Annotated in this window: 221 protein-coding genes, 1 tRNA gene and 2 pseudogenes (1 of these 224 running past the window's edge); 86 read left to right on the top strand and 138 right to left on the bottom strand. The window is 63.1% G+C overall.

Annotation, left to right across the window (positions count from 1 at the left end):
• The 6 genes in view from asnS to can are tightly spaced (at most 56 nt apart) and all read left to right on the top strand, a layout consistent with a single transcriptional unit that may run on beyond the window.
• A protein-coding gene (gene asnS / locus HDE78_RS12010) for an asparagine--tRNA ligase (protein ID WP_179479659.1) crosses the window boundary here: on the top strand, positions 1–1,310 show its 3' portion. It extends 106 nt beyond the left edge of the window; the window shows 1,310 of its 1,416 coding nt (coding positions 107–1,416); its start codon lies off the left edge, out of view; its stop codon occupies positions 1,308–1,310.
• A 14-nt stretch (positions 1,311–1,324) separates the two neighbouring features.
• Positions 1,325–2,197 carry a MalM family protein gene (locus tag HDE78_RS12005; protein ID WP_179479657.1) on the top strand — a complete coding sequence of 291 codons (873 nt, stop codon included), beginning with the start codon at positions 1,325–1,327 and terminating at the stop codon, positions 2,195–2,197.
• Positions 2,194–2,505 (top strand): hypothetical protein, encoded by a 312-nt coding sequence (locus HDE78_RS12000; RefSeq protein WP_179479655.1) that lies wholly within the window; start codon positions 2,194–2,196, stop codon positions 2,503–2,505. The genes HDE78_RS12005 and HDE78_RS12000 overlap by 4 nt, the downstream gene beginning before the upstream one ends.
• A gap of 19 nt (positions 2,506–2,524) precedes the next feature.
• Entirely contained in the window at positions 2,525–3,316 is a 792-nt protein-coding gene (locus HDE78_RS11995) for an SDR family oxidoreductase (RefSeq protein ID WP_179479654.1), read from the top strand.
• Between the two features lie 6 nt (positions 3,317–3,322).
• Positions 3,323–4,114 (top strand): endonuclease VIII, encoded by a 792-nt coding sequence (nei, locus tag HDE78_RS11990; RefSeq protein ID WP_179479652.1) that lies wholly within the window; start codon positions 3,323–3,325, stop codon positions 4,112–4,114.
• A 56-nt stretch (positions 4,115–4,170) separates the two neighbouring features.
• Positions 4,171–4,842, top strand: coding sequence for a carbonate dehydratase (can, locus tag HDE78_RS11985; RefSeq protein ID WP_255457770.1), 672 nt, complete (start codon positions 4,171–4,173; stop codon positions 4,840–4,842).
• A 152-nt stretch (positions 4,843–4,994) separates the two neighbouring features.
• Here can and HDE78_RS11980 read toward each other — a convergent pair whose 3' ends face one another.
• The 4 genes from HDE78_RS11980 to HDE78_RS11965 form a co-directional block, all read right to left on the bottom strand.
• A complete protein-coding gene (locus tag HDE78_RS11980) occupies positions 4,995–5,192 on the bottom strand; it encodes a hypothetical protein (protein ID WP_218862292.1) in 198 nt (65 codons plus the stop codon).
• Between the two features lie 185 nt (positions 5,193–5,377).
• Positions 5,378–6,157: an N-formylglutamate deformylase gene (gene hutG, locus HDE78_RS11975; protein WP_179479648.1), complete on the bottom strand. Its 780-nt coding sequence runs from the start codon at positions 6,155–6,157 to the stop codon at positions 5,378–5,380.
• A 53-nt stretch (positions 6,158–6,210) separates the two neighbouring features.
• The gene (gorA, locus tag HDE78_RS11970) at positions 6,211–7,560 is read right to left on the bottom strand and encodes a glutathione-disulfide reductase (protein ID WP_179479646.1); all 1,350 of its coding nucleotides are present in this window, start codon (positions 7,558–7,560) and stop codon (positions 6,211–6,213) included.
• Between the two features lie 94 nt (positions 7,561–7,654).
• Positions 7,655–8,914 (bottom strand): FAD-dependent oxidoreductase, encoded by a 1,260-nt coding sequence (locus HDE78_RS11965; protein ID WP_179479644.1) that lies wholly within the window; start codon positions 8,912–8,914, stop codon positions 7,655–7,657.
• 39 nt (positions 8,915–8,953) lie between these two features.
• Between HDE78_RS11965 and HDE78_RS11960 the strand changes: the two genes are divergently transcribed.
• The 4 genes from HDE78_RS11960 to HDE78_RS11945 all read left to right on the top strand — a co-directional run bounded on the left by HDE78_RS11960 (position 8,954) and on the right by HDE78_RS11945 (position 12,751).
• A complete protein-coding gene (locus HDE78_RS11960; protein ID WP_255457769.1) occupies positions 8,954–10,339 on the top strand; it encodes a hypothetical protein in 1,386 nt (461 codons plus the stop codon).
• Positions 10,340–10,468: 129 nt separating this feature from the next.
• Positions 10,469–10,861, top strand: a complete 393-nt coding sequence (locus tag HDE78_RS11955; RefSeq protein WP_179479640.1) for a BlaI/MecI/CopY family transcriptional regulator — start codon at positions 10,469–10,471, stop codon at positions 10,859–10,861.
• Positions 10,858–12,114: a M56 family metallopeptidase gene (locus HDE78_RS11950; RefSeq protein WP_179479638.1), complete on the top strand. Its 1,257-nt coding sequence runs from the start codon at positions 10,858–10,860 to the stop codon at positions 12,112–12,114. Before HDE78_RS11955 ends, HDE78_RS11950 begins: the two co-directional genes overlap by 4 nt.
• Before the next feature lie 61 nt (positions 12,115–12,175).
• A complete protein-coding gene (locus tag HDE78_RS11945) occupies positions 12,176–12,751 on the top strand; it encodes a C40 family peptidase (RefSeq protein ID WP_179479636.1) in 576 nt (191 codons plus the stop codon).
• A gap of 70 nt (positions 12,752–12,821) precedes the next feature.
• Here the strand turns inward: HDE78_RS11945 and HDE78_RS11940 are convergent, their stop codons facing one another.
• Together HDE78_RS11940 and HDE78_RS11935 are read right to left on the bottom strand one after the other, a co-directional pair.
• Positions 12,822–13,307, bottom strand: a complete 486-nt coding sequence (locus tag HDE78_RS11940) for a peptidylprolyl isomerase (RefSeq protein ID WP_179479634.1) — start codon at positions 13,305–13,307, stop codon at positions 12,822–12,824.
• Between the two features lie 36 nt (positions 13,308–13,343).
• A complete protein-coding gene (locus tag HDE78_RS11935; RefSeq protein WP_179479786.1) occupies positions 13,344–14,576 on the bottom strand; it encodes an MFS transporter in 1,233 nt (410 codons plus the stop codon).
• Positions 14,577–14,876: 300 nt separating this feature from the next.
• Between HDE78_RS11935 and HDE78_RS11930 the strand changes: the two genes are divergently transcribed.
• On the top strand, positions 14,877–16,205 hold the full coding sequence (locus tag HDE78_RS11930) for a DEAD/DEAH box helicase (protein ID WP_179479632.1): 1,329 nt from the start codon (positions 14,877–14,879) through the stop codon (positions 16,203–16,205).
• 76 nt (positions 16,206–16,281) lie between these two features.
• Here HDE78_RS11930 and HDE78_RS11925 read toward each other — a convergent pair whose 3' ends face one another.
• The 3 genes from HDE78_RS11925 to HDE78_RS11915 are packed head-to-tail and all read right to left on the bottom strand — an operon-like array spanning position 16,282 to position 17,944.
• Entirely contained in the window at positions 16,282–16,836 is a 555-nt protein-coding gene (locus HDE78_RS11925) for a GNAT family N-acetyltransferase (protein WP_179479630.1), read from the bottom strand.
• A complete protein-coding gene (gene fghA / locus HDE78_RS11920; protein WP_179479628.1) occupies positions 16,833–17,681 on the bottom strand; it encodes an S-formylglutathione hydrolase in 849 nt (282 codons plus the stop codon). The genes HDE78_RS11925 and fghA overlap by 4 nt, the downstream gene beginning before the upstream one ends.
• A 5-nt stretch (positions 17,682–17,686) precedes the next feature.
• Positions 17,687–17,944 (bottom strand): hypothetical protein, encoded by a 258-nt coding sequence (locus HDE78_RS11915; protein WP_255457768.1) that lies wholly within the window; start codon positions 17,942–17,944, stop codon positions 17,687–17,689.
• 153 nt (positions 17,945–18,097) lie between these two features.
• On the opposite strand from HDE78_RS11915, the gene HDE78_RS11910 reads away from it, so the two are divergent.
• On the top strand, positions 18,098–20,077 hold the full coding sequence (locus HDE78_RS11910) for a DEAD/DEAH box helicase (RefSeq protein WP_179479626.1): 1,980 nt from the start codon (positions 18,098–18,100) through the stop codon (positions 20,075–20,077).
• 178 nt (positions 20,078–20,255) lie between these two features.
• The gene (locus HDE78_RS11905; protein ID WP_179479624.1) at positions 20,256–21,038 is read left to right on the top strand and encodes a class III extradiol ring-cleavage dioxygenase; all 783 of its coding nucleotides are present in this window, start codon (positions 20,256–20,258) and stop codon (positions 21,036–21,038) included.
• 27 nt (positions 21,039–21,065) lie between these two features.
• On the opposite strand, the gene HDE78_RS11900 is transcribed toward HDE78_RS11905, so the two are convergent.
• Both HDE78_RS11900 and HDE78_RS11895 read right to left on the bottom strand, forming a co-directional pair.
• Positions 21,066–21,440 carry a YkgJ family cysteine cluster protein gene (locus tag HDE78_RS11900; RefSeq protein ID WP_179479622.1) on the bottom strand — a complete coding sequence of 125 codons (375 nt, stop codon included), beginning with the start codon at positions 21,438–21,440 and terminating at the stop codon, positions 21,066–21,068.
• Between the two features lie 70 nt (positions 21,441–21,510).
• Positions 21,511–22,368 (bottom strand): neutral zinc metallopeptidase, encoded by an 858-nt coding sequence (locus HDE78_RS11895; RefSeq protein ID WP_179479620.1) that lies wholly within the window; start codon positions 22,366–22,368, stop codon positions 21,511–21,513.
• A gap of 122 nt (positions 22,369–22,490) precedes the next feature.
• On the opposite strand from HDE78_RS11895, the gene HDE78_RS11890 reads away from it, so the two are divergent.
• Positions 22,491–22,886, top strand: coding sequence for an MAPEG family protein (locus tag HDE78_RS11890; protein WP_179479618.1), 396 nt, complete (start codon positions 22,491–22,493; stop codon positions 22,884–22,886).
• A 31-nt stretch (positions 22,887–22,917) separates the two neighbouring features.
• A complete protein-coding gene (locus HDE78_RS11885; RefSeq protein WP_179479616.1) occupies positions 22,918–23,739 on the top strand; it encodes a CPBP family intramembrane glutamic endopeptidase in 822 nt (273 codons plus the stop codon).
• 23 nt (positions 23,740–23,762) lie between these two features.
• Here HDE78_RS11885 and HDE78_RS11880 read toward each other — a convergent pair whose 3' ends face one another.
• The 7 genes from HDE78_RS11880 to HDE78_RS11850 form a co-directional block, all read right to left on the bottom strand.
• Positions 23,763–24,332 carry a Maf family protein gene (locus HDE78_RS11880; protein ID WP_179479784.1) on the bottom strand — a complete coding sequence of 190 codons (570 nt, stop codon included), beginning with the start codon at positions 24,330–24,332 and terminating at the stop codon, positions 23,763–23,765.
• 133 nt (positions 24,333–24,465) lie between these two features.
• Positions 24,466–24,936 (bottom strand): 23S rRNA (pseudouridine(1915)-N(3))-methyltransferase RlmH, encoded by a 471-nt coding sequence (rlmH, locus tag HDE78_RS11875; protein WP_179479614.1) that lies wholly within the window; start codon positions 24,934–24,936, stop codon positions 24,466–24,468.
• Positions 24,937–24,948: 12 nt separating this feature from the next.
• A complete protein-coding gene (rsfS, locus tag HDE78_RS11870; protein WP_179479612.1) occupies positions 24,949–25,335 on the bottom strand; it encodes a ribosome silencing factor in 387 nt (128 codons plus the stop codon).
• 74 nt (positions 25,336–25,409) lie between these two features.
• Positions 25,410–26,504 carry a nitronate monooxygenase gene (locus HDE78_RS11865; RefSeq protein ID WP_345776057.1) on the bottom strand — a complete coding sequence of 365 codons (1,095 nt, stop codon included), beginning with the start codon at positions 26,502–26,504 and terminating at the stop codon, positions 25,410–25,412.
• 113 nt (positions 26,505–26,617) lie between these two features.
• Positions 26,618–26,962, bottom strand: a complete 345-nt coding sequence (locus HDE78_RS11860) for a pentapeptide MXKDX repeat protein (protein ID WP_255457766.1) — start codon at positions 26,960–26,962, stop codon at positions 26,618–26,620.
• Between the two features lie 88 nt (positions 26,963–27,050).
• Positions 27,051–27,653, bottom strand: a complete 603-nt coding sequence (locus HDE78_RS11855; protein WP_255457765.1) for a DUF1345 domain-containing protein — start codon at positions 27,651–27,653, stop codon at positions 27,051–27,053.
• Between the two features lie 313 nt (positions 27,654–27,966).
• Positions 27,967–28,254 (bottom strand): GNAT family N-acetyltransferase, encoded by a 288-nt coding sequence (locus HDE78_RS11850; protein WP_179479592.1) that lies wholly within the window; start codon positions 28,252–28,254, stop codon positions 27,967–27,969.
• A gap of 150 nt (positions 28,255–28,404) precedes the next feature.
• Between HDE78_RS11850 and HDE78_RS11845 the strand changes: the two genes are divergently transcribed.
• Positions 28,405–28,827, top strand: a complete 423-nt coding sequence (locus HDE78_RS11845) for an OsmC family protein (RefSeq protein ID WP_179479590.1) — start codon at positions 28,405–28,407, stop codon at positions 28,825–28,827.
• Between the two features lie 97 nt (positions 28,828–28,924).
• Here HDE78_RS11845 and HDE78_RS11840 read toward each other — a convergent pair whose 3' ends face one another.
• Positions 28,925–30,013 (bottom strand): 3-deoxy-7-phosphoheptulonate synthase, encoded by a 1,089-nt coding sequence (locus HDE78_RS11840; protein ID WP_179479588.1) that lies wholly within the window; start codon positions 30,011–30,013, stop codon positions 28,925–28,927.
• Between the two features lie 276 nt (positions 30,014–30,289).
• Here HDE78_RS11840 and HDE78_RS11835 point away from each other — a divergent pair, with 276 nt between their 5' ends.
• The gene (locus HDE78_RS11835; RefSeq protein WP_179479586.1) at positions 30,290–31,264 is read left to right on the top strand and encodes an oxygenase MpaB family protein; all 975 of its coding nucleotides are present in this window, start codon (positions 30,290–30,292) and stop codon (positions 31,262–31,264) included.
• On the opposite strand, the gene HDE78_RS21250 is transcribed toward HDE78_RS11835, so the two are convergent.
• Positions 31,248–32,489 carry a GGDEF domain-containing protein gene (locus HDE78_RS21250; protein ID WP_179479584.1) on the bottom strand — a complete coding sequence of 414 codons (1,242 nt, stop codon included), beginning with the start codon at positions 32,487–32,489 and terminating at the stop codon, positions 31,248–31,250. The genes HDE78_RS11835 and HDE78_RS21250 overlap by 17 nt on opposite strands.
• A gap of 150 nt (positions 32,490–32,639) precedes the next feature.
• On the opposite strand from HDE78_RS21250, the gene HDE78_RS11825 reads away from it, so the two are divergent.
• The 3 genes from HDE78_RS11825 (at position 32,640) to msrB (ending at position 35,440) form a co-directional block, all read left to right on the top strand.
• Positions 32,640–34,508, top strand: coding sequence for a 3'-5' exonuclease (locus tag HDE78_RS11825; protein ID WP_179479582.1), 1,869 nt, complete (start codon positions 32,640–32,642; stop codon positions 34,506–34,508).
• Positions 34,509–34,610: 102 nt separating this feature from the next.
• The gene (locus HDE78_RS11820) at positions 34,611–34,883 is read left to right on the top strand and encodes a hypothetical protein (protein WP_179479580.1); all 273 of its coding nucleotides are present in this window, start codon (positions 34,611–34,613) and stop codon (positions 34,881–34,883) included.
• Between the two features lie 80 nt (positions 34,884–34,963).
• Complete coding sequence (gene msrB / locus HDE78_RS11815) at positions 34,964–35,440, top strand: peptide-methionine (R)-S-oxide reductase MsrB (RefSeq protein ID WP_179479578.1); 477 nt, start codon at positions 34,964–34,966, stop codon at positions 35,438–35,440.
• Between the two features lie 105 nt (positions 35,441–35,545).
• Here the strand turns inward: msrB and nadD are convergent, their stop codons facing one another.
• From nadD to HDE78_RS11775, 8 genes are all read right to left on the bottom strand, one after another.
• The gene (nadD, locus tag HDE78_RS11810) at positions 35,546–36,178 is read right to left on the bottom strand and encodes a nicotinate-nucleotide adenylyltransferase (protein WP_179479780.1); all 633 of its coding nucleotides are present in this window, start codon (positions 36,176–36,178) and stop codon (positions 35,546–35,548) included.
• Between the two features lie 5 nt (positions 36,179–36,183).
• Complete coding sequence (gene holA / locus HDE78_RS11805) at positions 36,184–37,206, bottom strand: DNA polymerase III subunit delta (RefSeq protein WP_179479576.1); 1,023 nt, start codon at positions 37,204–37,206, stop codon at positions 36,184–36,186.
• Positions 37,206–37,784 (bottom strand): LPS assembly lipoprotein LptE, encoded by a 579-nt coding sequence (lptE, locus tag HDE78_RS11800; protein WP_179479574.1) that lies wholly within the window; start codon positions 37,782–37,784, stop codon positions 37,206–37,208. Before lptE ends, holA begins: the two co-directional genes overlap by 1 nt.
• 5 nt (positions 37,785–37,789) lie before the next feature.
• A complete protein-coding gene (gene leuS / locus HDE78_RS11795; protein ID WP_179479572.1) occupies positions 37,790–40,597 on the bottom strand; it encodes a leucine--tRNA ligase in 2,808 nt (935 codons plus the stop codon).
• 118 nt (positions 40,598–40,715) lie between these two features.
• Entirely contained in the window at positions 40,716–41,366 is a 651-nt protein-coding gene (locus tag HDE78_RS11790) for a PqiC family protein (RefSeq protein ID WP_179479570.1), read from the bottom strand.
• Positions 41,363–43,063, bottom strand: a complete 1,701-nt coding sequence (locus HDE78_RS11785; RefSeq protein WP_179479568.1) for an MlaD family protein — start codon at positions 43,061–43,063, stop codon at positions 41,363–41,365. Before HDE78_RS11785 ends, HDE78_RS11790 begins: the two co-directional genes overlap by 4 nt.
• A complete protein-coding gene (locus HDE78_RS11780) occupies positions 43,056–43,685 on the bottom strand; it encodes a paraquat-inducible protein A (RefSeq protein WP_179479567.1) in 630 nt (209 codons plus the stop codon). Before HDE78_RS11780 ends, HDE78_RS11785 begins: the two co-directional genes overlap by 8 nt.
• A complete protein-coding gene (locus tag HDE78_RS11775) occupies positions 43,682–44,299 on the bottom strand; it encodes a paraquat-inducible protein A (RefSeq protein WP_179479566.1) in 618 nt (205 codons plus the stop codon). The genes HDE78_RS11780 and HDE78_RS11775 overlap by 4 nt, the downstream gene beginning before the upstream one ends.
• A 160-nt stretch (positions 44,300–44,459) precedes the next feature.
• Between HDE78_RS11775 and trxA the strand changes: the two genes are divergently transcribed.
• Together trxA and HDE78_RS11765 are read left to right on the top strand one after the other, a co-directional pair.
• Positions 44,460–45,326, top strand: coding sequence for a thioredoxin (trxA, locus tag HDE78_RS11770; protein ID WP_179479565.1), 867 nt, complete (start codon positions 44,460–44,462; stop codon positions 45,324–45,326).
• 34 nt (positions 45,327–45,360) lie between these two features.
• Complete coding sequence (locus HDE78_RS11765) at positions 45,361–45,813, top strand: DUF4442 domain-containing protein (RefSeq protein ID WP_179479564.1); 453 nt, start codon at positions 45,361–45,363, stop codon at positions 45,811–45,813.
• Positions 45,814–45,880: 67 nt separating this feature from the next.
• Here HDE78_RS11765 and HDE78_RS11760 read toward each other — a convergent pair whose 3' ends face one another.
• From HDE78_RS11760 to HDE78_RS11750, 3 genes are all read right to left on the bottom strand, one after another.
• The gene (locus tag HDE78_RS11760) at positions 45,881–47,794 is read right to left on the bottom strand and encodes a methyl-accepting chemotaxis protein (protein WP_179479563.1); all 1,914 of its coding nucleotides are present in this window, start codon (positions 47,792–47,794) and stop codon (positions 45,881–45,883) included.
• A 348-nt stretch (positions 47,795–48,142) separates the two neighbouring features.
• Complete coding sequence (locus tag HDE78_RS11755) at positions 48,143–48,793, bottom strand: hypothetical protein (RefSeq protein ID WP_179479562.1); 651 nt, start codon at positions 48,791–48,793, stop codon at positions 48,143–48,145.
• Positions 48,794–48,795: 2 nt separating this feature from the next.
• Complete coding sequence (locus HDE78_RS11750; protein ID WP_179479561.1) at positions 48,796–49,323, bottom strand: sigma-70 family RNA polymerase sigma factor; 528 nt, start codon at positions 49,321–49,323, stop codon at positions 48,796–48,798.
• Between the two features lie 195 nt (positions 49,324–49,518).
• On the opposite strand from HDE78_RS11750, the gene HDE78_RS11745 reads away from it, so the two are divergent.
• The 6 genes from HDE78_RS11745 (at position 49,519) to rapA (ending at position 60,867) form a co-directional block, all read left to right on the top strand.
• Positions 49,519–50,196, top strand: coding sequence for a DUF502 domain-containing protein (locus tag HDE78_RS11745; protein WP_179479560.1), 678 nt, complete (start codon positions 49,519–49,521; stop codon positions 50,194–50,196).
• On the top strand, positions 50,193–52,010 hold the full coding sequence (locus HDE78_RS11740) for a M14 family metallopeptidase (protein ID WP_179479559.1): 1,818 nt from the start codon (positions 50,193–50,195) through the stop codon (positions 52,008–52,010). The genes HDE78_RS11745 and HDE78_RS11740 overlap by 4 nt, the downstream gene beginning before the upstream one ends.
• A 279-nt stretch (positions 52,011–52,289) precedes the next feature.
• Positions 52,290–54,431: a M13-type metalloendopeptidase gene (locus HDE78_RS11735; RefSeq protein ID WP_179479558.1), complete on the top strand. Its 2,142-nt coding sequence runs from the start codon at positions 52,290–52,292 to the stop codon at positions 54,429–54,431.
• 322 nt (positions 54,432–54,753) lie between these two features.
• Entirely contained in the window at positions 54,754–57,099 is a 2,346-nt protein-coding gene (locus tag HDE78_RS11730) for a catecholate siderophore receptor Fiu (RefSeq protein WP_179479557.1), read from the top strand.
• Between the two features lie 112 nt (positions 57,100–57,211).
• On the top strand, positions 57,212–57,889 hold the full coding sequence (locus tag HDE78_RS11725; protein WP_179479548.1) for a Fe2+-dependent dioxygenase: 678 nt from the start codon (positions 57,212–57,214) through the stop codon (positions 57,887–57,889).
• 122 nt (positions 57,890–58,011) lie between these two features.
• The gene (gene rapA, locus HDE78_RS11720; protein WP_179479546.1) at positions 58,012–60,867 is read left to right on the top strand and encodes an RNA polymerase-associated protein RapA; all 2,856 of its coding nucleotides are present in this window, start codon (positions 58,012–58,014) and stop codon (positions 60,865–60,867) included.
• 2 nt (positions 60,868–60,869) lie between these two features.
• Here rapA and HDE78_RS11715 read toward each other — a convergent pair whose 3' ends face one another.
• The 4 genes from HDE78_RS11715 to HDE78_RS11700 all read right to left on the bottom strand — a co-directional run bounded on the left by HDE78_RS11715 (position 60,870) and on the right by HDE78_RS11700 (position 64,853).
• The gene (locus tag HDE78_RS11715) at positions 60,870–61,535 is read right to left on the bottom strand and encodes a rhomboid family intramembrane serine protease (protein ID WP_179479544.1); all 666 of its coding nucleotides are present in this window, start codon (positions 61,533–61,535) and stop codon (positions 60,870–60,872) included.
• Positions 61,536–61,739: 204 nt separating this feature from the next.
• A complete protein-coding gene (locus tag HDE78_RS11710) occupies positions 61,740–62,459 on the bottom strand; it encodes a C40 family peptidase (RefSeq protein WP_179479542.1) in 720 nt (239 codons plus the stop codon).
• 242 nt (positions 62,460–62,701) lie between these two features.
• Positions 62,702–63,412 (bottom strand): YggS family pyridoxal phosphate-dependent enzyme, encoded by a 711-nt coding sequence (locus HDE78_RS11705; protein WP_179479539.1) that lies wholly within the window; start codon positions 63,410–63,412, stop codon positions 62,702–62,704.
• 16 nt (positions 63,413–63,428) lie between these two features.
• The gene (locus HDE78_RS11700) at positions 63,429–64,853 is read right to left on the bottom strand and encodes a M20 family metallopeptidase (RefSeq protein WP_179479778.1); all 1,425 of its coding nucleotides are present in this window, start codon (positions 64,851–64,853) and stop codon (positions 63,429–63,431) included.
• Between the two features lie 235 nt (positions 64,854–65,088).
• Here HDE78_RS11700 and HDE78_RS11695 point away from each other — a divergent pair, with 235 nt between their 5' ends.
• The 3 genes from HDE78_RS11695 to HDE78_RS11685 all read left to right on the top strand — a co-directional run bounded on the left by HDE78_RS11695 (position 65,089) and on the right by HDE78_RS11685 (position 66,609).
• Entirely contained in the window at positions 65,089–65,460 is a 372-nt protein-coding gene (locus HDE78_RS11695) for a helix-hairpin-helix domain-containing protein (protein ID WP_179479538.1), read from the top strand.
• 131 nt (positions 65,461–65,591) lie between these two features.
• On the top strand, positions 65,592–66,077 hold the full coding sequence (locus tag HDE78_RS11690; RefSeq protein ID WP_179479536.1) for an SET domain-containing protein: 486 nt from the start codon (positions 65,592–65,594) through the stop codon (positions 66,075–66,077).
• Positions 66,070–66,609 (top strand): GNAT family N-acetyltransferase, encoded by a 540-nt coding sequence (locus tag HDE78_RS11685; RefSeq protein ID WP_179479526.1) that lies wholly within the window; start codon positions 66,070–66,072, stop codon positions 66,607–66,609. The genes HDE78_RS11690 and HDE78_RS11685 overlap by 8 nt, the downstream gene beginning before the upstream one ends.
• A 111-nt stretch (positions 66,610–66,720) precedes the next feature.
• Here the strand turns inward: HDE78_RS11685 and HDE78_RS11680 are convergent, their stop codons facing one another.
• Complete coding sequence (locus HDE78_RS11680; RefSeq protein ID WP_255457764.1) at positions 66,721–67,617, bottom strand: hypothetical protein; 897 nt, start codon at positions 67,615–67,617, stop codon at positions 66,721–66,723.
• Positions 67,617–69,881 (bottom strand): M1 family metallopeptidase, encoded by a 2,265-nt coding sequence (locus HDE78_RS11675; protein WP_255457763.1) that lies wholly within the window; start codon positions 69,879–69,881, stop codon positions 67,617–67,619. Before HDE78_RS11675 ends, HDE78_RS11680 begins: the two co-directional genes overlap by 1 nt.
• 279 nt (positions 69,882–70,160) lie before the next feature.
• On the opposite strand from HDE78_RS11675, the gene HDE78_RS11670 reads away from it, so the two are divergent.
• The 10 genes from HDE78_RS11670 (at position 70,161) to HDE78_RS11625 (ending at position 79,794) form a co-directional block, all read left to right on the top strand.
• The gene (locus HDE78_RS11670; RefSeq protein WP_179479524.1) at positions 70,161–70,859 is read left to right on the top strand and encodes a response regulator transcription factor; all 699 of its coding nucleotides are present in this window, start codon (positions 70,161–70,163) and stop codon (positions 70,857–70,859) included.
• A complete protein-coding gene (locus tag HDE78_RS11665) occupies positions 70,856–72,265 on the top strand; it encodes a sensor histidine kinase (RefSeq protein ID WP_179479522.1) in 1,410 nt (469 codons plus the stop codon). The genes HDE78_RS11670 and HDE78_RS11665 overlap by 4 nt, the downstream gene beginning before the upstream one ends.
• 210 nt (positions 72,266–72,475) lie before the next feature.
• Entirely contained in the window at positions 72,476–73,930 is a 1,455-nt protein-coding gene (locus tag HDE78_RS11660; RefSeq protein WP_255457762.1) for an efflux transporter outer membrane subunit, read from the top strand.
• Entirely contained in the window at positions 73,930–75,060 is a 1,131-nt protein-coding gene (locus tag HDE78_RS11655; RefSeq protein WP_179479520.1) for an ABC transporter permease, read from the top strand. Before HDE78_RS11660 ends, HDE78_RS11655 begins: the two co-directional genes overlap by 1 nt.
• 4 nt (positions 75,061–75,064) lie before the next feature.
• On the top strand, positions 75,065–75,829 hold the full coding sequence (locus tag HDE78_RS11650) for an ABC transporter ATP-binding protein (protein ID WP_179479518.1): 765 nt from the start codon (positions 75,065–75,067) through the stop codon (positions 75,827–75,829).
• Complete coding sequence (locus tag HDE78_RS11645; protein ID WP_179479516.1) at positions 75,829–76,839, top strand: HlyD family efflux transporter periplasmic adaptor subunit; 1,011 nt, start codon at positions 75,829–75,831, stop codon at positions 76,837–76,839. Before HDE78_RS11650 ends, HDE78_RS11645 begins: the two co-directional genes overlap by 1 nt.
• Positions 76,840–76,919: 80 nt before the next feature.
• The gene (locus tag HDE78_RS11640; RefSeq protein WP_179479514.1) at positions 76,920–77,756 is read left to right on the top strand and encodes an alpha/beta fold hydrolase; all 837 of its coding nucleotides are present in this window, start codon (positions 76,920–76,922) and stop codon (positions 77,754–77,756) included.
• A gap of 13 nt (positions 77,757–77,769) precedes the next feature.
• On the top strand, positions 77,770–78,144 hold the full coding sequence (locus HDE78_RS11635; RefSeq protein WP_179479512.1) for an EamA family transporter: 375 nt from the start codon (positions 77,770–77,772) through the stop codon (positions 78,142–78,144).
• A complete protein-coding gene (locus tag HDE78_RS11630; RefSeq protein WP_179479510.1) occupies positions 78,141–78,560 on the top strand; it encodes a DMT family transporter in 420 nt (139 codons plus the stop codon). The genes HDE78_RS11635 and HDE78_RS11630 overlap by 4 nt, the downstream gene beginning before the upstream one ends.
• A gap of 22 nt (positions 78,561–78,582) precedes the next feature.
• Entirely contained in the window at positions 78,583–79,794 is a 1,212-nt protein-coding gene (locus HDE78_RS11625) for a DegT/DnrJ/EryC1/StrS family aminotransferase (protein ID WP_179479770.1), read from the top strand.
• 9 nt (positions 79,795–79,803) lie between these two features.
• On the opposite strand, the gene HDE78_RS11620 is transcribed toward HDE78_RS11625, so the two are convergent.
• Together HDE78_RS11620 and HDE78_RS11615 are read right to left on the bottom strand one after the other, a co-directional pair.
• Entirely contained in the window at positions 79,804–80,685 is an 882-nt protein-coding gene (locus HDE78_RS11620; protein WP_179479508.1) for an arginase family protein, read from the bottom strand.
• Positions 80,672–81,748 carry a GNAT family N-acetyltransferase gene (locus HDE78_RS11615; protein ID WP_179479768.1) on the bottom strand — a complete coding sequence of 359 codons (1,077 nt, stop codon included), beginning with the start codon at positions 81,746–81,748 and terminating at the stop codon, positions 80,672–80,674. Before HDE78_RS11615 ends, HDE78_RS11620 begins: the two co-directional genes overlap by 14 nt.
• A gap of 82 nt (positions 81,749–81,830) precedes the next feature.
• Between HDE78_RS11615 and HDE78_RS11610 the strand changes: the two genes are divergently transcribed.
• Positions 81,831–82,100 carry a phosphopantetheine-binding protein gene (locus tag HDE78_RS11610; RefSeq protein ID WP_179479506.1) on the top strand — a complete coding sequence of 90 codons (270 nt, stop codon included), beginning with the start codon at positions 81,831–81,833 and terminating at the stop codon, positions 82,098–82,100.
• Entirely contained in the window at positions 82,100–83,332 is a 1,233-nt protein-coding gene (locus tag HDE78_RS11605; protein ID WP_179479504.1) for a beta-ketoacyl-[acyl-carrier-protein] synthase family protein, read from the top strand. The genes HDE78_RS11610 and HDE78_RS11605 overlap by 1 nt, the downstream gene beginning before the upstream one ends.
• 83 nt (positions 83,333–83,415) lie before the next feature.
• Here the strand turns inward: HDE78_RS11605 and HDE78_RS11600 are convergent, their stop codons facing one another.
• Positions 83,416–84,819 carry an aspartate aminotransferase family protein gene (locus HDE78_RS11600; protein WP_179479502.1) on the bottom strand — a complete coding sequence of 468 codons (1,404 nt, stop codon included), beginning with the start codon at positions 84,817–84,819 and terminating at the stop codon, positions 83,416–83,418.
• Positions 84,820–84,903: 84 nt separating this feature from the next.
• A complete protein-coding gene (locus HDE78_RS11595) occupies positions 84,904–85,614 on the bottom strand; it encodes an MtnX-like HAD-IB family phosphatase (RefSeq protein WP_179479766.1) in 711 nt (236 codons plus the stop codon).
• Between the two features lie 167 nt (positions 85,615–85,781).
• On the opposite strand from HDE78_RS11595, the gene HDE78_RS11590 reads away from it, so the two are divergent.
• Positions 85,782–86,633 carry a MipA/OmpV family protein gene (locus HDE78_RS11590; protein ID WP_345776056.1) on the top strand — a complete coding sequence of 284 codons (852 nt, stop codon included), beginning with the start codon at positions 85,782–85,784 and terminating at the stop codon, positions 86,631–86,633.
• Positions 86,634–86,690: 57 nt separating this feature from the next.
• On the opposite strand, the gene HDE78_RS11585 is transcribed toward HDE78_RS11590, so the two are convergent.
• From HDE78_RS11585 to HDE78_RS11570, 4 genes are all read right to left on the bottom strand, one after another.
• Complete coding sequence (locus HDE78_RS11585; RefSeq protein ID WP_218862289.1) at positions 86,691–86,951, bottom strand: hypothetical protein; 261 nt, start codon at positions 86,949–86,951, stop codon at positions 86,691–86,693.
• Positions 86,952–87,032: 81 nt separating this feature from the next.
• Positions 87,033–88,832, bottom strand: a complete 1,800-nt coding sequence (locus HDE78_RS11580) for an amidase (protein ID WP_179479496.1) — start codon at positions 88,830–88,832, stop codon at positions 87,033–87,035.
• A gap of 1,061 nt (positions 88,833–89,893) precedes the next feature.
• Positions 89,894–90,208 carry a non-heme iron oxygenase ferredoxin subunit gene (locus tag HDE78_RS11575; RefSeq protein ID WP_179479494.1) on the bottom strand — a complete coding sequence of 105 codons (315 nt, stop codon included), beginning with the start codon at positions 90,206–90,208 and terminating at the stop codon, positions 89,894–89,896.
• Positions 90,205–90,753, bottom strand: a complete 549-nt coding sequence (locus HDE78_RS11570; RefSeq protein ID WP_179479492.1) for a GNAT family N-acetyltransferase — start codon at positions 90,751–90,753, stop codon at positions 90,205–90,207. Before HDE78_RS11570 ends, HDE78_RS11575 begins: the two co-directional genes overlap by 4 nt.
• A gap of 195 nt (positions 90,754–90,948) precedes the next feature.
• Between HDE78_RS11570 and HDE78_RS11565 the strand changes: the two genes are divergently transcribed.
• The 3 genes from HDE78_RS11565 (at position 90,949) to HDE78_RS11555 (ending at position 94,829) form a co-directional block, all read left to right on the top strand.
• A complete protein-coding gene (locus HDE78_RS11565) occupies positions 90,949–92,982 on the top strand; it encodes a M13-type metalloendopeptidase (protein WP_179479490.1) in 2,034 nt (677 codons plus the stop codon).
• Between the two features lie 105 nt (positions 92,983–93,087).
• The gene (locus tag HDE78_RS11560) at positions 93,088–94,071 is read left to right on the top strand and encodes an ABC transporter ATP-binding protein (RefSeq protein ID WP_179479488.1); all 984 of its coding nucleotides are present in this window, start codon (positions 93,088–93,090) and stop codon (positions 94,069–94,071) included.
• A complete protein-coding gene (locus HDE78_RS11555; protein ID WP_179479486.1) occupies positions 94,068–94,829 on the top strand; it encodes an ABC transporter permease in 762 nt (253 codons plus the stop codon). The genes HDE78_RS11560 and HDE78_RS11555 overlap by 4 nt, the downstream gene beginning before the upstream one ends.
• Positions 94,830–94,975: 146 nt before the next feature.
• Here the strand turns inward: HDE78_RS11555 and HDE78_RS11550 are convergent, their stop codons facing one another.
• The 3 genes from HDE78_RS11550 to HDE78_RS11540 all read right to left on the bottom strand — a co-directional run bounded on the left by HDE78_RS11550 (position 94,976) and on the right by HDE78_RS11540 (position 97,204).
• The gene (locus tag HDE78_RS11550) at positions 94,976–95,230 is read right to left on the bottom strand and encodes a CsbD family protein (protein WP_179479484.1); all 255 of its coding nucleotides are present in this window, start codon (positions 95,228–95,230) and stop codon (positions 94,976–94,978) included.
• Positions 95,231–95,332: 102 nt separating this feature from the next.
• Complete coding sequence (locus HDE78_RS11545) at positions 95,333–95,515, bottom strand: CsbD family protein (RefSeq protein ID WP_179479482.1); 183 nt, start codon at positions 95,513–95,515, stop codon at positions 95,333–95,335.
• 168 nt (positions 95,516–95,683) lie between these two features.
• Positions 95,684–97,204 (bottom strand): helix-turn-helix transcriptional regulator, encoded by a 1,521-nt coding sequence (locus tag HDE78_RS11540; protein WP_179479480.1) that lies wholly within the window; start codon positions 97,202–97,204, stop codon positions 95,684–95,686.
• A 356-nt stretch (positions 97,205–97,560) separates the two neighbouring features.
• On the opposite strand from HDE78_RS11540, the gene HDE78_RS11535 reads away from it, so the two are divergent.
• Entirely contained in the window at positions 97,561–98,553 is a 993-nt protein-coding gene (locus HDE78_RS11535; protein ID WP_179479478.1) for a hypothetical protein, read from the top strand.
• Positions 98,554–98,688: 135 nt separating this feature from the next.
• Here HDE78_RS11535 and HDE78_RS11530 read toward each other — a convergent pair whose 3' ends face one another.
• The 9 genes from HDE78_RS11530 to HDE78_RS11490 all read right to left on the bottom strand — a co-directional run bounded on the left by HDE78_RS11530 (position 98,689) and on the right by HDE78_RS11490 (position 106,607).
• Positions 98,689–99,579, bottom strand: coding sequence for an acyltransferase (locus tag HDE78_RS11530; protein ID WP_179479476.1), 891 nt, complete (start codon positions 99,577–99,579; stop codon positions 98,689–98,691).
• Positions 99,580–99,662: 83 nt separating this feature from the next.
• Positions 99,663–100,910: a cysteine desulfurase gene (locus HDE78_RS11525; protein WP_179479474.1), complete on the bottom strand. Its 1,248-nt coding sequence runs from the start codon at positions 100,908–100,910 to the stop codon at positions 99,663–99,665.
• A gap of 19 nt (positions 100,911–100,929) precedes the next feature.
• Positions 100,930–102,252 (bottom strand): Fe-S cluster assembly protein SufD, encoded by a 1,323-nt coding sequence (sufD, locus tag HDE78_RS11520; protein WP_179479472.1) that lies wholly within the window; start codon positions 102,250–102,252, stop codon positions 100,930–100,932.
• Entirely contained in the window at positions 102,249–103,013 is a 765-nt protein-coding gene (gene sufC, locus HDE78_RS11515) for a Fe-S cluster assembly ATPase SufC (RefSeq protein WP_179479764.1), read from the bottom strand. The genes sufD and sufC overlap by 4 nt, the downstream gene beginning before the upstream one ends.
• Positions 103,014–103,018: 5 nt before the next feature.
• Positions 103,019–103,453, bottom strand: a complete 435-nt coding sequence (locus HDE78_RS11510; RefSeq protein WP_218862287.1) for a hypothetical protein — start codon at positions 103,451–103,453, stop codon at positions 103,019–103,021.
• A 65-nt stretch (positions 103,454–103,518) separates the two neighbouring features.
• Positions 103,519–104,037, bottom strand: coding sequence for a DUF6795 domain-containing protein (locus tag HDE78_RS11505; RefSeq protein ID WP_179479468.1), 519 nt, complete (start codon positions 104,035–104,037; stop codon positions 103,519–103,521).
• Between the two features lie 43 nt (positions 104,038–104,080).
• The gene (locus tag HDE78_RS11500) at positions 104,081–104,602 is read right to left on the bottom strand and encodes a GNAT family N-acetyltransferase (protein ID WP_345776055.1); all 522 of its coding nucleotides are present in this window, start codon (positions 104,600–104,602) and stop codon (positions 104,081–104,083) included.
• Between the two features lie 8 nt (positions 104,603–104,610).
• On the bottom strand, positions 104,611–106,074 hold the full coding sequence (gene sufB, locus HDE78_RS11495) for a Fe-S cluster assembly protein SufB (protein ID WP_179479465.1): 1,464 nt from the start codon (positions 106,072–106,074) through the stop codon (positions 104,611–104,613).
• 8 nt (positions 106,075–106,082) lie between these two features.
• On the bottom strand, positions 106,083–106,607 hold the full coding sequence (locus HDE78_RS11490) for an SUF system Fe-S cluster assembly regulator (RefSeq protein ID WP_179479463.1): 525 nt from the start codon (positions 106,605–106,607) through the stop codon (positions 106,083–106,085).
• Between the two features lie 252 nt (positions 106,608–106,859).
• Here HDE78_RS11490 and HDE78_RS11485 point away from each other — a divergent pair, with 252 nt between their 5' ends.
• Positions 106,860–107,198, top strand: a complete 339-nt coding sequence (locus HDE78_RS11485) for a P-II family nitrogen regulator (RefSeq protein WP_179479461.1) — start codon at positions 106,860–106,862, stop codon at positions 107,196–107,198.
• 40 nt (positions 107,199–107,238) lie between these two features.
• Here the strand turns inward: HDE78_RS11485 and HDE78_RS11480 are convergent, their stop codons facing one another.
• From HDE78_RS11480 to HDE78_RS11470, 3 genes are read right to left on the bottom strand one after another with little or no spacing between them, the layout of a single operon-like run.
• Positions 107,239–107,739 (bottom strand): RidA family protein, encoded by a 501-nt coding sequence (locus tag HDE78_RS11480; protein WP_179479459.1) that lies wholly within the window; start codon positions 107,737–107,739, stop codon positions 107,239–107,241.
• Between the two features lie 43 nt (positions 107,740–107,782).
• Positions 107,783–108,235 carry a cytochrome c gene (locus HDE78_RS11475; protein ID WP_179479457.1) on the bottom strand — a complete coding sequence of 151 codons (453 nt, stop codon included), beginning with the start codon at positions 108,233–108,235 and terminating at the stop codon, positions 107,783–107,785.
• Positions 108,232–109,812 carry a flavin monoamine oxidase family protein gene (locus HDE78_RS11470; protein ID WP_179479762.1) on the bottom strand — a complete coding sequence of 527 codons (1,581 nt, stop codon included), beginning with the start codon at positions 109,810–109,812 and terminating at the stop codon, positions 108,232–108,234. Before HDE78_RS11470 ends, HDE78_RS11475 begins: the two co-directional genes overlap by 4 nt.
• 248 nt (positions 109,813–110,060) lie before the next feature.
• On the opposite strand from HDE78_RS11470, the gene HDE78_RS11465 reads away from it, so the two are divergent.
• Both HDE78_RS11465 and murU read left to right on the top strand, forming a co-directional pair.
• Positions 110,061–111,131, top strand: a complete 1,071-nt coding sequence (locus HDE78_RS11465; protein WP_255457761.1) for a phosphotransferase — start codon at positions 110,061–110,063, stop codon at positions 111,129–111,131.
• Positions 111,131–111,799 (top strand): N-acetylmuramate alpha-1-phosphate uridylyltransferase MurU, encoded by a 669-nt coding sequence (gene murU / locus HDE78_RS11460; RefSeq protein WP_179479453.1) that lies wholly within the window; start codon positions 111,131–111,133, stop codon positions 111,797–111,799. Before HDE78_RS11465 ends, murU begins: the two co-directional genes overlap by 1 nt.
• A 70-nt stretch (positions 111,800–111,869) precedes the next feature.
• Here the strand turns inward: murU and motB are convergent, their stop codons facing one another.
• The 7 genes from motB to HDE78_RS11425 form a co-directional block, all read right to left on the bottom strand.
• Positions 111,870–112,982, bottom strand: a complete 1,113-nt coding sequence (gene motB / locus HDE78_RS11455; protein WP_179479451.1) for a flagellar motor protein MotB — start codon at positions 112,980–112,982, stop codon at positions 111,870–111,872.
• Positions 112,979–113,848, bottom strand: a complete 870-nt coding sequence (gene motA / locus HDE78_RS11450; protein WP_179479449.1) for a flagellar motor stator protein MotA — start codon at positions 113,846–113,848, stop codon at positions 112,979–112,981. Before motA ends, motB begins: the two co-directional genes overlap by 4 nt.
• 185 nt (positions 113,849–114,033) lie before the next feature.
• Positions 114,034–114,996: a protein translocase subunit SecF gene (secF, locus tag HDE78_RS11445; RefSeq protein ID WP_179479447.1), complete on the bottom strand. Its 963-nt coding sequence runs from the start codon at positions 114,994–114,996 to the stop codon at positions 114,034–114,036.
• A gap of 9 nt (positions 114,997–115,005) precedes the next feature.
• Positions 115,006–116,889, bottom strand: coding sequence for a protein translocase subunit SecD (gene secD / locus HDE78_RS11440; RefSeq protein WP_179479445.1), 1,884 nt, complete (start codon positions 116,887–116,889; stop codon positions 115,006–115,008).
• Between the two features lie 127 nt (positions 116,890–117,016).
• Positions 117,017–117,355, bottom strand: coding sequence for a preprotein translocase subunit YajC (gene yajC, locus HDE78_RS11435; RefSeq protein ID WP_179479443.1), 339 nt, complete (start codon positions 117,353–117,355; stop codon positions 117,017–117,019).
• A gap of 233 nt (positions 117,356–117,588) precedes the next feature.
• Entirely contained in the window at positions 117,589–118,728 is a 1,140-nt protein-coding gene (gene tgt / locus HDE78_RS11430) for a tRNA guanosine(34) transglycosylase Tgt (RefSeq protein ID WP_179479441.1), read from the bottom strand.
• A gap of 52 nt (positions 118,729–118,780) precedes the next feature.
• Positions 118,781–119,389 carry a flavin reductase family protein gene (locus HDE78_RS11425; RefSeq protein WP_179479440.1) on the bottom strand — a complete coding sequence of 203 codons (609 nt, stop codon included), beginning with the start codon at positions 119,387–119,389 and terminating at the stop codon, positions 118,781–118,783.
• Positions 119,390–119,525: 136 nt separating this feature from the next.
• Here HDE78_RS11425 and HDE78_RS11420 point away from each other — a divergent pair, with 136 nt between their 5' ends.
• A complete protein-coding gene (locus HDE78_RS11420; RefSeq protein WP_179479438.1) occupies positions 119,526–119,807 on the top strand; it encodes a PepSY domain-containing protein in 282 nt (93 codons plus the stop codon).
• Between the two features lie 9 nt (positions 119,808–119,816).
• On the opposite strand, the gene queA is transcribed toward HDE78_RS11420, so the two are convergent.
• The 4 genes and pseudogenes from queA to HDE78_RS11400 form a co-directional block, all read right to left on the bottom strand.
• A complete protein-coding gene (queA, locus tag HDE78_RS11415) occupies positions 119,817–120,848 on the bottom strand; it encodes a tRNA preQ1(34) S-adenosylmethionine ribosyltransferase-isomerase QueA (protein ID WP_179479436.1) in 1,032 nt (343 codons plus the stop codon).
• A 118-nt stretch (positions 120,849–120,966) separates the two neighbouring features.
• Positions 120,967–123,393 (bottom strand): hypothetical protein, encoded by a 2,427-nt coding sequence (locus tag HDE78_RS11410; protein WP_179479434.1) that lies wholly within the window; start codon positions 123,391–123,393, stop codon positions 120,967–120,969.
• Positions 123,380–124,594 (bottom strand): DUF3142 domain-containing protein, encoded by a 1,215-nt coding sequence (locus HDE78_RS11405; protein ID WP_255457760.1) that lies wholly within the window; start codon positions 124,592–124,594, stop codon positions 123,380–123,382. The genes HDE78_RS11410 and HDE78_RS11405 overlap by 14 nt, the downstream gene beginning before the upstream one ends.
• Positions 124,595–124,762: 168 nt before the next feature.
• A pseudogene (locus HDE78_RS11400) lies at positions 124,763–124,855 on the bottom strand (RtcB family protein); the annotation flags it as partial.
• A 599-nt stretch (positions 124,856–125,454) separates the two neighbouring features.
• On the opposite strand from HDE78_RS11400, the pseudogene HDE78_RS11395 reads away from it, so the two are divergent.
• A pseudogene (locus tag HDE78_RS11395) lies at positions 125,455–126,494 on the top strand (IS3 family transposase).
• Between the two features lie 340 nt (positions 126,495–126,834).
• Positions 126,835–128,472, top strand: coding sequence for a hypothetical protein (locus HDE78_RS11390; protein WP_179479432.1), 1,638 nt, complete (start codon positions 126,835–126,837; stop codon positions 128,470–128,472).
• Between the two features lie 227 nt (positions 128,473–128,699).
• On the opposite strand, the gene HDE78_RS11385 is transcribed toward HDE78_RS11390, so the two are convergent.
• The 4 genes from HDE78_RS11385 to HDE78_RS11370 are packed head-to-tail and all read right to left on the bottom strand — an operon-like array spanning position 128,700 to position 132,331.
• A complete protein-coding gene (locus HDE78_RS11385; protein WP_179479430.1) occupies positions 128,700–129,302 on the bottom strand; it encodes a response regulator transcription factor in 603 nt (200 codons plus the stop codon).
• 46 nt (positions 129,303–129,348) lie between these two features.
• Positions 129,349–130,560, bottom strand: a complete 1,212-nt coding sequence (locus HDE78_RS11380) for a sensor histidine kinase (protein WP_179479428.1) — start codon at positions 130,558–130,560, stop codon at positions 129,349–129,351.
• 42 nt (positions 130,561–130,602) lie between these two features.
• Positions 130,603–131,385: an ABC transporter permease gene (locus HDE78_RS11375; RefSeq protein ID WP_179479426.1), complete on the bottom strand. Its 783-nt coding sequence runs from the start codon at positions 131,383–131,385 to the stop codon at positions 130,603–130,605.
• A 1-nt stretch (position 131,386) separates the two neighbouring features.
• Entirely contained in the window at positions 131,387–132,331 is a 945-nt protein-coding gene (locus tag HDE78_RS11370) for an ABC transporter ATP-binding protein (protein ID WP_179479425.1), read from the bottom strand.
• Positions 132,332–132,647: 316 nt separating this feature from the next.
• On the opposite strand from HDE78_RS11370, the gene HDE78_RS11365 reads away from it, so the two are divergent.
• The 4 genes from HDE78_RS11365 to HDE78_RS11350 all read left to right on the top strand — a co-directional run bounded on the left by HDE78_RS11365 (position 132,648) and on the right by HDE78_RS11350 (position 135,856).
• Positions 132,648–134,147, top strand: coding sequence for an aminotransferase class III-fold pyridoxal phosphate-dependent enzyme (locus HDE78_RS11365; RefSeq protein WP_179479423.1), 1,500 nt, complete (start codon positions 132,648–132,650; stop codon positions 134,145–134,147).
• A 265-nt stretch (positions 134,148–134,412) separates the two neighbouring features.
• The gene (locus tag HDE78_RS11360; RefSeq protein ID WP_255457759.1) at positions 134,413–134,685 is read left to right on the top strand and encodes a PsiF family protein; all 273 of its coding nucleotides are present in this window, start codon (positions 134,413–134,415) and stop codon (positions 134,683–134,685) included.
• 136 nt (positions 134,686–134,821) lie between these two features.
• A complete protein-coding gene (upp, locus tag HDE78_RS11355) occupies positions 134,822–135,469 on the top strand; it encodes a uracil phosphoribosyltransferase (RefSeq protein WP_179479758.1) in 648 nt (215 codons plus the stop codon).
• 204 nt (positions 135,470–135,673) lie between these two features.
• On the top strand, positions 135,674–135,856 hold the full coding sequence (locus HDE78_RS11350; protein WP_179479419.1) for a hypothetical protein: 183 nt from the start codon (positions 135,674–135,676) through the stop codon (positions 135,854–135,856).
• 105 nt (positions 135,857–135,961) lie between these two features.
• Here HDE78_RS11350 and pip read toward each other — a convergent pair whose 3' ends face one another.
• Positions 135,962–136,906, bottom strand: coding sequence for a prolyl aminopeptidase (gene pip, locus HDE78_RS11345; protein WP_218862306.1), 945 nt, complete (start codon positions 136,904–136,906; stop codon positions 135,962–135,964).
• Between the two features lie 77 nt (positions 136,907–136,983).
• Positions 136,984–138,375 carry an FAD-binding oxidoreductase gene (locus HDE78_RS11340; protein ID WP_179479415.1) on the bottom strand — a complete coding sequence of 464 codons (1,392 nt, stop codon included), beginning with the start codon at positions 138,373–138,375 and terminating at the stop codon, positions 136,984–136,986.
• Positions 138,376–138,496: 121 nt separating this feature from the next.
• Between HDE78_RS11340 and serA the strand changes: the two genes are divergently transcribed.
• The gene (gene serA, locus HDE78_RS11335; protein WP_179479413.1) at positions 138,497–139,729 is read left to right on the top strand and encodes a phosphoglycerate dehydrogenase; all 1,233 of its coding nucleotides are present in this window, start codon (positions 138,497–138,499) and stop codon (positions 139,727–139,729) included.
• Positions 139,730–139,980: 251 nt separating this feature from the next.
• On the opposite strand, the gene HDE78_RS11330 is transcribed toward serA, so the two are convergent.
• The 13 genes from HDE78_RS11330 to map all read right to left on the bottom strand — a co-directional run bounded on the left by HDE78_RS11330 (position 139,981) and on the right by map (position 152,773).
• Positions 139,981–140,394, bottom strand: coding sequence for a host attachment family protein (locus tag HDE78_RS11330; protein WP_179479756.1), 414 nt, complete (start codon positions 140,392–140,394; stop codon positions 139,981–139,983).
• A 217-nt stretch (positions 140,395–140,611) separates the two neighbouring features.
• Positions 140,612–140,688: transfer RNA gene (locus tag HDE78_RS11325), tRNA-Pro, on the bottom strand.
• A gap of 71 nt (positions 140,689–140,759) precedes the next feature.
• Positions 140,760–141,116: a MerR family transcriptional regulator gene (locus HDE78_RS11320; RefSeq protein ID WP_056386704.1), complete on the bottom strand. Its 357-nt coding sequence runs from the start codon at positions 141,114–141,116 to the stop codon at positions 140,760–140,762.
• Positions 141,097–141,396, bottom strand: a complete 300-nt coding sequence (ihfA, locus tag HDE78_RS11315; protein WP_179479411.1) for an integration host factor subunit alpha — start codon at positions 141,394–141,396, stop codon at positions 141,097–141,099. The genes HDE78_RS11320 and ihfA overlap by 20 nt, the downstream gene beginning before the upstream one ends.
• Position 141,397: 1 nt before the next feature.
• Positions 141,398–143,776, bottom strand: a complete 2,379-nt coding sequence (gene pheT, locus HDE78_RS11310) for a phenylalanine--tRNA ligase subunit beta (protein WP_179479409.1) — start codon at positions 143,774–143,776, stop codon at positions 141,398–141,400.
• 123 nt (positions 143,777–143,899) lie between these two features.
• Positions 143,900–144,895: a phenylalanine--tRNA ligase subunit alpha gene (gene pheS / locus HDE78_RS11305; protein WP_179479407.1), complete on the bottom strand. Its 996-nt coding sequence runs from the start codon at positions 144,893–144,895 to the stop codon at positions 143,900–143,902.
• Positions 144,896–145,095: 200 nt separating this feature from the next.
• Entirely contained in the window at positions 145,096–145,479 is a 384-nt protein-coding gene (gene rplT / locus HDE78_RS11300) for a 50S ribosomal protein L20 (RefSeq protein WP_179479405.1), read from the bottom strand.
• Positions 145,480–145,495: 16 nt separating this feature from the next.
• Positions 145,496–145,693, bottom strand: a complete 198-nt coding sequence (rpmI, locus tag HDE78_RS11295; RefSeq protein WP_077445148.1) for a 50S ribosomal protein L35 — start codon at positions 145,691–145,693, stop codon at positions 145,496–145,498.
• Between the two features lie 235 nt (positions 145,694–145,928).
• A complete protein-coding gene (infC, locus tag HDE78_RS11290; RefSeq protein WP_343205698.1) occupies positions 145,929–146,456 on the bottom strand; it encodes a translation initiation factor IF-3 in 528 nt (175 codons plus the stop codon).
• Between the two features lie 44 nt (positions 146,457–146,500).
• Positions 146,501–148,402, bottom strand: a complete 1,902-nt coding sequence (thrS, locus tag HDE78_RS11285; protein ID WP_179479403.1) for a threonine--tRNA ligase — start codon at positions 148,400–148,402, stop codon at positions 146,501–146,503.
• Positions 148,403–148,666: 264 nt separating this feature from the next.
• Positions 148,667–149,116, bottom strand: coding sequence for a CopD family protein (locus HDE78_RS11280; protein WP_179479752.1), 450 nt, complete (start codon positions 149,114–149,116; stop codon positions 148,667–148,669).
• Between the two features lie 111 nt (positions 149,117–149,227).
• On the bottom strand, positions 149,228–151,876 hold the full coding sequence (gene glnD / locus HDE78_RS11275) for a [protein-PII] uridylyltransferase (RefSeq protein ID WP_179479401.1): 2,649 nt from the start codon (positions 151,874–151,876) through the stop codon (positions 149,228–149,230).
• A 132-nt stretch (positions 151,877–152,008) separates the two neighbouring features.
• Entirely contained in the window at positions 152,009–152,773 is a 765-nt protein-coding gene (map, locus tag HDE78_RS11270; RefSeq protein WP_179479399.1) for a type I methionyl aminopeptidase, read from the bottom strand.
• Between the two features lie 324 nt (positions 152,774–153,097).
• On the opposite strand from map, the gene rpsB reads away from it, so the two are divergent.
• The 17 genes from rpsB (at position 153,098) to dnaE (ending at position 173,392) form a co-directional block, all read left to right on the top strand.
• Entirely contained in the window at positions 153,098–153,973 is an 876-nt protein-coding gene (gene rpsB / locus HDE78_RS11265) for a 30S ribosomal protein S2 (RefSeq protein ID WP_179479397.1), read from the top strand.
• A gap of 104 nt (positions 153,974–154,077) precedes the next feature.
• Entirely contained in the window at positions 154,078–154,959 is an 882-nt protein-coding gene (gene tsf / locus HDE78_RS11260) for a translation elongation factor Ts (RefSeq protein ID WP_179479395.1), read from the top strand.
• Positions 154,960–155,127: 168 nt separating this feature from the next.
• Positions 155,128–155,850: a UMP kinase gene (gene pyrH / locus HDE78_RS11255; protein ID WP_179479393.1), complete on the top strand. Its 723-nt coding sequence runs from the start codon at positions 155,128–155,130 to the stop codon at positions 155,848–155,850.
• A 90-nt stretch (positions 155,851–155,940) separates the two neighbouring features.
• Positions 155,941–156,498, top strand: coding sequence for a ribosome recycling factor (gene frr, locus HDE78_RS11250; RefSeq protein WP_179479391.1), 558 nt, complete (start codon positions 155,941–155,943; stop codon positions 156,496–156,498).
• Between the two features lie 17 nt (positions 156,499–156,515).
• Positions 156,516–157,256, top strand: coding sequence for a polyprenyl diphosphate synthase (gene uppS, locus HDE78_RS11245; RefSeq protein ID WP_179479389.1), 741 nt, complete (start codon positions 156,516–156,518; stop codon positions 157,254–157,256).
• 8 nt (positions 157,257–157,264) lie between these two features.
• On the top strand, positions 157,265–158,101 hold the full coding sequence (locus HDE78_RS11240) for a phosphatidate cytidylyltransferase (protein ID WP_179479387.1): 837 nt from the start codon (positions 157,265–157,267) through the stop codon (positions 158,099–158,101).
• A 1-nt stretch (position 158,102) separates the two neighbouring features.
• Complete coding sequence (locus HDE78_RS11235; RefSeq protein ID WP_179479385.1) at positions 158,103–159,290, top strand: 1-deoxy-D-xylulose-5-phosphate reductoisomerase; 1,188 nt, start codon at positions 158,103–158,105, stop codon at positions 159,288–159,290.
• Positions 159,291–159,340: 50 nt separating this feature from the next.
• Positions 159,341–160,687: an RIP metalloprotease RseP gene (gene rseP / locus HDE78_RS11230; protein WP_179479383.1), complete on the top strand. Its 1,347-nt coding sequence runs from the start codon at positions 159,341–159,343 to the stop codon at positions 160,685–160,687.
• Positions 160,688–160,882: 195 nt separating this feature from the next.
• Positions 160,883–163,288, top strand: coding sequence for an outer membrane protein assembly factor BamA (gene bamA, locus HDE78_RS11225; protein ID WP_179479381.1), 2,406 nt, complete (start codon positions 160,883–160,885; stop codon positions 163,286–163,288).
• Positions 163,289–163,427: 139 nt separating this feature from the next.
• Positions 163,428–164,471: a UDP-3-O-(3-hydroxymyristoyl)glucosamine N-acyltransferase gene (gene lpxD, locus HDE78_RS11220; RefSeq protein ID WP_179479379.1), complete on the top strand. Its 1,044-nt coding sequence runs from the start codon at positions 163,428–163,430 to the stop codon at positions 164,469–164,471.
• Positions 164,464–164,937 (top strand): 3-hydroxyacyl-ACP dehydratase FabZ, encoded by a 474-nt coding sequence (fabZ, locus tag HDE78_RS11215; RefSeq protein ID WP_179479377.1) that lies wholly within the window; start codon positions 164,464–164,466, stop codon positions 164,935–164,937. Before lpxD ends, fabZ begins: the two co-directional genes overlap by 8 nt.
• On the top strand, positions 164,934–165,707 hold the full coding sequence (gene lpxA, locus HDE78_RS11210) for an acyl-ACP--UDP-N-acetylglucosamine O-acyltransferase (protein ID WP_179479375.1): 774 nt from the start codon (positions 164,934–164,936) through the stop codon (positions 165,705–165,707). The genes fabZ and lpxA overlap by 4 nt, the downstream gene beginning before the upstream one ends.
• Positions 165,708–165,776: 69 nt before the next feature.
• On the top strand, positions 165,777–166,994 hold the full coding sequence (lpxB, locus tag HDE78_RS11205; RefSeq protein ID WP_179479373.1) for a lipid-A-disaccharide synthase: 1,218 nt from the start codon (positions 165,777–165,779) through the stop codon (positions 166,992–166,994).
• The gene (gene rnhB / locus HDE78_RS11200; RefSeq protein WP_179479371.1) at positions 166,984–167,661 is read left to right on the top strand and encodes a ribonuclease HII; all 678 of its coding nucleotides are present in this window, start codon (positions 166,984–166,986) and stop codon (positions 167,659–167,661) included. The genes lpxB and rnhB overlap by 11 nt, the downstream gene beginning before the upstream one ends.
• A 122-nt stretch (positions 167,662–167,783) precedes the next feature.
• Positions 167,784–169,073 carry an Nramp family divalent metal transporter gene (locus HDE78_RS11195; protein WP_179479369.1) on the top strand — a complete coding sequence of 430 codons (1,290 nt, stop codon included), beginning with the start codon at positions 167,784–167,786 and terminating at the stop codon, positions 169,071–169,073.
• Between the two features lie 70 nt (positions 169,074–169,143).
• On the top strand, positions 169,144–169,713 hold the full coding sequence (locus HDE78_RS11190; RefSeq protein ID WP_179479367.1) for a TlpA disulfide reductase family protein: 570 nt from the start codon (positions 169,144–169,146) through the stop codon (positions 169,711–169,713).
• A 106-nt stretch (positions 169,714–169,819) separates the two neighbouring features.
• Entirely contained in the window at positions 169,820–173,392 is a 3,573-nt protein-coding gene (dnaE, locus tag HDE78_RS11185) for a DNA polymerase III subunit alpha (RefSeq protein ID WP_179479750.1), read from the top strand.
• Positions 173,393–173,453: 61 nt separating this feature from the next.
• Here the strand turns inward: dnaE and HDE78_RS11180 are convergent, their stop codons facing one another.
• A complete protein-coding gene (locus HDE78_RS11180) occupies positions 173,454–173,834 on the bottom strand; it encodes a YajD family HNH nuclease (RefSeq protein ID WP_179479365.1) in 381 nt (126 codons plus the stop codon).
• 164 nt (positions 173,835–173,998) lie between these two features.
• Here HDE78_RS11180 and HDE78_RS11175 point away from each other — a divergent pair, with 164 nt between their 5' ends.
• The 5 genes from HDE78_RS11175 (at position 173,999) to HDE78_RS11155 (ending at position 177,993) form a co-directional block, all read left to right on the top strand.
• The gene (locus tag HDE78_RS11175; RefSeq protein WP_179479363.1) at positions 173,999–174,955 is read left to right on the top strand and encodes an acetyl-CoA carboxylase carboxyltransferase subunit alpha; all 957 of its coding nucleotides are present in this window, start codon (positions 173,999–174,001) and stop codon (positions 174,953–174,955) included.
• A 4-nt stretch (positions 174,956–174,959) separates the two neighbouring features.
• Complete coding sequence (locus HDE78_RS11170; RefSeq protein WP_179479361.1) at positions 174,960–175,346, top strand: diguanylate cyclase; 387 nt, start codon at positions 174,960–174,962, stop codon at positions 175,344–175,346.
• A 46-nt stretch (positions 175,347–175,392) separates the two neighbouring features.
• On the top strand, positions 175,393–176,787 hold the full coding sequence (gene tilS / locus HDE78_RS11165; protein WP_345776054.1) for a tRNA lysidine(34) synthetase TilS: 1,395 nt from the start codon (positions 175,393–175,395) through the stop codon (positions 176,785–176,787).
• 74 nt (positions 176,788–176,861) lie between these two features.
• Positions 176,862–177,119, top strand: coding sequence for an exodeoxyribonuclease VII small subunit (locus tag HDE78_RS11160; RefSeq protein WP_179479359.1), 258 nt, complete (start codon positions 176,862–176,864; stop codon positions 177,117–177,119).
• Positions 177,103–177,993, top strand: coding sequence for a farnesyl diphosphate synthase (locus HDE78_RS11155; RefSeq protein WP_179479357.1), 891 nt, complete (start codon positions 177,103–177,105; stop codon positions 177,991–177,993). Before HDE78_RS11160 ends, HDE78_RS11155 begins: the two co-directional genes overlap by 17 nt.
• A gap of 79 nt (positions 177,994–178,072) precedes the next feature.
• On the opposite strand, the gene HDE78_RS11150 is transcribed toward HDE78_RS11155, so the two are convergent.
• Both HDE78_RS11150 and pmbA read right to left on the bottom strand, forming a co-directional pair.
• On the bottom strand, positions 178,073–178,456 hold the full coding sequence (locus tag HDE78_RS11150) for a DUF4870 domain-containing protein (RefSeq protein ID WP_179479355.1): 384 nt from the start codon (positions 178,454–178,456) through the stop codon (positions 178,073–178,075).
• Positions 178,457–178,545: 89 nt separating this feature from the next.
• Positions 178,546–179,943 (bottom strand): metalloprotease PmbA, encoded by a 1,398-nt coding sequence (gene pmbA / locus HDE78_RS11145; RefSeq protein ID WP_179479353.1) that lies wholly within the window; start codon positions 179,941–179,943, stop codon positions 178,546–178,548.
• A 137-nt stretch (positions 179,944–180,080) separates the two neighbouring features.
• Here pmbA and HDE78_RS11140 point away from each other — a divergent pair, with 137 nt between their 5' ends.
• Both HDE78_RS11140 and yjgA read left to right on the top strand, forming a co-directional pair.
• Positions 180,081–180,332 (top strand): DUF1653 domain-containing protein, encoded by a 252-nt coding sequence (locus HDE78_RS11140; protein ID WP_179479351.1) that lies wholly within the window; start codon positions 180,081–180,083, stop codon positions 180,330–180,332.
• A 30-nt stretch (positions 180,333–180,362) separates the two neighbouring features.
• Positions 180,363–180,959: a ribosome biogenesis factor YjgA gene (gene yjgA, locus HDE78_RS11135; protein ID WP_179479349.1), complete on the top strand. Its 597-nt coding sequence runs from the start codon at positions 180,363–180,365 to the stop codon at positions 180,957–180,959.
• A 15-nt stretch (positions 180,960–180,974) separates the two neighbouring features.
• Here yjgA and HDE78_RS11130 read toward each other — a convergent pair whose 3' ends face one another.
• From HDE78_RS11130 to tldD, 3 genes are all read right to left on the bottom strand, one after another.
• A complete protein-coding gene (locus tag HDE78_RS11130) occupies positions 180,975–181,244 on the bottom strand; it encodes a hypothetical protein (RefSeq protein WP_179479347.1) in 270 nt (89 codons plus the stop codon).
• Positions 181,244–182,665 (bottom strand): putative sulfate exporter family transporter, encoded by a 1,422-nt coding sequence (locus tag HDE78_RS11125; protein ID WP_179479345.1) that lies wholly within the window; start codon positions 182,663–182,665, stop codon positions 181,244–181,246. The genes HDE78_RS11130 and HDE78_RS11125 overlap by 1 nt, the downstream gene beginning before the upstream one ends.
• Before the next feature lie 496 nt (positions 182,666–183,161).
• The gene (gene tldD / locus HDE78_RS11120) at positions 183,162–184,601 is read right to left on the bottom strand and encodes a metalloprotease TldD (RefSeq protein ID WP_179479343.1); all 1,440 of its coding nucleotides are present in this window, start codon (positions 184,599–184,601) and stop codon (positions 183,162–183,164) included.
• A 194-nt stretch (positions 184,602–184,795) separates the two neighbouring features.
• Here tldD and HDE78_RS11115 point away from each other — a divergent pair, with 194 nt between their 5' ends.
• Positions 184,796–186,022: a sterol desaturase family protein gene (locus HDE78_RS11115; protein WP_179479341.1), complete on the top strand. Its 1,227-nt coding sequence runs from the start codon at positions 184,796–184,798 to the stop codon at positions 186,020–186,022.
• A 15-nt stretch (positions 186,023–186,037) separates the two neighbouring features.
• Here the strand turns inward: HDE78_RS11115 and HDE78_RS11110 are convergent, their stop codons facing one another.
• The 3 genes from HDE78_RS11110 to HDE78_RS11100 form a co-directional block, all read right to left on the bottom strand.
• Positions 186,038–189,967 carry a YhdP family protein gene (locus tag HDE78_RS11110; protein ID WP_179479333.1) on the bottom strand — a complete coding sequence of 1,310 codons (3,930 nt, stop codon included), beginning with the start codon at positions 189,965–189,967 and terminating at the stop codon, positions 186,038–186,040.
• 45 nt (positions 189,968–190,012) lie between these two features.
• Positions 190,013–191,500 carry a ribonuclease G gene (rng, locus tag HDE78_RS11105; RefSeq protein ID WP_179479331.1) on the bottom strand — a complete coding sequence of 496 codons (1,488 nt, stop codon included), beginning with the start codon at positions 191,498–191,500 and terminating at the stop codon, positions 190,013–190,015.
• Between the two features lie 120 nt (positions 191,501–191,620).
• Positions 191,621–192,724 carry a mechanosensitive ion channel domain-containing protein gene (locus HDE78_RS11100; protein ID WP_179479329.1) on the bottom strand — a complete coding sequence of 368 codons (1,104 nt, stop codon included), beginning with the start codon at positions 192,722–192,724 and terminating at the stop codon, positions 191,621–191,623.
• Positions 192,725–192,817: 93 nt separating this feature from the next.
• On the opposite strand from HDE78_RS11100, the gene HDE78_RS11095 reads away from it, so the two are divergent.
• Complete coding sequence (locus HDE78_RS11095; protein WP_179479327.1) at positions 192,818–193,528, top strand: adenine nucleotide alpha hydrolase; 711 nt, start codon at positions 192,818–192,820, stop codon at positions 193,526–193,528.
• A 14-nt stretch (positions 193,529–193,542) separates the two neighbouring features.
• Complete coding sequence (locus HDE78_RS11090) at positions 193,543–194,067, top strand: mismatch-specific DNA-glycosylase (protein ID WP_179479325.1); 525 nt, start codon at positions 193,543–193,545, stop codon at positions 194,065–194,067.
• 5 nt (positions 194,068–194,072) lie between these two features.
• Here the strand turns inward: HDE78_RS11090 and HDE78_RS11085 are convergent, their stop codons facing one another.
• From HDE78_RS11085 to rplJ, 39 genes are all read right to left on the bottom strand, one after another.
• Complete coding sequence (locus HDE78_RS11085; protein WP_179479739.1) at positions 194,073–195,365, bottom strand: cytochrome c; 1,293 nt, start codon at positions 195,363–195,365, stop codon at positions 194,073–194,075.
• The gene (locus HDE78_RS11080; protein WP_179479323.1) at positions 195,365–196,129 is read right to left on the bottom strand and encodes a c-type cytochrome; all 765 of its coding nucleotides are present in this window, start codon (positions 196,127–196,129) and stop codon (positions 195,365–195,367) included. The genes HDE78_RS11085 and HDE78_RS11080 overlap by 1 nt, the downstream gene beginning before the upstream one ends.
• A 448-nt stretch (positions 196,130–196,577) precedes the next feature.
• On the bottom strand, positions 196,578–197,975 hold the full coding sequence (locus HDE78_RS11075) for a 3-deoxy-7-phosphoheptulonate synthase class II (RefSeq protein ID WP_179479322.1): 1,398 nt from the start codon (positions 197,973–197,975) through the stop codon (positions 196,578–196,580).
• Entirely contained in the window at positions 197,972–198,475 is a 504-nt protein-coding gene (locus HDE78_RS11070) for a disulfide bond formation protein B (protein WP_179479320.1), read from the bottom strand. Before HDE78_RS11070 ends, HDE78_RS11075 begins: the two co-directional genes overlap by 4 nt.
• A 183-nt stretch (positions 198,476–198,658) precedes the next feature.
• Positions 198,659–199,042: a 50S ribosomal protein L17 gene (gene rplQ / locus HDE78_RS11065; RefSeq protein WP_179479318.1), complete on the bottom strand. Its 384-nt coding sequence runs from the start codon at positions 199,040–199,042 to the stop codon at positions 198,659–198,661.
• Between the two features lie 310 nt (positions 199,043–199,352).
• Positions 199,353–200,351: a DNA-directed RNA polymerase subunit alpha gene (gene rpoA, locus HDE78_RS11060; RefSeq protein ID WP_179479316.1), complete on the bottom strand. Its 999-nt coding sequence runs from the start codon at positions 200,349–200,351 to the stop codon at positions 199,353–199,355.
• A 17-nt stretch (positions 200,352–200,368) separates the two neighbouring features.
• The gene (gene rpsD / locus HDE78_RS11055; protein WP_179479314.1) at positions 200,369–200,995 is read right to left on the bottom strand and encodes a 30S ribosomal protein S4; all 627 of its coding nucleotides are present in this window, start codon (positions 200,993–200,995) and stop codon (positions 200,369–200,371) included.
• 11 nt (positions 200,996–201,006) lie between these two features.
• Positions 201,007–201,393, bottom strand: a complete 387-nt coding sequence (gene rpsK / locus HDE78_RS11050; protein ID WP_007513384.1) for a 30S ribosomal protein S11 — start codon at positions 201,391–201,393, stop codon at positions 201,007–201,009.
• 12 nt (positions 201,394–201,405) lie between these two features.
• Positions 201,406–201,762, bottom strand: a complete 357-nt coding sequence (gene rpsM / locus HDE78_RS11045) for a 30S ribosomal protein S13 (RefSeq protein WP_179479306.1) — start codon at positions 201,760–201,762, stop codon at positions 201,406–201,408.
• A 126-nt stretch (positions 201,763–201,888) separates the two neighbouring features.
• A complete protein-coding gene (secY, locus tag HDE78_RS11040; RefSeq protein ID WP_179479304.1) occupies positions 201,889–203,211 on the bottom strand; it encodes a preprotein translocase subunit SecY in 1,323 nt (440 codons plus the stop codon).
• Positions 203,212–203,217: 6 nt separating this feature from the next.
• Positions 203,218–203,649, bottom strand: coding sequence for a 50S ribosomal protein L15 (gene rplO / locus HDE78_RS11035; protein ID WP_179479302.1), 432 nt, complete (start codon positions 203,647–203,649; stop codon positions 203,218–203,220).
• A gap of 3 nt (positions 203,650–203,652) precedes the next feature.
• Positions 203,653–203,853, bottom strand: a complete 201-nt coding sequence (gene rpmD / locus HDE78_RS11030; protein WP_179479300.1) for a 50S ribosomal protein L30 — start codon at positions 203,851–203,853, stop codon at positions 203,653–203,655.
• Positions 203,846–204,355: a 30S ribosomal protein S5 gene (gene rpsE, locus HDE78_RS11025; protein WP_077515254.1), complete on the bottom strand. Its 510-nt coding sequence runs from the start codon at positions 204,353–204,355 to the stop codon at positions 203,846–203,848. The genes rpmD and rpsE overlap by 8 nt, the downstream gene beginning before the upstream one ends.
• Before the next feature lie 112 nt (positions 204,356–204,467).
• Complete coding sequence (gene rplR / locus HDE78_RS11020) at positions 204,468–204,827, bottom strand: 50S ribosomal protein L18 (protein ID WP_179479737.1); 360 nt, start codon at positions 204,825–204,827, stop codon at positions 204,468–204,470.
• A 93-nt stretch (positions 204,828–204,920) separates the two neighbouring features.
• Entirely contained in the window at positions 204,921–205,448 is a 528-nt protein-coding gene (rplF, locus tag HDE78_RS11015; protein WP_179479298.1) for a 50S ribosomal protein L6, read from the bottom strand.
• Positions 205,449–205,459: 11 nt separating this feature from the next.
• A complete protein-coding gene (gene rpsH, locus HDE78_RS11010; RefSeq protein WP_179479296.1) occupies positions 205,460–205,855 on the bottom strand; it encodes a 30S ribosomal protein S8 in 396 nt (131 codons plus the stop codon).
• A gap of 223 nt (positions 205,856–206,078) precedes the next feature.
• A complete protein-coding gene (gene rpsN, locus HDE78_RS11005) occupies positions 206,079–206,384 on the bottom strand; it encodes a 30S ribosomal protein S14 (RefSeq protein ID WP_179479294.1) in 306 nt (101 codons plus the stop codon).
• A gap of 15 nt (positions 206,385–206,399) precedes the next feature.
• The gene (rplE, locus tag HDE78_RS11000; protein WP_179479735.1) at positions 206,400–206,942 is read right to left on the bottom strand and encodes a 50S ribosomal protein L5; all 543 of its coding nucleotides are present in this window, start codon (positions 206,940–206,942) and stop codon (positions 206,400–206,402) included.
• Positions 206,943–206,950: 8 nt separating this feature from the next.
• Positions 206,951–207,265, bottom strand: a complete 315-nt coding sequence (gene rplX, locus HDE78_RS10995) for a 50S ribosomal protein L24 (RefSeq protein WP_179479286.1) — start codon at positions 207,263–207,265, stop codon at positions 206,951–206,953.
• A 14-nt stretch (positions 207,266–207,279) separates the two neighbouring features.
• A complete protein-coding gene (gene rplN / locus HDE78_RS10990) occupies positions 207,280–207,648 on the bottom strand; it encodes a 50S ribosomal protein L14 (protein ID WP_007513359.1) in 369 nt (122 codons plus the stop codon).
• 14 nt (positions 207,649–207,662) lie between these two features.
• A complete protein-coding gene (gene rpsQ / locus HDE78_RS10985; RefSeq protein ID WP_179479285.1) occupies positions 207,663–207,941 on the bottom strand; it encodes a 30S ribosomal protein S17 in 279 nt (92 codons plus the stop codon).
• Positions 207,942–207,952: 11 nt separating this feature from the next.
• Complete coding sequence (gene rpmC, locus HDE78_RS10980) at positions 207,953–208,138, bottom strand: 50S ribosomal protein L29 (protein ID WP_179479283.1); 186 nt, start codon at positions 208,136–208,138, stop codon at positions 207,953–207,955.
• The gene (rplP, locus tag HDE78_RS10975) at positions 208,138–208,551 is read right to left on the bottom strand and encodes a 50S ribosomal protein L16 (protein WP_179479281.1); all 414 of its coding nucleotides are present in this window, start codon (positions 208,549–208,551) and stop codon (positions 208,138–208,140) included. The genes rpmC and rplP overlap by 1 nt, the downstream gene beginning before the upstream one ends.
• Before the next feature lie 11 nt (positions 208,552–208,562).
• The gene (rpsC, locus tag HDE78_RS10970; protein WP_179479279.1) at positions 208,563–209,321 is read right to left on the bottom strand and encodes a 30S ribosomal protein S3; all 759 of its coding nucleotides are present in this window, start codon (positions 209,319–209,321) and stop codon (positions 208,563–208,565) included.
• A gap of 15 nt (positions 209,322–209,336) precedes the next feature.
• The gene (rplV, locus tag HDE78_RS10965) at positions 209,337–209,672 is read right to left on the bottom strand and encodes a 50S ribosomal protein L22 (protein ID WP_179479277.1); all 336 of its coding nucleotides are present in this window, start codon (positions 209,670–209,672) and stop codon (positions 209,337–209,339) included.
• Positions 209,672–209,944, bottom strand: a complete 273-nt coding sequence (gene rpsS, locus HDE78_RS10960) for a 30S ribosomal protein S19 (protein WP_007082178.1) — start codon at positions 209,942–209,944, stop codon at positions 209,672–209,674. Before rpsS ends, rplV begins: the two co-directional genes overlap by 1 nt.
• 12 nt (positions 209,945–209,956) lie before the next feature.
• Positions 209,957–210,778, bottom strand: coding sequence for a 50S ribosomal protein L2 (rplB, locus tag HDE78_RS10955; protein ID WP_179479269.1), 822 nt, complete (start codon positions 210,776–210,778; stop codon positions 209,957–209,959).
• Positions 210,779–210,795: 17 nt separating this feature from the next.
• Positions 210,796–211,089 carry a 50S ribosomal protein L23 gene (gene rplW, locus HDE78_RS10950; RefSeq protein ID WP_179479268.1) on the bottom strand — a complete coding sequence of 98 codons (294 nt, stop codon included), beginning with the start codon at positions 211,087–211,089 and terminating at the stop codon, positions 210,796–210,798.
• Positions 211,086–211,688 (bottom strand): 50S ribosomal protein L4, encoded by a 603-nt coding sequence (gene rplD / locus HDE78_RS10945; protein ID WP_179479266.1) that lies wholly within the window; start codon positions 211,686–211,688, stop codon positions 211,086–211,088. The genes rplW and rplD overlap by 4 nt, the downstream gene beginning before the upstream one ends.
• A gap of 10 nt (positions 211,689–211,698) precedes the next feature.
• Positions 211,699–212,340, bottom strand: a complete 642-nt coding sequence (gene rplC, locus HDE78_RS10940; RefSeq protein ID WP_179479264.1) for a 50S ribosomal protein L3 — start codon at positions 212,338–212,340, stop codon at positions 211,699–211,701.
• 20 nt (positions 212,341–212,360) lie between these two features.
• The gene (gene rpsJ / locus HDE78_RS10935; RefSeq protein ID WP_017461875.1) at positions 212,361–212,672 is read right to left on the bottom strand and encodes a 30S ribosomal protein S10; all 312 of its coding nucleotides are present in this window, start codon (positions 212,670–212,672) and stop codon (positions 212,361–212,363) included.
• 260 nt (positions 212,673–212,932) lie between these two features.
• A complete protein-coding gene (gene tuf, locus HDE78_RS10930) occupies positions 212,933–214,123 on the bottom strand; it encodes an elongation factor Tu (protein WP_179479240.1) in 1,191 nt (396 codons plus the stop codon).
• Between the two features lie 140 nt (positions 214,124–214,263).
• Positions 214,264–216,354 (bottom strand): elongation factor G, encoded by a 2,091-nt coding sequence (gene fusA / locus HDE78_RS10925; protein ID WP_179479262.1) that lies wholly within the window; start codon positions 216,352–216,354, stop codon positions 214,264–214,266.
• A 48-nt stretch (positions 216,355–216,402) separates the two neighbouring features.
• Positions 216,403–216,870: a 30S ribosomal protein S7 gene (rpsG, locus tag HDE78_RS10920; RefSeq protein ID WP_179479260.1), complete on the bottom strand. Its 468-nt coding sequence runs from the start codon at positions 216,868–216,870 to the stop codon at positions 216,403–216,405.
• Between the two features lie 12 nt (positions 216,871–216,882).
• Positions 216,883–217,257 (bottom strand): 30S ribosomal protein S12, encoded by a 375-nt coding sequence (gene rpsL / locus HDE78_RS10915; protein WP_056386848.1) that lies wholly within the window; start codon positions 217,255–217,257, stop codon positions 216,883–216,885.
• A 191-nt stretch (positions 217,258–217,448) separates the two neighbouring features.
• The gene (gene rpoC / locus HDE78_RS10910) at positions 217,449–221,663 is read right to left on the bottom strand and encodes a DNA-directed RNA polymerase subunit beta' (RefSeq protein WP_179479253.1); all 4,215 of its coding nucleotides are present in this window, start codon (positions 221,661–221,663) and stop codon (positions 217,449–217,451) included.
• Between the two features lie 25 nt (positions 221,664–221,688).
• Positions 221,689–225,852 (bottom strand): DNA-directed RNA polymerase subunit beta, encoded by a 4,164-nt coding sequence (gene rpoB / locus HDE78_RS10905; protein ID WP_179479733.1) that lies wholly within the window; start codon positions 225,850–225,852, stop codon positions 221,689–221,691.
• A gap of 344 nt (positions 225,853–226,196) precedes the next feature.
• Complete coding sequence (gene rplL / locus HDE78_RS10900) at positions 226,197–226,568, bottom strand: 50S ribosomal protein L7/L12 (protein ID WP_179479251.1); 372 nt, start codon at positions 226,566–226,568, stop codon at positions 226,197–226,199.
• Between the two features lie 44 nt (positions 226,569–226,612).
• Positions 226,613–227,149 (bottom strand): 50S ribosomal protein L10, encoded by a 537-nt coding sequence (rplJ, locus tag HDE78_RS10895; RefSeq protein WP_179479250.1) that lies wholly within the window; start codon positions 227,147–227,149, stop codon positions 226,613–226,615.
• Between the last annotated feature and the right edge of the window lie 193 nt (positions 227,150–227,342).

The following is a 227,342-nucleotide window of genomic DNA, read 5'->3' as shown; positions in this document are numbered from 1 at the left end:
ATTCCAAGGCGGGCCTGTCCTTCGTCAACGTCACCGACGGCTCCTGTTTCGATCCGATCCAGGCCGTGGTACCGGCCACGCTGGCCAATTACGACACCGAAGTGAAGCATCTCACGGCCGGTGCCGGCGTGATCGTCAGCGGCACTCTGGTGCCCTCGCAGGGCAAGGGCCAGAGCTTCGAGCTGCAGGCCACTTCGGTCGAAGTGACCGGCCTGGTCGATGATCCGGAAACCTATCCGATCCAACCCAAGCAGCACTCGATGGAATTCCTGCGCGAGGTCGCCCACCTGCGCCCGCGCACCAACCTGTTCGGCGCGGTGACCCGCGTGCGCCATACGATGATGATGGCGATTCATCGCCATCTCACCGAGCGCGGCTACTTCTGGATCAACACGCCGATCATCACCACCTCCGACGCCGAGGGCGCCGGCGACATGTTCCGCCTGTCCACGCTGGACCTGGCCAACCTGCCGCGCGACGACAAGGGCAAGATCGACTTCCGCAAGGATTTCTTCGGCCGCGAAGCGTTTCTGACGGTGTCAGGCCAACTCAACGTCGAGTCGTACTGCATGGCGATGAGCAAGGTCTACACGTTTGGACCGACCTTCCGCGCGGAAAACTCCAACACACCACGACATCTGGCCGAGTTCTGGATGGTGGAGCCGGAAATAGCCTTCGCCGACCTCAGCGTCAACGCGGACGAAGCCGAAGCGTTGCTCAAAGCCATCTTCAAAACCATTCTCGACGAGCGTGCCGATGACATGGCATTTTTTGCCGAGCGCGTGCAGAGCGACGCAATCAGCCGTCTAGAAGCTTTTATCGCCAAACCGTTCGAACGCATTGATTACACCGATGCGATTACCATCCTGCAGAAGTCCGGTCAAAAGTTCGACTACCCCGTTGCCTGGGGTATCGACCTGCAGACCGAGCACGAGCGTTATCTGGCCGAGAAACATATCGGCCGGCCTGTGGTCGTAATGAACTACCCCGAAGCGATCAAGGCTTTCTACATGCGCTTGAACGACGACGAAAAAACGGTGGCCGCGATGGACGTGCTGGCGCCCGGCATCGGCGAAATCATCGGCGGTGCACAGCGCGAGGAGCGGCTGGATTATCTGGACCGCCGGATGACCCAGTTCGGTCTCGATACGGCCACTTACGGTTGGTACCGTGATCTGCGCCGCTACGGCACGGTGCCGCATGCTGGTTTCGGTCTGGGCTTCGAACGTCTGCTGGTGTACGTATGCGGGCTGTCGAACATCCGCGATGCCATCCCCTTCCCTCGCGCCGCCGGCACGGCCGAATTCTGAGTAACGCCAAGGCAATGACGTATCGATTACCCGCACTGTCCGTCGCGCTGATATCCATTGTCCTGCTGGGTGGCTGCCATACCGCCAAGAGCCTGATACCGGACACGCTGATTCCACCGAACCTCCGACCACCATCCGAGAAAGACGGCGACGCGTTGAAGCTGGCGCAGAAAAAGCTGCAGGACGCATCGCCATGCTGCAGCAGCTTCGCCGATTTTTCCTACCAGACCATTCTGCCGTGGCAGCCTCAAAAGTTTGTGCTTGGCAGCGATGCCATGGTGGCCAACTTGAACGGCGCGCATAGCTACTTTCTGGCCTTTCGCCTGCCTACCGGCATCAAGCTGCCTTATCGCGTGGCGATAAAGTCGGAATTGAACGGTCGCTGGTTGAGTTCGAGCTATCTCTTTGCGCCCACCGTCGTCACGCTGGATGACGGCTTTCAGCCAATCGGCACCAGCGATATCACCTTGTGTGAGCACGTAGGCTGGAGCAGCGAAACCACCGGGGCCTTCGGTGCGATGTCGATCAAGGACGAAAAGGCGCGCTACCTGTTGGTGTACAGCTCGGCGGCGCAGCAGTCGGGCAAAACCTATTGGGAGCAGTCTCCCGCAGCCGCGACCACGAGCACCAGCGGCTCCACCCCTTCGCTGGCCATGAATGCCAGCGGTACCTTCAGCGTGCCGCACGGCCCCGACGGTACGCTTTGGATCGGCATGATGGACAAGACCTATGCCAAGGCCGTGGACAAGGCGATCTGCAAAAAGCCGCCGCCAGGCAGCGGCGTGCTCAATACGCTGCGCGCCGATCTGCCGATTCCATGGATCAACGGCAGTAAGGACACCACCGACAGCAGCAACAAGTCCGACGACAACAAGAGCACGCAATGATCGCTCTCTATCTGGCGCTGCTGCTCATTGGCGTCATCGCATTCGTGCTCTCGTACGTCGCCCAGTTCAGGCTTGCCGGGCTCATGCGGCAGCGCCATCCACAGCAGTGGAAAATCATCGCCGAGCCGGAGTCGGGCAGGCCCTCGGGTCTGCGTACCTGGGTCCGCATGCAGCACGCGATGCGCTCGCCCGCCATCGCCGTGCTGGAAGACGCGGCCATCAATCGCTGGCTGCGCGTGTGGCGAACCAGCCCATGGTTCGGCTGGACCTGCTGGCTGGCCGCGCTCGCCATGCGTCTGCTGCATTGACCCTGGAACGGAGCGCACCATGCAACTAGATCTGAAAGGACGACATGCGCTGGTCTGCGGCGCGTCGCAAGGCATCGGCCGCGCCAGCGTCGTCGAACTGGCCGAACTCGGTGCCGACGTCACCTTGCTAGCGCGTTCAAGCGATGCGCTGAAATCCGTGGCTGAGAGCCTACCGCGTATTCACGATACGCAGCGGCACCGCTGGCACGCCGTCGACATGCAGGACACCGCCGCGCTGCAAACAACGGCGACCGGAATTGTGGCGCAAGCGCCCGTGCACATCCTCATCAATAACACCGGCGGGCCAGCCGGCGGACCGATCCAGAACGCGCCACTGGCCGAATTCGAACACGCTTTCCGGCAGCAGCTGCTGGCCGGCCAGGTGCTGCTGCAGGCGGTGCTTCCGGGCATGCGCGCAAGCGGTTACGGGCGCCTGGTCAACGTGATCTCCACCTCGGTCAAGGAGCCGATCGCCGGGCTTGGCGTATCCAATACTGTGCGCGCCGCCGTGGCGGCTTGGGCCAAGACGCTGGCCGGGGAGCTGGCGGCCGACGGCATCACCGTCAACAGCGTGCTGCCGGGATACACCCGAACGCAGCGGCTGGACAGCCTGCTGGCGGCGCAGGCGAAATCCAGCGGGCGCAGCGAACACGACATAGCGGAAAGCCTGCTTGCCGGCGTACCGGCGCGCCGCTTCGGCGAAGCCGGCGAAGTCGCCGCCGTTATCGCCTTTCTATGTACGCCGGCCGCGGCCTACGTCAACGGCGTCAGCATCGCCGTCGACGGCGGCCGTACCCGTTCGCTGAGCTGACCGACGATGCCCGAAGGTCCTGAAATTCGCCGAGCGGCCGATGCACTGGCCGCCGCCATGGTCGGACAGCCGCTGCGCATGATCTGGTTCGCCTATGCCGAGCTCAAGTCGTACGAAAAGGCATTGCAGGGTCGTCGCATCGAAGCGATCACGCCCCAGGGCAAAGCCCTGCTCACCCGCTTCGACAACGGCCTGACCCTGTACACCCACAACCAGCTTTACGGCGTATGGCGCGTCGCCAAGGCGGGCCAGCGCCCGACAACCAGTCGCGTGCTGCGCGTCGCACTTGAAACCGCCGAACAAGCGATTCTTCTGTACAGCGCCTCCGATATCTCGATCTGGCCGACCGAGCGTGTGCACGAACATCCGTTTCTGCAGCGAATCGGGCCGGATGTGCTCGACGAGACGCTCGACGAAGTCGGCGTGGCAGCGCGACTGGTCGACCGCCGATTTGCGCGACGCCAGCTGGGCGCGCTGCTGCTCGACCAGACGTTCCTCGCCGGATTGGGAAATTATCTGCGGGTGGAAATTCTCTGGCAGGCGCAGCTGCTGCCGACGCGTCGGCCGGTGGATCTGAGCGATACCGAACGGCATGCGCTGACCCATGCCCTGCTCGATCTGCCGCGACGCTCTTACCAGACCCGCGGCCGCCGCGGCGCCGGCCACCTGCAGGACACGCCGTTCAAATTCCGCGCGTACGAGCGCGAAGGCAGACCGTGCCCGCGTTGCAAAACCGTGCTGCAGAAAAGCACGGTGGCCAGTCGCCCGTTTTACTTCTGCCCCGACTGCCAGCGCTGAGCTCGCGTATGCTGCGCGATGGATTCCTTCCGAACGCCTCACCGGAGACTCTCGCGTTGACCACTCCTCTGCAAAACCTGATCGACGGCAACCGACGCTGGTCCGCCGCGGTGCGCGACACCGACCCGAATTTCTTCAAAAACCTCGCCGAGCAGCAGTCGCCGAAATACCTGTGGATCGGCTGCTCCGACTCGCGCGTGCCGGCCACCCAGATTGTCGATCTACCCCCCGGCGAAATCTTCGTGCAGCGCAACGTCGCCAACGTGGTGGCGCACACCGATCTCAACTGCCTCAGCGCGATCCAGTTCGCCGTCGACGTGCTGAAGGTCGAGCACATCATCGTGGTCGGCCACTACGGCTGCGGCGGTATCCAGGCCGTGCTCGACAAGCGCCGACTGGGTCTGGTGGACAACTGGCTGCGCCATGTCGGCGATGTCGCGCAGAAGCATGACCGACTGCTGTCCGCGCTGGACACGATGAAGCTTCGCAACGTACGCCTGTGCGAACTCAATGCGATCGAGCAGGTGGTCAACGTCTGCCACACCACCACGGTGATGGACGCCTGGGAGCGCGGCCAGAACCTGTCGGTGCACGCGTGGTGCTACAGCCTCGACAACGGTCATATGAACGACCTGGACATGCACGTTGAAGGGCGCGATGCACTATTTCAAAAGTATACGCATGCACTGGGTCGGCTGGGCCTGCAGGTCGAACCGATGTCTCTCTAGACGAACGCGTCGACAGGCGCACTGCGCCGCTCGCAGGGAGCCCTCGCACAACATGAGCTGATCGGGCCTCGTCGATTTCAAAAAAAGCCCGCCGGGATGCCGGCGGGCTTTTCCGTTTTCGCAAGGATGCGAAGGCTAGACGAATCTAGCTATCAGCCGGCCGTGGAAGCGGACGCCGGGGCGGCCGTCTTCTTGGCGGCCTTCTTGTGAGCCTTGTGCTTGGTGGTATGAGCAGCCTTGGTGCTGGAAGCAGCGGCCGGAGCGGAGCTTGCCGCGGCCTGAGCGAACACAGAGCCGGAAAGAGCCACGCCAGCCACGAGCAGGGAAGCGATCGCAAGTTTACGCATCATGATGTTGGGCCTCGAAATTAGTGTCGCGAGCCCGGCCGGAACCCGGCGTCTCGGGTGGCGCGACGAGACGACCTTAGCAGCACCGGGGGGATACCGATGCTGAACAAAACACGGGAAATTCACGGCGTGCCGATCGTGAAATCTTGACTTTACAAAGGCTTAATCTGAAGCGAAACAACTTGCGTTTAAGCGAGCGTCGCTTCGAGCAGCCGGGCAATAAGCTCCTGCACCCGAGCAGCTTTTTCCGTGTCGTAGGCAAAGCTTTGCTCGTCCATGTAGTTGACTTGGGCCAGCTCCAACTGCACCGCTTGCACGCCGGCAGCAGGATTTCCGTAGTGCCGCGTGATGTAGCCACCCTTGAAGCGCCCATTCACGGCAAAACTGAAGCGGGACTGCGCGTCTAGCCGCTGCTGGAGCTCGCTCTGCAGCGACGCGGTGCAGCTGGCACCGGCCGCCGTTCCCAGATTGAAATCGGGCAGCCGACCATCGAACAGCATCGGCACGCGGCTGCGGATCGAATGCCCTTCCCACAGCACCACGCGTCCATGCCGATCGCGCAACCTCGCAACTTCCTGCGACAACGCCTGATGATAAGGCTGCCAGAACTCGTTTACGCGCTGTTGCACTTCGGCACCATCAGGCTCGCAGCCGTCGAGATAAATCGCTTCACCGTCGAAACCGATGGTCGAGACCAGGCCGGTTTCGCGCTGCCCGGGATAAAGCGCGTGGCCGTCCGCCGGCCGATTCAAATCGATCACATAGCGCGAGGCCTTTGGCTTCAGCACGCTGGCGCCAAGCTGTCGCGCCAGCGGCTCGTACAGACGACCGACATGCCAATCGGTATCCGGCGAACGGCGCGCGGCCGGCTGCATGCGTGCAGCCATGTCGTCGGGGATAAAGCTGCCGTCGTGCGGCAGGCTGATCAACAAAGGTACGCTGCCGCGCTGAAGAGTGAAGTTTTCCATCCCGGCATTCTAGTGCCGACTGTCGATGGACGCTGCGACTTATCCCGCAACTGTCAGGCCATCGCCAGTAGCTCTTCGGCGACCGTCGGATGAATCGCCACGGCGGTCTCCAGATCGCGTTTTCGCAAGCCCAGCCTCAAGGCGACGGCAAAGCCCTGCAGTATTTCGTCGGTCCCGGGACCGAGCAGATGGATACCGACCACGCGCGCATCCTCACCGACGCACACCAGCTTCATCAGGCTCGCCTCCTTGCGCTCCACCAGCATGAACTGCATTGGGGTGAAACGGCTGCGGTATGTTTTGACGGCGTCGCCGTACTGTTGGCGCGCCTGCTCTTCGCTCAGCCCGACGCTGCCCAACGGAGGGTCGGAAAACACCACGCTGGGGATGGCGTCGCCATCGATACCGCTATCGGTTCGATCACCGAACAGACGATCGGCCAGCCGCCGTCCGTTGGCTACGGCGACCGGCGTCAGCGCCTTGTTCGTGGTGATATCGCCCACCGCATAAACACCGGTCACGCTGGTGTTCTGCTGCGCATCGACCTGCACGTGACCGAGTTTGTCGGTTTCCACGCCGATCACGTCCAGCCCCAGCCTTTCACTGTTGGGCACGCGGCCCACGGCCCACAGCACGGCGTCATACGGGCCGCGCGATCCGGCCTTGGCGTCTTCCAGAATGATGCCTTCGGCCATGCGTCGGGCACTTTTTATCTCGCTCTTGGTATCGATGGAAATACCTTGCGCTTCCATCTTTTCTCTCAGCGACTCGACCATCTCGGCATCGAAATTTTTCAGCAGCCGCTCGACCGCCAGCATGTCGACATCCGCGCCGAGCGCCCTCAGCAAGCCGGCAAATTCCACCGCGATGTAGCCGCCGCCGACAATCGCCACGCGACGCGGCATGGCCTCCAGCGCGAACATGTCGTCCGATACCAGCCCGAGCTCGAAACCCGGCAGATCGAGCCTTCGGGGACGTGCGCCGGTGGCGATAACGATATGCGCCGCCTGCAACCGGCTGCCGTCCGCCAGTTCGATGGTATCGGTCGCCACGAAGCGGCCCGTCTGATAAGCCACATCGATATGCTTTTCCTTCAATCGCTTGGCGTAACGCTCGTTGATACCAGCGATATAGCGATCGCGCAGGCCACGAAAATGCGCCCAGTCCAGTGACCCCGGGGTCGAGTCAAAACCGAATTCGACCGCCAGCGTTTGCTGGTGCGCCAGCTGCGCGGAAAGCCACAGGCTCTTTTTAGGCACGCAGCCGCGATTGACGCAGGTACCGCCCAACGCCAGCGCAGGGTCGACCAACACAACGCGGGCTCCGTGACGCGCCGCGCGAAAGGCGACGGACAGTCCGCCCGAGCCTGCGCCCAATACGATCACGTCATAAGTTGCATTCATTGGCGCGCTCTCCGTTTGATTTCCGCACGCTAGCGTGCGGTACGCGAAACCGATGTCAGATCGACATCTTCCTGCCCCAGACATCGCCGACTCGCTAGAGTCCAAATCGCGCCGGCGCGTAAGGCGACGCATCGACCGGCGAAACCGAACCGCCAAGCATGGATGCCGCCAGCTCGGCCGTACCCGTCGACATGCTGACGCCGAGCATGCCGTGCCCCGTTGCCAGCAGCAGGTTGGACCAGCGTGCGCTGCGGCCGATGATCGGCAGCTCGTCCACGCTCATCGGTCGCCAGCCCCACCACTCTTCCAGCAATGCCGGACCTTCCGGCTCGCGCAGTCCCTCTGCCGCACCGCGTCGCAGTGCGTCGATGCGCGTGCGGTTGATGCCTTCGGCGTAACCGGAAAATTCCATCGTGCTACCCAGCCGGTAACCGCTGTTCCACGTGGTGACGCAAACCGATGCCTCGCGCAGCACCAGCGCATGACGCGGGGCGAGCACAGGCCTGGAATACGTGAGGGAATAACCTTTGCCCGGCTGCATCGGCAGACACATATCCAACTTTTTCGACAGCAACGGTGACCAGGCACCGAGTGCGAGCAGCACGCTGTCGCCTGTGAATGCTCCCCGGCTCGTCATGACCCGGCGGATGCGGCCTTCTCCGGTCGTGAAGTCGTCGATGCGCGCGCCCGTTTCAATGACGCCGCCTAGCTCGATCACGCGCCGGGCCAACTCCGCCGCGTAACGATCCGGCCGCAGTCGCGCGTCGCCCCGATGAAAAAGGCCGCCAACGATACCCGGTTTCAGTGCCGGCTCGATCGCCTCGACATCGCCGCCGCGCAGACGCTGCACCTCGATGCCGAGACGATCGAGCACCGTCGCATGATGACGCTCATCGGCCACCTGCTTCGCGGCCGTGCGATAAGCGTAGAGCACGCCGGATTCGGCGAATTCGCACTCGAGTTTTTCATCGCGCACCAGCTCGGCCAGCAGTTGGCGCGAGCGCTGCAAGATGGCCAGGCGCGCGGACGCGGCATGATGGAAATCGCGCCAGTTGCAGCGCCTCGCAAAGCCCAGCAGCCAGCGCAATCGCGGTCCATCCAAACGCGGATTGAGATACAGCGGCGCATCGGCTTTCAGCATGGAGCGCAGCGCCACGCCGATCATTCCCGGCATCGCCAGCGGCGGCGCATGGCTCGGCGTAATGGTGCCGCAGTTGCCGTGCGAGCTGCCGCATCCCGGCATGCCCTGCTCCAGCACACGCACGCTCGCGCCCGCTTTCAGCAGATACAGCGCGCACGCCAGCCCGATGACGCCACCGCCGAGAATCAGCACATCGCTGCGATGAGTGTCCACTCGCCTCCCCCTCCGTTACGACGTCCGGCCCTTCCTATCTTGCACACCCAACATTTCGCGCGCACGCTGGCCGCAATCGTCCACTCGGGCTTTAGTATGACGGCTAAAATTCTCCTCACCGGGATTTATCTTGCTGCGTTACTGACGCCGATGATGGCAACCGCTCAGTCATACGACCACGACGAACTGGTGCTTTTCCAAAACATCGCGCGGCAGCCCAGCGACTGGGCGCGCTTCATTTACTTGTCGCACGCAGTACCGCATCTATCCATCTCTGAGCAAATTCTGGGAGAGCAACTGCTCTCCTCATCGGAAAGCGAACTCGGCCTCTACGACCAGGCCATTCTTGGATTCCCCCTCCGAAGTGAGGCCATCCCAAACCTTCCTCTTCCGACAACTGCGGACTGGCAGGCGGCAGATGCCACCGACGCCATCACGGCGCTGAGCAGCCGCCGCCGCATCGTTCTTATCAACGAGGCGCATCACGACGCCAATACTCGCGTACTGACGCTGGCATTGCTGCCTCGCTTGCGGGCGCTCGGGTTCAACTATTTCGCTGCCGAGGCTTTGAGCGACAAGGATCCCGAGCTGATGCGGCGCGGTTATCCCGTGCAACAAAGCGGCACGGAATATCTGCACGAGCCGCTTTACGGCGATATGGTGCGCGAGGCGATCCGACTCGGTTTCATCATCGTACCTTACGACTCCAGTGCGAGCGGCAAGGCACGCGAAGCCGAACAAGAAAACAATCTCTACCAGAGAGTGTTTGCCAAAGATTCCGGTGCTCGGCTATTCGTGCACTGCGGTTATGCCCATATCGATAAAGCCGAGGGACGACTGGGTGATATCAAGCCCATGGCTATGGGTCTGAAAAAATTGACCGGCTTCGATCCGCTGTCGATCGACCAGACTCAATTTCTCGAAGTCTTGGCGGATAGAACCGACGCCTATCATCAGCTGATAGCCAGCTTTCATCCGAAGAGCCCGATAATTTTAGTCAACCGAACAAGTGGCAGCCCATGGAGCGCAGCGCCGACACTGTACGACGTCAACGTCATCCTGCCTCTTTCCGTGAGCCTGAAGTCCTTCGGTGTCGCCAGTGAAGACAAACACGAGGGCGACTCGTCTCGTCTCTCGCACGATTTGATAAATTCGCGCGACATGCATCGGCCGAATTGGCTGACGCTTTCCGGCGATCGCTCCGCCATGCCCATCAGCGCCGATCTTTGTAGGAAACATTTTCCTTGCATCGTCGAGGCGCGCTACGTCGATGAATCGGACGACGCCATAGCCGCTGACAGGTATGTCTTTTTTGAGCCGCTTACCGATAGCAGACTGTATTTGCGCCCAGGCCGTTACCGGTTACGCACGATGGACAGTGACAGCGAAGTTCTATCCGAACAGACCATTCAGGCATCGAAGTAGGAGCTCGCCAGCGCATGGCCAGCAGCTGACCATTTGCGCCAAGGGAACCCTTGCATTCATGAATTACACATGTAATAGTTAAATTGATTACGCTCGTAATCTCACAGAACTACCAACATGAGCCCCAACATGTCGGATAAGACGATTGTCATCAGCGAGGCCGAAAGTCGGGTCATGGAGTTACTGTGGCAGCAATCGCCACAGACCTCTGAAGAAATGGTCGCGGCGTTGCTTGAACCCACCGGTTGGCACGAAAAGACCATCAAGACCCTGATCAATCGTCTGCTGGGCAAGGGCGCCATCAGCGCCGAAAAGGACGGACGGCGTTATTTGTATTCGGCGCTGCTGCGACGCGAGGACTGGCAGCAGCGCGAAAGCCGTAGCCTGCTCGACCGTGTGTTCGGCGGCAAGGTGGCGCCGCTGCTGGCGCATTTCAGCCAGCACGAAAAGCTGACGGCGAAGGACGTCGCCGAGCTGCGCAAGCTGATCGATGCCATCGACAAGAAAGGACGCAGGACATGATCGATACGCTGCTATACGTCAACATGGGTTTGCTGCTTGCGCTGGTCTGCCGCAAGCCCGCCCGACGGTTGTTTGGGGCAGGTCCGGCATTCACCCTATGGCTGTTGCCGCTACTGCTGGCGACGCTGCCGTATTGGCCTGCCGTGCCATCAACCTGGGCGACAACGCCGATGATCCTGGTACTGCCTGCTGCGCGAACTCTAATAGCGCAGGCCGCGCCTTCGTTATCGGCTGCGCGCTGGGCCGCCATGCTTTGGGCAACGGGCGCATCGCTCTGCGTTATCCGCCTGATAGTTCATTACCGGCGACTGATGCGTCAAACGCGGCCGCTGCCGCCGGCCATGGCACAAGCGCTGCAACCCGATCGGGTCGGTATCGACACCCGTCGACTGCGCCTGCATGCAAATGGCCCCGCGGTTCTCTGGGCACCGCATAGCCTGCTGTTGCTGCCGCAGGATTTTCTCGATCGTTTCGACGGCGCCGAACGTCGTCTGGTGCTTCGGCACGAAGCGGCTCATCTGCGCCGCGGCGATACCTGGTGGAACCTGATCGCGGAATTGGCGTTTGCCCTGCTCTGGTTTCATCCGCTGGCATGGCTGGCCATGCCGCGCTTTCGACTGGATCAGGAGCTGGCATGCGACGAACGCGTTCTGCGCCAGTCGCCGCAGGATGAAACCGCTTACGCCAACACGCTGCTGCACAGCATCGGCATGGACTCCACGCCTGTGCTTATTCCCTGGCTCGCCGAGCCCCAACTGAAGGAGCGACTGACCATGATTCAACGACTTCGTCCCGGCGCGCTGCGTCGGCGTGTGGGCTTTATCGGGCTGGCTTTGCTGATGCTGGCCAGTGCCATCGTGGCCCAGGCCGCAGGGAGTACTAGCGTCGACAAGAACGCCGACGCCAACCTCAGCTACAACGCGACTGTTCAACCGTCATATCCTGCTGATTCGGTGAAGAATCACGAGCAGGGAACCGTGCTTGTCAATGTGCTGGTTGGTATTGACGGCAAGGTACATTCCATCAAAGTCGATCCAGCGACACAGGCTTCGCCCGCCTTGGTCAAGGCGACGACGGACGCAGTGAGTAAGTGGCACTTCAATCCGGCCATAAAAAACGGCAAGCCGGTCGAAGCTTACGCCAGGGTTCCGGTCAACTTTGCTATGTCCGAGCCGGCGTTAAAACCCGCCAAACCCGCAACACTGCCACCTCCACCGCCGCCGGCCCCGTCACATGCCTCGTCCAGTATCTGAGAACTTCCTTATAAGCTATTGATTTGATAACCTCGGCGCCGTCGCTCGCCGAGGTTTTTTTATGCGCCAGGATCCTGCAATCCGTTTTGCGCATGCGCTGCCGTCATGGCGGACCGCCCGCCGCCTGGTTCTCGCGGGTGTGATTCTGCTGCTGGCCGCCTGCTCTAGTACGCCGCATCGGCGCGAAGCGACGTTCAAGGACTCGCACTCGTCGCTCGCGGATCTGCCGGCCCGCGCCCCGTCGACGGCCAATGTCGGTACGGCCAACGACGTGCTGTTTCGCGCCATCGCCCTGGTCGGTACGCCGTATCGCTGGGGTGGTAATACGCCGGCCGGCGGCTTCGATTGCAGCGGTCTGGTGGACTACATCTACCGCAACGCCGCCGACCTGCTGCTGCCGCACAGCTCGCGCGAGATGGCCGCGATGAACGGCGAAAAGGTTCGGCAAATGACCGATCTGGCCAGCGGCGACCTGGTGTTTTTCGGCGGGAGCGGCGGCGTCAGCCACGTTGGCGTGTACGTCGGCAAGGGGCGTTTCGTGCACGCGCCGAACAGCGGCGGCACGGTGCGGCTGGATGACATCGACGGCCCGTACTGGCGCGATCACTTCATTTACGGCAAGCGGCTGCTGGATTGAACCCGCATTGGGGCCCATAAAAAACGGCGCTCAACGGCGCCGTTTTTTTATGATGCTCGAATACAAACGATCAGTGTGCGGCGGCGTCCGGCGCATGCGCGTGGCCATGCTGCAGCTCTTCTTCGGTCGCATCGCGCACGTCGGTCACGCTGACGTCGAAATGCAGGTCCTTGCCAGCCATCGGATGGTTGAGATCGACGTCGATCGTGCTCATGCCGACCTTGTGCACGGTTACCGCACGCTGGCCGCCTTCCTTCAGCTGCAGGATCGTGACCATGCCGGGCTTCAGACGGTTGGCCTGCGGAAAATATTTTTTCGACATGCGCTGGATCTGGTCTTCCTGACGCGCACCGTAGCCGTCGGCGGCCGCGACGTTGACTTCCAGCGTGTCGCCGGCCTCGTGGCCTTCCAGCGCGTTTTCCAGGCCCGGAATCAGCTGACCATGGCCCAGCAGCACCCACAGCTGCTGTTCGCGATCGTGCGAACTCTCGACCTTCTCACCGTCGACCGTCAGCGTGTAGTGGAGTGCGATGACCTTGTCCTTGCCAGCCTTCATTGCCTGTCTCTCGAATGATGAAAGACGGCGATTCTATCAGGTGGGCTCTTTCTCGAAATCCAGCCCGCGCGCTTCGGGCCCCAGCCAGACCAGCAGCGCCAGAATCATCGCCACCACGCCGATCCATAGCGACATGGCAAAGGCAAAGTCGTGGCCGTGCCACTCGGCAATCCAGGTCTGCGCCGTTGCCGTGCCCGCCGCCAGCAGGTTGCCCATCTGGTAGGCAAAGCCCGGCAAAGTGGCGCGCATCGGCCCGGGCGACAGTTCGTTGAGATGGGTGGGCACCACGCCCCATGCACCCTGCACCATCACCTGAATCAGGAACGCACCCAGGCCCAGCAAGAGCAGCGAGCCGCCATACGCCCACAGTGGAATCACCGGAATCGCCAGCAGCGCAGCGATGATCATCGCCTTGCGCCGACCGATGCGTTCGGACAGCACGCCGAAGAACAGCCCACCGACCAGGGCGCCGAGATTGAGCAGCGCCACCAGCATGAAGGCTGTGCCCGAACTGGTGTCCAGATGAAGATTGACCTCTTCGAAGGTGTGGTACATGTCCTGCGAGCCATGGCTGAACATGTTGAACGCAGCCATCAGCAGCATCAGATAAATGCCGAGCTTCCAGTGCCCGCGCATGGATTCGCGCAGCGTCTGCTTTTGCCGCGTGGCCTTGCCCTTTTCCCACACCGGCGACTCCGGCACGCTGCGGCGGATATACAGCACGAGCAGCGCCGGCACCGCGCCGACGATGAACAACCCGCGCCAGCCGATGTGATCGACCAGCAACCAGTTCGCCAGCGCCGCGAGAAAAAAGCCGCAGGGATAGCCGCTTTGCAGCAGCCCCGAGATCAGGCCCCGCGACTTGGCCGGAATCGACTCCATCGCCAGCGAGGCGCCGATACCCCATTCGCCACCCATCGCCACGCCGAACAGAAAACGCAGCACCAGCAGCACGGTTAGCGAGGGCGAAAACGCGGTCGCCAGTTCGAACACCGAGAACAGGATGATGTCGAGCATCAGAATCGGCCGGCGGCCGAAACGGTCGGCCAGCCGTCCGAACAGCAGCGCGCCGATCGGGCGCGCCGCCAGAGTCAGGAACAAGCCGTAGGTCACCGCCTTGTTGTCGACACCGAACTCTTTGGCGACGCCAACGATGACAAAGGTCAGCAGAAAATAGTCGAACGCATCGAGCGTCCATCCGAGAAAACTGGCGAGCACGGTATGCCGCTGGGTGTGGTTGAGTTCCCGCAAGGGCGCAAGCAGCGACATCTGGCTTTCCTTGAATTGCATCGACGAATAACCTTTATCGTATGTCGGACGGACGTCTCGTTGGCAACGCCGAAGATGAAGATTTCGCACAAGTCATTGCAAGCCTGCGAGCGCAAGCCGGCGATATGCGCAGACGTTGGCCGGCAACTCTTTTGCTTCGCTGCAACAAAAACAAGCGCAACGATGGTTATCGCGCTATACTTGGCGGCGAAGTCGTTCTGACTTCAGCGGCAGCCGCCGCATCTATCCCCAAGTCTGCAACACGGTATGAACACTCCGGGTTGCTCAGGAGTGTTACTCATGTCTTTCGATTCGCTGGGCCTTGCGCCCGCGTTGTTGCGTGCGCTTGCCGATTACGGCTACACCAAACCCACCCCGATCCAGGCCGCCGCGATCCCCGCCGCGCTGGAAGGCCACGACCTGCTCGCTGCCGCGCAAACCGGTACCGGCAAGACTGCCGCCTTTGTACTTCCCCTGCTGCAGCGTCTGTCGACCAGCGGCCAGACCATGACGCGCCGTCCGCGTGCGCTCATTCTCACCCCGACGCGCGAGCTGGCGGCCCAGGTTCACGAGAACCTGCGCGACTACGGCAAGCACATCCAGGTCAGCGCCACCACGATCTTCGGCGGTGTCAGCATGGGCCCGCAGATCAACGCGCTGCGCCGCGGCGTCGACGTGGTCATCGCCACGCCGGGTCGTTTGATGGATCACATGCAGCAGCGCACGCTGGATCTGTCCGGCGTCGAGACGCTGATCCTGGACGAAGCCGACCGCATGCTCGACATGGGCTTCCTGCCTGCGCTGAAGCGCATTCTCGTGGCGCTGCCGAAAAAGCGTCACACGATGCTGTTCTCGGCCACGTTCGCTCCGGCGATCAAGGCGCTGGCGATGGAGTTCATGCACAACCCGAAAGAGATTTCGGTCTCCGCACCGAACACCGTCACCACCCTGGTCAGCCACCAGGTGCATCCGGTCGACGCCGCGAAAAAGCGTGACCTGCTGCTGCATCTGCTGTCGGTCGACAGCCGTCGCCAGTCGCTGGTGTTCAGCCGCACCAAGCATGGCGCCGACAAGCTGGTCACCTTTCTCAATGCCTCGGGCCTGCGCTCAGCCGCGATCCACGGCAACAAGAGCCAGAACGCTCGCACCCGCGCCCTGAGCGATTTCAAGAGCGGCCGCATCACCGTACTCGTGGCGACCGATATCGCCGCGCGCGGCATCGATATCGACCAGCTGCCGATCGTGATCAACTTCGATCTGCCGTCGGTGGCCGAGGACTATGTGCATCGCATCGGCCGCACCGGTCGCGCCGGCATGGAAGGCCTGGCGATTTCGCTGGTCAGCCACGACGAGAGCGGGTTGCTGCACGACATCCGCAAGCTGCTGAAGCAGGACATCGCGATCAACCCGGTGCCCGGCTACGAGCCTTCCGCACCGCTGCGACTGGATGCGGGCGCACCGCGGCCGAAGCAGGGTGGCGGTGGCGGTCAGCGCCAGTCACGCGCGCCGCGGCAGGGCAAGCCGGCCGGCTCCGCACGACCCACCGGCTACGCGCCGCAGGGCCGTGGCGACCATGCCGCCGGTAACCAGCGCCGTCGCTCGAACCAGCGGCCGGCCGCCAAGGCCTGAGCCGATTTGATTTGAGCAATGCCAAAGATGGCGGCCTTCGGGCCGCCATCCTCGTTTGTGGGATCCCTCGATAGACTCAGTCCTCTGAACGAATCTTCGCGGTGAGCACATGGTCTCGCCAGGACCCGGCGATCTTCAGGTACGCGCGCGCATACCCTTCGCGCTCGAACCCTAGGCGCTCGAGCAACCGCGCGCTGCGCTCGTTGTCGGGTAGATGATTGGCCATAACCCGATGCAGGCCCAGAGCACCGAACGCCCAGGCCAGCGTTGCCTCCAGCGCTTCTTTCATCAAACCAAAACCTTGCCATCGAGCGCCGACACCATAGCCCAGGATGCAAGCCTGAAAAGGCCCGCGCGCCACGTTGGACAAAGTAATGCTGCCGATTATCTCGACTGCGTCGGTGTTGAATAAGAGCAATGAATAACCGCGATCTGCGCGAGCGGCCGCCTCGGCTTCGGCGATAATCCTGCTGCACTCCGACAGCGTGTAGTAGCTGGCTTCGCGCATCGGCTCCCACGGGCTCAAGTGCTCGCGGTTCTCCAAGCGATAAGCAAGCAGCTGCGGTGCATCGGCCGGCACGGCTAAACGGATCAAGCAGCGCGGCGTCCGCAAAATCGGCAGCGCCGTCATGCCAACGCTAGTGCCGCCGCGTGATGACGAAGGTGGTCTTCCATAAACGTAGAGATAAACCAGTAGCTGTGGTCGTAGCCCGCCTGCCGGCGCAGCAACAGCTCCTGCCCGGCCTCGGCACAGGCCTGGTCGAACAGCTCCGGCTTGAGCTGACCCTCCAGAAACTGATCGGCCTCGCCCTGATCGATCAGGATGGTGCCTGGGAAGGTTTGCTTGCGGACCAACTCGCAGGCGTCGTAATCGGCCCAGGTCGGCGTGTCCTCGCCGAGATAGCGCGGCAGTGCCTTGAGCCCCCACGGCACCTGGCTGGGCGCAACGATAGGGGCAAACGCGGACACCGAGCGATATCGATGCGGGTTTTTCAGTGCGATGGTCAAGGCACCATGTCCGCCCATCGAATGGCCGAAGATGCTGCTGCGTGCAGCATCGATCGGAAAGTTTTCCGCGATAAGGGCCGGCAGCTCGTCGACGATGTAGCTGTACATCCGAAAATTCTTCGACCAGGGCGCCTGCGTCGCGTCCAGATAAAAACCGGCGCCTTCACCGAACTCCCAGTCGCCGGTTGCGCCGTCGATATTTGTGCCGCGCGGGCTGGTGTCGGGCATCACCAGGATCAGCCCCAGCTCCGAGGCGAGCCGCTGCGCGCCGGCCTTGATCGTGGCCGTTTCTTCGGTACAGGTGAGCCCCGCCAGGTAATACAGCACCGGGCAACGCCCTTTTTCGGCCTGCGGCGGCTGGTACACCGCGAAACGCATCGGCCCCGCGCATGTTGTCGAGGTATGCCGGTAAATGCCCTGCACGCCATCGAAGCTGCGCTGTTCGGAGATTTTCTCGAGGGTGCTCATGGCGGCTATCGCTCCTGGTCGGTGGGTCGCATCAGTATTTCGTTGATATTGACGTGCGCTGGCTGACTGACGCAGAACACGATGGCATGCGCGACATCTTCCGGCTGCAGCTGGCGCAGGCTGTCGGCACAGGCATTGATCGTCTTTTTCACCTCGGCGTGGCCGATGTGATCGCGCAGTCCGGGCGCAAGGGCGGTGGTTCCCCCGATATCGGAGAAGACACCAGCACTGAGGGCCACACGGTCTTTAAGTCGATGAGACACGCTTTCTCCGGGGTAACGGCCAGATCATGAGCAACTGGATTAGCACAAAGCCGTGTCAGGACGCATGTTGCGGCGGGCCTTGACGCACGGGGCTGTTACAATAGTGCTCTTCTTACACCCTTGCATGCCCTCTGCATGACATCGAAGGCTCCCATGTCCCCCGCGTCCCCCGATTCCACCCCGGCTACCGCTGCCGGTTTCAGCACTCTCGGTCTTCCCCCCGAGGTGATCCGAGTTCTCAGCGACGTCGGCTACGAGTCGCCCTCGCCGATTCAGGCCGCCACCATTCCACCGCTGATGGAAGGCCGCGACGTGCTCGGCCAGGCCCAGACCGGCACCGGCAAGACCGCCGCGTTCGCCCTGCCGATCCTGTCGCGCATCCATGCGCGCGCCGGCAAGCCGCAGGCGCTGGTGCTCGCACCTACACGCGAATTGGCCATCCAGGTGGCTGAAGCATTTCAGCGCTACGCCGCGCATATTCCCGGTTTCCAGGTACTGCCGATTTACGGCGGCCAGAGCTACGGCCCGCAGCTGCATTCGCTCAAGCGCGGCGTGCACGTCGTGGTTGGTACGCCGGGTCGCGTGATCGATCATCTGGACAAGGGCACGCTGGATCTGTCCGAGCTGCGCTTTCTGGTGCTCGACGAAGCCGATGAAATGCTGCGCATGGGCTTTATCGACGACGTCGAGAAAGTGCTGCAGGCCACACCGCCGGAGCGCCAGGTCGCGCTGTTCTCGGCGACCATGCCCTCGGTGATCCGCAAGATCGCGCAGAAGCACCTGAAGGATCCGGTCGAGGTCACGATCAAGTCCTCGACCACCACGGCGCCGAATATTCGCCAGCGTTACTGGTTTGTCAGCGGCATGCACAAGCTCGATGCGTTGACGCGCATCCTCGAGGCCGAGCCGTTCGACGCGATGATCATCTTCGCGCGCACCAAGCAGGCCACCGAAGAGCTTGCCGGCAAGCTGCAGGCGCGTGGCCTGGCGGCCGCCGCGATCAACGGCGACATTGCGCAGGCGCAGCGCGAGCGGGTCGTGCAGCAGCTGAAAGACGGCAAGCTCGACATCCTGGTCGCTACCGACGTCGCCGCGCGCGGACTCGATGTGGACCGCATCAGTCATGTGTTCAATTACGACATCCCTTACGACACCGAAAGCTACGTGCATCGCATCGGCCGCACAGGACGCGCCGGCCGCAGCGGCGAGGCGATCCTGTTCGTCAGCCCGCGCGAGCGCGGCATGCTCGGCGCCATCGAGCGCGCCACGCGCCAGCCGATCGAGCAAATGCAGCTGCCGTCGGTCGACGTGGTCAACGATGTGCGTATCGGCAAATTCAAGCAGCGCATCAGCGACATGCTGGCGCAGGGCGACCTGGGCGAATTCCAGAAACTGATAGAGCAGTACGAGCAGGAGCACAACGTGCCGGCGATCGAAATCGCCGCCGCGCTGGCGCGCATCGCCCAGGGCGATCAGCCACTGCTGCTGGCGCCGCCGCCGAAGCGCGAAAAGTACGAGTCGTCGCCGCGCGAGCATTCGTCGCGCGAGAGGCCCACGCACGATAACGGCAGACATGACCGTGCCTCGTCGGATCGTCCGTCGCGCGACCGGCCGACCGGCGAGCGTCGTCCGCCGGCGGATCGCGACAGTGCCAGCAGTCGTCCCGCGCGCGACTTCAAGCCGCGCGAGTCCGCGTCGCACGACGGCGCGCCGCCGCGCGGCGAGTTGGGCAACCGGCCGGTTCGCGCGCATGCCACCGAAGAGGGCAAGCGCACGTATCGCGTCGAAGTCGGTCACGAGCACGGGGTGAAGCCGGGTAACATCATCGGCGCCATCGCCAACGAAGCCGGGCTGGAAAGCCAGTTCATCGGCCGCCTCAGTATCCGCGACCACTACAGCCTGATCGATCTGCCGGACGGCATGCCGAAGGAAGTGTTCGAGCATCTGAAAAAGGTCTGGGTGGTGCAGCAGCAGCTGCGCATCCACGAGTGGGACGGCAACGACACGGCATCCAGCAGCGCGCCGCCAGCGCGCAAGCCGGGCGGTTCGGGCAAGCCAGGTTTCAAACCCGGTGGACCGAAGCCCGGCAGCTTCAAGCCGGGCGGCGGCAAGCCCCCGCACCGCAAGCCGTAACCTGAAGCTCGACCGAAAGCCGCAGCCCACGCTGCGGCTTTTTTTATTTCGTCAGCGGCACTCGCATCGAGATTGTTCCGATCTTGCGACACATCGTTTCCGCGCAGCGCGCTCCGCTGGTCATGCAAATGACAGGATTGACCCTATCTTTGGTATATCCCACCGAGATACTGTCGTTATGACCTCCTTGCCCAGTCTCTACATCTCCCACGGCTCGCCGATGACTGCTCTACAGCCGGGGCTTACCGGCCAGCGGTTGGTCGAGCTGGCTGCACTGCTGCCGAAGCCGCGCGCCATCGTCATGGCCAGCGCCCACTGGCTGTCGCGCAAGCCGCAGGTCGGCGGCGCGGCAATGCCGGAAACCATCCACGATTTTCGCGGCTTCCCGGCCGAGCTTTATGCGCTGCGGTATCCCGCACCGGGCGCACCCGATTTGGCCGTAAAGGTGGCTGAACTGCTGGCGCGGGCAGATCTATCCGCCACGATTGATCCCTCGCGAGGCCTCGATCACGGTGCCTGGGTGCCCCTGCGCCTGCTTTATCCGGACGCCGATATTCCGGTGGTACCGATCACCATTCAGCCTGAGCTAGGGCCGGCCCATCAATACGCCGTCGGCCGCGCCCTGGCGTCGCTGCGCGACGAGGGCATCCTGGTCATCGGCTCAGGCAGCATCACGCACAACCTGCATGATTTTGGCGCCGCTTATAGCGAGCAGCGGCTGGCGCCTTACGTGCAGCCTTTCATCGAATGGATCGAACAGCGGCTGGCCGTCGGCGATATCGACGCCCTGCTCGACTACCGTCGCCAGGCACCCGGCGCCGAACGCGCCCATCCCACCGACGAGCATCTGCTGCCGTTGTTCGTCGCGCTGGGCGCAGCCGGCCCGAACGCTCACGCGCAGCGCATCGATGCAGGCATCGACCTCGGCTTTCTGGCGATGGATATCTATCGCTTCAACTAATTCAACGCGACGAGTAAACGCAGCAAATCAATCGTTCGACGACGACACGTGCGATGTGGCTGGCCAGTCCGCTGGCGTCAGCAGCGGCAAGCCATGTCCCAGACGCGCCTTGTCGCACTGTGCGCTCACCCTGCCAAATTCCCACGACGGCTCCACTTCGCGGCATACCGACGGGCGCTGCTCGTAGATGCCGCAATGCGCCGCGTGGCCCACCACGCCAAGCAGGGCGACGCAGCGCGGTTTGGCCGCATTGGTGCCGCGCATCGCCAGCCGATGCGGATCGAGTTTCTCGGTCAACTCCAGCGGCACGCTGCCGCCGGTCACGCCCTCCGCTTCGGACCAGTGGAAGGCCACGCGGAAAAATGCGCAGCAGGCGCCGCAGCACAGGCAGGGATGGTCCATCGGGTCAGTCAAACTCGGCAACGCGCAAAGCAGCGACCTGGAATATACGCCTAGGCCGCATAGATCAACCTTAAGGCTCGCCGGCGAAGGTATTGCACTGAGCCATATCGCCGCTGTTGAGGCCAGTCTTGAACCACTTCACCCGCTGCGCCGAGGTGCCGTGCGTGAACGAATCGGGCACCACCCGGCCCTGCGCCTGTTGCTGCAGTGTGTCGTCGCCGATCTGGCTGGCCGCATTGAGTGCCGACTCCACGTCACCCGGATGCAACCATTGCAGGCGGGCCTGGGTGCGATTGGCCCACACGCCGGCATAGCAGTCCGCCTGCAGCTCCTGACGCACCGAGAGTCCATCGGCGCCGTCCATCGGTGCGCCGCGACGACGCGCGGCGTCTACCTGATCGAACACGCCGGTGAGCTTCTGCACGTGATGGCCGACTTCGTGCGCGATGACATAGGCGCGGGCGAAATCGCCGGACGCGTGAAAGCGATTCTGCAGCTCCTGGAAAAACGCGAGATCCAGATACACCTTCTGATCGCCCGGGCAGTAGAACGGGCCCACCGCGGTCGATGCCGCGCCGCAAGCGGTGTCGACGCCGCCGCTGAACAGCTTGAGCTTTGGGTCGACATAGGCGTTGCCCTGCGCGGCAAAAATATCGCCCCAGGTTTTTTCGGTCGAGCCGAGAATACGCCTGACGAAATCCTCTTGCTGCGGATCGACCTGTGCCGGCTGCGAGCTCTGCGTCGGCGCTCCGGTCTGGCCACCGCCCTGATCCAGCAGAGCCAGCGGATTCTTGAAGAAGATCCAGCCCAGGATCGCCAGCACCACGATCCCGCCGATGCCCATGCGGCCGCCGCTGAAACGTGGGCCGCCGCCGTTTCCGCTGTCGACCTCGACGTTGTTGCTGCTCTCGCCCTTCTGCCAATCCATACGCCACCCCGTGACCGATGCGTCGCCGCGCTATCCAGGGCGATGACAATAACTTCTTGCGACGGTTAGCGCCACGCAGGCGCTGCGGTTACAGTCAGCGTTTTAACCCACGAGCCGAAACCATGATCGAGCTGCCCGCCCTGGTAACCCTGCTGACCGTACTGCTGCTGTTCGGCACCATGTTCGTTACCGGCAAGGCGCGCGGCAGATACGACATCAAGGCGCCGGCGATCAGCGGGCACCCCGGTTTCGAGCGCGCCTACCGGGTGCAGATGAACACTATCGAGAACACGGTGATGTTTCTGCCAGTGCTTTGGCTGGCGGCGACGCACGGGTTCGGCGGGCTGTGGGCCGGCGTGGCCGGCTTGGTCTGGCTGGTTGGCCGCAGTTGGTACGCGCTGGCCTATCTCAACGACCCGACCAGCCGCAGCGGCGGCTTCGTCGTGAGCATGCTGGGCTGGGCCGCACTGGTGGTGATGGCGGGCATCGGCGTCGTGCGGGCGATGATGATCGGCTGAGGCAGGCGACCGTGCTCGACGGCGCTCTTCGATGACCGCCCTTCCCCCGGATTCGCTGCGCCCGCGGCCTGAGGCACGGCCTAGTCCGGCCGAGCCTCCCGGCCTGTCCGCAGCAATCGGCCTGATCGCGCTGTATTTTCTGCTGCAGGCCGTTGCCGGCGGCCTCATCGCGCTGCTCATGGCTGTCGCCACCGGGTTTGTGCAAATCGATCCGCGCAGCCAACCGATCGGCGCGGAAATTCGCGCCATGCTCGAACAGCCGGGCATGCCGGCGATTCTGGTGATGCTGACACTGGGCCTGGCGGCCGCGGTGGTTGTGCCGCTGGTTCGCCGGAAGTGGCCTGCGCTGTGGTCGATGGCGCGGCCTCCGGGTTTGGGCATGGTGCTGCCGGTGAATCCGGTGTTCTTCATGATGGCCATCGCTGTCGGCTTGGCCGCACCGCTGCTGGGCGGCCTGCTGACCTCGCTGCTGGCGCACGGCAACACGGTAACGCAGGACATCCAGAGCCTGGGGTCGCACACGCCGACGCAGCTGCGGCTGGCGCTGGTCGTAGTGGTGACAAGTCTCGGTCCGCTGGTCGAGGAAATCCTGTTTCGCGGCGTGCTGTTGTCGGCACTGATGAAACGATGGCGCGTCGGCTGGAGCGTGCTCATCAGCGCGTTGCTGTTTGCCGTGTCTCACCTGCCCAGCATGCAGTGGCAATGGTACGCGCTGCCCGACCTCGCCCTGCTGGCATGCGCCCTGGCATGGCTACGCCTGCGTGCGGGATCGCTGTGGCCGGCGGTGCTCGCCCACGGCGTCAACAACCTGCTGGCGGTCGTGGCCTGGTTCGCGGCGTCGGGCTCCGTCTGAGTCGGACGACCCGAACTCGATGACTAGGGCCACGCGTCAAAGCCGCGCAGCAGTCGCGCGGTTTCAAAGACCGGCAGGCCCATCACGCCGGAATAGCTGCCGTCCAGATGCTCGATCAAGCTCGCGCCGCGGCCCTGGATGGCATACGCGCCGGCCTTGCCGAACGGCTCGCCGGTGGCGACATAGGCCGCGATGGTCGCGTCGTCCAGCGTCGCAAAACGCACCTGCGACACGCTGATCTCCGACCGTTCGCGATTCGCCTCGACCAGCCAGACCGCGGAAATCACCGCGTGGGTTTTGCTCGAAAGACGACGCAGCATGACGACAGCATCCTCAGCATCGCGCGGCTTGCCGAAAACTTCATCGTCGAGCACGACTTCGGTATCCGCGCCGAGCACCCGCGCGTCGGTGGCGCCGCCGAGGGCCTTCAAGCCAGCGCGGGCCTTTTCAAGCGCTACCCGACTGACGTAATCCTGCGGTGATTCGCCGGGCTCTCGCTGTTCGGGCACCTCGACATCGATCACGACGAAATCGGCGCCTAATTGCTCCAGCAACTGGCGACGGCGCGGTGATTGCGAGGCGAGATAGAGCATTGATGGGTCCGGCGAAAGGTAGAGCCGCAAGCATAGCGGCGCCGATGGCGCGAGACAGTGCAGAGATGCCCACTTCCTTGGCCTGATGCCAATAGCTTCCGGCGCGGGCCACACGGAGATATTCAACAGACTCTTAGGCCCGATGGTAGGGATGCCCGGCAAGCAGCGTGGTAGCGCGATACAGCTGCTCGGCCACGACCAGACGCACCAGCATATGCGGCAGGGTCAGCGGCCCGAGCGACCAGCTCTGCTCGGCGCGCGCCAGCACCTCGGGCGCGTGCCCGTCAGGGCCGCCGATAAGAAAAGCCAGGTCGCGCCCGCTCATACGCCAGCGCGCGAGCTGTTCGGCGAGTTCTTCGCTGGACCAGGTCTTGCCGCGGCCGTCGAGAGCGATCACGTGCGTGTCGCGCGGCAGCGCGGCCAGGATGGCAGCGCCTTCGTCCTGCATGGCGCGGGCATCGTCTCGACCCTTGCCGCGCGTGCCGGGCTTGAGTTCGATCAGTTCCAGCGGCAGGTCGTGCGAGAGGCGCTTGCGGTATTCGGCAAAACCCTCCGCCACCCAGCCGGGCATGCGTTCGCCCACGGCGATCAGGCGCGCGCGCATGCCAGCGCTTGCTCAGCCGGCTTGCGCGGCGTCGAAGTCGTGACCGTGATCGCCGACGGTCCACAGGCGCTCGAGGCCGTAGAACTCGCGGATGCGCGGCAGCATCACGTGGACGATGACATCGCCCAGATCCACCAGCACCCACTCGCCTTCGACCTCGCCTTCCACGCCCAGCGGGGCGACGCCCGCCTGCTTGGCGAACTTGGTCACTTCGTTGGCGATGGACTTGACGTGGCGGGCCGAAGTACCGGAAGCGATGACCAGCAGATCGGCGATGGAGGTCTTACCGCGAACGTCGATTTCGCGGACGTCCTTGGCCTTCAATTCTTCCAGCGCGTCGATGACCGACTTGCGCAAAGTGGCCGTGGTGACGGCCTTGTTGGTACGGGCAGTACTCAAGAGGGGGAGCCTCGATACAGATAACCGCGCGGAATGGCGCGGCCGCAGTATAACCGGCCTGCCCCGGCGGCAGGTCAAACCGTCAGGGAGCGCCTGGCAGCCCGGTATTCGTCCATCAGCACGGCAATCAGCTGCGCGGCCGGCATCGGCCGCACCAGCGTTGCCGCCTGCCCGCACCATTCCGACAGCAGATCGCCCCGACCCGCCTCGGCGGCGGCGCGGCGCAGGGGCGCGGTGAGTGCGTTCAGGGCAGGGTATGCCGGCAAATTCGACGCCCCAGGCTCCATCGCCTCTACATAGCGATTGCGCAAACCGCGCGCGGCACGGCCGGAGAAGCTGCGGATGGTGGTGACGCGATGCTCTACGGCCTGCGAAAGATCCTGCTTCCATGCTTCGGCGGCCGAGCTTTCAGGGCAGCCCAGAAACGCCGTTCCCAACTGGCTGGCAGATGCCCCGAGAATTTCCGCAGCCAGCATGCCGCGACCGTCCATAATCCCGCCCGCGGCAACGACGGGGATGTTTATTGCGCGCGCTACCATGGGCAGCAGCGCGAACAGACCGATCATCGCGTCATCGGCATCGTGCAGAAACGTGCCGCGATGGCCGCCGGCCTCGGCACCCTGAAGGCTTACGGCATCGGCGCCGCGCTCCGCCCAGGCGCGCGCTTCGGCCACCGTCGTCGCCGTGCCGATCACGGTGATCTGGCGCTGTTTCAGCTCTCGTACCTGCGCGGCATCGATCAGACCAAACGCGAAAATCGCAGCCGCGGGTCGCGCCTCACACAGCGCGGCGAACTGATCTGAAAATCGCGGCGCCCAGCGCGCCGGCAGACGCGTGCGCACCGCCAAACCTTCTCGCTCCATCAGCGCATCAAGCTGCTCGCGGGCCTTGCTTACCGCCGCCATATCGACAGCGAATTCATCCGGCAGAACGAACAAACCGATGGCATACGGGCGATCGGTAAGGCGCCGAACCTGCGCCGCCTGATCCAACATGGACTGCGGCTCTAGGTAACCCGCCCCAAGCGACCCCAATGCGCCGGCACCCGATACGGCAGCGACCAGATCCGGTGTGGTACAACCGGCCATGGGCGCCTGGATCAGGGAATGTTGAATACCAAGCTTACGGACAAACGAGTCATGCAAAGCGGATGGCCGGTGATTGAACACCGGCCAATTATGCGCAAAACACCCGGTTGTTGAGTGCGTCACTGTGCATACCGTACGTCATCGATAGGGCGCGTCGTGATCGCGCGCGCCTCCTCGACAAATCCGCCGGTCGCTCAGTGGCCCGCGCTGCTGCCGCTGGTGGGAGCCTTCATGGAGTCGGACTTCATCGCGTCATGCGACATGGAGTCATGCTTCATCGAATCGCCCTTTTTCATGGAGTCGTGTTTCATCGAGTCGTGTTTCATCGAGTCGTGCTTCATCGAATCATGTTTCATGGAGTCGCCTTTCATGGCGTCACCCTTCATCGCATCGTGCGACATGGCCGAGCTCGAGCTGTGCGCCATAGCGTCCTGCGCAAACGCAGAAGTGGTCGCGAAACCGCAGGTCATGGCGGCGACAAGGAGGCTTGCAAGACGTACGTTCATGGGAGTGTCCTTAAGTAAGAGGGATGAAGACATTTGTCATGTCTCCATAACCTTATTCGCCGATCGCTCATTGGCGGTTACCTGGCCCGCGAAAGTGTTTCGAGGCCTCTGCCCCACTCCCTTAATTTTGTCCCGCTACGATATTCACCGTGATCGCGATAATGAACACGTTGAAGAAAAACGCGATGACGCTGTGCAACAACACCACGCGGCGCAGGTATCGGCTGGTGATCTGCACGTCCGACACCTGAAAACACATGCCGATCACCAGCGAAAAATAGGCAAAGTCCCAATAGTCCGGCTCCGGCGTCTCAGGAAAATCCAGGCCGGTATGCTTCTCGCCAAAATCGCCGTAAAAGCCGTGCGCATAGTGCATGGCAAACATCGTGTTCAAGAACAGCCAAGTCAGCACCACGCTGACCACACCGATCACCAGCGCCGGCAAGCCGCCGCCTTTCGCTGCGTGCAGCTCGTTGCTCAACGCGACCAGTACCACAGAGGACAGTGCGATGCCGCTCCAGAGAATGCCCCAGCGACCGGTATCCTGAGCACGCGCCTGTCGTCGCATGCGAGTCGGCGGTGACTTGGCGAACATCCGCGCGATGATGCCGAGAAACACAATGGCAGCAAGATCGAAGCCCAGCAGTACGGCGTTTGAAAAGCGTGTACCGGTCGCTATCAGCGTGCCGCTGGTCAGCAGAAAAATGACCAGCGCAACGACCATCCGCGGCCGCGCTCGCAGGAAGTGGATAGGCCGCCAGCGGTGCTTTCCCCGGTGACCGCTATCTTCACCGGTTTTTGGCGATGACGGCGAGGCCCCATTCGCACCCGCGGACTCAGTCTTCGCCGGCGACTGCTTTGCGGTTTTTGACGACGACGCGCTCATGCCGCAGTCTGCGCCGAGAGACTGATCGACCAGCGGCTCGCCGGATGAAAAAACACGTCCTCTGAAGATACAGGCAAGGGAAGCCTCCGCATTTGCAGCCCGATGGCTGGCGTCGGCCAGATGATAGCGGGGTCCTGCGGCAGTGCGCGCGTCAGAGGCGTAAATCGCCGTAACCGGCGTGACGCTTCATCCACGCATCCGCGTACGAGCACGCGGGTATCACCTTCCAGCCATGCTTTCGCGCCGCGTCCAACGCCGCCTGCACCAGCGCCGACGCCACGCCACGGCCGCCAACTTCAGCGGGTACCTCGGTATGCGTAATCGTCATGACGCAATTGGCCACGCCGTCGGCCAGGGTGTAGTCGAGCAGGCAGTGCTCGCCGTCGACCGTTGTTTCGAAGCGTCGCGCGCTCTGGTCATGCTGAATATCGTACGACATGAAAATCTCTGCGCTGCGTGTGGGCATCCGAGCATACGTCCGGCCGGTCGAAACATCGCGTTAAGTTCCACCGCCCACTCTTTCGCGCCATCTGCATGATTGGTCTGACAACCTTGGCTTTCAACGCCGCCAAAACCGAAGGAGAACAGCATGAAGAAATCCGCATCCGCGCACTGGTCCGGGGACATCAAGACCGGCCAGGGCAGCATTTCGACCGAAACCGGCGTGCTGCGCGACGCACCGTACGGTTTCAAGTCGCGTTTCGAAGACGGTCCAGGCACCAATCCGGAAGAGCTGATCGGGGCCGCGCACGCCGGCTGTTATTCGATGGCACTGTCGCTGGAACTGGGCAAGGCCAACCTCACCGCCGACAGCATCGACACCAAGGCCATGGTGACGCTCGACAAGGACGGCGATGGCTTTTCGATTACCGCCGTGCACCTGACCTGCAAGGCCAAGGTCCCAGGCGCCGACGCCGATGCGTTCGCAAAGATCGCGCAGGCCACCAAGGAAGGCTGCCCGGTATCGAAGGTGTTGAAGGCCACGATCACGTTGGACGCTTCGCTGGCATGACGATTTGCGCCATCATCCGATACGGCCGGGCTGATCGCGCAGTGACAAAGGGTGGCGCTCCGCGCAAGCGCCACTTTTGCCTGAAACGGCATTGGCCTCAAGCCGCCTGTCTGGCGCGCTGACGACGGCGCTCGGTCACCGCATCGGCGAGGCGCTGCAGCACGGCGACCGAGCTGTTCCAGTCGATGCAGGCGTCGGTAATGCTCTGGCCGTAGACCAGCGGCTTGCCTGATTCGATATCCTGCCTGCCGGCCACGAGATGGCTCTCGACCATCACGCCGAGTATGCGCGTGTCGCCTGCGCCGACCTGGCCGGCGATATCGTCGATCACGGCCGGCTGATTCTCCGGCTTTTTGCTGCTGTTGGCGTGGCTCGCGTCGATCATCAGCCGCGGCGTCAGGCCCGCCTTGACCAACACGGCGCAGGCCGCGTCGACGCTAGCGGCGTCGTAATTCGGCGCGCTGCCGCCGCGCAGGATCACGTGACAATCCTCGTTGCCGGCGGTGGCCGCGATCGCGGTGCGGCCGTCCTTGGTCACGGCCAGGAAATGATGTGGTTGCGACGCCGCCTGCACCGCGTCCGCCGCAATTCTCACGTTGCCGTCGGTGCCGTTCTTGAAGCCCACCGGGCAGGACAACCCCGACGCCAGCTCGCGATGCACCTGGCTTTCGGTGGTGCGCGCGCCGATCGCGCCCCAGCTCACCATGTCGGCGATGTACTGCGGCGTGATCATGTCGAGAAATTCGCAGCCGGCCGGCACGCCGATCGCGTTGATGCCGATCAGCAGACCACGCGCCAGCCTCAGGCCGCGGTCGATACGGAAGCTGCCGTCGAGCGCTGGATCGTTGATCAAACCTTTCCAGCCCACCGTGGTGCGCGGCTTTTCGAAATACACGCGCATCACGATTTCCAACGTGTCGGCATGCAGCTCGCGCTGCTGGCGCAAAAGCTCGGCGTATTCGAGCGCTGCGCGGGTATCGTGGATCGAACAGGGGCCGATCACCACCGCAAGGCGATCGTCATGACCGTCGAGAATGGCGTGCAGTTTGCGGCGCGTTGCGGCCACGGTGGCGCTGGCCGACTCGCTGCTGCCGCAGTCGCCGATGACCTCGGCGGGCGTGCTGAGGCGCTTGAGCTCGCGGATGCGTAGGTCGTCGTTACGGGCGTCGGTAAGAGCGGCGTTCATGCGGAGAGTCCTTGGTAATCGGATCTGCCGGCAGCCATGAAAAAAGCCGCCGGTGGTGAGCTGGCGGCTTTCGGGATGTGCTGAATCGGAAACTTACGATCGCACCCTTGGCTCCGCCTGCGGCATCGGATAGCCGTAAAACCAGAAATAAAGGCGGGCGGAGAGGAGCTTCATGGATCTATGGATACCACATCGTGCGGCCAAATCAAACCCTGACGCTTGGAAGCCCGTGATGCGAAGGCCGCATCGGCGTGGGTCAGGCACTAACATCGGCGCATGCCTTCCCCTCTTCAACTGTTCAATCGCGCCGCCAGCGGGTCGCTCAGCCCCGTTCGCGCGGCAATTCGGCACTGGGTGCTCAGCGCCTTTCCGCGCAGCGAAAGCGGCGTCGACTACGACCGGCCGCGCGGGGATCCCGGCCTGTTCGGACCGCACAGCGCCACGTGGCGCGTGCATTCGGATTTCCCCGGCATGCTGGCCGGCGGACTGGCGGCGCTGACCCTGCAGACGCTGCATCCGCTGGCGCTCGCCGGCGTGTGGGATCACTCCAACTTTCGCGACGACCTGATCGGCCGGCTTCGCCGCACCACGATGTTCGTTGGCGCCACGACGTATGCCTCGCTGGCGGACAGCGAGGTGCTGATCGCCCGCGTCCGGCATATCCACAGCTTTGTCAAAGGCCATGCGGAAGATGGACGTCCATACGCCGCCGACGATCCCGATCTGCTGACCTGGGTGCATGTGACCGAGGCGTACAGTTTTCTGCAGGGTTACCGCCGTTATAGCCACATCGAATTGCCTGCGGGTGCGGCCGACCGCTATTACGACGAAGTGCGCCGCATTGCCGAAGCGCTGGGTGCGCGTCGCGTGCCGGCGTCCGAGCAGGCCGTCACCGACTACTTCACCGGCATCCAGCCAGAACTGGCTTTCACCGAACGGTCGCGCGAAGTACTGGCGGTGTTGGCCAAAGTGAAGCTGCCCGTACCCATTGCTGGACTATCGCGGAACCTGTTCCTGCTTGCCGGCACGGCGCTGCTGCCCGATTGGGCCACACAGATGCTGGGGCAAACTCACTGGCAGCAGCGCCAGGCCAGCTTGGCATCGCATGCGCTGTGGTCGATTGCGCCGGTATTTCGGGCCGCGTTGAGCGACGGCATCGCCAGCCGATCGTGCCGGCGAGTTGGCGTGCAGGCCAGCGAACTCGACCGCTGGCCTGTCACCCCCGCGTCGACGTTCAGCTCAACGGCTTGACCGCCAAGGGCTCGGTGAGAGCCTGTTCCTTGCTCTTTGCGACGGCCGCTTTCACCCGATTGCGGCCCGCGCGCTTGGCCTCGTAGAGGGCGGCATCGGCGCGCTGCAGCAGCGCCGCGCCGTCGCGGTCGTTGATTGCCGCGACGGCGACGCCAACCGATACCGTCAGCGCCAGCGACTGTCCGTCGATGACCAGCGGCGTCTTTTCCACCGTCGAACGCACTCGCTCGGCCAGCAGCATCGCGCCGGCGAGGTCCGCACCCGGCGACAGCACCACGAACTCCTCGCCGCCGACCCGACCGATCAGATCGCTGTCCCGCAACGTGGCGCGGATACTGAAAACCAGCGAGCGCAGAACCTTGTCGCCGCCGTTGTGGCCGAAGCGATCGTTGACGCTCTTGAAGTGGTCGGCGTCGAGCATCAGTACGCCCAACGGCTGCCGGTATCTGGCCGAATGGGCCAGCATCAGCGTGGTCGCCTCGTTGATCGCCAGCCGGTTGCTCACGCCGGTCAGCGGATCGATGCGCGCCAGCAAGCGCAGCTCCTGCTGCAGTATCTCGTTGTAGAGCAGCAGAAAACCGATACCGGCAAACAGCGGCTGCAGGCCCGAGAACATCACGTAGAAAAAATTGATGTTGCTGGCGATGGTGATGCCTTGCAGCTGAGAATCGCCGATCCACAGCTGCAGATTGCGCCAGATCAGCAGCGCGGCGGCCATGGCGAACACCGCAAGCAGCACCGCGCGTGCGCGCGAACTGCGGCGCACGGTAACGCCGACCAGAGCCTCGATGCTGAGCAGAATATTGATGCCGATCGCCAGCGAACCCCACAGCACGCGGGCCTGGTAATTCGGCTCGACCAGGCCAAACCAGGCCACCCCGAGCCAGCCGAATACATTGACCGCGATCACCAGCCGTCCACGCAGCGCCTCGCCAAGCAGCATACGCAGGGCAACCACACTCATGCCCTGGGCCACCAGATTGAAGGCATTGCCGCCGAGCAGCAGTGCGGCAGGCGACAGATAGGCGTGTGCGGCCAACGAGCCCCAGCCCGCCGCCTCGACCAACAACGCCGCCGAGCGCAGGCGCAAGCTCTGGCGCACCCTGCCTGCATCGCCATACGTACCGGCCCACAGCATCAGCGCCATAAGCGCCGTCTGCAGCGCACTGATCAGTGAGAGGGTCTCGATATGGAACGGCATCACGTATTCCCCTAGCGAAGTCACGGCACGGCGCTCGAGTGCCGCCCCTTGTACCACTGTTGCCGGCCATGCAACTGGGTGAGACTAAAATACGGTATCGGCGATTCACAAATGTGAGCGTTGACACGCCAGCACTTTTCGCTACCTTCGACGCAGTAACCTTCTGGACGCAGGATGGCCACGCTTACCCCGACCCGTAATGGCTGCCTGCCCCGCATGACCGGAGGCGAAAAGCGTCTTTCAGAACGACTGGAAGCCAAGCTCGAAGACGATTATCTGCTTTGGTACGACGTGCCGATCGGCCTGAAGCAGCGACGCCCGGACTTTGTCGTGTTCCATCCCCGCCGCGGCATGCTGGTGCTGGAGGTAAAGGACTGGAAGGCTGAAACCATCCAGCACGCCGACAGCACCCAATTCACCCTGATCACCGATCGCGGCCTGGTGAAGGAGGCCAACCCGCTGCTGCAGGCGCGTGCCTATGCGCTGGAAATCGGCGTGGTACTGGAGCGCGACCCGGCGCTGCGCCATCCGCCGGGCAGCCGCCATGCGGGAAAGCTGGTGATGCCGTGGGCTTACGGCGTGGTGCTGGCCAATATCAGTCGCAAGCAGTTTGTCGATGGCGGACTGGATGCGGTGATTCCGGCCCACCTGACGCTCTGCCGCGAGGAAATCTACGAGACGGTCGACCCCGAAACATTCCAGGAACAGCTGTGGGCGATGTTTCCGCAGGTGTTTCCCACGGCGATGACGCTGCCGCAGATCGATCGCGTGCGCTGGCATCTGTTTCCGGAAATTCGCCTGGCGCCCGGCGAAGGCCAGTTCGGCCTGTTCGACGAGACCGGCCCGATCACCCGACCGCTGGAAATTCCGGACATCGTCAAGGTGATGGACGCGCAGCAAGAGCAGCTGGCGCGCTCGCTCGGCGACGAGCACCGGATCATCCACGGCGTTGCCGGATCGGGCAAAACCATGATTCTGGGCTTTCGCGCAATGCAGCTGGCGCGCGAGCTGGGCAAGCCGATCCTGGTGCTCTGCTACAACAAGACGCTGGCGGCGAGACTGGACCAGCTGATCGGCGAGCGCGGCCTCGGCGAAAAGGTACAGGTCTACAACTTCCACAAGTGGTGCCACAAGATGCTCACGGCCTACCACGTGGACCTGCCCGCGCAAGGCAGCAAGGATTTCTTCGCGCAGATGGTGCAGAAGGTGATCGACGGCGTCGAGAAAGGTCAGATTCCACGTTTCCAGTACGGCGCGGTGCTGATCGACGAAGGCCACGATTTCGAGCCGGACTGGTACAAGCTGATCGTGCAGATGATCGACCCGAACACCAACTCGCTGCTGGTGCTCTACGACGACGCGCAGAACATCAATGGCCGGGCCGACCGGCGCAAGTTCACCTGGAAAAGCCTGGGCGTGCAGGCGCAGGGTCGCACGACTATTCTCAAGCTCAACTACCGCAACACGCTGGAAATTCTCGCGGTGGCGCGCGGTTTCGCCAGCGAGCTGCTCGACGCGCAGGCCGGCGAGGACGACGGCGTGCCGCTGATTGCACCGGAGAGTGCCGGCCGGCGCGGCGCCGTGCCCGAGCTGATACGCGCCAACAGCGCCAGCGAGGAAATCGCCGCGCTGATCAGTCAGATCCGCGACGAACAGGCGCATGGCCGGCGCCTGGACGATATCGCCGTGCTGTTCCGCCACAACAAGCAGGGCGAGCAGTGGCGCGATGCGCTGGACCGCGCCGGCATCAGCTGCCGGCTGGCGGACGACAAGGGCAAGGCATCACTTTTCCTGGTCAAGGACGCCGTGCGCATCATCAGCATGAAGTCGAGCAAGGGCCTGGAGTTTCCGCTGGTGGTCATCCCCGGCCTCGGCCAGATGCCGGCCGTCGGCGAGGACGAGACGCACGAGGCACGGCTGCTTTACGTAGCCATGACCCGCGCCACCGAAAGGCTCGTATTGATTCACCATGAGGACTCGATCTTCAGCGCGCGCATTCGCGCGTCGATCAACGATGTAAGCGGGCAGTTGAGCGCACTCTAGCTGCGCCGCGCGATGGAGGACAGGTAACAGGAGCAACGCATCGCAGAACGTCGAACACTGCGATGGCCGCCTTTAGTCGTTCGACCATGAGGGTCACTTCGTATGGCATCGTTTAAGCCCCATTATCTCAAGAGCTGGTTTCTGTTTTTTCTGGTCGCCAGCATCGGCGGCGGACTTGTCGGCGGCCTCTTCGGTGTCATCACCGGCGGCGTGATGGGCGCCGCGGGGGTTCCGCTGGATCGAATCGCCCTGATATGCAAGATCCTCGGCTTTTTAGTCAGCGTGCCGATCTCTTTCTTCACTTTTCGCTGGTCGGTGAGCACCTACATTGTCGACCAGTTGCCGCAGCGCCTCCCGGAGCCGCCGCTCTGGTGAACACGCGGGTTGGATCGGGGGCCGTGCATCCCAACATCATTAGCCGAAGCATTGCCTCGTCATCCACGTCAGGAACCCGCATGACTATCTTCGACCTCACCCCACCCAGCGACGCGCAGCGCAAGGACATCACCGCAGGGCTCGACCGCGACGAAAAGCGCGTGCTGCTGGAGCACGGCACGGAAGCGGCGTTCTGCGGCGTGTTTCTCGACAACAAGAAAGACGGCGTTTACACCTGCCGCTTTTGCGGGCTGCCGCTGTTCCGCTCCAGCGCCAAGTTCGATTCCGGCACCGGCTGGCCCAGCTTTTTCAAGCCGTACGACGATGCGCATATCAAGCTGATCCGCGACACCAGCTACGGCATGATCCGTACCGAAGAAGTGTGCGCCCGCTGCGGCAGCCATCTAGGCCACGTTTTCCCCGACGGCCCCCAACCCACCGGCGACCGCCACTGCCTCAACTCCGTCTCGCTGAGCTTTACCGAGAACGGTGAAGCGCTGCCGGATGTGCTGGGCCGCGGAGCACCTGAAGGCGAACCGGCAGCCGCCGAAGCTTGATCAAACGCTACGTAGGCTGGCGGTGAGCGCAGCGATGCCCGACATCTGTGGGATGCCACGTTGGGGTTCGCTAACGCTCACCGCCAACGTACGTTCGCAGCGGTCTCAGGCTCGATACGGCGCCAGCAGCTGAGCGTCGTCGAACAGCCCAGCCGGCAACAGATAGCGCGGATCGCGCCCCGCCGCCAGTAGCTCGCGGATATGCGTGGCGGAAATTTCCAGCGGGGTCACGGCCAGTTCGATTACTTTGCCGGCCGGCCAGCCGCGTAGGTCGTGCGCCGAATTCACGCGCCGGCCCTGGACCGCCTGCACCAGCGCAGCGGGCAACGCGGCCTCGATACCCGGGCGGCTCAGCACGCCGATATGCGCCATGTCGAGGATTTCCCGCCAGCGATGCCAGCTCGGCAGGCCGGCGAACGCGTCGGCACCGATCAGCAGTATAAGAGGGCGATCGCCCTGCTCCACGCGCAGCTCGGCAAGCGTGTCGATCGTGTAAGAAGGCCCCGTGCGCTGCAGCTCGCGGCCATCGAGCGTCAGCCGCGACTGCCCCTGCAATGCGGCATGCAGCATGGTCATACGCTGTTCGGCGCTCGCCGTCGGCGGCGGTCGATGCGGCGGCACGGCGGCCGGCATCAGGTGCACGTCGGCATTGAGCAGCTCGGAGGCTTCCCAGGCCACACTGAGGTGGCCGATATGCACGGGATCGAAGGTTCCGCCGAAAATCGCCAGCGGCCGCATCGCCATCAAACCAGACTCTGCGCCAGTGCCGGCGCCGCGCGCGGCTCGGCGATGGCGGCGATCAACCGTTCGGCTTCCTGCCAGGGGTTGCCGGCCTCGCGGCCTTTCGCCATGCGGTCGATACGCGAGGCGCGGGCAAGACACTGCAGCCAGTGATCGCGCGGGGCGCGGCGCAGGGCCTGGCGAAACAGCTGCTCGCGCGCCTGCCACAGCCGCTCGGTCTTGGCCTGAGCGGCAAAATCGGTCGCGTTGGCCAAGCGCAGCGCCAGCTGCAGCTGATTCACCAGCCAGCCCATCAGAGCGATCAGCTCATCGCCCTCGGCGCGCAGGCCGGCGAGGATGCGCAGCGCGCGCGCGCCGTCACCGGCAAAGGCCGCATCGGTGAGCTTGAACGCATCGTAGCGGGCGCTGTCGGCGACCAGATTTTCCATCTCCTTGGCATCGATGCGTCCCTGCCCGTGCAGCACGGCCAGCTTGTCGATTTCCTGCGCGGCGGCCAGCAGGTTGCCTTCGACGCGCTCGGCCAGAAGCGCCACCGCATCGGGCGACGCGGACAGGCCATGCCTGGCCAGCCTGGCGCTGATCCAGGCACCCCACTCGTTCGCACGCGGCGCGTTGAACACCACCATCGTGCCGGTGGCGTCCAACTTCTTGCTCCACGCGCCATCGTGCTTGCTGCTCCACTCCATGGCGGTAATCAGCAGGGTCACGTCGGGCCGCAGATCGGCGCAGAACGCATTGATCGCTTTCGCCCCCTCGATACCCGGCCGCCCGGTAGGCAAACGCAGATCGATAAATAGCCGCGTGGAAAACAACGACATGCCTGCGGCGGCGCGGGCCAGATCGTCCCAGTCGAAATGCTGGCCTACCTCGAGCACTTCGCGTTCGGGATAGCCGAGCTTTTTCGCCTGCGCGCGCAGCGCATCGGCGGCTTCCAGCACCAGCAGCTCCTCGCCCGCGAGCAGATAGACAGGGGCCAGCTGGTCCGCCGTCAGGGCCTTCTGCCACTGTCCAGCGCTGAGCGGCATCAGTGCGTGCTTTGGGCAGGCGCCGGTGTTGCCGCCGAAGCGCTGGGGGCCGCAGAGGGCGCAGCGATCGGATGCTTGCTGGCTGCCTGCAGGCGGAACAGGATGGCCTGCACCATGTCCTGGTTGAGGCTTTGCTGGATCTCGTTCACCTCCGACGCGTTACCGATCGTGTTGGTCGCGTCATAGCTGTATTCGCGCTGCATGCTGATGGTCTGAAGTGGCAAGACCACATTGCCAGCCCCATCGATCACACTGAACTGCACGTTGTAGCGCACGGCGTATTCGGTGATGCGCGCATAGCCGCCGGCGGTCAGTGTGTCGGTACTGAAGTTCGCCACCGGCACACGCAGCTCCGCGATGCCCGGGCCGCCTTCATCCTTCACGTCGACGCCGGCCACCACCAGCGCGCGCGCCAGCATGCGCTGGAAATCGCCGACGCCGGTGACGATGTGGATTTTCTGGATCGACGCCGGCAGTTTCACGTTTTCACGCAGATGAAAGCCGCAGGCGGCCAGCGAGATAGCGGATAACAGCAACAGCGCCAGCTGGAGCATACGACCGACTTTCATGGAACTCATGGATTTCATCCTGCGACGATGTTGACGATCTTGCCCGGTACCACGATGACCTTGCGTACGCTGAGGCCTTCCAGAAAATGCGCCACCTGCGGCTGCGCGCGGGCCAGCGCCTCGGCTTCTTCCTTCGAGGCACCGCTCGGCAGCTCGATGGTAGCGCGCAATTTGCCGTTGATCTGAACCGCCAGGGTGAGCGTATCGCGAACCAGTGCCGCCGGGTCGGCTTTCGGCCACGGCTGATTCTCCAGCACGGTCTGCGGATGACCCAGCACCTGCCACAACGCATGGCTGATGTGCGGCACGACCGGGTTAAGCAGCAGCACCATGCTTTCCAGCGCCTCGTGCCGCACCGCCCGACCCTGCTCGCTCTGATCGGTGAACTTGTTCAACGCATTGAGCAGCTCCATCAATGCAGCGATGGCGGTGTTGAAGGCATGGCGGCGACCGAAATCGTCGCTGACCTTCTGGATGGTTTCGTGCACCTGCCGGCGCATGGCTTTCTGTCCGCCATCCAGCACGCCCGGCTCGACCACCGGATGATCCGGGTTGGCCGCGTGCGCCGTCACCTCGCGCCAGACGCGCTTGAGGAAACGCGACATGCCTTCGACACCGGCCTCGCTCCACTCCAGCGACTGCTCCGGCGGCGCGGCAAACATCGAGAACAGCCGCACGGTGTCGGCGCCGTACTTGCCGACCATCGACTGCGGATCGATGCCGTTGTTCTTCGACTTGGACATTTTTTCGATGCCGCCGATCTGCACCGGCTGACCATCGGATTTCAGACGCGCGCCGATCACGCGCGCCCTTTCATCGCGCTCGATTTCGACGTCGGCCGGATTGATCCAGTCCTTCGAGCCATCGATGTTGTCGCGGTAATACGTCTCGGCAATCACCATGCCCTGGCACAGCAGGTTGGTCGCCGGCTCGTCGCTGTGCACCAGACCCTCGTCGCGCAGCAGCTTGTGATAGAAGCGGAAATACAGCAAATGCAGGATCGCGTGCTCGATGCCGCCGATGTACTGATCGACCGGCAACCAGTAGTTGGCGCGATCGTCGACCTGGGTGCTGGCGCCCGGGCTGGTGTAGCGGGCGTAATACCAGCTCGACTCCATGAAGGTGTCGAAGGTGTCCGTTTCGCGTTCGGCCCCACCGCCGCAAGTTGGGCAGACCGTCTTGCGCCACTCGGGGTCGGCCTTGATCGGCGACTGCACGGTACCGACCTTCGAATACGCGTCGGCCACGTCCTCGGGCAGGATCACCGGCAGCTGATCTTCCGGCACCGGCACGTCGCCGCACTTTTCGCAGCGGATCACCGGAATCGGACAACCCCAGTAGCGCTGGCGGCTGACGCCCCAGTCGCGCAGGCGATAGTTCACGCGGCGCGAGCCTGTGCCGTCGCGCTCGAAGCGCGCCGCCAGCGCATTCAGCGCCTGGCTGAAATCCATGCCGTCGTATTCGCCGGAATTGACCAGGATGCCTTTCGGGCCCCAGGCGGCCTCCTCGTGGATGCGTCGTTCGAATTCTTCCACGATGCGCAGCGGTGCGGAAATATCCTGCGCGTTGGCATCGCGGCCGCTCAGCGCGGCCTGCATCGGATCGACGCCGACGCCCAGCGCGATGTCGTGCTGAATCTCGTTCAGCGCATCGATAACAGACTGATCGACGACGACCATGCGAATCGGCAGACTGTACTTCTGCGCGAATTCCCAGTCGCGCTGATCGTGCGCCGGCACCGCCATTACCGCGCCGGTGCCGTAGCCCATCAGCACGAAGTTAGCCACGTAGACGGGAATTTCTTCGCCGCTGATCGGGTGGATCGCGCGCAGGCCGGTGTCCATACCGCGCTTTTCCTGCGTCTCCAGCTCAGCCTCGGAAACGCCGCCCCGACGCAGCTCGGCAATGAAGGCAGCCAGCTGCGGATTGTTCTGCGCCGCATGCACGGCGAGCGGGTGCTCGGCCGCGATGGAGACGAAGGTCACGCCCATCAAGGTGTCAGGGCGCGTGGTGAACACATCGAGTGGCGCCAGCGTTTGGCCGTCCAGATCGTTGACCGCAAAGCGGATCTCCAGACCTTCGCTGCGGCCGATCCAGTTGCGCTGCATGGTCTTGACCGCATCGGGCCAGCCCGGCAGCGTATCCAGACCTTCCAGCAACTGCTGCGCGTAATCGGTGATCTTGAGAAACCACTGCGGAATCTCGCGCTTTTCCACCAGCGCGCCGGTGCGCCAGCCGCGGCCGTCGATCACCTGCTCGTTGGCCAGAACGGTCTGGTCGACCGGGTCCCAGTTCACCACCGAGTTCTTACGGTAGGCCAGGCCCTTTTTCATCAACCGCACGAACATCCGCTGTTCGTGCACGTAGTAGTCGGGCCGGCAGGTGGCGAACTCGCGCGTCCAGTCGATCGCATACCCCATCGACTGCAGCTGCGCGCGCATATGCTCGATATTGGCGTAAGTCCATTTGGCCGGCGCAGTCTTGTTCTTGATCGCGGCATTCTCGGCCGGCAGGCCGAACGCGTCCCAGCCCATCGGCTGCAGCACGTTCTTGCCCTGCATGCGCTGATAGCGGCTGATCACGTCGCCGATAGTGTAATTGCGCACGTGGCCCATATGCAGCGCGCCAGATGGATACGGCAGCATCGACAGGCAGTAGAACTTGGGCTTGGAGGGATCCTCCTTTACCTCGTACGCGTGCTGCTCGCCCCAAAACTGCTGTGCGGCGCTTTCGACGGCCGTGGCGGCATAGCCCTGCTCCGGCGATTGTCCTGGCTCGGCAGCCCCCTGTGACAGGGAATTGGGGTCTTGAATATCCTGCATGATTGCGACGCCGTGATGCGGTGGGCCCGCGCCAGCGACAGCCGGCGGCGGTTAACGGATCAGACTAGCCCAGCGCGGCCCCGGCGCCAAGCCTTGACGCGCCAGGGGACCTGTACTTTCAAGTACTGGGACAGGCCGGCATCTGGCCGTTGACAAGCGATTGCGCAACCGCCGCGATCTGCGCGGCAAGCCGGCCGATCGCGCGCTGATGGCCCTGCACCAGCGCATCGTAGCCCGCACCCACCGTCTCGCTCACCCGGCTGTTACAGGACAGCGTGCCGCCCTGACCCTCGTTGGCTCCGTGCATCACTCGCACGCTCCAACTGGCATCGATCAGCGCATAGCTGCCGGGTAGCGAGTCGAAGCGGCGCACGTCCAGCTTGATCCGCAGCCGCGGCTTGTCGTTGCCGGGCAAGGCGCTGACGTCCTGACTGTGCAGCTGGCGCGCCAGATCGGTCGACAGCGCACTGCGCAACTCGTCGCCCAGCGGCGCGATCCAGCGCTCGCCGTTGAGCAGCGCCACGCCCTGACTGCCATCGCGCACCACCAGCTGCGGCTGGTCGACCTGCGCCGGCACGGTGACTGGCAGCAGTTCGAACGGCAGCGACGCCATGGCCGGGCTCGACGACGCGGTGTCGGAAGTCGGGTCGGTCGCCGGTGGAACCAGCGTGTAGTAGTGCAGCGGCGCCGAGGCGCAGCCGGCCAGCGTCAGTGCGATGCCCCAGCCAAGCAGGCGCTTGCTGTGATGAAAAAGGCCTGCACGAATCATGGCTTGCTCCCTTGCTGCGGTGAATGGGTTGGCGCGGGCGGTGCCGCCGCACGCTCCGGCTTGGCATCGGCGCCGCGGCCGCGGATAAGCGCTTCGGGGTGATCGCCCAGGTAATCGATCAACACGCGGACCGAGCGCGCCGCGCGCTGCACTTCCTGCAAGGTCGTGCCCAGGTTCTGCTGCAGCGGCGAATCGCCGGACAGCGCGTCGCCCGCCGTGCTGACGGTTTTCTGCACACCCTTCATCGTGTTGTCGAGTTCGGGCAGGGTCTTGCCGTTAACCTGCTTCAGCGTCGCACTGAGGCCGGCCAGAGTCTGGTTGAGGTTGTTGCCGATCGCCTCGAACGGAATCTTGTCGATCTTGTCGACAATCTCCGCCGCCTGCTCCTGCAGCTTGTCGAAGCTGCCGGCCGCGGTCGGAATCACCAGCGGCCGGGCGTTCATGTCGAACGCCACCTTCGGCGCGTTCTTGACGAAGTCCATCGAGATATACAGCTGGCCGGTGAGCAGATTGCCGGTGCGCGCCTGCGCACGCAGGCCGTGGTCGACCAGCCGCCCCATCATCTGCGTCATGTCCGGATTTTCGCCGCGCGCCTTCACCAGCGCCTGCAGCTTGTCGTAGGCCGTGCCGAGCCGCTGCGGATAGACCACCGCACCGACGATCAGCGGGAACGTCTGCGTCTTGTCGTCATAGTCCAGGCGGACCGATACCACGTTGCCGATCTTCACACCGAGAAACTCCACCGGTGCATTGACGTCGAGGCCACGCATCGATTTCTCGAAGCGCATGCGGATGTAATGCGGCGTGCCGTCCGGCGGCGCCATCGCCGTGCCCTGATCGGCAAACAGCTGGAACTGCGCGTCCTGTGTTGCCGGCGTGCTGTCATGCGGCCCGGGTGGATCCTGAAATGCGAGACCGCCGGCGACCACGGTCGCCAGCGATTCGGTATTGAGTTTCAGCCCATCTGCGCCGAGCGAGACATCCACGCCGCTGGCGTTCCAGAATCGCGTCGAGGTAGTCACGAACTTGTCGTTGGGACCATCGATAAAGATCTGCATCGACACGCCCTTGCCGTTTTCGTCCAGCCGGTACGACACCACGCGACCGACCTGGATACGCCGGTAATACACCGGCGAGCCGATATCGAGCGAGCCCAGGTCATCACTGTGCAGCACGAAGCTTCGGCCGGGTGCCGAGTGATTGACGGCTGGCGGTGTCTCCAAACCCTTGAAGTCCTCCTGCGAGGTCTGCGAGTCGCCCACGTCGGCACCGATGAAGGCGCCGGACAGCAACGTGTCGATGCCAGACACGCCGCCGATGCCGATGCGCGGACGCACCACCCAGAACCGCGTGCCCTGCGTCGCGAAGCTCTTGGCACTCTTCTCCAGCGCCACGCTCACCTTGACGTGGGAGCGATCTTCGCTGAGCTCGATCTTGTCGACCTTGCCGATCACCACGTTCTTGTATTTCACCGGCGTCTTGCCGGCGTCCAGACCTTCGGCAGTCTGGAAGGTGATAACAATTTCCGGGCCGGCCTGCAGCACGCTGTTGACGATCAGCGATATGCCGATCACCGCCGCCAGCGCCGGCACCAGCCAGATCAGCGACGCGCTGAAACGTCGGCGGCGCTTGACCACCGGACGCGGCAGCTCGTCGCGCTCGGGCTTGTCCAGTTCGTTGCTGCTTTCGTCAGTCATCGCTATCTCTGCTATCCCAAATAAGCCGTGGGTCGAAACTCATCGACGCCAGCATGGTCAATACCACGGTCAGGCCGAAAAAAATGACGCCGGGCAGCGGCTCTACCCGACTCAGCACGTTGAAGCGCACCAGCGCCGACAGCAGCGCCACCACGAACACGTCCAGCATCGACCAGTAGCCGATGAACTCCACCAGCCGATACAGCCTGGCGCGCTGCACCTGAGCCCAGTCGGTGCGCATGTGACTGCTGATCAGCAAGGTGCCCAAGACCAGAAACTTCAACATCGGCACCAAGATGCTGGCGACAAAAACGATGATCGCCAAATCCGCCGAGCCGTTGATCCACAGCTCCTTGACGCCGCTGAGGATGGTGTTGTCGTCCACGTCGTTGAGGCTGGCCGTACGCATGATCGGCAGAAAGTTGGCCGGCAGATACATCATGAAAGCCGCCAGCAGCAGCGCCCAGGTGCGCGCGTAAGTCGCCGGCTTGCGCCGATGCAGGGCCGAGCCGCAGCGCGGGCACGCCATATCGTCGGCGCCCTCCGGTGGCTGGCGGCAAACCAGCCGGCACACGTGGCAACCGATCAGCCCAAGGTCGGCCGCGCGTGGCAGCGCGCTCATCCCTCGTCCGTCATGCGCATGTTCCACAGCTCGCGCATGTCGACGCGGGCGAAAATGGTGATGAGCACGGTCAACACGGCGTACGCATAAATGCCCGGATCGGCCACCACGTCGAAATACACCTTGGCCTTGACGATCGCCACCAACGCACCGAGCACGAACACCTCGCTCATCGTCCACGGCCCGATGTAGTGCAGCGTCACCATGATCGGCACGAAGCCCGGCGCACAGCGCCGCTGCCGCGCAAACCAGAGCAACCAGCCGATCGACAGCATCTTGACCAGCGGAAAAAAGAACAGCGTGGCGGCGGCCAGTACGGAGATGACCTGCGCATTGGACTGCCACATCGTGATAATGGCGCCCCACAATGTGGTGCTGCTGTGCCGACCGTTGAGGCCCAGCGTGACGATAGGCCAGAGGTTGGCCTGAACGAATACGATAAATGCCGTGAGCACCAGCGCCAGCATCGTATTGGGATTGAGGCTGTGGTAGTGCTCCAGCGTCGCCCCGCAACAGGCGCACTTGCCCACTTCGCCGCGCGTCATCGCGCGACGACGGTGAACCGTATCGCACTCTTCGCAGATCTGCAGCGCTTCCAGTGAGGTGGTGCTCATGCGGTTACGGGCTTGCTCGGACAGGGCCAATGGTTGGATTCTCGCAAATCTGCGGCCCCGGCGCTGAACGTCAGGGAGCTTGTGCAGGCTTGATATGCTGGCACCTGCCCCGATCTGGCAAGCACCGGATCGCACTGTATCTATCCCGATGGAAAATTCCGTGACTGAAAAAGCCGCCTCCCACGTCTTCGATGTAACCCAGCAAGGCTTCGAGGCCGAGGTCCTGCAGGCCTCGATGACCACACCCGTACTGGTGGATTTCTGGGCCGAATGGTGCGAGCCGTGCAAGACGCTGGGACCGATGCTGGAAAAGCTCGCCGCCGAATACAACGGCGCGTTCCGCCTCGGCAAGGTCGACGTGGAAGCGCAGCAGGAGCTGGCCGGCATGTTCGGCATCCGCAGCATTCCCACCGTGATGCTGGTGAAGGACGGCCAGGTGCTCGACGGCTTCGCCGGCGCGCTGCCGGAAAGCCAGCTGCGTGAATTCCTGTCGCGTCACGTGCAGCCGCTCGAAGCGCCGCCGGAAGCGGACGCCATCGACGAAGCTGCGCTGGAAACGCCCGAGCAGGCGATTGCCCGGCTGCAGCAGGCGATCGCCGCCGAGCCGGACAAAGCCGAACTGAAACTCGAGCTGGCGCTGGCGCTGATGCGCGGCGGCCAGGCCGACGCTGCCGAAGCCGAACTCACCGCACTGCCGGCCAACCTCGCCATCGACGTACGCGCGCTGCGCCTGCGCAGCCAGCTCGATCTGGCCCACGCGCTCGAAGGCGCCCCTTCGCTGACCGAACTGCGCCAGCGCGTCGCGGCCAATGCCGGCGACTGGGCGGCCCATGATCTGCTCGGCGTGCGCCTGCTGCTGGAGGATGACCCCGCCGCCGGGCTCGATGAATTTCTGCTCATCCTCAAGGGCGATCGCGAATGGAACGACAATCAGGCCAAGAAGCGCCTGCTCGCCGCATTCGCCACGCTCGACGATGCCGAACTGGTCGGCCGCTACCGCCGCAAGATGGCCTCGCTGCTGTTTTGATGCGGCGCGCACGAAGGCATACGGAAACAGCCTGATGAAATCGTCCACCTTCCGCCGCGCCATGAACCTCTGGCCGCCGTTTCTGTTCAACAGCATCCGAGTGCTGGGCATCAGCGACGATTACACCGAAGCGAAGGTCGTGCTGCGCCTGCGCCCGTGGAACCGCAACTACGTGCGCACTCAGTTCGGCGGCAACCTGTTTGCCATGACCGACCCGTTCTGGATGCTGCTGGTGATGCATCAGCTGGGCAACGATTACATCGTCTGGGACAAGGCTGGCGCCATCGACTTTGTGGCACCCGGTCGCGAGGACGTCTACGCGCACTTCAAGCTCGAGCCGACCATAGTCGACCAGTTGCGCACCCGTGCCGCTGGCGGTGACAAAGTGCTGCACTGGTTCGAAACCCAGATCAAAACCGCTGCCGGCGAAGTCGTTGCCGTCGTACGCAAGCAGATCTATGTTCGGTTAAAACCCAAGGCGCGCTGAATCGCCTCACTGCGCCGCACGACAGCGCAGGTCGTCAGCCCCCTCCTGTTCAGAGGGCTGGCGCCACTCAGGCCAATTTAAAGCCGGAAATCACCTCCCGCAGCTGCGCCGCCTGTTCGTTCATCAGCTTGGCTGCCGCGGCGGCCTCCTCGACCAGGGCGGCATTTTGCTGCGTCGTGTTGTCGATCTGGGTCACTGCGCTGTTGATCTGATCGATTCCCTGGCTCTGCTCGCGACTGGCCTGCATGATCTCGGATATGAGCGTCGCCATGCCGCTGACGCCGCCATGAAGGGCGTCATTGGCGGTACGCGTCTCGTTGACCAGCCGGGTGCCGACGTCCACGTTTTCGACCGACTCGGTGGTCAGCCGCTTGATGTCCTTGGCCGCCAACGCCGAACTTTGCGCCAGTCGCCGAACTTCCTCCGCCACGACGGCGAAGCCCCTGCCCTGCTCGCCAGCCCTTGCCGCCTCGACCGCGGCGTTGAGCGCCAGCAGATTGGTCTGGAAGGCGATGCCGTCGATCACGCCCGTGATATCGGCAACCTTTCGCGACGATTCGTTGATGGCGGTCATGGTCTCCAGCATCCTCGCGCCGCTCTCGGCGCTGCTGACCGACATCTTCGATACCTCGCCGGCCATGATGTTGGCCTGGCTGGCGTTTTCCGCATTGTGCTTGACCGTGGCCGCCAGTTCCTCCATGGAGGCAGCCGTCTCTTCGAGCGAACTGGCCTGCGTCTCGGTCCGCGCCGAAAGCTCCAGATTGCCATCGGCTAGCTGCCGCGTGGTCGCAGCGATCGCCAACGCGCCACTTTGCACTTGCAGCAGCATGGCCTGCAGGCGCGCGATAAAATGATTGAAGCTTTCGACCACGGCGTTGAATTCGCTGCCCTGCCCCAACGGCAGGCGTCGGGTAAGGTCGGCGTCGCCACTGGACAGCTCGTCGATATTTGCCTTGAGCAAGCTAAAGCGGCGTGTCAACAGATTGATTCCGAACACCAGCAGCGCCAGCAGCAGCGCGGCCATCGGCAGTTGTACCAGGCCAAGTTTGTACAGGATCCGGTCGCTGTTGACGGTCAGCAGCCGGTCGTCCATGCCAGTCACCAGCCACCATGGACTGCCCTCGATCGGACGCATCGTCAGCGTATAGTTTTGACCATCGACCTGATAGGCCTGCTCCAGCGGCTGGTTCTGCGCGAGCCGGGGTAGCACGGACTGGATGGCCGCGAACATCGGCGCCTGTCCTGCCACGTCGGCCACATTCTTCAGCACGATGGGATCCTTGACCAGACTGCTGTTGCTGACGATTTTGCCGTCCGCCTCGACGATCAGCACCTGGCCATGGATGCGCTTCTCCATATCGGCAACCAGGGTATTGAAAAAGCCGAGGGTCAGATCGATGGTGGAAACACCGTAGATCTTGTCATCCTTGTAGATGACCATCGCGCAGTTGGTCCGCGGCTGGTCGCTGGCATCGTCCTTGTAGGCCTTGGCCCAGGGGCAGTGACCTCTGGGCGCATGCAGGCCGGCAAGGTACCAGGGCTGCTCGTAGTATTTGAGCGCTGCCGGCGTATTCCAGTGGGTATTGATCGCCAGCGCCTGGTCCGTGCCGCGTGCGTAGAACGTGCTGTCCCGCTCCAGTTTCGGATCGCGCTGGTAGGGCAGCGGCCATATGCCGCCGCCGAACACGTTCGTGTCGCCGTATTGATTGAGCAAACCGGGCAGCAGATGATCGATGCTGCCGCTGTCCATCAGCGGGACGGCCTCGGTGATGGCGCGCGACTGCGCCTCGATCTGGGTCATTTTGCCCTTGATCGTGTTGCTGATGGTTTCGACATGGCCGGCCACTACCTGAGCTTCTTCCTTGCGTAGTTCCGGCGTCACATAAATCTGTATGACCGCTACGGTCATCACCACCATCACAACAAAAAAGGCCGTAACGAAAAGCGAGTAGCGAGCTTTTATCGATTTTGCGAAATGCATGTCTATCGCTCTTCTAAAGAAAGCCAGGTATAGGGCTCGGCAAAAGCGATATCGGCACGAATGGGATTTCCTTAACTCGGACAACCACGAAGCACCATGCTGGACTGCGACGTGGGCATGGCCTGGGGGCTTGGCGACCGCCGCTGTTTACCTGTCGGCAAAAGAAGGTTGATTTCCACGTCGCACTCCGTTTGACGGCAACCTATTCGGCTCGACACCGAGGCGGTCACGGCGTCGGGCGAAGCGATCGCCTGGGTGCGCAGGCAGGTTTATGTGCGGCTGAAGCCCAAGGCGCGTTGAGTCAACCGCCAAACCGTTACGTCATTATCTTGATCTTGCGGGGCGCACTCACTCGCGCTCGAAGCGCGCAATGTCTTCTGCCGCAGCCTGCGCTCTGCGAATGCCGGCGCCGGTGGCGCTGTTGTCCAGGCGCAAACCCAGCGCGGTGCGCTGCGGACGGTGCGCCCAACGGTAAAACCATCCTGTGCCGAGCAATCCGAGCGCGCCGACGGCCAACTGGATCCAGATCACCTGCGGTGCGGTCTGCAGGATCGCGCCGTGCGACGCCACCACCAGCAGAGGCGCCGTCAAAAACCACCACGGAAGGCCAACTACGCAGGCGCCGCCAACCACATAGATTTTTCGCAGCGTCAGCAGCTGCCTCTGAATGGTGATGACGGGCGCGCCGAAGTCGATGCGCGCAATCTGCGCCTGCACCATCGCCCCGACGATGATCATGCCCAGAAAATAGGCGTGCAATAGAAGCCCGGCAATCGCTACGGCCGATTGATCGCGATGCGCGACCCACATGGGAACGAACAACAGCAACCCGACGACGCCGATCGCCATTTGCAAACCCTGACCCCACACCAGCGGTCGCAATCCGCGACGTGCCTTGTCCGCCCGTGAATCACGGAATGTCTGCACATGCAACGCATAGTGCTGCTCGATCCGTCGGTCGAGGTTCTGCCAGGCCTGCTTCATCTCATCGAGTTCCATGGTCATGCTCCAGTGACTGCTACGCCGGTCATCTGCGCGCGCAGCTTTTGTTTGATGCGACTGATCTTGGTCGCCACATTGGTTTCGCTGATGCCGAGTACGTCCGCCATTTCGGTGTAACTGCGATCTTCGAGATACAGCAGAATCAGCGCGCGATTGAGCTCATCGAGCTGGCCGATAAAGGCATACAACGCGGTCAGCCGCTCGTCGGGTTCCGCGATGGTTTCGCCACCGCCGACCGTTTCCAGATGGCGCGCCTCCAGCGGTTCGAAACGCTCGCCGTCGGACCAGCGCGCGCGCCGCGCCTGCGAAATCGCCACGTTGAGCGCGATCCGATACGTCCAGGTGGAAAATTTCGCCCGCGCCTCGTCGTAGCTGCCGAACGAGCGCCACAGCTGCGCGCTGATTTCCTGCATCAGGTCGTCGCGATCGACCACGCTGCGGCTGTAAAGGGCCGCCACCTTGAACACGATGCCACGATGTTGCTGCAGCAGATGTTCGAAGCGTTGCTGATGCTGTCTGGCGGTCATAGACGCAGTGGTTTCCCCAAGGTTCCATCCATGATTCGCACGCGCGCAGAAAAAATCACAGCACACGACAGGCCTATCGACCGGGCACAGGCTTGCCGCACAGTTCGAGCGATTGATCGCACAGCGAACCAACAGCGGTTACCGCGCGCGCAGCTCGCCTACAATGATGGCGTCCCCGCCCAACAGAATCCTTCGATGCCCCCTCTGCGCGTCAAACGCTACCTGATCACCGGTCTGCTGACCTTTATTCCGCTCTGGGTGACCTGGCTGGTATTCAAATTCGTACTGAGTCTGCTGGCCGGCATCGGTGCACCGATGGTTACCGCCCTGCTCGGCGCGCTGGCACTGGTCGCGCCCAATGCCGCCGCGGCGCTGAATGCGGATTGGCTGGTTTTCATCATTGCACTGCTGATCACCCTGGCCGCGCTTTATCTGCTGGGTTTTGTCGCCAACCGGGTGATCGGCCAGCGCTTCATCAACGCCTTCGACGGCCTGCTGGCGCGCATTCCAGTAGTGCAGACCATTTATGGCGGCACTAAAAAATTGATGGCGGTGCTGCAGAACAAGCCCTCCGGCGTGCAGCGCGTGGTACTGGTGGAATTTCCCCGGCGCGGCATGAAGGTCGTGGGGTTCGTCACCCGGGTCATGCACGAGGACGGCGGCCGCCGCGAAATGGCCTCGGTCTTCATCCCGACCACGCCCAACCCGACCGGTGGCTATCTGGTGGTGGTGCCGTTGGACGAGCTGACGCCGACCGACTGGACGATGGATCAGGCGATGGCGTTCATCATTTCCGGCGGCGCGGTGGCGCCCGACACGCTGCCCGCTTCGCCGACAGCGCTCGCCGATCGCCTTGACGGAGATCGCCCATGAGGCGACGCGCACGCCCGCTGATACTCTCCATTCTGCTGGCGGGCATTGGCCTGACCGCACAGGCGAACGCTTCCAGCGCCAACGACTGGATCACGCCCGCCGAAGCCTCCCAGTTCCGCACCACGCCCAGCTACGCGGATACGCTCGCCTACCTGCGGCGGCTGCAGCAGGCAGCGCCTGGCATGATTCATCTACAAACCTTCGGCACCACGCCCGAAGGCCGGCCGATGGTGGCGGTGATCGCCAGCGGCGACGGCAGTTTCGATCCCGCGACGGCGCGCAAGGCCGGCAAGCCGGTGGTGCTGGTGCAGGCGGGCATACATCCCGGCGAGATCGAAGGCAAGGATGCGGGCCTGATACTGCTGCGCGATATCGCCATCACGCATAAATACCCGCATCTGCTCGATCGCCTGGTGCTGGTCTACATTCCGGTGTTCAGCGTCGACGGCCACGAAAACTCGACGCCGTACAACCGTATCAACCAGAACGGCCCAGCCAGCATGGGCTTTCGTGCACAGTCGCAGTACCTCAATCTCAACCGCGATTACATCAAGGCCGACGCGCCGGAAATGCTGGCATGGCTGAAGCTGTGGCAGACCTGGCTGCCGGATTTCCTGATCGACGTACACACCACCGATGGTGCCGATTACCAGTACGACCTGACTTGGTATACCGAAGATCCGCACAAGCTCGATCCGGCCGTCAGCGCCTGGCAGCACGATGCCATTGTCGATCACGCGATACCGGCGTACGAAAAGCGTGGCCATCTCGCGTCGATCTATCTGGAATTCAAAGATGGCCGCGATCCGCGCAAGGGCATCGAGAATTTCGGCTCCGGCCCGCGCTTTTCCACCGGCTACGCGGCACTGCAAAACCGCCCTGCCCTGCTGATCGAAACGCACATGCTGAAGAGTTACCAGACGCGCGTGCAGGCCACCGTCGATCTGGTCGAACTGATGTTGGAACAGGTCAACGGGCACCCGCAGGCGCTGATCGCTGCCACGGCCAACGCCGATGCCAACGTCATCGCGCGTGCGCACGATGCGCAGGCCAGCGTGCCGCTGACCTTCAAGGCCGACCCGCAGTCCACGCCATTCACGCTGAAAGGCTACGCGTTCACCCTCACGCACAGCGATATCTCCAACAGCGACTGGATCCAGTACGACCCGAGCAAGCCGAAAACCTACGCCATCGAGAACTGGAACGGACTGCTGCCCGATCTATCCATCACGCCGCCGGCCGCCTATGCGATACCTGCACAGTGGACCGCGATCATCGACAAGCTCGATGCCCACGGCATTCGCTATCGGCGGCTCGATCATGCGGTGACGATCCACGCCGAGGGCTATCAGCTCGATCAGCCGAAGTGGGCGAATCAACCGTTCGAAGGCCATCTGATGCTGCGCGATTTCACGCTTCACGCCGTCGCACGCGACGTCGGATTGCCGGCCGGCTCGGTGATCGTGCCGATGGATCAGCGCGCCGCCAATGTTGCGATCAATCTACTCGAACCGCAGGCGCCCGATTCGCTGCTGCGGTGGGGTTTTCTCAACGCGATATTCGAGCAGAAGGAATACGGCGAGCCGCGCGTGCTGGAAAAGCTGGCACGCGACATGATGGCCAAGGATCCCGCCCTGAAAACGGCGTTCGATAAGAAGCTGCAGAGCGATCCTGCCTTCGCCGCAGATACCAACGCCCGTCTGGCGTTTTTCTACGAGCGTTCGCCCTGGTACACCGTGCAGCATATCGGTGCGTACCCGGTACTCCGGCTCGATACAGAGCAGGCAGCGGCACTGGAGGCTTCTGCGCATTGATGCGCCGCTCGCTGAGGAAAAACGCCTGTCGACGGTTGAGTTCTCAGAGCCTGTTCATGGTCTCAAGGCACCCTCCGTCGCGCACGCCCGAATCCTGTACGTCTTGCCGTTTCAGGGGTGGGTACAGCCACCCCTGACCTTTGACACTGTCTCACCCATGACGTATGACCTAGCGTCGCCAGGTGCGGCTGCGTTTTGCGGGGCATCCGGCAACCCGCCGCCAAGGCATTACCACGCTATTCGCCCGGACGGGCGACATCCATCTACAGAGGGAAATCCATGACGAAGCAGTATTTGAAGCCCCTGGCACTGGCCGTGAGCCTGGCCCTGTCACTGACCGCCTGCGGCAAGAGCGACGAGCAAGCTGCCGCGCCGGCCCCTGCCCCGGCAGCCACCGCACCGGCGCCGAGCGCCAGCACCGCACCAGCGGCGGCAGCGACGACGGCTGCGACCAGCAGTTTCGACGTCAGCGAAATCGATCCGAGCCTCAAGGCCTGCGCGGACTTCAACGGCTTCGTCAACGCCAAGTGGATCGCCGCCAACCCGATTCCGGCCGATCAGAGCAGCTGGGGCGCGTTCAATATCCTCGCTGAGAAGAGCCTCAAAACCCAGCACGACATCGTCGACGACGCAGCCAAGAACGCCGACAGCGCCAAGGCCGGTTCGATCGAGCAGAAGATCGGCTGGCTCTATCACTCGGGCATGGACGAGGCGACCATCGAAAAGAACGGCTTCGACCCGATCAAGCCCAAGCTCGACGCGATCGCCGGCCTGAAGAACGGCACCGACGTGGCGAATTTCATCACCAAGAGCTACGCCGACGGCGATATGCAGGTGTTCCAGTTCGGCGCCAGCGGCGACTTCAAGCATGCCGATACGCAGATCGGTTTCGCTAACGAGGCCGGCCTGGGTCTGCCGACCAAGGACTACTACACCAAGCCGGAATACAAGGATATCCGCGACGCCTACGTGGCCTATATCGCCAAGTCCCTGGAGCTGACCGGCGTGTCCGAAGACGATGCCAAGAAGCAGGCCGACGAGGTGCTGAAGTTCGAGACCGCGCTGGCCGCCGCCTCGCTGTCGCCGGTCGAAGAGCGCGACATCAAGAACGAGTACCACTTCGTCACAGTGAAGGAAGCCGACAAGGTCACACCGCATTTCAGCTGGGAGAAGTTCTTCGACGCCCAGGGCCTGAAGATCGACAAGGGCTTCTCGCTGTCGCAGCCGAAGTTCTTCGCCCAGTTCGACAAGATGCTGGCCAGCACGCCGGTCGAGCAGTGGCAGGCTTACCTGCGCTTCCACGCGATTGATGATGCGTCGCCATATCTGAGCAAGAATTTCCAGGACAACAAGTTCGCCTTCTATGGCACCACCCTGGCCGGCCAGCCGCAGCAGAAGCCGCAGTGGAAGCGCGTGCTAGGCGCCGTCAACGCCAGCATGGGCGAAGCGCTGGGTCAGCTGTATGTCGCCAAGGAGTTCACTCCCGAAGCCAAGCAGCGCGCCGAAGAGCTGGTGACCAACATCCGCAACGCGCTGAAAGCGCGCATCGAGAACCTCGACTGGATGAGCGCCGACACCAAGGCCAAGGCGATCGACAAGTGGAACAAGTTCCTGCCTAAGATCGGCTACCCCGACAAATGGCGCGACTGGTCCGGCCTCGAAATCAAGCCGGACAACTACTACGCCAATATTCTGGCCGCCGGCAAGTTCAACTACGACTACGACATCGCCAAGATCGGCAAGCCGACCGACCGCAAGGAATGGGGCATGACTCCGCAGACGGTCAACGCGTACTACAACCCGAGCGACAACACGATCAACTTCCCGGCCGCAATCCTGCAGCCGCCCTTCTTCGACGCCAAGGCCGACGACGCGATCAACTACGGCGGCATCGGTGCCGTGATCGGTCACGAATCCAGCCACGGTTTCGACGATCAAGGCAGCCAGTTCGATGGCGACGGCAATCAGAAGGACTGGTGGAGCAAGGACGACAAGGCCAAGTTCGACGCGCGCACCGACAAGCTGGTCAAGCAGTTTGACGAGTACGCACCGCTGAAGGACAAGCCGGACCTGCACGTCAACGGCAAGCTGACCCTGGGCGAAAACATCGCCGACCTGGGCGGCCTCAACGTCGCCTATGACGCGCTGCAGACCGCGCTGAAGGCCAACCCGACCGAAGCGAACCAGAAGATCGACGGCTACACCGAAGATCAGCGCTTCTTCCTCAACTGGGCGCGCGTGTGGCGCGGCAGCATGCGCGAGAAGACCTCAATCCTGCGCATCAATACCGACCCGCATGCCCCGATGGGTCTGCGTGCGATCGGTGCGCCGTCGAACATGCCTGCATTCGCCGCCGCGTTCGAGTGCAAGGCGGGCGACGCGATGGTGCGTCCGGCCGATACGCAGGTGAAAATCTGGTAACACCAGCCCTCGAGTACCGCCGGTTCCAGCGGTACTGACAAACAAAAGCCCCGCATACCCTTGCGGGGCTTTTGTTTGTATGGAGGCGCTCGACCCTCAAATGCTAGCGATTTACCCAGCCCACAAATGCGATAAGTATTGCAAATCATTCTCATTAAAAATATCGTATGCAAATACTTGCGTCAGCGAACACGTCGCGCCAGGCCTTGCCGTGACGATTTCCGTTGGCCGACGCCCTGTATCCGGCTACTGCGCACTCTCTGCATTCGCAAGACGCGTCAGGTTTTTTTCGACACGCAACGCTTCAACAAACGGAATTTCTATGGCCTTCATCAAGAGCCGCAAGCACCCGATCGTCGCGAGCGATGACGCCTCAAACCCGTCCAGACCGTCCTGCGGCATGGTCACCGCTGCCGCTCTGCTGACCGGTTTCGTACTGGCACTGCCGGCCGCCGCCACGGATGTTTCGACCGACGCACAAGCCACCAACGCGAAGAACCTCCAGGGCGTCAAGGTCACCGCCAACGGCGTCAGCGATTATCGTGTCGACAAGGTGGCCTCTCCGAAATTTACCCAGCCGTTGCTCGACACCACCCAGACCGTCAGCATCATCGGCAAGGACCTGATCCAGCAGCAGGGCGCTACCACGCTGACCGAGGCGCTGAAAAACAGCCCGGGCGTCGGCACGTTCTACGCTGGCGAAAACGGCACCACCTCGACCGGCGATGCCATCTACATGCGCGGGTTCGACACCTCCAACAGCATCTTCGTCGACGGCGTGCGCGATCTCGGTTCGATCTCGCGCGACACGTTCAATATCGAGCAAATCGAGGTGTTCAAGGGTCCAGCCGGCACCGACAACGGCCGCACCGCGCCGACCGGCGCGATCGATCTGGTAAGCAAGCAGCCGATGATCGGCAACGCCGTTTCCGCCGGTGTCTCGTACGGCGGTGGCGGCAACCGACGCCGTACGACCGCCGACTGGAATCAGACGCTGAGCGACACCTCGGCCTTCCGCCTCAACGTCATGGGCCAGGACGCGGGCGTTCCCGGTCGCGACAAGGTCGAAAACAATCGCTGGGGCATAGCGCCGACGCTGGCCTTCGGCCTCGGCACGCCGACGCGGGTGTATCTGGATTACCTGCATATCAAGCAGAACAACGTGCCCGACGGCGGCGTACCGACCATCGGCCTGCCCGGCTACAGCAGCCCGGATCCGACCCGCCCGCAGCTGACCCATGCGGCAATGGTCGATTCGAGCAATTTCTACGGCACCGACAACGACTTCGATCACGTCAAGGCCGACATGTTTACCGCGAAAATCGAGCACGATTTTTCGCCCGACGTGACATTGCACAACACGCTGCGCTGGGGCCGCACCAGCGAAGACTATCTGCTCACCTCGTTTCTCGGCAGCGCGGCCAACCTGCTGACGCCGAATATCAACAATCCGTCGACCTGGACGATCGCGCGCAGCAACCCGACGTTCAAACAGCAGGTCAACAAGATCCTCACCGACCAGGCCAACGTCACGGCGAATTTCGAAACCGGCGGCATTGTTCACAACCTCAGCGCCGGCATCGAGCTGACCCAGGAAAAACTCGCCACCGGCGGCCTGGGCGTGCTCAACGGCAGCAAGTGGCCCGCAGCGAATCTGTACGACCCGTATGCGGACGTGCAGGGCCTGATCTACGGCAATACCGGGGCGCACTCCAATGGCAAGACCGATACGGAAGCAGCCTACGTTTTCGACACGCTGAAGTTCGGCGAAGAGTGGCAGGTGAACGCCGGCGTGCGGCTGGACCACTATTCCACCGACTTCAGCAGCGCCGTGGTGTGCGGTGCGAAAAATGGACCTGCCTGCGGAACCTCGCCCGCCGGCACCGTGCTGCCGGGCGTCAACGCCAGCAAATCGGGCAACCTGCCGAACTACAAACTCGGCGTACTGTACAAACCGGCGGCCAACGGCAGCATCTACGCCAACTTTGCCGTTTCCGAGGAACCACCGGGCGGCAGCAGTCTGTCGCTGAGTTCATCCGCCAACAGCGCCGACAATCCGATCTTCGATCCGGAAAAAGCGCGCACCATCGAGTTCGGCACCAAGTGGGATCTGCTCGACCAGAAGCTCTTTGTGACGGCAGCGCTCTATCGCACTACGGTGAGCAACGACGTGGTGCAGGATCCGGTCGATCTGCAGTATTACCAGATCGGCAAAAAGCGTGTGCAGGGCATCGAACTCACCGCGGTGGGCAAGATCACCGAGAACTGGGCGGTCAGCACCGGCTTCACCACGATGAACGCCACGGTCGACAGCGGACCCAATGTATCCGCCGACGGCTCCAGCGATCTGGCCTACACGCCGAAGAAAGCCTTCACGGCGTGGACCACCTACCACCTGCCGTTCGACCTCACCATCGGCGGCGGCGCGCGTTACTCGGGAGAGCTCAAGCGCGGCACGGACAGCGCCATCGGTACGCCGGCTTACACCGACGCCTACTGGGTGTTCGACGCCATGGCGAGCTACCCGGTGAACAAGCATCTCAGCCTGCAGCTCAACGTCTACAACCTGTTCGACAAGAGCTACGTCGCCTCGATCAACAAGAGCGGCTATCGTTACATTCCGGGAACCCCGCGCTCGGCCATGATCACGGCCAACCTGCAGTTCTGATCGGGACGTGCGGCAGCCGGGCCTCTTGATCGACAAGTGTTGAAAAGCCGTCTCGGCCCGCTGGCGCATCGCTTGGCGGGCCGAAAACGATAGGCACGCGCCGGAGTTCTTTATGCTGCTGCACATTCCCGCTGTTCTAAGCCGCGCTCAGGTCACGCAGATGCGCGAGGCGCTGAACGGTGCGGACTGGACCGACGGTCGCGAAACCGTCGGCCACCAAGGCGCGCAAGTGAAGCAGAATCAGCAGCTGCCGAATGCATCGCCGCTGCGCGCCGAGCTGGGCGAGATCGTTCTGTCGGCGCTCGCCCATCAGCCGCTGTATCACGCCGCCACCTTACCGCTGCGCACCCTGCAGCCGCGCTTCAATCGCTACGAGGGCGGCGGCCAGTACGGTTTCCACGTCGATGGCGCGATGATGGAACTGCCCGCCGGCGGCCATCTGCGCAGCGATATCTCCTGTACGCTTTTTCTCAGCGAACCCGACGATTACGACGGCGGCGAGCTGATCGTCAGCGACACTTACGGCGAGCACGACGTCAAACTGCCGGCCGGCGATCTCATCGTCTATCCCTCGAGCAGCCTGCACCGCGTGCAGCCGGTAACCCGCGGCACCCGGCTTGCTGCGTTTTTCTGGGTACAAAGCATGATCCGCGACGACGCACGGCGGCGCATGCTGTTCGAACTGGATACCTCGGTACAAACGCTCACCCGCTCCGGCGCCGATGCCAGCGTGCTGCTCACGCTCACCGGCGTTTATCACAATCTTCTACGGCAATGGGCCGAGACCTGAGCTCAGCGCTCGCCATTACCGGCATCGACAGCACACACAAAGCGGTCCATACGACATCGACGGTTCCCAGCGAGCGCGCGTGGGCGGATAATTCCCGGCCCACGATGCAATACGGCAGTTCAATGTTTGTTCCTGGTCAACGCTGGATCTCTTCCGCCGAACCTGAGTTGGGTCTCGGCACCGTTCTTCGCGTCGAAGGACGCGGCGTGCAGGTGCTGTTTGCCAAAGCCGGCATTCTCCGGCCTTATGCGATCGACTCGGCGCCGCTGCTGCGCGCTGAATTTCGCGCGGGCCAACGCGTCTCCGGCAAGGGCATCGCGTTTCTGGTGGAACGCGTCGAGATTCGCGACGAGTTGCTGATCTACCGCGGCGAAGGTCGCGAGCTGGAAGAAGGCCAGCTCGACGACGAACAGAGCGTGAGCCAGGCCGACGACCGCCTGATCGGCGGACGCACCGATTCGGTCGCACAGTTCGAGCTGCGGCTGGAAGGCCTGCGCCGTCGCGCCGAAGCGCGCCGCTCGCCCGCGTGGGGGCTCGGCGCCGCGCGCATTGGGCTGGTGCCGCATCAGCTGCGCGTGGCGGGCATCGCTTCCGCGCGCCGACCGCCGCGCGTGCTGCTGGCCGACGAGGTGGGCCTGGGCAAAACGATCGAAGCGGGCATGATCATCGCGCGCCAGCTCGCCACCGGCCGCGCCTCGCGCGTGCTGCTGCTGTTGCCCGATACGCTGGTCTACCAGTGGTTCGTCGAGCTGCTGCGCCGCTTCAATCTCAGCTTTGCGATCTACGACGAGGAGCGCTGCGAGGCGCTGCAGTCGTCCGGCGAGGACGACGCCGAAGATGCCGGCAATCCGTTCGAAGACGAACAACTGGTCATCGCCGACTTCGGCTTTCTGGAAAACTCGCCGAAATACGCCGCGCAGCTGCTGGCCGCGCCGTGGGATCTGCTGGTGGTGGACGAGGCGCATCATCTAGCGTGGTCGCCGGAGGCGACCAGCCCGCGCTATGCGATGGTCGAGAAACTCGCCGCTGCGATTCCCGGCGTGATCTTGCTCACCGCGACACCCGAGCAGCTTGGCCGCAGCGGCCACTTTGCCCGACTGCGCCTGCTCGATCCGCAGCGGTATCACGATCTGGACGGCTATCTGGCGGAGGCCGACGACTATCAGGCGCTGTCGGCCATCGCCGATCGACTGCTCGACGGTGTGGCGCTGGACGATGCACAGCGCCGCACGCTGGCAAATGCTTTTGATGGCGACGAGACGCTGACCGCCTATCTGGACGACGCTACCAAGCCCGCCCATGCGCGCGAGCTGCTGGCGGCGCTGATCGACCGCCACGGCACCGGCCGCGCGATGTTCCGCAATCGCCGCGCGGGCATCGGCGGCTTCCCCAATCGCGTGCCCGAGTGGCATGTGCTGGATGCCGACACGGTCGAGGACAGCACGCGCCAGGCGCTGCTGGCCGAGTTCCATGCGGATATCCAGCAGCCGCCGGTGTTGATGGAGGTGAATTACGCCAATGATCCGCGTATCGATGCGTTGATCTCGCTGCTGGAAAAATTTCCGCAGGACAAGTTTCTGCTGATCTGCCGCAGCCAGGCCAAGGTGCTGGCGCTCGAAGAGGCGCTGCGCACGCGCAGCGGCGTCGGCGTGGCCCGTTTCCACGAAGGCCTGGGCATCATCCAGCGCGACCGCAATGCAGCGTATTTCGCCCAGCCCGACGGCGCACGGCTGCTGCTGTGTTCGGAGATCGGCTCGGAAGGCCGCAATTTCCAGTTCGCCCATCATTTGATCCTGTGGGATCTGCCGCTCGACCCCGACCTGCTCGAACAGCGCATCGGCCGACTCGACCGCATCGGCCAGCAGCACGACATCCAGATCCATATTCTGGTTGTTGCCGACAGCGCCCAGCACGTGCTGGCGCGCTGGTACGACGTGGGCGTGGACGCGTTCCGGGTCAGCCCCGCCGACGGTCGCGAGCTGCTGCGCCGCTACGGCGAACCGCTGGCCAAGCTGGCCGACGAGCACGCCCGCGGCGACGACAACCGCGACCAGGAGCTCGACGTGCTCCTGGCCGAAACGCGCAGCAGCCATGAGCAGATGGCCGAATTGATCAGCGCCGGCCGCGACCATCTGCTGGAGCTGGCCGCCAGCCGCGACCTGCACGCCGACGAACTGCAGCAGGCGTTCGCACGCGAGGACCGCGACCCGGGCCGCGACGGCTTTATCCAGCGCCTGCTGGAGGCCTTCGGCATCCACGCCGAGGAGCTGAGCAGCCAGGTACTGCTGCTCGATCCGCAATACCTCTCCACCGACGCCCTGCCCGGCTTCGCCGAAGGCCCGCAGTCGGTCACCTTTTCACGCGAGGTGGCGCTGGCGCGCGAGGACTTGCCGCTGCTGCGCCTCGATCACCCGCTGATCGCCGGCGCGATGGATCTGGCGCTATCCGGCGAACAGGGCAACGCGGCCTTTATGGTCGACGACGAATTGCCGGCGCGCTCCGCCCTGCTGCAGGCCGTCTACGTGCTCGAGTGCGTGGCCGATCGCAAGCTCGACGCGGAGCGCTTTTTGCCGACGCTGCCGATCGTGGTCACCGTGGACACCAAGCTGGCCGAGCGGGTCGATTTCCAGCCCAGCGAAACGGCCCTGCGCCGCGCCGCGCAGCGCACGATCGAAGTGGTCCGCTATCGCAAGTTTCTCAACAAGCTGGTGCCGCCGATGCTGGGGCGCGCGGAAAAGCTGGCCGAGGCCTACGGACAAACCAGCATCGACGATGCGCTGGCGCTGGCGACGAGCACGCTGGACGCGGAGCTATCGCGTCTGGTCGCCCTGCACGCGGTAAACCCCTCGATCAGCGAAACCGAGATCACCGCCGTCGCCGACGAACGCACGGCTCTGCTGGCGGCACTGCCGCAGTCGCGGTTGCGGTTGGATGCGGTGCGCTTCGTGGTCAGCGCCGACTTTCTCGTGCTGCGCTGATCTCAGCGCAGCAAAAGCCGCTTCGGCTTGATCGGCAGCTTGCCCCGCCAGTACTGGATCATCGCGTAGCCGCCGACCATGCCGCCCAGGTGCGCAAAATGGGCCACACCGGCCTGCGTACCGGTCACGCCGAGAAATAGCTCGATCACCGCATAGCCGGTGACGAACAACCACGCCGGCATCGGCACGGGGAAAAACATCAGCATCATTTTTTCGTGCGGATACAGCATGCCGAACGCCAGCAGCAGCCCGAAAATCGCCCCGGAGGCGCCGATCGTGGGATAGAAACCGTGGGTGAACCACTGCACAACAGTAAGCTGCGCCACCGCCGCGACGATCGCACAAACGAAGTAGTAGATAACGAAGTTGCGCGTGCCGAACGTTCGCTCGATCGTGCCGCCGAACATGTACAGCGCAATCATGTTGAACAGGATGTGGGTAAAACTCCCATGCATGAAGGCGTACGTCACCAGCTGCCACGGCTGGAAACCGACCGTCACCACCTGACCGTCGTCCAACGCACCGCTGACGTCCGACCCCCACGGCCAGAGGGCGAAGTGCTGGGTGAGCGCAAACGTGCTCGAGTCGTGCAACAGATACTGCAGCGCAAACACCACTACGTTGGCGATCAGCAGGTTGCGGGTGGCGACGGGTAAATCAGTGGGCATGGATGGTATTCCAAGTGGCGGCACGGGCGGATCGCCGCGCGCTGGCCTCAGTAGTGGTGAGCCCGATCGGCCAATGCAAGGTGCCCACTCAGGCCGATGCCATTACGATGACGCTTCATTCATATGCCGCCTGGATCGACGCAGAATATTCAAGCAAAAGCCGCCTTGCGGCGGCCTTGGGTGCGACCGGATGAGGGCAACGCCTCAACCGTGATGATCCACCATCGCAATCGCTTCCGGACGCTTGGCACCGGCAAAGTGCTTGGCCCAGTAAGCCTCATCCAGGCTGGAAACCTGCACGCTCTGACCGGTAGTCGGCGAGTGGATGAACTGACCGTTGGAGATGTATATACCGACGTGCGAAATGTTGCGCTTGCCGTGCGTGCGGAAAAATACCAGATCGCCCGGCTTCATGTCGGCGCGCGCGACTTTCAGGCCCGACAGGAACTGCGAGGCGGAATTGGTCGGCAGCTGCATGCCGATGGCATGGGCGAACACGTAACGCACGAAACCGCTGCAGTCGAACCCGGTGGACGGGTCACGGCCGCCGCGAACGTAGCGGATGTCACGAAGATTCATCGCCAGACCGATCAGCGCCTTGCGCACGTCGGAAATATTCTGGAGGTTGGCGGTTGCCGAGTTCTGGTCGTCCGAGCCGTCCTGGTCCGCGGCACTGCTGCTTTTGGCGCTGTTCTTTGCGACGGTGGATTTTTCTTTGACGCCGGCAATCTCGGCGTAGGCAGGAGCAGCGGACTGGGCGAGCATGGCGGCGGGGCTGAACGCCGACGCTTGAGTGAGGAGCTGGGGACCGACAGATGCAGTGGCCGGGGCAACGTTGGTGACGCTGGGGCTGGCTAGTACGGGACCGGACGCGAAAAGTACGGAAACGAGCGCAGCAGCAAGGGTCAGTCGTTTTGTCGGCATGCGGGATATCCCCCTTTGTATTGCAGAAATCCGTCGCTTTCGTGGTCGGCGACGTGATCGATAAGTGAAGTTAACAAGAACCGACCCTGAATATGTTCGATTGAAGTTAACTAAACTCTGTCGTTCCAGAAATGGGCAATAACGGCAAAAATATCGCCAAGCCACTGATTTTGATCAGCATTCGGTCGGCAATACGATCCTCGACGAAGGTATCGAGTCAAAGTATTTACGGATTGATTACGTTAAACGGCCGAGTGCGGCGACCGGGCGCCGAAGATGGCCGAGCCGATTCTCACCTCGGTGGCGCCCTCAGCGATGGCCTGCGCGAAATCGCCGCTCATGCCCATCGACAGCCTCGGCAGGTCGTGGCCCCAACTAAAGGCCTGATCGCGCAGCTGACGCAGCGTGCGGAAGCAGCCGCGCACCTCGTCGGTCTGATCGGATTGCACCGCCAGGGTCATCAGACCGCGTACGGTCAAGGTATCGAAATCGTGCAAGGCATCGAGAAACGCCCCCAGCTGATCGGGCGGCAGGCCGTATTTGCTGGGTTCGGGCGACGTCTTGACCTGCACCAGCACATCGATGGCCCTGCCTTCGTGCTGAAGACGCCGATGCAGCGCCTCGGCCAGCTCAAGCCGGTCCAACGACTGTACTTCGCTGGCCAGCCGGGCCACATCCTTGGCCTTGTTGGTCTGCAGGTGACCGATCATCACCCAATCGATGCCGCAGTCGGCCAGCGCGGGAGACTTTTCACGCACCTCCTGCGCCTTGTTCTCGCCGAAGCGGTGCAGACCCAGTGCCACTGCCGCACGTATCGGCTCGGGTCCGAAGGTCTTGCTGACCGGCAGAATGGTGACCTCGGCCGGGTCGCGCCCCGCGTCGAGACAGGCCTGCGCGACGCGGCCACGCACCTGCGCCCAGTTGGCAGCCAGATAATCGGTATCGGTACTCATGCGTGCGCTGAAAAGCTCACGCCTTATCGCCTGCCTGAAAGTGCTGGGCGACGACCTCGGCCACCACCATCGTCACCTTCTTGCCGGTCGGGATGTGCAGAAACTCGTTCGGGCCGTGCGCGTTGGAATGCGGGCCCAGCACGCCGGTGATGAGGAACTGTGCCTTGGGAAATTTCTCGCCGAGCATGCCCATGAACGGGATGCTGCCGCCCTCGCCCATGTACGCCGCCGGCGCACCGAAGTAATGCTGCGAGGCATCGGCTACCGCCTGCTCCAGCCACGGCGACAGCTGCGGCGCGTTCCAGCCGCTGCCGTCCTTCTCCAGCTTGAAGCTGACCTTGGCGCCGTACGGCGGATCGGCCTCCAGCAGTTGCTTGACGAACTCGCCGGCCTTGGCGCCGTTGAGCGTTGGCGGCACGCGCAGGCTGAGCTTGACCGACGTCTGCGGCCGCAGCACGTTGCCGGCGCTGTCCAGCGGCGGCATGCCGCCGACACCGGTGACGGCCAGCTGCGGACGCCAGGTGCGGTTGAGCACCAGTTCGGCCAGATCGGAGGTCACCGGTCGCATGCCTTCGACCCACGGAAATTTGTCGTAGATATCCGCGCCCAGCACGTCGGCGCAGACCTTGGCCTGCTCGATGCGCTGCGGCGGAATGTCGACGTGCAGTTCCTTTGGCTTGATCTGGCCGGTGACCGGATCCTCCAGCCGCGACAGCAGCTCGCGCAGAATGCGGAAGCTGGAGGGTACGACGCCGGACGCATCGCCCGAGTGCACGCCCTCTTCCAGCACCTGCACGGTGAGGTTGCCGCCGGTCATGCCGCGCAGCGAGGTGGTCAGCCACAGCTGGTCGTAGTTGGCGCAGCCCGAATCGAGGCAGACCACCAGCGACGGGCTGCCGATGCGCGGCGCCAGATGATCGACATAGTGCGGCAGGTCGTAGCTGCCGGATTCCTCGCAGGCCTCGATCATGATGACGCAGCGCGCGTGCGGCACGCCCTGTTCGTGCAGCGCCAGCAGCGCCGCCAGCGAGCCGAAGATCGCGTAGCCGTCGTCCGCACCGCCGCGACCGTAGAGCCTGTCGCCCTTGATCACCGGCGTCCATGGACCGAGGTCGTCGGCCCAGCCGGTCATTTCCGGCTGTTTGTCCAGATGGCCGTAGAGCATGACGGTGTCGTCGCTGGCGCCGGGTACTTCGATATAGATCAGTGGCGTGCGGCCTTCGAGCCGGACCACCTCGAGCGTGGCGCCGGGCAGCTGGCTCAGCTTGGAGCGCGCCCAGTCTTCCATCAGTTTGACGGCTGCATCCATATAGCCGTGCTCGGCCCACTGGGCATCGAACATAGGGGATTTGTTGGGAATGCGGATGTAATCGACCAGCTGCGGCACGATCTCGGCGTCCCACAGGCCGCTGATGAAATCGGAAAGGCGGTCGGGATCCATCTTGCGGACAATGTCCATGGTCAACTTCCGGCAAAAAAACGATGGACCATTCTACCGCGCCGACCCGGGACGCCGCTGCAGGCGCCGACAGGCGATCAGGCACTGCCCACACGCGTTGGAGAGCCTTGCCCACGCCGCCACTGCGGCCGAGCCGACTGCGTGGCCGATTGCCGCATGCCAGAGTTTTATGGCGGCGCGCGGACGCCGCTATCCCATCTCACGGAGGAAACCCATCATGCACAAACTCCTTGCACGAATCGCTCTCGCTCTGGCCGTAGCGCTGCCGGCCCTGGCCCTTGCCGGCACGCCGGTCAACATCAACAAGGCAGATGCCGCCACCATCGCCAAGTCGCTCGACGGCATCGGTCAGTCCAAGGCGGACGCCATCGTGGCCTGGCGCGACACCAATGGGCCGTTCAAGAGCGCCGACGACCTGAGCCAGGTCAAGGGCATCGGCAAAGCCACGCTAGAGCGCAATCGCGCGTCGATCCTGCTTGCGGACACGGCCGCCACGGCCGATGCGGCGGCGGTCGCCAAAACCGATGCGCCGGCCAAGAAAGCCAAGCGCACCAGCAAAAAGCCGGCTACCGCCGCGGCTGGGGAGTAACGTCAGGTCGCCCTCCCGCTCCGGCAACGGCTCGGGAGGGCGACAAGCAATGGCGATGAGCCGCTCGACATCGGCGCCTATCCGCCTGAGCTACACTCCAGCGCCTTTCCTGTTCATGCTGCGGCGTCGCCATGATTCTTCCGCGCTACCACATTGCCGATTCCGCCATTCCAGGCGCCGGCAAGGGTCTGTTTCTCGATGAAACCGTGGCAGCCGGCCGTATCATCACGGCACCCGACGGTATCGACCGCACCTACCGGCACGCCGATATCCACGCCTCGGCTGAGCTGATGGCGCAGTTCCACGCCAGCGCCCGCTGGTTCGAGGATCGCTACACGCTGTCGCCGGACTGGCCGGACGAGTGCTATATCAACCACAGTTTCCAGCCCAACGGACTGTGGCATCTGGGCTTCGTCTTTGCGCTGACCGAGCTGCCGCCGGGCACGGAGATCACGGTCGATTACCGGCACCTGCTGCCGCACGGTGAAAGCGAGGATTTTGCAGATTCGGCCACAGGTGAGACAATAACAGGCTTTTCCTGGTCCGAGAGCCTCGCCGGCAGTACGCGGGCGCTCGCCGAATTACTGGATTCTTCCCACGCCGATCGTGATGTCTGATATCCCTACTCTCGAAACGGCGCGACTGCGCCTGACTGCGCTGACGGAACAGCACTTCAATGATTACGCCAAGATGCTCGCCGACGCTGAAAGCACCCGCTGGATCGGCGATGGGCAACCGCTGGACCGCACCAATGCCTGGCGCTCGCTGGCGATGCTGCTCGGCCACTGGCAACTGCGCGACTGCGGCATGTGGGCGCTGGAACTGAAAACCACCGGCGAATTCATCGGCCGCGCCGGCCTGATGTATCCCGATGGCTGGCCCGATCTGGAATTGGGGTGGATGCTCAAGCCCGGACATCGCCATCACGGCTACGCCACCGAAGCGGGCAATGCCGTGCTCGATTTCGCCTGGCATCACCTGCACGCGCCGCGCGTCATCAGCCTGGTACGCATCGGCAACGAGGCTTCCGATCGCGTAGCCGAGCGCCTGGGCGGCGAGCATATCGAAGACATGGATTTCTACGGCAGCCACAACCACGTGTTTGCGTACTACCCGCCGCGCGCCGCGCTGAGCCGCGCCTCGGCCTGAGTTTTACTCGTATGCTGTTTCTCGCTGCAGGCGGTCGGCCACCGCTCGAGCAGCTGTGGCGCCGGGGTTGAACGCACCGAGCGGACTAGTTCAAAACCCGCTGAGTCCCCCTTAGCTCAACCTAACTCGCCGCAACGACCGCGCCAGGCTGGCCAGCGCAAGCAGCCGCGCAATGCGCATCCAACCCAGGGCCACCACTATCAGCTGACTGAGCAGCAGCGCCGTGAGAAATCCCGCGGCGCCCGCCGCCGTGACGTGAATGCGTCCCACGCCGGCGGCTACTGCAATCACAAAGCCGACGGCGCTCACCAGCAGATAAAACAATACGGTGCGAAAAAATCGGCGCAGCAGCTGATTGATGCCGCGGCCGAGGGCTCGAGTCGCGGAGCGCAACGTGGTATCCGCAATGAACGCGGCACGAGCGGACTCCACGATGCATTGGGCCAGCACAAAGGCCGCCAGCAGGGAGCCGTGCGCCATATGCGCCCAGAGATCGGCCTGCGATTGCAGCACGGCCTTATCGGCATGATCGTCGGCCAAATGCGCTCCCAGCGTCGCCACGCCGACCACGGCCAGATACGGCAGCAGCGACCACAGCATCAGGCGGAACATGCGGCCGTACTCGACCAGTCCACACTGCAGCAGTCCGGCAAAACCCAAAGTCCGGCCGGCTCGACCGCTGCCGATGATCATGCCGTCGAGAAAGGGCGACATGGCCAGCGTGATCGCCAGCCCAAGTATCACCGTACCGCCAAGCCAGCCCACGTTCTCACTCAGGGCGAAACCGACATCGCCAAACATCATCGCGTCGACATGCTGCGCCCAGGCGGCGGCGTGAACCGAGTGATCCAGCAGGCCGGCAAGCACGCGCCAGAACGGCAGCGCCACCACCGTGGCAGGGATCAGCATGATCAGCAGCCACAGCAGAAGCAGCCGCCACTGCAGCGCGATGAGCATGGCGGAAATCAGTGCGCCGAATCCCGGCCGGCGAGCCGAGGTGACCGCCATCAGAGCGTCACCAGCGCGGAGTAGAACGCTTCGAGCGCTGCCGCAAAATCAGCCGTCCAGCGGCGCGAAGCGGCGCCGTTGGGCTTGGTCGTCAGGCTGTCGTTGAGTTTATTCGCGTCCAGATACGCCAGCTGCGGCGGATCGAGTTCGGCCGACACGACCTTGGCCGGTTTCACGAAATCGAAGCGCGCCCAGCGGCGACCGTCGTCCCAGCGCACGTCCTGATGCGTACCGTCGGCAAACGTGACGCGAAGTAGCTGCGGCACAGACGCGCCATCGCGAAACACCGTTACCGTGCTGCGCCAGGGAAACGGACCCTCGTCGTCGAATGTCGGCTTGGGATGCGCTTTATCCCACGCCTCACGCCGTGTCTTGATCTGCTTGTCCAGCGCATTCTGATCGCTCTCGACCGGCTTGCCGTTGGTCGTGACGACGCCGGCATTGGGCAGCACCTCGGCCACGTCGATATCGGTGATGCTGTCGTCGATATGCGCCGTGCCATAAACGTACTGATCGAAGATGGCATTGACGTCTTTTGCGTCGCCGGAGCCATCGATCAGCGCCGCGCGCAGATCGGCTGCCGACGGATGGCGAAAGCGCCAGCGCTGGTAATACAGGCGCATGGCGCGCTCCATGACGCTCTTACCCAGGCGCTCTTCCAGATCGTGCATCGCCGTAGCGGTCCGCGAATACACCGTGCCGTAGCTGTTGCTGGAAAGACGATCCCAGCTGTTCTGGGACAAGGGATCGGCCGGCTGCTTCAGGTCGGCAGCCGTGCGGTCGAGCATGAAACCGCTCATCGTCGGCGCTACGCCCAGACGCTTCATCAACGGCGTCGCCAGCACCACGTCTTCATTGCGCTCGCGCATCATGCGGTCGTCCCAGTATTCGTTCATGCCTTCGTCGAGCATCGGCTCTTCGAATTCGTTGGAGGCGAGCAGACCGTAGAAATAACCGTGGCCGAATTCGTGGATGTTGACGAAGTCGCTCATGTATTCGTTGAGCGTGCCGGGCACGATTTCCTGATAGCCGTCCGAGGTGAAAAAAGTCGGATATTCCATGCCGCCCGCTTCGCTGGCGTTGTACGGCGGCACCACGGCGGTGATCGTCTCGTACGGATACGCGCCCAGCGTCGTCGAAAAATAGCCGAGCGAATCGATCGTCGCTTTCAGCGTCGGGGCCGCGGTGGCCGCGTACTGTGCCGGATAGATCACGCGCACCGCCACCTTGGGACTGCCCGGCCCTTGCCACGAGCCGTCCAGCGTCTTGTAACCCTTTGCGGCCAACCAGGCGAAATCGTGCACGTCACCCTGCATGAAGTGATACGTCGTCTTGCCTTGCGCCTGCGTCGGCTGGCCTTGGAGCTTGCCGACGGCGCCGACGGTGTAGTCGCTCGGCGCCGTCAGATGAACGTCGAAGCTGCCGAAGTCGGCGTAGAACTCGCTGTTGAAGTGGAATTCGTGCACGTTCCAGCGCGGTGCCGCCGCGCCGCGCTCGCCGGCCAGCTCGAGCACGCCGATCTTCGGAAACCACTGGCCGACCAGGTTGAAATCGCCCCACCAGCCGGTGCGCTCGACTACGCGAGGCAGCTGGCTGAGAAAATCGATGTCCAGCGTCAGCGTGCCGCCCGCTGGAACCGGCTGGGCCAGGTCAATGCACGCCACGCTCTGATCGGTCGCCGGGCCGCCGTCCGGCTGCACGTAGTGCCAGGCCAGCGCGGCGGAACCCTGCTTCACCTGCTTGAGGTCGATCCAGCCCCACTGGCCTTTTTCCAGCGACGCCGCGCCGCGCGACTGGCCGTGCGCCGTCAACACCTTGCGCTCGGTAAACCAGGTGCTGCCGTTGTTCTTGAAACCGTTGAGATACAGATGAAAGTAGACCCGACTCACCGCGCGATCGCTGCGATTGCGCCAGGTCATGTGCTCGCTGGCGGTCACCGCGTGCTTCGCCGCGTCCAGATCGGCGTTGATCCGATAGCTCACCACACGGTCCGACAGCGTGGTTTCCTTGCCGGTGCGCTCGCCGCCCCAGGCGTTTGCGGCGCTGGGCGTGCTGGGTCCCGCGGCATGGGCCGATGCAAACGGAATATCGGCCGATTCAGATTCAGCCTGCTTGAGTGTGGCCGCGTTGGGCGCAGCCGACGCCGGGTTGGCGACGGACGCCACGGCGGCGATGGATTCAGCATGGGCCTTACTGCCCGGGACGCCTGCGCCGGCAATGACCCACGCGCACACCATCATCGAACCCACTGCGGCTGATCGCATCGCTTTCGTGCTCCCCTTGACCCCTGACGCAGTGTGCACACAACACGATGCTGTCGCATAGACCAGAGGTCATGCTGAAGAAAGGCTCATAACCGTGCCGATCACCGACCGATGCTGCCGCGCGCTGAAACCGCCGCGTATACGTCTTGTCTGATGGGGGATAAAATGGGAATTCGATCTCTCCTATTCATGGAAAGTCGGGACGATAAGGCGACCAGGCGCCGAGTGTCTCACTGCAGCCAGCCGCATCTCCCGTCCGGCCAACCACAAGGGTTCATCATGCGCATTCTGCTTGCCGAGGACGATCCATCCATCGCCGAAGGCATCTGCAGTTCGCTGCGCCAAGGCGGCCATGCGGTGGACCACGTCGCCAGTGGCAGCCTGGCCGACACCGCGCTGCGCGATCACGAGTACGACCTGCTGGTGCTGGATCTCGGCCTGCCCCAGCTCGATGGCACCGAGGTGCTGAAGCGCCTGCGCAGCCGCGGTGCCGGCATGCCGGTGCTGGTAGTCACGGCGCGTGACGGTTTGCCCGAACGCATCCGCGTGCTCGACCTGGGCGCCGACGATTACCTGGTGAAACCGTTCGCGTTGTCCGAGTTCGAGGCACGCGTGCGTGCGCTGCTGCGCCGGGCCAGCAGCCGCGGCGTACCCGAACTGCAGCTCGGACGACTGCGTCTGGACCTGCCCGGCCACCGCGCCTGGATCGACGAAACCGCGCTCGAACTCACCGCGCGCGAGTTCGGCTTGCTCGAAGCGCTGGCGCTGCGACCCGATCGCGTGACCAGCCGTGCGCAGCTGATCGAAGCACTGTGCGACTGGGATCAGGAGCTGACCGACAACGGCCTCGATATCGCCATCCACCGCCTGCGCCGCAAGCTGCACGGCAGTGGCACAGGCGTTCGTACCATCCGCGGGCTGGGTTACCTGCTGGAAGAAGCCGAAGCAGCCGAAGCAGCCGACGGCGACCTCGAATGAGTGCACCGCGCGTCGTGCGCCTGCGCCCGAGCCTCCGGCGCCGGCTACTGATATTTCTGCTGATTCCGATGGCGGCGCTGCTGCTGCTCGATGCCCTGCTGACATACGGCGTGGCGCTGTCCTATGCCAATCGCGTGCACGATCACGACCTCAGCGACGACGCGTTGACGTTGGCGACCATGCTCAGCAACGATGCGCTGGGCGGCGAGCTGACTCCGCAGGCGAAATTTTTGCTCGAATACGATCCGGACAGCCGCGGCTATTTCAACGTGCGCAGCGAAAAGCGCGGCGTACTCGCCGGCAGCGGACGGCTGCAGGCACCGGCGCTGACCCTGGCATTCAATGCCAAACCCGTGCTTTACAACACCCGCCTGGACAATCACGAACTGCGCGCAGCCACCATCCAGCGAGTGTCGCTGAAAGATCCCAGCGACACGCTGACCATCACCGTGGCCGAGACCTTCCGCGACCGCCATCAACAGGCGCGCGAAATTTTGCTGTTGGCCACCGTCATGCAGACGCTGCTGATACTCAGCGTGCTGTCGCTGGTCTGGTTCGGCGTCAACCACGGTCTGCGCGTGCTCAATCCCCTGACCGAGCGACTGGCACGGCGTTCGCACGAACTGACGCCGATCGGCGGCGCCGACGTGCCGCAGGAAATCCTGCCGCTCACCCGCACCATCGATGCACTGTTCGCGCGCTTGCGCAGCATGCTCGCGCTGCACGATCGCTTCATCGCGGATGCCGCGCACCAGCTACGTACGCCGCTGGCCGGACTCAGCCTGCACGTCGACCGCGCGCTAGCCGATTCACGCCCCGAAACGATGGCCGACGCGCTGTCGCACATCCATCGGCTGACCCAGCGCGCCGCGCGCACCTCGTCGCAGCTGCTGGCGCTGACCCGCGCGCAGGCATCGCCGGTGGATACGATGGACAACGCCCTGCTCGACCTGACCCGGCTGATTCCCGAAGCGGTGGCGCTGCGCGTGCACGAAGCGCTCGGCGCCGGCATCGACCTGGGTTACCAGGCGCCCGCACGACAGCAACAGCTTTACATCGATGGCGATGTCGCCAGCCTGCAGGATCTGCTGGACAATCTGATCGACAACGCCATCCGCTACGCCGGGCGCGGCAGTACGGTCACCGTCAGCCTGCGAGGGCAGCCCGACGGCGGCTCCCGCCTCAGCGTAGAGGACGATGGCCCCGGCGTACCGCCGGAGTTGCTGCCGCGCCTGAGCGAGCGCTTCTTCCGCGCACCGGGCAGCAGCGAGGAAGGCAGCGGTCTGGGGCTGGCCATCGTTCAGCGTATTGCGGAACGGCACCACGCCGAAGTGGTCTACCGGCTGGGCGACAAGCGCGGCCTGATCGTCGACGTACGGTTTCCGCCGGCTGCTAAGCGGGATTAAAGCAAACCGTAATAGTTTGAACGACGTTCACGGCGCGCATGCAGCTGCACGCGATCTGACCGCTACGCCCGCTTGAGGTATCGCGCGAGTCGTCCAGCCCTCACAATATGTCGATACCATCGCGGCGACTTCGGCCATGACTATCCCGGATATCTCAATGCACCAACGTCGGGCTCGTGCCGTCAGCTCACGTATCGAAAACCGCCGCGCATGCTGAATCGCGCAACCCTCGTTCGTCTGCTCTGCAGCGCCATGGTCGGCGCGGTGGCGGGCTGCGCCTCGCCCGTGCCCAAGCTGGCCGCGCCGCTGCCCGCGCAGTGGCAACATGCGCTGACGGCCGATCCGGCCAAACCCAGCGATCTGCAGGGCTGGTGGCATGCGTTCAACGATCCGCAGCTCGACGCTCTGGTCGATCGCGCGTTGGCCAACAATCTCGACGTCGCCCAGGCGGTCGAGCGCATGCTCGCCACCCGCGCCATTCATACCCGCGCGAACTACAAATACTTACCCACCCTGAGCGGGCGCACCGACGACGCGATCGACCCAAACGCTCATGCTTCCTACTTCGTCGCCGGGTTCGACGCCAACTGGGAATTCGGGTTATTCGGTCGGCGCGAAGGCACCCGGCGCGAGGTGCAGGGCGCGATGGACGCCAGCGTGGCCGATCTGCGCAGCGCCCAGGTGTCGCTGGTGGCCGAGGTGGTGCGCGACTGGATCGCGCTGCGCACCGCCCAGCAGCAGGAACAGCTGCTTACGCAGATCAGCCAGGCGCACCAGCAGCATTGGGACCTTCTGAAGATACGCGAGCGACTGCAACTGGTCGCGCCGAGCGAAGTGGATCAGGCGCAGGCGCTGGCGGCGCAGGCCGACGCGGCGCTGGCCGCTCCGCGGCAGGCGATCAACGAGAGCGCCCAGCAGCTGGCCGTACTGGTCGGACAGAATCACCCCGATTCCGCGTGGCTGACGCCCGGCAGACAGCCGGATATCGGTTCGTTCGAGCTGAGCGCTGCGCCGGTCGATCTGCTTCGCACGCGTCCGGAGATTGCCCGTGCCGAAGCCGACGTGCTGCGCAGCGCCGGCGAACTCGCGCTGACGCACGCCGACGAGTATCCGCAGGTAAGCCTCGGCGCGTCGCTGGTCTGGGCCGTGAATATCGCCGACGACGACAACCATACGAAAACCCCGGGCGGCATTTTTTCGCTCGGTCCCATTCTGAATATCCCGCTGTTCGACTGGGGCGTTCGCGTTGCTGCAACGCACGCCAAGAACCACCAGCTGCAGGCCAGCGTGCAGGCGTATCGGCAATCGGTGCTGCAAGGCATCGCCGAGGTGGAAACCGCACTCGGCTCGTTGCAACAGCAGCAGCAGCGCGAGGCCCAGAGCGCGATTGCGTGGCAGTCGCTGCAACGCGTCGATCGCGCCGTGCAAAGCCGCGTCCGGCTGAAGCTGACCAGCCCGCTGGACCGCATCCAAAGCCAGATCGCCGTGGATCAGGCCAATGCCGAACTCATCGACGCCCGCGCGCAGCACAGCCTGGCCTACGTCGCCTTGTTCAAGGCGCTGGGCGGCGCCCCGCTGCCAACCGCGGCGCAGCTGGGATCGGCCGCGCCGAAAACCACGAGCTCGGCCGGCGCGGCGACCACTGATAAAGAGACGCTACGCTGATGGTCGCGCTGGCGCGCAAAACGCTGATCTACGAATGGCGCCGCTTTTTGCCCGCCATGCTGGCCGTGGGCTTCGCCGGGCTGCTGCAGCTGCTGCAGCTGGCGCTGGTGCTGGGCATCTTCGGCAGCACCAGCCTGTACATCACCGGCTCATCCGCCGATGTATGGATCGGCTACCCCGGTACGCAAAGCGTGGGCCAGGGCCGCTCCATCGATGGCGACGTGGAGTCGCGCATCCTGATGGACCCGGCCGTCAAGCGCGTCGAGCCCTATATCTGGGTCGACGGCGACTGGCGCGGCACCAAGGAAACCGGCGGCGTGTCGGTGTTCGTCTCCGGCATCGATACCAGCGCCGAAGGCCTGATGTTTTCCAGGGCGCTGCCGCTCGATCTGCGCGAGCGATTGAACGAGCCCGACTCGGTCGTGGTGGACCGCTCCGATCTCGATCAGCTCGGCGTCGATATCGGTGGAACCGCTACCATCAACGGCCGCCAAGTGCGCGTGGTCGGCATCGGCAGCGGGCTGCGCGCGCTCGGCGGCGTCAATGTGCTGTGCTCTCTGGAGACCGCGCGCCATCTCGATAGCGACGCCGAAGACATCGGCCCGACCTATCTCGTCGCCAAACTGTACGACCCGACGCAAGCGAAAGCCGTCGCCATGCGGCTGCGCGGAGACAGTGCGTTCGGCCCCTACACCACGTGGAGCGCCGACCATTTCGCTCATATTTCCGTGCGCTACTGGATGTTCGATACCGGCGCCGGTGCCGGCGTGCTGTTTCTGGCCGGCATCGTGTTTCTGGTCGGCGCGGTGATCACCAGCCAGACGCTGATCGCCGCGGTCAATGGCTCGGTACGTGAATATGCGACGCTGAATGCGCTGGGTGTTGGCGTAGGCGCTCTGCGACGGGTGGTGCTCGAACAGGCCTTTTGGGTCGGTGCGCTGGGTTTGCTTGGAGCGAGTGTGCTGGGCGTCGCGCTGCTGCTGCTCGCGCGCGGCCAGAATGTGCCGGTGGTATTGAACCTGCCGGCGGCGCTGGGCTGCATTGTGCTGGTGATGGGGCTGGCCGCGGTGTCCGGTCTGGCCGCCATGCGCAGCCTGCGCGCGGCCGATCCTGCGACGCTGTTGAGATAAGGCGATGAATCCCGCGATCCAAGCTCCCGCTGCCGCGCCCCATAAACTACCGACGGTTGCACTGCAGGCCGAGAACGTCAGCAAGGCGTTCGTTTCCGGCAAGCAGCGCACGCAGGTGCTCGACGGCCTGTCGCTGCATATCAATGCCGCCGAACTCACGCTGATTTCCGGGCCGTCCGGCTGCGGCAAGAGCACCCTGCTGGCGGTGCTCAGCGGCCTGCAAAAACTCGACGGCGGCCGCGTGCTGGCCCTTGGCAGCGAGCTGGGTCAGCTCGATATGCGCGCGCTGGAGCACTTTCGCCTGCAGCACACCGGCTTCGTGTTTCAGGGCTTCAATCTGTTCCCGGCGCTGAACGCGTTCGAGCAGGTCGAGCTGCCGCTCAATCACATGGGCATGTCGCGCGACGAAGCCCGGCAGCGCGCGCGCGCGTCGCTGGAAGAAGTCGGCCTCTCGCACCGGATGAAGCTACGCCCCTCCGAACTGTCCGGCGGCGAAAAGCAGCGCGTGGCCATCGCGCGTGCGCTGGCGAAAGAGCCCGAGCTGCTGTTCGCCGATGAGCCGACCAGCGCGCTGGATGCCGCCAACGGGCAGATGATCATCGACATACTGCATCGCATCGCCCGCACGCACGGCACCACCGTGCTGTGCGTCAGCCACGATCCCCGTCTCGTCGTCCACGCCGATCGCGTGCTGGCGATGGAAGATGGCCGCATTCTCAGCGATCAGCGCAACCAAGCGCCGGTCAGCGCCAGCAAGGGAACCCCCTGATGAAACCGCTCGCTCTCCACTCGCCGTCGTTCGTACGCGTTGCGACGCCGGCGCGTTCGGCCCGATTCGCACAACTCGCCCGAGCGGGCGGTCTGGCGATATGTGCGTCGGTGCTGCTCGGTGGCTGCTCGAAATCCGCCGACGCGCCAGCGCCGACGGCAGCCGCACCCACCTCGGCGTATGCCGCCGTGGCACGCGGCAAGGTGGATATCGAAGGCGGCCTGCTGAGCTTGTCGATGCCGCGCGAAGGCACGCTGGCCAAGGTCGCCGTGCACGAGGGCGATCAGGTCAGGCAAGGCCAGCTGCTGGCTTCGCTCGATACCGAGCCTTCCCTGCTGGCGATCGACGCGGCCCAAGCCCAGCTCGAACAGGCGCAGGCGCAACTGAAGCTGCTGGCCGTCAAACAGGCGGCGGCCAAACAGCGCGCGCAACGTTTGACCGCTGCCGTTGCGGCGGGCGCCGGGGACGGTCAGAGCGCCGACGACGCGCGCGAAGCGGCAGCGCAGATCGACGCCGAGCAGGAAACCGACCGCGCCTCGGTGAGCATGGCGAACCAGAAGCTGGCCGAAGCGCGCTACGAGCTGAAACAACACAGTCTTGTCGCGCCGTTCGATGCCGACGTCATCGAAGTATCCGCGCAGCCGGGCGCCACCGTCTCTCCGTCCTCCGGCCCACTATTCACGCTGCTGCCGCAAAAGCCGCGCATCGTACGCGCGGAACTCAACGAAAGCTTTGTCGGCGTGATCCAGCCCGGCATGCGTGCCGAGGTTTCCGCCAACAACGATCCGTCCGACAATCACTGGAGCGCGCACGTGCTGCGTATCGGCGGCGTGTATGGACCGGCCACGCTGGAAAACGATCCGCAGGTACGCGCCAATTCGCGCACCGTGGAATGCGTGCTTGCATTCGACCAGCCGGACTCGGAGCAGACCCGGAATCTGCGCATCGGCCAGCGCGTGCTCGTGCGATTTGCGTCAGCCAACCCCAAGCAACCCGCGGCGAAAGACTGAGGAAACTGCCGCTTGCCACACTGTACGATCACGAATCACGGCACTGAACCGCCGCAGTTCATCAGGTACGGGGCCATCGCGTGATCCAGCAAACCGATTTTTTCTTCGAAGGTGGGCGCAGCGGCGTACTGCTGATCCATGGGCTGACCGGCACGCCGATGGAAATGAAGCTGCTGGGCAAGGGCCTCAACCGCGCCGGCTTCACCGTGCACGGCATGCAGCTGGCCGGCCACTGCGGCAACGTCGACGACCTGCTCGCGACAGGCTGGCACGATTGGTACGCCAGCGTGGAGAAAGCCGCCGACGAGCTGCGCAGCAAGGTCGATCACCTCTTCGTCGGTGGCCTCTCGATGGGCGCTCTGCTGGCACTGAAACTGGCCGCCGAACGGCCCGAACAGGTCTGCGGCGTAGGCGTCTATGGCGCTACGTTCCGCTACGACGGCTGGAGCATTCCGGCGGTGGCGCGCCTGTCCTTTCTGCTGCCGCTGTTCAAGAAACTCGGCATCGGCCGCAACCGCAGCTTTATGGAAGCGCCGCCCTACGGTATCCGCGACGAGCGCCTGCGCGCGCAGGTCAGCACCGCCATGCTCGGCGGCGACAGCGCGGCGGCCGGCCTGCCCGGCAACCCCTGGTATTCGCTGGCAGAGATGTACGAACTCGCCGCGAACGTACGCCAGCGCCTCTCGCAGGTCACCGCCCCCTGCCTGGTCGCACATGCCAGCGAAGACGACGTGGCCAGCGTGAAAAACGCCGAGCTGGTGATGCGCGAGGTCAGCGCGCCGGTCGAGCTGCTGCTGCTCAAGGACAGCTACCACATGATTACCATCGACAAAGAGCGCCGCACGCTGATCGAGCGCTCGGCCGCCTTCTTCGAAGCCATCGCTGCCGGCGAAACCGCGCCCTGCGTCGCTGCCTGATCCTTTCGCCCGCATGCCTGCCACGCCCATTACCCCGCTGATCGCCACGCTGTGGCTACTCAACGTCATCATCGACACCGTCGGCCAGCTGGCTTTCAAGGCCGCCGCCGGCGATCAGGCAGCCGGCGACGGGTTGGCGCGCTGGATCTACATGGCCCGGCGGCCGTGGATCTGGATCGGTATCGGCAGCTACGTGATCGAGTTTCTGATCTGGATCGCCTTTCTGTCGCTGCTGCCGCTGTCCGAAGCGATCCTGCTCGGCTCGATCAATATCGTCGCGATCATGGTCGCCGGCTACTTTCTGTTCGGCGAAAAGCTCACGCGCTTGCGCCTGAGCGGCATTTTGCTGGTAACGCTGGGCGTCGCCATCGTCGGAGCGGTGGGATGAGGCGCGGCACGTTTTATCTGCTCGGTTTTCTGCTGCTGATGCTGTTCGACAGCATCGGCGCGATCAGCTTCAAGTACGCGGGCGATCATGCGCTGCCGGTCGAGGCCAGCATCGCCTGGCTGCTGCGCATCTTCACTCACCCGTGGGTGTACGGCGCCGTGATCGGCTACATCGGCGCGTTTTTCACCTGGATGACCCTGCTCAAGCACGCGCCCATCGGCCCGGCATTCGCCGCCTCGCACCTGGAAGTGGTGTCGGTGATGCTGCTGTCGGTGTGGCTGTTCGACGAACACCTCACGCTGGGACGCGTGCTGGGTGCGCTGGCGATCCTTGCCGGCATCGTCTGCCTTGGCTTCGCCGAAAGCAATGAACATGTCCCTGAGCCCGAAGAAGTCGACTCGGCCACGCGACGCTGACGTCCCGCGCTACCCTGCACGCATGCTGCCGACTCGCCCCCAGGAATTGCCGCCCACCGCCGGGCTACCGTTGACGCTGGCCGATCTGCGACCGGGACGCGCAACGCTCGCCGCCGATATAGCCGTCCAGATCGGCGTGCCGGCGCTGCAGCTGGAATGTTCCGGCACGGCCTGCCTGCTGCTGACGCTGATCGCACTGCGCGAGCTGCAGCCGCAGCGGCGTCGGGTGGTGGTGCCGGCGTTCACCTGCCCGCTCGTCGCCATCGCGGTGCATCAGGCCGGGCTGGAACTGCAGCTGTGCGACGTACGCGCCAGCCATTTCGATCTGGATCCGACCGCGCTGCGCGCCGTGTGCGACGAACAGACGCTGGCGATCGTACCCACGCATCTGGGCGGCCGTATCGCCGATGTCGACGATGCCGTCGCCGTCGCGCGCCACGTTGGTGCCTACGTGATCGAGGATGCCGCGCAGACGCTCGGCGGCCGAGTCGATGGCACGAGCATCGGTCTCACCGGCGACGTCGGTTTCTTCAGCCTCGCCGCCGGCAAGGGGCTGTCGATTTACGAAGGCGGCCTGCTGCTGACGCACGATCCATCGCTGCGCGAGCAGCTCAAACAGACGTCCAAACGTGTCGTGCCCCGTCGTCTCGGCTGGGAGCTGCGCCGCACCGTCGAGCTGCTGGGTTATGCCGCGCTGTATCGTCCCAGCGGCCTGCGCATGGCTTACGGCGAGCCGCTGCGCCGCGCGCTGCGACGTGGCGATCCCGTGGGTGCAGTCGGCGATGATTTCCCGCTGACGGTTCCGCTGCACAAGGTCGGCCGCTGGCGCCAAGCCATCGGTGCGCACGCGGCCGGGAGGCTGCCGGCATTTATCGATCAGCTCACGGCACAGGCCAAACGACGCCTGCCGCGGCTGCGCCAGATCGGCGGTATCGACGTGCTCGATGATGCGCCTGGCGAGAGCGGCACCTGGCCGTTCCTGCTGCTGCTGCTGCCGGACCAGACCCGCCGCGACGCAGCGATGTTCCAGCTGTGGCAGGCCGGGCTTGGCGTCAGCCGCCTGTATATCGACGCCCTGCCGGATTACGCCTATCTCGCCGATATTGTGCCGCGCCAGGATGTGCCGAATGCTCGAGACTTTGCCGCACGCAGCTTAAGCATCAGCAACAGCCTGTGGGTGACCGACGACGACTTCGAAACGATCTTCCGCACGCTGGAGAGCATCGTCGGCTGAGCATGATTCTCAGTTCGAACGCGCACCGATCCCGTCGATCAAACGCAGGTTGAGCGCATGCTGCTGCGCCTGCCATTCGGCGAGCATGGCCGGATCGATTTCCGGCTGATCGTCCATCGCGGAAAGGCGGCGTTTCCACCAGGTTTCGTAGCGATAGTGCGATACCTCGCCGTTGATGTCGCTGCCGACCAGGCCGTTGCGCAAGCTATCGATGATGGCCAGCGCGTGATCGACCTGCAGCTTGCCCTGGTCCCAGTTGGTATGCGCCACGTTGGGCGCGAAGGCGTCCTTGTCGATCGACAGATAGCTGGGCAGCGTCTGCGTGCGCTGTGATTCGACGAAGGCGTCGACCATCGCTTCGGGCGTATCGAAGCCGCGGAACGCATCGGCGATACCCAGCCTGCGCGCCCAGCCGGTGTCCACGCCGATGTTCCAATAGGTGAGTTTGCCCTTCTTCAGCGGCGTGAGGTAATTCTCCCACGCGTGCCCGGCGCCGATGTCCGCCGAGGTGATGCCGAGCACATGCACATGGCTCACGGATGGCAGCATCGCCACGCGGCGCACCCACGAACCGCAGTGCACGCCGAACGGAAAGCGCATGTTGTCCGGATGGTTGTCCAGCACCACGACCTGCATGGGCCGCTCCGTCTGCAGTCGTTCGATCAGCGGCCAGCTCAGATGATGGAAATCGCCGCTGCCCATGAACACCGTGCCGTACTGCTGCGGCAGCAGCTCGTCGAGCATGCTGCGGAAACGCCGCATGGTGGCCAGCGAACAGCCGAAGCGAATCGACTCCTGCCAGTGCTCCAGCGGCAGCACCAGCCGCAGCGGCAGCGGTCCGACCGAATGGTCGATATCGAGCACCACGGGACGTTGGTCAAGACTGTGCATCGGCGGCCTCCGCGGTAGCCTGCCATTGACGATCGCTTTCGAAATGGCTGCCGAGCCGGCGCAGCAGCGCGCGCAGCAGCGGATTGCGCGCGTACACTGCGTGGCGCGTGAATGTCATGCGCGCACCGAGAAAGGATTTCACCTGCGGGTCGGTCCAGCCGGCCACGTAATGGGTGAGACCGCGTTGCCGCGCGTAGTCGAGATTGTGCATCCAGCTCACGAAATACAGGTTGTGCTCGCGCGCCTGCGGATAGGCAAAGCCGATGTACTTGTCGATCAGCTTGCCGCCCTCTTCGTAGCAGAGGTTCCAGCCGATCATCCGACCCGCATGGCGATAGACGAACACTACACCGTCGCTGCGTGCATCGCGCAACAGGGCACGAAAAAAATCCTCGCTGAGGCGATCGAAATGGATCTCACTTTGCGCGTAGACATTGTCGAACAGGGTGTAGAACTCGCGCAGCGTGGTCTCGTCGTCGAAGCGCGCATCGCCCGTGCGTACGATCTCGATATCCAGGTCGGCGCGCGAGCGCAGCTTGCGGCGGATGTTTTTGCGGCGCCCGGACGACAAACGCGACAGGTACTCGTCCCCGCTGGCGAAATCGATCGGCACCCAGGCGAGCGCCTGGCCTTCCAGCAGCACGTAGCCCTCCGCTTCGCAGGCGCTGGCGAAGGCGCTGGCCTGGGCGTTGTCCGCCTCGCTGAGCAGCGGCGAATCCTGCGCGATGTCCTTCACGATAAGCAGCTTGCAATCGCGCGCGTAAGCAGCCTTGAGACCCTGCGCCAGCGCGATCGGCGACACCGTACGCGGCAGCGGCGCGTATTCCGACACGGTGGTACCGGCAAAACGGGTGCGCCAGCGCAGTGCCCTGCCCCACCAGCGATAGAGCGGCAAAGCGGCCACGCGCCTGCGCAGTTCCTCGTCCGCCGTGGTCAGCAGATCGAACGGCGCCACGAAGCACGGCATGCCCTGCGGCGAGGTCTCCACGACAAACCCGATCGGCGGGTGGTTCATGAAGTGCTTCAGCAGCGCGTCGGGTTCGAGTTGGGCGATGAAAGACATATGCAAGCGATAATGCCTAAACTAATGAGACCAAAATGTTGAATCAGCATTGTTGCCGTTTGCCACCAGGAAGCCACGCGCCATGAACGAGTCGATCCAGCAGCAGGTGTTCGAGATCATTGCCAAGCAGGCCAAGATCGACGTGGCCGTCATCACGCCCGAATCGACCCTGAAGGATCTGGGTATCGAATCGCTGGATGCCATCGAGCTGATCTTCGATATCGAAGAGCACTTCGACATCACCTTCCCCGACCAGCAGGGCGCCAACTTCGACAAGGACACGGCGCAGAGCCTGGTCGATGCGGTACAGACCGCGCTCGACAGCAAAGCGGCCGACGAAGGAAGCAAGTAATGCCCAATGTGGCCACGCGTCGTGTCGTGATTACCGGCATGGGCGCCATCAGCGCGCTGGGCGTCGGCGCAGAGGCCTTGTGGCAAGGCTTGCGCGCAGGCCGCAGCGGCATCGCCCCGCTGCGCCATCAGGACGCGGCACGCGTACGCGTCAAGGTGGCCGCACAGGTGCCCGAAAGTTTCGATCCGGCGGTCGGTATCGACGAGCGCACCCTGACACAACTCGATCGCACCTCGGAATTCGCGCTGCACGCGGCCGACGAGGCCATCCAGCAATCCGGTCTGGATTTCAGCAACAGGGAAGTCGGGGCGCGTACGGCGGTAATCGTCGGCACCGGCGTCGGCGGCGAAACCACCCAGGACGAACAGAGCCGGCGCCTCTACGCCGAAAACGCCACCCGCGTTCACCCGTTGAGCATCGTGCGCGTGATGACCAACGCGTCGGCCAGCCAGATCAGCATCAAATATGGCCTGCGCGGACCGACCTTTGCCGTGGCCAGCGCCTGCGCGTCGGCCAACCACGCGATCATCCAGGCGGCGCAGATGATTCGCTACGGCATGGCCGATACCGCCATCACCGGCGGCACGGAAGCATGCATCAGCTACGTCGTGCTGCGCGGATGGGAGGCCATGCGCGTACTGGCCGACGACACCTGCCGCCCCTTCAGCATCAACCGACGCGGCCTGGTGATCGGCGAGGGCGCAGGCATCTTCGTGCTCGAATCGCTGGAGCACGCGCAGGCGCGCGGCGCGACGATTCTCGCCGAGCTGGCGGGCGGCGGCATGACGGCCGACGCCACCGACATCGTGATGCCCAGCGCCGACGGCGCTGCCGCCGCGATGGCACAGGCGCTCAACGAAGCCGGCCTGGCACCCGACGATATCGACTACATCAACGCCCACGGCACCGGCACTCAGGCCAACGACGCGACCGAGACCAGAGCCATTCGCCTCACCTTCGGCGCGCACGCCGACCGCCTCGCGGTATCGTCCACCAAGTCGATGCACGGCCATGCGCTCGGTGCCTCGGGCGCGCTGGAACTGGTCGCCGTGGTCAACGCGCTGCGCTATGGCATCGTGCCGCCGACCGCCAATTTCGACCAGGCCGATCCGGCCTGCGACCTGGATATCGTGCCCAACGTGGCCCGTGAGATGCCGGTGTGGGCCGCGCTGAGCAACTCCTTCGCGTTCGGCGGACTCAACGCGGTGCTGGCGATCAAACGCGCGCCCTGAAGCGATTTTCCGATCCGACAAACAAAAGAACCCGGCGAGCGATCGCCGGGTTCTTTTTGCGTGGAAACCACGCGCCTCGGACATCAGCCCTTCTTGGCTTTCGTCAGCAGCTGATCCAGCAAGGAAATCGCCAGATCGATCTCTTCGTGGGTAATGTTGAGCGACGGCGCGAACGTGATCACGTTCTTGTACCAGCCGCCCACGTCCAGCACGAGGCCGATCTTCTTGCCGTTGTGCTCCAGATCGCCGGCCAGGCCGATATCGACCATCTTGTCGAGCAGCGCCTTGTTCGGCGTGAAGCCGTCGTCCGTGCAGATTTCCGCACGCAGGGCGAGACCCAGGCCGTCGACGTCGCCGATTTCCTTGTGACGCTTCTGCAGGTCGCGCAGGCCGTCGAGGAAATGCTTGCCCTTGGCCGGCACGGTGGTTTCGTAGTCCAGCTCGTAGCCCATCTTGATCACTTCCAGACCCAGCGAGGTACCCAGCGGGTTGGAGTTGAAGGTCGAGTGGGTCGAGCCCGGCGGAAACACGGTCGGGTTGATCAGCTCTTCGCGCGCCCACAGACCCGACAGCGGATTGAGGCCGTTGGTCAGCGCCTTGCCGAACACCACGATATCCGGCGTCACGCCGAAGTTCTCGATCGACCACAGCTTGCCGGTACGCCAGAAACCCATCTGGATTTCATCGGACACCATCAGGATGCCGTACTTGTCGAGCACTTTTTTCAAGCCCTGGAAGAAGCCCGGCGGCGGGATCACGTAACCGCCGGTGCCCTGGATCGGCTCGACGTAGAACGCGGCGTATTCGCACTGGTTCGTCTTCGGATCCCACACGCCGTTGTATTCGGTCTCGAACAGGCGCTCGAACTGGCGCACGCAGCTGTCGGAATACTCTTCCGGCGTCATGCCCTTCGGACGACGGAACGGATACGGAAACGGCAGGAACATCGCGCGCTCGCCGAAATGGCCGAAGCGACGGCGGTAGCGGTAGCTCGAGGTGATCGACGAAGCGCCCAGCGTACGGCCGTGGTAGCCGCCTTCGAACGCGAACATCAGGCTCTTGCCGTTGCAGGCGTTGCGCACGATCTTCAGCGAATCCTCGATCGCCTGCGCGCCGCCCACATTGAAATGCACGCGACCGTCCAGGCCGAATTTTTTCTTGGCGTCGATCGCGATGGTCTTGGCCAGCTCGATGCGGGTCTGATGCAGGTACTGGCTGGCCACCTGCGGCAGCAGGTCGATCTGGTTCTTCAGCACATCGTTGAGGCGCTTGTTGGCGTAGCCGAAGTTGACCGCCGAGTACCACATCTGCAGGTCGAGGAACGGCGTGCCCTCGGTATCGAACATGTAGCTGCCTTCGCAGCCGCGGAAGATCTTGGGCGGATCAACATAGTGCACGGTATCGCCGAACGAGCTGTACTTGGCCTCGTCGGCCAGCAGCTGCGCGTCGTCGATCACGACCTGGGCGTTCTTGTCGAAAGCGTTCATGGGCGGGGAGTCCGTGATAATTCAAGGGAAATATTTAGAAGGTGTATCGATGCCGAAGTTCAGCCGAATCCTGCGCTGGCTGGATCAGTAAGGCACGCTGAGCGCGGGCTGCGGCGCGTGATCTTCCAGCAGGCTGCCGTCGAGCAGGCGCGGCAGCAGATCCAGCGCATCCTCGAAACCGGTGATCGGCGCGTACGGGATGCCCGCGGCGCGGCAATGCTCGATCAGGCGATGTTTGGCGAACACGAAATCCACCCGATCCGCCGCGCAGAAATCCGACGCGCCGTCACCGATCAGCAAGGTCTTGGTGCCCGGACCTGACGCGCGGGCCTGGGCCACACAGGCGCACTTGCAGGTGCCGCTGCGGCAGCCGTCCGCCTGAAACGGCGAGGTCAGCTGCCACTGCTTCGGCGGCGGCGCCGGCGCCAGATGATTGGCGGCCAGCGGCAGATCGTCCAGGCCATAGCGGCCGAGAATCTTGTGAATGGCGTAATCCAGGCCGTCGCTGACCACGCGGATCGGCACGTTGAGCGCGCGCGCCTTGGCCACAAAGCCCGGAAACGCATGGTCGATCCACAGGCCGGCCAGGTGCGTGTCCAGCTCGTCGCGGGTCATCTTCAGCAGATCGACCTGGCCGGACATGCACTCGCGCGAACCGATGCGACCGGCGCGCCAGTCCTGCTCAAGCACTTCCCAGCCCGGCTTGCCGAAACGGTCCAGCAGGGAGTCGATGACGTCCTCGACGGAAATCGTGCCGTCGAAGTCGCATAGGATGGTCCAGTTGGACAAGGGCATCGGCTGTTCACTGTTGTAAATCATGTGTGAAGGATAGAAACCCTCCCTTTCGGCCTCCTTTCTCAAAAACTTAACGAACAGTGTCTAGGCTGCCTGGCGGCATGCATCTGCGTTCACGGTCAAATCGCCTATGCTTGGCTATCCCTTGCCCTGTATGCATTCCCGACGTGTCTCTATTCGCTTTGCCCGAACCGCTCCTGCAACATTCATCCTTTCGTCGCATTCAGCTTTCCGCGTGGTTCCTGTCCAGTTGCTTGCTGGCAGGGCTGACCTGGTCGTTCACCAGCGCTGCCGATACGGGCGATGTCACGCCGGACCCGAACGCCGTCACCCTCGCCCTGGGCGCCGGGGTGGAGCGCCTGCCGAGCTTTCCCGGCGCGAAATCGCATCGGAATGAGCCGATTCCCTACGTCGATTTCGAGTGGCCGGACCACGTCAGCCTGTCCACGCTCGACGGCCTGCAGGTCGATTTGATCGGCGGCAGCGTGCTGCACGGCGGTGTATTCGGCGATTATCAGTGGGGTCGCGATACCGATGACCTGAGCCCGCGGCTGCGCGAAAAGCTCAACCCGCTGTCGCCGCGCCTGACCGCCGGCGGCTATCTGGAGTGGCAGCTGACCAAGCAGATCGACGTCGGCACCAACCTCACTCATGACATCAACGGCGCGGGCGCCTATCTCAACGTCTATGCCGAGTGGGATCTGCCGAAGGTGTGGCTGATCGAGCATTCGCTGCAGGTTCGCTGGCAGGCAATGAATGGCCCGGCGATGAGCCGCTTTTTCGGCATCACGCCAACCCAGTCCAGTCTGCTGAACGTGCCGAGCTGGCGTCCCGATACAGGAAGTCAGCTGGCCGATCTGGAGTACGACGTCTTCGTGCCCACCAGCCAGCACACCGGCATAGCGCTGGCTCTGACCTACGGTCGCCTGCTCGGCAACGCCGCCGACAGTCCCCTGGTGACGCGGTTCGGCTCAGCGACGCAGATTTCCGAATCGCTGGCGTTCGTCTATCACTGGTAATCGCCGGCTCGACCTCATCTGAAGCCGAAACGGCGCCGTGCGGAACCCAGGAACCGATCAAGCCATGATCTTCGGCACGAACTTGCGGTAGATCCGTTCCATCAAAAACCAGGTCAGCGCGCCGAACACGGCACCACCGACAGACCACAACAGCGCGGATATCGCGATAAACCGCCCGCTGATATCACCGCGATGCACGATAAACGTCATCACGATAAACATGGTCAGACCATAGGACAGCACGCCCCGGAGCAGCACAAAGCGTGTCATGCCGCCGGCCCGTGTTTTCTCCCAATTGCGAAGACCTCTGGCTTTCACGTGCACTCCGATGGAGGCTCGGACAAAAGTAGTTCGGCACCTTTTCGAATCCGAATCATAGATTGCACGGGCAAATCCGCCTCAAAAGCCTGGCGGTCGCTCGCCCGCGACGCCCATCGCCTGCTCCAGCGCCAGGCCGACCTGAGCGATGGTGCCTTCCTCGAATAGACGTCCGATCAGGGTCACGCCATAGGGCACGCGACGCGGTGACGAAAAAGTGGGGAGCGGATGCTGGGGATCAGGCGCCCAATCGCTGCGCGCCTGAGAAACCTCGACGAAACCGGTGCGCAGGGTCAGCGACGGATGGCCGGTGTTGTTGCTGATCACCAGCATCTCGTCGCGCAGAGACGGCACCAGCAGCAGGTCCACGCTCGCCATCACGCGAGCCATCTCGAGAGCGACCTTGCGACGCAGCCGATCGGCCTGGACGAAATCCACCGCCGACAGAAAGCGCGATTCGCGAAACAGGTTGGGCCATGCGTCCGGCACCTGCATGCTGAGCTCGTCGGCCTTGCCGCTGAGCGTCAGCTCTTCGAAGGCAGCGGCCGACTCGGCAAACAGAATGAGATTGAGCGAATCGTACGGCCAGTCCGGCAAGCTGACCTCGGTGGACACCATGCCGAGCTTGCGCATCGCTTCGAGCGAGGCGCGGTCGACCTCGGTGGCCGGATCCTCCTTCATCCATCCGGGAAAGTAGCCGACCTTGAGGCCTTTGACCGAAGCGCCCGCATCGTAGGCCAGATGGCTGGGCACGCTGGCCACGTCGATGCCGTCCGGCCCGCTGATGGCGTGCAGCACCAGCATGGTGTCCTCGACAGAGCGCGTCATCGCGCCGAGTTTGTCCAGGCTCCAGCACAGCGTCATCGCGCCGGTGCGCGGTACACGGCCGTAGGTCGGGCGCAGTCCGGTGACGCCGCAGCGCATCGACGGGCTGACGATGCTACCGCCGGTTTCGCTGCCGATGGAAAATCCGACCAGTCCGGCCGCCGTGGCGGCGCCGGGACCCGCACTGGAACCGGACGCCCCTTCCTGCAGCAGCCAGGGGTTCATCGTCTGGCCGCCGAACCAGATGTCGTTGAGCGCCAGCGCGCCCATGCTGAGCTTGGCCAGCAATACGGCGCCGGCATCGTAGAGACGCTTGACCACGGTGGCATCGCCGGTCGGCACCCGATCGCGGAACGGTTCGGCGCCATAGGTCGTGGGAATGCCCGCGGTGTCGAGCAGATCTTTCACGCCAAACGGAATGCCGTGCAGCGGCCCGCGGTACTTGCCTGCGGCAATCTCACGATCGGCCTGCGCAGCCTGGGCCAGCGCCTGCGGCTCCAACAGGGTGATGATGCAGCGCAACTGCGGATCGAAGCGCTTGATCCGTGCAAGATAAATCGTCGTGAGCCGGGTCGAACTAAGCTGGCGCGTGCGCACCCAGTACGACAGGTGCGTCACCGGCGCAAAGGCGATGTCCGCGTCGTTCGCCGGCAACGGGCCGGGGCTGCGCTGAGTCGGCGAGAAACGATTTGTCGCGGGGCCAGACGTATGACCGGGCAGCATCGGATTCCACACCGTGGCCGGCGGCAGGGTGTCCTGCAACGCCACTTTGCGCGGCCCCGCGCGCCGTTCGAGCATGCTCGCCATCGACGTGCGCCAGTTCGCCGCCGCCATCGCGCGCTGCGCCGGCGTCAGCGTCACCTGCTCCAGCTTCTCGGCCTCGGCGAATGTCGCCGCCGTAACCTCGGGGCCGACCGCCGGCGCAGTGTTGAACGCACCCGGCGCACCCGGTGGCGGCTTCGCCTCGTCGGCACCCTTCGCCTCGATGCGCGATGCCACGGCCAGACCTAACAAGCCCAGCGGCGCCTGGGCCAGAAAATCGCGACGCGTCTTCATAATGTCCCCTTCAATGAGATTGGTACGCGCGCTCAGGCGCAAAACGACTCCATCTCCCGAGTATTACTTGCCGCGCCACGTGAAGGCGAGGTGCGAGGTTAAAATAATCAGGGACTGCGACCTATGCTCCGGTGCAGCCCGAACATATTTCCCTTATGTCAAAATCCGCTACCACTGACCAGCCAACGCTTTCCTGCGCTCGGCAATAACGCCTGCACCAATAATCGACGCACTCCGCACTTTATTTTGCAAATTTAAGATATTCACTTGAATGGTGAAGGTCTCCCGCCAGCAAAAAGCATCGCACCCACAATGATCGGGGGTCACCAAAACCCTCGCAAAACTCAGCCTAACGAAAGAGGCGATTGCGCGGATTCTTCATTAACAAACTATACTACGGCCGAGGGGCTTTAAAAATTTTGACGACGCATTAGACGCTTCCGAGGGAACCACTTTGAACGCAATTGCAAATACATTTCGCGGTTTCCTGAACATTACAGCATCGGGTGTACTGCTGTTAATAGCGGTGGTTTCGTTCAATTCAATGACTAACGCCGCTCACAGCAACTCAAATTTTGAATCAGACGATATCGCGGGAATGGCTGTTTTTTTTGCACTTGCCTGCTTGAGCGGATATCTGGCAAAAAAATTCTCGATGCATCGTCCGAGGCACTCCTCGTCTACAGCCTGCTCGATCTTGAACGCAATCGCTTGCCTGCTATTCGCAGGATCGCTGGTGTATTTCGTCACTCATCGCTAAGTGACAAGCCGTGCCGGGGCTGGCGTCAGCGAGACTTGAAGCGTTCAGGCAAGTTGACTAATAGAGCTCACTTTATCGTGGCGTATCGAGCCACGAAGACGATATCGCTAGCGGCAACTGTTCTACGAATAATGGTCTGTTAAGCGACTTGATGAGACAAACCAAACAAGAAACTTCAGCCGACCTCTCATCAATGCAGCAATACCGAAATCCATCTTTTCACTATTCTCGCCCAAATCCGTAATGGAAGCGGAATCACGAGACTATCGATTTAACGGACAGCCAGAGGAGTGCCGGCAACTCACCGATCATCCCGCGTCCAAACTGCTCCACCCTCTTCCTGCACCGGAAAACTCGCGATCGGCTCATATGCCGGCGGCTTGGTGACGTTGCCGCTGCGCAGATCGAAGCGGGCGCCGTGCCGCGGGCATTCGACTTCGAAGCCGTGGACGTCGCCGCCGGCGAGTTCGCCGCCGTCGTGCGAGCAGATGTCTTCGATGGCGTAGAGGGCGCCGTCGATGTTGTAGACGGCGATGGCGGTGTCGCCGTCCCACACGACCTTGAACTCGCCGGGCAGGATCTCGCTGCGGGTACCGACCTTGATCCAGCCGTTCATGCGGGCTGCTTCGCGAAGGTTTTCACCAGCACTTCGAAGCGTAGGTCGGGGCGACGCGGAATGCCGAAACGCTCGTCGCCATACGGGAACGGCTCGTACTCCGCGGTGCGCAGATAGCCGCGGCGTTCGTACCAGGCGATGAGTTCGTTGCGCTGCTCGATCACGGTCATGCGCATGGCACGGCACTGCCAGCGTTCGCGCGCCAGTCGCTCGGCTTCGGCCAGCACCGCCTTGCCCAGACCGCCGCCCTGTTGGGCGGGATCGACGGCGAACATGCCGAAGTAACCGAACTTGCCCTGGCGTTCGACGTGGCAGCTGGCGATCAGCCGACCGTCGCGCTCGGCCAGCAGCACGCAGCTGTGCGGACGCTTGATGACGGCGCCGACGTCTTCGTTGTTGGTGCGCCGGCCGTCGAGCAGGTGCGATTCGGTGGTCCAGCCGCGCAGGCCGGACTCGCCGCGGTAGGCGGACTCGACCAGGGCGACGATGGCAGGAATATCGGCCGCTTCGGCGGTACGGAAAGAAAGGTCGACAGAGGTATTCATCCGCCGATGATAGTGCGGCCGCGGGCTCTTCTTCCATGTAATGCCATATGTCCCGTCAGGCACGTGGCGAGCCGCCCAAAAGCCGTGGACCATGACCTTCGACACTGTCTACCCCCGGCCCCGGTTGACTACGGTCGAGGATTAACTGCCCGGGCTCGGGCGATCGAAACGCGCCACGGCGCAGAGGGAAACTCCATGACGTACCGATTCGTGAAACCGTTGGCCTTTGCCGTGGGCGTGGCCCTTTCCATCAATGCGGTGGCCGCAACCTCCGTTTTTGACGTGAAAGAACTCGACCCCAGCATCAAGCCCTGCGCCGACTTCAACGGCTTCGTCAACGCGAAATGGGTGGCAAGCCACCCGATCCCTGCCGATCGCACGCGCTGGGGTTCATTCGACGCGCTGCGCGAGGACAGCCTCAACGTGCAGCACAAGATCGTCGACGCGGCCGCCGCCAACGCGGCAAAGGCCGCACCCGGCTCGATTCAGCAGAAGATCGGCTACCTCTATGCATCCGGCATGGACGAAGCCAAGGTCGACCGCGCCGGTTTCGACCCGATCAAACCGCAGCTGGCACAGATCGACGGGCTGAAGAATGCGGGCGATATCGCCGGCTATATCCGCGACAGCTACACCCGCGGCGAACCGGTGCTGTTCCGCTTCGGCGGTAACGGCGACTTCAAGGATTCCAGCCAGGAGATCGCCTACGTCGGCCAGGGCGGCCTCGGCCTGCCCACGGTCGATTACTACAGCAAGCCGGAGTTTGAGAAGATCCGCACCGCCTACGTGGCGCACATCGCCAAGCTGCTCACGCTCACCGGCGTCGACGCTGCGGATGCCCAGCAGCAGGCCACCAGCGTGCTTGCGTTCGAAACACGCCTTGCCGCCGCCTCGCTGCCACCGGTGCAGATGCGCAAGCCGGAAAACCGCTATCACTACGTCAGCATCGCCGATGCCGACAAGCTCACGCCGAGCTTCGACTGGGCGACGTTCTTCAAATCGCAGCATGCCGATGTCGCTGCTGGCTTTTCTTTCTCGCAGCCGGCCTTCTTTAGCGAAGTACAGAAGATGTTCGGCGACGTGCCGGCCGCGCAGTGGCAGGCGTACTTCCGCTATCACCTGATCTCCAACGCAGCGCCTTACCTATCCACGCCGTTCCAGCAGGAGGACTTCGCGTTCGAGAACCAGACCCTCAACGGCCAGAAGGAAATGGAGCCGCGCTGGAAGCGCGTGCTGGCAGCCACCAACGACGGTATGGGCATGGCGCTGGGACAGCTTTACGTCGCCGACAACTTTTCACCGGTCGCCAAGCAGCGCGCCGAGGAACTCGTTGCCAATCTGCGCGCGGCGTACAAGACGCGCATCGAGAATCTGGCCTGGATGAGCGACGCCACCAAGCAGAAGGCGCTGGAGAAGTGGGCCACCTTTGTGCCGAAGATCGGCTATCCCGACAAATGGCGCGACTGGTCCGGCCTCACCCTGGTGCCGGACAACTACTACGCCAACGTGCAGGCCGCCGAGAAGTTCAACTACGACTACCGCGTCGCCAAGATCGGCAAACCGGTCGACCGCAGCGAGTGGGGCATGACGCCGCAAACGGTGAACGCCTACTACAACGCGCAGCAGAACGAGATCGTGTTTCCTGCGGCGATCCTGCAGCCGCCGTTCTTCGACGCTAAGGCGGATGACGCGATCAACTACGGCGGCATCGGCGCGGTGATCGGTCACGAGATGGGCCATGGCTACGACGACCAGGGCAGCAAGTTCGACGCCAAAGGTAACAACGTGAACTGGTGGACCGATGCCGACCGCAAGGCGTTTGAGGCGCGTACCGACAAACTGGCCGCCCAGTTCGACGCGTACGAGCCGCTGCCGGGCAAGCACGTCAACGGCCATCTGACCATGGGCGAGAACATCGGCGACCTGGGCGGCTTGAACGCTGCCTACACCGCTTTGCAGATGGCGCTGTCGAAGAACCCCGCCGAAGCCAAGCGCAAAATAGACGGCTATACCGAGGACCAGCGCTTCTTCCTCAACTGGGCCCGCGTATGGCGCGGCAATATCCGTCCGCAAGCGCAGATCACCCTTCTCAATACCGATCCGCATGCACCGGCGCAGTTCCGTGCGATCGGTGCGCCGTCGAACATGCCGGAGTTTGCGCAGGCGTTCAAATGCAAGGCTGGCGATGCGATGGTCCGTTCGCCCGAGACCCAGGTAAAGATCTGGTAATCCTACGAAGCGAGCGCTTTTCGCTCAGAAACCGAAAACCGCGGCCTTCGGGCTGCGGTTTTTTTGTACAGGGAGGACAATGCCCGGCAAGCCTCTGGAGACATCATGCAAAACGCAGCAAACTCGATCGTGAGCATTCGCGGACTGGGCAAGGTCTACGCCTCCGGCCACGTGGCTCTGAAGCATATCGACCTGGAGATACGCCGCGGCGAGATTCTCGCCCTGCTCGGCCCCAACGGCGCGGGCAAGACCACGCTGATCAGCATCATCTGCGGCATCGTCCAACCGACCAGCGGCACGGTGCTGGCAAACGGCTATGACATCGTGCGCGACTACCGCGCCGCGCGTGCGCAGATCGGCCTGGTGCCGCAGGAGCTGTCCACCGATGCGTTCGAATCGGTATGGTCCACGGTCACCTTCAGCCGCGGCCTTTTCGGCAAAGCGCCCAATCCGGCGCATATCGAAAAGGTGCTGCGCGACCTGTCACTGTGGGAGAAGAAGGACAGCAAGATCATGTCGCTCTCCGGTGGCATGAAGCGTCGCGTGCTGATCGCCAAGGCGCTGTCGCATGAGCCGCAGATCCTGTTTCTCGACGAACCCACCGCCGGCGTCGACGTGGAGCTGCGCCACGACATGTGGGAAATGGTACGCGCGCTGCGCGAAAGCGGCGTCACCATCATCCTCACCACACACTACATCGAGGAAGCCGAGGAAATGGCCGACCGCATCGGCGTGATCAACAAGGGCGAACTGGTGCTGATCGAGGACAAGGACGTGCTGATGCGCAAGCTCGGCAAGAAGCAGCTCACGCTGCAGCTGCAGAGTCCGCTGGAGCGCATACCCGACGCGCTGGCCGGCCTGCCGCTGGAGCTGAGCGAGAACGGCGGCGCGCTGGTCTACACCTTCGACGCGCAAGGCGAGCAGACCGGCATCGCGCCGCTGCTGCGCAGGCTCGGCGAGCTGGGCATCGACTTCAAGGATCTGCACTCCAGCGAGAGTTCGCTGGAAGAGATTTTCGTCAGCCTGGTGCATACCGCCAAGCCGTTGGAAAAAAGCGGGCGAAACGGCCAGCCGGAGGCACGCGCATGAATATTCACGCCATACGCGCGATCTACCGCTTCGAAATGGCGCGCACGTTTCGCACACTGATGCAGAGCATCGCCTCGCCGGTGATCTCCACCTCGCTGTACTTCGTGGTGTTCGGCACCGCTATCGGCTCACGCATGGGACATATCGGCGGTGTGAGCTACGGCGCCTTCATCATCCCCGGCCTGGTCATGCTGTCGCTGCTGAATGAAAGTATCTCCAACGCCTCGTTCGGCATCTACCTGCCGAAGTGGTCGGGCACGATTTACGAGCTGCTGTCCGCACCGGTGTCGTATATCGAAGTGGTGCTCGGCTATGTGGGTGCGGCGACGACCAAGTCGGTGCTGCTCGGCATTCTGATCTTGGCGACCGCGCGGCTGTTCGTGCCGTACGAGATCGCACATCCGATCTGGATGGTCGGCTTTCTCGTGCTGACCGCGATCACCTTCAGCCTGTTCGGTTTTATCATCGGTCTGTGGGCGGACGATTTTCAGAAGCTGCAGGTGATCCCGCTGATGGTCGTGACGCCGCTGACTTTTCTCGGCGGCGCGTTCTACTCGATCAGCATGCTGCCACCGCTATGGCAGAACATCACCCTGTTCAATCCGGTGGTGTATCTGATCAGCGGCTTCCGCTGGAGTTTTTACGGCGTGGCCGATGTCAATGTCGCGCTAAGCCTGGGCGCGACACTGGGCTTCATGGCGTTGTGTCTGTTGGTAATCGGCTGGATTTTTCGTACGGGATACAAGCTCAGAAGCTGAGTTTGACGCGAAGAACGGTAGGTATTTCCCCTGCCCGCTGTTTGTTGAAAGCAAAGGGCCGAAGGTTCGCACCTTCGGCCTTTGCGAATATCCGTCCTCGCTTTACCGGCTCGCCTCATGGACGACTGGCAAAAAGCGACGATGGATCAGTCGCGGCGCGCGAACAGCATGCCAAGCACAAAGGCCACACCGGCGGCGATCAGCACGGTGCCGACCGGCTTGTCGGCGGCCAGCTCGCGCACATCGTCCAGCACTTCGCCAGCCTTGGCCTGGGCGGTGCCGGCAACCTGACGGACCTTGCCCTTGAGCTGATGCTCGGCGTCCCCGGTCAGCGCACCGGCGGCATCCTCGATCTTGCCGGCGACGTTGCGGATGGTGCCTTCGACTTCGTTCTTGTCCATTGCGGTATTCCTGCGTGGTAGGGGGGAATGTTGTAGGAAAATCTGAAACGGAGCACGCGCTGCAAAGCTTTCCGCTTAGCGTGCTCCAGTTGCTTGTGATGTCTATTTCTTCAGCGCGTCGCGGACCTTGTCGGCGGCCTCGCCAGCTTTGACCTGCGCCTTGCCAACCTGCTTTTCCGCAGCGCCTTCGAGCTGAGTCTTCTTGTCACCGGTCAATTTGCCGATGGCTTCCTTGACCGAGCCCTTGACCTGCTTGGCGGTGCCGTCGATACGATTCTTGTCCATCGCTATCTCCTCATCATCATGGTCAGTCGATGCCCGACGCACATGGGGTTTGTCGGGCCGGTGAGCAGAATGCGTGATCGCATGTGAAGGAAGAAGCACCAATTGAACCAGTTCGATTAGTGCATTTGCGTGGACAGACAGCGGCGATTAAGTCCTGGGCAGAGGCACTCAGCGCGCACGGCGCGGCTTTTTTCGCACCGTGGGGCGATCGGGGGAATGGCCGAACACGCCACGTTCGCGTGCCCACACGATGGCCTCGCTGCGGCTGTGTACATCGAGCTTGGAATACAGCGCCGCCACGTGGTTGCGCACGGTGTTCGGTGCGAGGCCCAGACGCGCGGCGATCTCCTTGTCGGCCAGGCCTTCGCACATCAGCCCAAGCGTATCGCGCTCGCGCGCGGTGAGGTCGGCCAGCTCGGCGCTGGTCAGTTCGCTGGGCGCGTTGGCACGACGCACGTTGGCCATTTTCTCGATCAGCGTCTGGCTGAACCACGAAGCATCCTTCATCACCGCCTCGATCGCGCTGACCAGCTCCATTTCGCTGCGCTTGCGCTCGGTGATGTCCAGCAGCACCAGCAGGTAGCACGTGGTGCCGTGGATGCTGACGGTCTCGGCAGAGAGCAGGCAATCCAGCAGCTCGCCGGTTTTCTTGCGGATCGCGTACTCCGTGTTTTGCAGGCTGCCCACGGTTTCCAGCAGCTTGCCCAGCTGGGTATTGGCATGGCGATCGTCGAGCAGGCCGATTTCCGCGATGGATTTGCCCAGCACTTCTTCCGGCGCAAAGCCGGTGGTGCCGACGAACGCCTCGTTGACCTCGACCACGTGGAAGCGATCCGAACTGCATACCATGGTCGCCACCGGCGACATGCGGAACGCCTTGGCGAAGCGCTCCTCGCTCTGACGCAGCGCATCTTCGGCCTTGCGCCGCGGCTCCAGATCCATGAAGGAAAACAGCATGCACGCCTCGTCGCCAACTTCGATCGGCTGACCGGCGACCACGACAAACTTGGTACCACCCTCGGGCAGCTTCAGCTCGGCCTGCATCTGCGGAATGGTGGCGCCTTCGCCGAGCCGCTCGATCGCCAGCTCCTTGTTTTCGGCACGCTCCAGCACGTCGAGCTCGTACACCGAATGACCGATCACCTGCTCGCGCGTGTAGCCCGTCATTTCCATGAAGCCCTGGTTGACCTTGATGTAGCGCAGATCGCTGAGGCGACAGATCACTGCCGGCGCGGGATTCGCGTTGAAGGTCTTCTCGAAGCGTTGCTCCGCGCTGGCCCAGTCGGTGGCGTCGGCAATGATCAGCACCAGGCAGTCCGGCGCACCGTCCGCGTCTGTCAGCACCATGCTGCGCACGCGGTGCACCCAGCGCTTTTCTTCATCGCCGGTTGCCACCACCTCGACCACCACGTCGGTAAACGACTCGCCCGCGATGACCCGGTCGATCGGGTAATTGCCGGCAGCGAGGCGATGGTTGTTGCGGTAGCGCAGCTGAAAGCGTTCGCGGTACTCGGTCACCGTGGCGCCGAGCTCGGCGACTTCGCTAATGCCGTGCATGTCCAGCGCGGCCTGGTTGGCCCACATGATCGTCTGGTCCGGCTCGATCAGGATCACGCCGTCGCTCAGTCCGGTGATGATTTGCTGAAGCTGGCGGCGGTCGGTTTGGGTGCGCAGAACGTGATCGGTCATGGAAGTAACTCGTGGATGGCCGCCGCCGCACGGCGGAAAGGGATACATGTTTTTGGCGCTGCCCCAGCCTGCGCTCGAACGTGGGCTGGGGCAGCGCCGGTTGGTGCATCAGTGCAGGTGCACCAAGAATATAGCCCACCGCCGTCAGGGCTTGAGACGAATGCACTAGTCGCGCTGGTGCATTTGCAAGGCGACGCCCCTCGTTCGCCGGCGCAGAATTCGCCCCGACTCATCACACAGAAGCTGCATTTGGACACCTAGACTGCCGCCCGCCTCGCTGGCTCGACGCGGATGGCGGCGACAGATCTAACCGCTTTCATCGACTCACACCATTCATCATCACCTGAGGAACACGCATGACCACCTACGTAAACCCCGAGCAACAGCCACGTATTTCATGGGGCGCGATTTTTGCCGGCTGCTTTATTTCGCTGATCGCCTACCTGGTGCTGAGCGTGCTGGGCACGGCCATCGGTGCCAGCACCATCGACCCGCTGGGCGATGCCAATCCGCTGAGCGGCTTCGGCAAGGGCACCGGCATCTGGCTGGGCGTTACTACCCTGATCGCGATCCTTGTGGGCGCCTTCGTCGCCGGCCGCTCCGCACCGGGCCAGGGCGGCCTGCACGGCGTGCTGAGCTGGTCGCTGACCACGTTGATCACGACGTATCTGGTGGCCTCGTTGGCTTCCGGCATTGCCGGTGCCGCTACCGGCGCGGTCGGCAAGGGCCTGTCGCTGGCGGGTGACGGCGTCGCCGCTGCGGCGCCGCACATCGCCTCCGGCGTCAAGGACGAGCTGCAGAAAAATGGCATCAACTTCGACTTCACCGATCTGCAGACTCAGCTGGACACCTTGCTGCGCCAGACCGGCAAGCCGGAACTGGACCCGTCCAACCTGAAGGCCACCGCGCAGCAGGCTGCCAATGACGGCAAGGACACGGCCCAACAGACGGCCACCACGCCGCAGCAGACCGATCAGCAGCTCAGCGACTGGTTTGCCCGCGTGAAGCAGGAAGGCCAGCCGGCGCTGAATGCCGCCGACAAGGATGCGCTGGTCAACATCGTGGCCGCCCGCACCGGCAAGTCGCACGACGAGGCACAGCAGATCGTCGGCAACTATGCGCAGACCTATCAGCAGGCGATGGCGAAGTTCCAGCAGCTGAAGCAGGAAGCCGAGCAGAAGGCGCGTGAAGCGGCCGACGCTACCGTACGTGGCGTGTCGAAGGCGGCCTGGGGTGCGCTGGTGCTGCTGGTCCTCGGTGGCGTGATCGCCTTCTTCGCCGGCCTGTTTGGCTTTGCCCGTCGCCCGGTGACCGCGGTGGTGGTGAAGCGTCCTTACGAAGTCGACTGAGGCTTCAGGACAACGATGGCGCTGACGCCTCGGCGCAGCGCTTCGCACATAGCCTTGAAGATATCGCCTTAAAGCATCGCCCCGACGCTCACACGTCGGGGCGATTTCTTATCCGCCTACAGCAGCGAATCGCACCTAGCGCGTGCGCATGCCGCCGATCTGCGCATCCTTGTCGGCCCACAAGGTATTGACCCAGGCCTGGAAACTGTCGCGGAACGCGGGATCGGCTTCGTAGTCGCCCCGCAAAGCGGCGTTGATTGGGAGCTCGCGCACGTGTACGCGAATCTCGCTGACCCGGCCGGCGATCAGATCCATCATCGTGTATGGGCCATCGGGATAGACGATGGTGACGTCGAGCATCGCATCCAGCGCATCGCCCATCGCATCGAGCACGAACGCCACGCCGCCGGCCTTGGGCCGCAGCAAATACCGATAGGCGGATTTCTGCTTGTCATGCTTGGCCGGGGTAAAGCGCGTGCCCTCGACGAAGTTCATCACCGACACCGGCATGTGCCGGAATTTTTCGCAGGCGCGGCGCGTCGCCTCCATGTCCTTGCCCTGCAGCTCCGGATGCGCGGCAAGCGTTTCCTTCGAGTAGCGCTTCATGAAAGGGAAATCCAGCGCCCACCAAGCCGGCCCCAGCAGCGGCACCCAGATCAGCTGGCTCTTCAGGAAAAAACGCAGGAACGGGATGCGCCGATTGAAGATCTTCTGCAGCACCGGAATATCGACCCAGCTCTGGTGGTTGCACAGCACCAGATAATTGCCGTCGTAACGCAGCTCGTTCAGGCCATCGACCTGCCAGCGCGTGCGGGTGAACCAGTCGAACATGCCGCTATTGACCGCGATCCAACTCTCCGCGATCAGCACCAGGCCGCGCGACAACGCCAGCCGGATGCCGCGAATCGGCAGGATCACCTTGAACAGCGTCAGCAGGAACAGCGGCGTCACGTGCACCACGATGTTCAGTGCAAGGAGCAGCATCACCAGCGGTACGCGAATGAAACCAGGAAGCTTTGCGAGCATGAAAGACCAATCGCGGGGGAGGACAAGTTGCTGCAGAGTAGCGCCCCGGCGCGACGCCGGGAAACCTTTGTGCGGCCGAGCCTCTACATCAGCAGCTTGCGCACCTTGATCAAGGCCGCAATAAAGGTGTCGATTTCCTCGCGCGTGTTATAGAACGCAAACGACACGCGCACTGTGGCCGGTACGTCGAAAAACTGCATCAGCGGATGCGCGCAGTGATGGCCGGAGCGCACGGCCACGCCTTGCAGATCGAGCAAAGTGGCCAGATCGGTGGCTTGCGCCCCTTCGATCAAAAACGAGATCACCGCCTCTTTTTCGCTTGCCTCGCCGAACAGGCGCAGGCCGGGAATCTCGCGCAGCCGCTCGGTGGCGTAGCGCAGCAGATCCTGCTCCTGCGCATGGATGGCGTCGAAGCCGACGCTCTCGTAGTAATCGATAGCCGCGCCCAGGCCGATAAAGCCGGCGATATTGGGCGTGCCAGCCTCGAACTTGTGCGGCGGCGGTGCGAAGCTGGTGCCGCTGAAGCTGACTTCGCGGATCATCTCGCCGCCGCCGAAGAACGGCGGCATGGCTTCGAGATGTTCACGCTTCGCCCACAGCGCGCCCGTGCCGGTCGGCCCCAGCATCTTGTGGCCGGTGAGCGCGTAGAAATCGCAGCCCAGCGCCTGCACGTCGACCGGCCTATGCGGGACCGCCTGCGAACCATCGACCAGCAGCGGGATGCCGCGCTTTTTGCACTCGCGCGCGATCTCGCGCACCGGATTGACCGTACCCAGCACGTTCGACACGTGCGCCACGCAGGCGAGCTTTACCTCGGGCGACAGCATGGCGACAAACTGTTCCACGATCAGCTCACCGCGCTGATTGATCGGCGCCGCCTTGACCGTCGCACCCGTGCGCGCCGCCATCAGCTGCCACGGCACGATGTTGGCGTGGTGTTCCATCACCGTGGTGAGAATCGCGTCGCCCGCTTTCAACTGCGGCAGCACATAGCTGTAAGCGACCAGATTGATCGACTGCGTCGTACCCGAAGTGAGGATCAGCTCGTTGCGCGACGTGGCGTTGATGAAGCGCGCCAGCTTGTCGCGTGCTCCCTCATACGCTGCCGTCGATTCCTCACCCAGCTGATGCACGGCGCGCGCCACGTTGGCGTTGGTTTCGCGGTAGTGCCGGTTCATCGCCTCGATCACCGCCTGCGGCTTCTGGCTGGTGTTGGCGTTGTCGAAGTACACCAGCGGCTTGCCATCGTGGACAGTACGCGAGAGCACGGGGAAATCCGCACGAATGTGCTGGATATCGAACACGGGCTGGGTTTTGGGCTGTGCGTTCATGGGCAGGATGTCGCTTCCTTCAATGCTGTGGCAGCTGCGCGATCAGCAGCTCCGCCAGATGTTCACGCAGCGCGTCGTTCGGCAGATCGTCGAGCACGGCGCGACAGAATGCGGTGGTGAGCAGCGCGCGCGCCTCGTGCAGCGGAATGCCGCGCGAGCGCAGATAGAACAGCGCACGTTCGTCGAGCTGGCCGACCGTTGCGCCATGTGCCGCCTTCACCTCGTCGGCGTAAATTTCCAGTTCGGGCTTGGTGTCGATTTCGGCGTTCGGCGACAGCAGCAAATTCTTGTTGCTGAGGCTGGCATCGCTGCCATCCGCGCCGGGCGCCACCACCATTGCGCCGCGAAACACGCCGCGCGCACGATCGCTGGCCACGCCGCGCCAGTTCGAGCTCGATCGCGTGTTCAACGCCTGATGGCGGATAGCGAGCTGCGTATCGATATGCTGACGCCCGTGTGGCATGAACACGCCACGCGTATCGAGCTGCGCGCCGTCACCGATCAGCTCGGCCTGCAGATCGTGACGCACCAGCGCGCCACCGAGCTCCAGCACATGCAAAGTCGCACAAGCTTTCGTATGCAGACGAAGGCGGCTCTGGCGAATCAAGGTGTCAGTGGAACTAGCATTCTGCAGCAGCAAGTGATGCAGCAACGCGCCTTCGCGCAGTTCGATATCGCTCACTAGCGTCGCCAGATGCGACGACTCACCGCTGCCGATGTGCTGCTCCACCAAACTCAGCTCGGCGCCCTCAGCCAGTTCGATGATGTGGCGCACGTGCCAAGCTACGGAGGCGTCCGCAGCGGCGCCGACGAACACCAGCTGTACCGGCGCGCCGATCTTCTGATGTGCCGCCACGCGCAGCACCACGCCATCGGCCGCGCTGGCCGCATTGATATGCGTGAACGCATCGCTGGCGCCACGCGCGTGCCCCATCGAAGCGGAACGCGACAGCGCGAAGCGCAGCGGTTCGGCGTCGCCCTTCAAGGCCTGCGACAGCGGCTGCAGGATGAGTCCGGCCGGCAATCTATCGATCGCCGAAAGATCAGCGCGAAACGCACCGTTGACGAACACCAGCCGCGGACCCTCGACGCCCGGCAGGACCAGCATCGATGCGTCGACCGTACGCGTCTGTGCGTCGGCATCGCCGGACACAAAACGGCGCTGCGACAGCGCGCGCAGGGCGGTGTACTTCCACGCTTCGACGCGCGTATCGGGCAAGCCGCCAGCAACAAACGCTTCACGGTTTTCCTGCCGCATCGCGTCCAGCCAGCCGATGCCGCTGGGCGGCAGCGGCGCATCCAGCAGCGCGGTCACCAGCGGCAGCGGCGCCGGCTGGTTCATACCGACGCTCCCGCCGGGTGGCGCTCGGCGACACCGGCGTAGCCCTGCGCTTCGAGCTTCAGCGCCAGCGACTTGTCGCCGCTTTCGACGATGCGACCGTCGGCCAGCACGTGTACGAAGTCCGGCACCACGTAATCGAGCAGACGCTGATAGTGGGTGATCATCAGGAACGCGCGCTCGGGCGAACGCAGCGTGTTCACGCCCTGCGCCACCTGCTTCAAGGCGTCGATATCGAGACCCGAATCGGTTTCGTCGAGAATCGCCAGCTGCGGTTCGAGTACGGCCATCTGGAAGATCTCGTTGCGCTTTTTTTCACCGCCGGAAAAACCTTCGTTGACCGCGCGATGCAGCAGCTCGTCGGAGATCTGCATCACCTTCAGCTTCTCGCGCACCAGCTTGAGAAACTGCATGGAGTCCAGTTCCTTTTCGCCGCGTACCTTGCGCTGCGCGTTGAACGCCGCGCGCAGAAAGTAGGTGTTGTTGACGCCGGGAATTTCCACCGGGTACTGAAACGCCAGAAACACGCCGGCCGCGGCGCGCGCTTCCGGGTCCAGCGCCAGCAGATCGATGCCGTTGTAGATCACCGAACCGGCGGTGACTTCGTAACCCTCGCGACCGGACAACACGTTGCCCAGGGTGGATTTGCCCGCGCCGTTCGGTCCCATGATGGCGTGCACTTCGCCCGCGTTCACGGTGAGGCTGAGCCCCTTGAGAATTTCCTTGCCCTCGACGCGGGCGTGCAGGTTTTCGATTTTCAGCATACTCATTACTTTGATCCCACGACGGCCATGGAACACACGCCATGGCCTTGCAATTGTTGGTAACCACCGATGCCACTGCTCACCGCCGATGACTTCAAGTCACAGATGGCGATGATGGGCTCATCCAGCACAAATCCGTTTTCGGAAGGATCCGACAGCCAGCCCGCGCGCTGCGGCTCATCGTTGACGGAAAAGCTCAATCCCCACGGCACGGGCCGATCACCGACATGGGATATCCATACAAATCGGCGAATCGGCCCGATCTGAAAATGTCCGCGGGCATCGGCGACAACCTCCAGGGTCTTCGCCTTGGCGACAGCGTGGCCGGACGCGTCGAGCCGGTCGATCAGTTGGATATGCGCATGGGGCACCGGCCCACCGGAATTCTCGATGCTGCCGATGATCTCGGGCGCGCTCAGCTCGTGATGCGGCCACGGCACGCAGGCGCTCAGCGACAGCGGCGCGGCACACAGCAGGCTGAGTTGGATAAGGCTCCATTTCGCACTCATTTCTTCGACGCTACCGCAACTTTCAGCTTGCAGGGACCGATGCCGACGACGGCGATATCGCCCTCGATCACGCTGGACTTGCTGTCAGCCGCCAGATCGCACTGTGCGGTGACGACCGCGTTGGGCACCTCGCCCAACATGTCCGGATCGGATACCCAGCCGACGTTCCAGGTCTGGCCGTCTTGCGACATGCGCAGCCCCCACGGCACGGTGTGCTGATCCACCTTGAACAGCGGGTTGTCGATCCTGCGCGCCTGCTGCTTGATCGGCCCCAGCGTGAAATGACCCTGCGCATCGGTGACCGCTTCCTGCGTCTGGGCTCCGGGCTGCGGCTCGCCCGATGCGTTCAACACATCGACCAGCTGCATGTGCATACCTTGCACCGGTTGGCCGGCACGCGTCACGGTGCCGCTGATCTGCGGCGCAATGAGATATCGGTGCTTGATCGGCACACTGCAGCCGACGACGCCGGCAGCGGCCAGTACACACAGCAAAATCCTTGAAGACGACGTCATGCCGCGATCCTTCTGAAGAGGGAATGCACGATGGTTTTGAAACTCATGGAGATGCCTCGACACGGGCATAACTCGTTGCCAACGCATCGATCGCCTTGCGGCTCATCAGGCAGGCGAACCACTCGCGCAGCACGTCGGCGCCCAGCGATTCGTAGAACGCGATGGACGGCGTATTCCAGTCCAGCACCGACCACTGCAGCCGCGGCAGGTTTTCATCGACGCAGCGCTGCGCCAGATGCGCAATCAGTCTCTTGCCGATGCCGTTGCCGCGAAACGCGGGCCGCACGAAAAGATCTTCCAGATAGATGCCGGCGCGGCCGAGAAAGGCCGAATAATTGTAAAACCAGAAAGCCATACCGGCGACTTCACCATTCCACATGGCGATATCGCAGTGCGCACGCGGCGCGGGGCCGAACAGGTCACGGGTGAGATCGGCTTGTGTCGCGTCGACCTCGTGGAGCAGCTTTTCGTAATCGGCCAGCTCGCGGATCAGCGCCAGAATCTCGCCCACATCCTGCACGTTTGCCGGTCGCAGCTGCAGCAACGATTCCGTTTTATCCGCCACGACGCTCATTAGCCTACCGCGCCTTCGAGCGACACTTCCAGAAGCTTTTTCGCCTCGACGGCAAACTCCATCGGCAGCTCGCGGAAAACCTGCTTGCAGAAGCCGTCGACGATCATCGATACGGCGTCTTCCTCGCTGATACCGCGGGCGCGGCAGTAGAACATCTGGTCGTCGGAAATTTTCGACGTGGTCGCCTCGTGCTCGACGATAGCGGTGGGATTTTTCACCTCCATATACGGGAAGGTGTGCGCGCCGCACTGCTTGCCGATCAGCAGGCTGTCGCACTGGGTGTAGTTGCGTGCGCCGTCGGCACCCTTCTCCATCTTGACCAGGCCGCGATAGCTGTTGGAGCTGCGTCCCGCGCTGATGCCCTTGGCGACGATCTTCGACTTGGTGTGCTTGCCGATATGGATCATCTTGGTGCCGGTGTCGGCCTGCTGATGATGATGCGTCAGCGCCACCGAGTAGAACTCGCCCACCGAACGATCGCCGCGCAGCACACAGCTCGGATATTTCCACGTCACCGCCGAACCGGTTTCCACCTGGGTCCAGGAAATTTTCGAGTCGTCGCCGCGACAATCGCCGCGCTTGGTCACGAAGTTGTAGATACCGCCGACGCCGTTTTCGTCGCCGGGATACCAGTTCTGCACGGTCGAGTATTTGATCTGCGCCTTCTCCAGCGCGACCAGTTCGACCACCGCCGCATGCAGCTGATTCTCATCGCGCTTGGGCGCGGTGCAGCCTTCCAGATACGACACGTGGCTGCCTTCTTCGGCCACGATCAGGGTGCGTTCGAACTGGCCCGTGTTCTGCGCATTGATGCGAAAATACGTGCTCAGCTCCATCGGGCAGCGCACGCCCTTGGGGATAAAGACAAAGCTGCCGTCGGAGAACACGGCGGAGTTGAGCGCGGCGAAAAAGTTGTCGCCGGTCGGCACCACGCTGCCCAGATACTGCCGCACCAGTTCGGGATGTTCGCGAATCGCTTCGCTCATCGAACAGAAGATCACGCCGGCCGCCGCCAGCTCCTTGCGGAACGTGGTACCGACCGACACCGAGTCGAACACCGCGTCCACCGCCACCCCGGCCAGCTTGGCGCGCTCGTGCAGCGGCACGCCGAGCTTCTCGTACATTTCCAGCAGTTTCGGATCGACTTCATCGAGCGATTTCAGGCCGGCCTTGGGCGCGGCGTAATAGCTCAGCGCCTGGTAGTCGACCGGCTCGATCTTCAGCTTGGCCCAGTCCGGCGTCGGCATGGTCAGCCAGTGGCGATAGGCGTCGAGGCGCCAGTCGGTCATCCACTCCGGCTCGCGCTTGATCGCGGAGAGCTGGCGGATGATGTCCTCGCTCAGGCCGGGCGGCAGGCTGGTCATCTCGATATCGGTGACGAAACCGGCCGAGTAGCTGCGGCCTAGCGCCTCGGCCACATCGGCGTTGTCGCGCAGCGCTGTGCTGGTGCTGTCGTTGGTCATGGTCTGGTTCATTCGGTAGTGACGCCGCCGGAGTTTGACCGGACAGCCGCGGTATCGGCGACCGTTGCGGCAATCCGCCGGGGTGCTGTTTTTTTGGGCGACGGCGGGTTGCTCAGATCGACAACCGGCAGGCGCGTTTTGAGCATGTCGGCCAGGCTAACCGCGCGCAGCGCGCTGTCCAGCACGCTGTTGACCTGCTGCCAGCTGCCGCGCACGCCGCACTGCGATTCGCGATCGCAATGGCCTTCGGCCAGACTGCACTCGGTCATGCCGATCGGGCCTTCCAGTGCCTCCACGATCTCGGCCAGCGAAATATCCGCGGCCGACCGCGCCAGCCGATAACCGCCGTTGACGCCACGAAACGACTCGACCAGCGAGGCGTGCCCGAGCGCTTTCAGCAGCTTGCTCACCGTCGGCAGCTCCAGCCGGGTTTCGTCGGCGATCTGCCCCGTGGTGAGCACATCATGCGGATGCGCTGCGATGCAGGTCATCACGACGGTGGCGTAATCGGTGAGTCGGCTGACGCGTAACATCGGAGCGCTCTGGCCTGAGTAACTGTAATCGGGACTAAAATGGTACTGATTCGACCCACTGGCGTCAATCCAAGCCGGCGCCCGGCCCTTTTCAAACGCACCAATGACAGGCAATGACCGACTGCATTGCACGATTTTAGTGCAGCCCATCCTTGAGGCATTGCCCCCATCCTCGCCATGCAGCGACACAGCAGCTGAAGCGGCATGGCATGCATCGTGCTGACTGCAACCATCACAGCGCGAGAACCCACTATGAAATGGATCACGGCGATCATCAAACCGTTCACGCTGGACGATGTGCGCGAGGCGCTCAGCGAAGCCGGCGTGCAGGGCATGACGGTAACCGAGGTGAAAGGCTTCGGCCGCCAGCACGGTCACACCGAGCTGTATCGCGGCGCCGAATACGTGGTCGATTTCCTGCCCAAGCTGAAAATCGAAGTGGCGGTGGCGGACGACCGGCTCGATCACGCCATCGAGGCGATCACCGGGGCCGCACGCACCGGCAAGATCGGCGACGGCAAGATTTTTGTCGCCGAACTCGAACAGGCGGTGCGCATCCGCACGCAAGAAGTCGATGGGGATGCGCTGTAGAAATCCGCGAGAACGGCAACGGCTCTAGCCGCCTTGCCGACTACGGCCTCACTGCGGTGACCTCGATCTCGACCAGCGCCGCCGGAACCACCAGCGCGGCCACCTGCACCGCCGAACGCGACGGCAGGTTCGGCTGCGCCTTGGTACCGAAGAACTGCGTATAGCCGTCCATAAAGCCGGCGAAGTCGAGCTTGTCGCCTTTATTCTTGTCGGCTACCAGGAACACCTGCATCTTCACCACGTCGCCCATGCTCAGATGCATGCTTTCCAGCTGCTTCTTGATATGGGCCAAGGCCGAGATCGTCTGCGTCTTGGTATCACCCATCGACGCGGGCGCACCGTTCGAAGCGCTGGCATCCTTCGGCATCTGCCCCATCTGGCCGCTGAGATAGACCATGGTCTTGCCGGCCGGCACTTCGACCGCTGCCGAGATGGGGAACGTGCTGTCGGGCAGCTTGTAACGGATCACGTCGGAGGCGCTGGCGACGATCGGCAGCGTGCACAGCAGCAGGGGCAGAACGGTGCGGGAAAAGCGATGCATGGGATGTCCTTGTAAGTGAATGCCGCTGATGAAATCGAAAGATCTACGGATGCAGCGCCTTGACCTCGGCCGCCGTGATGGTGTCCTTGTAGTCGTTGCCGAAGTGCGTGCGGATGTAGTTGATCACGCTGGCGATCTGCTCGTCGGTCAGCCAGACCGGATCGATAAACGACTCCCGCTCGCTGTCGCCTGGATCTTTGGGCGCGAACGCGGGCATGTTGCGGCGGCCGTGCAAGATGGTCAGCGCCATGTACGACGCGGATGACATCGTGGGATTGTGCGCAAATGCCGGATAGTGCCCCGCACCGATCGCCCCCTGCCCGTTCGGCATGTGGCAGCCCTGGCAGAGATGCGCGTAGATCTGTGCGCCGCTGTCGGTCTTCAGCGAGGCGTCGTTGCGAATACCTGCGCTGTCGGCGAAGGCCTGCGTGCTGGTCAGCAAAAGCAGGGCAGCGAATGCGATGAATTTTGCCGTTATGGCGTCGATGTTTTTCATGCCGTCGCTCCCGCCGCGGCGCGTCGATGCAGCCGACCGATCGCGTCCAGCGCCGAGGTGACCGCGCCCTCCTGCCACGCCGGCAGGCACGACGCGTGCTCACCGGCCAGCACGATGCGCCCATCGAACTGGCACAGGTTGTCGTAATGGTCGGCGCGCGCCTGCTCCGACCACTGGGCGAAACAACCGAGGGTAAAGGGCGAGCGATGCCAGGCCACCGCCATGCCGTTGTCAAACTCTTTCGGATACTGCGGGTGAATCTTGCTGCCCTGTTCAAGCGCGCGTTGGATGCGTTCGGCCGGCGACATCGCGGTGAACTCCATCGCATCCAGGCCCCAGATATACGCACCCAGCAACACGCCCTTGCCACCACTGAAATAGCCCGTGCTCGGGTAGCTGATATTGGTGATCGCCTGGTCGGTATAAGTGATGCCGCCGTAGATCTGATCGTCCTCTTCCCAGAAGCGCCGCTTGAACTGCAGGCCGACCTTCACCGCCGCCGCGTACGGCACGGCGGCAATGGCTTCGGCCATCGCCTGCCCTACGTTCATCGGAATCTGACCGAGGATCGACAGCGGCAGCGTGCACACGCACCAGTCGGCGCTCGCCGTGTGCTTGACGCCCGGTGCCGTGGTGTCTTCATACATCGCGGTGACGCCGCGCTCGTCCTGCTGGATCGCCGTGACCTTGGCGTTGTAGCGGATCAGCGGCCCCAGCTCGCGCGCGAAGGCCTGACCGATCACCCCCATGCCGCCGACCGGCTGGAACAGCGTGGTCTGCATCTCGTAGTTGTCGCCCACCGGCAAGCCTTGCCAAAGCCGTGAATCGAGGACGTCCTTCAGCGCAAACGGTTCGGAAGCAATCGGGTGACCGCTCAAACCGCCGCCAGGATCTTTTTCGTAGCCGCGCCGGTTGCTGCTCAGCTCGCCTTTGGCATAAGCGTAGTTCTTGTCGAGCGCGCCCCAGCTGCGCAGGGAGTGCAGCAGTTTTTCCTGATCCTCCTTGCTGACCAGCGCATCGAGCTGATTCGCCTGCGTGGTCTTGGCCAGCAGCTCGGCGACGTGGCCCTGATAGTCGGCCTTGACCGCACGAAAGCGCTGCGGCTTGCCGTCGAATCCTTTCGTGCTGTGCAGATAGGCGTTGTAGTTGACCTGCACAAACGCTTCCAGCGGCACGCCGAGCTGCTTGCAGTAGTGCAGGATGCCGTGATGATGGTAGGGCAATCGCCAGGGGCCGGGGTTGATATACAGACCCTTGTCGAAACCGCAGTGCTGGGTCGCGCCGCCGAGCTCGGTGTAGGTATCGCCGCCGCGCAGCGTCCAGTTGCGGCCACCGGCGCGCGCGTTGTATTCGAGCACCTGCACCTTGTAGCCGGCTTCGCGCAATTCGTACGCGGCAACCAAGCCGGCGATGCCGGCGCCAAGCACCAGCACCGAAGAACCCTTCGGCGCTTGACCGAGTTTGATCGGCGCCTTGTACGGCGATTGCGCCGCAAAACCCAGTCCACTCATCGCCTGATACATCGCCGCGCTGCCGGCGGTCACGCCGATCATGCGCAGCAGCTGGCGCCGGGTCATCGAGAAACCACGATCACTTTCGCCCATTCAACTCCCCTCGTTGATTGCCCCGGAGGCCGTGCCTGCATGGCCTCATGTCGTCGAATGCGCGCTGCGCGTTCCCCTCGCTTCGTGCTCCAAACCGATCGCTATGTCGTTATAACTACCACAGGCTGCTGCGCCGCACCAATGCGAGCGTCATTGCCATGCCGCTCACGCTGGTCGGCACAAACCATTAAGCTGACGTGCCGTCCGCCAGTATGAGTTTCATGGAACCGCACGATCGCGCCGCCGCCCGCCTGGCCTGGACCCGGGCCACCTTGCACGATGATTCGCTGACGCTCGAATCCGCCTCGGCCGACGCCAGCTTCCGCAGCTACTGGCGCACGCATCACCAGGGCCGCAGCTGGATCGTGATGGACTCGCCGCCCGCGCTCGAAGATCCGCGCCCTTGGCTGGCGCTCGGCGCGAAACTCGCTGCCGCCGGCGTGCACGTACCGGCGGTTCACGCGCACGATTTGCAGCAGGGTTTTCTGCTGATCGAGGACCTGGGCCATCGGTTGTATCTATCCGAATTGCGCGACGACAACGCGGACGCGCTGTATGGCGCCGCCATGGATGCACTGCAGCGCATGCAGGAGCGCGTCGACACCACCGACTTGCCGCGCTTCGATCGCGCGCTCGTGCTGCAGGGCCTGGAGATCATGCCCGTCTGGTTTCTCGAACGGCATCTCGGAAGCGCGCCCGACGCCGCCGAACGGACAACGCTGGACGCCGCGTTCGAGCTTATCGCACGCAATCACGAAGAGCAGCCGCACGGTTTCGTGCACCGGGATTTTCACAGCCGCAATCTGCTGGTGATCGAATCCGGCAATCGCTCTGACAGCATCAGCCAGAGGCGCGAGCGTTCGGGAATCGTTGCTCCTCGACTTTTGAGCCCAGGGATTATCGATTTCCAGGGCGCCCTCCACGGCCCGCTGACCTACGACCTCGCCTCGCTGCTGCGCGACGCCTATATCGTGTGGCCGCCAGCACGCGTCGATGCCTGGGTCGAGTCGTACCGTCAGCGGCTGCTGGCCGCGGGACGTCTTGACAGCAGTGTAGATCGGGCACGCTTTCTGCACTGGTTCGACCTGACCGGGCTGCAGCGCCATCTGCGCGTGCTCGGCCAGTTCTATCGGCTGTGGTATCGCGACGGCAAACCGGGCTACCTGGCCGACGTGCCGCGCGTCTACGACTACGTAATCGGCGTGGCGAATCGTTATCCCGAACTCGCCGACCTCGCGGCGTTGCTGCAGCGACGTGTCGGCCAGCGCGACCTGCGCACGGCGAACGACTGATGAGACATGCGCTGATCTTTGCCGCCGGCCTCGGCGAACGCATGCGTCCACTCACCGACCGCACGCCGAAGCCGCTGCTGCCGGTCGGCGGCAAACCGCTGATCGAGTGGCATCTGGAAAAGCTCGCCGCTGCTGGCGTGCACTACGTGGTGATCAACACCTCGCATCTGGCCGATCAATTTCCCGACGCGCTGGGCGACGGTTCGCGCTGGGGCTTGCGCATCCGCTACGCCTACGAAGGGCCAACGCCGCTGGAAACCGGCGGCGGCATGCTCAACGCGTTGCCCTTGCTGGGAAGCGAACCGTTTATCGCGATCAGTGCGGACATCTGGAGCGCGTACGACTACGCCACGCTGCCGGTCGAGCCGGCAGGCCACGCGCATCTGGTGATGGTACCCAACCCATCCTGGTATCCGCGGGGCGATTTCGTGTTGCAGCAGAACAAGCTGCACGCCGATGGCGACGGTGAACGCCTGACTTTCGGCAACATCGGTGTCTACCGCCCGGCACTGGTTCGCGGCCATGCCCAAGGACGCTTCAAGCTTCTACCGCTCTACCAGCAGGCCATGCGCGAGCAGCAGCTCGCCGGCGAACGCTACGACGGTGACTGGTGGAATGTCGGCAATCCGCAGCAGCTCGCCGAACTGGATGCCCATTTGCGCGGCTGACCCGGCACCGGCCTCCACCGCGACCACGTTCCGACACACGTCGACGGAGGTCGCGCGCATCAGTATCCCGCTAACGGGACGACTTCGGTCCTATCGCTTGGACAATCGGTGAAATCGTCGGCAGCGACGGCAACGATGCACCCGGCGCTACGGCGTCAGCTGGTGGGTGGGTCAGAGGAATAATCACCGACACCGGCTCGATCGCCGGAGTCCGGTTCCCCATACGCTGCGGCGGCGCGGCGTTTGGCGCGGCCGGGGCGGCAGTGGGCGCGGCATTCAGTCCCGCCGTCTCCGGCGAGGAGGCCGCGTCGGATGCCTCCTTGTTCATCACGATCAGGCTGATGCGGCGATTGAACGGCGCATCCGGATGCTGCTGGTCGAATGGCACGGAGTCGGCCAGTCCCACGACGCGCGCGACCTTGTCCACCGCCATGCCGCCGGATAACAGGGCGCGGCGCGCCGCATTGGCGCGATCGGCTGAGAGCTCCCAGTTGCCGTACTCACCGTCCCGGCTGTACGGCGTATTGTCGGTATGGCCCGAAATGCTGATCTTGTTCGGCACCTTGTTCACGAAGCCGGCCAGCTCGCGCAGAATCATCTCGCTGTAGGGCTTCATGTGATCGCTGGCGGTATCGAACATCGGCCGGTTCAATTTATCGACGATCTGGATGCGCAATCCTTCCGACGTGATATCGAGCAACAGCTGGTCCTTGAACGGCGCCAGTGCCTGGCTTTTCTGGATAGCCGCGTTCATCTGCGCCATCAGCTCTTCCAGCCGCGCCATGTCCTGAGCCCTGACGCGCTTCGAAATCTCCTGCGGCGATTTGTCGTTGCTGCTGGCCGCCGGTGCCGGTCCACTGTGCCGATCCTTGCCATGACCGTGCGACATATCCATCCCGCCGCCAAGCTTGATCGGGCTGTCGCTGGCGCCACCAGGGCCGGCCCGCCCGGGTGGCGCGATGGTCGCAGTTCCCGGTGTCATGCTCGGGTTCTTGAAATACTCGGAGATGGCCGCTTTCTGTTCGCGCGTACCCTGTCCCAGGATCCACATCACCAAAAAGAAAGCCATCATCGCGGTCATGAAATCCGCATAGGCCACCTTCCATTCACCGCCATGGTGCACGCCGTGCACGCGTTTGATTTTGCGCACGATGATGGAGGGCTGGCTATCGTGCTCGCTCATGCGCGTGTGCCCGCCCGGTCGCCCTTGAGGTGCTCATCGAAATCCTGAAAAGTCGGACGGCTCTGCGACGACAGCGCCTTGCGCGCAAACTCCACCGATACCTTGGGGTTGTAGGCACGCAGGTTGGCGATCAGTGCGACCTTGACGCACTCGAACGCCTTGCCGTCCTCGTTCGTGCGGTTCTCCATGGCCGAGGCCAGCGGCCCGACGAAACCATAGCAAAGCAGAATGCCGACGAAGGTGCCCACCAGTGCGCCGGCGATGTGCTCGCCAATGGCCGAGGTGTCGCCATTGAGCGACGACATGGTGGTGACGATGCCGAGTACGGCAGCGACGATGCCGAAACCCGGCAACGCGTCGCCCAATCGATTGATGGCCTTCGACGGCGCCAGTGCATCGTGATGATGGGTTTCCAGCTCGTAGTCCAGCAGCGGCTCGAGCTCCTGCGCATTCATGCTGCCGCTGACCATCAGGCGCAGGCAATCGGTGATGAAGTCGATCAGATGATGTTCCCGGATCAATCGCGGGTAGGCGGAAAATATCGGACTCGCATGCGGATCTTCGATATGTTCTTCAAGGCTGAGCAGGCCGCCTTTACGCATCGCGTTGAAAATATCGTAGAGCAGCGACAGCAGGTCTATGTAGTCCTCGCGCTTGTAGCGCGGCCCCTTGAAGAGACCCAGCAACTCGGAGCCTGCCGTCTTGACGATCTTCAATGGGTTCGCGATCAGAAAAGCGCCCAATGCCCCGCCGCAGATGATCAGCATCTCGTACGGCTGCCATAAGGCGAGCAAGTGACCGTGGGAAGCCAGATAGCCGCCAATGACACAACCCAAGACGACCAGCGTCCCGACAATAACCAGCATGATGCACTGCCCCGAAAACGGAAAAGTCCGTTTTTTCTTACCAAGGACTTATCGGCTAGCGCGACCACAAGTTGAGGAGAATGCTGCGTTTGCAGCAACCACTTTCCAGGCCGCGATCCGGGCGTTGAAACGACGAAGGCCCGGCTTGCGCCGGGCCTTCGTGATGTCCCGCAACGCGTTGCCTATCAGGGCCGACGCGCCAGCTCCGGGTTCTCGCGGGTCACCGGCATCAGATCCTTTTTCGACACGCCCAGCCACAGAAGGATCGGGCTGGCCACGAAGATCGACGACAGCGTACCGACCAGAATGCCGATCAGCATGGTCACGGCAAAACCGTGCACCGCGGTGCCGCCGAAAAAGAACAGCGCCGCCATGGTGATGCTGGTAAACAGCGAGGTGATGATGGTTCGCGACAGCGTATTGTTGATCGAGCGGTTGAGAATTTCTTCCGGTTCGGCCTTGCGCGCCAGGCGGAACAGCTCGCGGATACGATCGAACACCACTACCTTGTCGTTGATCGAATAACCGATCACCGCCAGCACGGAGGCCAGCACGGTCATGTCGAACTCGCGCTGCACCAGGGCCAGGATGCCCAACGTCACCAGCACGTCGTGAAACTCGGTCACGATGGCAGCGAAGGCGAAGCGGCGCTCGAAGCGAATGCCCAGGTAGAAGCCGATGCCCAGCACCACGAAAAGCGCCGCCCACAGGCCATCGCTGCGCAGCTCCGCACCGACTTCGGCACTGACGAAGTCCTTGCTCTTCACCTTCGCATCCGAACGCGCCGCCTGCAGCATCTTGATAACGTCGGCGGATATGCGATCAAGGTTGACCTTGCCATCGGCCTGGACCGAGGCCGGATCGTCCTTGGGTTGCATGCGGATCGACACTTCGCGCGTACCGCCCAGGCTCTGCACGATCGGATTCTCGACGCCGCCCTTGGCCAGCGCAGCGCGCACGTCGTTGATCTGCACCGGCTGATCGTAGTCCACGACCAGCGACACGCCGCCGTTGAAATCCAGGCCGTAGTTGAGGCCCTTGGTCGCGATCAGCACTATCGAGGCAATCATCAGAAACGCGGCAATCGCGATGCTGAACTTGCGCATGCCGAGGAAGTTGACGTTGCTGTTGTGATTGAAAATTTCCATTGCGATTCCTCAGACCGACAGCGTCTTGAGCTTGCGGTGGCCGTGGATCAACGCAGTAAACGCGTGGGTCAACGTTACCGAGGTGAACAGCGAGGTCAGGATGCCGATCATCAACGTCACGCCGAAGCCCCTGATCGCGCCGGTACCCATGGTGGTCAGCGCCAGCGCGGCGATCAGATGGGTGACGTTGGCATCGAGAATCGTGGCCCAGGCTTTTTCATAACCTGCGCGGATCGACGCGTGCGGACTCGAACCGTTACGCAGCTCCTCGCGGATGCGTTCGCAGATCAGCACGTTCGCATCGATGGCCATGCCCAGCGTCAGCACGATACCGGCGATGCCGGGCATGGTCAGCGTGACGCCGATCAGCGACATCACCGCCACCAGGATTACCAGGTTGAAGAACAGCGCAATATCGGCCACCAGGCCGAACAGCTTGTAGTAAATCGCGGCGGCCAGCAGTACCAGGCCCAGGCCCAGCATCACCGCCATAAAGCCCTTGTTGATATTGTCCGCGCCCAGGCTGGCACCGATCACACCCTCTTCGACGATATCGACCGGCGCGGCCAGCGCACCGCCCTTGAGCAGCAGCGCAAGATCGGAAGCATCTTTCAAGCTGGCCAAACCGTTGGTCTCGAACTGCCGGCTGAAAGGGCTGGAGATGGTCGCGTCGTTGATCACCGACTCGGTGTCTTTGGACGTGCGCACTTCCTTGCCGTCGACGATCTTGGTTTCGGTGACGCGCTCGACGTAGACCACCGCCATCGGCTTGCCGACGTTGGCGTTGGTGAAGTCGCCCATCTTCTTGGCGCCCGCGGCGTTCAACGTCACGCTGACGTTCGGCGTGCCGTTGCGCGTATCGGTGCCCGACGCCGCATCGACCAGCTGGCTGCCGGTGACGATCACGCGTTTGCTGACCAGGACCGGGGTGCGGGTGTCACGCATGTAATAGAGGTTGGCGTCTGGTGGAATGCTGCCCGTGCGCATCGCTTCCTGCGCCTGCGGGTCGCCGGGAAAGCCGATGCCCGCGCGGTATTCCAGCGTGGCGGTGGCGCCGATCAGCTTCTTGGCTTCGGTCGCATCTTGCACGCCGGCCAGTTCCACCACGATGCGGCTGTCGCCCTGCTGCTGGATCAGAGGCTCGGACACGCCGAGCGCATTGATGCGGTTGCGCAGCGTGCTGAGGTTCTGCTGGATCGCGCTGCGCGAGAGGTCGCGCAGCTTGTCTGGCTTGATCACCGCGTTGAGCAGAAAGCGATCGCCCGTACTGCTGCCGTTGGACACGATGATGTCGGTGAATTCGTTGGCGATCGCGTCGGACGCCTTGCTGCGATCGTCGGCCGAACGCAGAATCACGGCGATGCCCTGACCGGCGACCGGATTGCGCGCCACCGACTCGTAGCGGATGTTCTTCTGCTGCAGCAGCGCGCGGATATCGTCGGCATAGCTGGTTTCCTGCTTGTCGACGATGCCGCTCTGATCGACCTGCATCAGAAAGTGCACGCCGCCCTGCAGATCCAGGCCCAGCGGCATCGAGCGCGCGCCGATCGCGCGCAGCCAGCCCGGCACGGTCGACTGCAGCTTGAATGCGGTGGAGTAACCGTCGCCCAGGGCCGTCTTGATCGCATCGGCGGCGCTTTTCTGCGTATCGCCATTGCCGAAGGTGGCGATCAGGTTGTCGCCCTGCACACTCACGCTGGTGGCAGCAATGTGCTGCGCCGCGAGCGCCGCGGTCACCTTCTGCTGAATCGACTGATCGATCGGCGCGCTGCCGCGGTTGGCGCTGACCTGCACGGCGGCCACCGGGAAAAAGGCGTTCGGCAAGGCGTAGAGGACGCCGAACAACATCACTATCGCGACCAGCGCGTATTTCCAGCGGGGAAAATCACTCATGCCTTGCATCCATCAGATAGCGTCCATCGAAGCCGCAGCAACCAGCCGGCGGTGTTAGCGAACATCGGAAAACATCCCGTGAAAAGCAGCCCCCAAAGCGGCCGGACCGAAGCCCGGCATCCGTCGATCAGACGGACTTTAGCGAACCCTTGGGCAGCACCTGCGACACCGAACCCTTCTGCACCTTGACCACCACATTGGTGGCGATTTCGACGCTGATAAAAGTTTCACCGACCTCGTCGATACGGCCGGCAATGCCGCCATTGGTCACCACTTCGTCGCCCTTGGCCAGCGCCGACAGCATGGTGCGCAGCTCTTTCTGACGCTTCATCTGCGGGCGGATCATCAGGAAATAGAACACGCCAAACAGCACGATGATCGGCAGAAAGGTCAGGATCGGATTGCCTGCGGCAGGCGCGACAGCGGGCGCAGCCTGGGCAAGCACGAACGGGATCGAAAACGTCATTGGGTCTGTCTCGCAAGTGGTGGCGCAGCCCGAGAAGTCAGCTGCCGCCGGTCAAAGATCAACGATTATGCCATGCACCCCCCAGCCGTGCACGGCTGGGGCGCCTCGGTACCGGGCACGGACCGGGTAACGGCGGAACCTTTCAGCCCAGCGGGCGCTCGCCGGACGGAGCCTTTCCCTGCGACTCGTACCAACCGCAAAAGTTCGCCAGGCATGAGCGCCCAGCGGTTCGTCTACGCGACGGTCGGGCGGCGTCTGGCGTAGAACTCGGCGGTGAACGCGTCCAGCGTACCGCCGGCAATGGCCTCGCGCAGGCCGGCCATCAGCCGCTGGTAGTAGCGCAGGTTGTGCATGGTAGCCAGCTGGCTGCCCAGAATCTCATTGCAGCGATCCAGGTGGCGCAGATAGGCGCGGCTGAAGCCGCCGGCGCAGGCGTAGCAGTCGCAGCCCTCCTCGATCACCCGGGTGTCCAGCGAATATTTGGCGTTGCGGATGCGCAGCGTGCCCTCGGCGGTGAACAGAAAGCCGTTGCGGGCGTTGCGGGTGGGCATGACGCAGTCGAACATGTCGATACCGCGACGCACCGCCTCGACGATATCCTCCGGCCTACCCACGCCCATCAAATAGCGCGGCTTGTCCTGCGGCAACAGCGGCACGGTGAAATCCAGCGCGTGGTTGCGCTCGGCCTCCGGCTCGCCGACGGCCAGGCCGCCGACGGCATAGCCGTCGAAGCCGATGTCGATCAGACCTTCGGCGGAGCGGGTGCGCAGGTTTTCGAAGATGCTCCCCTGCACGATGCCGAACAGCGCGTTCGAGGGTTTCACGTTGGCACGTTGCAAATCGTCGAAGCTGCGGCGGGAACGTTCGGCCCAGCGCAGGCTCAGCTCCATCGAGTCGCTGGCGACCTTTTCCGTTGCCGGATACGGCGTGCACTCGTCGAAAATCATCGCGATGTCCGAATCCAGCGTGGTCTGGATCTGCATCGACACTTCGGGCGACAGGAACACTTTCGAGCCGTCCACCGGCGAGGCGAAGGTCACGCCCTCCTCGGTGATCTTGCGCTTGTGCGCCAGCGAAAAAACCTGAAAGCCGCCCGAGTCGGTGAGGATGGGTTTATCCCAGCCGATGAATTTGTGCAGGCCGCCGAACTGCTCGACGATCTCCAGCCCCGGCCGCAGAAACAGGTGAAAGGTGTTGCCGAGGATGATTTCCGCGCCGATGTCCTTGACGTCGCGCGGCGTCATCGCCTTCACCGAGCCGTAGGTACCGACGGGCATGAAGGCCGGCGTTTCCACCGTGCCGCGGTCGAACGTGAGGCAGCCGCGGCGAGCCGCGCCGTCGGTGGCGGAAAGCGCAAAAGTCATGGAGGTCATCCGACCCATTATACGGGGCCGCCGTAGCCGGGCGACCGACCAGCACTCAGCGTCAGGCCGGGCGCTTCATCGCAAAGCGGTCGCGCGTGGTCGAATACCAGCTGCCGCTGAGGCGCCCGACCAGATCGAGCTTGGCCGGATCGACGTGCCGCTCATCGGCCATCACCGCGTCGTCGATATGCGCCAGCAGCACGCGGGCAAAGATCAGAAACTGGCGCGGATGTTCCGCCGGGTACGGAATCACTTCGGCCAGCGTGCACTCGAACGCCACCGACGCGGCAGCGATGCGCGGCGGCTTCACCCGCACGCTGGGCAACGTGGCGATGCCGACCGCGTCGAACTCGCTGTCGTCGTGCGGCAGCGTCGCCGCGGTGGCGTTCATATGCTCCGCTTCGGCCTTGCTGACCAGATGAATCACCAGCTCGCCGGTGGCGCGCGCGTTACGCAAGGTGTCTTTCAACTCACCGTTGGCGCGCAGACCGACGTTGACCATCAGCGTCGCCGGATCGTCGCAGATCACCTGGAAAAAACTGAAGGGCGCCAGGTTGGTGATGCCGTTGGCGGACACGGTGGACACCCAGGCGATCGGCCGCGGCGTCACCGTCGACGACAGCCAGCGGTAGGATTCGGCGGCGTCGAGCTGGCTGAAATCAAGCTGCATGGTTTTCCCTGCTCATTCGGTTCGAAAAGTCAGGGCAACGCACCCTGACGAAGGATTGCCGTACATTTTGCACACCGCACGTCGACAGCGCGTTGGCGAGCGCCGATAGTGGTGCCAATCCTTCCGGGAGCACCTCATGAAAATTTTGACAGGTATGTGTATGGCATTCGCGGCAACGCTTCTTTGGTCCGGCGCTTCGCTAGCCGACCAACCAGGCAACGGGTGGCTAAGCGCCGCGGCGGTGACGCAAAAGCTCGACGCGCAGGGCTTCAAACATGTGCAGGCGCTTGAGGCCGTGCACGGCCACTGGGAGGGCGAGGCGTTCCAGCACGGCCAGCTGGTCAAGTTCCACGCCGACGCCAAAACTGGCCAGGTGACGTTTGAAAAAGCCAAGGACAACGCCAGAGGCAACAACTGACGCGCCGACTTACCTGCCCTTCGGCAGAATCAGCATCGCGTCTCCGTAGGAGAAAAAGCGATAACGCTGCGCCACCGCATGGCGGTAGGACTCCAGCATGAACTCGCGCCCGGCCAGCGCCGATACCAGCATCAGCAGGGTCGACTGCGGCAGATGGAAATTGGTCACCAGCGCATCGACGCTGGTGATGCGGTAGCCGGGGAAGATGAAGATCTGGGTTTCGCCCGCAAATGGCTGCAGTTCGCCATCGCGGGTCGCACTCTCCAGCGCGCGCACCACCGTGGTGCCCACGGCCACGACGCGACCGCCCGCGGCGCGCGTGCGGCGGATCTTTTCCACCAGCGCCGCGCCGACGTTGAGCCACTCGCGGTGCATCACATGATCGCGCACGTCGTCAGCGCGCATCGGCTGAAACGTGCCGGCGCCCACGTGCAGGGTCACGTAGCCGAAGTCGACGCCCTTGTCGCGCAGCGTCGCCAGCATGGCCTCGTCGAAATGCAGGCCGGCGGTGGGCGCCGCCACTGCACCGGGCTCGCGCGCGTACACCGTCTGATAGCGCTCCATGTCGCTGGCGTCGGCATGCCGCTCGATGTATGGCGGCAGCGGCATCTCGCCCAGCTTCAGCAGCAGCTTTTCCAGCGGCTCGGGCGATTCGAAGCGCAGCCTAAAGAACGCATCGTCCCGCCCCAGCACGGTGGCGAAACTGCCGTCGGCCAGCTCGATCCGTGCGCCCTCTTTCGGCTTTTTGCTGACGCCTAGCTGCACCGTGGCCTCGTGCGCGCCGGTGACGCGCTCGATCAAAATCTCCACCGCGCCGCCCGTGCCTTTGCGCCCGTATAGACGCGCCGGGAGCACGCGGGTGTCGTTGAACACCAGCAGATCGCCCGGCTGTAAAAAGTCGGGCAGCTCGCGAAACAGGCGATCCTCGCGTGTGCCGTTCTGCGCATCGAGCAGCAGCAAGCGGCTGGCCGAGCGTTCGGCCAGCGGCGCTTGCGCGATCAGCTCGGGCGGTAACTCAAAATCGAAATCGGACTTCTTCACGGTATGGACATTCTCGGGGCCGCTGCCGCTGGCAAAAAGGCGACGCCACGTCGGGGACGAAGCGTTTGCAGCGCGCTATTATCGCGCAGCCGAAGCCGTTCGTCTTTTGCCCGCGCGCTCAGGCCGTCGCGCGCCGGCGGCGACGGCGCAACCACCAGCCAACCAAGCCGGCCAGCACTAACACGGAGGCGACAATTTCGACCGGCAGCCAATGCCGAATGAAGTGCCTGGCCTGGACGATGCGCTGATGCCGCAACAGCTGCCGCGCGCGGTCGAAATTCGGCGCTTCGCAGTCGGCGCCGAAATTGTCGTTCCACTTCACGTAGGCGCCCTGCTTGATGTAACGCTGGTAATAGGTTTCCACGCGACGCTGCGCTTCCGACGGTCCGGTCGGCTTGGTGTCGCTATATCCCTGATAGTGGTCGTCGTAATCGGGCGGACCTTCACGCATCCAGCTGGCCGCTTTGCACAGCACGGCCGCGAAAGCTTGCGAGCGAGGCGGCAGCAGGTCGGCCGCGGCAACCGCCTCGTCGGCGGCGATATAGCGATAATGAAAACGCCAGTTGAGCTTGGCCGCGCTGTCGGCAAAGCGCTGGCGTTCGCCGTCGGTGACAAAGGCCTGTTTCAGGTCGGCGGCCGAGTGTCCGCTGCCACCCTGAAGGCCACCGCCGTTGTCCGCGTAATCGGGGCCCTGCTCGAAGCCGAGCAGCTCCATGCCGTTTTCGCGGGCGATCACGGCGGCGGCATAGCGCGCCTGCGCCTTGCCGATATCGGTCCAAGCGCTGTCGGCATGATGAAGGTCGCTGGCATACTCGCTCGCCTTGGCGCGCAAATCGACGGTGCCGAAACGCGGGTCGCCGCTGGCCGGAAAATAGGCCTGCGCCTCGTCGTAACGGTTCGCCCGCATCAGCCTGCGCGCCAGCAGCCAGCGCAGGTTGTCGGCCAACGTGCCCGAGCCGTATTGGTGATCCTTGTCCTTGCTCGGGGCGGGCACGGGCGTCGCGGCAGCATGCGCGTCGACAAAAGCCTTCAGTTCGTCGATGGTGAGCACGCGCTCGGCGACATAAAACGTGTCGTTGCCGTAGCCGATGCCGCCATCCTCGTCGGTATACGTATTACCGTCGCCGCCGGCGCGACTGGCCGCGGCATAGAGATGATCCATAGCCTCAACGTATTCACCGCGCGCCAGCGCCAGCACGCCCTGCTCCCCACCCAACAGCAGCACGTTGCTCGGCTCAATCGCCGCCTTGGGATCGTCCGATGCAGGAAAGGCTTTGGCAGCTTCCGCATAGGCGGCCGCGGCGGCGGCAAGATCGCCCTTGTGCAAGGCGAGCTTGGCGTCGACCCAGCTGGCCAACGGGCCCGGCGCCTTGGCCGCCAGCGTTGCCGCCAGGTCATAGCGCCCACTGCCATAGGCCAGCGCAGCCAGACGGTCGGCGCCGGCGACATGATCGAGACCCTGCTTTTCGATGGCCTGCACCAACGCCGGCAATACCGGATTGGGCTTGGCCGAGGTGCTCGTTGTCGGGTCGCTATCCGCGCCGTCGCCTACGCGGGCGAGCGCATAGGCCACCAGCAGGCGCTGCGAAAGCGGGCCGTCCACGAGCGCGGCAGCGCGGTCATCGTCGCGCAGCACGTTATTGGCGAGGGTGGCCAGCGACTGCACGGCGCTGTCCGAACCGTGCCCGGCCTGCGCCGCGTAAAGCGCGATCGCGTGCTTGAGATCGGCCGCGGCGATGCCGGTGCCGCAGTCGTTATCGTCGACGTAGAGATTCGCCCAGCTGCACTGCTGTTTGCCGTTATACAGATACAGCCGCGCCTCCTCGCCGAAGCTGGAGACGGCCAGGCCTTGCGCATCCGCGGCGCCAGCAACGGCGCGAGTGCGCGCCAGCTGAAACGCCTTGGCGGCGGCATCGCGCTCGCGCTTGAACGCCGCCGCGTCGTTGACCGCGGCATTGGCGCGCTGCGCATGGATACGGCCCAGTGAATAAGCCGCCCACACCGAGCGCAGCGTCGCCTGGTCCGGCGGCAGCGCCAGCACTTTTTCGAAGCTGGCGATGGCCAGATCCATTTTTGCCTGATCGGGTTTGTCGCACGCGGCGGTCGCCGCCGTGGTGGACTCGGCGGGTTTCGACGCCGCGGCACACGCTTGATTGGCGGCGGCGTAATCTACCGCACCGGCCACATACAGGCGCAGATCCTCGGGCAGATCCTTGCCGTCCTCATACGCCTTGCTGCCGTCCGCCGACTGCCGCAGCGCCAGCACGCGCTGCCACTGCGCCGGCGTCAGACCTTGCGAGGCAGCGTCGTCGGCGGGCTTGGGCGCGTCGTAGGGCGACACTTCCGATTCGTGCGCCTGCAGCTTGTCGGTGGCGGGCAGCAGATGCGCGGCCTCCCAGGCAAAGCTGTTTTGCGGCGTGGCCTTCAACGTGGCATCGCGATGATCAAGCAGCTGAGTAGGGAAATCCGGGCCGCACGCCCACACCGCACCCGCGGTAATCGCGGCGACAGCGCACACCACCCAAATCCCGTTACGGCTCCACATGCAGCTGTACTCCCTCTGTGGCGCAGCGCGCCCACCCTATGACTCTTTGGCTGTGCGCCCGCAGCAACCCAGGCTGCAGGCGTTCGATGCGTAGTGTGTCGCGGCCAGCGCTCAGTGCATAGCCGTTGATGCCGTCGGTCAGCGTGCAACTCTTGGGCAGCACCACCGCCCCCGGCAGCGGCTGGTCCAGCTCGCCAGGATTTTTCAGAGCTAGGTCGAGCGTACCCGCCGTACTGCCGGGCCGCGCGTTGGCCGTCACCTCGCCATGCAAGGGCTGCTGCTGCATGACAGCCAGCCACGTCGACAGGCTCCATGCACGGTCGTCACTAGCGATGGGCAGCCGGAACCAGACGATACCCGCCAGGTGAGCCGGCGGATCGTGCTGCAGCCGCGCGAGAAACGCGGCTACCTCCTGCGGTGTGGCGAGCAGCTCCCGGCTATCGTCGCCGGCATCCAGCACGCCGGCTTCGCTCTGCACGCTGACCAAATGGCCCTGGGTATCCCAGCTCACGCGGGAGCCATACGTCGGCAACGCTACGCGAAACGGTTTGTCGCCGCGTTGCGCGTAGTCGTCCACCCAACGCATCGCGAGCGCACCGTCGAACAGCCCCGCGCGCGGATTGCGCACGGCATGCACCTGCAGCACGGACTCATCCACTTGCGCCAGCACGGTCGCGAGGTCAGGCGAATGCAGCCACGCCGGCAATGCGGTGATCGACAGCGTCAGGCCTGGCAGCGACGACCGCAGTGCAGCGAGGTAGTGCGCATAGGCCGGCAGCCTCGCCGTGCCGCAGTCGTGGTCGATCTCCAGCCCAGCGAGGCGGATACCGCGCCCCTGCCAACCGTTCCAGAGCGCCATGGTATCGGCCAGCAGCAACGCCTCGTTCCGCTGTACCAATTGGCCGTCTATACGCACGACCATAACGACCGGCTTGCCGCTGCTCGACAGCGCGGAAATATCCGGATGAAACACCTGCAGCCGCCCGGCGCGATCGGTCTGCGCCGCCAGTACGCGCCACTGGCGGATATCGGCGGCACTGTCATGCATCGCCTGCGCCACGGCCGGCGTCCATACGCGCTGCCAGATGTAGGCGTCGTTGGTCAGCGCGCTGGACGGGTGGCTGCAAGCCACCAGCCCCATCGAGGCGACCAAGAGCGCCGTGCGAAAAAACGCTGCGAGGCGAAACCGGATAACGATCATCAACCCCACGCCCCTGCACCGCCGTGCGATGTGAAGCCCATTCTAGCCATCCTTGGCTAGTCACTCATCCACTGGCATGAGAGTCCGCGCAGCGGATTTTCATGCCCAAAAAAACGCCGCTCACGAGGAGCGGCGCCGCTTGCTGCAAACCCGGCGAGCACCCGCGCCTCATCCCTTCACGCAGAGCACCTGACGCAAGGTGTGAACCACCTCGACCAGATCGGTCTGTGCCGCCATCACGGCGTCGATCGACTTGTACGCCTAAGCTGCAGACGCGAACGTTCGTTTCCGAAACCTGTATGAGTTCGCACGAAAAACCATTTTCCTTCATGACGAGCTGCACAATTTCTTGCATTGAGGCGAGCGTGTTTGTCAGCGTCAAACTAGTCGTCGTGTAGGGGAATGCCAAAAATTTATCCAGCATCCCCTGACTTTAAGTCTGCGCATGGCCTCGGCATTTTCGCAACTTTTTGCATGGTTAATCGTAATTTATTGCAGATTGACAGGCATCGTTTTTTATCTTTCCAATAGAAGAAAGAGTGCGTCAATCAGCTCGGGGGAGCGTGTATTTTGCAGGGATTGTTTCGACAGGAAGTCGTGGATGCGCGCCGTGGCGATTGGCTGGGCGGCATCGTTATCGCCGCGCCGTTGTCTCGCTGGCTATCGACCACGATTTCATTGGCCATGGCGGCGTCGATTCTGACCCTCCTCATTTTCGGGCAGTGCACCTGTCGACGTCCCTCCAGTTTTGAGTAGCACAGCGGTTTGGAGTCCAATCCCCCCACTGACGGAGATTGGACGTGAAAAAGCGCTTTTCCGATGAACAGATTATTGGCTTCCTACGTGAGGCCGAAGCCGGCATGGCCGTGAAAGATCTATGCCGTCAACACTGCTTCAGCGAAGCCTCGTACTACCTGTGGCGCAGCAAGTTCGGGGGGTATGGCGGTGTCTGAGGCCAAGCGACTGAAGGAGCTGGAAGCGGAAAACGCCCGGCTGAAGAAACTCCTGGCCGAGTCGATGCTTGAGAATGAGATCACCCGCGAGGCACTGCGAAAAAAGTGGTGCCCGCACCGGCACGACGACTGCTGGTGCGGCAGATGACAAACCAGGGACTCAGCGAGCGCCGTGCGTTGACGGTGCTGCGCATGAGTGCCAGTGCCCTGCGTTACGCGCCGCGGGCCGAGCGCAACGTGGCGCTTCGGCAGCATATCTCGGCGCTGGCGCAGCGGCACAAGCGCTATGGCGTCGGCATGATCTACCTCAAGCTTAGGCAAGAAGGGATGCTCGTGAACCACAAGCGTGTGGAGCGGCTGTACCGGGATGCAAAGCTGCAGGTACGTCGGCGCAAGCGCAAGAAGGTACCCGCGGGGGAGCGTCAGCCCTTGTTCCGCCCCATGGCACCCAACGAAGTATGGTCCATGGATTTCGTGTTCGATCGCACGGCGCAGGGCCGCGTCATCAAATGCCTGACGGTCGTGGACGACGCGACGCACGAGGCCGTCGTTATCGAGGTCGAACGCGCGATCTCAGGCCTCGGCGTGACGCGGGTGATGGATCGCCTCGCGCTCAGCCGTGGCTTGCCCAAGGTGATTCGCAGCAAGCGCGAAGCCTGCCCTTGGGGCACAACGGCAAAGAGTTCTGTGGCAAGGCGATGGTCACCTGGGCGCACGAGCGTGACGTGCAGCTACGCCTGATTGAACCGGGTAAGCCGAATCAGAACGCTTACATCGAATCGTTCAACGGCCGCTTGCGCGACGAGTGCCTTAAGGAACACTGGTTTCCGAGCCTGTTATATGCACGCACCGAGATCGAAACCTGGCGCCGGGAATACAACGAGGAGCGACCCAAGAAGGCGCTGGGCGGGCTGACACCCGCCGCCTACGCTGAGCAGTTAAAGTAACCCTGGACTCCAAACCGTCCCGCTACTCAAAGAGGGGGGACGTCGAGTTGACCTCGCTTAAAGAGTGGCTTTCGCAGAGGGTATTTAATGACATTAGAGGTGCGCGGTCGACATTGCCTGCGGAATGCGTCGACTGCCGATGGTCAGGAATTTGTCGCGGTGGCGACATCGAAAACCGCTTTAGTGAAGCAGATGGTTTTGCAGGAAAAAGTGTTTACTGTGGGGCTCTCATGAAGTTCTATGAACACGTCGCATGCACGCTTATCCAAGGAGGTTACCCGCTCGACCAATTGACAAAGGTCATTGAACGAGAACGGCCGATATCTGTTGGAGCCGTCGCATGAAGCACTTTGCTTTATGGTGCGTCGTGACTCTATTTCTACCTATCACGCTACACGCTAAATCGTGCATGACAGATGTCGTTGTCGATACAAAGACCCAGCAGATCCATTGGATATTGCACTTTCCAAAGGGCAGCAATGGCCTAACGCTCCCAACTCTTCAGGAGGGGGACACGACATTTTCTTGGACTGTCGATGGCGAACGTGCCCGCCTAACATCGGGTCAGCTGACATTGAGCGCTCCCAATACGACAACTGTGACGCTGCAATCGAAAATTCCCGCTGCGAGCATCCGTCGTGATCGCGTCTATCCGCCTTTGATTCGTTTTTCAGACGGGACCATTGCCCTCTATGCGCCCTATTTCTTGGGGGGCGATCGCAAGACTTCCACCGACTGCATCGGCTTCACCGCTGCAGGTCCAGATGATTTTATCTATGGCGGCGGGAAAAGCCATGTGCGTTCACTGGGCCTATCGGCAGCGTTCGCCGGTTACTTGGCGTTCGGTAAGCCGCTTACCAATATCCATGATGGTGTTTTATACGTCTATGATCGCAGCTTGCCAAAGTGGGCAAAGGCAAAAATAGATGAGATTTCGCATTCTGCGCTCGATTACTATCGCGAAAAACTCGGCAACGTCACCGTTCCCACGGTTTTTGCTTTTTGGAACTCTGCCGGATCGATGCAACCCTATCATTGGGGTGATCGCCTCCCTGATTCAATAACCCTTGGTCTTTACGGATCAGGATGGGAAGTATCGTCGGCAGATCGTGTAGCGGAAATTGAAAATTTCCTCGACCATGAACTTTTTCATATCTGGAACAGCATTCCTACGCCTAGAGAGAATAAAAACACCCTTTTGGCTGTTGAGGGCGGAGCGGAACTCGCCAAGGCGATTTTGCTCGACAGCCGTATGAAGAATAGTGGTGGACTTCTTTCCAGCGTGACCGATGCTCTCAATGCATGTGAATTGGATCTGCCTGATTCCAGTGCGCTAGACGCGACTCTCAATACAGCCAGTCCTGGTCGCGTACCTTACAGTTGCGGCATGGTTTATATGTTTGCTCTTTCATCCGTTTCGGGACGTGAGACCGCGGACGTAGCCAACGCGTTTTTTCAGATATGGCGAACCGCCATGGTTTCCCACCGCGACATTCCATATGCGCTTGATGATTTGATCAGTCCGAATACGAATTCTCAACTGCTCGACAATCTCCATCAAGCGTTGGGGACCAGTGACAACTTTGTTCCTTCTATGCGCAAAGTGCTCATTGCAGAGGGCTATGCCGTAACGCCTGTGGCGGGTACTCCACAACTTCGCTGGCGGCTCGCCTCAAAGATATTGATGAACCTGATGGGGCAGGATTGTCAGGGTGATGTGAGCTTCTGGACTACGCCGATGGGTTTTCAGCTGGACCAACATCTTCCCCGTTGCAAGTCACTTAAGGCTAATGGTGTCGTCACTACGATTCTAGGTGTCACGCCGTGGGAGAATCCAATCGCCTTGAACGATCGCCTGCGCTCACTATGCAAAAAAGGAGCAACGGTCTCTGTTGGCTACAGTTCGAATCTTCCCCCTTCGCAGGTGTACTGCAAAGGGACAATACCTTCACTTCTCTTGCCTCTGCGCATACAGTGAGAAATAGGATGAAGGGTCTTGGCCCGCTACTGACAGAAGCTGGCTGGGCTGAACCTCTATCGTCGGCACAGCACGGAAACATCTAATTTGGCGTGGCACTAACTCATGGGCAGTCGACGGGTTGATAGGTCGAAAAATTTCTGTGAGCGGCAGCTTCAAGGCCCACGCACAACATAATCAGTGAATCGTTCCATCATTGGCCTGCGTGAGTCGCAGATGGTTGTTGTTTACAGCCAGCCTTTCTGCCGCGCCATGCGATACGCCTCGATGCGATTGGCCACGCCGAGTTTGCCGATGGCTTCGGAGAGGTAGTTGCGCACGGTCCCGTGCGACAGGTTCAACTGGGTGGCGATATCGCTGGCCGACTGACCCTCGCCGGCGAGGCGCAGCACCTGGCGCTCGCGGTCGTTGAGCGGGTCGGCCTCGGACCAGGCTTCCAGCGCCAGCTGGGGATCGATGGCGCGGCCGCCGCGATGCACGCTGCGCAGCGCTTCGGCCAGATTTTCCGCTGGCGCATCTTTCAGCAGATACCCGCCCACGCCGGCATCCAGCGCGCGACGCAGAAAACCCGGACGCGCGAAGGTGGTGACGATGATCACCTTGATTGGCAGCGCGTGCCGCTGGATGCGCTGCGCCAGCTCTAGCCCGGTAAGGCCGGGCATTTCGATGTCGGTCACCAGCACGTCGGGCTTTAGCCGCTGCAGTTCTCGCCAAGCGATTTCGCCGTCGGCGGCAGAACCCAGCACGTCGATATCGGATTCGAGGTTAAGCAGCGCAAACAGCGCCCCGCGCACCATTGCCTGATCTTCGGCCAGCAGCACGCGGATCATGCGACCGCCTCGTTGAGTGATAAAAGCAAAGCAGGCAGCGATGGATTCATGCGGCGGGATTTCCGGATGCGTTGGCGTTCAAGGTTGGCCCCAGCGAAAGATCCGACGGGGCGCGCGACGTTTCGACCAATCGAAGAATCGGCACGGGAGCCACGATGCGAAGCTTGGTGCCGTGGCCGCGGGGCGACTCGATGGTGAGCGTGGCGCCCAACGCGCGAACGCGCTCGCGCATACCGCACAGACCATTGCCATCGCTGCCGATGCCGCCGCGGCCGTTGTCGCTGATCAACATGCGCACACTGGCGTGCTCGCGGACGATCTCGATTTTCGCGGCACTGGCTTCGGCATGGCGCGCGATATTGGTGGCGGCCTCGCGCACGATCAGCGAAAAGCCGCGCTCGATATCCGCCGGCAGATCGGTCGGCAGCTCGCCGTAGTCGAAATGCACGCGCGAGGATTCCAGCAGCAGCCGCGCCGATGCCAGTTCGGCGGCCAGATCCGTGGCGCGAATGCCGCTGACCGCGCTGCGCACCTCGGCCAGCGCGTGGCGCGCCACTTTTTCGGCCTCTTCCATCTCGCGCCGCGCCGCTTCGCTATCGCGATCGAACAGCTTGCGCGAGAGCTCCAGTTTCAAAGTGATCAGCGACAGCGTATGACCCAGCAGATCGTGCAGATCTCGGCCGATGCGCTCGCGCTCAGCCAGGCCGGCGAGGCGGCGAACCTCCTCGTGAGAGAGCTGCAGTTCGGCGTCCTTCGCTTCGTTGGTGCGTTCAACGCTGATAATCATGCCGATGATGAAAGTGGTCAGCGGCATCCACACAATCGCTTGCCACGGATAATGAAGAAACCACGCTTCAAGCAGGATCACCGCATTGAGACCCGCGAGCACCACTAGATAACGCCGCATACTCATGCGGCAGCTGATCATCATCACGCAGCTGTAAACGAAGTAAACCAGACCGCTTGGATACCATGGCAACAACAGCATGCACATGGCGAGCAGCGACACCGCATAGGCGGGGGCTTCCCGACGTGATACCAGATGAGACTTCGCGTACAGCAAAAGAAAGACGGGGTAGCTGAGAAGCGTAAGAGCAGCCCAAAGCCAAGTGAAGTGATCGAAGACCGGCGTGATGAAAATCCACGCCGACCAAAGCAAGTGAACGGAATCCACCCAAGGCGACTTGCCCTTGCGCACGCTGCCCGCCACCAGCGAATCGGGCGCCGGCCTGAACCATTCACGCAGCCACTCGGACATTCCCCGCGCCTCCATTGGTGCGTCGTTATCTGACATGCTACTTCAACCGTAACGTCGCAGCTGACGTACGGCCAGCAGCAGAAAGACAATGGTGTATCCCGCCAGCGCCAGCACGTGCGGCAGCAGCGCACCGTTGTTCAGGCCCACGGCAGCGAGGGTGAGCTGGTTGAGGTGGTAGCTCGGCCAGATCGGCGCGATCGTTTGTAGAGCATGCGGCAGCATCGACAGCGGCAGCCACAGGCCGGAGAGAAAGGCCATCGGCAGGTAGACCAGGTTGAGCAAACCCGGCGCACCCTGCCCCTTGATCAGCGTCCCGACCAACATGCCCAGCGCGCAGAACGGCAGCACGCCGAACGCACCGGTCAGCATCAGCTTGGCTATCTGCGTCACACTGAGACTCACGTGCGCCAGAAACACGCCGATCAAAACCAGCAATACGGTAACGATGGTGGCCGCGATCATCGCCATCGCCATCTTGCCCAGCAGATACGCACCCGGCGGCATCGGCAGTGCCCGCTTCAATGTGAGCAGACCGCCGTCGCGTTCGATCGCCAGCGACACGCCGAAACCGAACAGTCCGGGTCCGATGATGCCGAACGCGCTATAGCTCGCCAGAAGATAGCGTGAGGCTTCACCGTGATTCAGCAGCACGCCGAACATCAGATAGAACACGGTCGAAAACAGCAGCATCGGCAGAATGAATCCCGGCGCACGCAGATAGCGCAGGCATTCGCTGCGTGCCTCCGCCACATAGGCGCCGAACACGCGCTGCCACGGCATTGCGCTCGCAGCTGTGGAATCATTGATCGACAGAACGGTTTCCATATCAGGCAGCCTCGCGCTGGTAGGTAGTGGAGGACGGATCGGCGGACGACTGATCCGCATCGCGGGTGAGTTCGGTAAACGCTTCAGCCAGACCGGCACGCTGCACCTCCAGCTCGCTCAGGTGCGCGTCGGCATCGAGCAATCGGCGCACTACGGTTTCGGCTTCGGCCGTGGTGACGTGCAGACGCTCGTTGTCGCGGCGCACGTCGGTAACGTGCTGCCAGCCGCGCACTAACTCGGTATCGAGCGCGCTGACGCAGCGAATGCGTTTGAGCGACACGCGCGAACGCAGCGCTTCGACCGTACCTTCGTGAATCATGCGGCCATGCGCCATCACGCAGACGCGGTCGGCCAACGCTTCGGCTTCCTCCAGGTAATGCGTAGTAAGCAGCACCGAACAGCCTTCGGCGATCAGTTGGCGGATGGCCGTCCACAGCTTCTGACGTATCTCGATATCCATGCCGACCGTCGGCTCGTCCAGAAACAGCAGCTCGGGACGTCCACACAAGGCCAACGCAAACTGCACGCTGCGCTGCTGGCCGCCGGAGAGCTTGGCGTAAGGCCTCGGCAGCAGCTCGCCGATGCCGGCCAGCGCGGCGGTTTCGGCCAGCGGTCGCGGCGACGGGTAATAGCTGGCAGTCAACCGCAAGAGTTCGCCCACGCGCAGGGTCGGCGGCAGCGCGGCGTTCTGCAGCATCACGCCGATGCGGCGGCGCGCATCGATGTGCTGCGGATCCTGGCCGAACAGTTCGACCTTGCCACTATCGGCACGAATCAGGCCCAGCAGCAGCGCTATCGCCGTGGTCTTGCCGGCACCGTTGGGGCCGAGCAGCGCCAGCAGCTCGCCACGGCGAATCTGCAGATCGGCGCCGTCCAGCGCGGTGAGTCGTGCATAGGTTTTGATGACGCCATCGAGGCGGGCGATCGGGGCAGTGATGTCGGGCATGGGTGTTCCTCCTGTACTGCCGATGCTGGGCTTGTCGACGCGCCATAGGCAGTCGCCAGCGTCAGCGATCGCGGGTGACAGGAGTCATACAGGGGGTACCGGACCACCCCCTGCTCGCGCTATGCTCAAGGCCTGCTTGAGCCCGCCAGCCCTTGTGCGGCGGTGCATCAGAGGGCTTAGAGCCCGCAAAAGGGGCGGGGAATGCGCAACCGTTTCGGTGCAGCACACCCAACCCAGCGTCCGTATCGAGCATTGAAAAACCTGGCGGCCTGCTTTGCGTTCGGAGCGAGGCGCCGACGGGGTGAGGAGAAGCGTCATGCGAATGATTGAACAGCTGCGTGAACTGCGCGAATTCGGCGGCAAGCCGCGTACCGCCGGCCTGGATGACGCCAGCATCGAGCGGATGGCCGCGATCGATCCCAAACTGGTCGAAGCGATTGCCGATGCGGTGGCGCGTCACCGCGAACTGCGTGCCGACATGGCCGATTTTCTGAAGCTGGACGAGGTCGAGCAGTTGGCGCAGGCGCAGGCCGGCTTTATCAATTTCTACCCCGACGACGCGATCAATCCCTACCTGCCCGCGGCGGCCAGCGGCCCGTGGGTGGTGACGCTGAAAGGCGCGGTGCTGCACGACAACGGCGGCTACGGCATGCTCGGCTTCGGCCACAACCACCACGATATTACCGCGGTGATGGCCAAGCCGCAGGTCATGGCGAACGTCATGACGCCGAGCGTGGCGCAGATGCGCCTCAGCAAAGCCCTGCAGCGCGAGCTGGGCCACACCCGCGGCGGCAGCCCGTATACGCACATCATGTGCCTGAACTCGGGCTCCGAAAGCGTCAGCCTTGCCGGCCGTCTGGCCGACGTCAATACCAAGCTGATGACCGACGAAGGCGGCCCGCACGCCGGCCGCAAAATCAAGCGCATTGCCGTGCGCGGCGCGTTCCACGGTCGCACCGAGCTGCCCGCACTTTATTCGGACTCCACCCGCAAGACCTATCTGCAGCACCTGGGCAGCTTCAAGTTTCACAACGACCAGCTGTTGATCGTGGAGCCGTACAACGTCGAGCAGTTGAAGCAGACCTTTGCCGACGCCGAACAGAACGGCTGGCATATCGAAGCAATGTTCCTCGAACCGGTGATGGGCGAAGGCGACCCGGGCCGCGCCGTGACGCCGCAGTTCTACGCCGCCGCCCGCGCGCTCACGAAAGCCCACGGCACCTTGCTGCTGGTCGACTCGATCCAGGCCGGCCTGCGCGCGCACGGCGTGCTGTCGATCATCGACTATCCCGGCTTCCAGGACTTCGAAGCGCCGGATATGGAAACCTATTCCAAGGCGCTCAACGGCGGCCAGTACCCGATGTCGGTACTCGCCGTGACCGAACGCACCGCCGCGCTGTACCGTAAGGGCATCTACGGCAACACGATGACGGCCAACCCCCGCGCGCTCGACGTGGCCTGCGCCGCGCTGGATCTGCTGACCGATGAACTGCGCAACAACATCCGCGACCGTGGTCACGAGTTTCTCGACAAGCTAAACGCGCTCAAGAGCGAGCTGGGCGGCATGATCACCAAGGTACAGGGCACCGGCCTGCTGTTTTCGTGCGAGCTGTCGAGCGACTACAAATGCTACGGCGCCGGCTCCACCGAGGAATACATGCGCGAGCGCGGCGTCGGCGTGATCCACGGCGGCGTCAATTCGCTGCGCTTCACCCCGCACTTCAACGTGACCAGCGCGGAAGTGGATTTGATCGTGGCAAACCTGCGCAAGGCGTTGCTCGAAGGCCCGTGCAAGGCCAGAGCCGAAGCCGCCTGACGTTATCGCGGTGCGGCGATGCTGTTTCAGCGACACATCGCCGCTGCTCTGTGTCATCTGCGACCAGTGCAGTTCAGTGGATACGACAGAAAAAAGAGGACTTCCCTCACTGCCGGTCTGCCGACCAGAAGCATAAACTGGCGCGGCCGGCGCTCGCCGGTCACCTAGGGAGGACTTCACGATGTCGACGACACTTCTTCGTACATTGGCGATAAGCGCGGCGTTTGCTTTCGCTGGAGCCGTTTTTGCGTCCCCGCAATCCAGCATGACCGGTCCTGCAGCCAAGACACCGACGCCGCAGCAGCAGCGCATGAGCGACTGCAACAAGCAGGCGACCGGCAAGAAGGGCGACGACCGCAAAGCCTTCATGAGCAGTTGCCTGAAAGGGCAGACGACCGCCATGGCCGCGCCGACGAAGATGACCCAGCAGCAGAAAATGACCAGCTGCAATGCGGATGCCAAGACCAAGGCGCTCAAGGGAGCCGACCGCAAGACTTTCATGAGTTCGTGTCTGAAGAACGCTCCGGCCACTCCATAAACGGCGTATCGACCCGCAACCCCGCGTGCGGCTCTCGATTATCGAGATGCGCATGCGGGGTTGCTTCGTTAAGCTCAGGCGTTATCGGCACAGGGCAACATTCGGACCCGTGCCTCGCCAACGAAGAGCATCGCGCATGAAGATTGTTGAAGTCCGTCATCCGCTGATCCGACACAAGCTCGGCCTTATGCGCCGCGCCGGGATCAGCACTAAGGAGTTTCGCGAACTGGCCGGTGAAGTCGCCGCCTTGCTCACTTATGAAGCTACCGCCGACCTGGAAACCGTCGAGGAATCCATCGCCGGCTGGGCGGGCGATCCCGTGCCAGTGCAGCGCATCAAGGGCAAGAAGATCACCATCGTGCCGATCCTGCGCGCGGGACTGGGCATGCTGCCCGGCGTACTCGACATGATTCCGTCGGCCAAGGTTAGCGTGGTCGGATTGCAGCGGGACGAACACACCCTGCAACCGGTCACCTATTATGAAAAGCTCAGCGGCCGCATGGATGAACGCATCGCCCTGATCGTCGACCCGATGCTAGCTACCGCCGGCACCCTGATCGCCACCGTCGACATGCTCAAGGCGGCCGGCTGCAAACGGATCAAAGGCATCTTCCTGGTCGCCGCCCCCGAAGGCCTAAGAAACATCGAAGCCGCACACCCCGACATCGAGATCTACACCGCCGCCATCGACGATCACCTCAACGAAAACGGCTATATCTTGCCGGGCCTGGGCGACGCCGGCGACAAGATTTTCGGAACGAAACAACTGCCGTCGAACGATTGAAATTGGCCTGACATCGAATAGACGTCCATCACGCATTACGCGTTTATCGATTTCGAGAGGTGCGCTTCGACTTCGGCACAACGGACCTGCTCTCAGGGTAAACGGTAGGGGCGTCTCTTGCGGTTACGCCGGAAGCGCGCCGCTGTTCACCCCCCAATGTGGCGGTGAATTGGAGACGATAGGCCCGCTAGGGGAATCGGCACGATGCCGATTCCTTTTCGCCAGCACACGGACGTGCTGTCGAAAAGCCCGGCTTCAATTCACGGACTTGCCGAGCGAAGCCCGGCAAGCGCCAAGTGGGGTGGCCTCTCTTTTACTCCGGGCATCCTGCCCTTCGCCCTTCTGGCCAGCTTCGCTGCTCGCGCCGCTCCTGCGGCGCAGTGGTGACTTTTCTCTAGCCATCAGAGAAAAGTTACTCGCCTTCCGCAGGAGGACGAAAGCTCTGTTTTTTATTCGAAACGCCGATGAAGGAAGGCAAAACACAACAAAACCTTAGCGACCAAAGCGATCCGTCGCCTCCAGCAACTCATGCATGATGCCCGGCTCGAACGCCGAATGACCCGCATCCTGCACGATCTTCAGATCCGCTTCGGGCCAGGCGCGATGCAGATCCCATGCGCTGCGCATCGGGCAGACCACGTCGTAGCGACCCTGCACGATAACGGCGGGAATATGGCGAATGCGCTCGACGTTGCGCAGCAGCTGATCGTCATTCTCGAGGAAGCCGCCGTTGACGAAGTAATGGCACTCGATGCGGGCGAACGCCAGCGCAAACTCGTCCTCCCCGCTGGACGCGATGTGCGTGCGGTCCTGCCACAGAAAACTGGTCGCACCTTCCCATACCGACCAGGCGCGCGCGGCAGCCACGCGGGTTGCCGCATCCGGACTGGTGAGGCGGCGGTAATACGCGCTCATCATGTCGGCGCGTTCCACTTCGGGAATCGCGTCGCGATAGGTTTCCCAGGCGTCGGCATACAGCGAATTGCAGCCTTGCTGATAAAACCACTCCAGCTCGGATCGACGCAGCAGAAAAATGCCGCGCAGCACGAGCTCGGTCACCTTGTCCGGGTGCGTTTGTGCATAGGCCAGCGCCAGGGTCGAACCCCATGAGCCGCCGAACACCTGCCAGCGATCGATCGACAGGTGCGTGCGTATGCGCTCGATGTCGGCGACCAGATCCCAGGTGGTGTTGTCGGTGAGCTCCGCGTGCGGCGTGGATTTGCCGCAGCCGCGCTGATCGAACAGCACGATGCGATAGATCGCCGGGTCGAAGAAGCGTCTGCACTTCGGATTGGTGCCGCCGCCCGGACCGCCATGAAGAAACACCACCGGCTTGCCGTTCGGATTGCCGTTCTCTTCGTAGTACAGCGTGTGCACCGGCGAGACTGCCAGCGTGCCACTGTTGAAGGGCTCGATCTCGGGATAAAGCGAACGCAGGGTCGACGGCATGATGGCTCCAGGAGGCGTGCAAACTCAGCGTCCAAGGCTAACACGCAAGCGCTGTCGAGCCGATTTCACCCGTCGGTAAACAGCTTGCCGGGGTTGAGTATGCCGCGCGGATCGAACACCTTGCGCACCCCCTTCATCAGCAGAATCTCAGCCGCGTCGCGCGTGCTTTCCAGATACGCGCGCTTGACCAGGCCGATGCCGTGCTCGGCCGAGATGCTGCCGCCGTGGTTCTTCAGCGTGGCGGCCAGCAGCTTGGTGACGTGCTCGCACTGCGCGATAAACGCGTCCTCGTCCAGATCGTCCGGCCGCAGCACGTTGATATGCAGATTGCCGTCGCCGATGTGACCGAACCAGACCACATCGATATGCGGATACTCGTGCGCCAGCAGGGCCTGCATCTCGTGCAGAAACGCCGGCACGGTGCTGACCTTTACCGACACGTCGTTCTTGTAGGGCCGATGCGGCGCCAAGCTTTCGGTAATGCCTTCGCGCAATCGCCACAACGCCGCGGCCTGCGCGTCGCTCTGCGCCAGCACGCCGTCGCTGACCCAGCCTTTTTCCACCGCCTGCTCGAAGGTCGCCAGCGCGAGCTCCTGCGTCTTTTCGTCGACCGCGTCGAACTCGGTAACCACGTAATACGGGTGCTCGCCTTCGATCGCGCGCTGCGCCCCGTGCGCCAGCACGTGATGCAATGCACGATCGGTAAAAAACTCGAACGCCTGCAGCGACAGCTGCGCGCGGAACAGCGCAAACACCTGCATCAGCGCATCCATGTCAGGCAGCGCCAGCAGCATGACCTGCGACGGCAGCGGCCGATCGGTGAGCTTCAGCGTGGCCTCGACCACGATGCCCAGCGTGCCCTCCGAGCCGATCATCAGCTGGCGAAAATCGTAGCCGCTGGAGTTCTTGATCAGGCCACGGTTGAACTCGATCAGCTCGCCGTTGCCAGCGACCACCTTCAGCGAGGCGATCCATTCGCGCGTGTTGCCGTAGCGGATCACCCGAATGCCGCCGGCGTTGGTGGCGATGTTCCCGCCGATCGAACACGAACCGCGCGCCGCGAAATCGACCGGATACAGCAGGCCGTGTTCGGCCGATGCATCGTGCACCGCCTGCAGCGTAATGCCTGGCTGCACGGTCAGCGTGCGATCGACGGCGTTGAAGTCGAGCACGCGATTCATCCGCTCCAGGCTCAACACCAGTTCGCCGTTGGCCGCCACCGCGCCGCCGGACAGGCCCGTGCGCCCGCCGGATGGCACCAGCGCAACGCTCACATCGTTTGCCCATCGCACGATGGCCTGCACCTCGTCGATGCTCGCCGGCAACGCGATCGCCAAGGGCGCGGGCGTCCAGCGGCGGGTCCAGTCGCGACCGTAGTGCTCCAGATCACCCGGCTCGGTGAGCAAGCGCAATTCGGGCAATCGTTGACGCAGTTCGGCGAGAGGATGGGTCGACATGCGGGGCTCCGGGTGACCAGGGAAGCCTGCCAGCCGCCCGCCACCGCGTCCAGTGTTGCATCGCCACACGGAGTGCCGCGCTCTGGCATAGTAAAGACCTTCATTTCTACAGAAGGTCGTCATGGAAACCTCGTACCCCCGCCAAGACATCAAGGTGCTGCTGCTCGAAGGCGTCAGCGCCAGCGGTGTCGAGGTTTTCCACCGAGCCGGCTACAGCCAGGTCGAGCTGCACAGCAAATCGCTGCCCGATGCCGAGCTCAAGCAGCGCATCGCCGATGCGCATATCGTGGGTATCCGTTCGCGCACCCAGCTCACCGACGACGTGCTGGCGCACGCCAAGCGACTGATCGCGGTGGGCTGCTTCTGCATCGGCACCAACCAGGTGGATCTGGGCGCGGCGCGCAAGCTCGGTATTCCGGTGTTCAATGCGCCCTACTCCAACACGCGCAGCGTGGCCGAACTGGTGATCGCCGAGGCGATCATGCTGCTGCGTGGCATCCCGCAGAAGAACGCGCTGTGCCATCGAGGCGGCTGGACCAAGTCGGCCGCCGGCAGCTTCGAAACGCGCGACAAGGTGCTGGGCATCGTCGGCTACGGCCACATCGGCACCCAGGTCGGCGTGCTGGCCGAAGGGCTGGGCATGCGGGTGATCTTCTACGACATCGAAGCGAAGCTCTCGCTGGGCAACGCGCGCGCCGTACACAGCCTGGACGAGCTGCTGGAACGCGCCGACGTAGTGACCCTGCACGTGCCGGAAACGCCGGCCACGCAGATGATGATCGGCGCCGAGCAGCTGGCGAAAATGCACGAGGGCGCGATGCTGATCAACGCCTCGCGCGGCACCGTGGTGGATATCGACGCCCTGGCCGAAGCACTGCGTGCCGGTCATCTGGCCGGTGCGGCGGTCGACGTATTCCCAGTCGAGCCCAAGGGCAACGACGACGCCTTCGTCTCGCCGTTGGTCGGCATGGACAACGTCATCCTCACTCCGCATATCGGCGGCAGCACGCTGGAAGCGCAGGACAATATCGGCATCGAAGTGGCCAGCAAGCTGATCCGCTACAGCGACAACGGCTCGACGCTGTCGGCGGTGAATTTCCCCGAAGTCACTCTGCCTGAGCACCCCAACAGCTACCGCCTGCTGCATATCCACCGCAACGTGCCGGGCATGCTCGCGCGCATCAACGAGCTGTTCTCCAACGGCAACATGAATGTGGACGCCCAGTTCCTGCAGACCGACAGCGAAGTCGGCTACGTCGTGATCGACGTGACTGCCGACGAGGCCCAGGCCACCGCCCTGAAAAGCCAGCTGGCGGCGATACCGGGGACTTTGCGCAGTCGGGTTCTTTATTGACGCGGTAGATATTCGCTATCCGGCAGTCGTCAACGACGCATTGGAAACTCTAAAGCATCAGCCATTGGCGTCAGCCTGGCTCGATCGCTTGAATATCCATCACCTCTTCATCGACTGTCCTGTTTGCTCGCAAGTGCAATAAAAAAGCGCCCTTATGCGCTTTTTTATTGCTTGCCACATTGGCTGGGTCTATATCGATAGAGTGCATCGCCATCGTTTTGACCCGAAATCATCGACTGATCGCATCTCGATCAATCGTGGGCCTGCAGGATTTTCTCGATGTCTTCGAGGGTGGAATTGGTCAGTGTCTTGGCCAGCTCGCCCGTGATGCGCTTAGTTGTTTCCATGTGCAACTGCGGCCGGATTTCGCCCAGCGTCTTGGGATCGGCGATCAGGAAAAGGTGCTCGAATTCCTGCTTCAACGCCGCGGCGTTCAGGCGATGCACAAGCTGCTTGGCAAAGGTTGCCTCGTCGTTCTGCTCGGGACTCTCCTCCGGCGGACGATGTCCCGATGGACCCTGCCCTTGTTCATCGACCACTTCAAACTTCACGATGTCTTCCTGCTTCAGCCGCAGCGCATCGCCTTTACCGATATTGTGAAATAAGCGGGCGTGAGTGCCATCGGCGACCACGACCCAGGTACCCGTAGGAATCTTGTGCATCAGTTACTCCTTTAAGCGGAGGCACACTACAAACGTTGCGCCTCGTTCTATGCAACGTAGCCTTGACGGCGTGATGGCGCCGATAAAGAAGCGTGTGGACGACCTTACGTCCTACGGCACGCCCGGAGGCCTTCCAAATGACGGACGTTGACCGGCTCCCTGCGCCTTTTCGGACCAACAAAAAAGCGCCCGGAAGGGCGCTTTTCTTATTTCACTGAATTGGTCGGGGCGGCGGGATTCGAACCCACGACCCTCTGCCCCCCAGGCAGATGCGCTACCAGGCTGCGCTACGCCCCGACTGCATTCAAGTCGGCCATTCTAACAGCACACAGGTACATCCCGGAAGCAAAAACGCAGCGCGCGCTGGCTCAGCGACGCAGCAGCGTCAGCACTTCTTCCAATTCCATGCGCACCTGACGCACGATCTGATGCGAGATGCTGGCCTCCATACGCGCCTGCGGGCCTTCCAGACGCGCGCGCGCGCCGGTGATGGTGAAACCCTCGTCGTACAACAGCGACCGGATTTGCCGGATCATCAGCACATCGTGACGCTGATAGTAACGACGGTTGCCGCGGCGCTTGACCGGATTGAGCGCAGGAAATTCCTGCTCCCAGTAGCGCAGCACATGAGGCTTCACACCGCACAATTCGCCGACCTCACCGATGGTGAAGTAGCGCTTGGCCGGTATGGCAGGTAGTTCGGTGTTATTCCCTTGATCCAGCATACCCTTCCACTCTTACCTTGAGTTTTTGCCCTGGACGGAACGTCACCACGCGCCGGGCAGAGATGGGAATCTCCTCACCGGTTTTAGGATTACGTCCAGGCCGCTGGTTTTTCAACCGCAGATCGAAATTGCCGAAACCGGACAGTTTGACCTGCTCCCCGTTTTCCAATGCCCCACGCACTTCTTCGAAGTACGCATCCACGAATTCTTTCGCCTCACGCTTGTTGAGGCCCACTTCGAGGAATAGCCGCTCGGCCATTTCCGCCTTGGTCAGCGCCATGTCATCCTCGTAACTTTGCCTTGCATGTTTGCTCCAACGCAGCAATTGCTTCCCGTACGCAACGGTCCGCGTCGTCGTCAGTAAGGGTGCGTGAAGCGTCCTGTAAAATCAAGCCCATAGCGAGGCTTTTTCGGCCCGCTTCGACGCCTTTACCGCTGTAACGGTCGAACAGCAGCAGCTGCTTCAGCCGTGTAACGAGGGTTGCACGCACAGTTTGCTCGATTTGCGACCAGCTGATCTCCTCCGGCAGGTCCATGGCGATATCCCGACGCACCGTAGGAAATCGCGATACCGGCTGGGCACTCGGCAGGCGTCGGGCGAGCACCGGCTCCAAGGCCAGTTCCAGCACGTGAACGTCGGCGCCCAGATCGAGCACCTTGGCCAACTGGGGGTGCAATGCTCCGAGATAACCCACTGTCTGCCCGTCGCGCGCGACCCGCGCAGCGCGGCCCGGATGCAGCCAGGGCGGCAAGCTATCTGCATGCACCGACCAGCGCGACGGCTCGCCGCCCCAGGCGATCAGCGCATCGAGATCGCCCTTGATGTCATGGAAGTCGAGCATGCGCGATGGCTCACCCCACTGCTCTTCGCGCGCGCTGCCGCACGCGACGATGGCCACGCTCGGCGTTTCGACCGGTGGATTGCCCGCCGCAAACACGCTGGCCACTTCGAACAGACGAACGCGATCCTGCTGGCGTGCACGATTGTGCCGCAGCGCTTCGATCAAGCCCGGCAACAGCGAGGGCCGCATGATCGCCAGATCCGCCGAGAGCGGATTGGCCAGCGGCACGAGGCGCTCGGTGAAACCCCAGCGCGTCAGCAGGTCCGCCGCGACAAAGGAAAGGTTCACCGCCTCGTAGTAGCCGCGCGCGGCCAACTGCTCGCGCAGGGCCAGTTCGTTGATGCGCGCCTCCGGCTCGATCGCCAGCACCAGCGCACCGGCTGGCGTATGCGTGGGGATATTGTCGTAGCCGAAGATGCGCGCGACCTCTTCGATCAGATCTTCCTCGCGCTCGATATCGAAACGGCTGCTGGGCGCGGTGATGCGCCAACCTTCCCCGCTCGATTCCACCTGCATGCCCAGCGCGGTGAAGATGCGCGCGACCTCGGCGTCGGCCACTTCGACGCCGAGCACACGCTGGAGACGTGCGCGGCGCAGCGTGACCGGCACCGGTGCCGGTAGATCGGCGAGATTCTCGGCCACCAGGACTGGACCGGCCTTGCCGCCAGCGATCGACAGCAGCAGCTCGGTGGCGCGCTCCAGCGCACGCCGCGGCAGCTCGGGATCGACGCCGCGCTCGAAGCGATGCGACGCATCGGTATGCAAACCCAGCTTGCGCGCGCGGCCCATGATGGCGGCGGGGACAAAGTGCGCCGACTCGAGAAAGACGTTGTGCGTGGCATCGGTAACCCGCGAATCGAAGCCGCCCATCACGCCGGCCACCGCGAGCGCGTTTTTCTCGTCGGCGATCAGCACAAACGTGTCATCGAGCTTGGCTTCACTGCCGTCGAGCAGCTTCAGCGTTTCGCCCGCGTGCGCGTGACGTACCACGATATCGCCGTGCAGCTTGTCGTTGTCGAAGGCGTGCATCGGCTGACCCAGTTCCAGCATCACGTACGCGGTGATGTCGACCACTGCGCTGATGGAGCGCAGACCGGAACGGCGCAAGCGCTCGGCCAACCAGAGCGGACTGCGCGCCGTCGGGTCGATGCCTTCGACGATACGGCCCAGGTAGCGCGGCGCGTCCTTGCCGGCGTCGAGACGAATGCCCCGATGCGTGTCGGTCGTTACCGCGGCGGGCACCTGCTCGGCGACTTTCACTCGGCTGCCAAACAAGGCGGCCACATCGTGCGCCAGGCCAACCAGGCCGAGGCAGTCGGGACGATTCGGGGTGAGCTTCAGTTCGAAGCTGGCGTCAGGCAGGCCGAGATAAGCCGCCAGTGGCTGGCCCACCGGCGCGTCAAGCGGAAGCTCGAGCAAGCCGGAGGCATCGGTATCAATTGCCAGTTCCTTGGCCGAACAAAGCATGCCGAACGATTCCACGCCACGCAGCTTGGCCGCCTTGATCGCGATACCGTTGGGAAGATTGGCCCCGACCTTGGCCAGCGGCACCTTGATGCCGACGCGTGCGTTGGGCGCGCCGCAGACAATCTGCAGCGGTTCGGCCAAGCCCGCGTCGACCTTGCATACCTGCAGCCGATCCGCTTCGGGATGCTTTTCGGCCGAAATAATTTCCGCCACCACCACGCCATCGAGATGTTCGCCAAGCGTGGTCAGCTCCTCCACCTCGAGCCCGGCCATGGTCAGCGCGTGCGCCAACTCGGCGCGATCGGCCTTTATCTCGACGAGTTCACGCAGCCAGTTTTCGGAGAATTTCATAGATGCTCACTGTGTTCGAAAAGCGGGACGAGGGACGAGTAGCGAGGGCGGCACTTCCAGCCTTTTGGCAACAGCATGAACCACGCTCTCGCTACTCGCCCCTCTGCGCTCGTCCCTTGCGTCTTAAGCAAACTGCTTGAGAAAGCGCAGATCGTTCTCGAAGAACGCGCGCAGATCGGAAACGCCGTAGCGCAGCATGGCGAAGCGCTCCACGCCCAGACCGAAAGCGAAGCCGGTATAGCGCTCCGGATCGATGCCGCAGTTTTTCAGCACGTTCGGATGCACCATGCCGCAGCCCAGCACTTCGAGCCAGCGCGTGCTGCCGTCTTGGGCGTCCCAACGGATGTCGACTTCGGCCGACGGCTCGGTAAACGGGAAGTAGCTCGGACGAAAACGCATCTCGAAGTCGCGCTCGAAAAACGCGCGAATGAATTCGGCCAGGGTACCTTTCAGATCGGCGAAGCTGGAGGTTTCGTCGATCAGCAGACCTTCGATCTGATGAAACATCGGCGAGTGGGTCTGATCCGAGTCGCTGCGATAGACCTTGCCCGGCGCAATGATGCGGATCGGTGGCTGTTTATCCTTCATGGACCGGATCTGCACCGGCGAGGTATGCGTGCGCAGCAGCCGGCCGTCACCGAAGTAAAAGGTGTCGTGCATGGCGCGCGCGGGATGATGCGGCGGAAAATTCAGCGCCTCGAAATTGTGCCAGTCGTCCTCGATCTCCGGACCGTCGGCGCGCTGGTAGCCCAACCGCGAAAAGATCGACGCGATGCGCTCCAGCGCGCGCGTGATCGGATGAATGCCACCGCGCTCGCCGTCGCGACCCGGCAGGCTGATGTCAAGCTTCTCCGACGCCAGGCGGCGATCGAGCTCGGCCTGTTCCAGCGCCTGCTTACGTGCGGCCAATGCCTCAGCGAGACGATCCTTGACTGTGTTCACTTCGGCGCCACGCGCCTTGCGTGCGTCGGGCGCCAGAGCGCCCAGTGCTTTCAATGCGGCAGTGACAATGCCGCTCTTGCCGAGCAGGCTAACGCGCAACGCATCAAGCGACTCCAGCGTGTCGGACTTGTCGATTTCTGCCAGCGCCTGCGTGGCGCGGCTTTCCAGGTCGTCCATCAATGCGACTCCGGTGTTGCCTAGTAAATAGATCCACTGAGCGGATCCGCGAATTCCCCAACCAGGTTCCTTAAAAACGCATCTTCAACAAACGCCGCGTTCCGTAAAAACCGTATTCCAGAAACGAAAGGGGGAAGAGGTTTTCGCCTCTTCCCCGCTTGCTTTCAATCACATCGCACTGGCGCCGAAGCGCCCGACGATCAAGCGGCCTTAGTGGCCTTCGCTTTCTCGGCGATGCTGGCCTTGGCCTTCTCAGCGATCACTTCGAATGCCTTGATGTCATGCACCGCGATATCGGCCAGCACCTTGCGGTCGACTTCGATACCGGCAAGCAGCAGGCCATTGATCAAGCGGCTATAGGAAAGACCGAACATGCGTGCTGCCGCATTGATACGGACAATCCACAGCGCGCGGAACTGACGCTTGCGCTGCTTGCGGCCGATATAGGCGTACTGACCGGCCTTGATGACGGCCTGATTGGCAACGCGGAAGACCTTGCGGCGGGCGTTGTAATAGCCCTTGGCACGACCGATAACTTTTTTGTGACGACGACGGGCGGTAACGCCACGCTTTACACGAGCCATGGTTTATCTCCTCGTCTTACAAGTACGGCAACATGCGCGCTACACCTTTGGTGTCACACGCCTTGAGATGATTCGGTGCACGCAGACCGCGCTTACGCTTGGTCGACTTCTTGGTCAGGATGTGTGACTTGAAGGCGTGGCCGCACTTGATCTTGCCCGACGCGGTCTTGCGAAAACGCTTCGCCGCCGCCCGGTTGGTCTTGATCTTGGGCATAACTATTTCCTTGTGTGAGAACGCCTGTTGGAGTGGGCGTCCTAAGTTTCTGACTGATCTGGCGGTGCCTCGGAGTCCTTAAGAATCCGGCCACACTTTCCGTCCTGCCACGATCGGTGCACGACCCATCCGGCGGGTCGAACCTCAAATTGTACGGGCAAACGCGGCGACATGCCAGTCGCCGCTTGCCAAATCATCCGATGATGAAAACGGCGGCCGGCGGCCGCCGAAAGCCTCAGGATTTTTTCTTCGGACCGATCATCATGACCATCTGACGGCCTTCCAGACGCGGAAAGGACTCGATCTGGCCATTCTCGCCGACGTCTTCCTGGATCTTCTTGGCCAGATTCTGGCCCAGATCCTGATGCGACATCTCGCGGCCGCGGAAGCGGATGGTGACCTTGACCTTGTCGCCTTCCTCGAGGAAGCGAAGCATGTTGCGCAGCTTGATCTGGTAGTCGCCCACGTCCGTGACCGGACGGAACTTCACTTCCTTGATCTCGACCTGCTTCTGCTTCTTCTTGGCGGCCTGTGCTTTCTTCTGCGCTTCGAACTTGAACTTGCCGTAGTCCATGATGCGGCAGACCGGCGGATCGCCGTTCGGCTGGATCTCGACCAGATCCATGCCAGCTTCCTGCGCCAGCGCCAGCGCCTCGTCGCGGGTCAGAATGCCGAGCTGTTCGGCTTCGGCACCAATAACACGTACCCGTGGCACACGGATTTCCAGGTTGCGACGATTGCCTTTGTTGTCGGTGGTTGCGATACCACGATCCTCCAGAAGAATGAATTGAACTGACCGCCAGGCGCTCAGCGCTTGGTTTCGGTCACCAGCCGTTCGGCGAAATCGGTCAGCGACATGCTGCTCAGATCCTCACCCGAACGGGTACGCACGGCTAGGGTACCCGTTTCTTTCTCGCGGTCACCGACCACGAGCAAATAAGGCACTTTCTGCATCGTATGTTCGCGGATTTTATAGCCGACCTTCTCATTGCGCAAATCGGATTGCACCCGGAAGCCTTTATCGACAAGGGTTTGCGTCACTTCGCGGACATAATCGGCCTGCGCATCGGTGATATTGAGCACTACGGCCTGTACCGGAGCCAGCCAGGACGGCAGCTGACCGGCATAGTGCTCGATCAAGATGCCGATAAATCGCTCCATCGAACCGACGATGGCCCGGTGCAGCATCACCGGATGCTTTTTCTGCGAATGCTCGTCGACATACTCGGCGCCAAGGCGCTCGGGCATCATGAAATCGACCTGCATGGTACCGACCTGCCAGGCGCGGCCGATCGAATCCTTCATGTGGTATTCGATCTTCGGACCGTAAAAAGCGCCCTCGCCCGGCAGCTCTTCCCACTGCACGCCGGCCACCGACAGCGCCGCGCGAAGCGCCGCTTCGGCACGATCCCACACTTCGTCGGTACCGATGCGCTTGTCCGGGCGCAGCGCAATCTTCAGACCGATGTCCTGAAAGCCGAAGTCGCCGTAGACCTGCATGGCCTGCCGATGGAACGCCGTGACCTCGGACTCGATCTGCTCGGGCGTGCAGAAAATATGGCCGTCGTCCTGGGTGAACGCGCGCACGCGCATGATGCCGTGCAGTGCGCCCGAGGGTTCGTTGCGATGGCAGCCGCCGAACTCACCGTAACGGATCGGCAGCTCGCGGTAGCTGTGCAGGCCGGTGTTGAACACCTGCACGTGACCGGGGCAGTTCATCGGCTTCAGCGCATAGGTGTGCTTTTCCGACTCGGTGAAAAACATGTTCTCGGCGTAGTTGTCCCAGTGGCCGGACTTTTTCCATAGCGACACGTCCAGCACCTGCGGACAGCGCACTTCCTGGTAACCGCTGCGCTTGTAGACGTTGCGCATGTGCTGCTCGACCTGCTGCCAGATCGCCCAGCCGTTGGGATGCCAGAACACCATGCCCGGGCTCTCTTCCTGCTGATGAAACAGGTCGAGCTGCTTGCCGATCTTGCGATGGTCGCGCTTTTCCGCTTCTTCCAGCTGGAACAGATAGGCCTTCAGGTCCTTGTCGTTGAGCCATGCGGTGCCGTAGATGCGGGTCAGCATCGCGTTGTTGGAGTCGCCGCGCCAATAGGCGCCAGCTACCTTCATCAGCTTGAACGCGCGCAGCTTGCCGGTATTGGGCACATGCGGGCCACGGCAAAGATCGGTGAACTCGCCCTGGGTATAGAGCGACAGCGGCTGATCGGCCGGTATGCCTTCGATGATTTCGGCCTTGTATTCCTCGCCAAGGCCGCGGAAAAACGCCACGGCCTCGTCGCGCGTTTTCACATCGCGCGTCACCGGCAGCTGTTCGGCCACGATCTTGGCCATTTCGGCCTCGATCTTCGGCAGATCGTCCGGAGTGAACGGCCGCTCGTAGGCGAAGTCGTAGAAAAAGCCGTTGTCGATCACCGGACCGATCGTGACCTGCGCGCCGGGATAAAGCCGCTGCACGGCCTGCCCCATCAGATGCGCGGTGGAGTGGCGCAGGATATCCAGCGCCTCCGGGCTCTTGTCGGTGATGATCTGCAGGCTAGCGTCGTGCTCGATCGGGAAACTGGCGTCGACCAGTTGACCGTCGACTTTGCCGGCCAACGTCGCCTTGGCCAGACCGGCGCCGATCGAGGCGGCCACGTCCTGCACGGTAACGGGATGATCGAACGGCTTCTTGCTGCCGTCGGGTAGCGTAATTTCAATCATGGAGAAACCCTGGACGTTCGCGCCGGTGGCGCACGTTGATGAAGTGTTGGGCTGCAGGTCTTTGGCCACGCCTGCGGGTATCGGACATAAAAGCTAAGGGCGCTGCGCCCCTGCTTTCGAAACAAGGCGAGCAGAATCAGCAGTGGTAGCGGGTAGTTGCCATGTCGCACGCTCGGCCGGCGCGATGCGCGGGCCACCTTGTCGGTCAGTTGTCTAAGCCTCAGTTTAGCGCAGTTCGTCGCCGAACCGACTGCGCCGCCGCCCTCAAAACGGCTTGGCGATGGCCAGGTAAAGCACGCCGAGCAGCAATAGCACCGGCAGCTCGTTGGTCCAGCGCAGGGCCTTTGGAGACGGCAGCGAACCGCCAGCCGCGGCACGCTTGAGCATGCGCCCGCAGAAAATGAAATAGATCAGCAGCAGAATCACCAAGGTGACCTTGGCATCGATCCAGTGCATCGGACCGACCACGTTCGGCAACGCCGCCGGAAACACCCTCCAGCCCTGCCACAGTGCCAGGCCGAGCACGAACGCCAACCCGAACATAATGTGGCCGAAGCGATACAGCCGACGTCCCATCAGCTGCAGGCGCGCCTGCACCGGCGGCTGACCCGCCGTCTCGGCCATGTTCACCAGAATCCGCGGCAGGTAGAAAACCGCCGCCATCCACGCGACCACAAAGAGCACGTGCAGCGTCTCGACAAGCGGGTAAGTCATGGCGAAGTCGACCCTGATCGCTGCGAAGCGCAGCAGCGGCGATGATAGCGCGGACATCGCCCCTTTCCATCGCGCGGGCCGCGGCGCCATCGCCGCAGCAGGATCGGCAGACTAATTCCGAACCGGCCCGATGCTCGACATCAGCGCCTGCATCAGCTGCTCCTGCTGCAACACGGAGAGTGGTGCGTTGTGCCGGTCGGTAATCTGAAAGAAATCCTCGACCCGCTCGCCGAACGTGGCGATGCGCGCGTCGTGCACACGCACTCCGGTGGCGAGCATCACCTGCGCGACCGCGGCCAGAATGCCCGGGCGATCGGTGCCGACCAGAGCGAGCTGAGTGCGGTCGCCGGCCGCGTGAAAGGTGATCCGCGGCGGCGTCTGGAAATGCTTCTGATGACGCGTCATGTTGCGTCTGCAAGGCTGCATGCCGGTGGGGCGCTCCAGCTCACCCTGCAGCCGCTGCTGCAGCTCCTGCGCCCGCGTGGCGCTCGCCGGCTGTTGGGTATCGGCCTCAAGCAGCAGAAAGGTATCCAGCGCCATGCCGGTCGGCGAACTGAGAATGCGCGACTCCATCACTGAAAAGCGCAGCCGATCGAGCACCGCGGTCACCGTGGCAAAAAGGCCGTCGCGATCGGGTGTGTAGACAAAAAGCTCGGTGCTGCCGCGGACCGAGAAAGGCTGTACCGCGACCAGCGGCACCTTGCCCTTCGCGGCCAGGATCGCCCGCGTCTGCCAGGCGATCTGTTCCGGGCGATGGCGCATGAAACTCAGCGGCGGAAAATCGGCCCACACGCGAACCACGTCGGCTTCGGCGAAACCATCGTTCATCAGCAGCGCCAGCGCGTGTTCGGAACATTCGCGCACGCGCTCGGTCGCATCGCGCGGCAGGTTGACGTCGCTGCGCAGCGCGTAGCGCGTCGCGGTGTACAGATCGGACAGCAGCCGATCTTTCCATGCGTTCCACAGGCGCGGGCTGGTGCCGATGATGTCGGCGATGGTCAGCAGATAAAGCTGGCCGAGGCGCTCGCGATCGCCGACGAGATCGGCAAAGCGCTGCACGACATCGGGGTCGGTAATGTCCTGACGCTGCGCGGTGGTGCTCATCAGCAGATGCCAGCGCACCAGCCACGCGACACGGTCGATATCGGCGCGAGGCAAGCCCAGCTGTGCGCAGAACGTGCGCGCATCGTCCTCGCCCAGCACGGAATGATCGCCCCCCCGCCCCTTGGCGATGTCGTGGAACAGCGCCGCCAGCAGCAGTATTTCCGGCTTCGGCAGCGTGCCCCAGATCTGGCATGCGACGGGAAATTCGGCGAGCGCCGACGGCTCGGCAAAACGCGCCACATTGTGCAGCACGCGCAGGGTGTGTTCGTCGACCGTGTACACGTGAAACAGGTCGTACTGCATGCGGCCGAAGACCTTGCCGAATGCCGGCAGAATCGCCGCCAGCAGACCGTGCCGATTCATGCTCCATAGCGCGTTGACCGCGGGCGCACCGCGGCGAAGCAGATGCAGAAACGCGTCCAGCACGCCGCGATCGGTCGACAGCGTTTCGCCGTGCGCGGCGGTGGCCTGATGGATGCGGCGCATGGTGTCGGCGGTAAAACCGATTACGCCCGGCTGATCGAGCCGCGCAATGAACACATCGACCAGCGCCGCCGGTCGCTGCAGGAAAAGTTCGGGATCGCGCGCGGCCAGCCGCTTGCCGAACCGCACGAAATCCGCGCCCGCCGGCTGTGCCGCCGAAGGCGTCTCGAGCATTTCCTCGAAGCGCTCGGCCACCTGCACCCCGAGCCGCTCGATCTGCGTGGCGGCGCGGTAATAGCCCTGCATGAACTGTTCGACGCCGAGATTCTTTTCGTGCTCGTCCTCGAAGCCCAGCCGCGTCGCCAGACCGCGCTGATAGTCGAACAGCAATCGCTCCTCGGCGCGGCCGGCTTCCAGATGCAACGCGTACCGGTAGCGCTGCAGCGTGGCTTCGGATTCCTCAAGCGCCAGCTGCTCGGCCGAGTCGAGCAAGCCCTCGGTCACCAGATCGGCAAAACCGTTGGCGTGCGCCAGCCGGCGGCCCAGCCAGCGCAGCGCGTCCAGCGTGCGCAGACCGCCCGGCCCGTCCTTGATGTTCGGTTCGAGGTTGTGCGCCGTGTCGTCGTAGCGGGCATGGCGCGCATCGCGTTCGGCCAGCCGCGCCGCCAGATATTTCGCCGGCGGCCACAGCGCAGGGTCGTCGATGATGCCGCGCAGCTGCTCAGCCAGTGCCGGGTCGCCGGCCAGCCGGCGCGCATCCAGCAGGCTGGTGAACACGCTGACATCTTGCGCCGCCAGCTGGCGGCACTGGGGCACGTCGCGCACGGCGTGACCGACTTTCAGACCCACGTCCCACAGGGTGGCGAAAAACTGCTCCAGCGCGCGCAGTCGCGCCGGCGCCGGCGCCTCGACGAGGGCCAGCAGGTCGACGTCCGAATAGGGGAAAAGCAGGCCGCGGCCATAGCCGCCGACGGCGAAAAGCGCTGCACCACTGACGTCGCCCAGACAGGCCATCCATACGTGCGCCACCACCCGCTCGACCGACTCGCTGCGGCGGCGTGCCAGTACGGCGGCATCGCCACCGTTGCGAAAGGCCGTGGCAAGGCTGCGGTTGACGTCACCCAGCAGCTGCCGCAGCGCCAGCCGCGCCTCGGCCGACACGCCCGAGCGTGGCACCGCCACCGGCAGGCGTGGCAGCGGCGGCAGTGCGGCAAGACTGGGGATCGACGACATGATCTTAAGCGTGGCTCCGTGAGAACGTGACGACTCGGGCGCGGCGGTGGGCCGAAGAATCATCTCGACGAATCATCTCAGCCGAGCAGCATCCGCGGCGCCTTATTCGACGCCGCGATTCAGCCATGCGGGTCAGGCGTCGGGCCACGCCGTGAGGATTTCGTAACCGTCATCGGTCACCGCGATAGTGTGCTCCCACTGCGCCGACAGCGAGTGGTCCTTGGTCACGACAGTCCAGCCGTCCGGCAGCTGCCGGGTCTGCGGCTTGCCGGCGTTGATCATCGGCTCGATGGTGAAGGTCATGCCCTTTTTCAGTTCGACGCCCGCACCCGGCTTGCCGTAATGCAGTACCTGCGGCTCGTCGTGGTAGACCTTGCCGATGCCGTGGCCGCAGTACTCGCGCACCACGCTGAAGCCGGCCGCCTCGGCGTGCTGCTGAATCGCGTGACCGACGTCGCCCAGCGTGGCGCCCGGACGCACGGCCCTGATGCCGTTCATCATCGCCTCGAAGGTAGTGTCGACCAGCCGCTTGGCCAGCACCGACGGCGTGCCGACGAAATACATGCGGCTGGTGTCGCCGTGCCAGCCGTCCTTGATCACGGTGACATCCAGATTGACGATGTCGCCATCCTTCAGCACCTTGCCCTCGTTCGGGATACCGTGACAGATCACGTGGTTGACCGAGGCGCACAGGGTTTTGGGGAAACCGTGATAGCCGACGTTGGCCGGAATCGCCTGCTGCACGTTGACGATGTAGTCGTGTGCTAGGCGATCCAGCTCTTCGGTGGTCACACCGGGCTTGACGTGGTCCTTGAGCATGGCGAGCACATCGGCGGCCAGTTTGCCGGCGACGCGCATGCCTTCGAGGTCTTCGGGGGATTTCAGAGTAATAGCCATAAGTCCTGCCTAAATGGCGGCGCAGGTCGGTCGGTTCAACTGAGAATCCGCCGCAACTTGCCGCGCTGCCGGAGCACCGGCTACAATTCGGGAGTTTTGCTGACCTGATGCGGCCGGTTTCACCGGTGCGTACAGCGCAAAGCGTCCCGGGATTGTAACCGTCAAGCGGTCCAATACCCAACCAAACGCCACACACGTATCGGCACCGCCTTCGGGGTGCTGCGCTCGATCCCATCATTTAATGGGACGTTCGCGGTCGAAGTCGGGGGTACGTGGAGGTCCCAACCCCCAGACCTTATAAAGGTCCATGCAAGGAGTTTCACCATGGCACAAGTCACCATGCGTCAAATGCTCGAGGCCGGCGTCCATTTCGGTCATCAGACCCGTTACTGGAACCCCAAGATGGCTCCGTACATCTTCGGCGCCCGCGGCAAGATCCACATCATCAATCTCGAAAAGACCCTGCCGCTGTTCACCGACGCGATGAATTTCCTGTCGGCGCTGGCGCAGAAGCGCGGCACCATCCTGTTCGTCGGCACCAAGCGTTCGGCCCGCGAGCCGTTGGCCGAAGAGGCCGCACGCGCCGGCATGCCGTATGTCACCTCGCGCTGGCTCGGCGGCATGCTGACCAACTTCCGCACCGTCAAGCAGTCCGTGTCGCGCCTGAAAGAGCTGGAAGCGGCCGAGACCGACGGTTCGTTCGAGAAGCTGGTCAAGCACGAAGTGCTGTCCCGTCGTCGCGAGCGCGACAAGCTGCAGGCGTCGCTGGGCGGCATCAAGGACATGAACCGCCTGCCCGACGCGCTGTTCGTCGTGGACATCGGTCATGAAGACATCGCCGTGCAGGAAGCCAAGAAGCTCGGCATTCCGGTGATCGCCGTGGTCGACACCAACTACAACCCCGAGCTGGTCGACTACGCCATCCCGGGCAACGACGACGCCATCCGCGCCATCCAGCTGTACGCCCGCGCCGCGGCCGACTCGATCCTGGAAGGCAAGGCCGCTGCGCCGGCCGCCGCCCAGGGCGATGCCAACGATTTCGTCGAGCTCGACGAGGAAGGCAACCCGGTGGCCAAGGTCGACCGCAAGCAGGCCGCGCCGCGCCGCGATGCCGCCCCGAAGAAGGGTGCCGGCGCTCCGCGTCGTGACGGCGGCCGCGACGGTGGCCGTGGCCCGCGCGACGGCGCTTCCGCCAAGTAAGCCGGTGCAACGACGGCCATTGGCCGTCGTCTCGCCCTGAGACATCAACGCCGCGGCGGGCAACCGCCGCGGCGTATCCAATCCAAAGCTTTGGAGAAATACCCATGAGCAACATTTCCGCCCAGCTGGTCAAGGAACTGCGCGAACGTTCGGGCGCCGGCATGATGGAATGCAAAAAGGCCCTCGTCGAAAACAACGGCGATATCGAGACCGCGATGGAGTGGCTGCGCAAGTCCGGCCTGTCCAAGGCCGACAAGAAGGCCAGCCGCGTGGCCGCCGAAGGCCGCATCGTGGCCGCCCAGGCCGGCAAGACTGCCGTGCTGGTCGAAGTCAACTGCGAGACCGATTTCGTCGGCAAAGACGCCAGCTTCCTGAAGTTCACCGACACCGTGGCCGATATCGCGCTGAAATCCGGCGCGGCTGACGTCGACGCGCTGAAGGCCGCCGCTTACCCGGATGCCGGCAACGTCGAAGAAGCCGCCAAGGCCCTGATCGCCAAAATCGGCGAGAAGATCGACGTGCGCCGCATGGCCCGCGTCGAGAGCGATGGCGTAATCGGCAGCTACATCCACGGCGGCCGCATCGGCGTACTGGTGTCGCTCAAGGGCGGCTCCGAGGAGCTGGCCAAGGGCATCGCGATGCACGTCGCCGCCATGAACCCAGCGCACATCCGCGCCGAGGACGTGCCGGCCGATTTCGTCGCCAAGGAAAAAGAGATCGCGCTGAGCCAGATGACCGAGAAGGACAAGGCCAAGCCGGCCGAAATCCTCGAGAAGATCATCGCCGGCAAGATCAACAAGATCGTCTCCGAAGTCACCCTGCTGGGCCAGCCGTATGTGCTGGATACCAACACCACGGTGGCCGAGGCGCTGAAGAAGGAAGGCGCGGACGTGGTTACCGTCGTGCGTCTGGCCGTCGGCGAAGGCATCGAGAAAGTGGAAGAGGATTTCCACGCCGAAGTGATGAAGCAGGCCGGCCTGGCCTGAGTCAGCACCGCAAGCAAGCGAAAAAGCCGCGGAAACCGCGGCTTTTTTGTATCTACCGTAGCGCCGTAAAAACCCGCATACATGCCGCGCGACGCGGCGAAACCTCTCCCCGTCATTGACGACAGCCGTTACACTGCCGCTGTTTTGCCACACAAACCCGGAGACCCCATGAGCACCCCGCTGAATTACGGCCGCATTCTGCTCAAACTTTCCGGTGAAGCCCTGATGGGCCAGGGCGATTACGGCATCGACCCCAAGGTAATCGGCCGGCTGGCCGACGAAATCATCGAGGTCCAACGCGCTGGCGCCGAGATCGGCGTCGTCATCGGCGGCGGCAATATCTTTCGCGGCGCCGGATTGGCAGCCGCCGGCATGGACCGCGTGACCGGCGACCACATGGGCATGCTAGCCACGGTGATGAACGCGCTGGCGATGCAGGACGCGATCGAAAAGCGCAACGGCTTTGCCCGCGTGATGAGTGCCATTCAGATCCACGACGTCAGCGAGGATTTCGTGCGCCGCCGTGCGATCCGCCATCTCGAAAAGGGCCGCATCGTGCTGTTCGCTGCCGGCATCGGCAATCCGTTCTTCACCACCGACTCCGCCGCGGCGCTGCGCGCGGTCGAAATCGGGGCCGACCTGCTGCTGAAAGCCACCAAGGTCGACGGCGTCTACACCGCCGACCCGGCCAAGCACAGCGACGCGGTGCGCTACGACCGCCTCGACTACGACGAGGTGATCGAGCGCAAGCTGGCGGTGATGGATACCGCCGCCATCGCGCTGTGCCGCGACCACGACATGCCGCTGCGCATCTACGACATGACCGTGCCGGGCAACCTCATGCGCATCATGCACGGCGAGCCGATCGGTACCCTGGTCGACGGCGGCTGAACCGCCCGCCGGAGCGCGTTTATCGCTCACAGCTCGCCGTAACCCGGCTGCTATAATCATCTGCTAGCCAGATTCATCGGGAAACGTTTCATGATCAACGACATCAAGACCGACGCCCAGACCCGCATGGGCAAAAGCATCGAGTCACTCAAGCACGACCTCACCCGCATCCGCACCGGCCGCGCCAGCACCGCGCTGGTCGATAACATCAAGGTGTCCTACTACGGCGCCGACATGCCGCTGACCCAGGTCGCCTCGGTTTCGCTGGCCGACGCGCGCACGATCATCATCACGCCGTGGGAAAAGCCGATGGTGGCGCCGATCGAAAAAGCGCTGATGGCTTCCGATATCGGCGTCACGCCGACCACCGCCGGCACCGTGATCCGCCTCAACATGCCGCCGCTGACCGAAGAGCGCCGCCGCGAGCTGGCCAAGCATGTGGGCCACGAGGGCGAGAACGCGAAGATCGCTATCCGCAACGTGCGCCGTGACGCGCTTCAGCAAATCAAGGACCTGCTGAAGGAAAAGCTGATCACCGAAGACGACGAGCGCCGCGTCGATGACGAAATTCAAAAGCTCACCGACCGCGCCGTGAAGGATGTGGACGCCGTGGTCAAGGCCAAGGAAGAGGAGCTGATGGCGCTCTGAGCGCCATCGCCCTTTGCATGTCCGGCGCCGAAGCCGCTCGGGTTCCGCGCCATATCGCCATCGTGATGGATGGCAACGGCCGCTGGGCCAAGGCGCGCCATCGTCCGCGCAGCTTCGGCCACAACGCCGGCCGCAAGGCGGTGCGTGAAGCGATCGAATCGTGCATGCGCGAAGGCGTGCAGGCGCTGACCGTATTCGCCTTCTCCAGCGAGAACTGGCAGCGCCCGCCCGAAGAAGTGATGGCGCTGATGAGTCTGTTCGTGCGGGCGCTGGACAAGGAAGTGGACGAGCTGCACAGCAACGGTGTGCGCCTGCGCTTTGTCGGTGACTTGAGCGCGTTCGAGGAACCGCTGCGAGATCGCATGCACGCCTCGATGGCGCGCACCGCCGGCAACGACAAGCTGCACGTCAGCATCGCGGTGAACTATGGCGGCCGCTGGGATATCGTGCAGGCGGCGCGGCAGGCGGCCGACGCGGTCAAGCGCGGGGATCTACGTTCGGACCAGATTGACGAGACGACGCTGGGCCAGTGGATGACGCTGTCCGAACTGCCGCCGCTGGATCTTTTCATCCGCACCGGCGGCGAAACCCGCATCAGCAATTTCCTGCTGTGGCAGGCTGCATACGCCGAACTGTATTTTACCGACGTGCTCTGGCCCGATTTCGATCGGGACTGCCTGCGTCTCGCCATCGACGACTATGCCCGCCGCGAGCGCCGTTACGGCCGCACCGGTGAGCAGGTCGCTGCCGTCAACTAAGGATTCCGATGCTGCTACAGCGCGCCATCACCGCCGCGATACTCGCCCCGCTGGTGATTCTCGTCATTCTGTTTGCGTCGACAGCGGTGTTTGCCGCGATCGCGGCGGCGGCGTTTCTTGCCGCGCTGTGGGAGTGGGCGCGCTTGAGCGGACTGAAAAGCGTCGCGCTGCAGGCGGCGTGGTTGATCGTGTCGGCGGCGGTGTTCGTGTTGCTGTGGATGGCGCGCTTTACCCTCGTCGCACCGGCCGTGATTGGACTCGGCGTGCTCTGGTGGCTGGTCGCCTGTATCTGGCTGCGTCACTTCGCTTACGGCGCCGCACCGACCCTGGAAAACCGCGCACTGAAGCTGCTCGCCGGCGCGTTCGTGATTTTCCCCGCGTGGGTCGCGGCGATCACCATCCACGCCGGCCGGCCGCACGGCCACGGCCTGGCCCTGCTCTCGCTGGTGATTGTCTGGGCCGCCGATATCGGCGCCTATTTCAGCGGCCGCACGTTCGGCAAGCGCAAACTCGCCCCGCAGATCAGCCCCGGCAAGACCTGGGCCGGTGCCTATGGCGCGCTGGCGGCTGGCGTCGTAGTCATGGCGCTGGGCGGCTGGTGGCTGCTCGATATGCGCGGCGGACAGCTGATCGGACTGGCCGTGCTGGCCGCTGTCACCGTCGGTGCATCCATCGTCGGCGACCTGATCGAAAGCCTGATGAAGCGCCACGCGCAGGTGAAAGATTCGGGCACCATGATTCCTGGACATGGCGGCATGATGGATCGCCTGGACAGCGTGTTTGCCGCGCTGCCGGTGTTCGCTGCCGGCATGCTGCTGCTGAACCTGTTCATGGCGGCTGGATGACATGAAGAACGTTGCCGTACTCGGCGCCACCGGCTCGATCGGCGGCAACACGCTGGACGTGATCGCCCGCCACCCGGAGCGCTTTCGCGCCACGGTGCTGACCGCGCATCGCCAGGTCGACGCGCTGGTCGCGCTGTGCATGCAGCACCGCCCCGAGCTGGCCGTGATCGCCGACCCTGCGCTGGAGGCCGAACTGTCGCGCAAGCTGACGGCGGCCGGCGTTCGCTGCGACGTCGCCAGCGGCCGCGAGGCCCTCGCCACCGCGGCCTCGGGCAACCTGTGCGATACCGTCGTCGCGGCGATTGTCGGCGCCGCCGGGCTGCAATCCACCCTCGCCGCCGCCCGCGCCGGCAAGCGCCTGCTGCTGGCCAACAAGGAAGCCATAGTGATGGCCGGCCCGCTGCTGCTCGATGCCGTGGCAGCCGGCGGCGGCGCGCTGATTCCGGTCGATTCCGAACACAACGCGCTGTTCCAGTGCCTGCCCGCCGAAGGCTTGGCCGGCGGCAAGCCGTCGCTGCACAAGGGCGTTCGGCAATTGACGCTGACCGCCTCGGGCGGCCCGTTCCGCGGCCGCAACCGCGCCGAACTGGCCGGCATCACGCCGGAACAGGCCTGCAAACACCCCAACTGGGTCATGGGCCGCAAGATTTCGGTCGATTCGGCCACGCTGATGAACAAGGGCCTGGAAGTCATCGAAGCCCATCACTTGTTCGGCGCCGCGCCCGATCTGATCAATGTCGTAGTTCACCCACAAAGCTTGGTGCACTCCTTTGTCGAATACGTCGACGGCTCCGTGCTGGCCCAGCTGGGCAATCCCGATATGCGCACCGCGATCGCCCACGCGCTGGCGTGGCCGGAGCGCGTGAACGCTGGCGTGGCGCCGCTGGACCTGACCGCCTGTGCCCCGCTCGCCTTTGAACCGCCGGATCTGACGACGTTCCGCTGTCTGGCGCTGGCGTTTCAGGCATTGCGTGCCGGTGGCGATGCGCCAGCGGTGCTGAACGCAGCCAACGAGATCGCGGTGGAGGCCTTTTTGGCCGGCTCGCTGGCGTTTCTCTCGATTGCCGACGTCGTGGATGCGGTTCTTGCGGAACTGCCGGCGCAAGCCGTGGTCGATGTTCAGACCCTGCTGGAACGTGATCGGGTGGCCCGGGAAGCCGCCCGCCGTATTCTGCGCAATGCTTGCTGATATTCTTGGCCTGATACCCTTGGCGTGACGTCCCCTCACAACGGCGATTGATGAATTCCTTTTTCGGCTCGGTTTTCTGGTTGGCCATCACGCTCGGCGTACTGGTGACCTTTCATGAGTTCGGCCATTACTGGGTCGCGCGCCGCTGTGGCGTCAAGGTGCTGCGCTTCTCCGTCGGCTTCGGCAAGGCCATCTGGAAGCGCACCGGCCGCGACGGTACGGAATACCAGATCGCCTCGATCCCGTTGGGCGGCTATGTCAAGATGCTCGACGCGCGCGAGGGCGAGATCGATCCGGCGCTGCGCGATCAGGAGTTCACCGGCAAGTCGGTGTGGAAACGCATCGCCATTGTCGCGGCAGGACCGGGTTTCAATGTGATCTTTACCCTCGCTGCGTTCTGGCTGATGTTTATGCTGGGGCGGCCGGATTACGTACCGGTGGTGACCGCCACACCGCAAAGCATCGCCGCCAAGGCCGGCGTCCTGCCGGGCGATCGCATTCTGAGCGTGGATGGCCAGCCCGTAACGACCCTGGGTGATTCCCTGGATGCCATCGCCAACGGTCTGCTGAGCCGCGCGCCGCTGTCGATAACGGTAAGCGGCGCAGATGGTCGCCCCCGCCAGTTGGTGCTGCCGCTGGATCGGCTACCGCCGGGGCAGCCGGTAGAAAAGTATTTCGACGCGCTCGGGCTGAAACCCGCGCCGCCGCCCGCGATTGCCGCCACCGTGACACCGGGCCAGCCGGCCTCGCTGGCGGGCATGCAGGGCGGCGATCGACTGATCAGCGTGAATGGTCAAGCGGTGGCCGATTTCGAGGCGTTCGGCAAGCTGGTGCAGGCCGACGCGGTCAAATCACCGACGCTGTCGGTAGTGATCGAGCGCAACGGCCAACCGGAAAAACTCAGCGTCGTTACCAAATGGGAATCGCTGCAGGGCCAGCCACAGAAGTGGGTCATGGGCATCGGTGCGCCGATGCCCGAACAGGCGATGGTGCGCTACGGGCCAATCAAGGCGCTCGACGCCTCGCTGCAAACCACCTGGCACAACGCGATGCAGACGTTTGCGATGTTCGGCAAGCTGATTACCGGCGAGGCCTCGACCCAAAATCTGCACGGCGTGATCGGTATCGCCCAGGTAGCCAACGCATCGGCCGGCATGGGCTTCGCTTCGTTCCTGCAGTTCCTTGCGCTGGTGTCGCTTAGCCTGGCCATTATCAACCTGATGCCGATTCCCGTCCTCGACGGTGGGCACCTGCTGTATTATCTGATCGAGTTGATCAAAGGCAGTCCGGTCAGCGAGCAGACGATGATTGTTGGCCAGTACATCGGCATCGCGCTGCTGTTTACCGTGATGGGGCTGGCGTTTTACAACGATATCCATGGCATCTTGTTGTCGTGACAGCGGCGAGAGACGCATGGCATCGGTCGACGACGGGCTTCACTGCCGCTGACGCAGCCGGTCGATGTGGTGGCTTTAACGATGTGCTTTTCTCGAGCGCATACCCTTTTTCGAAGCAGGGCGTTGCCTTGCTTCATGTGTTGATCGGAGCCGCCGCGCTGGCGGCTCCATCGAAATAACCCAACGGAACCGACGATGAAGCGTATCGCCGCGCTGATCCTGCTTGCCTCCCTCTCCGCCAATGCGTTTGCGTTCGACCCGTTCGTGGTCTCGGACATCCGCATCGACGGCCTCAGCCGCATCGCTCCCGGTACGGTCTACACCTACCTGCCCGTCAACAAGGGCGACCGGCTGACCAACGACCAGGCACAAAAAGCCATCCGTGCGCTGTATCAGACCAAGTTCTTCAGCGACGTGGAAATCGATCGCGAAGGCGACATCATGGTGATCAAGGTGGTCGAGCGTCCGTCGATCGCCAAGCTGACCCTGCGCGGCAACAAGGACATCAAGACCGACGACCTGAAGAAGGGCCTGAAGCAGATCGGCCTGGCCGAAGGCGAAACCTTCGACCGGCTGGCGCTGGACAACGTGCAGCAGGAGCTGGTGCGCCAGTACTACAACCGCGGCAAGTACAACGTGTCGGTCACCCCGCACGTGACCCAGCTCGAGCGCAATCGCGTTGCGGTGGATATCGAAATCCGCGAAGGCAAGGCCGCCAAGATCGAAGAGCTGAACATCATCGGCAACCACGCGTTCACCGACAAGGAAGTACGCGAAGGTTTCGAGTCGAACACGCCCGGCCTGCTGTCCTGGTACTCGAAAGACGACCAGTACTCGCGCGAAAAGCTCTCCGGCGACCTGGAGAAACTGCAGTCGTACTACATGAACCGCGGTTACGCCGACTTCGGCGTGGATTCGACCCAGGTCAGCATCGCGCCGGACCGCCGCTCGATGTACATCGACGCCAGCGTCAAGGAAGGCGACACCTACAAGATCGCCGACGTGAAGCTGCTCGGCACGCTGATCCTGCCCGAGGCCACGATACGCCAGCTGGTCTACGTCAAGCCGGGAGACCTGTTCAACCGCTCCGCGATCGAGGCCAGCACCAAGTCGATCAAGGCGATTCTGTCCAACATCGGGTACGCCTATGCCAAGGTCACGCCGATTCCGAAGCTAGACAAGGACAAGCGCACTGTCGACCTCACCCTTTTCGTCGAGCCCGGTCAGCGCGTTTACGTGCGCCGCGTGGTATTCCAGGGCAACACCCGTACCGAAGACGCCGTGCTGCGCCGCGAAATGCGCCAGCTCGAGGGCACGTTCTATTCGCAGGCTGCCCTCGACCGCTCCAAGATCCGCCTGCAGCGCCTGGGTTATTTCAAGACGGTCGATATCGACAAAAAGCTGGTGCCCGGCTCGCTCGATCAGGTCGACGTAACGGTCAAGGTGGAAGAGCAGTCCGCCGGCAGCCTGCAGTTCGGCGTGGGCTATTCGCAGTACTCGGGCATCATCCTCAATGCCTCCGTCTCGCAGAACAACATCTTCGGTACCGGCGATAGCGCCTCGATCAGCGGCGAGCGCAGCAGCTACTACACCAAGTACGGCGTCAGCTACTTCAACCCCTATCTAACCGACAGCAACATCGGCATCGGCTACAACGCCACTTATTCGAAGACCGACTACGGCAATACCGATTTCGCCGACTACTCGACCAGCGATCGGGCGTTCTCGACCTATCTGAGCATTCCGGTCACGGAAACCGACGGCATCCGCGTCGGCATGGGCATCAGCAGCGACAAGGTCAGCCTGATTCCGGGCTTCAGCCCCCAGGTGCTGATCGACTATCAGAACGAAATCGGCCACGACACGCTGCATACCTGGACCGGCACGCTGGGCTGGAACCACGACACGCGCAACGCCTACTTCTCGCCCACCCGCGGCGGCCTGATCTCGGCCTCGACCGACATCGCCCTGCCGGGCTCCACCGTCCAGTATTGGAAGTTCACGGCGGAAGCCAACCACTACTGGCCGATCGGTGGCGGTTTCGTGCTGTACCTGGACGGCCAGGTCGGCTACGGCAAGACCTACGGCAACAACGGCATCAGCGATTCGCAGTACGCCACGCTGCAGAGCGCCGTCACCGACCATACCCTGGTCGATATGCGGCAGGATTTCCCGTTCGTGCAGAACTTCTACTCCGGCGGCGTGCGCGACGTGCGCGGCTTCCAGGACAACACGCTCGGTCCGCGCGTCTGTATCGCTTACACCGCACCGGCGAAGAACGGCTTCTGCCCGGACGGCAACTACGCCGAGCCGATCGGCGGCGCGTTCAAGGTGCTGGGTACGACCGAGGTCTATCTGCCGCTGCCGTTCCTGAAAGACATCAATACGGCGCGCGTGTCGGTATTCATGGACGTGGGTAACGCGTATCAGAGCTTCAGCACGTTCAGCGCCAGCACGCTGCGCGCATCGGCCGGTATCTCGGTGCACTGGCAGGCCCCGATCGGCCCGCTGATCATCAGCCTGGCGCACCCGTTCCGCACCCAGCCTGACGACAGCCATTACGAAGAAAAAATCCAGTTCACCTTCGGCAGCCAGTTCTGACGATCCAGCGCTGATTATCTCGAACCGATGATCTCGCTCGGATAATCCCGCGCTGACAAATCAGCTCTAACAAAACCGTTCTGATGACCCAGCCCGGCGTACCGGCATCCCGCCGGGCGCCGATGCACGGAGCATGCGCTTGAACGCAGCGTCTTATTCAGTGGCCGAACTGGCCGAACGTTTCGGGCTGTCGTCGCACGGCGACGGCGCGAGGCGCGTCGATGGCGTCGGCACCCTGGCGGGCGCCGGTGCCAATCAGCTGAGCTTTCTCTCCAACAGCAAATACGATGCGCAACTGGCCGCCACGCATGCCGCCGTGGTCGTGCTGCGCGAAGAAAATCTCGCCGCTTGCCCCACCGCGGCGCTGATCGCCAAAGACCCCTACGTGGCCTACGCGAAAATCGCCGCGCTGTTCGAGCGCCAGCCGCTGGCGCCACCAGGCGTACATCCCAGCGCGGTGGTCGCCACCAGCGCGCGGGTCAGCGCCAGCGCCAGCGTGGGACCCTGTTGCGTCATCGAGGACGACGCGGTCGTCGAGGATGGCGCCGTACTTGGCCCACACTGCATCATCGGCACCGGCTGCACGGTCGGCGCGCAGTCCCGCCTGGTGGCGCGTGTGACCCTGGTGACCCGCGTGACGCTAGGCAAACGCGTGCTGGTGCATCCCGGCGCGGTGATCGGCTCGGACGGCTTCGGCCTGGCATTCGACCGCGACGCCTACGATCACGGTGGCTGGATCAAGCTGCCGCAGCTCGGCGGCGTGCGCATCGGCGACGACTGCGAGATCGGTGCCAACACCACCATCGACCGCGGCGCACTCGAAGATACCGTGCTGGAAGAAGACGTGCGGCTGGATAACCAGATTCAGATCGCGCACAACGTATATATCGGCGCACACACCGCCATGGCCGGCTGCGCAGCGGTGGCGGGCAGCGCCAAAATCGGCCGCTACTGCCAGATCGGCGGCAACGCCGGCGTGCTGGGCCATCTCGAACTCGCCGACCGCGTTACCATTACGGCGAAGAGCCTGGTCACCAGCTCGATCCGCGAGCCGGGCGAATACTCGTCGGGCGTACCGCTGCAGGCAAATCTGGCGTGGCGCAAGAATGCGGCCCGCTTCAAACATCTTGATGAGTACGCGCGCCGGCTCTCGGCGCTGGAAAAGGACAGGAATCATGAGTGACAAACCCGCTGCCCTCACCATGCCGGTGACCATCGAGCAGATCCAGGAACTGCTGCCGCACCGCTATCCCTTTCTGCTGGTGGATCGCGTGATCGAGATCGTGCCGGATGTCAGCGTGGTCGCGCTGAAAAACGTCAGCATCAACGAGCCGTTTTTCCAGGGCCACTTTCCGGGGCATCCGGTGATGCCTGGGGTGTTGATCGTCGAGGCGATGGCGCAGACCGCCGGCCTGCTGACACAGATCAGCAGCCGCATGAAAGGCAATACGGGCAGCCCGCTGTTCTATCTGGTGAAAGTCGACAACGCGCGCTTCAGCGCCGTGGTTTCTCCGGGCGACCAGCTGCGTATGGAAGTGGGCTTGAAGCGCCTGATGCGCGGCATGGGCATCTTCGTCGCGCGCACCCTGGTCGACGGCAAGGAAGTGGCCAGCTGCGAACTGATGTGCGCGGCGAGGTCCGATAAATGATTCACGCCACTGCGTTGATCGATCCTTCCGCCATTATCGGCGAAAACGTCCGTATCGGCGCCTACAGCGTGATCGGCGCCGATGTGGAAATCGGCGACGGCACCGTCATCGGCCCGCACGTGGTGATCGAAGGGCCGACGAAGATCGGCCGCGACAATCGCATCGCCCAATTCGCCTCGCTGGGCGGCGATCCGCAGGACAAGAAGTTCGCCGGCGAGCGCACCGAGCTGATCATCGGCGACCGCAATCTGATCCGCGAATTTGCCAGCATCAATCGCGGCACCGGCGATGGCGGCGGCGTGACGCGTATCGGCAACGACAACTGGCTGCTTGCCTATGTACACATCGCGCACGACTGCCAGGTCGGCAACAACATCGTTTTCTCCAATTATTCGGCACTGGCCGGACATGTGGAGATTGGCGACTGGACGATCCTGTCCGGCTACTCCGGCGTACACCAGTTCTGCAAGGTCGGCGCGCACGCCTTTATCGGCATGGGCTGCCTGGTCGGTTCGGACGTGCCGCCGTTCGTGATGATGGCCAACGAGCAGCACGGTCGCCCGCGCGGCATCAACAGCGAGGGCTTGAAACGCCGCGGCTTCGACGCGCCGCGCATTTCGGCGATCAAGCGGGCCTACCGCACGCTGTACATGGCCGGCCTGTCGTTGCCGGAGGCGCGCGAGCTGTTGGAAAAGCAGGCCGGCGAGAGCGACGACGTGCGCGCCATGCTCGACTTTCTCGATCGCAGCAAGCGAACGTTGGCTCGATAAGCGTCCCGCTTATCGAGAATCAAACGCGCGCTCCGGCTCGTGCTCATTCGTCAGCCAAAGGGAGACAGCATGACGACGCTCAATGACGTCTCCACCCACACCCCGCTGATCGCCCTGATCGCCGGCGAAGATTCCGGCGATCAGCTCGGCGCCGACCTGATTCTCGCCCTGCGCGAACGCTATCCCGACGCGCGTTTCGTCGGCATTGGCGGCGCGCGCATGCAGGCGCAGGGTTTCGAATCGTGGTACGACATTCGCGAGCTGTCGCTGTTCGGCTTCAGCGAGGTCATTCGGCATTTACCGCGGCTGCTGCGGCTGCGCCGGGAGCTGATCGCACGGCTGCTGAAAGTGCAGCCGGCGGTCGTCGTCGGCATCGATGCACCGGATTTCAATCTCGGCCTGGAGCAGCGCCTGAAACACGCCGGCCTGAAAACCGTGCACTACGTCAGCCCGTCGGTATGGGCGTGGCGCGAAAAGCGCGCGGAAAAAATCGGCCGCAGCGCCAACCGCGTGCTGTGCCTGTTTCCGATGGAGCCGCCGATCTACGCCAGGCACGGCATCGACGCGCGCTTCGTCGGACATCCCCTGGCCGATCGCTTTGCGATGATCTCCGATCGCGTGGGCGCGCGCGAGTTTCTGCAGCTGCCGCAGCAGGCGCCGATTCTGGCCTTGCTTCCCGGCAGCCGCGCCTCGGAACTGTCGCGCATGGGGCCGGTTTTTATCGATGCGGCGATGCGCGTTGCCGGCGCGCTGCCCGGCTTGCGCATCGTGATACCCGCAGCCAATCCGCATATGCATGCAAAGCTCAAGGATTTGCTGGCCAAGCTTCCCCGCGACGAAACGGCGCCGCTGCTGCTGGACGGCCACGCGCACGAAGCGATGCTGGCCGCCGACGTGGTACTGCTCGCTTCAGGCACAGCCACGCTGGAAGCGATGCTGGCCAAACGGCCGATGGTGGTGGGCTATCGCGTGGCGCCGGCGAGCTATCGCATTGCGCGCGCCTTGAAGATGCTGAAGACCGACGTCTACGCGCTGCCGAATATTCTCGCACGCGCCAACGGCATCGACGGCGAACTGCTGGTACCGGAGTTCATGCAGGACGAGTGCACCGCGAGCCATCTCGCCGCGGCCACACTGGCGCTGTTTCAGGACAGCGAACGGCGCGGTTACATCGTGAACGCGTTCGAGCAGTTGCATCGGGCGCTGCGCAGCGGCCTCGACGGTCACGCGGGCGAACGCGCCGCCGCCGCGATTGCCGAACTGATGGATGCCACCGATGGCGGCTGACGTGATCGAGGCAAGCCTCCGCCCTTCGGCGCAATTCGTCTTCCCCGAACAGGGGGCCTTGTTCGGTCGCGGCGGGCCGCCGGCAGCGAACGCGAAAAGCCGGCTTGTCGCGGGCGTCGACGAGGCGGGGCGCGGGCCGCTGGCCGGGCCGCTTTCCATCGCGGCGGTCATTCTCGATCCCGACCGGCCGATTGCCGGCCTCAACGATTCGAAAAAGCTCAGCGAAGCGAAGCGCGAGGCGCTGTACCCGCTCATCGTCGAGCGCGCGCTGGCTTGGTGCGTGGTGCTGATCGAGCCGGAAGAAATCGATCGGCTGAATATTTTCCAGGCCACCATGACCGGCATGAGCCGCGCGGTCGCCGGTCTTGCGCTGATGGCCGAAGAGGCGCTGATCGACGGCAACAAGTTGCCGAAGGATCTACCCTGCCGCGGTCGTGCCATCGTCGGCGGCGACGCGCTGGAACCGGCGATCAGCGCTGCCTCGATTCTGGCCAAGGTCACGCGCGATCGACTGATGGTGACGATGGAGTCTCACCATCCGGGCTACGGCTTTGCCGTGCACAAGGGTTATCCCACGCCGGCCCATCTCGCTGCGCTGAGTCTGCTAGGCCCCTGCCCGCAGCATCGGCGCAGCTTTGCGCCGGTCAGGCGACTGATCGCACCATAGTTTCCAGCGTCGAGCGGTCTTCCATCGATAGCTTTTGGCTATGAATGACATGCGCAGGATCAGTTGGACACCGACGCGCGGGATGCCTCTCAATAGAGACGTCCGAATCCCTGCCTACGGTCATGTCCGCGCTGATTGAAACCTTGAGCTTGCTGCATCCCATCCACCGGTCGGTATCCCCTGCGACCCGACGCTCTCTGCGTCGGCTGATCGGGCCCGGGCTGCTGGTGGCGGTGGGCTATGTCGACCCCGGCAACTGGGCCACGGACATCGCCGCCGGCTCGAGCTATGGCTACACGCTGCTGGGCTCGGTGCTGCTGGCCAGCCTGCTCGGACTGCTGTTTCAGACGATGGCAGCACGACTGGGCATGGCCACCGGCGAAGATCTCGCCGAACTCACCTGTCGACTGCTGCCGCGTCCGCTGGCGCTCAGCGCGTGGCTGGCCAGCGAGCTGGCGATCGTGGCGACCGCGCTGGCGGAGCTGGTCGGCGGCGCCATCGCCTTGCGCCTGCTGTTTGGCCTGCCGCTGCAGGTCGGCATGATTGTCGCAGCGCTGGGCACGCTGGCGATCATGGCACTGTCACAGCGCCGACAGCGCGCCCACGAGTTCGTGGTCAGCACCTTGCTGGCGATCGTATCGCTGACCTTCGTCTATTTGCTGATCAAGGCCCGGCCCGTCGGGGGCGACGTGCTGCAAGGATTGGCATCGAGCGCCAGGGTATTCGGCAACCACGGCATGCTGGCGGTGGCGCTGGGCATCGTGGGCGCCACGGTGATGCCACACAATCTGTTCCTGCATTCGGGCCTGATCGCCGAGCGCAGCAAGGACCTGCCGGCGCACGAACGACCGATGGCGCTGCGCGTCGTGGAAACCGATACCCGCGTTTCGCTGCTGCTGGCCACCCTGGTCAACGCCGCCATGCTGATGGTGGCAGCCGCGTCACTCTCGCATATCCGTATGCCGGTGAACAATCTGGACGACGCTTACCACGCCATCGCGCTGACCCTTGGCGCCGGCGCGGCGGCGATTTTCGCGGGCGCGCTGTACGCAGCGGGGCAGAGCTCGGCGATCACCGGCGTGCTGGCCGGACGCATTCTGAGCCGCGGTTTTCGCGGGCGCGAAAGCCGCACCTGGCTGCGTGGCATTGCCACACGGCTGGCCGGCGTCTGCATCGGTTTCGTGCTGCTCGCCGCGCGCCCCGGCATCGGCGCCGATACGCTGCTGGTGCTGAGCCAGTGCGTGCTCGGCATTGCCCTACCGTTCGCGCTGCTGCCCATGCTGATGCTGGCGGGCAAGCGCGATCTGATGGGCCAGTACGGCTTCGATCGTGGTTTCATGGCGCTGGCTGCCGCCGGCACAGCCCTAGTCATCGTGCTGGATGGCTATCTGCTGATCGCCGCCTTCGGCTGATCGGCAACCATGACCATCTTGCGCATCGCAAAGGCGGTAGGCTAGACGCTTAGACAGGGGAGTCCTCGCGATGCGCAAAATGATTTTTGCCTGGGTCATGGCCTTGATCTGCGTATCGGCCAACGCGCAGATCCAGCCGGGCGCGGTGCCGCCCGACTCACTGGGGAAAACACCCAGTGGCGACTCAGTCAGCTTGGCATCGATGCGCGACAAGGTCGTCGTCATCAGCTTCTGGGCGACCTGGTGCACTTACTGCATGAAGGAATTGCCTGTACTGGCGGGCCTGCAGAAGCTGGCCACCGATCGCCATCTGCCGCTGCAGGTGGTCTCGATCGACCACAAGGAAGGTCGCGATGTCTATCTACGAACCGTCCGAGTGCTCAGGCCGCGCCTGCCCGGCCTACTGATGAGCTGGGATCGCGACGGCTCGATCGGCAAGCCGTTCGGCACGAACAAGGGCATTCCGGTGATGGTGATGCTTCACCGTGACGGCACCGTGGCCGACATCCACGTGGGCTACAGCGAGGACGCGCTGGACGGCCTGATCGCCGAGATAAACACCTTGATGGCCGAGCCCTCGACGCTGCCGGCCGCGTCGAGCTCGTCGGCGATGCAAAAAACGCTTACCTCGGTGAATTGAGCGGCCGCCCCGCCCAGCGCAACGGATCGCGAAAAATCGGCACAAGTCAAACCTTGTCCGGGTGCAGCCGGGCGGGTAGCCTTCATGGACTCGCCGCGTGAGTTTCATGACCACCCGCTTCGTCCACCTGCATCTGCACAGCGAGTATTCGCTGGTCGATTCGACCATCCGCATCAAGGCGCTGGTCGACGCCTGCGTGCGCGCCGGTATGCCGGCCGTGGCGCTCACCGACGAATGCAACATGTTCGCGCTGGTGAAGTTCTACAAGGCCTGCAGCGCTGCCGGCATCAAGCCGATCAGCGGTTGCGACCTATGGATTTCCGCGCCGGACGACCCACGGCCGTGGCGGCTCAACCTGCTGTGCCAGAACCGCGCCGGCTACCTCAATCTGTCGCGGCTGGTGTCGCGTGCCTGGCGCGAGGGCCAGCACAGCGGCCGCGCGCTGATCGAGGCCGGCTGGCTGCACGCCGAGGCGACGCACGGACTGATCGCGCTGCTCGGACGCGAGAGCGAAGTCGGCCGCATCGCCCTGAATCAGGGTCTGGAGGCCGCCCTCGCGAAACTGCGGCCATTGACGCGGCTTTTCCCCGATCGGCTGTACCTGGAGCTGACCCGCTGCGGTCGCGACGGCGAGGAAAACTGGAACGCCCTCGCACTGGCATTGGCCGTGGAACTCGACCTGCCGGTGGTCGCCAGCAACGACGTGCGTTTTCTGCTGCAGGACGATTTCGAAGCGCACGAGGCACGCGTGTGCATCAACCAGGGCCGCGTGCTGGCCGACAACAAGCGCCCGCGCGACTACAGCAACCAGCAGTATCTGAAATCGCCCGAGGAAATGGCGACGCTGTTCGCCGACATTCCCGAAGCGCTGGAAAACACGGTCGAGCTGGCGCGGCGCTGCAACGTCGAACTGCAGTTCGGCACGTATTACCTGCCCGACTTTCCGGTGCCCGACGGGCATGACCTGGGCAGCTATATCCGCGAGCTGTCGCACGAAGGGCTGAAGCAGCGCCTGTCCGCCGCGCCGCTCGCCGCCAACTGCACGCTGGCCGACTACGAAAAGCGGCTCGACCGCGAGCTGGACGTCATCGTCAAGATGGGTTTCCCCGGCTACTTTCTGATCGTGGCGGACTTCATCAACTGGGGCAAGGAACACGGCATTCCGGTCGGACCCGGCCGCGGTTCGGGCGCCGGTTCGCTGGTCGCATGGGCGCTGAAGATTACGGATCTGGACCCGCTGCAGTTCGACCTGCTGTTCGAGCGATTCCTCAATCCCGAACGCATCTCGATGCCCGACTTCGACATCGACTTCTGCATGGATCGCCGCGACGAGGTGATCGACTACGTATCGCGCAAATACGGCCGCGACCGCGTCAGCCAGATCATCACCTACGGCTCGATGGCGGCGAAGGCCGTGCTGCGCGATTCCGGCCGCGTGCTCAGCATGCCGTACGGCCAAGTCGACCGGCTGGCCAAGCTGGTGCCCCCGCGCCCGCTCGACCTGACCTTGTCGGACGCGCTGGGCCGTTCGGAAAAATCGAAAAAAGAAACTGATCGCGTCGTCAAGGAATTCTGTGAAGCCTACGAGCAGGACGAAGACGCCCGTGCGCTGATCGATCTGGCGCTGAAGCTAGAAAGTCTGACCCGCAACGCCGGCAAGCACGCCGGCGGCGTGGTGATCGCGCCGACCGCGCTGACCGATTTCGCACCGCTGTACTGCGAGCCGGGCGGTGCCGGCGTGGTCACCCAGTTCGACAAGGACGACGTGGAAGCCGTCGGCCTGGTGAAGTTCGACTTTCTCGGCCTGCGCACGCTCACCATCATCGACTGGGCGGTCAAGGCGATCAACGCGCGCCGTGCGAAGGCCGGCGAAGCGCCGCTGGATATTTCGCAGCTGCCGCTGGACGACCCCAAGCCCTATGAGCTGCTGAAAAAGGCGCAGACCATCGCGGTGTTCCAGCTCGAATCGTCCGGCATGCAGCGCATGCTCAAAGATGCCAAGCCCGACCGCTTCGAGGACATCATCGCGCTGGTGGCGCTGTACCGCCCCGGCCCGATGGATCTGATCCCCAGCTTCGTCGCGCGCAAGCACGGCCGCGAGGACGTGAGCTATCCCGATCCGCGCGTGCAGCCGATTCTGGAAGAGACCTACGGCATCATGGTCTACCAGGAGCAGGTCATGCAGATGGCGCAGATCGTCGGCGGTTACTCGCTCGGCGGCGCCGACCTGCTGCGCCGCGCGATGGGCAAGAAAGACGCCAAAAAGATGGCCGAGGAGCGCGCCAAGTTTCGCGACGGTGCGTCCAAGGACGGTCTGGCCGGCTCCAAGGCCGACGAAATCTTCGACTTGATGGAGAAGTTCGCCGGCTACGGCTTCAACAAGTCGCACGCCGCCGCCTACGCCCTGGTGAGCTACCAGACCGCGTGGCTGAAGGCGCATTATCCGGCCGAATTCATGGCCGCGACGATCTCGTCGGACATGGACAACACCGACAAGGCGGTGATCTTTCTCGACGAGTCGCGCGCGATCGGCCTTACCGTGCTGCCGCCGGACGTCAACGCGTCGGACTACATGTTCGTCGCCGTCGAACCCGACGCATCGTCCATTCACTCGCGTCAGGGCGCTCGCACGATCCAATACGGCCTCGGCGCGATCAAGGGGGTCGGCCAGGGCGTCTGCGAAGCCATCGTCGCCGAACGCAAAAACGGGCGTTATACCGACCTGGCCGACTTCTGCCGCCGCGTCGATCCGACCAAACTCAACCGGCGCGTGCTCGAGGCGCTGATCTATTCCGGCGCGCTCGACGCTCTGGCGCCGACGCGCGCCAGCCTGATGCTGCAGTTGCCCGATACGATCAAGGCCGCCGAGCAGCACCTGCGCGACCGCCAGTCTGGCCAGAACGACATGTTCGGCGCGGCCTCGGGTGCGCTGACGCCGGTGGTGCATATCGATCTGCCCACGGCACCGGAGTGGCCGCTGGAGCAGCTGCTGCAGGGCGAGCGCGACACGCTCGGCCATTATCTGTCCGGCCACCCGACCGATCCCTGGAAAGAGGAGCTGGCGCAGCTGTCGACCTGCCCGCTCGGCGAAATCGCCCTGCGCTACCAGCCGCCCAAGCCGCGGAAAAACGACAACGACGACGGCAACCGTTTCCGCCGCGGCCCGGACACGCCCTGGACGATCGCCGGCATGGTGACCGCGGTGCGCAAGCGGGGCGACAGCGATGCCTTCGTGCGCATCGAGGACGGCACCGGCAGCATCGAGGTGAGCTTCTTCGGCGAGCTGTATCAGCAGATCGCACCGCTGTTGACCCGCGACGAAATGCTGGTGGTCGAGGGTGGCTTGCGCGTCGACGACTTCTCCGGCGGCGGCTTTCAGATCCGCGCGCGCAGCGCCAGTTCGCTCACCGATGCCTGCCGCAAGCATGCGCGCCTGCTGCAGCTGAAATTGAACGGCGTAAAGCCCGACTTCGTCGAAAAACTGCAGCACGCGCTGGCCGGCTACCGCGGCGGTCGCGCCACGGTGATACTGCACGGTTATCACAACCAGAACGCGCAGGCCGACCTGGAGCTGAGCGACGCCTGGCGCGTCGATGCGATACCGGCCTTGCTGCGCACGGTACGGGCGCTGCCCGGTGTGCAGGCCGCAAAGCTGCGCATCGTCAAGCAGGCCGACTGAAACAAGCCTGCTGAAACGGCCGACGCAGAGCAGGCTGACCGATGCCGACGCCGCGACTCGGTTATTTCCTGCCGCGCTCCATCATCGCCTTCAGGTCGGCGAAGGGATTGCCGGTGGCCGGCGCGACCTCCTCCTGCACGCTGTAACCGGCGCCGCGTACGTGGTCGATATAGCGCGAATGCTCGTTGTCGTGACAGTACACGCACAGCAGCTCCCAGTTGCTGCCATCGGCCGGGTTGAAGTCGTGGTCGTGGTTGCGATGGTGCACCGTGAGCTCGCTCAGGTTGGTGCGGGTGAACTCGCGCGCGCAGCGGCCGCAGATCCACGGGTACATTTTCAGCGCCCGCTCACGATAGCCCAGCTCGCGCTGCTCGGCGTTTCGACGGGCTTCGGCCACGATGCGGTCGAGCTTGTTGTTGTCGATGGTCGGTTGAATCGGCATGGTCGAGTCCGGAAATAGCGCGTCTTAAGAGAACCATAGCGCAACCCGGCGCCGCGTCGCTTCTCCCGCGCGGTAAGTGTATCCACGGGCCGCCATACGGCGGCGTTCTCGCCTTCACGCGTCTAACGGTATACTGCGCCGCTCTGTGCCACGAAATGTCGCGAATGAACCCTAACTTCCTCGATTTCGAACAACCGATTGCCGACCTGGAAGCGAAGATCGAAGAGCTTCGCCATGCCAGCCAGGGTCAGGCGTTCAATATCGAGGACGACGTCAACCGTCTGCGCGAAAAGCTGAAGATCAAGACGGCCGAGATCTTCCGCAACCTCAGTTCATGGCAGATGACCCAGCTGTCGCGCCATCCGGCGCGGCCGTACACGCTGGATTACATCGGCGTGATCTGCGAAGAGTTTCATGAGCTGGCGGGCGACCGCATGTACGCCGAGGATGCCGCCATCGTCGGCGGCCTGGGCCGCATCAATGGGCGCCCGGTGGTGATCGTCGGTCATCAGAAAGGCCGCGATACCAAGACCAAGGTGCGCCGCAACTTCGGCATGCCGCGTCCCGAGGGCTATCGCAAGGCGCTGCGCCTGATGAAGATGGCCGAACGCTTCCATCTGCCGCTGCTGACCCTGATCGACACACCCGGAGCGTACCCGGGCATCGGCGCCGAAGAACGCGGCCAGAGCGAGGCCATCGCGCGCAATCTGATCGAAATGGCCAGTCTGAAAGTGCCGATCATCTGCACCGTGATCGGCGAAGGCGGCTCCGGCGGCGCGCTGGCCATCGGCGTCGGCGACCGTACTCTCATGCTGCAGTACTCGACCTATTCCGTCATTACGCCCGAGGGCTGCGCCTCGATCCTGTGGAAAAGCGCCGACAAAGCCCGCGATGCGGCCGAGGCGATGGGCATGACCGCGCCCCGCCTGTTCGAACTCGGCCTGATCGACAAAGTCGTGCGCGAGCCGCTGGGCGGCGCGCATCGCAACCCCCGCTCGATGGCGGTACGTCTGAAAGCCGTGCTGCTCAAACAGCTCGACGAGCTCGAAGCGCTGCCGGTAAACGAGCTCCTGGAACAGCGCTACAAGCGCCTGCGCAGCTACGGCGCATTCCAGGAATAAACCCATGGCCGGCGTGCGCGGACTGGATCACATCAATCTGCGCGTGCCGACGGATCTGCTCGAACCCGTGCGCGCGTTCTATATCGACATGGTGGGCCTGCACGACGGTCCACGGCCGTCGATGAGCTCAGGCTCGCACGGCTACTGGCTTTACGCCGGCAACGCCGCCGTAGTGCATCTGAGCACCGGCCATGCCGGCGGATCGTGCGGCGAGGGCAACGGCTATTTCAGCCACGTCGCGTTTGCATGCACGGAGCTGGAGACGACGCGTGCCAGGCTCGATCAGGCGCAGGTACCGCACCGTATCGCCGTGCTGGATGACGGTGCCCAGGTGCAGATCTTCGTCGTCGACCCGGCCGGCATCACGGTCGAGCTCAATTTTCGCCGCTGAGCCGCCGCGGCGAGGTAGCCTCGTTATCCGCACGACAGGAAACATCATGGCCAACGATAACGCCGGGCGCGTCGTGCCGATCGATACCGACCTCTTAGAGCCTGTTCACGATCTACAAGCTCTACAGCGCGAGCGAAGTATGAGCGATTCGCTGCAACGGCATCTTGCCTCCGCGCTGGCGGATACGCAGGCATCGCCGTTATGCGTGGCCTTCAGCGGCGGCCCGGATTCGACCGCCCTGCTGCATGCGCTGGCCGGCATGCCGGAAGCGCGAAAACGCGGCCTGCGCGCGCTGCACGTGGACCATGCCATGAACCCGCAAAGCGGGGCCTGGTCCGCGCATTGCCAGCGCTTTTGCGAATCGGTGGACGTGCCGTGCGAAGTGATACGTGTGCAGGTACCGCTCGACAAAGGCCTTGGCCTAGAAGCCGCCGCGCGCCACGCGCGCTACGAGGCATTTGAGTCGTCTTTGCAGCCGGGCGAGTACCTGCTGCTCGCGCATCATCGCGACGATCAGGCCGAGACCGTATTGATGAAACTGCTGCGCGGCGCGGGACCGGACAGCCTCGGCGGCATGCGCACGCTGCGTCCGTTCGCGCGCGGACAGCTGTGGCGTCCGCTGCTGGCGCTGTCGCGACGGCAGCTGCGCGACTATCTCGATGCCCGGCAATTGCCTTCGATCGACGACCCGTCCAACGGCGACACGCGGTTTGCGCGCAATCATCTGCGCCACGACATCCTGCCGAGGCTGGAACGTTTATGGCCGCAGGCGGTGGATTCCATCGTGCACAGCGCCGCGCTCAGCCGTGCCGCTGCCGATGCCCTGCAGCAGCACTGGCTGGCGGCTTACGACACCATGCACGATGCGGCCACGCACACGATCGACGCCTCGACGTGGCTCGCCCTGCACCCTGCGCTGCGCGAGCCGCTGCTCGATCACTGGCTGCACGGGCTCGGCCTGCCCGCACCGACTACCGCACAACGCCAGCAGATCGAGCATCAGTGTGGCGCACGCGCCGGGCAGCAGCCGTGCGTGCAATGGCGCGGCGCCGAGCTGCATATCTGGCGCGGGCGGCTGTGGGCACAGTCGCCGCCACGGATAGTCGACAGCAGCTGGCATGCGACGTGGCACGGCGAACTGCTGGCGCTGCCCGACGGCGGCACGTTGTCGCTGGTCGATACCAAAGTCCGCCTGACCGAGCCGATCCAGGTGCGCCTGCGCCAGGGCGGCGAGCGTATCAAGCCGGCCGGCGATATCTATACGCGCGAGCTGCGCGACCTGTTTCAGCAGGCCATGATCCCCCCGTGGCGGCGATTTGGCGTGCCGCTGCTGTATGTCGGCACTGAAATTGTCGGCGTGGCCGATCGGTGGTTGAGCGAACGAGGCAAGCTGATCTTCGAGCAGGCTGGCACGCGGGCACACTGGTCGCCTGCGCGCTGACGCCATCACCCGCAGGTACCTTTCATAGCCTAATCGATTGATTCCGCGCGGTCACTCGGTTAGCTTTGCTGTCCATGGCCAAGACCGCTTCCGCTTCCACCAAGACGCCACCCGCCGTGGACTTCGAGCACTCGCTGGACGAACTCGAACAGCTGGTCGCGAAGATGGAAGGCGGCGAAATGAGTCTGGACGAGTCGCTGGCCTCGTTCGAACGCGGCATCGGCCTGTACCGTCACTGCCAGCAGTCGCTGGAAAAAGCCGAACTGCGCGTGCGCCTGCTGCTTGATCCCGACGCCCCCGAGAGCGCCGAACCGTTTGAACCCGAACTCTGAGTTAGGTCCCGCCCTCAAGGCGTTGATCCTCCGTGCCGAGCAGGCACTCGAACATTGCCTGCCGCCTGCCGAACAGTCCCCCGCCCTCCTGCACAGCGCGATGCGCTATGCCGTGCTCGGTGGCGGCAAGCGTCTGCGACCCTTGCTGGTCTATGCCGCGGCACAGGCACTTGGCGAAAGCGGACCTTCGCTCGACGCTGCCGCCTGCGCGGTGGAGCTAATTCACGCCTATTCGCTGGTGCACGACGACCTGCCGGCGATGGATGACGATGCGATGCGCCGCGGCCGCCCGACCTGCCACATCGTGTTTGGCGAAGCGATGGCGATTCTGGCCGGGGACGCATTACAGGCGCTGGCGTTCGAGATACTCAGCGACGCTGCCGACGACGACGCGATCGGTATGAAAAAGCAGCGCGTGCTTGGCCGCGCCTGCGGCGCGGAGGGCATGGCCGGCGGGCAGGCGCTGGATCTGGCCGCCGTCGGCCGCACGCTTACCATTGCCGAACTAGAGCACATGCACGCGTGCAAGACCGGCGCGCTCATCCGCGCATCGGTAAAGCTCGGCGCGCTGACAGCGGGGGCCGATGCGGCGACATTGGCCTTATTCGACCGCTATGCCGACGCCGTTGGCCTGGCATTCCAAGTGCGCGACGATATTCTGGACGTCGAGGGAGACGCCACCATCATCGGCAAGACCGCCGGCAAAGATGCCGCCGCGGACAAGCCCACGTTTCCATCGATTATCGGTCTGAATGCATCGCGTGATCGCTTGCGCGAGCTCACCGATCTCGCGCTATCCGCTATCGCACCTCTGGGCACGTCCGGCTCATTGCTGCAGGAGCTTGCGCTGTACGCAGCGCATCGCAACAGCTGAGTTTGGCCATCCAGCCGTCCAAAGAAAAAGCCCGATCAGCGGGCTTTTTCTTTCATTCAAACATTGAAGATTCGGTCGCTCAGCTCACCAGGCGCAGCGCAAACGGATAGCGGTAACTTCCGTCGGCACTGACCTTCACGGCAGCGATGATGCAGAACACCAGATTCGCAATCCACAGCAGCCAGGTGAGGAAAGCACCAATGATAATGATGGTGAGAATCCAGCAGATGACGTAACCGATAAGCACGGTGATCTGGAAGTTCAACGCTTCCTTGGCCTCACTCACGAGATAAGCCTTTTCGGGCCGATCCTTGTTCATCAACCAGATGATGAGCGGAACGACGATGCTCAGAATCACACCCGACAGATGCGTCAGCATCGCCAGGTTCTTGTCATCGGTGGACCGAACGCCCACGGGCGGTTCCGGCGGTATCGGCGAAAACTGATCGGACGGTGTACTCATGGCCCCTGCTCTCCCTGGTGGTGGTACCGCGAAAGCTTGCTGGCGCCATCTTCGACCTTGCGGCCAGCGACCGCAAGATGACCCTTGAACTACTCGCCGGCGATAGTCATCCGATCGACAAGAATGGAGCCGGTAAGCACAGCCGAGCGTGCATCGACATCCGCGCCGACAGCGAGAATACCGGTGAACATTTGGCGCAGATTGGCGGCAATCGTGATTTCTTCCACCGGATAGGCGATCTGGCCGTTCTCGACCCAGAAACCCGCCGCGCCGCGCGAGTAGTCGCCGGTGATGGTCGACACGCCCTGACCCATCAGCTCGGTCACCAGCAGCCCGGTGCCCATGCGCTGGAGCAGCGCGGCAAAGTCGTCTTTTGAATTGTCGACGCTGCCGGGCTCGACGATCAGGTTGTGGATACCGCCCGCGTTGCCGGTGGATTCCAGTCCGAGCTTGCGCGCCGAATAGCTGCCCAGGATATAGCGCGAGAGCACGCCGCCCTCGATCAGCGAACTGTCGCGAGTGGCCACGCCTTCGGCGTCGAAATTGCCCGAGCCCTGGCCGCCGATCAGGTGCGGCCGCTCGTTGATATCGAGCCATGACGGCATGATCTGCTGACCGACATGGTCGAGCAGAAAACTGGCCCGGCGATACAGCGCACCACCGCTCACCGCGCCGAGAAGATGCCCGATCAACCCACGCGCCAGCTCCGGCGGAAACAGCACCGGACTCTGCCGCGTCGACAGGCTGCGCGCGCCCAGGCGCGCCAGCGTGCGTTCGGCGGCGCGATCGGCCAGCGCCTTGGCGCTGATGAAACGATCCGCGCGGCGCACGCTGTCGTACCAATAGTCGCGCTGCATGCCCGCTTCGTCGCCGGCGATAAGAGCCAGCGACAGCGAGTGCCGCGTGCCGCGCTCGCGTCCGACAAAGCCGTGCGAGTTGGCGTACACCGAGACGCCCTGCCCGGCCTGCACGCTGGCGCCGTCCGAATTGGTGATGCCGGCGTGTGCGCGACCGATATCCTCGATTTCGATGCCCAGCTCGATCGCCTGCGTGGTGTCGATATCCCACGGATGCCACAGATCGAGATCGGGAAACTGCGTCGCCATGCGCGACGCATCGGCGAGGCCCGACGACGGATCGGCTTCGGTATAGCGCGCTATCGCGCAGGCCTGATCGAGTGTCGCCTGGATCGAATCGGGATGCAGGTCTGCCGTACTGGCCGAGCCTTTGCGCTGGCCGAAATACACGGTCAGACCGAAACCACGGTCGCGCGTGTGCTCGACTGTTTCTACCTCGCCCAGACGCACATTGACGCTCAGCCCGCTGTCGATGCTGGCGGCCACCTCTGCCTGGCTGGCACCGGCGGCACGGGCGCGGCGAATCACATCCTCGGCCAGTTCCGACAGACGATCCAGTTCTTCGAGGCTGCGATCCTGGCTGATGGCGCCGCGATGGCGGTGGTCCTGGCTGCTAACGACTTCGCTCACGTTGGGCTTCCTGAAGGTTTGACGCGTAGAATAGTGGCTCGCTAAAGCCGGCTTGCCATTCGACGCGATCCCGAAACGGGTTGACACCTTCAAGTGGGGTCGCCGCGGCGAAATGAAAAGAGCCGCGGAGAACCAACATGACACCCATCCCCGGCACCTACCGCCATTACAAGGGCCAGCGCTACCGCGTGCTGGGTACGGCGCAACACAGCGAAACGATGGAGCCGCTGGTGGTCTATCAGGCGTTGTACGGCGATTACGGCTTGTGGGTGCGCCCGGCGGCCATGTTCGTCGAAACCATCGAACTGGATGGCGAGCCGATTCCGCGGTTTGCGCTCGAACAGGCCGACCCGTCCGATACAGCCGGCGATCGCCAGCCGCAACCTTGATCCCCAACGTCCCATTCTGGAATTGAAACCGTGAGCCCGAGCCGCAGCCGCAACCAGACCGAACTCGACGAAGAAGACTACGGTCCCAGCCGCACCCAGCAGCGCCGTGAGGCGCTGGCCGTGCTGGCGCTGGCCAGCCAGCTCGTCGCGATGCAGCCCAGCCGCCTCGCCAAGCTGGAACTGCCCGACGACGTGCGCGAGGAAATCACCCGTACGCGCAACATCACTGCGCATATCGCGCACAAACGACAGCTCGCCTTTCTCGCCAAAGTCATGCGCCGCTACGAAGACGAAGTATTCGCTTCGGTACGCGCCGAGCTCGGCGAAAATCGTGAGAAGCAGCGTCAGGAAAACGCCGCCATGCATCGGCTTGAAGCGATGCGCGACCGCCTGATCAATGAGGAAGAAGCCGCACTCTCCGAGCTCATCAGCGAGCACCCGCAGGTCGATCGCCAGCATCTGCGTTCGCTGGTGCGCAAAGCGCGCATCGAGAAGGAAACGCCGAACAAGCCGCCGCGCGCTTATCGCGAGATTTTTCAGCTATTGAAGGATCTGGCGGGAAACAAACAGGACGACACGGGCGAAAGCGCCGATATCGACCATGAAGGCGACGACGTCCAAGCGTAACGGCATCGTCCGGCCCTAGCTTTCGTTGATTCCTAGCGCATCGATTGGTACCGCTGCGCTGAATCGGGCGCAGTGGTCATCCAGCGACACCAGCCGGTCGTGCAAAACGCACAATCCGCTCTCACCGATGCTTGCGCCATAAGCCGAGCCAAATACGGCCAGCCCGGAAACACGCTGTTCGATCGCCTGACGGTCGGCCAGGCGATGGTGGCAGTCGACACAGCGTGAGACAACCGCCTGCGCAAGATGCAGTGTGTTCGCGGCAACCATGGGTGGCGCTTGCATCAGTGCCCCACACTGTCCCAATACCCGGCGAACACGTGCACCGACATCACGTAGCCGACAACGATATTGATCGCCACGCCGACAGTGAAAGCCAGAAACGGCTTCCAACCGGTCTTGCTCAACGAACCCAGCCGCGTGGTCAAACCGATGCTTAGAAAGCAGAAGGTAAAAGCCCAGGTGCGCAGCGCAGTGATCGGCGCCACCAGATCCGGCGTGACCACCTTGCGGTAATCGGCCAGCGAATACGAACTGGCGATCCAGGTGATCAGCGCCGAAGCGATGACAAAGCCGATCACGAATTTCGGAAAGCGCGCCCAGATTTCGCCGGCATCTACCTTCTTTACCTGCACGCCGTCCTCGAAGGCATCCCAGCGGGTCGTCGCCACCCACGCCAGCACGAACGCCCAGATGCCGATCCAGATATCGCGCCCGACGACTTTCATCAAGGTGAAGTTTTGCAGCGCCGCCTCCGGTGCACCGGCAATCGCGCCACCGGCGTTGCGTGCGATATCGCCGTAGGCCTGCGCCGCGGCGATACCGGCCGCATCGGCGAATTCGGATGTGCCGATCCACGCACCGGCCACGCCGGTCGACAGACCCAACGCGTGCGACGCGAATGGCAGCACGAAGATCATCACGATCGCCCACAGCACCACCAGGGTAATCGCCACCGATGCCTGCTCGCGTTTGGCGCGTACCGCGCCGGCGACCGCAATGGCTGCCGACACGCCGCATACCGCACCACCCACGCCAAGCACCGCGGCAAAACGACGATCCAGCCCCAGCGCGCGGCCAGTGAAAAAGATCACAAAGAAAGTCAGCAGCGACACCACCGTCGCCTGTCCTACCGCCACCGGCCCGGCCCACACCAGCAGCGTGAACGGGAGTGTCGCACCCAGCAGCACAATGCCGACCTTGATGAAAAACTCCACCCGCAAACCGGCCTGAAACCATGCCGGCAGACGCACCAGATTCGATACGATCAGACCGAGCAGCAGCGCCACCAATGGCGCCTCGAGGTTGTAGTGCGAGGCCTGCGTCCACGCCGCGGTTTCAAAGATGAACAGCGAGACCACGAAAAGAATCAGAAATGCCGGCAAAAAGTGCGCGAGCCGCTGCTTCAACACTGCCAGTGCGATACCAAAGATCACGGCAAACACCACAAACAGCGCGACGTAGTTCGGCACATGCGCGGCAAGATCGGTCCCTGCCTGTGCGAGGCTGGTCCATTTCGCCGGCGCCGAGGCCAGCCACCTGATGCTGCTACCCGAGGCAAACGTCAGCCACGCCACGGCCACCAGCAGCAGCCCCACCCATACCGACCACCAATCTTCGTTGGAGAACGGACCACGCCGGCTGTTTACCGCGCCGCCAGCGGCGACTTCACCGCCTTGCGGTAATTCACGCGTCACTTGATTCATCGCTCCCCCTCAATAAAGGCGCTGCCGGGCCTGCCGAAAGTCCAGGCTGAAAACATCGCCCGGAACGGAAGACCAACGCTGGCGCGACAGACTTGCTGCCCAGTGTTGACGGAACGGCCGGCCCAGCAAAATGATGTTTCGCTTTATCGATATGCCGGATCGTGATGGACGGCTTACCCCAGCCGAATGAGTAGCTTCAGACAACATCGGTGTCGACCGACGATGCCGCTCGAGGCGAGAGGACTACGTTGCGCGCAATTAAAAAGCATAAAAAAGGCGCCACAGCGCCTTTTTGTTCCCGAGTACGTTGGTTCGAGCGCATTTACACGCTCCCTTCAACCTTCCCTGAAGTTGGGTTTACGAGCCGCTCGTGCGGCTCGCCCTCCGGGCCATTCGCTCCGCGAATATTCGTTCCGGCATCCTGCCTACACAGTTGCTGCGCCCGACCCAACCTACGTTCGTGCTCGAAGACTATTTCGTATAGCCGTCCAAACGGTTACGAGGCGGTACCGCCAACGGTCATGCCGTCGATCTTGAGGGTCGGCTGGCCCACACCGACCGGCACGCTCTGGCCGTCCTTGCCGCAGACGCCGACGCCTTCGTCGAGCTTCATATCGTTGCCGATCATCGACACGCGGTTGAGCACCTCCGGACCGGAGCCGATCAACGTGGCGCCCTTCACCGGACGCGTGATCTTGCCGTCCTCGATAAGGTAGGCCTCGCTGGCGCTGAAGGTGAACTTGCCGCTGGTGATGTCGACCTGGCCACCGCCGAAATTCGGTGCATACAACCCCTTCTTGACCGAGCGAATGATCTCGGCGGGATCGTGCTGGCCGCCGAGCATGTAGGTATTGGTCATGCGCGGCATCGGCAGCGAGGTGAACGATTCGCGGCGGCCATTGCCGGTAGGCTTCATTCCCATCAGTCGCGCGTTGAGCTTGTCCTGCATATAGCCCTTGAGGATGCCGTCCTCGATCAGCGTGGTGCATTCGGTCGGCGTGCCCTCGTCGTCGATGCTGAGCGAACCGCGGCGGCCCTGCAGGGTGCCGTCGTCGACGATGGTCACCCCCTTGGCGGCAACGCGCTGGCCGATGCGACCGGAGAACGCGGAACTGCCCTTACGATTGAAGTCTCCCTCCAGCCCATGACCGATCGCTTCGTGCAGCAACACCCCGGGCCAGCCCGGACCGAGCACCACGGTCATGTTGCCGGCCGGCGCGTCGACCGAATCGAGGTTCACCAGCGCCTGGCGCACGGCTTCGTCGGCGAAAGACAGCGCGCGGCCATTCTCGATCAGCTCGCCATAACCATAGCGGCCACCGCCGCCGGAATGCCCTTGCTCGCGACGCCCGTTCTGCTCAGCGATCACCTGCACGTTCAAGCGCACCAGCGGCCGCACATCGGCGGCCAGGGTGCCGTCGGAAGCGGCGATAAGAATCGTGTCGATGGTAGCGGCGATACTGACGATCACCTGCTTGATGCGTGGGTCGCGCGAGCGCGCGTACGCATCGACCTCGCGCAGCAGCGCGATCTTCTCCGGGTTGGGCAGGCTGTCGACCGGATCGATGGCCGGATACAGCTGGCGCGCGCCGTTCAGCGCCAACGGCTTGCCGGCGCCGTTGCCGTCGTGGGCGATGGCGCGGGCGGCACGCGAGGCGTCCAGCAGCTGCGGCATGACAATTTCGTCGGAATAGGCGAAACCGGTTTTCTCGCCGCTGATGGCACGCACGCCCACACCCTGCTCGATCGAGTGGCTGCCGTCCTTGACGATGCCCTCTTCCAGCAGCCACGACTCGCTGCGCGAATGCTGAAAATACAGGTCGGCCGCGTCGATCGACGGGCCCATCAGCTGATTGAACACGCGGTCGAGGTCGGTGGCGGCGATGCCGCCCGGAGCGAGCAGCCGGCGTTCGGCCTGGGCAAGCAATGAATCCATGGGTTTCTGCCGTTACTGATGCGGTGGGACTGAAGAGATATGGTCAAATCCTGCGGCTTAAAGCCCGCTCCCGCAAGCCTGGCCATCAGCGGAAGACGGCGGGCGCCGACACGCGCGCCGATCGAACTTGGCGCTACCATGCGCCGAAGGCCGGATAGACCACCTCGTATGCACCTTTTGACGCAGGAAAGCTGATGACGCATCCCTCACGACGCAAGTTCGCGCACAAGCTGATCGACGCCGCCTTGATGGCGCCGGCCGAACGTCTCGGCGTGGTGGTCGACGATACCAGGGAGATGTTTCGCGGCAGCGGCGAGCTCGAACCGGGCAAGGCGATGGTGACCACTGCGATCGCCATGTCGCTGGCCATTCTATGTCTGCTCGGCGTGCTGGCATTTCATTTTCCGCAGTACCTGACCACACCCCAGCTCAGGGTCAAGTATTCGGTGGATCTGCTGCGTCAGGCGCTGTTCGGCGCCCTGCTGATGGCTGGCGCACTGTCGCTGGGCAATCTGGTCCTCAACCGGCAGCGCAATATCAATATCGCGGCGTTCGTCCTGGTGATCGCTGCGGTCGCGCTGGGTGGTTCACGCGTACCGGTCGGCAACTTTCCCGATCACACGCCGTATATCGGGCTGGACTGGTTCATCCTCGACCTGCTTGGCTCCACGCTGATCTTCGTGGTGATCGAAAAGCTGTTCCCGCTGTACAAGGGGCAGCCGATCTTCCGGCCCGAGTGGCAGACCGACATGAAGCACTTCGCGGTGAATCACTTCATCGTCGGGCTGGCGCTGCTGACGGTGAATTTCCTGCTGCACCATTTGTTCGGCTGGCTGGTGCGCAGCGACTTTCAGCAGTTCGTGCAACACATCGGGTTCGTACCGCAGTTGCTGCTGTGCGTGCTGGTGGCCGACATGGCGCAGTATTGGACGCATCGCGCGTATCACGAGATGCCTTTTTTGTGGCGCTTCCACTCCGTGCACCACAGCGTGAAGACGATGGACTGGCTGGCCGGTTCGCGCCAGAGCATGCTCGAACTGATCGCCACCCGCGTCTGCGTGCTGGCGCCGCTTTATATCCTGGGCTTCAGCGAGGCGGTGATGAACGGCTACATTCTGATCGTGGGGTTTCAAGCGGTTTTCAACCACGCCAACGTGCACCTGCCGTGGGGACCGCTGAAATACGTGATCGTGACGCCGAATTTCCACCACTGGCATCACGCCTCGGACGATATTGCCATCGACAAGAATTACGCCGCGCACTACGCCTTCATCGATTACCTGTTCGGCACCGCCGTCAAAACCGATGACAAGTTTCCCGCGCACTACGGCGTGGTCGGCGACTACATGCCGGATGGCTTCATCAACCAGCAGCTGTTTCCGTTTCGTGGCAGCACCAAGCCGGCCGAGCCGACAGCCTGATTGGCCGGCGTGCCGTCAGTGGCCGGCTGACTGCGCCGAAGCCGGCTCGACGTTCTTCGATGCGTTGATCGGCATGGGCGCCACAGCGGCTGGCGGCAGGGCCGGTGCCGTATGTTTTTCCATCAGCGTCATGACCGGCTTGTCCCACTTACCGGTGATCTTGTAGCGCGCTCCGACAGCCCTGTTCAAGCCGCGCCCGAGCAGGCCCTGCACGGCGAAACCCGCGGCCGCACCGATCGGTCCACCGACGACGGCACCGACGATCGGCAGGCTGTTGCCGGCGTGCGGCACCACCACCATCTGCTGATCGAACTTCTTCGCCCGCAGGTCGGTGCGACCGGTGATGCTGATTTCGGCGGCCGGGCTGTGGATCTTGAAGTTGTTCGTGGTCGCTACGCCGTTGGCCAGACTGAAGTCGCCGGTCATCGAGTCGAAAGCCAACCCTTTGCCGAACACGTCGCCGAAATCCAGCGTCATGCGCCGCGGCAGCTCGGCCAGCGAAGCCAGGCCCAGCAACCGACCCGCACCCGGCGACGACACCTCGGGAATACGCCCGTCGCTGACGTGCACGCTGAGCGTACCGTCCATGCTGGCCAACGAGAGCGCGCTGGGCGCGCCGGGCCAGCTAGCGTCGAGTTCATCCGTGGTCTTGCCACCGTTGACCAGACCCTCGAAACCGAAAGCGCCGAGCATGCCGCCAAGGTCTTCCGCGGCAAAGCCGATCTTCATACGCGTATGGCTGTCGGTGGCGCTGCCGTTCCAGTCGCCACTGGCATTGATTTGCACGCGGCTGGACAGCGCGCGCAGCTGCTCGATGTGCAGGCCACTAGCCGACGGCCAGGTTTCCAGCCGCGCCTCGCCCAACTTGGCATCGCCCAGACGAAGATCGCCCAACCACAGGTGAAACGGCGGCAGCGCAGCGGGATTGATGCCGGTATTGGCCGGATTCGCTGGCGGCGCCGTGATCGACGCGGCGTCGACGGGGACGGCAGCGGACGAAGAAGTTCCGTTTGGACGTCCATTTGTGCTGGCGACGACAGCCGTATCCTTCGGCCAGTAAAGCTTCTGCAGGCGCGCGGTGATACCGCGCTTGTCCATCTCGCGCGTCGGTACGTTGAAATTGCCGCTCATGGTGGCGGCGGCCACATCCACGCTGATCGCATCGGTCTGCGGCTTCGCCTTGATCTGCATGGCGCCGAACGGATAGCCGAACAGGGTCGCCTGCGCCGCGCCGATGTCGATGGTTTCCAGCGACGGGCCGTCACCGCTGCCGCCGGCAGCGACATGCTGCACCCAGCCGGTGACGTCCAGCTGGTCGGTATGCCCGCGGATGCGCAGCCCCTGCGCCGGCAGATCGTTCGGCATATCGCTGCCCAGCGCTATCGTCCCTACCAGCGGCTTCTGCGCGCCGTCGGCCAGGCGAAAATGCCCGCGTGCGATCTGACCCAGGGCCAGCTGCATATCGCTGCCGCCCACCGGCAGGCCCAACGTCAGCTGCAGCGGCAGACTCTCCGGTGCCGACTTTTTCAACGGCACCGGCAGGTTGAGCGCGATGCCGGTCAGTGGAGAATCCACGCTGAGCGTCTGCGTCAGTCCTTTGCTGCCCGCCGAATGGGCAACCGTGAAGCCGATGGCGAAATCGCTGCGCCCATCGGCCAGCGGCACCAGCCATTTGAGCGTAGGGTAATCCTGCACCAGCTCCGACAGCTGATAACTGCCGCTCAGCTGTGCCGAAAAGGTGGTACCGGGGTCGGCATTGCCGCCGGCAATGGCCAGCTGCAGTTTGGACGGCTGTCCGCGGAAGCCGACGTCCAACGGGCCACCCTGCATGCCGTGCCCGTCGAAGTGCAGGGGGCCGTTGATCTTGTCGAGCTTGAGGTTCCACTCGGGCGCGGTAAGGTCGACGTCCTTCAATTGCGCCGTACCGTTCACCTGTCCCTCGTTCAGTCTGGCCAGCGGCAGCGCCAGATGGAAATCGACCACGCCGCTGCCGCCCAGATTGAGCTTGGCCAGCGTATCGGCCTGAACGCTGCCGATCGGGCTTTTGCGCGCGAACTCCATCAGACTCGCGCCGCTGCCGCTGCCTTGGACGGAAAGATTGAGCACGGGATCGGCAAAATCGGGAATCTGCGCCGCGGCATGATCGACTTTTACGCCCAGCACCTGCCCCGCGGTGGCTTCGGCGGACAAGCCGTTGTTGACGAAGCTGGCAACCAGATCGAGCCCTTCGCCGCGCGGCCAACCCTTGCCGTAGTCGAACACCAGACCCATGACCGGCGCGCGCGCTTCGAAGCGGCCTTCGTTGTGCCGGAACGGCCAGTCGGCCAGGCTGCCGCGCACCAGTGCCTGGGCCTGATCGATACGGCCTTCAACCAGAGCGTTATCCAGCCACGCGACCGTGGCGGGCGGCAGCGTATTGGTGGGCAGGTAGGCCTTGGCCGCCTGCAGGTCGACATGGTCCAGGCCGGCATAAATATCCAGGAAGGGGGCGCCCTGCGCCGGCAGGGTGACTTCACCGCGCGCATCGCCCGCGTAACCGGCGCCGGCGAAATCCAGAGCGTCCACGCCGATATGCCAATCGCCGTTGTCCGGCCAGAACGCCAGCGTGCCGCTCAAGCTCGTCAACGAGAACGGCTGACGAAAGATCTGCGGAAACTGCAGCGTGGTGGACTGCGCCGGCAACTCCAGCGAGAACGCGTCGGCATCGCCACGCAGCTCGCCGCGCAGGCCGCTCACGCCGGGCAGCTTGCCGACCGCATCGATAGCAAGCCCCGTGAACGTCAGATCGACGGCCTGCAAACCGTCGGTTTGATTCCACTGCAGGGCGACCCGATTCAGATCGCCGCGCGGGTGCCCGCCGCCTAGCCACTGCGCCAGCGGCAGGCCGAGGTCGGGCTTCAGGGCGAGCCAGGGCAGCAGCGGCGCCAGCTGCAATTCGCGTGCAGCGACACCGACTCGAATCGGCTGGCCCGCTGGTTGATGCAGGCTCAACGCAAGCCGGCTGTCGTCATCGCCAGCCCAGCGCACATCGTAGCCATCGGCCGTGCGGCGTAGGCCGGCGATGCCATGCAGGGCCGATACGCTGGCACGCGCTCCGTCGGCGTGCGATATCGCCAGCCGATCCAGATCGAACCGAATGGTGCCACTCACCACTTTGCCGCGATACCAGTCGAGCCACGAGGCCAACTGGCCGTGACCCTGTTCGGCCGTGTAGCCGTCCATATCGATACCGAGCAGCAGAGGCTTGAGATCGACATCGTTCGCGCCGACCCACAGATGGCCCGAGCCGCCGTCCTCTCGAAAGCGCCCGGCGGTGCGTAGCAGCGCCGACACTCCATCACGCTGCAGCAGCCCACCGAAACGCACGTGATCGCCCTGCCGGCTCAGACGCAGCTGCGGCGCCAGCATGGTGTAACTTTTATTCAGCTGCGCATCGGTGATGACCACTCGCAAGTTTTCCAGCCAGATATCCATCGACAGCGGGCCCAGCGACAACGGCTGCGTACGGCCACCGCCGGCCACGCCGATACCGTTGATGTGCCAGTTGCCATCGGCATCGCGCACCAGATCCAGCTCCAGGCCGCGCACACGCAGGTTGACCAGATGCCGCGACGGCGTCAGCCAGCCGCCGAAATCCAGCTTCAGTTCGGACTCGGGAATCTGCAACGGCGCGCCGGCCTGACCGTTCTGCGCACCGACCGTGACGCCGTGCATGACGAACAATGGACCGGAGGGCGTCCAGCGGCCCTCCATCGAGGCGAAGCTGACCGGCCGCTGCAGCCGCTCGCTGAGCTGTGCCGCGACCCATTCGGGATGGCGCGCCAGCAGCGGAAGCAGCAGTTGCGTCAACGCCATCACCACCGCCAGCAGAATCACCGCGCTGCCGGCAATCCATCCCGCTGCACGCGCACAGCCGTGCAGCCGCCGCTGCCACAGCGCCTTCACGCGCGGCGGTCCGCGCCAGACGCAGCTAGCGAATTCAGGCCGGACCTACAGCAAAACCACATCAAACTGTTCCTGCGAATAGTGCTCTTCGGCCTGGAATCGTATGCTTTTGGAGATGAACTCTTCCAATTCGGCGACCGCGCCGGACTCTTCTTCAAGGATGCGGGTCACCACCGACGGGCTGGCCATGACCAGCAATTTCTCGGCATTGAACTGGCGCACGGCGCGGGTGATTTCGCGAAAAATTTCGTAGGTCACGGTTTCAGCCGTCTTCAGCTGGCCGCGCCCGCTGCAAGTGGCACAGGGTTCGCAAAGCTGGCGCGCCAGACTCTCCGTCGTGCGCTTGCGCGTCATCTCCACCAAACCGAGCGCGGACATCGGATACACCGTGGTCTTGGCATGGTCGCGCGCGAGCCCCTTGCTCAGCATGCGCAGTACCTGGCGCTTGTGCTCCTCGTCGATCATGTCGATGAAGTCGATGATGATGATGCCGCCCAAATTGCGCAGCCGCAGCTGGCGCGATGCCGCCTGCGCCGCTTCCAGATTGGTGCGGTAAACCGTTTCCTCCAGATTGCGTGTGCCCAGATAGGCACCGGTGTTGACGTCGATCGTGGTCATCGCCTCGGTCTGGTCGACAATCAGGTAACCACCCGATTTCAGCGGCACCTCTTTCTTCAGCGCGCGCTGCATTTCATCCTCGACGCCATACAGGTCGAAGATCGGGCGCTCGCCGTCGTAATGCTCGATGCGGTCGTCCAGGTGCGGCATGAACTTGTGCACGAACTTGACCACCTTTTCGAAGGTAGCGTGTGAATCGATGCGCACCTTTTCGATGTCGTCATTGAGCATGTCGCGCAGACTGCGCAGTGGCAGCGACAGCTCCTCGTAGACGCGCTCGCCGACCTTGGCCTTGGCGATGTTTTCCTGCACGACGCGCCAGACCTTGCCGAGGTAGGTCACGTCGAACGCCAACGACTCGGCACTCTGTCCCTCCGCGTTGGTGCGCACGATGTAGCCCAGCGGGTTTTCACCGATCAGCGGGGTCAGCACATCCTTCAGACGCTGGCGCTCGGACTCGTCCTCGATGCGGGTGGAAATACCCAGCGTGCGCGCATACGGCAGCAGCACCAGATAGCGCGAGGGAATCGACAAATGCGCCGAGAGCCGCGCGCCCTTGGTACTGATCGGGTCCTTGACCACCTGTACCACGATCTCCTGACCTTCATGCACCAGCTCGCTGATCGACGGCGTGTGGCCATTGCCATTGCCGCTTGGCTCAGTGCCGTCGGCCGATGGCGGCGGCGCCGGCCGCACGATATCGGAGGCATGCAGAAACGCGGCGCGATCCAATCCGATCTCGACAAACACCGCCTGCATGCCGGGCATCACGCGCTGCACGCGGCCCTTGTAAATATTGCCGACATAGCCGCGCTTGGAAGCACGTTCCACGTGCACCTCCTGCAGCATGCCGTTCTCGACAACGCCCACCCGCGTCTCACGCGGCGTCACGTTGATCAGAATTTCTTCGCTCACCGGACACTCCCCCAATTGATCTTCTTTATAGCCGTTGACGATCCTGTCTGTCGATGAAACCTTTCGCGGGTAGTCTGCAACATCAGTGATTTACGACACCCTTCTGACGGGTTGCTTGATTCAGTTCGGCGCGCGATCGATGGTCGGGTCCACCAGGGATCGCGACAGCGGCGGTTGTTCCAGCTCGGCGCGCAGGCGCGGCAGGCTATGGGGGTAGTTGGCTTGCACGAACGCGATCAGGCCCTCGCGCACACGGCAGCGCAGGTCCCAGCTCAACGGCGAGTCGGCCGAACTGACCAGAGCCCGCAGCTGCATGGCTTTTTCGTTGGCGTCCGTGACTTGCAGCAGGCAGACCCAGCCGTCCCATTCGGGTGCGGCCGCGCAGATGCGCTTGAGCTCCTCGCGCAACGGCTCCAAAGGCAGGCTGTAGTCGACCCATAAAAATACTGTACCGATCAGCTTGGAGCTGGTGCGCGTCCAGTTCTGGAACGGGTTTTCCATAAACCAGTTCAGCGGCACAACCAGGCGGCGCTCGTCCCAGATTTTCACCACCACGTAAGTGCCGGTGATTTCCTCGATGCGCCCCCATTCGTTCTCGATGATCACCACGTCGTCGAGCCGGATCGGCTGGGTCAGTGCGATCTGCAGACCGGCGATGAGATTACCCAGCACCGGCTTGGCCGCGAAGCCGAGCGCCAGGCCGGCCACGCCAGCCGATGCCAGCAGGCTGGTGCCGATCTGGCGAACGTTGGGAAACGTCAGCAGGATCATCGACAACGCCAGCAGCACGATCAGCACGTTGAAGGTACGGCTGAGCACGCGAACCTGGGTGAGCACGCGACGCGAGCGCAGGTTATCGGCCTTGTTCATCGGGTACTGATGAATAGCCAGTCCTTCCAGCGCGCCCACGCAGCGCACCAGCAGCCACGCCGCCGTCGCGATCAGCGCGACCAGCAATAGATGCTGCAGCAAGTCGAGTGCCAGCAGCCGACCTGCTTCGGGCGCGAGGCGCAGCGCAAGGCTCAGCATCAGCAGCGGCACCAGCCACTCCATCGGTGCGCTGGCCCGGCGCAGTACGTCGGCCGCCAGCGGACGGCCGCGCGCCAGCCGTCGCATCACCGCCCAGCCGGCGCGACGCATGACCGCGGCAAGCAGCAGCGCGACACAGACTGCGCCGCCCAGCCGCACCCACGGCTCCTGGTTCCATAGTTCGGTCAATGACATGGCGCCAGTGTGGCCGGCACGACGTCCACGGCGTGTCGCTGAGGAATACAGAACTCGTTCAAATCCCCGCCATGCATCGCGTAAAGTAGCGCCATGACGGCGACACCGACACTACTGGCCTGGAGCGGCGGCAAGGACTGCCTGCTCGCGCTGCAGCGGCTGCTGGCCGACCCACAGTGGCAGGTGGTCGGCCTGCTGACCACGATCAACCGGCATTATTCGCGCGTCGCCATGCATGGCATCCAGCGCGATATTTTGCTGGCGCAAACCGAAGCGCTGGGGCTACCGCTGGTCGAAGTGCTGCTCGACTGGCCGGGCAGCAACGAGGCCTACGAAGAGGCGCATGCCAAAGGACTGGTCGAAGCCCGCATGCGCTGGCCGGGCATCCGCCACTGCGCCTTCGGCGATCTGTTTTTGCAGGACGTGCGCGACTATCGCGTACGCCAGCTCGGCCGCGACAACTGGCGCGCGGTGTTTCCACTGTGGGGCGAAGATACCGCCACGCTATCGCGACGCTTTGTCAGCGAAGGCCATCGCGCCATGCTTTGCTGCGTCGATACCCAGCAGCTCGACGCCGAATACTGCGGCCGCGAGTTCAACAGCGCCCTGCTCGACCAGTTGCCGTCCGGCGTCGATCCCTGCGGCGAGCGTGGTGAATTCCATACGCTGGCTTTCGACGGCCCGCTGTTTCGCCAGCCACTGAAGCTGCGCCGCGGTGAATCCGTGCTGCGCGACGACCGCTTTCAGTTCACCGATTTTCTGCTCGACGACGCGCCAGCACGGCGTGCTCGGCTCGATGATTGAAGACACGAAAATCCATGCGCGCCGATAACGGCCACATCTTGCCCGACGTGCTGAAACCCGGCCTCGCGCTGGTGTTCTGCGGCACCGCCGCCGGCAAACGTTCCGCCGCGGAGGGCGCCTACTATGCGCACCCCGGCAATCTGTTCTGGCGAGCCTTGCATCAATCGGAACTGACGCCGCGCCTGCTGGCGCCGGCCGAATTCCCCCAGCTGCCGAACTACGGCATCGGCCTGACCGATCTGGCCAAACACCACATCGGCAACGACAACCAGCTGCCGCGCGATGCCTTCGATGCCGCCGCACTGATCGTCAAGATCGAACACTACGCGCCGCGCGTGCTCGCCTTCACCAGCAAAAACGGCGCGCGCGCTGCGCTGGGCCATTCGGTCGACTACGGCCTGCAAACGGCCACGATCGGCGACACGCAGATCTTCGTGCTGCCCTCCCCATCGGGACAAGCCCGCGGCCATTGGACGATCGCGCCGTGGCTGGCCCTGGCCGAACTCACCCGCACGGTGCGTGCGAAGCCAAGCCGCTGATGCGCCTAGTCGACCGGCGTCGTGCGGTATTTGCCGACGTCGCGCTCCTGCACGGCAGTCGCGTGATTCGACCAGGCTTGTCGAATGTAGCTCACCACGGCGGAAACCTCGGCGTCGCTGAGCTGCTGCGCGAAAGGCGGCATCGAATACGGCCGCGGGTTAGCCGCCGTGCCCGGCGAAAAGCCGCCCAGCAACACCACCCGAGTGGCATTGACACCGACGGGCTCGGTGACCGACGCGTTGCGGTCGAGCGGCGGATAGATGCCGGCGACGCCGCTGCCGTCCTGGCGGTGACAGCTCGCGCACTGCTGCGCGTAAATTTTCTCGCCCTGATCGAACAACGCCTTGTCGTGAAACGCTTCGTCCGGCGCTGCGGCCACGGCCCGCGCGGGCAGCGACTGCAGATACACCGCGATCACCTGCAGATCATCGTCGGTCAGGTGCTGCGTGCTCTCGGTCACGACCTCGGCCATCGGGCCGAAGGCCGCGCCTCGGCGCGACTGACCGGTTCTCAGAAGGTCGACGATATCCGCACGGCTCCAGCCCTGCAGACCGCCATTGCGCCGGGTGCTGAGATCGGGCGCATACCAGTTCTGCGCGGGCATTTCGCCACCCGACAGCATCGACCGGTCGGCCACGGCCCCCAGGGCATTGCGCGCGTCATGGCATTCGTTGCAATGACCCAGGCCCTGCACCAGGTAAGCGCCACGATTCCATTGCGCGGATTGGTCGGGATCCGCCGCGTACTGCCCTTCGCGAAAATACAGCAGACGCCAGCCGATCAGCACGTCACGAAGGCTGTAGGGAAAGCGCAGGTTTAGCCGTCCAGACGGCTGATTCACCGGCGGCAACGAGCGCAGGTAAGCGAAGATCGCCAGCGCATCGTCTGCGCTCACCTTGGTAAACGCCGTATAGGAAAAGGCCGGATAAAGCAGCTTGCCATCGCGGCCGATACCGCTGTGCAGGGCGCGCCAGAAATCCTCGAAACGCCATTGCCCGATACCCGTGGCGTTGTCCGGCGTGATGTTGGGCGAGGCAATATCGCCAAACGGCGTCACCACGCTGCGCCCGCCGGCATACGGCTGGCCACCGGGTACCGTGTGGCAGACGCGGCAGTCGCCGGCCGTGGCGAGATATTCGCCGCGAGCAATGAGTCCGGGATCTTTCAGCGTCGACGCATCGATGCTGCGCATCGCCGCGGGCAGCGGCTCGGCAAGATCGCGGCAAAGCCAGAGCACCAGCGCCGCCACGAGAACCAGCAGCACCAGCAGAAAAAACAGGCGGCGCGGCCACTTCATCATGCGCCGTCTCCCTTGGCGCCCAGCACGCCGCATGCGAGGGGCGGATTCACCGAACCGGCCACCTGCGCGTGCGTGTCGGCGGGCGGCTGTCGGCTGGCCAGCCACGCGGAAACCGCCGTGATGTCGTCGGGGCTCAATCGATTGGCAATTTGCGCCATGCAATCGGGCGCCGCCGACGCACGTGTACCGGTTCGCCACGAACCCAGCTGCGAGCTCACATAGTCGTACGGCAAACCGACCAGCCCGGGAATGTTCGGCTCCACCCCGGTGAGCTGTTTGCCATGGCAGCTTTGGCATGCGGGAAGCTTTGCCGATGGATTGCCCTGCATGACGATCTGCTCGCCGCGCTGAAGTACCGCCGTAGGAAGAGTCGGCACGGGCGAGCTTTTGTACGGCACCTGCTGCACCGAAAAATACTCGGCCATCTCGCGCATATACGCCGGGCTCAGTGGCTTGGTGATGTACTGCATCGGCGCATACCGGCGCTGACCGCTCTGGAAATAGTGCAGCTGACGCGCGAGATAGCTGGCCGGCTTGCCCGCCAGGCGAGGAAAGAAGCGACTGTCCGCCGCGCCTTCGCCATGATCGCCGTGGCAGGCGGTACAGGCCGCCATGCGTTGCGGCAACGTATCGGGGATCGGCGCTGATGCGGCGGCGTCAGCGGCCGTGACGGGGCGCAGCGCGAGCAGCGTAAAAATCACGAAGACAGAGCGCCAGCCGAAAAAAACCGCCGCTGTTTTCAGTATGTCGCGAACATTCATTCACGCATTCTCATCGATATCGTGCGCGCATGCCTGCGTCGCAAGCGCACAGGAGCCATCCAGTACGCCAGCCTGCGGCAAGCTGTGAACCCGACGCCCGGAGTCCGCTACGGTACGTACGATTGTCGCCCGCGTTTTGGGCGGATGGCGTTTGCGTGGCCAGCGCCGCCGCCGTGCACTATGTGCCGATAGTCCAGCGGGCGAACTTCGCACAACCACCCTGGCCACCGGTTTGCCGCACGCATTCGGCGAATCGATCAAGGCGGCCCGATCTTGCGCGCCCTGCTCGAGGTCAATCCCGACACGACAGGCCTGGCGTCGTCGCTGCACAAGTTGTCGGCCGAAAACTCACGGGTGACGGCGGCGAGCCGCCCTCCCAGCGCCTCCCAGCGACTGGCGGGCGCCGCGGCCGCTGAGCGCTCGCGATTTCAGCGCCACCTTGGTCGAATCAGGCGCTCGTCGAGCCGACCGACTTGCGCACGATGAGCATGGCCAGTTCCAGCGACTGTTCGTAGTTCAGGCGGGGATCGACCATCGATTTGTACGCACGATCCAGATCGGTTTCCGACAGGTCGCGCGCACCACCCATGCATTCGGTGACGTCTTCACCGGTAAGCTCCAGATGCACGCCACCCAGCCGCGTGCCGGCGGCAGCATGAATATCGAACGCCTGATCGAGCTCGCCCGCAATATTGTTGAAACGGCGGGTCTTGTGGCCGTTCGAGGTGCTCTCGGTATTGCCGTGCATCGGATCGGCCACCCACAACACGCGCCGCCCTTCCCGCTTCACCGCCTGCAGCAGCGGCGGCAGCGCTTCGGCGATCTGCGCGTTGCCCATGCGATGGATCAGCGTCAGCCGGCCCGGCTCGTCATGCGGATTCAGCGCCTCGATCAGCGGCAGCAATTTTTCGGGCGTGACCGTCGGCCCGATCTTCACCGCGATCGGATTGCTGATGCCACGGAAATATTCCACGTGCGCGCCGTCCAGTGCCGCCGTACGCATGCCGATCCAGGGAAAGTGCGTGGACAGGTTGAACCAGCCGCGGTGGCGCGGCACCTGGCGGGTCAGTGCCTGCTCGTAATGCAGCAACAGTGCCTCGTGCGAGGTAAAAAAATCCACCCGCGAGAAACCGGCGATAGGCCCGGCCAGCGTCTCCATGAAACGCAGCGAATCGCCGATGTTGGTGACCATCTCGCGATATTCGGCGGCCAGCGGCGAGCTCTCGACCCACGCCAGATCCCAATACTCGGGATGATGCAAATCGGCGAAACCGCCGTCGATCAGCGCGCGCACGAAGTTCATTGTGAGCGCCGAGTGCGCATGCGCCTGAATCAACCGCTGCGGATCGGCACGGCGCGCTTCCGGGGTAAAGGCCTGACCGTTGATCAGATCGCCGCGGAAACTCGGCAAGGTCACGCCGTCTCGCGTTTCGTTGTCGGTCGAGCGCGGCTTCGCATACTGTCCGGCAAAGCGACCCACGCGCAGCACGGGCTTCTTCAGCCCGTGCACCAGCACCAGACTCATCTGCAACAGCACTTTGAGGCGGTTGGAAATGATCGGGCTAGTGCAATCGTTGAAGCTTTCCGCACAATCGCCGCCCTGCAGCACAAAGCGATGACCGTCCTGCGCCTCGGCCAGGGCCTGCTTCAGCGCCAGCACTTCCCAGGAGGTTACCAACGGCGGCAAGCGCGAGAGGTGAGCGCTTGCTTCGGCAAGCTCGGTGGCGTCATTGTATTGCGGCTGCTGCAGCGCTTCGTGCGCCTGCCAGGACTCCGGCGACCAATCCAGCGGCTCCGGAAGTCCAGGGGCGTCCACCGATGCTGTGTTCAGCGGTCGAGTATTCATCGCAGCGTACTCCGCCGACGCGTGGCGACAATGGCCAATATCGCCAGCAAGAGAAACCACAAAAGACTCCATGCGGGCATGGGCAAACCGAGTATCGGCTCGACCTTGGCGCACTCACCGGAGCCGGTAAATACCAGCTTCAGCACCTTGGCAAACGGAAACGCGCCGAACATGTAATCCAGCGGCGGTCCGCAGGAGGGAATCTGATCGGCCGGCAACGACTGGATCCACAAGTGTCGGCTGGCCACACCGATACCGAAAAGTGCGCCCAGCAAAGCGCCGCCTGTGGTCACCCATAGACCGCCCGATCGAGGCCCGAAGATGGCGCCGAGAAGAAAGAAGGCGCCCATCACCATAAAGGCGATGCGCTGAAAAATGCACAGCGGACAGGGATTCATGCCCCATGCGCGCTCGGCATACAGCGCAAAACCGAGCAGCCCGACGCAGATGAAAAAGCCGAGCAGAAAACAGAAACGGTAAGACCAGCGGAATGGGTTCATGGCGCGTTGATGCCTTGCAGGGATAGTGACATTACCTGCTCACCAAGCTGCTGTCAGCAGCACAGCGTCGCCGGTAGCTTTAATGCGGAAACCAAAGACAACAAAAAACCCGGCAAGTTATTGCCGGGTTTTTGCTTTGCCGAGACGAGTGGGACGCACGAGACGCTCACCCGCCAAACCGATTTACTCGGCGTCGACAGCCTCGACCTGCGGACGACCGACCAGTTCGACATACGCCATCGGCGCGTTGTCGCCGGGACGGAAGCCGCACTTGAGGATACGCAGATAGCCGCCGGCGCGCTCGCGGTAACGCGGGCCCAGCTCGACGAACAGCTTGCCTACGGCTTCCTTGTCGCGCATGCGCGAGAAAGCCAGGCGGCGATTGGCCACACCGTCGACCTTGGCGAGCGTGATCAGCGGCTCGGCAACGCGACGAAGTTCCTTCGCCTTGGGAAGGGTGGTGCGGATCAACTCGTGCTTGAACAGCGAGGACGCCATATTCTTGAACATGGCTTCGCGATGCGAGCTGGTGCGATTGAGTTTGCGACCGGATTTTTGATGGCGCATGGCAAAAGTCTCTGATGTCTGTTGTTATGAAAAGCCGGCGCTTATGTCCGGTTTCCCGCGGTTACCCGCTATGAGGAGCCTCTAAGAACAGGCTCTTATTGGAAGTACGGCCACGGATGGCCGTCTTTGGCGGTTTTGGCTGAGCGGATAAACGCGTACTCGCCAAACTGCGTGACTCAGCGATCAAAGAGGATCGCAAAAAACAACGTCTCGGCCACGGGTGGCCGCTTCTTGTATCTGGCTGGAGCGCTATATGCGCTCCAGCCGGAGGCTTACGACTCAGCGATCAAGAACGATCGCATAAGCAAACTCAGCCCAGCTGCATACCGTGCGACAGACCCGGCGGCGGCCAGTTCTCAAGCTTCATACCCAGGGCCAAACCGCGGCCGCCGAGCACATCCTTGATCTCCGTCAGCGACTTCTTGCCGAGGTTCGGCGTCTTCAGCAGCTCGACTTCGGTCTTCTGAACCAGATCGCCGATGTAGTAGATGCTCTCGGCCTTGAGGCAGTTGGCCGAACGCACCGTGAGCTCCAGATCGTCGATCGGGCGCAGCAGCAGCGGATCGAAGCCGCTCTTTTCAGCCTTGTCGGTAGCGCTCTCGCGACGCGAGAAATCACCGAACACGGACAACTGATCGTTGATGATTTCAGCGGCCTTGCGAACCGCATCTTCAGCGCCGATGGTGCCATTGGTCTCGATATCCAGCACCAGCTTATCGAGGTTGGTGCGCTGCTCGACGCGAGCGGCGTCCACTTCGTAAGCCACGCGCAGAATCGGCGCAAACGACGCGTCGAGCTGTAGACGGCCGATCGGACGTGCCTCGTCATCTGGATGCTGACGCGTGCTGGCAGGCTGGTAGCCCACGCCGCGACGCACCTTCAAACGCATGTTGAGCGCAATGTCCTTGGTCAGATGGCAGAGCACGTGCTCCGGGTTGATGATCTCAACCGTGTGATCGACCACGATGTCTCCGGCCGTGACCACACCCTTGCCCTTCTTGGACAGCGTAAGCGTTACCTCATCGCCCGAATGCTGGCGAATGGCCACATCTTTCAGGTTGAGCAGGACTTCGATCACATCCTCCTGCAAACCTTCGAGCGTGGTGTACTCGTGCAGCACGCCGTCGATTTCGACTTCGACGATGGCGCTGCCGGGAATCGAGGACAGCAGCACGCGGCGCAGCGCATTGCCCAGGGTGTGGCCGAAACCACGCTCGAGCGGCTCTACCACGACCTTGGCGCGATTGGCTCCGAGCTGTTCGACGCTGAGGCCCCGAGGCCGCAGCACACTAGTTGACGAAACTGCCATGCAGAGCTCCGGTAAAATTACTTCGAGTAAAGCTCGACGATCAGGGCTTCATTGATGTCGGACGGCAGATCACTGCGCTCCGGCACCGACTTAAACGTACCTTCAAATTTCTTGGCATCGACTTCGACCCAGATCGGACGCAGATCCATGGTGTCGAAGATGGTCGACGCTTCCTGCACGCGCAGCTGAGTACGAGCACGCTCGGTCAGAGCGATCGCATCGCCCGGGCGCACCTGGTACGAAGGGATATTGACCTTCTTGCCGTTCACCAGGACTGCCTTGTGGGCGACCAGCTGACGAGCCTGGGCGCGGGTGACCGCAAAACCCATGCGATAGACGACGTTGTCCAGACGGCTTTCAAGCAACTGCAGCAGGTTCTCGCCCGTATTGCCCTTCGACGTTGCCGCCTTCGAGTAATAATTGGCGAACTGACGCTCGAGCACACCGTAGATGCGCTTGACCTTCTGCTTTTCACGCAGCTGCACGGCATAGTCCGACATGCGCATGCGCTTGTTGGCGCCATGCTGGCCGGGCTTGTTTTCCAGCTTGCACTTGGAATCCAGCGCGCGCGCCGGGCTCTTCAGGCTGAGATCTGCACCCTCACGACGGGCGAGTTTGCAGGTAGCTCCACGATAACGGGCCATGGGTATGCTCCTTAGACTCGACGCTTCTTGGGGGGACGGCAGCCGTTATGCGGAATCGGCGTAACGTCAATGATGTTGAGCACCTTGTAGCCCAACGCGTTCAGCGAACGCACGGCCGACTCGCGACCCGGGCCTGGGCCCTTGATGCGCACTTCGACCGTCTTTACACCGTAATCGCCTGCTGCACGGCCGGCCTTTTCGGCAGCGACCTGAGCAGCGAACGGGGTGGACTTGCGCGAGCCACGGAAACCGGCGCCGCCGGCAGTAGCCCACGACAGAGCATTACCCTGACGATCGGTGATGGTGACAATGGTGTTGTTGAAGGAGGCCTGCACGTGTGCCACGGCATCCGTGACAACGCGCTTGATCTTCTTCTTGGTTTTAACCGGCTTAGCCATATTCGAAATCCGTTACTTCTTGATCGCGCGACGGGGACCCTTGCGGGTACGTGCGTTGGTACGCGTGCGCTGGCCGCGCACCGGCAGACCGCGACGATGGCGCAGGCCGCGATAGCAGCCCAGATCCATCAGACGCTTGATGGCAATACCCACCTCGCGGCGCAGATCGCCTTCGACGGTGTACTTAGCGATTTCGTGGCGGATCTTCTCCACCTCGCCTTCGCTGAGTGATTTGATCGGCGTGGTCGGAACCACCCCTGCATCCACGCAGACTTTCTTGGCCCGGCTGCGGCCGATACCGAAAATGCTCTGCAGCCCAACCCAGACATGCTTCTGGACCGGCAAATTGACACCCGCAATGCGCGCCATGATGTGTTATCTCCGATGCTTTCGTGCGCGGTAAACGCGCAATTCTAACCTGAATTAACCTGACTGGAAAGCCCTGCGGCATCCACTGCCGCCGCGCTTGCCACCTTTAACCGTCTGCCTGCAACCTCAGTTGCGACGCAGATTGGCCTTCTTGAGCAAACTCTCGTACTGGTGACTGACCAGATGCGCCTGCACCTGAGCCGTAAAATCCATCACCACTACCACAACGATCAGCAGCGAGGTGCCACCGAAGACGAACGGAACATGCCAGGTAGCCTGCATGAACGACGGCACCAGACAGACCAGCACCAGATACAGCGCGCCGACACCGGTCAACCGCGTCATCACCGAATCGACGTAATTGGCGGTCGCACGACCCGGGCGGATACCCGGAATCAAAGCGCCCGAACGCTTCAGGTTATCGGCCGTCTCTTCGGCATTGAACACAATCGCCGTGTAGAAGAACGCAAAGGCGATCACCAGCACTGCAAAAACGATATCGTGCAGCGGATTGCCCGGACTCAACTGCTGCGTCAGATCCTGCAACCAGCGCGACTGGTGATTGGCACCGAACCAGGCCACTGCAGTCGCCGGAAACATCAGCAAGCTGGAAGCAAAGATCGGCGGAATCACGCCCGCCATATTGATCTTCAGCGGCAGATGCGACGTCTGATTCATATACGCGCGCTGCCCACCGGAGCGACGTGCGTAGTTCACGGTAATGCGCCGTTGAGCGCGCTCCATAAACACCACGAAGGCCGTAACCGCCAGGACCAGCGCCACCACCATCAACAGCTTCAGCACCGTCAACTCACCGTTGCTGGCCATACCGAGCGTATGCACCACCGCCGCCGGCAAACCCGCAACAATGCCGGCAAAGATAAGCAGCGAGATACCGTTGCCGATGCCGCGCTCCGTCATCTGCTCGCCCAGCCACATCAGGAACATCGTACCTGCGGTCAAACCCACCACCGAGGACATGATGAAACCGAAGCCTGGCGTGTAGACCACCGGTGCACCACCTGCCGCTACCTGACTCTGCAGCGCCACCGCAATACCGAACGACTGAAACGCTGCCAGACCGACCGTCGCATAGCGCGTATACATCGTCATCTTGCGCTTGCCGGATTCGCCCTCTTTGCGCAGACCCTGCAGGCTGGGAATCACCGAGCCCATCATCTGGAACACGATCGATGCCGAGATGTACGGAATAACGCCGAGCGCGAATACCGAGAAGCGTGACAGCGCACCGCCGGAGAACATGTTGAACATGTCCATCAGGCCGTTGCCGTTGACCAGGTTGCTCATCGCCTCCGGATTGACGCCGGGTACCGGTATGAACGAACCCAACCGGAACACCACCAGCGCCGCGATCACAAAGAAGATGCGCTGACGAAGCTCCGTCAGCTTGCCGAGCTTGCCGAGCTGTGTGCCCTTGGCTTCAGCCACCGTCGATTACTCCACGCTTCCGCCGGCCGCTTCGATCGCTGCCTTGGCGCCGGCAGTAGCCAGCAGACCAGTCAGCTTCACGGCGCGACCGATTTCACCCTTCAGAACCACCTTGACCTTTTTCGCACGGCTGCTGATCAGGCCAGCCTTGTGCAGCACGACGGTATCGATCACATCTTCCTTGATATTGGCCAGCTGATACAGGAACACTTCCTGGCTCTCTGCCTTCTTCAGCGAACGGAAGCCGACCTTCGGCAACCGGCGCTGCAGTGGCATCTGACCACCTTCGAAACCGTACTTGTGGGTACCGCCGGCGCGAGCGTGCTGACCCTTGTGTCCGCGGCCGGCCGTCTTGCCCATGCCCGAACCGATACCGCGACCGACGCGCAGACGCGTCTTGTGCGAACCGGCATTCGGCTTAAGTGTATTGAGATGCATGACTTACTCCTCGACCCGGACCAGGTAATAGACCGTGTTGATCAGGCCACGCACCTGCGGGCTGTCCTTCAGTTCACGGACGTCGTTGATCTTGCCCAGACCCAGCGCCTTGACGCTGAGACGATGACGCGCCTGCACGCCGCGCAGGCCCTTGACCAGGCGCACGCGCACGGTCGCATCGGCGGTTGCTTTTGACTTAGCCATTGCCCAGCACCTCTTCCAGAGTCTTGCCACGCTTGGCGGCGATTTTCTTGGGCGAGGCGACAGCCTGCAGGCCCTTGATGGTTGCGCGCACCAGGTTGATCGGGTTACGTGAACCCACGGCCTTGGCCAGCACGTTCTTGACGCCAACCACTTCCAGCACAGCGCGCATAGCGCCGCCGGCAATCACGCCGGTACCTTCGGAAGCCGGCTGCATATAAACGCGCGCCGCACCGTGGTTGGCCTTGATGGCGTACCACAAGGTGCCGTTGTTCAGCTCGATATCGACCATCTGGCGACGGGCACGCTCCATCGCTTTGGAGATGGCCACCGGCACTTCACGCGCCTTGCCATAACCGAAGCCGACCTTGCCCTCGCCGTCGCCGACGACGGTCAGCGCGGTGAAGCTCATCTGGCGGCCGCCCTTTACGGTCTTGGCCACGCGGTTGACGGCAATCAGCTTTTCAAGCAGGCCATCTGAATTTTCGCGATCGTTAGAAGACATGTTCTTTTCCATGTGCCCGGCAAACGCCAGGACTTTGCTTGCGGCTTTGCCGCTTGGAGTTGTAGTTGACTCTGTGGTGCGGAATGAACGCCGCCCGGTACCGCTAAAACTTTTAGAACTTCAGGCCCGCTTCGCGAGCCGCATCGGCCAGGGCCTTGATGCGACCGTGGTAGCGAAAACCGGAACGATCAAACGCCACCGACTCGATACCGGCAGCCACCGCACGCTCAGCAATGGCCTTGCCCACAGCAGCAGCGGCATCGCAATTCTTCGTACCCTCCAGGCTCTCGGCAACCGACTTCTGCAGCGTAGAGGCGGCAGCCACCACATTCAGACCGGAAGCATCGAACACCTGCGCATAGATATGCTGCCCGGTACGATGCACCGACAAGCGAGGCACGGCCAGCTTGCGGATATGACTGCGCGTCGACTTGGCGCGGCGGATGCGATTTTCGTTCTTCGTCTTGTTCATCGTTAATTCCTCGAAAGCGGATCGGCTTGGTCTGGCAGCTTTAGTGAAGAGTGCGGCCACGGATGGCCGCTTCCACACGCAGGGACTGCGTACTTATGCCTTCTTGGCTTCCTTCAGCGTGATCTTCTCACCGGCATAGCGCACGCCCTTGCCCTTGTAAGGCTCTGGCGGACGGAAGCCGCGAATTTTTGCCGCAACCTGACCCACGATCTGCTTGTCCGAACCCTTGATCAGAACTTCGGTCTGCGTCGGTGTCTCGAGGCTTATGCCTTCCGGTGCCTCGAACAGCACCGGATGCGAAAAGCCGAGGCTCAGATTCAGCGCCTTGCCCTGCATCGCAGCGCGGTAGCCGACGCCGACCAGTTCGAGCTTGCGCTCGTAACCTTCGGAAACGCCCTTGACCATGTTGGACAGCAGCGCGCGAGCAGTGCCGCCGAACTTGTCGTCGGTGCCTTCGGCCAGGCTGATGCTGGCCACACCGTTGTCCTGGGTGATGGACACGCCAGGCAGGTGATGCATCGAAAGGGTGCCCTTCGGACCCTTGACGGAGATGTTGTCGCTAGCGACAGTCAGCTCGACGCCCTTGGGCAGGGAAATAGGTTGTTTGGCTACACGTGACATCGATAGTCTCCTTACGCCACGCGGCCGATGACTTCGCCACCGAGACCCTTGGCACGGGCCTGGGCGTCGGTCAGCAGACCGGCCGAAGTCGAAATGATCGAAATACCGAGGCCACCAAGCACCTTGGGCAACTCGTCCTTGCCGCGGTACACACGCAGGCCGGAGCGGCTGACACGGGCTATGGTCTCGATGGCCGGTTGGCCGTCGAAATACTTGAGCTTGATCTCGAGCACCGGTTTACCTTCCTCGCTGGAAGTCTTGGCGTCGAGGATGTAGCCCTCGTTCTTGAGAAGGTCGGCGATAGCCACCTTCAGTTTCGACGACGGCATACGAACGGCCGGCTTGCCCATGGACTGGGCGTTGCGGACGCGCGTAAACAGATCGGCGATGGGATCAGTCATGCTCATGAAAAGTCCTTCCTGAGTGCACCGATATCCGATAAAACCGGAAATCAATTAGATTGTGAGCCGACCGAGAGCGCCGGCCTGCCTTGCGCAGACCGCCGACTATATCAGCTTTACCAGGTTTTAGCGAGTATCACGTGCGGTAATCGCATTTGCCGGCAGCCGGTGGGCTGTCGGTCGAGTCGAAATGTGCCGTCGGTACACTTCGATTCGGTAAGAGTCTTTGTTACCAGCTGGCCTTGCGAAGACCCGGCACGTCACCGCGCATGGTCGCTTCACGCAGCTTGTTACGGCCCAGGCCAAACTTCGCATAGACGGCGCGCGGACGACCCGTGAGGGCGCAGCGCGTGCGCTGACGCGACGGGCTGGCGTCGCGCGGCAGCTTCTGCAATTTCGCCTGTGCTTCCATTTTCTCCTCGTAGGAGGCCGTGGTGCTCAGCACGATCGCCTTGAACTCGCTGCGCTTGGCAGCGTACTTCTTGACGAGCTTGGTCCGCTTGATATCGCGGTTCACCATTGATGTCTTAGCCATGGATATCGCGCCTAATCAGTTACGGAACGGAAAGCTGAAAGCGGCCAACAAGGCTTTCGCCTCTTCGTCGGTCTTGGCGGTCGTGGTGATGGAGATATCCATACCACGCAGCGCGTCGACCTGATCGAAGTCGATTTCAGGAAAGATGATCTGTTCCTTGATACCGAAGTTGTAGTTGCCGCGACCATCGAACGCACGAGCCGACACACCGCGGAAGTCGCGCACGCGCGGCAGCGAGATGTTGATCAGGCGGTCCATGAACTCCCACATCTGGGCGCGGCGCAAGGTCACCTTGCAGCCGATCGGCCAGCCGTCACGGATCTTGAACGAAGCGACCGAGACGCGAGCCTTCGTGGTGATCGGCTTCTGACCGGCGATCTTCGCCATGTCGGCCACGGCGTTTTCGAGCACCTTCTTGTTGCCGGCAGCTTCGCCCACGCCCATGTTCAGCGTGATCTTGGTGATGCGGGGAACCTGCATCACGTTCTGGTAGCCGAACTGCTCGGTGAGCTTGGCGACTACCTGCTCTTTATAGAAATTTTCAAGGCGGGTCATGATCGTGTTCCTTACGCGTCCACGACCTCGCCATTCGAACGGAACACGCGGACCTTGCGCCCATCTTCGAGCGTTTTGGTGCCGACGCGTTCACCCTTGTTCGTGGCGGGGTTGAACAGCTGCACATTGGAGAGATGGATCGAAGCTTCACGCTCGACGATGCCGCCAGCCTGGTTGGCCTGGGGATTCGGCTTGGTGTGACGCTTGACCAGATTCACGTTGGAGACGAATACACGATCGTCTGCAACACGCAGCACATCGCCGCGCTGACCCTTGTTTTTACCGGTGATCACGAGGACCTGATCACCTTTGCGGATACGGTTCATTTCTTAAACTCCGCTCAGAGCACTTCGGGAGCAAGCGAGACGATCTTCATGAACTTCTCGCTGCGCAGCTCGCGGGTGACCGGCCCAAAGATACGGGTGCCGATAGGCTCGAGCTTGTTGTTGAGGAGCACCGCTGCATTGCCGTCGAAACGGATCAGCGAGCCATCGGGACGACGCACACCCTTGGCGGTGCGAACCACCACGGCGTTGTAAACCTCGCCTTTCTTTACCTTACCGCGGGGAATGGCATCCTTCACGGTCACTTTGATCACATCACCGATGGCGGCGTAGCGGCGCTTGGACCCGCCGAGCACCTTGATGCACATCAGTTCTTTCGCGCCGCTATTGTCCGCTGCGGAAAGCGTGCTTTGCATCTGGATCATGGCTGCACCCTCCCTTAGACGTTGGCGCGCGTGATGATTTCAACCACGCGGTGATGTTTGGTCTTCGACAACGGACGGCACTCGGCGATACGGACCACATCGCCCTCGTTCGCACCCAGATCGTCCTGCGCATGCAACTTGGTCGAACGGCGAATGATCTTGCCGAGCAGCCAGTGCTGAACCTGACGCTCGACCAGCACGGTCACCGTCTTGTTCATCTTGTTGCTGGTCACGCGACCCTCGAGGGTGCGCACCTGCTTCTTGTTTTCTACTACTTCTTGATTAGCGCTCATGTCAGCCGTCCTTACTTCTTGCCGCCGAGCACAAACTTCGTGCGGGCGATGTCACGCCGAACGCGGCGAAGCTGGTGCGGCTGAGTGAGCTGACCGGAACCCTTCTGCATGCGCAGATTGAACTGCTCCTTGCGAAGGTCCAGCAAATGCTGCTGCAACTCGTCGGCCGACTGGTTGTTGATATCTTTGGTGGCCATCACATCACCGCCCTGGTCACAAACTGGGTCTGCACGGACAGCTTCGCTGCCGCCAGACGGAACGCCTCACGCGCCGTCATTTCATCGACGCCCTCGATTTCATAAAGCATGCGGCCGGGCTGGATGGGGGCAACCCAGAATTCAACGCTGCCCTTACCGGCGCCCATGCGCACTTCGATCGGCTTCTTGGTGATCGGCTTGTCGGGGAACACGCGGATCCACAACTTGCCGCCACGCTTGACGAAACGCGTGATGCAACGACGAGCCGCCTCGATCTGGCGCGCGGTGAGCGCGCCGTGCGTGGTCGCTTTCAGGCCGTACTCGCCAAAGCTGACGAGGTTGGAGCACTGGGCCAAGCCGTCGTTACGGCCCTTGAACTGCTTACGATATTTGGTTCGCTTCGGTTGCAACATGGCAACTCTCCTTACTTGGCCGTCCGCTCGCGGCGGCCGTCACCGGCCTCGCGACGCGAATCATTACGACGACCTTCGCCACCTTCGCGGCGCGGCTGCGCGGATGCCGGCTCATCTTTCTGCTCTTGGCTGGCAGCGGCCAGATCAAAGATCTCGCCCTTGTAGATCCAGACCTTGATACCGATGATGCCGTACGTGGTTTTCGCTTCGGCAGTGCCGTAGTCGATGTCGGCGCGCAGCGTATGCAGCGGCACGCGACCCTCACGGCTCCACTCGGAGCGGGCAATCTCGGCACCGTTCAGACGACCGGACACGTTGATCTTGATACCCAGCGCGCCAAGGCGCATCGCGTTACCGACCGAGCGCTTCATCGCGCGGCGGAACATGATGCGACGCTCGAGCTGCTGCGCGATCGACTCGGCCACCAGCTGCGCATCGATTTCCGGCTTGCGGACTTCGCTGACGTTGATGTGCGTCGGAACGCCCATCATGTCGCTGACTTCCTTGCGCAGCTTCTCGATATCCTCACCCTTCTTGCCGATCACCACGCCTGGACGGGCGGTGTGGATCGTCACGCGTGCGGTCTTGGCCGGACGCTCGATCTGGATGCGGGAGATACCGGCAGCAGCCAGCTTCTTCTTCAGCATGTCGCGCACTTTGATGTCGGCAACCAGGTAGGTTGCGTAATCGCGCTTGTTGGCGAACCACTTCGAGTTCCAGTCCTTGGCAATGCCGAGGCGGATACCGGTGGGATGAACTTTATGACCCATCGTCTCTATCCTCGGTTAGTTGCCAACAACCACAGTGATGTGGCTGGTGCGCTTGAGAATGCGCGAACCGCGGCCTTTGGCGCGGGCGTGCATACGTTTCATCGCCGGACCCTCATCGACGAAGATGCTGGACACTTTCAGCTCGTCCACGTCAGCGCCGAGATTGTTCTCAGCGTTGGCGACGGCCGACAGCAGCACCTTTTTGACCAGGAGCGCGGCTTTCTTGTTGGTAAAGGTCAGCACGTCGCTGGCACGGCCGACGGGGAGCCCGCGGACCAGATCAGCCACGAGGCGGGCCTTTTGCGCCGAGATGCGGGCGCCGCGCAGAATTGCTTTGGCTTCAGTGCTCATCACTTGCCCTTCTTGTCGCCGACATGGCCCTTGAACGTACGGGTCACCGCGAACTCGCCGAGCTTGTGCCCGACCATGTTCTCGTTGATCAGTACGGGTACGTGCTGACGGCCGTTATGGATAGCGATGGTCAAGCCGACCATTTCCGGCAAAATCATCGAGCGGCGCGACCAGGTCTTGATCGGACGCTTGTTGTTGGCGGAAACCGCAGCTTCCACCTTCTTGACGAGGTGAAGGTCGACAAACGGACCTTTTTTCAGAGAGCGTGGCATGTCGGTTTCCTGTTACTTGCGACGACGCACGATGAACTGCTGCGTGCGCTTGTTGTTACGGGTCTTGTAGCCCTTGGCCGGCGTGCCCCACGGGCTGACCGGATGACGACCACCTGAAGTCTTGCCTTCACCACCACCGTGCGGATGGTCGACCGGGTTCATCACCACACCGCGAACGGTCGGGCGAATACCCAGCCAGCGCTTGGCGCCGGCCTTGCCGAGCTTCTTTAGGCTGTGCTCGCCGTTACCGACTTCACCGATGGTGGCGCGGCACTCGACCGGCACCCGGCGCATTTCGCCGGAGCGAAGACGCAGCGTGGCGTAACCGGATTCGCGAGCCACCAGCTGCACCGAGGCACCGGCGCTGCGAGCGATCTGGGCACCCTTGCCAGGGCGCAGCTCGATGCAGTGAATCGTGCTACCCATCGGGATGCTACGCAGCTGCATGCAGTTGCCAGCCTTGATCGGGGCTTCGCGACCGGACAACAGCACATCGCCTACCGCCACGCCCTTCGGCGCAATGATGTAGCGACGCTCGCCGTCGGTGTAGCAAAGCAAAGCGATGTGAGCCGTGCGATTGGGATCGTATTCGATCCGCTCGACCTTGGCCGACACGCCTTCCTTGTCACGCTTGAAATCGATGATGCGGTAATGCTGCTTATGGCCACCGCCACGATGACGCACGGTGATGCGGCCATGATGGTTGCGGCCACCGGTGCGCGACTGCGCCTCGACCAGCGGCGCATACGGCGCGCCCTTGTACAGACCTTCGGTGCGGACGCTTACCGCGTCGCGACGGCCCGGCGAGGTCGGCTTGTGAGTAATTAATGTCATCTCAAAATACTCCTGGCTCAGGCCTTGGCGGAAACGTCGATGGTCTGGCCATCGGCAAGACGCACATAGGCCTTACGCTTGCCCTGACGGCTGCCGGCGCGCTGACGGAAAGCCTTGACCTTGCCCTTGGTGTTGACCAGGTTCACCTGCTTGACGGTCACGTCGAACAGCTTTTCCACGGCAACACGGACATCGGCCTTGGTTGCGGTAGGAGCAACCACGAAGACGTACTGGTTGTGTTCGGCCAGACGGGCCGACTTCTCCGAGATGTGCGGCGCGCGCAGCGTATCGAGAATGCGTTCGTTGTTCATGCCAGCCACTCCTCGATCTTCTTCACGGCGTCGACCGTCATCACCACATGGTCGGAACCGACCAGGCTTACCGGGTTCAGCGCCATCACGTCCAGCACATGGATGTACGGGATATTGCGTGCACCCAGGAACACGTTCTCGGAGGCGTCTTCCGACACCAGCAGCACGCGACCGGTCACTTCCAGCTCGGCCAGCTTGGCCACCATGGTGGTGGTCTTGGGGTTGTCGATGCCGAAGCTCTCGACCACTTTCAGACGACCGGCACGGTTCAGCTCAGCCAGGATCGAGCGGATCGCCACGCGATACGCCTTACGGTTGACCTTCTGCTCGTAGCTGCGCGGCTTGGCAGCGAACGTGCGGCCACCGCCGACGAAGATCGGAGCGCGGTAATCGCCGTGGCGTGCACCGCCGCCCTTCTGCTTCTTGAATTTCTTGGTCGTACCGGACATCTGGCCGCGCGAGAGCTGCGACTGGGTACCGGCACGGCCGGCTGCCTGGTAGGCAACCACGACCTGATGGATCAGGGCCTGCTTGAACTCGGCACCGAACACTTCGTCCGACACGCTGAGCGGCTTTGCGCCAATAACGTTAAGTTCCATGGCGTACTCCTCAGCTCTTCGTCGTCGGACGGATGATGACGTCGCCACCGGTGGCACCCGGTACCGCACCCTTCACCGCAATCAGATGACGCTCGGCGTCGACCTTGATCACTTCCAGACCCTGCTGCGTGCGGTTCACTGCACCCATGTGGCCGGACATCTTCTTGCCTGGGAACACGCGTCCCGGCGTCTGGCGCTGGCCGATAGAACCCGGCGCGCGATGCGACAGCGAGTTACCGTGGGTGGCATCACCCATCTTGAAGTTCCAGCGCTTGATCGTGCCCTGGAAGCCCTTGCCTTTCGACACGCCGGCAACGTCAACGATCTGGCCGACGGTGAACACCTCGTCAGCCTTGATCTCGTTACCCACGGCATACTTGCCGAGATCGTCGGCAGACACGCGGAACTCCCACAAACCACGACCCGGCTCGACCTTGGCCGAGGCGTAATGGCCCTTCAGCGGCTGAGTCAGCAGGTTTGCACGCTTGGTGCCCACTGCGACCTGAACAGCGCTGTAGCCGTCGTTATCTTCCGTCTTCAACTGGGTCACCCGGTTCGGCGTCGCTTCAATCAGCGTCACCGGAATCGAACGGCCATCTTCAGTGAAGAGTCGGCTCATGCCGCATTTGCGGCCAACCAATCCGATACTCATCTTCGTATCCTGTCTATCGCTCAACCGAGCTTGATCTGAACATCGACGCCAGCGGCGAGATCAAGCTTCATGAGCGCGTCCACGGTTTTGTCGTTCGGGTCAACAATGTCCAACACGCGCTTGTGAGTACGAGTTTCGTACTGGTCGCGTGCGTCTTTGTCGACGTGCGGAGACACCAGAATGGTGTAACGCTCGATCTTGGTCGGCAGCGGAATCGGGCCGAGGACCGTGGCGCCTGTGCGCTTGGCCGTCTCGACGATCTCGCTGGCTGAGCGGTCGATCAAACGATGATCGTACGCCTTCAATCGAATCCGAATCTTCTGGTTCGCCATAACCGTGTCCTATTGTCGAAAGAACGTAATGTGAAACAGAACGGCTTCTCACCGCCCTGCACAACCCTTGTATTACACAGCCGCCACGCCTATTGCAGGTATGGCAAGCCGCACAGCTTACATCAATTTTATGAAAAAGTAGAGCTTTATTTCAGCCATCGTCCATGCTGGCAAAGCTAAGCCCGACATCCATGTCGGACTCTTCATAAGAGCGACTCACCCTGGGGCTTGAGTAATCCGGCCCCAAGGTTGGATCTTGCTTACTTGATGACCTTGGCAACGACGCCGGCGCCGACGGTGCGACCGCCTTCACGGATGGCGAAGCGCAGGCCTTCGTCCATCGCGATCGGGTGGATCAGGCTCACCACCATCTTCACGTTGTCACCCGGCATCACCATTTCCACGCCCTCGGGCAGCTCGCAAGCGCCCGTCACGTCGGTGGTGCGGAAGTAGAACTGCGGGCGGTAGCCCTTGAAGAACGGCGTATGACGGCCACCCTCGTCCTTCGACAGAACGTACACCTCGGCCTCGAAGTCCGTATGCGGGGTGATCGTGCCCGGCTTGGCCAGCACCTGGCCGCGCTCGACGTCGTCACGCTTCAGGCCGCGCAGCAGCAGACCGGCGTTGTCGCCTGCCTGACCCTGATCCAGCAGCTTGCGGAACATTTCCACGCCCGTCACGGTGGTCTTCTGCGTATTGCGGATACCCACCACTTCGATTTCGTCGCCGACCTTGATGATGCCGCGCTCGATACGACCGGTCACCACCGTGCCGCGGCCGGAGATCGAGAACACGTCTTCGACCGGCATCAGGAACGGCTTGTCGATCACGCGCACCGGCTCAGGGATGTACGCGTCCAGCGCGTCCACCAGCTTGATGATCGACGGCACGCCGATTTCGCTCTGGTCGCCTTCCAGCGCCAGCTTGGCCGAACCATGGATCATCGGGGTGTCGTCGCCCGGGAAGTCGTACTTGCTCAGCAGCTCGCGCACTTCCATCTCGACCAGCTCGAGCAGCTCGGCGTCGTCGACCATGTCCGCCTTGTTCAGGTAGACCACGATGTACGGCACGCCGACCTGGCGCGACAGCAGGATGTGCTCGCGCGTCTGCGGCATCGGGCCGTCCGCGGCCGAGCACACCAGAATCGCGCCGTCCATCTGCGCCGCACCGGTGATCATGTTCTTCACATAATCCGCGTGACCCGGGCAGTCGACGTGCGCGTAGTGGCGGTTCGGCGACTCGTATTCCACGTGCGCGGTCGAGATCGTGATGCCGCGCGCCTTCTCTTCCGGCGCCGCGTCGATCGCGTCATAGGCCTTGAACTCGCCACCGAAACGTTCTGCACCGACTTTCGTCAGCGCCGCTGTCAGCGTCGTCTTGCCGTGATCCACGTGACCAATCGTGCCGACGTTGACGTGCGGCTTGGTGCGTTCGAATTTACCCTTTGCCATGACCTAAACCTCTAAATGAAATATGGAACTTAGAAACGAACTTTTAAAAGTGCAGCCACTAATGGCCGCTTCTTGATCTTCGCATTCACGAACGAATGCAAAAACAGCGAATGCAAAAACGTCATTCTGCCGCTGAATCCTCAGGCCCTTTTCATGACCTGCTCGGCGATGTTGTTCGGCGCCTCGGCATAGTGATCGAACTCCATGGTGTACGTGGCGCGACCCTGCGTCTGCGAACGCAAACTAGTGGCGTAACCGAACATCTCACCCAGCGGAACGGTGGCGTTGATCACCTTTCCGGAATTGGTGTCTTCGGAGCCCTGCAGCACGCCCCGGCGGCGGCTAAGGTCTCCCATGACATCACCCATGTAATCCTCGGGCGTCACCACCTCGATCTTCATGACTGGCTCCAACAAAGCCGGGCTGGCCTTGTGAAAACCTTCCTTGAAACCGATGGAACCGGCGATTTTGAACGCCATTTCGTTGGAGTCGACCTCATGATACGAGCCGTCGATCAGCCGGATCTTAACGTCGACGACCGGAAACCCGGCCAGCGGACCAGAGCTCATCGCCTCTTGAATGCCCTTGTCGACCGCAGGAATGAATTCCTTCGGAATCGCGCCGCCGACAATGGCATTCTCGAACACATAACCCTGCCCGAGCTCCTGCGGAACAATCTCCAGCACCACGTGGCCGAACTGACCCTTGCCACCGGACTGGCGAATAAACTTGCCTTCCTGCCTGACCGACTTGCGAATGGTCTCGCGATAAGCCACCTGCGGCTTGCCGACGTTCGCATCCACATGATATTCGCGCCGCATCCGATCGACCAGAATATCCAGATGTAGCTCGCCCATACCGGCGATGATGATCTGGCCCGACTCCTCATCGGTGCGCACGCGAAAGGACGGATCCTCCGACGCGAGACGACCCAGCGCCACACCCATTTTCTCCTGGTCCGACTGGGTTCTCGGCTCGACCGCCATGGCAATGACGGGTTCCGGAAAAACCATCCGCTCCAGCGTGATCAGGTGGTCCTGAGCGCACAGGGTGTCGCCGGTGGTGACATCTTTCAGGCCGACCGCTGCCGCGATATCGCCGGCGCAGACTTCCTTCAGTTCCTGGCGGTCGTTTGCATGCATTTGCAGCAGGCGGCCGATCCGCTCTTTTTTGCTCTTGGTCGGGTTGTACAACGCGTCGCCCGATTTCAACACGCCCGAATAGACGCGAAAAAACGTCAGCGACCCGACGAAAGGATCCGTCATGATCTTGAAGGCCAGCGCCGCGAACGGCTGATCGTCGCCCGCCGTCCGGGTGATTTCCCGCTCGCTCTCGTCAAGACCTTTGACGGGAGGACGATCGGCCGGCGATGGCAGAAACTGCACCACCGCGTCGAGCATCGCCTGCACGCCTTTGTTCTTGAACGCCGAGCCGCAGAACACCGGAATCAAGGTTGCCGCCAGAGTCCCTGCGCGGATGCCGGCGAGAATGTCCTCCTCAGCCAGATCACCCTCTTCCAGGTACTTGTTCATCAGCGTTTCGGACGTTTCCGCCGCCGCTTCGACCATGAAGTTGCGCGCCTCGATGGCAGCGTCCGTCAAGTCTGCCGGGATATCCCGGTAGTCGAACTTCATGCCCTGGGATTCCATATCCCAGATCACCGCTTTCATCTTGATCAGGTCGACAACGCCTTCGAAACCCTCTTCGGCACCGATAGGCACCTGCATCGGCACCGGGTTGGCGCCCAAGCGGGACTTCAGCTGACCCACGACGCCGTCGAAGTCGGCGCCGGTACGGTCCATTTTGTTGACGAAAGCCAACCGTGGTACCGAATACTTGTTCGCCTGACGCCACACTGTTTCGGACTGCGGCTGTACGCCACCCACGGCGCACAGAACGAAAACCGCGCCATCCAAAACGCGTAGGGACCGCTCAACTTCGATCGTGAAGTCAACGTGCCCCGGCGTATCGATAATATTGAAGCGATGTTCGGGCATGGACTGATCCATGCCCTTCCAGAACGCCGTCGTCGCCGCCGACGTTATGGTGATACCGCGCTCCTGCTCTTGCTCCATCCAGTCCATCGTGGCCGCGCCGTCATGCACTTCCCCGATCCTGTGGCTGACGCCGGTGTAGAACAGGATGCGTTCCGTTGTCGTGGTTTTTCCGGCATCAATGTGGGCCATGATGCCGAAGTTACGATAACGGTCGATGGGAGTGGTGCGTGCCACAGGATGAACCTCGGAGAAGCATGTAGCACTTGCCGGTACAGCCGACGATTACCAGCGGTAGTGCGAGAACGCCTTGTTGGCCTCGGCCATACGATGCGTTTCTTCGCGCTTCTTGGCAGCGCCGCCGCGGCTTTCCGAAGCTTCCAGCAATTCGGCGGCAAGCTTTTTCGGCATCGAGGTCTCGCCGCGCTTACGCGCCGCATCGATGACCCAACGCATGGCCAACGCCATGCGACGACCCGGACGGACTTCGACCGGCACCTGGTACGTAGCACCACCGACGCGGCGCGACTTGACCTCGACGGCCGGCGCGATGTTGTTCAGCGCCTTCTCGACCAGCGCTACCGGCTCGCCGTTCTTCTCGCCGATATGCAGCAGCGCGCCGTAAACGATGCTTTCTGCGACTGATTTCTTACCGCTCTTCATCACCATGTTGATGAAACGGGCGATGAGCTGGCTGCCGTGCTTCGGATCCGGAAGGATCTGACGGGCGGGATGTGAACCTTTACGCGACATGTTTGCTGTCCTTTACTTTTTCGGGCGCTTGGCGCCGTACTTGGAGCGCGATTGACGACGCTTGGTGACACCAGCGCAATCGAGGCTGCCGCGCACCGTGTGGTAGCGCACACCCGGCAGATCCTTGACGCGACCGCCGCGGATCAGCACCACCGAGTGCTCTTGCAGGTTATGACCTTCACCACCGATGTAGCTGATGATCTCGAAGCCGTTGGTCAGGCGCACCTTGGCAACCTTACGCAGGGCCGAGTTCGGCTTTTTCGGGGTGGTTGTGTAAACGCGCGTGCAGACGCCGCGGCGCTGCGGGCTGCTCTGCAGAGCCGGCGACCCACTCTTGTAGGTCTTGGGGCTGCGGGACTTGCGCACCAATTGATTGACTGTCGTCATGCGAAGCTAATCCTGAAAACCTGATTCTGAAAACATCAAAGGCAGCCCGAACGTACTCGGTCTGCCAAGAAGCGGAAATTTAACATGGGCAGGTCGCCAGAGGCAACCGAGAACCCTGCCATCCTTGAGCCGAACACGAGGCGCATCCATGCACCTCCTACGTATGTCAGCGAGACAAACCTTGAGCAGGCTTACTCTGAACCGTCATCGCTACCGGCCGGCGCCTCGGCAAACGACACGACAGGAGTGGAGCCGGACAGCGCATCCAGTTCCGAATCGGTCAATCCACCCTGACGGCGGCGCGCCGCGTGGTATGCCAAGCCTGTACCAGCCGGAATCAAGCGGCCGACAATAACATTTTCCTTCAAGCCACGCAAGGTGTCACGCGTGCCGCGGACGGCTGCCTCGGTCAGAACGCGGGTGGTTTCCTGGAACGACGCTGCCGAGATGAACGACTCGGTAGCCAGCGACGCCTTGGTGATACCCAGCAATACCGACTGATACTCGGCCGGACGCTCGCCCTTGGCGATCGCACGATCGTTTTCGCCATTGATACGCACGCGCTCGACCTGCTCGCCGCGCAGGTAATGGCTCTCGCCCGGCTCGACGATCTCGACCTTGCGCAGCATCTGGCGAATGATCGCTTCGATGTGCTTGTCGTTGATCTTCACGCCCTGCAAGCGGTACACGTCCTGAATTTCCTTGACCAGGTACGAGGCCAGCGGCTCCACGCCCAGCAGGCGCAGGATGTCATGCGGGCTCGGCTCGCCGTCGACGACGGTTTCGCCCTTCTCGACATGCTCGCCCTCGAACACGATGACCTGACGCCACTTCGGAATCAGCTCCTCGTGCTCGTTGCCATCCACGTCCTTGATGATCAGGCGCTGCTTGCCCTTGGTGTCCTTGCCGAAGCTGATGATGCCCGAGCGCTCCGCGAGGATCGCCGGCTCCTTCGGCTTGCGTGCCTCGAACAAGTCGGCCACGCGCGGCAGACCACCGGTGATGTCACGGGTCTTGGAGGTCTCCTGCGGGATACGGGCAACCACGTCGCCCACGCCCACTTCGGCACCGTTCTGGATCGACACGATCGCACCGGCCGGCAGGAAGTACTGCGCGGCGATGTCCGTACCCGGCAGCTTGAGCTCGCGGCCCTTGCTGTCTTCCAGGCGCACGATCGGACGCAGATCCTTCGCCTGCGCACCGCGGCGTTTCGGATCGGTGACCACCGCAGACTCGAGGCCGGTCAGATCATCGGTCTGGCTCTGCACGGTGACGCCATCGAGGAAGTCGATGAAGCGCACCACGCCCGCCACTTCGGTGACGATCGGATGGGTATGCGGATCCCAATTGGCTACGGTCTGGCCCGGCTTGACCGGCGCACCATCCTTGACCGCGATGATGGCGCCGTAAGGCACCTTGTAACGCTCGCGCTCACGGCCGCTGGTATCGATCACGCTCAGTTCGCCTGAACGCGAGACAGCCACCAGATGACCCTGCTTGTGCTGCACCGACTTCAGGTTGTTGAACTTCAGCGAACCGGTGGTCTTCACCGTCACGTTGTCCACTGCAGCCGCACGCGAAGCCGCGCCGCCGATGTGGAACGTACGCATGGTCAGCTGGGTACCGGGCTCACCGATGGACTGTGCGGCAACCACGCCGACGGCCTCACCCATGTTGACCAGGTGACCACGAGCCAGATCGCGGCCGTAGCAGAACTTGCACACGCCGTGGGCGGCGGCGCAGGTGATCGGCGAACGGACCTTGATGATCTGTACGCCGGCCTTGTCCAGCTTTTCGACCAGCGCTTCGTTGAGCAGGGTGTCGCGGGTGACGATCGGCTGATCGTCGTCGCCGGGGCCGTAAACGTCCTCGACCACCACACGACCGAGCACGCGCTCGCGCAACGGCTCGACCACGTCGCCGCCTTCGACGATCGGCTGCATGATCACGCCGTTCTCGGTGCCGCAATCGTCCATCGTGATCACGACGTCCTGCGCCACGTCGACGAGTCGACGGGTCAAGTAACCGGAGTTCGCCGTCTTCAACGCCGTATCCGCCAGGCCCTTACGAGCGCCGTGGGTGGAGTTGAAGTACTGCAGCACGTTCAGGCCTTCGCGGAAGTTCGCCTTGATCGGCGTCTCGATGATCGAGCCATCCGGACGCGCCATCAGGCCGCGCATGCCGGCCAGCTGACGAATCTGCGCCACGGAACCACGGGCGCCGGAGTCGGCCATGATGTACAGCGAGTTCATCGACTTCTGATTGACCGTCTTGCCGTCGACATCCTTGACCTTTTCGGTACCGATGCCGTCGATCATGGCCTTGGCCACCAGTTCGCTGGTACGCGACCAGATGTCGACCACCTTGTTGTAGCGCTCGCCGGCCGTGACCAGGCCCGACTGATACTGCTGCTGGATCTCGACGACTTCCTTCTCGGCTTCTTCCAGGATCGGCTTCTTCTCGTCCGGAATCAGCATGTCGTCGATGCCGATGGAGATACCGGCGCGCGTCGCGAAACGGAAGCCCGTGTACATCAGCTTGTCGGCGAACACGACGGTTTCCTTCAAGCCCAGCAAACGGTAGCTGGAGTTGATCAGGCGCGAGATCGCCTTCTTGGTCAGCTCGGTATTGGCCAGCTCGAACGGCAGGCCCTCGGGCAGAATTTCAGCCAGCAGGGCGCGGCCGACGGTGGTGTCGACGATCTTGGTTTCGTGGGTGCGCGTGCCGTCCTCGGCAATGTTCACCAGCTTCAGGCGAACCTTGACCTTGGCGTGCAGCTCGACGGCACGGTTGTCGTAGGCACGGCGCACTTCGGCGATGCCGGAGAACACCATGCCGCCACCCTTGACGTTGATCAGCTCGCGGGTCATGTAATACAGGCCCAGCACGACGTCCTGCGTCGGCACGATGATCGGCTCGCCGTTGGCGGGGCTGAGGATGTTGTTGGACGACATCATCAGCGCGCGCGCTTCCAGCTGCGCCTCGATCGAGAGCGGCACGTGCACGGCCATCTGATCGCCGTCGAAGTCGGCGTTGAATGCAGTACAGACCAGCGGATGCAGCTGGATCGCCTTGCCTTCGATCAGTTTCGGCTCGAACGCCTGGATGCCCAGACGATGCAGGGTCGGCGCACGGTTCAGCAGCACCGGATGTTCGCGAATCACCTCTTCGAGGATGTCCCAGACCTGTGCTTCTTCGCGCTCGACCAGCTTCTTGGCCGCCTTGATGGTAGTGGCTTCGCCACGCGCCTGCAGCTTGGCGAAGATGAAGGGCTTGAACAGCTCGAGCGCCATTTTCTTCGGCAGACCGCACTGGTGCAGACGCAAGGTCGGACCGACCACGATCACCGAACGACCGGAGTAGTCCACGCGCTTGCCGAGCAGGTTCTGACGGAACCGGCCCTGCTTGCCCTTGATCATGTCGGCCAGCGACTTCAGCGCGCGCTTGTTGGTGCCGGTGATGGCACGGCCGCGGCGACCGTTGTCGAGCAGCGCATCGACCGATTCCTGCAGCATGCGCTTTTCGTTGCGCACGATGATGTCCGGCGCATTGAGTTCGAGCAGACGCTTCAGGCGGTTGTTGCGGTTGATCACGCGACGGTACAAATCGTTCAGATCGGAGGTCGCAAAGCGGCCACCGTCCAGCGGCACCAGCGGACGCAGGTCCGGCGGCAGCACGGGCAGTACGGTCAGCACCATCCACTCTGGCTTGTTGCCGGACTCCAGGAACGCCTCGATAAGCTTCACGCGCTTGGTCAGTCGCTTGAGCTTGGTCTCGGAGTTGGTGGAGGTGATCTCTTCCTTCAGACGAATGACTTCGCCCGGCAGGTCGAGCGACTTCAGCAGATGGAACACGGCCTCGGCACCCATGCGGGCGTCGAACTCGTCGCCATGCTCTTCGGTCGCTTCCAGATACTGGTCTTCGCTGAGCAGCTGACCGCGCTCGAGCGCCGTCATGCCCGGATCGATCACCACGAAGGCCTCGAAGTACAGGATGCGCTCGATGTCGCGCAGCGTCATGTCCAGCATCAGGCCGATGCGCGACGGCAGCGACTTGAGGAACCAGATGTGCGCGGTCGGGCTGGCCAGCTCGATGTGGCCCATGCGCTCGCGACGCACCTTGGCCAGCGTCACTTCCGTGCCGCACTTCTCACACACCACGCCACGATGCTTCATGCGCTTGTACTTGCCGCACAGGCACTCGTAGTCCTTCACCGGTCCGAAGATGGCGGCGCAGAACAGGCCGTCGCGCTCGGGCTTGAAGGTACGGTAATTGATGGTTTCCGGCTTTTTGACTTCGCCGAATGACCACGAACGGATCAGCTCGGGCGACGCCAGCGCGATCTTGATCGCGTCAAAATCCGGCGTAGCGCGCTGCTGATTGAACAGATTGAGCAGGTCTTTCATTGCTTGGCTCCTGTAGGCGCGCGGGTCACTTGATCTCTTCCAGATCGATATCGATGGCGAGCGAGCGGATTTCCTTCACCAGCACGTTGAAGGATTCCGGCATGCCGGCCGACATCTCGTGGTTGCCGTCGACAATGTTCTTGTACATCTGGTTGCGGCCCTGCACGTCGTCGGATTTCACCGTCAACATTTCCTGCAGCGTGTATGCCGCGCCGTAAGCTTCCAGTGCCCACACTTCCATCTCGCCGAAGCGCTGACCGCCGAACTGCGCCTTGCCGCCCAGCGGCTGCTGGGTAACGAGCGAGTACGGGCCGGTCGAACGGGCGTGCATCTTGTCGTCGACCAGATGGTTGAGCTTGAGGTAATGCATGTAGCCAACGGTGACCGGGCGATCGAACGCTTCGCCGGTACGCCCGTCGAACAGGATGGTCTGACCGGACTCGGGCAGATCGGCCAGCTTCAGCATCGCCTTGATCTCGGACTCTTCCGCACCGTCGAACACCGGCGTCGCCATCGGCACGCCTTCCTGCAGATTGGTGGCGAGGGTGAAGATTTCCTTGTCGGTGAGCGACTTCAGGTCGACGTGCTGTACGGCACCGGCCACATGGTGGTTGTAGATCTGGTCGAGGAACTCACGAACCTGCGCCACCTTCGCCTGTGCTTCGAGCATCTTCTGGATCTTCTTGCCCAGGCCCTTGGCGGCCCAGCCCAGATGCACTTCCAGAATCTGCCCGATGTTCATGCGCGACGGCACGCCCAGCGGGTTCAGCACGATATCGACCGGCACGCCGTCGGCGGAGTACGGCATGTCTTCGACCGGCACCACGTTGGAGACGACACCCTTGTTACCGTGACGACCGGCCATCTTGTCGCCGGGCTGGATGCGACGCTTCACGGCCAGGAACACCTTGACCATCTTCAGCATGCCCGGGGCCAGATCGTCGCCCTGGGTGATCTTGCCCTGCTTCTCCTTGAAGCGCTTGTCGAACTCTTCTTTGTGGCGCTTGACCTGATCGGCCGCACGTTCGAGGAATTCGGTGACGTCCTCGTCCTTGACGTTGATCTTGAACCAGTCGTCCTTCTTCAGGCCGTCGAGGTAGGCATCGGTGATTTCCGTGCCGCGCTTGAGGCCACCCGGACCGCTCATGGCCGACTTGCCGACCAGCGCGGTGCGCATGCGGCTGTAGATCGCGCCTTCGAGGATGCGGAACTGATCGTCCAGATCCTTGCGGACGCGTTTGATTTCGGTCTCTTCGATCTGCTTGGCGCGCTTGTCTTTGTCGATGCCGTCGCGGGTGAAGACCTGCACGTCGATGACGGTGCCGTCCATGCCCGGCGGCACGCGCAGCGAGCTGTCCTTCACGTCGGACGCCTTCTCGCCGAAGATCGCACGCAGCAGCTTCTCTTCCGGCGTGAGCTGGCTCTCGCCCTTCGGCGTGACCTTGCCGACCAGGATGTCGCCGGCCTTCACTTCCGCACCGATATAGACGATGCCGGACTCGTCGAGCTTGGCCAGCGCCTGCTCGCCCACGTTCGGGATGTCCGCGGTGATTTCCTCGGCGCCCAGCTTGGTGTCACGCGCAGGGCACGACAGCTCCTCGATGTGGATCGAGGTGTAGCGGTCTTCCTGCACGACGCGCTCGGACAGCAGGATCGAGTCTTCGAAGTTGTAGCCGTTCCACGGCATGAAGGCGATCAGCATGTTCTGGCCGAGCGCGAGCTCACCCAGATCGGTCGACGAACCGTCGGCCAGCGTGTCGCCCTTCTCCACCACATCGCCGACGTTCACCAGCGGACGCTGATTGAGGTTGGTGTTCTGGTTGGAACGGGTGTACTTGGTCAGCGTGTAGATATCCACGCCGGCGTCGTTGTCACCCACTTCGTCTTCGTTGACGCGCACCACGATACGGGCTGCATCGACCTGATCGATCACGCCGCCGCGCTTGGCGGTGGCAATGACGCCGGAGTCGCGCGCCACGGCGCGCTCGATGCCGGTACCGACCAGCGGCGTCTGCGAACGCAGCGTCGGCACGGCCTGACGCTGCATGTTCGCGCCCATCAGGGCGCGGTTCGCATCGTCGTGCTCGAGGAACGGCACCAGCGCCGCCGCCACAGAGACGGTCTGCATCGGCGAGACGTCCATGTAGTCGACTTCGGCGGCCGGACGCAGCTCGGACTCACCGCGGAAACGGCAGGACACGAAGTCCTCGATGAAGCCGCCGTTCTTGTCCAGCGGGGAGTTCGCCTGCGCGATCACGTGATCGCCTTCTTCGATCGCCGACAGGTAATCCACCTTGTCGGTGACCTTGCTGTTGGCGACCTTGCGGTACGGCGTCTCGAGGAAGCCGTAGGAGTTGGTGCGAGCGTACACGGCCAACGAGTTGATCAGGCCGATGTTCGGGCCTTCCGGCGTTTCGATGGTGCAGACGCGGCCGTAATGGGTCGGATGCACGTCGCGCACTTCGAAACCGGCGCGCTCGCGGGTCAGGCCGCCCGGTCCAAGCGCGGACACGCGACGCTTGTGGGTCACTTCCGACAGCGGATTGTTCTGATCCATGAACTGGGACAGCTGCGAAGAGCCGAAGAACTCCTTCACTGCCGCCGCCACCGGCTTGGCGTTGATCAGGTCCTGCGGGGTCAGGCCATCGGCCTCGGCCAGCGACAGGCGCTCGCGCACGGCGCGCTCGACGCGCACCAGGCCGATGCGGAAGGTGTTCTCCGCCATTTCGCCAACCGAACGCACGCGACGATTGCCGAGATGATCGATGTCATCCACGGTGCCATGGCCGTTCTTGATGTCGATCAGGACCTTGAGCACGTCGAGGATGTCGGACGTCTCGCCCTGCTCCTTGACCAGCGCCTGGGAAGCCTCTTCCTTGCGCTCGCTGAAGAACTTGTGGTCATACAGCACGCCCGGACCGAGGATGTCCTTGCGGCCCACGCGGCGGTTGAACTTCATCCGGCCGACGCTCGACAGGTCGTAGCGATCGAAGGTGAAGAACAGGTTGAAGAACAGGTTCTGCGCGGCATCCTTGGTCGGCGGCTCGCCCGGACGCATCATGCGATAGATTTCCACCAGCGCCTCCAGCGGCGTCTTGGTGTTGTCGATGCGCAGGGTGTGCGAAATATACGCGCCGCGATCCAGATCGTTGACGTACAGCGTCGGCACGACTTCGATACCGGCCTTGCGGAAGGCTTCCAGCTGCTCGGCGGTGATCTCGTCGTTCGCCGACGCCAGCAGCTCGCCCGTGGCGGGATCGACGATGTCGGTCGCCACGATGCGGCCGACCGGGTAGTCGTCGGGCACTTCCAGCGCGGTGATGTTCTCGGCCGCGAGCTGACGCACGTGACGCGCCGTGATGCGCTTGCCGGCTTCCACCAGCACATTGCCACCGACCGCGAGGTCGAAGCTCAGCGTTTCGCCGCGCAGACGCTCGGCCACCAGCTCCAGCGTGGTGCCGCCCTTCTTGCCCAGGTGGAACACGTTGTGCTCGAAGAAGATGCCGAGCATCTCCTCGTTGTTGTAGCCGAGCGCGCGCAGCAGCACGGTCACCGGCAGCTTGCGGCGACGGTCGATACGGGTGAACAGCGCATCTTTCGGGTCGAACTCGAAGTCGAGCCACGAGCCGCGGTAAGGGATCACGCGCGCGGAGAACAGCAGCTTGCCCGAGCTGTGCGTCTTGCCGCGGTCGTGGTCGAAGAACACGCCCGGCGAACGATGCAGCTGCGAGACGATGACGCGCTCGGTACCGTTGATGATGAAGGTGCCGGTGTCGGTCATGAGCGGGATTTCGCCCATGTAGACCTCCTGCTCCTTGATGTACTTGACCACCTTCTTCGAGGCCGGGCTGTCCTTGTCGTAAATGACCAGGCGCACCGTGGTGCGCAGCGGCGCACCGTAGGTCATGCCGCGGTTACGGCATTCACGTTCGTCGAACGCTGGCTCGCCGAGGCGATACTCGACGTACTCCAGCGCGGCATTGCCCGAGTAGCTGGTAATCGGAAACACCGATTTCAGCGCCGCGTGCAGACCTTTTTCGGCACGCTGCTTGGGCGAAATTTCCTCTTGCAGAAATTCGCGGTAGGAATCGGTCTGGATGGTCAGCAGGTTGGGTACGCCCAGTACGGGCGGACGCTTGCCAAAGTCCTTGCGGATGCGTTTCTTCTCGGTAAACGAGTAGGCCATGATCGGGAGCGCCTCGGTTCGCAGTGACGCCGGTGGTGCACACACCGGCTAAATGGTAAGAACTGTGGATGCCGCTATGAATCGGAAAACGATGGTTTGTTCGCCGCTTCGTCAAAAGGCATGAATCAAAGATCGTGGAGCCAACATCGTCGATCTTTCAGTGCTGACTTCTGAGCCGTGTTACAGGTACTGCTATTGCAAGTGCTTGTTGTCGATTACTTTTGAATCGCCGATACGGTTTCGATGCCACCGAACGGTTGAAGTTCACCGTTAACAGGCAAAGCCCGGGAGCTTTCGCCCCCAGGCTTGCTTGACGTCAAGTCGAACTATCGGCGCGCAAACGCCGATTACTTCAGTTCGACAGTGGCGCCGGCAGCTTCGAGATCCTTCTTGAACTTGTCGGCATCTTCCTTCGACAAGCCTTCCTTCAGGACGCCGCCGGCCTCGGTGAGGTCCTTGGCTTCCTTCAGACCCAGGCCGGTGATGGCGCGGACGGCCTTGATCACGTCGACCTTCTTGGCGCCGGCGGTCTTCAGGATCAGGTCAAACTCGGTCTGCGCTTCCGCCGGAGCGGCAGCGGCAGCGGCCGGACCGGCAGCAGCCACGGGGGCAGCAGCGGACACGCCAAACTTCTCTTCGATGGCCTTCACCAGCTCCATCACTTCCATGAGCGACTTGGCGGCAACGGCTTCAACGATCTGTTCGTTGGAAAGGGACATTTTATTTACCTCTGGAAATGGATTCAGTTAAATAGAAAGCGAACTTAAGCGGGCTCGGCTTCGACCGGAGCTTCGGCGGCAACTTCGCCACCACCGTCCTGCTTGTCGGCCACGGCCTTGACGGCGCGGGCGAACATCGCAGCGGGCTCGGCCAGCACGCGTGCCAGCATGGAAAGCGCCTGCTCGCGGGTCGGCAACGAGGCCAGCACGTCGACATGCTCGGCGGCAAACAGCTTGCCTTCGACCGAAACGACCTTCGGCTTCAGCTTGTCGTTGCTCTTGGCGAACTCCTTGATCAGACGCCCGGCAGCGCCTGGTTCTTCGGTCGAGAACGCGTACAGCAGCGGACCGACCAGAGCGTCTTGAACGACCTCGAAATCGGTACCGGCTACAGCGCGCGAAGCGAGCGTGTTCTTGACAACTCTCAAGTACACGCCGGATTCGCGAGCCTGCTTGCGCATCGCGGTCATCTGAGCGACCGTGGTGCCCGCATACTCGGCAGCGATCAGGGAGTGAGCCTTCGCGGCAACTTCTGCCAGTTCGGCAACTACTTCTTGTTTCTGGGACAGATTTAGAGCCATTGCACTCCTCCAAATGAATTCCGCTCACGGCTCCTGCCGCTTGCGGTCCTGGGCGACGCCGTCCGTGACGTCGGGGACGTAAGGTCCCGGGTGTCGGCCTTTCCAGAAAAACATTCCAGAATGGGCAGCACCATCTACGCTGGCCGGATGGGGATACATCCGATTAAGCGACCCCGCTGGCGACAACGGCGAT

The sequence above is a fragment of the Rhodanobacter sp. K2T2 genome (assembly GCF_013408815.1).
In the GTDB taxonomy this organism is placed as follows: domain Bacteria; phylum Pseudomonadota; class Gammaproteobacteria; order Xanthomonadales; family Rhodanobacteraceae; genus Rhodanobacter.
This window is presented reverse-complemented; position numbering and strand designations above follow the sequence as displayed.

Excerpts from the sequence above, each read along its gene's own strand:
- HDE78_RS12005 (WP_179479657.1), top strand. The coding sequence starts at position 1,325 with ATGACGTATCGATTACCCGCACTGTCCGTCGCGCTGATATCCATTGTC.
- HDE78_RS12000 (WP_179479655.1), top strand. The coding sequence starts at position 2,194 with ATGATCGCTCTCTATCTGGCGCTGCTGCTCATTGGCGTCATCGCATTC.
- HDE78_RS11995 (WP_179479654.1), top strand. The coding sequence starts at position 2,525 with ATGCAACTAGATCTGAAAGGACGACATGCGCTGGTCTGCGGCGCGTCG.
- nei (WP_179479652.1), top strand. The coding sequence starts at position 3,323 with ATGCCCGAAGGTCCTGAAATTCGCCGAGCGGCCGATGCACTGGCCGCC.
- HDE78_RS11980 (WP_218862292.1), bottom strand. The coding sequence starts at position 5,192 with ATGATGCGTAAACTTGCGATCGCTTCCCTGCTCGTGGCTGGCGTGGCT.
- hutG (WP_179479648.1), bottom strand. The coding sequence starts at position 6,157 with ATGGAAAACTTCACTCTTCAGCGCGGCAGCGTACCTTTGTTGATCAGC.
- gorA (WP_179479646.1), bottom strand. The coding sequence starts at position 7,560 with ATGAATGCAACTTATGACGTGATCGTATTGGGCGCAGGCTCGGGCGGA.
- HDE78_RS11955 (WP_179479640.1), top strand. The coding sequence starts at position 10,469 with ATGTCGGATAAGACGATTGTCATCAGCGAGGCCGAAAGTCGGGTCATG.
- HDE78_RS11950 (WP_179479638.1), top strand. The coding sequence starts at position 10,858 with ATGATCGATACGCTGCTATACGTCAACATGGGTTTGCTGCTTGCGCTG.
- HDE78_RS11945 (WP_179479636.1), top strand. The coding sequence starts at position 12,176 with ATGCGCCAGGATCCTGCAATCCGTTTTGCGCATGCGCTGCCGTCATGG.
- HDE78_RS11940 (WP_179479634.1), bottom strand. The coding sequence starts at position 13,307 with ATGAAGGCTGGCAAGGACAAGGTCATCGCACTCCACTACACGCTGACG.
- HDE78_RS11935 (WP_179479786.1), bottom strand. The coding sequence starts at position 14,576 with ATGTCGCTGCTTGCGCCCTTGCGGGAACTCAACCACACCCAGCGGCAT.
- HDE78_RS11930 (WP_179479632.1), top strand. The coding sequence starts at position 14,877 with ATGTCTTTCGATTCGCTGGGCCTTGCGCCCGCGTTGTTGCGTGCGCTT.
- HDE78_RS11925 (WP_179479630.1), bottom strand. The coding sequence starts at position 16,836 with ATGACGGCGCTGCCGATTTTGCGGACGCCGCGCTGCTTGATCCGTTTA.
- fghA (WP_179479628.1), bottom strand. The coding sequence starts at position 17,681 with ATGAGCACCCTCGAGAAAATCTCCGAACAGCGCAGCTTCGATGGCGTG.
- HDE78_RS11910 (WP_179479626.1), top strand. The coding sequence starts at position 18,098 with ATGTCCCCCGCGTCCCCCGATTCCACCCCGGCTACCGCTGCCGGTTTC.
- HDE78_RS11905 (WP_179479624.1), top strand. The coding sequence starts at position 20,256 with ATGACCTCCTTGCCCAGTCTCTACATCTCCCACGGCTCGCCGATGACT.
- HDE78_RS11900 (WP_179479622.1), bottom strand. The coding sequence starts at position 21,440 with ATGGACCATCCCTGCCTGTGCTGCGGCGCCTGCTGCGCATTTTTCCGC.
- HDE78_RS11895 (WP_179479620.1), bottom strand. The coding sequence starts at position 22,368 with ATGGATTGGCAGAAGGGCGAGAGCAGCAACAACGTCGAGGTCGACAGC.
- HDE78_RS11890 (WP_179479618.1), top strand. The coding sequence starts at position 22,491 with ATGATCGAGCTGCCCGCCCTGGTAACCCTGCTGACCGTACTGCTGCTG.
- HDE78_RS11885 (WP_179479616.1), top strand. The coding sequence starts at position 22,918 with ATGACCGCCCTTCCCCCGGATTCGCTGCGCCCGCGGCCTGAGGCACGG.
- HDE78_RS11880 (WP_179479784.1), bottom strand. The coding sequence starts at position 24,332 with ATGCTCTATCTCGCCTCGCAATCACCGCGCCGTCGCCAGTTGCTGGAG.
- rlmH (WP_179479614.1), bottom strand. The coding sequence starts at position 24,936 with ATGCGCGCGCGCCTGATCGCCGTGGGCGAACGCATGCCCGGCTGGGTG.
- HDE78_RS11860 (WP_255457766.1), bottom strand. The coding sequence starts at position 26,962 with ATGTCTTCATCCCTCTTACTTAAGGACACTCCCATGAACGTACGTCTT.
- HDE78_RS11855 (WP_255457765.1), bottom strand. The coding sequence starts at position 27,653 with ATGGTCGTTGCGCTGGTCATTTTTCTGCTGACCAGCGGCACGCTGATA.
- HDE78_RS11850 (WP_179479592.1), bottom strand. The coding sequence starts at position 28,254 with ATGTCGTACGATATTCAGCATGACCAGAGCGCGCGACGCTTCGAAACA.
- HDE78_RS11845 (WP_179479590.1), top strand. The coding sequence starts at position 28,405 with ATGAAGAAATCCGCATCCGCGCACTGGTCCGGGGACATCAAGACCGGC.
- HDE78_RS11840 (WP_179479588.1), bottom strand. The coding sequence starts at position 30,013 with ATGAACGCCGCTCTTACCGACGCCCGTAACGACGACCTACGCATCCGC.
- HDE78_RS11835 (WP_179479586.1), top strand. The coding sequence starts at position 30,290 with ATGCCTTCCCCTCTTCAACTGTTCAATCGCGCCGCCAGCGGGTCGCTC.
- HDE78_RS11825 (WP_179479582.1), top strand. The coding sequence starts at position 32,640 with ATGGCCACGCTTACCCCGACCCGTAATGGCTGCCTGCCCCGCATGACC.
- HDE78_RS11820 (WP_179479580.1), top strand. The coding sequence starts at position 34,611 with ATGGCATCGTTTAAGCCCCATTATCTCAAGAGCTGGTTTCTGTTTTTT.
- msrB (WP_179479578.1), top strand. The coding sequence starts at position 34,964 with ATGACTATCTTCGACCTCACCCCACCCAGCGACGCGCAGCGCAAGGAC.
- nadD (WP_179479780.1), bottom strand. The coding sequence starts at position 36,178 with ATGCGGCCGCTGGCGATTTTCGGCGGAACCTTCGATCCCGTGCATATC.
- holA (WP_179479576.1), bottom strand. The coding sequence starts at position 37,206 with ATGCCGCTCAGCGCTGGACAGTGGCAGAAGGCCCTGACGGCGGACCAG.
- lptE (WP_179479574.1), bottom strand. The coding sequence starts at position 37,784 with ATGAGTTCCATGAAAGTCGGTCGTATGCTCCAGCTGGCGCTGTTGCTG.
- leuS (WP_179479572.1), bottom strand. The coding sequence starts at position 40,597 with ATGCAGGATATTCAAGACCCCAATTCCCTGTCACAGGGGGCTGCCGAG.
- HDE78_RS11790 (WP_179479570.1), bottom strand. The coding sequence starts at position 41,366 with ATGATTCGTGCAGGCCTTTTTCATCACAGCAAGCGCCTGCTTGGCTGG.
- HDE78_RS11785 (WP_179479568.1), bottom strand. The coding sequence starts at position 43,063 with ATGACTGACGAAAGCAGCAACGAACTGGACAAGCCCGAGCGCGACGAG.
- HDE78_RS11780 (WP_179479567.1), bottom strand. The coding sequence starts at position 43,685 with ATGAGCGCGCTGCCACGCGCGGCCGACCTTGGGCTGATCGGTTGCCAC.
- HDE78_RS11775 (WP_179479566.1), bottom strand. The coding sequence starts at position 44,299 with ATGAGCACCACCTCACTGGAAGCGCTGCAGATCTGCGAAGAGTGCGAT.
- HDE78_RS11765 (WP_179479564.1), top strand. The coding sequence starts at position 45,361 with ATGAAATCGTCCACCTTCCGCCGCGCCATGAACCTCTGGCCGCCGTTT.
- HDE78_RS11760 (WP_179479563.1), bottom strand. The coding sequence starts at position 47,794 with ATGCATTTCGCAAAATCGATAAAAGCTCGCTACTCGCTTTTCGTTACG.
- HDE78_RS11755 (WP_179479562.1), bottom strand. The coding sequence starts at position 48,793 with ATGGAACTCGATGAGATGAAGCAGGCCTGGCAGAACCTCGACCGACGG.
- HDE78_RS11750 (WP_179479561.1), bottom strand. The coding sequence starts at position 49,323 with ATGACCGCCAGACAGCATCAGCAACGCTTCGAACATCTGCTGCAGCAA.
- HDE78_RS11745 (WP_179479560.1), top strand. The coding sequence starts at position 49,519 with ATGCCCCCTCTGCGCGTCAAACGCTACCTGATCACCGGTCTGCTGACC.
- HDE78_RS11740 (WP_179479559.1), top strand. The coding sequence starts at position 50,193 with ATGAGGCGACGCGCACGCCCGCTGATACTCTCCATTCTGCTGGCGGGC.
- HDE78_RS11735 (WP_179479558.1), top strand. The coding sequence starts at position 52,290 with ATGACGAAGCAGTATTTGAAGCCCCTGGCACTGGCCGTGAGCCTGGCC.
- HDE78_RS11730 (WP_179479557.1), top strand. The coding sequence starts at position 54,754 with ATGGCCTTCATCAAGAGCCGCAAGCACCCGATCGTCGCGAGCGATGAC.
- HDE78_RS11725 (WP_179479548.1), top strand. The coding sequence starts at position 57,212 with ATGCTGCTGCACATTCCCGCTGTTCTAAGCCGCGCTCAGGTCACGCAG.
- rapA (WP_179479546.1), top strand. The coding sequence starts at position 58,012 with ATGTTTGTTCCTGGTCAACGCTGGATCTCTTCCGCCGAACCTGAGTTG.
- HDE78_RS11715 (WP_179479544.1), bottom strand. The coding sequence starts at position 61,535 with ATGCCCACTGATTTACCCGTCGCCACCCGCAACCTGCTGATCGCCAAC.
- HDE78_RS11710 (WP_179479542.1), bottom strand. The coding sequence starts at position 62,459 with ATGCCGACAAAACGACTGACCCTTGCTGCTGCGCTCGTTTCCGTACTT.
- HDE78_RS11705 (WP_179479539.1), bottom strand. The coding sequence starts at position 63,412 with ATGAGTACCGATACCGATTATCTGGCTGCCAACTGGGCGCAGGTGCGT.
- HDE78_RS11700 (WP_179479778.1), bottom strand. The coding sequence starts at position 64,853 with ATGGATCCCGACCGCCTTTCCGATTTCATCAGCGGCCTGTGGGACGCC.
- HDE78_RS11695 (WP_179479538.1), top strand. The coding sequence starts at position 65,089 with ATGCACAAACTCCTTGCACGAATCGCTCTCGCTCTGGCCGTAGCGCTG.
- HDE78_RS11690 (WP_179479536.1), top strand. The coding sequence starts at position 65,592 with ATGATTCTTCCGCGCTACCACATTGCCGATTCCGCCATTCCAGGCGCC.
- HDE78_RS11685 (WP_179479526.1), top strand. The coding sequence starts at position 66,070 with ATGTCTGATATCCCTACTCTCGAAACGGCGCGACTGCGCCTGACTGCG.
- HDE78_RS11680 (WP_255457764.1), bottom strand. The coding sequence starts at position 67,617 with ATGGCGGTCACCTCGGCTCGCCGGCCGGGATTCGGCGCACTGATTTCC.
- HDE78_RS11675 (WP_255457763.1), bottom strand. The coding sequence starts at position 69,881 with ATGCGATCAGCCGCAGTGGGTTCGATGATGGTGTGCGCGTGGGTCATT.
- HDE78_RS11670 (WP_179479524.1), top strand. The coding sequence starts at position 70,161 with ATGCGCATTCTGCTTGCCGAGGACGATCCATCCATCGCCGAAGGCATC.
- HDE78_RS11665 (WP_179479522.1), top strand. The coding sequence starts at position 70,856 with ATGAGTGCACCGCGCGTCGTGCGCCTGCGCCCGAGCCTCCGGCGCCGG.
- HDE78_RS11660 (WP_255457762.1), top strand. The coding sequence starts at position 72,476 with ATGCTGAATCGCGCAACCCTCGTTCGTCTGCTCTGCAGCGCCATGGTC.
- HDE78_RS11655 (WP_179479520.1), top strand. The coding sequence starts at position 73,930 with ATGGTCGCGCTGGCGCGCAAAACGCTGATCTACGAATGGCGCCGCTTT.
- HDE78_RS11650 (WP_179479518.1), top strand. The coding sequence starts at position 75,065 with ATGAATCCCGCGATCCAAGCTCCCGCTGCCGCGCCCCATAAACTACCG.
- HDE78_RS11645 (WP_179479516.1), top strand. The coding sequence starts at position 75,829 with ATGAAACCGCTCGCTCTCCACTCGCCGTCGTTCGTACGCGTTGCGACG.
- HDE78_RS11635 (WP_179479512.1), top strand. The coding sequence starts at position 77,770 with ATGCCTGCCACGCCCATTACCCCGCTGATCGCCACGCTGTGGCTACTC.
- HDE78_RS11630 (WP_179479510.1), top strand. The coding sequence starts at position 78,141 with ATGAGGCGCGGCACGTTTTATCTGCTCGGTTTTCTGCTGCTGATGCTG.
- HDE78_RS11625 (WP_179479770.1), top strand. The coding sequence starts at position 78,583 with ATGCTGCCGACTCGCCCCCAGGAATTGCCGCCCACCGCCGGGCTACCG.
- HDE78_RS11620 (WP_179479508.1), bottom strand. The coding sequence starts at position 80,685 with ATGCACAGTCTTGACCAACGTCCCGTGGTGCTCGATATCGACCATTCG.
- HDE78_RS11615 (WP_179479768.1), bottom strand. The coding sequence starts at position 81,748 with ATGTCTTTCATCGCCCAACTCGAACCCGACGCGCTGCTGAAGCACTTC.
- HDE78_RS11610 (WP_179479506.1), top strand. The coding sequence starts at position 81,831 with ATGAACGAGTCGATCCAGCAGCAGGTGTTCGAGATCATTGCCAAGCAG.
- HDE78_RS11605 (WP_179479504.1), top strand. The coding sequence starts at position 82,100 with ATGCCCAATGTGGCCACGCGTCGTGTCGTGATTACCGGCATGGGCGCC.
- HDE78_RS11600 (WP_179479502.1), bottom strand. The coding sequence starts at position 84,819 with ATGAACGCTTTCGACAAGAACGCCCAGGTCGTGATCGACGACGCGCAG.
- HDE78_RS11595 (WP_179479766.1), bottom strand. The coding sequence starts at position 85,614 with ATGCCCTTGTCCAACTGGACCATCCTATGCGACTTCGACGGCACGATT.
- HDE78_RS11580 (WP_179479496.1), bottom strand. The coding sequence starts at position 88,832 with ATGAAGACGCGTCGCGATTTTCTGGCCCAGGCGCCGCTGGGCTTGTTA.
- HDE78_RS11575 (WP_179479494.1), bottom strand. The coding sequence starts at position 90,208 with ATGAACGGCTGGATCAAGGTCGGTACCCGCAGCGAGATCCTGCCCGGC.
- HDE78_RS11570 (WP_179479492.1), bottom strand. The coding sequence starts at position 90,753 with ATGAATACCTCTGTCGACCTTTCTTTCCGTACCGCCGAAGCGGCCGAT.
- HDE78_RS11565 (WP_179479490.1), top strand. The coding sequence starts at position 90,949 with ATGACGTACCGATTCGTGAAACCGTTGGCCTTTGCCGTGGGCGTGGCC.
- HDE78_RS11560 (WP_179479488.1), top strand. The coding sequence starts at position 93,088 with ATGCAAAACGCAGCAAACTCGATCGTGAGCATTCGCGGACTGGGCAAG.
- HDE78_RS11555 (WP_179479486.1), top strand. The coding sequence starts at position 94,068 with ATGAATATTCACGCCATACGCGCGATCTACCGCTTCGAAATGGCGCGC.
- HDE78_RS11550 (WP_179479484.1), bottom strand. The coding sequence starts at position 95,230 with ATGGACAAGAACGAAGTCGAAGGCACCATCCGCAACGTCGCCGGCAAG.
- HDE78_RS11545 (WP_179479482.1), bottom strand. The coding sequence starts at position 95,515 with ATGGACAAGAATCGTATCGACGGCACCGCCAAGCAGGTCAAGGGCTCG.
- HDE78_RS11540 (WP_179479480.1), bottom strand. The coding sequence starts at position 97,204 with ATGACCGATCACGTTCTGCGCACCCAAACCGACCGCCGCCAGCTTCAG.
- HDE78_RS11535 (WP_179479478.1), top strand. The coding sequence starts at position 97,561 with ATGACCACCTACGTAAACCCCGAGCAACAGCCACGTATTTCATGGGGC.
- HDE78_RS11530 (WP_179479476.1), bottom strand. The coding sequence starts at position 99,579 with ATGCTCGCAAAGCTTCCTGGTTTCATTCGCGTACCGCTGGTGATGCTG.
- HDE78_RS11525 (WP_179479474.1), bottom strand. The coding sequence starts at position 100,910 with ATGAACGCACAGCCCAAAACCCAGCCCGTGTTCGATATCCAGCACATT.
- sufD (WP_179479472.1), bottom strand. The coding sequence starts at position 102,252 with ATGAACCAGCCGGCGCCGCTGCCGCTGGTGACCGCGCTGCTGGATGCG.
- sufC (WP_179479764.1), bottom strand. The coding sequence starts at position 103,013 with ATGCTGAAAATCGAAAACCTGCACGCCCGCGTCGAGGGCAAGGAAATT.
- HDE78_RS11505 (WP_179479468.1), bottom strand. The coding sequence starts at position 104,037 with ATGACGTCGTCTTCAAGGATTTTGCTGTGTGTACTGGCCGCTGCCGGC.
- sufB (WP_179479465.1), bottom strand. The coding sequence starts at position 106,074 with ATGACCAACGACAGCACCAGCACAGCGCTGCGCGACAACGCCGATGTG.
- HDE78_RS11490 (WP_179479463.1), bottom strand. The coding sequence starts at position 106,607 with ATGTTACGCGTCAGCCGACTCACCGATTACGCCACCGTCGTGATGACC.
- HDE78_RS11485 (WP_179479461.1), top strand. The coding sequence starts at position 106,860 with ATGAAATGGATCACGGCGATCATCAAACCGTTCACGCTGGACGATGTG.
- HDE78_RS11480 (WP_179479459.1), bottom strand. The coding sequence starts at position 107,739 with ATGCATCGCTTTTCCCGCACCGTTCTGCCCCTGCTGCTGTGCACGCTG.
- HDE78_RS11475 (WP_179479457.1), bottom strand. The coding sequence starts at position 108,235 with ATGAAAAACATCGACGCCATAACGGCAAAATTCATCGCATTCGCTGCC.
- HDE78_RS11470 (WP_179479762.1), bottom strand. The coding sequence starts at position 109,812 with ATGACCCGGCGCCAGCTGCTGCGCATGATCGGCGTGACCGCCGGCAGC.
- HDE78_RS11465 (WP_255457761.1), top strand. The coding sequence starts at position 110,061 with ATGGAACCGCACGATCGCGCCGCCGCCCGCCTGGCCTGGACCCGGGCC.
- murU (WP_179479453.1), top strand. The coding sequence starts at position 111,131 with ATGAGACATGCGCTGATCTTTGCCGCCGGCCTCGGCGAACGCATGCGT.
- motB (WP_179479451.1), bottom strand. The coding sequence starts at position 112,982 with ATGAGCGAGCACGATAGCCAGCCCTCCATCATCGTGCGCAAAATCAAA.
- motA (WP_179479449.1), bottom strand. The coding sequence starts at position 113,848 with ATGCTGGTTATTGTCGGGACGCTGGTCGTCTTGGGTTGTGTCATTGGC.
- secF (WP_179479447.1), bottom strand. The coding sequence starts at position 114,996 with ATGGAAATTTTCAATCACAACAGCAACGTCAACTTCCTCGGCATGCGC.
- secD (WP_179479445.1), bottom strand. The coding sequence starts at position 116,889 with ATGAGTGATTTTCCCCGCTGGAAATACGCGCTGGTCGCGATAGTGATG.
- yajC (WP_179479443.1), bottom strand. The coding sequence starts at position 117,355 with ATGACGTTTTCGATCCCGTTCGTGCTTGCCCAGGCTGCGCCCGCTGTC.
- tgt (WP_179479441.1), bottom strand. The coding sequence starts at position 118,728 with ATGACCTCCATGACTTTTGCGCTTTCCGCCACCGACGGCGCGGCTCGC.
- HDE78_RS11425 (WP_179479440.1), bottom strand. The coding sequence starts at position 119,389 with ATGCAGCTTGATTTCAGCCAGCTCGACGCCGCCGAATCCTACCGCTGG.
- HDE78_RS11420 (WP_179479438.1), top strand. The coding sequence starts at position 119,526 with ATGAAAATTTTGACAGGTATGTGTATGGCATTCGCGGCAACGCTTCTT.
- HDE78_RS11410 (WP_179479434.1), bottom strand. The coding sequence starts at position 123,393 with ATGTGGAGCCGTAACGGGATTTGGGTGGTGTGCGCTGTCGCCGCGATT.
- HDE78_RS11405 (WP_255457760.1), bottom strand. The coding sequence starts at position 124,594 with ATGATCGTTATCCGGTTTCGCCTCGCAGCGTTTTTTCGCACGGCGCTC.
- HDE78_RS11390 (WP_179479432.1), top strand. The coding sequence starts at position 126,835 with ATGAAGCACTTTGCTTTATGGTGCGTCGTGACTCTATTTCTACCTATC.
- HDE78_RS11385 (WP_179479430.1), bottom strand. The coding sequence starts at position 129,302 with ATGATCCGCGTGCTGCTGGCCGAAGATCAGGCAATGGTGCGCGGGGCG.
- HDE78_RS11380 (WP_179479428.1), bottom strand. The coding sequence starts at position 130,560 with ATGTCCGAGTGGCTGCGTGAATGGTTCAGGCCGGCGCCCGATTCGCTG.
- HDE78_RS11375 (WP_179479426.1), bottom strand. The coding sequence starts at position 131,385 with ATGGAAACCGTTCTGTCGATCAATGATTCCACAGCTGCGAGCGCAATG.
- HDE78_RS11370 (WP_179479425.1), bottom strand. The coding sequence starts at position 132,331 with ATGCCCGACATCACTGCCCCGATCGCCCGCCTCGATGGCGTCATCAAA.
- HDE78_RS11365 (WP_179479423.1), top strand. The coding sequence starts at position 132,648 with ATGCGAATGATTGAACAGCTGCGTGAACTGCGCGAATTCGGCGGCAAG.
- HDE78_RS11360 (WP_255457759.1), top strand. The coding sequence starts at position 134,413 with ATGACCGGTCCTGCAGCCAAGACACCGACGCCGCAGCAGCAGCGCATG.
- upp (WP_179479758.1), top strand. The coding sequence starts at position 134,822 with ATGAAGATTGTTGAAGTCCGTCATCCGCTGATCCGACACAAGCTCGGC.
- HDE78_RS11350 (WP_179479419.1), top strand. The coding sequence starts at position 135,674 with ATGCCGATTCCTTTTCGCCAGCACACGGACGTGCTGTCGAAAAGCCCG.
- HDE78_RS11340 (WP_179479415.1), bottom strand. The coding sequence starts at position 138,375 with ATGTCGACCCATCCTCTCGCCGAACTGCGTCAACGATTGCCCGAATTG.
- serA (WP_179479413.1), top strand. The coding sequence starts at position 138,497 with ATGGAAACCTCGTACCCCCGCCAAGACATCAAGGTGCTGCTGCTCGAA.
- HDE78_RS11320 (WP_056386704.1), bottom strand. The coding sequence starts at position 141,116 with ATGCTGGATCAAGGGAATAACACCGAACTACCTGCCATACCGGCCAAG.
- ihfA (WP_179479411.1), bottom strand. The coding sequence starts at position 141,396 with ATGGCGCTGACCAAGGCGGAAATGGCCGAGCGGCTATTCCTCGAAGTG.
- pheT (WP_179479409.1), bottom strand. The coding sequence starts at position 143,776 with ATGAAATTCTCCGAAAACTGGCTGCGTGAACTCGTCGAGATAAAGGCC.
- pheS (WP_179479407.1), bottom strand. The coding sequence starts at position 144,895 with ATGGACGACCTGGAAAGCCGCGCCACGCAGGCGCTGGCAGAAATCGAC.
- rplT (WP_179479405.1), bottom strand. The coding sequence starts at position 145,479 with ATGGCTCGTGTAAAGCGTGGCGTTACCGCCCGTCGTCGTCACAAAAAA.
- rpmI (WP_077445148.1), bottom strand. The coding sequence starts at position 145,693 with ATGCCCAAGATCAAGACCAACCGGGCGGCGGCGAAGCGTTTTCGCAAG.
- thrS (WP_179479403.1), bottom strand. The coding sequence starts at position 148,402 with ATGATTGAAATTACGCTACCCGACGGCAGCAAGAAGCCGTTCGATCAT.
- HDE78_RS11280 (WP_179479752.1), bottom strand. The coding sequence starts at position 149,116 with ATGACTTACCCGCTTGTCGAGACGCTGCACGTGCTCTTTGTGGTCGCG.
- glnD (WP_179479401.1), bottom strand. The coding sequence starts at position 151,876 with ATGTCGTCGATCCCCAGTCTTGCCGCACTGCCGCCGCTGCCACGCCTG.
- map (WP_179479399.1), bottom strand. The coding sequence starts at position 152,773 with ATGGCTATTACTCTGAAATCCCCCGAAGACCTCGAAGGCATGCGCGTC.
- rpsB (WP_179479397.1), top strand. The coding sequence starts at position 153,098 with ATGGCACAAGTCACCATGCGTCAAATGCTCGAGGCCGGCGTCCATTTC.
- tsf (WP_179479395.1), top strand. The coding sequence starts at position 154,078 with ATGAGCAACATTTCCGCCCAGCTGGTCAAGGAACTGCGCGAACGTTCG.
- pyrH (WP_179479393.1), top strand. The coding sequence starts at position 155,128 with ATGAGCACCCCGCTGAATTACGGCCGCATTCTGCTCAAACTTTCCGGT.
- frr (WP_179479391.1), top strand. The coding sequence starts at position 155,941 with ATGATCAACGACATCAAGACCGACGCCCAGACCCGCATGGGCAAAAGC.
- uppS (WP_179479389.1), top strand. The coding sequence starts at position 156,516 with ATGTCCGGCGCCGAAGCCGCTCGGGTTCCGCGCCATATCGCCATCGTG.
- HDE78_RS11240 (WP_179479387.1), top strand. The coding sequence starts at position 157,265 with ATGCTGCTACAGCGCGCCATCACCGCCGCGATACTCGCCCCGCTGGTG.
- HDE78_RS11235 (WP_179479385.1), top strand. The coding sequence starts at position 158,103 with ATGAAGAACGTTGCCGTACTCGGCGCCACCGGCTCGATCGGCGGCAAC.
- rseP (WP_179479383.1), top strand. The coding sequence starts at position 159,341 with ATGAATTCCTTTTTCGGCTCGGTTTTCTGGTTGGCCATCACGCTCGGC.
- bamA (WP_179479381.1), top strand. The coding sequence starts at position 160,883 with ATGAAGCGTATCGCCGCGCTGATCCTGCTTGCCTCCCTCTCCGCCAAT.
- fabZ (WP_179479377.1), top strand. The coding sequence starts at position 164,464 with ATGAGTGACAAACCCGCTGCCCTCACCATGCCGGTGACCATCGAGCAG.
- lpxA (WP_179479375.1), top strand. The coding sequence starts at position 164,934 with ATGATTCACGCCACTGCGTTGATCGATCCTTCCGCCATTATCGGCGAA.
- lpxB (WP_179479373.1), top strand. The coding sequence starts at position 165,777 with ATGACGACGCTCAATGACGTCTCCACCCACACCCCGCTGATCGCCCTG.
- rnhB (WP_179479371.1), top strand. The coding sequence starts at position 166,984 with ATGGCGGCTGACGTGATCGAGGCAAGCCTCCGCCCTTCGGCGCAATTC.
- HDE78_RS11195 (WP_179479369.1), top strand. The coding sequence starts at position 167,784 with ATGTCCGCGCTGATTGAAACCTTGAGCTTGCTGCATCCCATCCACCGG.
- HDE78_RS11190 (WP_179479367.1), top strand. The coding sequence starts at position 169,144 with ATGCGCAAAATGATTTTTGCCTGGGTCATGGCCTTGATCTGCGTATCG.
- dnaE (WP_179479750.1), top strand. The coding sequence starts at position 169,820 with ATGACCACCCGCTTCGTCCACCTGCATCTGCACAGCGAGTATTCGCTG.
- HDE78_RS11180 (WP_179479365.1), bottom strand. The coding sequence starts at position 173,834 with ATGCCGATTCAACCGACCATCGACAACAACAAGCTCGACCGCATCGTG.
- HDE78_RS11175 (WP_179479363.1), top strand. The coding sequence starts at position 173,999 with ATGAACCCTAACTTCCTCGATTTCGAACAACCGATTGCCGACCTGGAA.
- HDE78_RS11170 (WP_179479361.1), top strand. The coding sequence starts at position 174,960 with ATGGCCGGCGTGCGCGGACTGGATCACATCAATCTGCGCGTGCCGACG.
- tilS (WP_345776054.1), top strand. The coding sequence starts at position 175,393 with ATGGCCAACGATAACGCCGGGCGCGTCGTGCCGATCGATACCGACCTC.
- HDE78_RS11160 (WP_179479359.1), top strand. The coding sequence starts at position 176,862 with ATGGCCAAGACCGCTTCCGCTTCCACCAAGACGCCACCCGCCGTGGAC.
- HDE78_RS11150 (WP_179479355.1), bottom strand. The coding sequence starts at position 178,456 with ATGAGTACACCGTCCGATCAGTTTTCGCCGATACCGCCGGAACCGCCC.
- HDE78_RS11140 (WP_179479351.1), top strand. The coding sequence starts at position 180,081 with ATGACACCCATCCCCGGCACCTACCGCCATTACAAGGGCCAGCGCTAC.
- HDE78_RS11130 (WP_179479347.1), bottom strand. The coding sequence starts at position 181,244 with ATGCAAGCGCCACCCATGGTTGCCGCGAACACACTGCATCTTGCGCAG.
- HDE78_RS11125 (WP_179479345.1), bottom strand. The coding sequence starts at position 182,665 with ATGAATCAAGTGACGCGTGAATTACCGCAAGGCGGTGAAGTCGCCGCT.
- tldD (WP_179479343.1), bottom strand. The coding sequence starts at position 184,601 with ATGGATTCATTGCTTGCCCAGGCCGAACGCCGGCTGCTCGCTCCGGGC.
- HDE78_RS11115 (WP_179479341.1), top strand. The coding sequence starts at position 184,796 with ATGACGCATCCCTCACGACGCAAGTTCGCGCACAAGCTGATCGACGCC.
- HDE78_RS11100 (WP_179479329.1), bottom strand. The coding sequence starts at position 192,724 with ATGTCATTGACCGAACTATGGAACCAGGAGCCGTGGGTGCGGCTGGGC.
- HDE78_RS11095 (WP_179479327.1), top strand. The coding sequence starts at position 192,818 with ATGACGGCGACACCGACACTACTGGCCTGGAGCGGCGGCAAGGACTGC.
- HDE78_RS11090 (WP_179479325.1), top strand. The coding sequence starts at position 193,543 with ATGCGCGCCGATAACGGCCACATCTTGCCCGACGTGCTGAAACCCGGC.
- HDE78_RS11085 (WP_179479739.1), bottom strand. The coding sequence starts at position 195,365 with ATGAAGTGGCCGCGCCGCCTGTTTTTTCTGCTGGTGCTGCTGGTTCTC.
- HDE78_RS11080 (WP_179479323.1), bottom strand. The coding sequence starts at position 196,129 with ATGAATGTTCGCGACATACTGAAAACAGCGGCGGTTTTTTTCGGCTGG.
- HDE78_RS11075 (WP_179479322.1), bottom strand. The coding sequence starts at position 197,975 with ATGAATACTCGACCGCTGAACACAGCATCGGTGGACGCCCCTGGACTT.
- HDE78_RS11070 (WP_179479320.1), bottom strand. The coding sequence starts at position 198,475 with ATGAACCCATTCCGCTGGTCTTACCGTTTCTGTTTTCTGCTCGGCTTT.
- rplQ (WP_179479318.1), bottom strand. The coding sequence starts at position 199,042 with ATGCGCCATCAAAAATCCGGTCGCAAACTCAATCGCACCAGCTCGCAT.
- rpoA (WP_179479316.1), bottom strand. The coding sequence starts at position 200,351 with ATGGCAGTTTCGTCAACTAGTGTGCTGCGGCCTCGGGGCCTCAGCGTC.
- rpsD (WP_179479314.1), bottom strand. The coding sequence starts at position 200,995 with ATGGCCCGTTATCGTGGAGCTACCTGCAAACTCGCCCGTCGTGAGGGT.
- rpsK (WP_007513384.1), bottom strand. The coding sequence starts at position 201,393 with ATGGCTAAGCCGGTTAAAACCAAGAAGAAGATCAAGCGCGTTGTCACG.
- rpsM (WP_179479306.1), bottom strand. The coding sequence starts at position 201,762 with ATGGCGCGCATTGCGGGTGTCAATTTGCCGGTCCAGAAGCATGTCTGG.
- rplO (WP_179479302.1), bottom strand. The coding sequence starts at position 203,649 with ATGCATCTCAATACACTTAAGCCGAATGCCGGTTCGCACAAGACGCGT.
- rpmD (WP_179479300.1), bottom strand. The coding sequence starts at position 203,853 with ATGGCTAAGTCAAAAGCAACCGCCGATGCGACCGTGCGCGTGCGCCTG.
- rpsE (WP_077515254.1), bottom strand. The coding sequence starts at position 204,355 with ATGTCTTCTAACGATCGCGAAAATTCAGATGGCCTGCTTGAAAAGCTG.
- rplR (WP_179479737.1), bottom strand. The coding sequence starts at position 204,827 with ATGAACAAGACGAAGAACGAAAATCGCATCCGCCGCGCCAAGTCGACG.
- rplF (WP_179479298.1), bottom strand. The coding sequence starts at position 205,448 with ATGTCACGTGTAGCCAAACAACCTATTTCCCTGCCCAAGGGCGTCGAG.
- rpsH (WP_179479296.1), bottom strand. The coding sequence starts at position 205,855 with ATGAGCATGACTGATCCCATCGCCGATCTGTTTACGCGCGTCCGCAAC.
- rpsN (WP_179479294.1), bottom strand. The coding sequence starts at position 206,384 with ATGGCTAAGACATCAATGGTGAACCGCGATATCAAGCGGACCAAGCTC.
- rplX (WP_179479286.1), bottom strand. The coding sequence starts at position 207,265 with ATGAACCGTATCCGCAAAGGTGATCAGGTCCTCGTGATCACCGGTAAA.
- rplN (WP_007513359.1), bottom strand. The coding sequence starts at position 207,648 with ATGATCCAGATGCAAAGCACGCTTTCCGCAGCGGACAATAGCGGCGCG.
- rpsQ (WP_179479285.1), bottom strand. The coding sequence starts at position 207,941 with ATGAGCGCTAATCAAGAAGTAGTAGAAAACAAGAAGCAGGTGCGCACC.
- rpmC (WP_179479283.1), bottom strand. The coding sequence starts at position 208,138 with ATGGCCACCAAAGATATCAACAACCAGTCGGCCGACGAGTTGCAGCAG.
- rplP (WP_179479281.1), bottom strand. The coding sequence starts at position 208,551 with ATGTTGCAACCGAAGCGAACCAAATATCGTAAGCAGTTCAAGGGCCGT.
- rpsC (WP_179479279.1), bottom strand. The coding sequence starts at position 209,321 with ATGGGTCATAAAGTTCATCCCACCGGTATCCGCCTCGGCATTGCCAAG.
- rplV (WP_179479277.1), bottom strand. The coding sequence starts at position 209,672 with ATGAGCACTGAAGCCAAAGCAATTCTGCGCGGCGCCCGCATCTCGGCG.
- rpsS (WP_007082178.1), bottom strand. The coding sequence starts at position 209,944 with ATGCCACGCTCTCTGAAAAAAGGTCCGTTTGTCGACCTTCACCTCGTC.
- rplB (WP_179479269.1), bottom strand. The coding sequence starts at position 210,778 with ATGACATTAATTACTCACAAGCCGACCTCGCCGGGCCGTCGCGACGCG.
- rplW (WP_179479268.1), bottom strand. The coding sequence starts at position 211,089 with ATGAACAACGAACGCATTCTCGATACGCTGCGCGCGCCGCACATCTCG.
- rplD (WP_179479266.1), bottom strand. The coding sequence starts at position 211,688 with ATGGAACTTAACGTTATTGGCGCAAAGCCGCTCAGCGTGTCGGACGAA.
- rplC (WP_179479264.1), bottom strand. The coding sequence starts at position 212,340 with ATGAGTATCGGATTGGTTGGCCGCAAATGCGGCATGAGCCGACTCTTC.
- rpsJ (WP_017461875.1), bottom strand. The coding sequence starts at position 212,672 with ATGGCGAACCAGAAGATTCGGATTCGATTGAAGGCGTACGATCATCGT.
- tuf (WP_179479240.1), bottom strand. The coding sequence starts at position 214,123 with ATGGCAAAGGGTAAATTCGAACGCACCAAGCCGCACGTCAACGTCGGC.
- rpsG (WP_179479260.1), bottom strand. The coding sequence starts at position 216,870 with ATGTCGCGTAAAGGTTCACATCCCGCCCGTCAGATCCTTCCGGATCCG.
- rpsL (WP_056386848.1), bottom strand. The coding sequence starts at position 217,257 with ATGACGACAGTCAATCAATTGGTGCGCAAGTCCCGCAGCCCCAAGACC.
- rpoC (WP_179479253.1), bottom strand. The coding sequence starts at position 221,663 with ATGAAAGACCTGCTCAATCTGTTCAATCAGCAGCGCGCTACGCCGGAT.
- rplL (WP_179479251.1), bottom strand. The coding sequence starts at position 226,568 with ATGTCCCTTTCCAACGAACAGATCGTTGAAGCCGTTGCCGCCAAGTCG.
- rplJ (WP_179479250.1), bottom strand. The coding sequence starts at position 227,149 with ATGGCTCTAAATCTGTCCCAGAAACAAGAAGTAGTTGCCGAACTGGCA.